This is a genomic window from Fundidesulfovibrio agrisoli (genome assembly GCF_022808715.1).
In the GTDB taxonomy this organism is placed as follows: Bacteria; Desulfobacterota; Desulfovibrionia; order Desulfovibrionales; family Desulfovibrionaceae; genus Fundidesulfovibrio; species Fundidesulfovibrio agrisoli.
Map to the genome: position 1 here is coordinate 113,891 of NZ_JAKZKX010000001.1, position 200,104 is coordinate 313,994.

Sequence of the window (200,104 nt, forward strand, 5' to 3'; positions counted from 1 at the left end):
TGCCTGGGCGCGCTGGACAGCTTCGTGCTGCGCCTCTTCCTGCTGGAGGCCGGAATGCAGGGCCTGGCGGGCTCGCTCATCGGCGCGCTCATCGGCGCGCTGGCCGGGGTGCTCATGGGCATGGCCCGGTTCGGCTTCGCGGCCCTGAAATACCTTCCCGCCGCCGACGCCCTGGCCAGCCTGGGCATCGCCGTGGGAGTAGGCTTCCTGCTCAGCCTCGTCGGCGTTTCCTACCCGGCCCTGGTCGCTTCCCGCATGCCCCCGGTGGTGGCTATGCGGGCCGAGGAATAGTCATGTCCCAGATGAACAACATCGTGCGTGTCTCAGGCGTCACCAAAACCTTCGACCTGGGCAGGATCACCGTGCAGGCCCTCAAGGGCGTGGACCTGGGCATCCATTCCGGGGAGTACCTCTCCATCATGGGGCCGTCCGGCTCGGGCAAGTCCACGCTGTTCAACATGATCGGCGGCCTGGACAAGCCCACCACGGGCAAGGTGTTCATCGACGAGGTGGACATCGCCCAGTTGGACGCCTACGAGCTGGCCTGGCTGCGCAACCGCAAGATCGGCTACATCTTCCAGACCTTCAACCTCATCCAGGTGATGACCGCGCTGGAGAACGTGACCCTGCCCATGACCTTCGCGGGCGTGCCCGACGACGAGGCCGCGGAGAAGGGCCTGAACCTGCTGGGGCTTGTCGGGCTGCGCGAGCGCCACGCCCACAAGCCCATGGAGCTCTCCGGCGGCCAGCAGCAGCGCGTGGCCATCGCCCGCTCCCTGGCCAACGACCCGGCGATCCTCCTGGCGGACGAGCCCACCGGCAACCTGGACCTCTCCACCGGCGAGGAGATCATCGCCCTGCTCAAGAGCCTCTCCAGCGAGCGCGGCGTGACCATCATCTCCGCCACCCACGACTACAAAATGCTCAACGTCTCCGACAGGGTGGTCTGGATACGCGACGGCCGCATCGACAAGATCGAGGAGCGCGACCAGCTCAAGATCACCCTGGGCGGCATCGGGGCCAAGGAATACTAGATGAGGCGGACGGCAGCGACAGTCCTGCTTCTGCTGGCCGCGCTGTTCCTGGCGGCCCAGCCCGGTTGGGCCAAGAAGCCCTCGTCCCGGGCTGAAGCGCCCCAGGCGGACCCGGCCCTGCTGGCGGCCTTCGACGCCGACCCCGTGGCCGCGCTGGCCTCCCTGGGCGACAGGAGGAGCGGAACGCCCGGAGCCGCCAAGGCCGCCGCCGTGATCCAGGCCTGGTTCGAGGGCCTGGGCGCGGGCAAGGCCGGGCGGCAATCCTTCCAGATGCCCGTCAAACAGACCGGCGAGGCCGTGCTGCGGGTGGCCGGGCGCAGCGTGAGCGTGCAGCCCACGGACCTGAACGCCCTCTCCACAGATGCCGCCCCGGACATCACCGGACCGCTCATCGACGGCGGCGCGGGCGAACTGGCGGACTTCAACGGCAAGGACGTGGCCGGGGCCATCGTGCTCATGCGCCTGGACTCCGGCAAGAACTGGATCAACGCGGCCCTGCTGGGCGCGCGCGCCGTCGTCTACGAGGACAGGCCCCTGGAGGACGGCAAACCCGCCTCCAAGGTGTTCTACCGCGACAAGACCGAACTCACCCCCGTGCAGTTCCCCCGCTTCTGGATCGAGGGCGACCGGGCGCGGCGCGAGCTGGCCGGGGTTCTTGGCCAGACGGCCACGCTCTCCTGCGCGTCTGTTTGGCGCCAGGCCCTGCACGACAACGTCTACCTCTACATCGAAGGATCGGACCAGAACCTCGCCAGGCAGGTGGTGGCCTTCGAGGCTTTCTACGACACCCGCGCCTACGTGTCCGGGCGCGCCCCGGGCGCTGACGAGGCTGGCTCCATGGCCGCGCTTGTCCGCCTGGCTCGCAACTTCGCCCAGAACAAGCCCAAGCGCGGCGTGTTGCTGGTGGCCACCTCCGGGCACGCCCAGTCCCTGGCCGGGTGGCGCGAATTCCTGGCGGCGTTCAAGGTCAAGGGCAAGGAGCTGCGCACCCAGCGCAAGGAGCTCTCCGAGAAGCAGGAGAACGCCTCCCAGGTGCTGGCACTGCTGGAGAAGGGCCAGCACCTGGGAGGAGCTCCCCTGGGCGACCCCCTGCTGGCCCCGGGCCTGGACGTGGCGCTCAAGGACGAGGTGGACCGCGTCTCCACCCGGCTCATGCGCCTGCGCCTGGAGGGCCGCGCCGAGACCCAGCAGGAGGTGGCCGAATACTCCGACCGCCGCCAGAAGCTGCGCACGCTCAGCTGGCGCGGGGGCTTCTCCGGCCTGAACCCGGAGGAGACGTCGCTCCTCGAAGGGCTGCTGCCCACGGTGCGCGAGCGCTACATGGACATCCAGGCCGACGCCTCCCGGCAACTGGCCGAGGTGGAGACAAGCCGGACGCTGCGCCAGATGCTCGGCGACAGCGAGATCGTCTCGGCCGTTTCGCTGCACATCTCCAGCCACGGCGACGGCATCGGGGCCGTGAACGACGGCTGGCTCTACGCCCTCAAGCCCGAGATCAACCGGGTGCAGTCCTACTCGGGCATTTCCGGCTTCCTTACTGAGGCCGCCGCCAAGCTGGGCTACCCCAAGGATGATTTGCGCTTCGTCAACGGCTTGCGCGCCGACCGGGTGCGCCCCTGGCGCAGCTATTTCGTGGACGCGCCCCAGCTCGGCGGCGAGGTGAGCGCCATGGCCGGGCTGCTGGGGTTGACCCTGGCCACGGTCAACGACGGCAGGTTCCTCTGGGGCACCCCGCACGACCTCCCGGCGTCCGTGGACCGCGAGAACCTGCGCCGCCAGTGCGACCTGGTGGCCGGCCTTGCCGGGGCCATGGCCGACGGCGCCTGGGAGCCGCCCGCCACCATGCCGCGCAACGGCTTCGCCACCTTGAACGGCCGCGCGCGCTTCATCCGCCAGGGCGAGCTCTTCCCTGACAGGGCCGCGCCCGGGGCGGTGTTCCTGGTCTACCAGGGCGAATCCCGCTTCCTGGCCGCCGCCGGGGCCGACGGCTCTTTCAGGGTGGCCGGGCTGGCCGACGGCAAGCACGTGCTGGACAAGGCCGTGGTGGAGGGGTTCCGCTTCTCTCAGGATACGGGCGAGGCCGAGTGGGCCATCGACAAGAAGCAGACCGTCAAGGACAACTACCGCGTGCGCCTGCGCCGCCTGGTGAGCGAAACCGACCTGACCATGTTCGCCTGCCGCCAGAGCACGGGCTTCTCCGCCTTCGACCCGCGCACCTTCCGCTATTTCACCAAGCTGGAGCTGCTGGACGCCCGGCGCGAGGCCGAGCCCACGCACTACTGGTTTTCGCGCCTGGATACCCTCAGCTCCACCTGCTTCAGCCTGTTCATGGAGCCGGGCAGCCGCTACAAGCTCATCCTCTCCGACTCGGTGTTGGCCAGGAAGATGCTCCTGCTGGACTCCACGCCGGAGAATCCCACCGGTTCGGGCTACTCGGTGGACAACTGGCCCCTGCTCTCCTGGACGGAGCTGCGCGCCGCCCGCGACATGTGGGACCTGCTGGAGCCGCGCATCGCCAACCTGGAGACCCACGGCATCTTCAACGAACGCATCCGCGAGATGCGCGACAGGGGCCGCGGCGAGCTGGACAAGGCCGAATCCCTGCGCGCGGCCAAACGCTACGACGAGGCCATGACCCAGGCCCGCTCCTCTTGGGCTTACGCCACCCGCGTCTACAACGACGTGGAGAAGACCCAGAAGGACGTGCTCATCGGCGTGCTGTTCTACATCGCGCTGTTCATCCCCTTCGCCTACTGCATGGAGCGCCTTGTCTTCTCCTTCACGGACATCCACAAGCGCATCCTCGGCTTTTTGGGCATCCTGGCCACGGTCATCGCGGTGATCTACAACGTGCACCCGGCCTTCAAGCTGACCTACAGCCCCATGGTCGTCATCATGGCCTTCTTCATCATCGGGCTGGCCCTGCTTGTGGGCTTCATCATCATCATGCGCTTCGAGCAGGAGATGGAGGAGCTGCAACGCCGCTCCAAGCACGTCAAAGCCTCGGAGATCGGCAAGCTCAAGGCCTTCGCGGCCTCCTTCGCCATCGGCGTCACCAACCTGCGCCGCCGCAAGATCCGCACCTCGCTGACCTGCGCCACCCTGGTGATCCTCACCTTCACGGTGATGAGCTTCACCTCGGTGCGCAGCGCCCGCACGGACCACGCGGTGCGCTTCTCGGAAACCAGCAGCTACCAGGGCGTGATGCTCAAGAACCTGGGCTGGAAGTCCATCCCCGTGGAGGCCGAGAACGTGCTCTCGGACCAGGCGGGGCAGGGCAGGGCGGCCCCGCGCGCGGTGATCGAGTCGCGCGACCGGGTCAGCGCCTTCGTCACCCAGGTCAGCGGGCCCAGGCGGCACGAAACCGTGCAGGGGGTGCTGGGCCTCTCCTACGCGGAGCCCGCCGTCTCCAGGATGGACCGCATCCTCACCGAGGGCCGCTGGTTCAGGGAGAACGAGCGCGAGGCGGTGCTGCTGCCCGACGCCCTGGCGGCGCGCATCGGGGCGGTGCCCGGCACCTGGGTGACGCTGTGGGGCAGGCCCTTCGAGGTGGCGGGCATATTCTCCGGCAAGGAGCTTGAGCGCGTCTCCGACCTGGACGGCGAGCCCCTGACCCCCGTGGTCTACCCCAGCGAGACAGCCGTGGAGGTCACGGAGAGCGAGAAGGAGGCCATCGACTCCGGCGAGGACATCGTGACCTACCAGGGCCGCTACCAGCACGTGCCCGGCGAGCAGGTGGTCATCCTGCCCTATGAGACGGCCATGGGCATGGGCGGACAGCTCAAGAGCCTGGCCCTGCAGGACGGCGCCTCCGGCGAGCTGGCCGGCAACCTGGCCGACCGCTTCGGGCTGACCATCTACGCCGGCCTGCCCGCAGGGACCTTCGTGTTCCAGTCCTCCGACACGATCAACTACGCGGGCGTGCCCAACATCATCATCCCCCTGGCCATCGCCATGCTCATCGTGCTCAACACCATGATCGGGGCCGTGTTCGAGCGCAAACGCGAGATCGCCGTGTACACCGCCGTGGGCCTGGCCCCCACGCACGTCTCCTTCCTGTTCATCGCCGAGGCCCTGGCCTTCGCGGTGATATCCTCGGTGATGGGGTACCTGCTGGCCCAGGTGGCGGCGGAGTTCCTCTCCGGCACGTTCCTCTGGAAGGGCATGACCGCCAACTACAGCTCTCTCTCGGGCGTGGCCGCGCTGGGCCTGGTGATTCTGGTTGTGCTGCTTTCGGTGGTCTACCCCTCGCGGGTGGCGGCCAACATCGCCATCCCGGACGTGAACCGCTCCTGGACGCTGCCCGAACCCAAGGGCAACACCATCCAGGCCGTGCTGCCCTTCCTGATGCACATCCGCGAGCAGGACTGCGCGGGCGGTTTCCTGCTGGAATACTACAAGGCCCACCAGGACGTGTCCCACGGGCTGTTCTCCACGGGCGAGGTCACGCAGGACTTCGTCTGCCCCTGGAACGAGCCGGACAAAGGCCCGCACCCCAAGGAACTCCACGGGGAGTTCTGCTCGCTGGAGTCCTGCCTGCGCATCCAGGCCCGGGTATGGCTCGCGCCCTTCGATTTCGGCATCAACCAGCGGGTGGTGATCTCCTTCACGCCCGCCATGTGGCACCCCGGCTACCTGGAGATAGAGGTGACCCTCACCCGCGAGGCGGGCGAAGCCGGGATGTGGAAGCGGCTCAACAAGGGCTTCCTGGACGACCTGCGCAAGCAGATGCTCGTCTGGCGCTCCCTGGACCAGGAGCGCCGCGACTCGTACCAGGCCAGCATCGACACAAGCACCAAAAACCCTCCGGACGCACGGGATTAGCCGGACATGAAACCAAGCAGCATCCGTTTGCGCGCCGTGGCCGCGGGCCTCCTGTCCGGAGCCCTGCTGTGCCTGGCCACGCCGTACAACAACATGTACCTGGCGGCCACGCCTCTGGGCGGCGGCCACTTCCCGCTGGCCCCGTTCATCCTGTTGGTGTGCATGACCGTGTTCGTGGCCTCGCTGGCGCGCCTCACCCGCACCAAACCCCTGTTCACCGGGGCCGAACTGCTCACCGCCTGGATGCTCTGCGTGGTGGTCTCCGGCCTGGCTTACACCGGGCTCATGCGCACGTTCCTGATCAACATCACGGCCCTGGAGCACTTCGCCAGCCCAGGCAACCGCTGGGCCGAGACCCTGGCCCCGCTCATGCCCAAGGCCTGGACCGTGAGCGACCCCGCCGCCGTGGACCTGCTCTACAACGGCCTGCCCGGCGGCAGGCGGCTCGACCTGCTCCAGGTGCTGGAGGCCGTGCCCTGGAAGGCCTGGGCCGCGCCCCTGGCGGCCTGGGGCAGCTTCATCGCCTTGTGCGTGCTGGTGATGGTCTGCACGGTGAACATTTTCAGCCGCCAGTGGATCGTCAACGAGCGCATGAACTTCCCCCTGCTGCGACTGCCCTACCTCATGGAGGAGTCCTTCCAGGAGGGCAGGGTGGGGCGCTTCTTCTCGGACCGCTTCCTGCTGCTGGGTCTGGCCATTCCTGTGCTGCTGCACACCCTCAACGGCCTCTCGCTCTACCTGCCCACCGTGCCGCAGGTGCCCACCGTGCTGCTGGCCGGGCCGTATTTCGCCAAAACGGGCCTGTTCTCGGGGTTCTCCAAGCTCAAGCTCTACTTCATACCGGCCTACATCGGCTTCGCATTCCTGACTTCGCGCCAGATTTCGCTGAGCTTCTGGATGTTCTTCATCATGGGCGGGCTGCTCACGGGCGCCCTTTCCATGGTGGGGCTGCAGGTGCCCCAGTCCGCACTGGGCGTCACCTTCGGGCCGACTCTCACCCTGCCCGAGGAGACTCAGATGATCGGGGCCTACGGGGTGTTCTTCCTGTTCATCGTCTGGCTGGCCAGGCACCACCTGCTGGAGGTTCTGCGCGACGCCTTCGGCAAGGGCCGCAGCGTACCCAAGGAGTCCGAATGGATCTCGGCCAGGGCCTCCTTCTGGGGCTTCGCTCTGGGCGGGGCTGGGCTCACGGCCTGGTGCGTCTGGTTCGGCATGCCCCTGGCCCAGACGGTGCTCCTGCTGGCGATCTTTTTGGTGGTGCTGGTGGTGGCCACGCGGGTCATCTGCCAGGGCGGCCTGGCCTATTTCACGCTCACGGCCGCGCCCATGGACGGTCTGCTGGCCGTGTTCGGCTCCGGTTTCATGGGCGGTGCGGGCCTGCTCATGGCGGCGGTGATGCAGAAGGTTCAATTCCTGGACCTGCGTGAATCCCTGATGCCCTCCTTGGTGCACGCCTCCAAAGTGGGGGAGAACATAACGCGCAAGCGTCTCTATTTCCTGGGCATCTGCGTGGTCATCGGGGTGGGCATCGTGGCCTCGTTCGCCGCCATGCTGGTGCTTTGCCACAAGGTCGGCGTGCGCGACATGCAGGTGGAGTGGGAGACCGCCTCGGTGCTGCGCGTCTACGAGGACGTGCAGAAGCTGCTGGAGGCCCCCGTCGGCCGCAACAACTGGATTCTGGCCTTCGCCTCCGTGGGCGCGGCCGTGATGCTGGGCCTGGTGCTCTGCTTCCAGCGCTTCTACTGGTGGCCGCTGCACCCGGTGGGCTACCTGACCATGTACAGCTCCTCCATGCGTATCCTCTGGTTCAGCTTCTTCCTGGGCTGGCTGTGCAACCAGGTGACGCTGCGCTACGGCGGGGTGGAGCTTTTCAACCGTGTGCGCATGTTCTTCATCGGCCTCATCCTGGGCGACTTCCTCATGGGCGGCGTGTTCGCGGGGGTGGGGCTGTGGATGGGGCAGAGCTACCAGGTGCTGCCGTCATGACGGGGTCCGGCAATGTATGACGACAAAGAACTGAAAGAATACCGCGACCTTCTGGAAACCCCCACGCATTTCGAAGAGGGGTTCAACTGGAAGACCATCGCCGGGGCCATCTTCATCGGCTTCCTGATGATGCCGGGGTCCATGTACCTGAACCTGGTCATCGGCGCGGGCATCGGCCCGGCCGCGCGCTGGGTGACGATCATCCTCTTCGCCGAGGTGGCCAAGCGCGCTTATTCCGACCTCAAGCAGCAGGAGGTCTTCCTGCTGTACTACATGGCGGGCGCGGCCATGCACTCGCCATTCCAGGGCCTGCTCTGGAGCCAATACCTTGTGCAGTCGGACGCGGCCAAGATGCTGGGGCTGACCGAGTTCATCCCCTCCTGGGTGGCGCCGGGCCTGGGCTCCGAGTCGCTCTCCATCCGTACGTTCTTCCACAAGGACTGGCTCATGCCGGTGCTGCTGCTCATCGGCTCCCAGTTGGTGCAGCGCGTGGACCACTTCGGCCTGGGCTACGCCCTGTACCGCATCACCTCCGACGTGGAGAAGCTGCCCTTCCCCATGGCTCCGGTGGGCGCGCTCGGAACCATGGCCCTGGCCGAGACCACCGAGGAGCGCAAGACCGGCTGGAAGTGGCGGGTGTTCTCCATCGGCGGGGTGATCGGCATCCTCTTCGGCGGGATATACGTGCTCTTCCCGGTGCTCTCGGGGCTCATCTTCACGGAGCCGGTGCGCCTGATCCCCATCCCCTGGATCGACCTGACGCGCCACACCGAGGACGTGATGCCAGCCGTGGCCACGGGCCTTCAGCTTGACCTGGGGCTGGTGTTCACCGGCATGGTCCTGCCGTTCTGGGCCGTCATCGGCGGGCTCATCGGCCAGATCATCACCTTCGTGGCCAACCCCATCCTCTACGAGCACGGCATCCTGCACCGCTGGCACAAGGGCATGGGCACCGTGGACACAGTGTTCGCCAACAACTTCGACTTCTACCTGAGCTTCGGCCTGGGCCTGGGCCTGGCCATCGGCGTCATCGGCGTGTGGCAGGTGGTCAAGAGCTTCCGCAAGGGGCCGGGCGGGGTCAGCTACCGCGACGTGTTCAAGAGCCACCCCGGGCGCGGCGACATCAACTTCTGGGTCTCCATCGCCATCTACCTGGCCTCCACCGCCGCGTACGTGCTCATGTGCCGCTGGCTCGTGCCGGACTTCCCCTGGATCTTCTTCGTGCTCTACGGCTTCATCTACACCCCGGTGATCTCCTACATCACGGCGCGGATGGAAGGCATCGCGGGCCAGTTCGTGAGCCTGCCCCTGGTGCGGGAGGCCAGCTTCATTGCGGGGGCCAAGTTCTTCGGCTACCACGGCATCGAGATTTGGTACGCCCCCATCCCCATCCACAACTACGGCAAGGCCACCGTGGACTTCCGCGAGATCGAGCTCACCGGCACCAACCTGCGCGGGATCATCAAGGCCGAGATCGTGGTCTTCCCGGTGGTCATGATCGCGAGCCTGCTGTTCTCGCAGTTCATCTGGCAGCTGGCCCCCATCCCCTCGGCCAGCTACCCCTACGCGCAGGAGCTCTGGCACCTGCAGGCCCTCAACAGTCTGCTCATGCAGACCTCCACCCTGGAGGGCAACTCCCTGTTCTTCCAGGCGCTCAATGGGGGCTACCTGGGGGCGGGCCTGGGGCTCGGTCTGGTGACCTACGCGGTGCTGAACATGTTCGGGCTGCCCGTGCTGCTGGTCTACGGCGTGGTGCGCGGCCTGGGGCAGCACATCCCCCACGGCCTCATCCTGGAGGTGATCGGGGCCTTCCTGGGCCGGTACTACTTCCACAAGAAATACGGCAAGATGTGGCGTCAGTACGCCCCGGTGCTCCTGGCGGGGTTCTCCTGCGGCATGGGCCTCACGGGTATGTTCGCCATGGGTTGCACGCTCATCCTCAAGAGCCTGGGCAAAATGGCCTATTGACGGCTTGACCGGCCGCCGGTGTTCGTCTAAAAAATTCTGTTCGTTTCGCAGGGAAGGAGATTTTGCCTCCAACCCCTTGACGAATCATCCCGGCTGCTTATTTTTTGAAATCGGGCCGGTGCAACCAGCGCCGGCAGCTCATACGAGGGACCATATGGCTCGCATCACCGTTGAAGACTGCCTGGAAAAGATCAACAACCGCTTCATGATCGTGCAGATGGCCATCAAGCGCGTTCACCAGTATCGCGAAGGCTACGACCCCCTGGTCGAATGCAACAACAAGGAAATCGTCACCTCCCTGCGCGAAATCGCGGGCGAAAAGGTGCTTCCGGCCGAATCCATCGAGGAGGCCGGGATCTACGTTCCCGAGCAGAAGCAGTAGCAGAACATGTCCAAGGCCGATTATTACGACGTTCTGGGTGTTCCCCGGGAGGCGACCGAGGATGAGATAAAGAAGGCCTACCGTCAGCTGGCTTTCAAATACCATCCCGACCGCAACCCCGGCGATGCCGAGTCCGAAGCGAAGTTCAAGGAGGCCGCCGAGGCCTACGAAGTGCTGCGCGACCAGCAAAAGCGCGCCCGCTACGACCGCTTCGGCCACCAGGGCCTGGGTGACACCGGGTTCGGCGGCTTCTCCAATGCCGAGGACATCTTCAGCACCTTCTCGGACATCTTCGGGGAATTCTTCGGGTTCGCCGGCGGCGGCGCTCGCGGGCGCGGCCCCAGGCCCCAGCCCGGCAACGATCTGCGCTACGACCTTCGCGTCTCCTTCCGGGACGCGGCCAAGGGCACCGAGGCCAACCTCAAGATCCCCAAGCACGTCCCCTGCCCGGACTGCGAAGGCACCGGCGCCGCCCCGGGCACCAAGCCCGAGACATGCCGCCATTGCGGAGGCATGGGCCAGGTGCAGCAGTCCCAGGGCTTCTTCCGCATCGCCGTGGCCTGCCCGGTCTGCCGGGGCGAGGGCACGGTCATCGCCAGCCCGTGCCCGCGCTGCAAGGGCAGGGCGCTCCTGCAGGAAGTGCGTGAGCTCAAGGTGCGCATCCCCGCCGGCGTGGACGACGGCTCGCGCCTGCGCCTGCGCGGCGAGGGCGAGCCCGGCCTGCACGGCGGCCCTCCGGGCGACCTCTACGTTGTCGTCTACGTCGACGAGGACAAGACCTTCCGCCGCCAGGGGCAGGATCTCGTGGTCACCCTGGATATCGGCATGGTGCAAGCCTCCCTGGGCGACAAGGTCAAAGTGCCCACCCTCGATGGCGAGGAGACCATGGACATCCCCAAGGGCACCCAGTCCGGCGAGGTGTTCTCCCTGCGCGGCATGGGCCTGCCGCATCCCGGGCGCAACCAGCGCGGCGACCTCCTGGTGGAGGTGATCGTGCACACGCCCAGGAACCTCTCCAAGAAGCAGGAAGAGCTGCTGCGTGAGTTCCTTGAGTTGGAGAGCGGCAAGCCCCTCAACAAGGTCAAGGATTTCTTCAAGAAGGCCAAAGACAAGGCCATGGGCTCCTGATGGGCGGCGCGGACGGCTTCACTCATCTGGACGAACAGGGCCAGGCCCGCATGGTGGACGTGGGCGGCAAGGCCGTGACCGCCCGCGTGGCCGTGGCCGAAGCCGTGGTGCGCCTCTCCCCCGAGACATTCGCCCGGCTGACCAGCCGGGACATCCCCAAGGGCGACGCCCTCGCCACCGCCAGGATCGCCGGAATCCTGGCCGCGAAGAACACGGCGGGCCTCATACCCTTATGCCACCCGCTGGGGCTTGATTCCGTGGATGTTCGCTTCCATCTGGACGACGCCCGCCACGCCGTGCGTGTGGAGGCCGAAGCCCGGGTGACCGCCCGTACCGGCGTCGAGATGGAGGCCATGACCGCCGCCAGCGTAGCGGCCCTGACAATCTACGACATGTGCAAGGCCGTTCAGAAGGATATTGTCATCGATTCCGTCCGCCTGCTCTACAAGTCCGGAGGCAAGAGCGGTGAATTCCGTGCCTCGGCCCCGGAGGACTCTCACTTCCCCTGAATCACTCCGCCATCTGGCGAACCTCCGGCTGGACGTAGCAAGGCTCGGCAGCGTTCGGAGACATCCGGACAACATTGACCGTAGACCATCGTCTGCGGTTTTTTTGTTGTCGCACGCTTATTCATACCGCAATGGTATGAAAAGAGGAAGTTCTTTCCTTTTCTGTTCAATTATTTTATGAGCCAAACAAATTAGAGAGTGGCGGCCGCACCTTTCGGGGTGCCTGGCGGATTCTTGAAGCTGTGCGGGGGGCATCACGCTGAAAGGATGCGCTTTTTTAGTTTGATTACCTTCGTTCCGTCCGCTCCTTCATCGCCTCCATCCATGTGATTCCAATACAACCGGCATCCTGGTCGCTGGTTGATTGCGAATATTGTGAGAAGTTCGGCATCATTGTGACATCTTTAAGGAGGAAGGTTCATGAAACGTCTCGGGCTCTTGGGATTGTGTTTCTCGCTCCTGCTCGGCCTCGCCGGGCAGAGCGCGGCAGCCACGGAAGTGAAGATGGTTGGCGATGCCCGCGTGCACGCCAACGTCTGGTCGAACATCGATTACACCGGCTGGAACGCCAACGGGACCCGGACGGGCGATCCCACCACCATCTGGGAACGTTTCCGCCTGCGCACCGACTTCATCGCCAACGAAGGGCTGAAGTTCCGTTTTGGTATTCGTGTTCAGAACAGGATCTGGGGTAACGACACCTTCACCGTGGACAACCCGACCGTCGCCATCGACGTTTATCAGGCCTTCCTGCAGTTCAAGTGGCCCGGCACTAACGTGGAGTTCTCCATCGGCATGCAGGATTTCGATCTGCCCATGTCCAACCCCATGCTGGCCTCCAGCCCGGTCATCGGCGGCACCCGCCTGGCCGCCGCGATCGTTTCCATCCCCGTGTGCGACGCCTTCAAAGTCAACGGCGGCTTTGCCAGGCTTCTCGACACCTACAAGGATTTCGACCCAACCACCACCCAGATCGCCGACGAGTTCGACGCCTACTTCATGACCCTTCCCATCACTCTGCAGGGCTTCGCCGCCACCCCTTGGGCGATGATCGGCGTGGCCGGGCGTGATGCCGGCTACTTCAACGTCGGCACCGGCTCCATGCGCAACTCCGCCGAGTCCCTGGCCTCGAACCTGTTCTCGGCCGGCACCTACCTGGCGCCCAGGGGCTTCAGCAACGCCCAGAACCTCTACTTCTGGGTCGGCACTTCCATGAGCGTCACCGTGCTTGATCCTTTCAAGTTCTACGCCGACGTGATCTACGGTGAAGGCAACGCCAGCGACCGCGGCAAGAACCGTCGCGGGGGCCTGTTCTTCGACATCGCCGCCGAATACACCGGACTCGACATCGTCACCCCCCAGGTGACCTTCTGGTACTCCACCGGCGAGGATTCCTCCACCACCAACGGCTCAGAACGCCTGCCCACGATCGTTCAGAACTGGGGCCCCAGCAACTCGTTCCTGTTCGACTGCACCCAGCAGTTCGTGAACGGCCACATGGCCCTGAACCCCACCGGCTCCTGGGGCTTCGCCGTCAGCCTGAACAAGGTGAGCTTCATCCAGGACCTCACCCACAGGCTGACCTTCACCTTCGCGCAGGGCACCAACTCTCCCCGCGGCCTGCGTAACGCCAACCTGCTTGCCGGCACCGGCAACTATGTTCAGCTTGGGCGCGACCTTGCGACAACCGAAAATCTGCTCGCCATTAACTTCGATAACGAGTACAAAATCTATGAGAACCTCTCGGCTGTGGTCGAAACCGGCTGGGCTCACGGCAACTTTGACAAGTCCGTGTGGGGCCGCAGGTTCGTGAACGCAGCCAATAGCGGTGATGCCTGGAAGGTCGCCTTCGGCGTGACATACAGATTCTGATAGATCTGTCATTTTCGAGTAAGGCGGCTAAAAGGTTCACCTTTTAGCCGCTTTTTGTTTGTGCTCGAAACGAAGTGATGGAAATTAACCCATTTTTAGTTGACTCAAGTGAAGCAGGTAGCTATTTATAGTAAATAGGATTCATAACCATCTTGGCGGTTTTGTAGGAGTGTGTAATTTGTGGTTCAAAAGGACGGCTGATCAGGTTGCGTTGCTTTGATTTTTTGATATAATGGAATTTGCCTGTACGTACCTCTGGGGGATGAAGTGAGAATTCTTTATATGTTCTATATCTTATCAATGGTTGTATTTTTTTTGGCTCCGCGTTCTTTGGCAATGCCTCTCCCCACTGTTAGCCGATTGGAATGTGTAAGTGAATCGCTTGCTGGTTGCTTGGATAAACTCTCGAAAGACACTGGCTATACTGTCAAAATTCCTGCGGAATACGCTGAAAAAGTTATTTATTTGTTGGCAGAAAAGTTTCCTCTTGATAGATGTATTGAAAGGGCATTGGATGCTGTAGGGTGTAACAATTACACCATCGAGTACTCTGGGTCGGCTAAGTTGATACTCGTAACCTCACTGGGTAATAAGGATTTTTTGATTGGTCGGAATGAAGGTGGGCGCAAGATTTCCCCCACTGGAGACGCTGCTACAAAGCCTCCTGTTGAGCAAATGCCCCCCCCCTCTGCGATAAGGGACGGTAAGACCATGCCTCAACCTGGCTCTTCACAGCCAATTGTGATGATGTCGGCATCGAACGAAGGTGAGGCCACTGATATGCAGGTGGGTGAAAGTCAGGATCAAATTATGTTGAACGCGCCTCGCCCTGATGATGTCATCGTTGAGTTGGAAAATGGCATGAAGGTTACAAACAGGCAGATAATGAAGTCGCTGGAAGAAGCTAAGTTAGCGAATGATGCCAGCAAGGGTTTTGAATTGGACAACGGAGAGTTCATCTCAAATGAGAAATATTTGGCAAATCAGAGACAAGCCTTCGAGATGAACGAAAAGTTCTTGACAAAAGGAGGGGCTTCTGTTTCTGAGTAGAATACTAGGGTTTTCAGAATTTTATCAACAATTTTAAGGAGGAGTTTATGCGTAAATCTCTCAATGTTTTCGCTATTTTGTGTGTGCTCTCTTTTGTGATGGTGGGCATTGCCCAGGCTCAGACTACGGCATGTCAGGGATTCGTCACGAAAGTTGGCTACGCTCAAGGTCCGAACGGTGGCACGCCGCAGATGGTCGTCAACCTGACCACGCCTCCTCTGGGTCTTACCACAATCAACCTTCCCACCGTTGCTACCTCACCCGCAACCGCGAATGGTTTCTTGGCTACTGCCCTGTCTGCTGCTGCCTCAGGCAAGCAGGTCGCGTTCAAGGTGAGCGGAGCTGTGCAGAGTGGCGTCTCGACTGCGTTGAACATCTTTATGATGGATCAGTAAGCCTAAAAGAGGTTTGAAGCTAAAGCTAGGGCTGCTTCGCAGCCCTAGCTTTTTTATTATTCAAGGCGCTCAAATGTAGGGGTAGGGAGTTCCCTTTGTGGAACTTGTGATTGTATTTAGATACTCCAAAATGGAGTTGTTTGGGGATTCATGTTCATTAATTTTGTGTGTTAATTTGTAAACAGGAGAAATTCTGTTGTGGATATGACTTTTGATCGTGTTTGTTATTTCGCCGAACAGATCGTTGTGCTGCAGGAAGTGAGGTCCGTCGGCGCTGTGTTTAGGTATGTAATTCCAAAGGTACTTCGCAACGAGATCGTCTGCAACGAGGTCGTTGAAAAGACCGTGGAACCAGAAGTATAGATCAGACTTCCCCCAATTCGGCCAATGTTTTCGGGATGTCTCTAGGAAATTTTGGAAGGTCCAAAGATCCATGGTTTTTTTATGCCAACGGTTAGTCAAGTAATTGCCTGGAGCAGAGGCAAGAAACCAACTTGCAATTTCTCTCGTCGGTGCTGGTTTTGAGAATCCAAAAAAACCGTACTCGGTCACGTTGTCAATCCATGCGTCCAGTTTGTCATTGCACAGAACTGTCGCATCTGTCCAAACTCCACCGTACTTATTAAGCAGATTGATGCGGATAATGTCAGAAAGCGCGCACTTTGGGATGTTTTTATCTTTAAGGATGTCGGTCGGGATGTCTATGAAATCTCCCAGTGTACTATCTTCAAGGCAATGAATAGTCCAGTTTGGGTTGAGTTTTACCCATGATTTTAGGCACATTTGGACCAGGTTCGGAGCATTGCTCCAACCTTGTGCCCAAAATATCCATAGTGTCCGAGGGATTTTGGGGCTTGGGTCACTGTTGATGGTATGGTTAGCTTTGTTAATGCCGATGCTGTTGCTGTTGATTTTGAACGCAGACATAGAGCTGAACGAGCGTAACCGCGTGGTTGCTGTGTGGAACTTGGAACTTGTTCTGAGTGTATGGTAGAATTCAAAATCTGTGGAGTATAAATTTTCCACATGCCAGCAACTTTCTTTGTCATATAAGAAAGAATAGTGGATGTCGAAGGCGCTTCTCATTCGGTGTTCAAGAGGCGTTGAAATGTCAAGATCTGTGGGTAGTTCGGTGTGAAGATTGTTGAGATTCTCAAATAAAATGATCTTACGAACGGACAGTTGGCCGCTATCGAATATAAATGAGCATTGAGGGAGTAGGTGTCTCTCAGGTGAGTCGAACGTGAGATGGGATCCGGAAGTGATCCCCGAGTGTATGTGTCCATTTTGTGGGTTTATGAACGAACTGTGGTGAGAGTACTGCCTACAAATATCAAAAATAAAATTCGAGAATTTCTGCTTTACTTCTTCAAAGGGAGCGTCGCCTGGTGTGAATCTATAGTTGCGCCAGAGGAAGTGTGACGCGATGCGCTCAAACGGATTTCTGATGATTGAGAATGAAAAGTAGGAGTCGATCTCGTCGCCAGTGTAGTTGTATCGAATTTCCTTAATGGTAAGGTGCTGAAGGCCTCCGCCGAAAAGAGTGTCGAAGTCAAGTTCGGTGGTTGTAGGCTTGAACCCAATGTGAGGGTAGGATGTGGCCCAGCCACATGCCACAGTGACCGATGTGCCGCCGCATTTCGGTATATGTATGAAAGCTAACTTTCTTGATCTACAGATAGGCATATTTTGTGTTAAAGATAATGTCTACCATGATCACTAATCCTTGCCTATTGTGCATGGGGCCGCGGTAGGGCCTAGTGTACGCTGATGCTGTGTGGTGGCTACTCATCAAGTTCGAATCTGAACAGTTTGTGTACATTCTAGTGGTGGAGGCGGGGGGGATCGAACCCCCGTCCGAGAACGCTCCAACATAGCTTCTACAGGCGTAGACCGGGATTTGATCTCAGTTCAGGCGAGCCTCCTGGTCGGGCTGCCTGGACCCAGTCCATTTAAGTTCTCGCGAACGCTACAACGGACAACTGCGCTCGCCAGTCCAGTGGGGTGTCCCCCGCATCCAGCTTACCAGACTTCGGCTAGAGGGAGGCTGGCCTTAAGCGGCCAGGGCGTAATCGTAGTCGTTGGCTACTGATTGTTTTTCGCGTTTTTACGAGGCCACGCGACCCCTCGGCCTGCAACTGTGTCTTTACAATCCCCGTCGAAACCAGTGCGCCCCCAGTCAATGTAACCACTCAAGTATACGACAACTACTGGATTCGGCAAGCCCCAAATGTGTGAATAGTGCTCGTATTTCAGACCGAATTGGGGTATCTGGGCCGAATCACTGTCTTTGGGAGGTCGTCATGAGCCACGTATCATCCTTAGATCGCGACATCGCCCGGCGCATCAAGGATCTCCGCGAGGTGCTCGCCCTCACGCCTGAGGACCTGGCCGATAAGACCGGCGTCTCCGTGCAGGATATCTTCGCGTTCGAGTCGGGAAGCCGCGAGGTCCCAGTGAGCTACCTCTACGCCATCGCCAAAGCCACCGGCGTAGACCTCACGGCGCTGATTACCGGGTCTGAGGCCAAGCTCCACCAGTACTGCCTGGTGCGCAAGTCCGAAGGGCTCTCCGTCACACGGCGCAAGGCGTACAAGTATCAGGCCCTGGCCTACCGTTTCAGCCGGCCCGCCATGGAGCCGTTCATCGTGACGGTGCCGCCAGCGCCCCCCAAGCAGAGCATGGACTACAACCAGCACGCCGGGGAGGAGTTCGTCTTCATGCTCAAGGGGCGCATGGAAGTGGTGCTCGGCAAGGAGACGGTGATCCTCGAACCTGAGGACAGCCTGTATTTCAGTTCGACGATCCCACACGCGATGCGCGCTCTGGACGGCAAGGAAGCGGTGTTTCTGGACGTCATCATCTAAAGGGACAGCTCATGCAGAACGAATTCAAAGTGTTCGAAACGTTTGAGGACTTCAAACGCGATTTCTCCGTGGATGTTCCCGCCAATTACAATTTCGCCTTCGACTTCCTCGACGCCACGGCAGCCGTTGACCCGACGCGCCCCGCCATGGTGCACGTGGACAACGACAACAACCGGCGCGACCTGGACATGGCCTACTTCAGCCGCGAGTCGGCCCGCATGGCCAACGCCTTCAGCGCGCTGGGCATCGGCCGCGGCGACAAGGTCATGCTCGTGCTGCAGCGGCGGGTCGAGTTCTGGGTCACGGTGCTGGGCCTGGTGAAGATCGGGGCTGTGCCCGTTCCCTCGCCCCATCTGCTCACCGCCCACGATGTCGAGTTCCGGGTGAACAAGGCCGGGATCAAGGCCTGCGTGGTGGAGCAGGATTTCGTGGAGCGCGTGGACGCCGTGCGCCACGCCTGCCCTTGCCTGGCGCATTTCGTCCAGGTGGGTGGCGAAGTCTCCTCCCCGGGTTGGGTCTCCTACGAGGAGATCGGGGCCAAAGCCTCCGACGTGTTCCCCAGGCCCGCCGATTCGGCCGGCGGGGAAGACGTGATGTTCATCTTCTTCTCCTCCGGTACCACCGGCATGCCCAAGATGGTGGTGCACAACCACAACTATCCCCTGGGCCACATCACCACAGGCGTCTACTGGCACGACCTCAAGCCCGGCGATCTGCACCTCACCGTGGCGGACACCGGTTGGGCCAAATCCATGTGGGGCAAGTTCTTCGGCCAGTGGATGGGCGGGGCCTGCGTGTTCACCTGGGACTATCGCGGCAAGTTCGTCCCGGCGGACCTGCTGCGCGTCATCAGCGAGCACAAGGTGACCACCTTCTGCGCGCCCCCCACGATCTACCGCTTCCTCGTGCGCGAGGATGTGGCCTCCTACGACCTCTCGGCCCTGCGCCACTGCACCACCGCCGGCGAACTGCTCAACGAGAGCGTGTTCCAGGCCTGGAAGAAGGTCACCGGCCTGACCATCTACGAGGGCTACGGCCAGACGGAGACCACCCTGCAGATAGGCGCCTTCCCCAACATGACGATCAGGCCCGGCTCCATCGGCAAGCCCTGTCCCGGCTGGGACATCGTGCTGCTGGACGCCAAGGGCCACACCTGTCCCCCGGGCGAGGAGGGCGAGATCTGCATCCGCCTGGGCAGCGGCAAAACCCTGGGGCTTTTCGACGGGTATCTCTATGAGCCGGAGAAGACCTCCTCGGTGCTGTTCGGCGGCTATTACCACACCGGCGACAAGGCCTGGCGCGACGAGGACGGCTACTATTGGTTCCTGGGCCGCAACGACGACCTCATCAAATCCAGCGGCTACCGCATCGGGCCCTTCGAGGTGGAGAGCGCCCTGGTGTCGCATGCGGCCGTGGTCGAGGCCGCCGTCACCGGCGTGCCCGACCCTGACCGCGGCCAGGTGGTCAAGGCCACCGTGGTGCTCGGCGCCGGGTTCCAGGCCTCCCCGGAACTGGTCAAGGAGCTTCAGGACCACGTGAAGAAGGTCACAGCCCCCTACAAGTATCCCAGGATCATCGAGTTCCTCCCCGAACTGCCCAAGACGATCAGCGGCAAGATCAAGCGCGCCGAGATCAGGGCCAAGGACGAAGGGAAGAACCCCGAACCGACCGTTTAGCCCCTTCATATTCCCGGGCGGGAGTCACCTCCCGCCCGGCCCTTTCCCCTCCCTTCGATCGTCCGGTCCTTCCACTCTGCAGGCACCTACAGCCGCTGCGCTGCCCTGACCTGATTTTCATCAGGGTTGTGTCAGGTTTGATATAGAGGGAATCCCTACCTATTCAGTTTGCATCTTGTATGTTACAAATACCTCACGAAACGGTATGGAATTTGTCCGTGCCGTATTGATTCTCTGGGGGGGGACGTTATGAACTGGTCGGACATGCGGATCGGACAGAAGATCCGCACGGGATTTTTTTCCATTGCGGCGATATTCCTCGCCGCCATGGTCTGGGTGGCCGTCGAGCTCTTCGATGTGGAGGAACACACGGGCGGGGCGCTGGCCCAGAACGAGCTCTCAATGACGCTTCTGCAACGGGAGATCGACCACCTGAAGTGGGCGCAGTCCCTGGGCCAGTTCGTGCACGACCCCAACGCCAAGGAGCTCTCCGTCTCCTCCGATGCGCACAAGTGCAATTTCGGCCGCTGGTTCTACAGCGACGAACGCACCGGGCTGGAGGCCACCAGCCCCGAGCTCAAGCCCATGCTCGCGGCCATCGAGGAGCCCCACACAAAGCTCCACGAGACGGCCGCATCCATCCTGCGCTTCAGGAAGGACGCGAACCAGGCCGCAGCCACGGATGTGTACGACAACCAGACCCTCAAGCAGCTAGCCCAGGTGCAGTCCCAGTTGGCGGCCATGCGTGACAAGGTGAAAGCCAGCAGCGAGATGAACCGCAAGGAGGTCATGGGCGGCATCCGCTTCACCAAGTTGCTCTCCTTCATCGCCATCGCCGTGTCCCTGTGCATGGCTGTTTGCCTCAGCTATCTGATTTCAAAAAGTATATCGCGCCCGGTGAAGTTCCTGGCGGACTGCTCGGCAGCGATCGCGGGCGGAGACCTCACCCAGGAATGCTCCCTGACGCAGAAGGATGAGCTGGGCAGGCTCGCGGTCTCCATGGGGGCGATGGTCTCAAGCCTCAAGGACAAGATCGACGAGTCCGACAGGAAGGCGCGCGAGGCCGACGAGCATTCCAAGGCCGCGAACCAGGCCCTGGCGCAGACCGAACAGAAGGAAGCGCACATCCAGCAGATGCTCAACATGATCCGCTCCATCGCCAAGGAATCCCTCGTGCTCTCCGACACTCTCACGGAACACGCCGAGCGCCTCTCCGCCCAGGTGGAGCAGGTGCGCCGGGGCGCGGAGATTCAGAAGGAGCGGCTCTCCGAGGCGGCAGCGGCCATGGAGCAGATGAACGCCACCGTGCTGGACGTGGCGAAAAACGCCAGCGACGCGGCTGACAGCGCGGGCAAGTCGCTGGAGAAGGCCCAGGACGGCGCGGGCATCGTCACCGAGAGCGTGAAGGCCATCGAGCGGGTCAACAGGGTCTCGGGCAGGCTCAAGGACAACATGGGCGAGCTCGACGCCCAGGCGGCCTCCATCGGCCAGGTCATGAACGTCATCAGCGACATCGCGGACCAGACCAACCTGCTGGCCCTCAACGCCGCCATCGAGGCAGCCCGCGCGGGCGACGCCGGGCGGGGGTTCGCCGTGGTCGCGGACGAAGTGCGCAAGCTGGCGGAAAAGACCATGGGCGCCACCAAGGAGGTGGGCGAGAAGATCCTGGCCATCCAGCAGTCCGTGCAGCGCAGCATGAAGGACATGGAGGACGCCGCCAAGGCGGTGAGCACCTCCAACGAGCTGGCGGGAGCCTCGGGCGATTCCCTGCGGGAGATCGTGGCCCTGACCAAGGTCAACACCCAGAACGTCCAGAGCATCGCTGCCGCCGCCGAGGAGCAGTCCTCCGCGTCGGAGAACATCAACAGCAGCATCTCCCAGGTGAACGAAGTGGCCCAGGAAACAGAGGCCGGCATGACCGAGACTGTGGACATCGTGGCCAACCTCTCCGGCATGGCCACGCGCCTCAAGGATCTGATCTCCCGGATGGGGCAGTCCGGCGAGGGGGCTGGGGAGGGGCGCAAGGCGTTGGCGGCCTGAACCCGTCGCGCCCGTCTGTCCGCCACGGCAGGTGCGGTGTCTTGAGGATTCCGGGGGGCTTCGGCCCCCCGTTTCATTTGCGATGTAGCTTAATTCAAGCACTTCCACGGGCAGAGGAGGGAGAATCCGGAGCAGGGGCCGCGCTGAAAAGCCCCCGGGGGAAACTCACCATCCTCAGAGCCCGAAGCGGCACTTGCGGAGCTTCGCCTGATTCTATAACCCTGCACGCATGGGAATGAACAATGCGGGGGGCACCCCTGGCGGTGCGGGCAAATTCTTTCTGGGGCTGGCGATGTTCATCGCCGGGGGCTATCTCTTCCTGAAATCCATCAGGGTCTATCACATCTTCAGCTTCGGCTATCCCTTGATGTCCTTCGGCGGCATGCGCCTGACCTCGGGCATGATCCTGATCCCGATGGTCATCGGCATCGGCATGATCTTCCACAACGCCCGCAACCCGCTGGGCTGGCTGTTGGGGATCGGCAGCCTGGTGGCGGTATGCGCGGGGGTGATCGCCTCCATCGAGTTCTCGCTGGCGGGCATGTCCCTGTTCGACCTGCTGGTCATCCTGGTGCTGCTGGTGGGCGGTCTGGGGCTGTTCCTGGGGTCGCTGCGCAGTTCCTGAGAGGCGGCCAAGCGCCGCCGGTGCGTCAATTTCCCTGCCTGAGGCCCTCTCCGTAGGTAGCCGCCATTTTCTGCTGCGTTCCTTCCAGCAAGGCATCGCTGTTTCCCGGGTTGCGCAGGAAGGCCCCGAACAGGCCCAGGCCGATGTCGGCCACGGCTGGCGGGACGGCGAGGTCGTAGGGGAAGACCCACATAGGCGCGGAGCGGATCATCTTGAGGATGGCCAGACGCTCGGGGCCCAGGTCCGCGACGGATGCGAACAGATTCGGGGCGAAGGCCCCCGAGCCCCGGCACATGGCCTCCTGCGGCAGCACGGAGGCGAAAAAGCCCATGGCCTGCATGCCGCCCTCGCGCTTGCCCTTGGGGGTCAGGACGAGGACGTCGATAGGGCCGCTGCACACCTGCGGCACATCGGGATTCATGGCCGGGAAGGGGAAGAAGCCGTAATCCTTGCCCATGCGCCAGGATGGCTCGATGCCGTAATAGCCGATGATCCAGGTGCCCATGAGCGTCATGGCCGCCTGGCCCTTGCGCACGGCGTCGGCGGCGCCTGCCCAATCCCACGCGGCGTGATTCGGGTGGAAGTATCCGCTCTGCAGCAGGCGGCCCCATTCGGCGAAAGCCGCCTTGACCTCCGCGTCGGTGTAGGATTGTTTGCCCTCCATCAGGCGCTGCCTGTACTCGGGGCCTGCGGCGCGCAGCAGCAGCTGGTCGAACCAGTACTGCGCGGGCCAGAGCTCCCTCGCTCCCAGCGCGATTGGTGAGACGCCCGCCTTGTTGATGCGCTCGCACGCGGCGAGGAACTGCTCCCACGTGGCGGGGGGCGCGATGCCGAGCTTCGAGAATACCGCCTTGTTGTAGAAGAACCCTACCACATGCTGCGTGACGGGCACTGCGTAGTATTTTCCGTCGTACTTGCAGGCCTGGGCCACGCTCGGAGAAAAGAGCCGGTCCAGGGCGTGGCCTTCCCAGAGCTCGTCAATGGCGGCTGCGTGTCCCGCGTCCACCATGGAACGCAGCCTGGCCCCCGCCCAATAGGAGTAGATGTCGGGAGGGGAGCCCCAGGCCAGCATGGACTTGATGCCCGGCTTGAAGGATTCATGTTCCATTCCCTGCGCGACTATGTGGGAGCCGGAACTTGTGGCGTTGTAGCTCTCGACCATCTGGGCGACGCCTCCGGCGAGAGAGCCAGTCCAGTAATGCAGCAGCGTGATCTCCGCGCCGCTGGCGGGCGGCGCGGCGAAGAGCGCCATCAGCAAGGCGAGAATGGCTTGCCGGACGAAGCGCATCGCGCCCTCCGCGGGCCGGGGCAGGGCAGGGGACATCCTCATGCTGGATCCTGGGAGGCGCGGTCCGCTTAAATCCATGATTATGAAGTTGTATTGCATGCTTTTGCTCTCTGTATCAGGAATAAAATGCAGTTACAACATCAAGGACGGCTCTGCTTCTAGAATCCACCGCCAGGGCCTTGAATGCGGGTATTTCCGCTGTACTCGTCCCCGTTTCGTTGCATACGGCCCCGCTTTGGGGTAGCCTTCAGTCGGTTGAGTAGTTCCGGCTCTCCCGGGCATGTTCTTCTTCATCGGGTCCGGTGGTCACATGCGAAAAAGGACTGTAGCATCCGCGATCTCTCTCGCGCTCATTTCCGTGACCACACTTGTGCTCGCTGTGTTCGGCTCTTTCGATTTCTACAGCCAGTATTCCAAGCGCAAAGCCGATCTGTTGTCCAGTCTTCAGGTCAGCACCGAACAACTTGCATTGAGCTTGGCGCTGCCCATTTGGAACTTCCAGTACGAGCAGGCCGAGAAAGTGGTCGAGAGCCTCATGCTGCAGCAGCGCGTGGCCGGAGTGCTTGTGACCGACATGCTCACGGGCCGCGTGCTGACCCAGCGTTTACGCGACGTGGACTGGCGCCCCTCGGCTGATGCCTCGCCGCCCTCTGGGGAAGGACTGCTGCACAAACAGGCTGAAGTGACCTTCAACGACAGGCGCATCGCGACCGTCGACGTCTGGATGACGGAAAAGTTCCTTCGCCAGGAGATGAGGTCCCGCCTGTTTGCCGTTGTGCTCCAGACGCTGGTGGTCAACCTCTGCATCGTCAGCCTGCTGTGGGTCATCCTCAACCGCAGGGTGGTGCGCCCCCTCAAGGAGGTGGAGCTCTACGCCGTTCAGGTGAGCTGCGGGCAGTCCGACGCGGTCAGCCTGCCCAGCTCCCCGGAGCTTGTGGAGCTTGACCGGCTCCAGAGCGCCATCAACGAGATGGTGGCCGAACTCCAGGGCAGGCTCCTCGAATTGCGCCACACCCGCGACCGCATCCAAAGCATCATGGACTCCATGCCCTCGCTGGTCATCGGCATCGACGGCCAGGAGCGCATCACCCACTGGAACAGGACGACCGAGCTCCAGACCGGCCTGGACGCCGCACGGCTGCTCGGGCGGCCGCTGGCCGAGGCATTGCCGCAGCTGGCCGTCTACGCGGCCGACATCAGGCAGGCCATCGAGCGCATGGAGCCTGTCTCCCGCGCGGGCCTGCGCTTCGGGATGCTGGGCGCGGACCGCATCTGCGACCTGCTAGTCTATCCCGTGCGCAGCCAGGGGGTCCACTGGGCGGTGTTGCGCCTGGACGACGTCACCGAAAAGAGCCGCATCGAGCAGCTCATCATCCAGACGGAAAAGATGATGTCGCTCGGCGGGCTGGCGGCGGGCATGGCCCACGAGATCAACAATCCCCTGGCGGGCATCCTCCAGAGCGTACAGAACATCCAGCGCAGGCTCGACCCTTTGCGCAAGGTCAACATTCAGGCCGCGCAGGAATACGGTATGGACATGGAGCAGCTCGCCATCTTCCTGGAGTCCAGGCAGATTCCGGCGTTCCTGCAGGGCATCCGCGAATCCGGCGAGAGGGCGGCGCGCATCGTCCAGAACATGCTCACCTTCACGCGCACTACCTGCCAGGACCGGGGCAGCGTGAACCTTGGCGAGCTGGCCGACAGGGTCATCACCATCGCCGCCACCGACTACGACCTCAAGAAAAAATACGATTTCAGGCATGTGAAGATCGTGCGCGACTTCGAGCCGGACATGCCCCCTGTGCCTTGCTCGGCCATGGAGATCGAGCAGGTGCTGCTCAACCTGCTGCGCAACGCCGCCCACGCCCTGGCGCTGCGGAACGAAACCTCGGACCCGCCCCGGATATCCCTGCGGATCGCCCGCGAGGGTGATTTCGCCCTGATGAGCGTGGAGGATAACGGCCCCGGCATGGAGAAGGACGTGAGCCGCAGGGTGTTCGAACCGTTCTTCACCACCAAGAGCCCGGGGGAAGGCACGGGTCTGGGGCTGTCGGTCTCCTATTTCATCATCACCAGGAACCATCGCGGCTCCATTGACCTGCATACCGAGCCGGGCAAAGGGAGCCGCTTCACCGTACGGCTTCCCCTGAACGAAGCCTGCACCCCTTCGCCCCCGCTTGAGGAGCGGACCGAGGCCTAGCTGGCCACCCCCGGTAGCGCAATCATGCCGCAGCATCCCGCCCAAGTTCGTATTCAGGGTGTTCCCCGCCGGGCGCTTCGTGCCCTGGTTCCCGCGCTGCTCGCGCTGGCCTGCTGCCTGGCATTGCCGGGTGACCGCCAGGCCCTTGCCCAGAACGCGGCGCAGCAGCCTTTGGTCATCGCCACCAAGGACTACCCCCCCCTCAGCAACCCGGAAGGCACGGGCAGGCTCGACCGCCTGCTGCGCGAGGCCTTCCGCCGCATCGGCAGGGAGATCCGCTTCAAGACGCTGCCGAGCCAGAGGGCCCTCTCCGACGCCGACGCGGGCGTGGTGGACGGGGACAACAACCGCGTGGCCGGGCTGGAGGCGAAATATCATAACCTCGTCCGGCTGGACGTGGAGAACATGGTCTGGGAGTTCGTGGCCTTCACGAAGGGGGAGGGGGTTGCCGTGCGTTCCTGGGGCGACCTGGCCGGGCACACGGTGGGCTGCATCATCGGCTGGAAAATCCTGGAGGAGAAGGTTCGCGCCGCCAGCGTGGTGCGGGTGGTTTCCGCACGGCAGCTTTTCGCCCTGCTGGACGCGGGGCGCGTGGACGTTGCGATATACGAGTTGCACGGCGGCCGGGAGCTGGCCAAGGCGATGGGCCTCACGGGCATCACCGCGCAGCGGCCGCCCCTGACGCGGGAGAAGATGTACCTTTATCTGAACCGCAAGCACGCCGCCCTGGTGCAGCCCTTGGAAAACGCCATGCGTTCCATGCGCGAGGACGGAACCTACGACAGCATCTTCAACGAGCCCGGATCACACTAGCCGCTTCCGGGCGCCGTCAGGCCGGGGGCGCCTCACCACTCCTCGGAGATCGCCTCGGAGCCGTAGGAGTACACCTTGCCGTCCACCAGCACGATCACGTACCTGGACACGTTGGAATCCAGCGGCCAGTCGTAGACGGCGTAGTACAGCCTTTCCACTCCGTCAGCGTAGTCGATGTTGTTGGGCTTGCCCACCGCGGCGATGACCTCCTCCCGCGACATGCCGGGGGAGATGGCGATCATCCTGCTCGCCGGCCTGGCGCACGAGCACAGGGACAGCGACAGGACGACCAAAGCGATCCAAAAGATTTTCTTCATGGCCACTCCTTCGTGTTGACCGCGTTTGCCGCCAGATCCCCGCGCGGCATGCACAGGAAGCCGCGCAGGCCCGTAACGCCGTCCTTGGTCTGTGGTAACTACTCCGAACGGCCCTGCTACTCAACAGGCTATTGCCGGAAACCGGCCCGGGGGAGGCCGTTCCGGCATAATCCCGCCGCAGGGGGCGCGAACCCTGCCCCTACTTTTTTGATTGCGTCTTGACCTTGAGTTTGAAGCACTGTCTGCCTGTTCCGTGATACCATAGCGGATTGCCGCCCGACTCATCCGTCCGTGCGTTCAGAACGGTCTGGAATTGAGCGCAGAGTTCGTAGTCATCCTGGCCGAGGGGCTTGTACTCATAGGGTTGCTTCGTCTCCGGGTCGTTGAGGTGCAACCCGCTGAAACCACTTGGTTGTTGGATCTGCTCCAAGCTGGCCGGCAGGGACTCATGACTGCGCTGATAGTTCTCCATGGCATTCGAGATGCTCCTGAGGTGATCCACGCGCTGCCTATCGAGGCGGAGCATGCGGGCCTCCTCCGGGGTTCCGATCGCGGATAGGCCGGCGGCCAGGGCCAAGAGAACGGCCACGCCCATCACTGCGAGAAACAGGTTGGCGCGTTGCGGCTTCATTCCGCCTCCTCCTTGCGGATGTTAGTAAGGAAGTACAGGAAGCTGCTCCCCGCTATGGCCATGACCGTGGCCACCTTCAGGATGAATCTGCTCGTCAGTTCGCCACCGAGCGCGTTGTGGACCAGGGCGATCAAGTCCCCGGCGATGACCACGGCCCCAATGAACAGAGTCATGTAGGTGAGCCATCTGCGCGGCCTGGACTGCCGTCGCGAAGGGTTTTCCGCCATGGTTTTGTTGATGGATCGGAAAACCGCCGCGAACAACGGGAACGAGATGAGAAGCGCGGAGACGTTCCATCGGATGGCATCCCGGAAGTCGGTCATGCGGCGCATGCTCGCCGGGTCAGGGAAGGAATGGTCGATGAACTGGAAGGCAATGGCGCCGAGGCTGAAAGCTGCGTAATAGAGCGAGGCGAACATCAGCAGATGCAGGAACACCTCGGATGCCGAGAGGTAGGGCCTCGGCCTGGGAACAGGCACCGGGAAATCGATTGGCGCGTAACTGGCCATGGCGGAGGCCACGTCGGCCTTGTTCCAGCCGGCATCCAGCAGCGTCTGGACGATGCGTTCGCGGTCGATGCCGCGCTCAAGCGCCTTCCTCGTAAAGTCCACCAGATCTTGTTGCAAGGAGTTCTCCTTGGAAGTTTCCGGGCCGGGCGGCCCGGGCCGGCCGACTGAAAGGGCAGGGCACGGATCACCTCACCGGGGGCTCGGTGATCGAGAGCCTTTTGCCGTAACGGGGCGTCAAGGGCAGTTTGATGGTGAAGCGGGTGCCTTTCCCCGGGGTGGAATGGACTTCCAAAGTGCCACCGTGCCGGTTCACCACCAGGAAATAGCTTACGGAAAGCCCCAGGCCAGTGCCCTTGTTGGGGGCCTTGGTGGTGAAGAACGGGTCGAACACGCGCCTGCGCACGTGTTCCTCCATGCCCGGGCCGTTGTCCTCCACCTCGATCAAGGCGTGCTCACCTTCGATCCTGGCGCGCAGGGTGATGGACGGGGCGGGCGTTTCCGCTTCGGACATGGCGTGCAGGGCGTTGCGCAGCAGGTTGAGCATCACCTGCTGTATCTGGTTTCCGGAACACGGCACGACGCACTCTTCAGATTCGAACTCACGCTTTATGGCGACGTTTCTGAGGTTGTATTTCTCCGCCAGGTTGTGGTCCTGCTGGCAGAGTTCGATGGATTTTTCGATCACTCCTATGATGTTGACCGGATACAGGTCGGAGTTGTGCCGCTTGCTGAAGTCCAGCATGTTCGAGACGATCAGGCTGGCGCGCTTGCCCGCGTCGCGCACGCCGTCCAGCAGCGTCAGGATCTCCCTGTTGTCGAGATAGCACTGGAGCCCGGGCATGGGGCAGCCGCATTTCTCGGCCGCCCTGATGTTGGCCGCGTTGTCCGGCCGGAGGCGCGTGGCGATCACCTGGGCCGACTGCAGAATGCCCGCCAGGGGGTTGTTGATCTCGTGGGCCATGCCCGCCGCCAGCCCGCCCACGCTGGCCATCTTTTCGGTCTGCACCAGGGTCTCCGCCATCTGCTCGCGTTCGGTTATGTCCCTGGCGATGCCGAAGATGCCGGTTTTCTCGCCTGACTCGTTGTGGAGCGGCCCCTTGGTGGTGAGGTATATCCGGTTTCCGTCACGGGTGGTCAGGCGCTCCTCGATGGTCCTGGGGGATTCCAGCGCAAGGATGGCCAGGTCGTTCTTCCTGAGCATCTCGGCCTGGTCGGGAGGGAAGACGTCGGTGTCTGCGCGGCCCAGCATCTCCTCCTTGCTGAGGCCGAACAGGCGGGCCGTCACGTTGTTCACCAGGATGTAGCGGCCGGAGCCGTCCTTGACGAACACCGCGTCGGACGTGCTCTCGATGATGGACAGCAGCATGTGCTTCTGCCGCGCCAGCTCGGCCTCGGCCTGCTTGCGGGCCGTGATGTCCGTGAACATGCCGAAGCTGCCCAGGAATTCGCCGTCCTTGCTGAAGAGGGGGGTTGTGCTGGCGATGGTCCAGAGGGCGCTGCCGTCCTTCTTCCGCAGGCGCCTTTCGTAGCGGATGGACTGGCCTGATAGGCGCTGGTTCAGGCGTTCGTTGAAGTTCGGCAGGTCCTCGGGAAAAAGGAAGTCGGATCCGGGCCTGCCAACGGCTTCAGCGATCTCGAGCCCGATCATGTCTGCCATGGCCTGGTTGATGAACGTGACCGCGTTGTCCTTGTCCAGGATGCAGATCCCCTCGGCGGTGGTCCGCACGATGGTGCTGTAGCGCTCTTCGCTGGCCCGCAGGGCCTCGTCGGCGCGGTTGCGGTCCGTGACGTCCATGGTGACGCCGATGACGAGCTTTTCACCGCCGGAGCCCTTGTAAGGCACCTTCCGGGTGATGATGTCGCGAAGCCGTCCCTGGGCGTCGATGATTTGTTCTTCGGCCGTGCTCACCGCCCCGGTATTCAGGACGAGTTCCGTGTCGGCCCATTTGCTCTCCGCCAGCTCAGGCGGCATGATGTCGCGCACGGTTTTCCCCAGGAAGCCGTCCATGGGTATGCCCAGCTGTTCGCTGAGGGCATGGTTGACCAGCACGTGACGATGTTGTTCGTCCTCCACGAAGATGGGGTCAGGGAGGTTGTTGAGCACGATGTTCAGGAAAGCGTGGGCGTCCTGCAGGGCCTGCTCGGTCTTTTTGTGCGCAGTGATGTCCAGGTTGATGCCCACGATGCCCAGGATCGCATCCCCGTCGCGGATGGGTGCCGCGATGCATTGGTAGGTGCGAAGCCCGCCGCTGGCTGTGGCGTACTCCTGTTCGCCGGTGACGACCTCGCCCGACAGAACCCGGCGGTTGGTATCCTTCCAGATTTTCGAAGTGTCGCTGGTGCAGTAGCTTTCCGCCACAGAGACTTTGGACAGATCACCCCAGAGGCGGATGGACTCGTTGCTCTGCATGATGACGCGATGATTGATGTCGCGCGCCCAGAAATCGAAGGGCAGGTCGCGCAGGACGGCCTGGAGCAGGGCCTCGTTGGCCCGAAGCGCCTCCTCGGCCTTTTTGCCGGCATCCCTTTCGGCCTCCAGTTCGGCAATGCGCGTGCGGGCCGCTTCCAGCTCCGCGAGTAGTGACAAGTCGGCGTTGACTTTTTTGGGCACAGGCAACCCCAGGCTCTGGTTTCATCGGCGTGAGGCAATTGAAGGACTCGTACAGGGCCAGTAAGCCTGAATATCTTCGTTCGGTCAACAGGGGTACTGCCGCCATATACCGTAAAGGCCGCCTGATGGCTGCCTGAACGACCCGCAAGACGGCGGCATGCTTGCGGTGATCACCAGGCGGCTATGATGCCCAGGCTGGAGATCACGGCGAGGTCTATGGTATGGCTACGCCTAACGGATAAGCTCATGGGGGTGGGCGGCGGTTTTCGACAGAAAGTACTAACTCGTGCTCGCCAAGTGCAACCTCGGGGCATCGGTTTCGCCGCTCAATGGCACAGCGACTGAGCTAGCTGGGATTGAGCTTCCTTGTTGCCTCCCTCCGCTGCCAACTTCAGCCATTTGGCGCATTCAACTGGGTCGACCTTAACTCCCCACCCTCCTCTGGCATACTGTTTGGCCGCTTCAAGTTCATATGATGCGGCCGGATTCTCATTGTCACCAAGAACCATTTTACCGCTGGTGCCGCAGCGTTCATACCAATAGATTGCCTTCGCGTCGTTTTTAGCGATTTCGCATAATCCGAAAGCGTAGAGGTCACCAAGGATGCACTGGGCTGGATGGTAACCAAAAAACGCTACTGGCGTCATGTATCTAACCGCAGTGTTTCCGTCCCCAGTCTTCAGCGCATATCCGCCTATGTCCATCAGTATGGACTGTGCGACCACAGCGCAAATGACAGTTGTAAAAAATGAAAATGCAATCATGGAGATATGGAGTGCGTACCGCATGGCGGAAGATTCTCTTTGTTGCGCCGTCTTCCCCTGGATCATGCCCTGGTTTCGCATTGTCAGACTCTGGTCGCACATCATCAACAGTGAATGCCCTTTTGGACGTGCTGGCCGTCTGGAACACCGGCTTCTTGTATGCGCCATCGAATCTGGAAGCAAACACCTTAAGGATACGCGGAACTTAATCTGGCCGATATTTCCATGGAGGTCAGGAGGAACCATGGCCCTGAAGGAGAGTATGCGGTTGCATCTGTGGGGGAAGGCATGTCGTCGTCTCACCTCGTGGAGGAGGGAGTGACGAACTAGCGAAATGTACCACTGAAGTGAACCACTGACCCAGGCAGGCTGCCTGAGAGGGAAAGCGGGAACCCCGCGTCAGCAAAAGAGAAGGGGAGCCGGTCACTGAATCCCGACTCCCCTGAAAAGTCGTAGCGAGGGAGGGAAAGCCCAAACCGCGACCAGATCACGCAGCCATTCAGTTGTAAGTCCAACAATTGACTTGACTTTCTCAGTCGGCTCATTCTGCCTTGTCGAGAAGTTCGACCCAGCCAACGTACCAGAAGGAGAGGGCGAGTTCAAGTGCGTGAGCGGTGACGGTCGATTAAATTCCCAGACCGGGAACTGAAGCGTAGACCATGTTGATGACCCCAGGCGCAACCTCAATCGTGCCTCGTCCTTGCAAATTCGTGCAAACTTACACAAACTGCTGAGATCATTATCCGGTGCTGACCTGACACCAGTCGATTCCGTTCCATCCACCAGCCCCAGGCTGGACATTCCCCAAGACCCCGCGCCTTTAGAAAAGGCAAAAGCCCCGGGCACCGTCTGCAAACAGTGGTCGAGGCTTCTACCATCGAGAGGGACTTGCTGTCGTCCTGACAGGTAATCACTGTTTAGACGATTGCAAGCCCTATTGTAATACTTTTACGAGAGGGACTTCAATGCTGACGCAACAAACAGTGACGAACTTTGAAGCAATTGCATGGGCACTGACTGCTGGATGCGACTGCCAAAGTCTGTTCTATCGCATCGACAGGAACGTCGTGACATCAGGCAAGTGGTCTTCTGTCAAAGGCATCAGTCGCAGCGTCTACCCAGTACTGATGGCGCATTGCGGCGTAGACCAGACTTGTTACCCTAGCGAAGAGCGCATTGCTGACCTGTGTGGAGTGTCTGTGAAACGCGTGCCATCAGCAGTCAAAGACCTCTGCGGCAAAGGGTTCATGACTTCATCGAAGTCCAAGCCAAACGCTCGCGGCCACAGGCACAACATCTACCGCCTTGCCAGCACACCGCCAGGAGGCAACCCAGTGTTCATGCACAACTCCCTCGTGAAGGATGGGCACTGGGCGAAGCTGCCCAGTCGGGCGCACGCGCTCTACGTCGCCATGCGATGCAGGGGGCACTTGGACTACGACACCTTTGTCGACGTGACGCAGGCTGTCTGGGAGCTTTCTGAAGACGGTGACAGCCTGATGGACCTTCAGGAGAGTGCCAGCGAGGACTTTAGGGCGGTCTACCGCGATCGCGCCTGGGAAGTCTGTGACGCCGATCCTGATGTCCTCATGGGTGACGCTGGCTTCAGTCGGAACACGTTCAAGGCTGCGATGGCTGACCTTGAGGCGGCGAGATTCACCCTGGAGGTGCCTGGGCTTGACCGACGCACCTGGGCTGTGGCGATCCGCCAGCCCTTCCCCCTGGAGCCCGTCCAGTGAGTGTCAAAAAGCGAGGTCGGAAGTGTCAAACGCCCTGCCAGAAACGGTCAAGCGCGAAGTCAGAATTGTTACCTAAAGAAGTTCTTCAAGAAGCCTCTTAAGAAGCCTTATAAGTAGGCTCCTGGACAGTTGACGCAGGAAGCGTCACCGCCAGGAGAATCTTGAACACAGGTTTTTATCTGGGCAGCAGTTGCTCTCAAGTAAGGACCCACGAGTCGAGTCATGTCCACCCACGAACAAGGCGATACCTCTGGAAGCCCGAGGGGTGTGCTCCCTCACGAGCCTGTGCACGAGGAGGCTCACGAGGCATCCACCGCCACTGACGAACAGATCCTGGCCCTACTTTTAGGACCGCCCCAAAACTGGGACAGGATAGATTACCTCATACGCTGACTTTGCGGCGTTTTTCATTCAGAGCTTTCTCGTCAAAGTTTGCGGGTTGCAAGACGGCCTAGCCAGAGTTTGTGGACGGCTTCACGCTGGCAGGGTGGATAATGCCTGGAATTCAGTTCATTAGATCATCCTGCTAGTGGTAGTTGGGAACTCATAATAGCATTACTAGCCTGCCGAGCTGTGTATTTTCTCTTCGGTGAGGAAAGTTGGAGCCCAGATTGGACGAATTCTAATCTCATGAGGCGAATGAGATACGCTGCACAAGGATGGGGGCATGGTAGGCACTGCTAAAGATAAGATAGCTAATCTCCACGGCAAAGCCGTGCATCAAAAAAAAGCGGACAGAACAACTCAATGCCCCGTGGTGGCCGTGGGCGCCTCAGCCGGGGGCTTAGAGGCCCTGAAGGTTCTTCTTAACGACCTGCCGTCCTCGCTCGGCGCCGCCATAGTCATTCTCACCCATGTGCCGCACGACAATCCCAGCCGCCTGGCCGAAGTGCTGGCCTCCTTCTGCCGCCTTCCGGTCCGCGAGGTGGCGGCCCACACCAAGGTTGCCCCCAATGTGGTGTACACCGCGCCCTTCAGGCGCGAGCTTGGCATCTCGGGTGGAGTGCTTACGCTCCTGGAGCCTGTCCGCGACATCCCCCACCACAACATCGACCGGTTCCTGACCGCTCTGGCCGAGGACCAGGGTCCGAACGGCGTGGCCGTCATACTGTCGGGAGCCGGGTCGGACGGCATGGCCGGAGCCCTGCGCCTGGCCAAGGCCGGCGGCCTCGTGCTCGTCCAGAGCCCCGCGGACGCCATCCAGCCCAGCATGCCCCAGAGCGTTATCCAGGCGGGCGCGGCGTCCTCGGTGCTGCCCGTTTCCGAGCTTGGCCCTCAGCTGGTCCGCCTGTTCGCTTCGGGCTGCTCCCTGGAGGACAGGCATGCATCGTTCATCGACAAGGTCCTTGGCATCCTGCGCGAACGCACCGGGTACGACCTGTCCGGCTACCGCAAGAACACCATATCGCGCCGTCTCCAGAAGCGCATGATCATGTCCGGATTCGAAACCCCGCGGGAGTACCTGGCCGAGCTTGAGGCCAATCCCCAGGAGCATGTCCAGCTCTTCAAAAGCCTGCTCATCGGCGTGACCGAATTCTTTCGCGACCCCGAGTCCTTCGAGGCCCTGCGCGCACAGGTGCTGCCTGGGCTGTTCAAGGGCAAAACCCCGGATGACTGCATCCTGGTCTGGGTGGTGGGCTGTTCAACCGGCGAAGAGGCGTACTCCCTGGCCATGTTCCTAAACGACTACATGGAAGCCGAGGGTGTACACTGCGGCATAAAGATATTCGCCTCGGACATCGACCTAGATGCCGTGGAAACGGCCCGCAAGGGGACGTACTCGCTCAAGGGCCAGAAGAACCTCAGCGCTTCGCGCATCGCCCGGTACTTCAAGCCCGAGCAGAAGAAGCACACGGTGATACCCTTCATCCGGGAACGCATCGTCATGGTGCACCACAACCTCCTGCAGGACCCACCCTTCCTGCATATGGATCTGGTGGTCTGCCGCAACGTGCTCATCTACCTGAGCCCGGAACTGCAGGATCGGGCCATCGCCATTCTGCACGGCGCGCTCAACCCCGGCGGATTCCTCTTTCTGGGACCGGCGGAATCCGTAAGCCCGCATGCGGGCAAACTGGAGATTCTCGACAAGCGCTGGAAGATATTTCGAAGCATCGGCACTCCTGAACAGCGCAGCACCTTTGCCCTGCTTTCCGCACGCAACAGGACCCTGCAGGAAGGGCGGATGCTCCCGGTTATGCCCGCGCCCGAGGCCAGCCCGGCAACGGTGTTGGCCGACGCCCTGAAGCGGCGGTACGCGCCCGCGGCGGTGCTGGTGGACCGGGATTTCCAGGTGCTGCACATCAACAGGGATACCGAGCCCTACCTGAAGATTCCATGCGGGGAACCGAGCCTGAACCTCCTCAAGCTCATTGACTCGGAACTCCGCTACCATCTTCGCTCGGCTCTGCAGGAGGCGGTAAAGACAGGCAAGGCGGTCCTGGTGGAGGGAGTGCCTTTCCCGGCCCCGGCAGGCCTTCCGCTCACACTGGTCGTGGACCCCATTCCGGACGATAACGGGCAGGCCTCAACGCTCATGGTGGCGTTCGAGGAAGGCTCAGCGGCCGCGTGCCACATGCCGAGCGCCTCGCTGGCCGGGTTGACCGAAAGCGGAGTGATCCAGCGCTACGAAACGGAGCTCCAGTCGGCCTACGACCGCCTACGCGACGTGCTCGAAAAGGACGAATCGCTCAACGAGGAGCTGCGCGCCTCCAACGAGGAGCTTCTCAGCATGAACGAGGAGCTTCAGTCCGCCAACGAGGAGCTGGACGCTTCGCGCGAGGAGCTGCAGTCGCTCAACGAAGAGCTATCCCTCAAGGTGGAGGAACTTTCCAGGGCCAACAGCTTCGTGGAGAACCTGCTGCTCAGCACCAACCTGGCCGCGGTCTTCCTGGATGGCGACCTGCGGATCATGCATTCCACTCCCGCCGCCCGCGATGTCTTCCATGTGGCCGTGGAAGACCAGGGGAGAGACTTCACGGGCATAAAGTCCAAGGTTCACGACGAGCACCACCTGGCTGACATCCATGCGGTGATTCAAGGGCAGAATCTGGTTGAGCGCGAAATCCTCAGCGAGGACGGCCGTAACTTCCTCAAACGAGTCCGCCCCTACCGGACAGGACAGACCCGCCTGGGCGGCGTGGTGCTTACCTATTCCGACGTCACCATGCTCAAGGAAGCGGAGCGGGTGCTGGTGCGCAGCAACGAGCAACTCGAGGCGCTGGTGATCGAGCGCAGCCAGGAGGTTATCCGGGCCCGAGAGGAAACGGAACGCCGGGCCGCGGAGCTTGAGGCCATCATGGAGCAGACCCCGGCCGCCATTTGGATCACCCGGGACCCGGAGGCCAAGATCATAGTTGGCAACCAGGCCAGCTACCAGATTCTTGGGATGCGTTCGGGCAGCAATGTGTCCAAGAACGCCATTGACGAATCTCCACCCTATATTCCAACGCGCGATGGGCGCAAACTGGCCGTGTCAGAGTTGCCGATGCAACGGGCCGCCCGGGGTGAGATTGTATCGCAGGACGAAATCGACCTCCAGTTCCCCGAGGGCCATACTCTGACCATTCTCGGAAACGCCGCCCCATTGAAGGACAGCCAGGGCAACGTCACCGGCGCCGTGGGCGTGTTCCTGGATGTCACTGAAAACAAGCGCGCCCAGGCGCAGGCCTTGCGCTGGCAGCGCGTGTTCGAGAAGGCCGAATTCGGGCTGGCCATCTCTGACCTGCCGCACGGCACGTTCTCGGCCGTGAATCCGTGCTTCGCCCGCGAGCGCGGCTACACCCAGGAGGAGCTTGTCGGGCAGCCGTTGACCATGGTGTTCCCGGAGAACCGGCTCGCGCATCTCTTCGAAGAGCTCAAGGTCATAAACGTCATCGGGCACGGCCTGTTCGAAACCGAGCATAAACGCAAGGACGGCTCCACCTTCCCGGTGCTCCTGGAACTCACAGTGCTCAAGGACCAGGCCGGGCGCCCCGTGAACCGCGTGGCCCACGTCATGGACATCACCGATCGCAAGCGCGCGGAACAGGCCCTGCAGGTGGCCAACGAACGCGTGCTCCTGGCTTTGGAAGCCGCCAAAGCGGGCAGCTGGGAATGGATACCCGGCACCAACGAGAACATCTGGTCCGACTCGGTCTGGGAGCTCTACGGCCTCGATCCCAGGTTGCACCCGGCCAGCTACGATTCCTGGCGCCGCGCCATCTCAACCGAGGACATCCCGGCCGTGGAGGCCGCGGTGCAGGCTTCGCTGGCATCAGGAACCGAGATAAACATCGAATGGCGCGTGAACCTGCCGGGCAACAAGGAACGCTGGCTGATCTCCAGAGGAAGGCCGCAGCACGGGGCGGACGGGAACGTGGAGCGCTACCTGGGCATCGTCATGGACATCACCGAAGTCAAGCAGTTGCAGAAGCGGCTTATGGAGAGCCAAGCGCAGCTGGAAGCGGCCCTGGACAGCATGTCGGACGCGGTGTTCATCTCGGACGAGAAAGGGAACTTCGTCAATTTTAACAGTGGGTTCGCCGCCTTCCACAGGTTTGCGAACAAGGACGAGTGCGCCAAGACGTTCGACGAGTATCCCGCTTTTCTGGATGTGTATCTGGACAACGGGGAGTTAGCGCCCGTGGATCGCTGGGCTGTGCCCCGGGCCCTTCGGGGCGAAAAAGTGGCCAACGCCGAATACAGCCTCAGGCGCAGGGACACGGGCGAGAGCTGGGTGGGAAGCTACAGCTTCGGCCCCATCCGCAACGCTGACGGCAGGATAGTGGGGTCCGTGGTGGTGGGACGAGACATCACCGAAGCCAAACAGAGCGCCCTGGCCCTGGCAAAAAGCAACCGCGAGCTTGAGGCCCAGAGCGCATTTCTCAAAAACCTCATCGACAACGCCCCCCTGGTGATCGGGGCGGTGGAAGGCCCGGAGCACACGTTCATCCTGGCCAACCCGGCCTACGAGGCCATTCCCGAGGATACTTCCAGGTCGGTGGTCGGCCGCACCGTGAGAGAGGTGTTCCCGTCCGTGGCCGACCAAGTGTCGCGCCTCTTCGAGCAGGTGTACGCCACGGGCCTCCCGGTACGGCTTCGGGAATACATGGTCCCCGTCGGACAGAGAACCACCTGGTGGAACGCCGAGTACATCCCGCTGTTCGGTGAGCAGGGCGAAGTCTCGCGCATACTCATCATAGGCCACGAGGTGACGGAGCTTCTGGCCGCGCGCGACAAGGCCCAGAAGGCCAACCAAGCCAAGTCGGAATTTCTGGCCAATATGAGCCACGAGATCCGCACCCCGTTAAACGGCGTGCTGGGGATGCTCCAGCTCTTGGAGACAACCGCGCTTGACAACGAGCAAAAGGAATATCTGCTCGCGGCCATACAGTCTTCCAGCCGCCTGACTCAGCTCCTCACCGACATCCTCGATCTGTCCAGGATCGAGGCCGGCAAGCTCATGGTTCAGGAGAGGGACTTCGAGGTGGCCAGTCTGAAGGATTCGGTTTTGGGGCTGTTTTCCCCGACTGCGAAGAACAAGGGGCTGTCACTTGAATGCGTCGTCAGCGGACAAGTTCCGCCCAAACTTTTCGGGGATGATGCACGTATCCGGCAGATTCTCTTTAATCTGGTGGGCAACGCCGTCAAATTCACGGAAAAGGGCCACGTGCGGGTGGAGATAAGCGGACTGAGCATGTTGGACCCCGCCCGGGCCAGGCTGCTCTTTTCCGTCATGGACACCGGCATCGGCAGCCCGGACGCCGTACTCAAGGATATCTTCGAACCCTTCTCCCAGGTGGAGGGCGCCTATACGAGGCGCTTCCAGGGCGCGGGCCTGGGGCTTTCCATCGTGCGAAAGCTCATAAAGATCATGGGAGGCGAGCTCTGCATCGACAGCTCTGTGAGCGGCGGGACCATCGTCAACTTCACCCTGCCCTTCAATCTCCCCCCTTCGGCAATGAAGACGGATGAGCGCGCTGCAACCGCTGCGTATCTTCCTGGGAAGCCCTTGCGGATACTCCTGGCCGAGGACGACCGGGTGAGCATGATCACCAGCAAAAGGATGCTCGAAAAACTTGGCCACGAAATCGTTGCCGCGTCCGACGGCCGGGAAGCCTTGCAATTGCTTGAAGAAAAAGATGATTTTGATCTTGTGCTCATGGACATACAGATGCCTGTGATGGACGGGGTGGAGGCCGCCAAGTCCATACGGGCGCAGAGCCGTTTCGGGCACAAGGGCCGCATACCCATCGTGGCCATGACCGCCTACGCCATGACCGGCGACAGGGAGAAATTCCTGGAGGCCGGCATGGACGATTACATAGCCAAGCCAGTAGACAAGGCGGCCCTGGAAGGGGTGATTAAGCGGGTGATGACGACCCAATCTTGAAGCTCAAAGTCTGTGGGGGAGGTTCTCAATCTTCTGGAACCATTGGTTCCGGATACAGCGATCTCGGCCATCTTGCTCACGCCCTTGGCATTGATCGAGTGGGACACGATGTCAGCCGCCAGGGCAGGTTTCGCTTCCGAGAAGGCCATGTAGACCTCGTTGACCGCCATGTGCAGCTCGGGAGAGAGCCACTCACAATAAGCCAGCGCGATCTGCCAGTGGGCGTAGGTGCCGCCGCCGAAACGACCAGAGCGGGTTTCGTAAAGTTCAGAATCCTGAAGGTTGAGTTTCTGGGCCAGGGTGCGGATGAAAGCACGGTTTCCGTCGTTGGCGAACCACTCGGTAGGATGGTTCCTGTTCGCTCCACCGCTTGCCTTGTGCAAGTCGGTCAGCGAGATCATCTCGCCGTTGTTGGGGTTCGTGCGGATCGCGTGACCGCTGACGTTGAGAGAGGGCAGGTCACCGCACCACGAACCGGCTCTGTGCGAGGCGACTGAGGTCGATGCCAAAGTCGAGCTTCTCGATGGCATCCCTCTTCGCATCCAACTTGTACTCCTCCCCGTAGATGCTGATCGTGATGAGGCCAGCCTCGTGGCCCACGATGGAGGCCATCAGGTATGGGTCAGTCCTGTTGTGCTGGAGGTTCGTGATGAACGTGTGCCGCAGGGAGTGGAAGACCTTCCTGCTGGTGTCCGTCTTGACTCCGACTTGAAGGAGGTATCGTTCATTGAACCACTTTGAGACGTAGTGGCCGAACTTGCCATTGTGATTCTTGAGTTCGGGGAAGATACGCTCGTTACCAGCTTCTTTCATCTGCTCAACGTGTTTGATGAATCCAAGCTGTTCCACGATGAAGGAGTGGAGCGGAACCTTGCGCGTTGCAGCCTCTGTCTTCAGGCTCTTGCCTTCTCCTTCAACAAGGTCGAGATACCAGATGCCATCCTCTTGGCGAACATCAGAACAGAGAAGCTGTGCAAGTTCCTCCAAGCGGCATCCGGTGTAGAGTCCTAGGACAGGAATCCAAAACGCCAAAGCTTCGTGTTGTTGCGTCCGTCCAGGCCTTCCACGGTGAATATGCGCCCCAGATCATCCATGGTGAACTTGTCGTAGCTCGCTCCCTTGCCCTTCTTCATCTTGATGGAGAGTCCCTCCGCAGGGTTCTCCCTGATGTACTTGTTCGCCTTGGCGTAGTTGAAGAGCGCAGATGCAGCGATGAGCACGTTGTTGATGGTGCGCGGAGCCAGGGGCTTTGGGTTCTTCGTCGCGTTCCTAGTTGTGGCTTCCATGAGCATCTCTTTGAAGCCACGCATCTTGTCGCCGTCGATGGAGTCTATGGGCACGTCTCCGAAGTGGTCAGAGAGCCAGCGGAAGTTCTCTTCGTTCTGTTTCTGAGTCCTAGGCTTCCACTCTCCACCCTTGATCCGTTCTGCGCTGTAACGCTTGAACACCTCGGACAGGGCAGGGCCTTGCGGTTGGGGCTGCTGTGGGTGGGCGGTAGTGAGAGCGGCTTCAGACTCGTCCTTGAAATACTCACCGACAAACTCGTGCTCACCCATGTCACGCAGGGTCAAGGTATCGTAGTACTCGACGAGCCCCTTGGTGTACTCAAAGCAGACACGCTTGTACTCGTCATCCCACGGGCCAAGTGGAATCTTTCTGGCCGAGAGTCTCTGGTCAACGGGCTGATGGAGTCGCATCCATCCACGCGTTCTGTGGATGTCCTGAACCGTCATCTGGCTATGCCACAGGTCGAGGCCCTTCATTTCGTCGCAAGCACCATCGTATTTGTAGGCGTAGCCTGTGCCTATCGTGATGCGACGTTGTAAATCGTGGTCTAGCTGCCGCCGTAGTTCAGAGCGGACAAGCTCTCTGATTTCGCTGTCTGTCACTGCTCCCAGCACTCCCGCTTCGTAGTCACCCAAGACAGCCAGCACAGCTTGGGCGCATCGGTTGGCCCGACTTGATGCGAGGCGTATGTAGCCTGTCCCTAGGGAGGCTCGCAACTCCCGCTGGCCCAGAGCCGACCAGAGGCGCGATGGAAGGCAGAGCCGGAAGTGGAAGACGCGTCCACGCTGTACCAAGTAGGAGGGCAGGGCAGCACCCATCACGCAACCCCTTTCAGGCGCTCAACGTACCAGCCAACGTACCAGTGAGCGCCCTGTTGGCGTGTTTGGGGCAGAATGGGGGCCGATCATGGGAGGGGCTGGCTGAAAAAGAGAAGGCCCCTCAGTGGGTTGCACTGAAGGGCCGTTGTTCTCTGGTAGCGAGGGAGGGAATTGAACCCCCGACACTGCGGATATGAGCCGCATGCTCTAACCGACTGAGCTACCTCGCCACGTTTGGCGCCGCATTTGCGCAACTTTTTGCGCTCGCGGCAGGACGGGCTATCTACACAGTACAGCCCGGGTTGGCAACATCTTTTTTCGATCTTCTCAATGGGGCCAGAACACGAACACCGCCACGGCCAGGATGATGCGGTAAACGGCGAAGGGGCGCAGCGTCACCCGGCTGACCAGCCCGATGAACCAGCGCACCGCCACCCAGGCCGAGACGAAGGCCACCGCGAAGCCCAGCGCCAGGAACTGGATGTCGTCCATGCTGAACTCGGCCCAGCTCTTGTAGGTTTCGTAGCAGGTGGCCGCGATCATGAGGGGCACCGCCGCGATGAAGGAGTATTCGGCGGCCAGTTTGCGCCGCGCCCCCAGGATCATGGCCCCCAGGATGGTCGCGCCGGACCGGGAGAACCCGGGCCACAGGGCCAGGCACTGGAACAGGCCGATGCCCAGGGCCAGCGCGGGGGAGATGTCGTCCAGGTCGTGGTACTTGCTGCGGGCGGTGCGCCTGCTCTCCACGATGAGGATCAGCACCGCGCCGCTGGCAAGGGCCAGGGCCACGGGCAGCGGCGCGAACAGGTGGGCCTTGATGGCCTTGCGGGCCACTAGGCCGACCAGGGCGGCGGGCAGGCTGGTGAGCATGAGCAGGTAGATGCCGCGCTTGCCCGCGAAGCGCTCGCGGGGCTTGGGAACCAGCAGGGACATGAAGCGGTCCCTGTAGATGGCGAACACCGCCAGGATGGCCCCGAGCTGGATGATGATGTCGAAGGAGGCCGCCTTGTCGCCTTCCTGGCCGAGGAGCACCCCGGTGAGAATCAGGTGGCCGGTGGAGGAGACGGGCAGGAACTCCGTCACGCCTTCCACCACGCCCAATATGATCGTACTGAGCCACGGGTCCATGGTGTATGTCCTCTCTTGTCGCAGACACGGCGGAGGTACGGCAATACCTGCGCGGTTGCAACCCCCGGGCCCTTCGGGTACATGGTACATTGCCGATTGGTAATCAACAGCAACACCGGGGAGATAAGCCATGACCACCGTCATGCCGCAGAAGGAATTGGTGCGCCGCGCCGCAGCCTGGGTGGCGGAGCGCAAGGCCGAGAATTGCGGCTCCCTGGCCTCGCTCATGGACGAGGCCGGGATGCGCTTCAACCTGGGGCCCGCGGACCAGGAGTTTCTGAAGAAGCTTTTCGCCGAAGGCGGGGAGTTCGCCGGCGGGAAGGGCTAGCCGGCAAGCCCGCCGGACGCTCTGGGGCGTCCGGCGTCGGAGCCTTCTGCAGGGCCCGGGCTCAAACCGTCCGGTCAGGCCGAGGGTTCGGCGTCGTCAGCCTGGGGCTGGGCCGTCCCGGTGTCTGCTTCGGCTTCAGGGACGTAACCTGCCGCCGCGTCGAATCGCGCCCAGAGATCGTCGTAGCCCATGCCCGTCACCGAAGAGAACAGCACCGGGGCAGCGCCCCCGAGCAGCGGGGTCCACACCGCCTTCTGGGCCTGGCGTTCGCGCTGGGTGCACTTGTCGGCCTTGGTGAGCACACCGATCATGGGGATGCTTTCCGCGCGCAACCAGGCGACCATGTCCAGGTCGCTGGCTTGGGGCGTCAGCCTGCAATCGAGCAGTACGGCCACGGCGTGCAGCAGACGGTTGCCCGTGAGGTATGTTTCGATCAGCTTCGCCCACTTGGCGCGCTCCGTCTTGGAGTACTTGGCGTAGCCGTAGCCCGGCAGGTCCACCAGGTAGTAGGCTCCCGGGGCCACGGAGTAGAGGTTGATGCTCTGGGTCTTGCCCGGGGTGGAGCTGGTCTTGGCCAGCTGCTTGCGCCCGGCCAGCCTGTTCACCAGCGAGGACTTGCCCACATTGGAACGCCCGGCCAGAGCCACCTGGGGGGCGTCGGGCAGGATCAGGTCGGCGATGGTGTAGATTGTTTTTTCTATCTGAAGCGTCTTGCGCATGGATGTCGGTCCCGGTTAACGGCTTGTCGTGCGCGTGAGCATACCCGCAAATCCTCCGAAAGCAAGGCGAGGTTCATGATGACGAATTGCCGCATCCTGGTGGTCAACGGCCCGAACCTGGGCTTCCTGGGCCGCCGCCAGCCCGAGATATACGGCTCCCAGGGCATGGACTCCCTGGGGGACATGCTCGCCGACATGATGGGCGAATCCGCCGGGCGCATCGAGCACAGCGTGTTCCAGGCCAACGGCGAGGGCCAGATCATCGACCGGCTGGAGCAGGCCTGGCGCGACAAGGTCGACGGCATCGCGCTCAACGCCGGGGCCTACACCCACACTAGCCTGGCCCTGGCCGACTGCCTGGCCTGGATCGGCATCCCCTGCGTGGAGGTCCACCTTTCCAACATTTTCGCCCGCACGGACCAGCCCCTGCGCCAGCAGAGCCTTATCGGCAAAAGCTGCATCGGAGTGATTGCGGGTTTCGGCATGATGAGCTATGCCCTGGCCGTCCGTGCCCTCTGGCAGCACTGGCTCGCAAAAAATACCTGAGTTTCAAGGAGATACAATGCTTTCCACCACCGACTTCCGCCGCGGCCTCAAAATCGAGCTGGACAACATCCCCTATGAAATCGTGGATTTCCAGCACGTGAAGCCCGGCAAGGGCGGCGCGTTCGTCCGCACGAAGCTTCGCAACATGCTCAACGGCCGCGTGGTCGAAAACACCTTCCGCTCCGGCGAGAAGATGGGCAAGCCGGACATGGAGACCCGATCCATGCAGTACCTCTACAAGGACGGCACCGGCTTCGTGTTCATGGACATGGAAAGCTACGAGCAGTTCTCCGTGGAGGACGAGGTGTTGGGCGACAAGGGCCGCTTCCTGGTGGACGGCATGGAGCTGACCATGCTCATGTACCGCGGCAAGGCCCTGGACATCGACCTCCCGCCCTCCGTGGTGCTGGAGATCACCCACACCGAACCCGGCGTGAAGGGCGACACCGTCTCGGGCGCCACCAAGCCCGCCACGCTCTCCACCGGGCTGACCATCAACGTGCCCCTGTTCGTCAACGAAGGCGAAAAGGTGAAAGTGGACACCCGCTCCGGGGAATACCTGGGCCGCGTGTAGTGCGTTCGGCGCGAAAAAAGGCTACAGGGCCGTGGAGCGCGGGCTCCACGGCCCTTCTCACTTTCTATGGAAACATTACGAGCGGAGCTTACTACGGAAGCCAGAAAGATTCTGGATGAACTCACCGGGGTGGCGCTATTCTTCCTGGCGCTGTTCTTCGCCCTGGCGCTGTTCTCCTTCGACCCCCTGGACCCCTCCCTGAACCAGACCTCCATCAAGGGGCGGGAGGTGGCCAACATGACCGGCCTGGTGGGAGCCTACCTGGCGGGCATGCTCTGCGACCTCTTCGGGCTGGCGGCCTATTTCGTCCCGGCCCTGATCGGCTATGCGGGCGTGCGCAGGCTCTTCCCGCTCATGGGCATCACCCGCAGGCACTGGGCCGGGCTCTTCGGCCTGTTCGTGGCCGTGCTCATCTGCCTCGGGTCGGACTGGCCCGGGCTTGGGCTGGCCCTGGGCAAGCTCGAAGGCGGCGGCTGGCTGGGCGGCGCGCTCTACCGCTTGGGCGCGAAGCTCATCCACCCGGTGGGCATGTACCTGTTGGTCACCTTCCTGGGCATCGTCTCCGTGCAGCTGCTCCTGGGCATCTCCTGGGACAGCCAGCGCGTGCGCGTCCACGCCTTCTTCGCGGATATCTGGGAGGTGATCGGCCCCTCGGTCACGCGCTTCCTGTTCGGCCCCGGCAGGCAGGAGCGCGAGGAAATCACCGAGGAGCGCAAACGGGCCATGGACGCCATGGAGCAGGGCGAGCTGTTCCCCGAAGCCGCTGATCCCGACGCAATGCATGAGGTGAAGCCCCAGGCCAAGGCCCAGCGGCGCGAGGCGCCCAAGCCCAAGGCCCAGCCCAGGCAAGCCGCGCGCAACTCCCTCGCCTCGGGCGATCTGCCCGCGCTGGACCTGCTCACCCCACCGCCAGCCCAAGCCGGAGGGCCGAGCGAGGAGTCCCTGCGCGCCCAGGCCGCGAGCCTCACCACCTGCCTGGCCGATTTCGGCATCCAGGGCGAGGTGATGCGCATCGTGCCCGGCCCGGTGGTCACCATGTTCGAGTTCAAGCCCGCGCCTGGCGTGAAGGTCAGCCGCATCGCGGGCCTCTCCAACGACATCGCCCTGGCCATGAAGGCCCTGGCCGTGCGCATCGAGGCCCCCATCCCCGGCAAGGACACCGTGGGCGTGGAGATACCCAACGCCAAGCGCCAGACCGTCTACCTGCGGGAGATCCTGCAGGCCGAGCCGTTCACCGGCTCCGCCTCCCGGCTGACGCTCTCCATCGGCAAGGACATCCAGGGCCGCCCCTTCGTGGCCGATCTGGCCCGCATGCCCCACCTGCTGGTGGCGGGCGCGACCGGCAGCGGCAAGAGCGTGTGCATCAACGGCATCCTGCTCTCCATCCTCTACAAGGCCCAGCCCGACGAGGTGAAGCTGCTGCTCATCGACCCCAAGCGCATCGAGCTGGCCGTCTACGCCGACCTGCCGCACCTGGTGCACCCCGTGGTCACGGACATGGCCATGGCCAAGTCCGCCCTGGACTGGTGCGTGGCCGAGATGGACCGCCGCTACGAGGCCATGGCCCTGCTCGGCGTGCGCAACCTGGACGGCTACAACGAGAAGCTGGCCAAGTCAGGCGGGGAGTACGGGCCGGAAGGCGAGCCGCTTTCCCCCATGCCCTACCTGGTGCTCATCATCGACGAGTTGGCCGACCTGATGATGACCGCCGCCAAGGAGGTCGAGATTTCCATCGTGCGCCTGGCCCAGCTGGCGCGGGCGGCGGGCATCCACATGATCCTGGCCACCCAGCGCCCCAGCGTGGACGTGGTCACCGGCCTCATCAAGGCCAACTTCCCCACGCGCATCGCCTTCCAGGTGACCAGCCGCCACGACTCCCGCACCATTCTGGACACCGTGGGCGCTGAGCACCTGCTGGGGCGCGGCGACATGCTCTTCAAGCCCAGCGGGGGCAAGATGATCCGCATGCACGGGGCCTTCGTCTCCGACGAGGAGACCGCCCACGTGGTGGACTACTGGAAGGATCGCCAGGCCCCCAGCTACCTCATGGACCTGGGAAGCTGGAAGGACGACGCCCAGGACGACGGCGGCGGCTTCGGCGGCGGCGAAGGGGGAGGGGACTCGCTGAACGACCCCGTCTACCCCCAGGCCCTGGAGTTCGTCATGGAGCAGGGCAAGGCTTCCATTTCACTCATCCAGCGGCGCTTCCGCATCGGCTTCAACAGGGCGGCGCGCTTCATCGAGCAGATGGAGCGCGACGGGCTGCTGGGCCCGGCGGACGGCAGCAAGCCCCGCGTGGTGCTCCGGGGCAAGGACTAGGCGGCCATGCAGATCATCCAGGATCAGGAGACGGCACGGGCGGCGCTGCAAAAGTTCATGCGCAGCTTGAAGAAATCCGCCGCCAAGGTCACGGCGGACATCCGTTGGCGCGGGCGCGCCTGGGAGGGCGAGACTTACTGGAACCAGGCGGAATGTTTCTGGTTCTCCTTCGAGGGAGAGTCCGGCCTGTTCCGGCTGCGCCTGGGGCTGCGCGAGCCCGCCGACGCGGCGCCGCTCGAACCGGTGTGTGAGCTGGCCTTTGACGAGTCCGGGGCCGACGGCGAGGCAAGCGGCTTGCTGCTGCGCTTCGGCAGCGACGTGCTCCTGGCTTATGCCGCCCCGGTCCCGCTGGTTCAGTTCCTGGGGGCGCACGAATACGATTTCACGGTGCTCCAGGCCGTGCCGCAGCAGGGGGAACCCAGGGAGGCGCTGGTCATCTCCAGCGCCGGCGCCGATACGGCCCCTGCCGGCGTGGCGCGCTTCGTCCGCGCCGTCAGGGACTTCCAGGCCTGGAAGGCGCAGGGGCTGCTTCCCGCCGACGGCCATGACATCGATTTCGGCCCCTCTCTGACCCTGAACTCCGCCGGGCGCGACCTCCCCTCGCCGCGCCTGCTGGAGCTCGCGACCCGGAGCCTGCGCGAGCAGCTGGACAAATTCTCCGAATCCCGCAATCTCGGCCACAGGACAGGCTACACCCGGCACGGGCAGCTCGTCCTGGCGGACGCGAAACAATCCGTGGCGGCGGTCTTCCAGGTGGAGGCGGACCTGGACCCCGCCAACCTGCAGGAGGCCGTGGGCCGCCTGATCCTGTCGCGCCTTCCCCTGCACGCCGCGAGATTCCTGGCCCTTCCCGGGACGCTGGGCGCATTCTTCACCCAGGCCCTGCACAGGCACGGCATCCACGTGCTCACATACAAACACACCCAGGACATGTCCGTGGTCTTCGACGCCGAGGCCGTCTTCGACATCGTCCGAGGGGATGACTGACGGAGTAGATACATGATCGCACGCATCACGGCCCTGCTGGCGCTGCTGCTTCTGGCCGCGCCCGGCGCTCAGGCGGCGGACGTCGCCGCGCTCACGGCCAAGATACAGAAGCAGTACCAGTCCATGAGCTCCTTCTCGGCGGACTTCAGCCAGCGGCTGCAGAACGCCACCAGCAAGGAGACGGAGATACGCACCGGCAAGCTGGTCTTCGCCCAGCCCGCGCTCATCCGCTGGGAGACCCTGGCCCCCGAAAAGGAGCTGCTGGTGGTCGGCAAGGACGCCGTCTGGAACGCCTTCCCCGAGGAGAAGAGCGCCTACCGCTACTCCGTGGAGGAGGTGCTCGGCTCCAAGACCATGCTGCGCTTCCTCTCCGGCAAGGCGCGCCTCAGTGAGGACTTCCACATCCAGCAGGAGCCCGAGGCCCCGGCCGGGCAGGTCAAGCTGCGCCTGGTGCCCCGCGAGGCCGAGCCGGGCCTGGTGCTGGCCTACGCCTGGGTGGACGAGCGCACCAACATGCTCACGCGCATCTCCATCGAGGACTTCTACGGCAACATCAACGACCTGACGCTCGCAAACGTCACGCTCAACACCAAGACCTCGCCCGAGCAGTTCCAGTACACACCCCCGGCGGGGTATTCCATCTTCGACAACGAGGCCCTGCAGGGCAAGAAGCCCCAATAGCGATCAACAGGCGCGGACGTATACGCATCCAAGAAAAGGACAGACGATGAAGTGCACATTGAAGGTCAATTCGAGCAGTCTGGGCATCGCGCTGGACATGGAGCCCAACGAGGCGGGCTACTCCGTGGAGATCATCACCACCATCGACGGCAAGCCCGTTTTCAACCCGGCCCTGCAAGTGACGGACGACTACTCCGGGGCCAGGATGAACCTCTACGCCGACGCGGTGAAGTACACCATCGACGGTCTCCAGGCCATCGTGGGCGGCTACGGCGCGGCCCGCATCGACCTGCTCGACCCCGACGGCAGCCTGATCTTCACCCGCTACTACGAGAAGCCCAACACCGTGTACGTGGACATCGACCTGGACATCTGCTGCTTCAGCGACGCCCACTGCTTCTCCTCCGACGGCATCGCCATCAAGACGGACATGACCTTCGAGGACTTCAAGAGCTTCGTCACCGACTTCGCCCTCAAGCTGGACAAGTTCAACGCCAGCTCGGACTACAAACACTAATCCACAGGAGCCGCACCATGTCCGTTCATCCCCTGGCCGGAAAGAAGGCCCCGCGCTCCCTGCTGGTGGACGTGCCCAAGCTCGTCAGCGCCTACTACAGCCTCGCCCCGGACCCCGAGAACCCGGCCCAGGCCGTCAGCTTCGGCACCTCCGGGCACCGGGGAACCTCCCTGGCGGGCACCTTCAACGAGGCCCACATCCTGGCCACCACCCAGGCCATCTGTGACTACCGCAAGGCCAAGGGCATCGACGGTCCCCTCTACATCGGCATGGACACCCACGCCCTCTCGGCCCCGGCCATGTCCAGCGCCCTGGAAGTGCTGGCGGCCAACGGCGTGCAGGCGCGCATGTGCTGGGACGGCTACACCCCCACCCCGGTGATCTCCCACGCCATCCTGACCTGGAACAGGGGGCGCTCCTCCGGGCTGGCGGACGGCATCGTCATCACGCCCTCGCACAATCCGCCCCAGGACGGCGGCTTCAAGTACAACCCCCCGGCGGGCGGCCCGGCGGATACCGACATCACCCGCAGGGTGCAGGCCATGGCCAACGCCTACCTGGCCAACAAGCTCTCCGGCGTGAAGCGCATGGGCTTCTCCCGGGCGCTCAAGGCCCCCAACGTGGTCGCGCACGACTTCATCACCCCCTACGTGGCCGACCTGGAGAACGTGGTGGACATGGCGGCCATCAAGGCCAGCGGCCTGCGCATCGGCGTGGACCCGCTGGGCGGCTCGGGCATCGCCTTCTGGCGGCCCATGGCCGAGCGCTACGGGCTCGATCTGGAAGTGGTGGACGACACCGTGGACCCCACCTTCGGCTTCATGAGCGTGGACCGCGACGGCAAGATCCGCATGGACTGCTCCTCGCCTTACGCCATGGCCAGGCTCATCGAGCTCAAGGGCAGCTACGACGTGGCCTTCGGCAACGACCCCGACTATGACCGCCACGGCATCGTCACCCCTTCGGCCGGGCTCATGAACCCCAACCACTACCTCTCCGCCGCCATCTGGTACCTGTTCCGGCACAGGCCCGGCTGGAGGCCGGACGCGGCTATCGGCAAGACCCTGGTCTCCAGCGCCATGATCGACCGCGTGGCCGCCGCGCTGCCCCGCGCCATGCGCGAGGTGCCGGTGGGCTTCAAGTGGTTCGTGGACGGGCTGGTCTCGGGCGAACTGGGCTTCGGGGGCGAGGAGAGCGCCGGGGCCTCCTTCCTGCGCAAGAACGGCACGGTCTGGACCACCGACAAGGACGGCTTCATCATGGACCTGCTGGCCGCCGAGATCACCGCCGTAACCGGCAAGGACCCGGCCCAGCTCTACGGCGAGCTCTCCGCGCGCTTCGGCTCGCCCGTGTACGAGCGCGTGGACGCCCCCATCACGGACGCCCAGAAGCAGGCCTTCGCCCAGCTGGCGCCGGAGTCCATCCTTCAGACCAGCCTGGGCGGCGAGGCCATCACTGCCAAGCTGACCAAGGCCCCCTCCAACGGGGCCTCCATCGGCGGGCTCAAGGTGGTGGCGGAAAACGGCTGGTTCGCGGCCAGGCCTTCGGGCACGGAGGCGGTGTACAAGATCTACGCGGAAAGCTTCATCGGCGTGGAGCACCTGCACCGCATCCAGGAGGAAGCCAAGGCCATGCTGGACGAGGCCTTCAGGGCGGCGGGAGCCTAGCTCGAAGCAGCGAAACCGTCAGGGACGCATTCAAAAGCCGGGCCTGGGCCGTTTCCCCTCCCTTGCCGTCCGCAACATCACGTTGCGGGCGGCAAGGGGGATGGGGGGCGCCCAGGCCCGGCTTTCGTGTTGAGTGTCCATTTAACCTCGCGACTTGTCTCGTCGATCACGGGCGCGGGTGTCTTTCGGCCGCATGGATGCATCGAGGAGAGGCCAACGGGGCAAGTCCCGCGCCGGGGAACGATTCCGCCGGGAGATGGGGTCAGCCATTCGCACGAGTTAAGGGCGGCTGCATCCGGGAGGCACCGGGGAGGCGAGCCAGCAACCCCACGGGGTGGCGCAACAACCGCCATGTTCTCCAATGGTTCGGCGCGGGCCTTGTCATGGCGAGTTCATTCTCCGCTCGACCAGGAATGCCCTTTGGCGTATCAAATAACTTCGCCCCCGTATGGCGAGCCGGGCCTGCTCGTCGTTCCCCGGAATCCTGCCGACTGAAAAGGAAGGAGCCTCCATGAATTTCACCGCGACGATGATCCTGCTGGCGGTAGGATTCTGTCTGGGCATTCTGGGCTGCCTGGAACTGGGGAAATGGCTGGGGACGAGGTCGGCGGTCAAAAGGCCGGACGAGGCCAAGAGCAAGGCCGCAGCGACGCTGGAGGCCGCAGTGTTCGGCCTGGTGGGGCTGCTCATCGCCTTCACCTTCAGCGGAGCAACTTCCAGGTTCGACCATCGCCGCCATCTCATCGTGGAGGAGGCCAACGCCATCGGTACGGCCTGGCTGCGCCTGGACGTGCTGCCGCAGAGCGCCCAGCCCGCCGTGAAGGAGCTGTTCCGCAAGTACGTCGACTCCAGGCTGGCGACCTACGCCGCGATGCCCGACCTGGACGCCGCGCACGCCGAACTGGGCCGCACGGTCGCGCTGCAGAACGAGATATGGAAGGCCGCCGTGGCCGCCTGCCAGACGGAGGAGGGCCAGCGCGCCGGAATCCTGGTTCTCCCGGCGCTCAACAACATGATCGACATCACCACCACCAGGACCATGGCGACCTTGTTCCACCCGCCCTCGATCATCTTCGCCCTCATGTTCGGGCTCGTTCTGGGCAGCATGGTGATGGTGGGGTACGACCACGCCCTGGCCAAGTCGAGAAGCTGGGTACACATCATCGGCTTCGCCGCGCTCATGGCCATCACCGTGTTCATCATCATGGATCTCGAATACCCCAGGCTGGGGCTGATCCGCGTGGACGACTTCGACCGGGTGCTGCGCGAGCTGCGCCAGTCCATGGGCTGATGACGCAGGGGGCCGTGGGGCCGCCGCGCACGGCGCTGGGCCTGCTGGCCAATTCACCAGCGGCGATTCCTGCACCAGGAGCCGGCGCGAGGAGGAATCGACTGGCTGTGAGCAGGAAAAGGTAGGTTCTACGGGGTGTTGTCGCGTGCCTGGGGCCGCTTTCGCGGCGACGCGGCTAGCGGGGCAGTTGCAGCAACTGGGAGACGCCGGTCCAGACGATCTCCATGCCGATGCAGACCAGGATGAATGCCGAGAGCCGAAGCAGCACGTTGATGCCGTTCTTGCCGAAAATCTGCACGATCCTGCGGGCGTAGCGGTAGCACAGGTACACCGTGGCCGCGACCGCCGCCAGCCCGACCACCGCCGCGCAGCCAAGCAGCACGGACTGGGCCAGCCCCATGTCGCCCAGGGGCCTGCGGCTGCCCAGGGTGATGGCCACCGATAGCGAGCCCGGCCCGATGGTCAGGGGCAGGGTCAGGGGGTAGAAGGAGTCGGCCAGCCCCACCTTGCCGCCGGAGGAGTCCGCGCCGTCATGGTCCTTGGGGTGCTCACCGGCGTGCAGCAGCTTCCAGCCGAAGGCGGTGACCACCGATCCGCCCGCCACGCGCAGCACGGGCATGGTGATGCCGAAGAACTCCAGCACGTGCGACCCCACGAACAGCGCCGAGAGCAGCAGGAAGAACCCGTTGACCGCCACGCGCCGGGCCAGCACGCCGCGCTCCGCCTCGGTGTTGCCCAGGGTCATGCCCAGGAAGATGGGCGCGCCCCCCACCGGGTTCACGATGGGGAACAGGCCCGCGTAGACCAGCAGGAAGGTGTTGAGAAAGTCGTTCATGTGCATGGCCGGATTGTTTGTTTCGCGCCGCCAGGAGGCGGAGCCGGGGGAACCTATGTCCCGCCAGGGCGGGCGTCAAGCCCGGCGGGATCAGTTGTCCGAGATTGGCCCGCCATAACCGCCAGGACGGTCAGGCCGGCCGGGAGCCGGACCCGCCGGGATGAACCGCCCGGCGCTTGAGGACGGTCGCCCGCGCGTCCGGCCTCTCCCGCTCAGTCTCTCCCGCGCGCACCTCAGAGCTCCAGTTCCAGGTAGCGCGCGCCCTCGTGGGGGTTCACGCAGTAGGCCGGGATGTCCCTGAAGCCAAGGCTCTCATAGAGGGCGATGGCCCGCCCCATGGAGGGCAGGGTGTCCAGGCGCATCCGTTTGTAGCCGCGCCGGCGTGCCTCGGCCACGATCCGTTCGGCCATGGCCCTGCCCAGCCCGAGCCCCCTGGCCTGGGGCCGCACGTAGAGGCGCTTCATCTCGCAGGTCTCGTCGGGGCCGATAACCGCCCCGTAGGCCGGTTCCGAGTCGGCAACAGTGCACAGCGGCCCCTCCAGCGGGCGCAGGGCCACGCAGGCCAGGGGCTCGCCGCCGTCGACGGCCAGGAGCAGCGCGCCGCGCGGCGGGGCGTAGGCCCCGGGCAGCCCGGCCAGCTCCTGCTCGAAGTTCTGGAAGCACAGGGAGAGCCCGAGGCTGGCGGCGTATTCCACGAAGAGGTTCCTGGCCTGCTCCACGCGCCCGGGCACGCTGGCGTCGAGTATCTCGATCAATCGCGCTGCTCCTTGGAATCCGTGCTTTATTGTTGTAGTTTACAACCCTGCGACACATCGCGCAATCAGCAACGAAACAGAGGTGCCGATGAAAATCAAGTTCCTGGGAGCGGCTAAGACTGTCACGGGTTCCTGTTACATGATGGAAACCGGCGGGACCCGCTTCGCCGTGGACTGCGGCCTGCACCAGGGCAACCGCGAGATCGAGGCCCGCAACCTTGATTACACGGTCTACCAGCCCCACAAGGTGGATTTCTTCCTCATAACCCACGCCCACATGGACCACTCCGGCCTGCTGCCGCGCATGGTCAAGAACGGCTTCGCGGGCAAGGTCTACCTGACCCCGCCCACCAAGGACCTGCTCTGGATCATGCTCCAGGACAGCGCCCACATCCAGGAGATGGAAGCCGAGCAGCAGAATCGCAAGAACGCCCGGCACGGCGGCAAACCCGCCGAACCGCTCTACACCCAGTCCGACGCCACGGCCGTTATGCCGCTGATGCGCACGGTGGAGTACAACGAGCCCTTCGAACCCGCCCCCGGCGTGAAGGTGGTCTACCGCGACGCCGGGCACATCCTGGGCTCGGCCTTCATCGAGGTATGGATCACCGAGAACGGCACCACCAACAAGCTCGTCTTCTCGGGGGATCTCGGCAAGCCGGACCAGCTCATCATCAAGGACCCCACCTTCGCCGAAACGGCCAACTACCTCTTCCTGGAGTCCACCTACGGCGACCGCGACCACAAGGACCCGGACACCAGCCTGGAGGAGCTCGGCCAGGCCATCTCCTACTCCTACGCCCACGGCGAGAAGGTCATCATCCCGGCCTTCGCGGTGGAGCGCACGCAGGAGGTGCTGTACTCCCTGCACATGCTCTCCAAGAGCGGCAAGCTCCCCAAGGACATGCCCGTGTTCGTGGACAGCCCCCTGGCCATCCGCGCTACGGAGATCTTTCGCCAGCACCCCGAATACATGGAAACGGACATCGGCAAGGGTATGCAGAACGGTGAGGACCCCTTCAGCCTGCCCAACCTGCGCTTCACCCTGACAGCGGACGAATCACGCTCCATCAACAGCATGGACGGGCCCGCCATCGTCATCTCGGCCAGCGGCATGTGCAACGCGGGGCGCATCAAGCACCACCTGCGCCACAACATCTGGCGCAAGGGCGCGAGCATCGTGTTCGTGGGCTACCAGGGGCAGGGCACCCCGGGGCGCAAGATCGTGGACGGGGCCAAGACCATCAAGATCATGGGCGAGGACCTGCAGGTCGCCGCCAAGGTCTGGACCATCGGCGGCTTCTCGGCCCACGCCGGGCAGAGCCAGATCCTGCAGTGGCTGGGCCACTTCAAGAAGAACGGCATGGAGGTCTTCCTGGTGCACGGCGAGAGCGACGCCATGAGCACCTTGGCGGGGCTCATCGAGTCGCGCTTCGGGTTCACGGTGCACATGCCGGAATACCTGGAGGAATGCACCCTCAAGCCGGGCATCGAGACCGCCGTCACCCTGGACACCGAGCGCGCCATGCCCAAGGTGGACTGGGGCTTCCTGCTGGCCGACACGGAGGCCAAGTTCGTGCTGCTGCGCCAGCGCCTGGACCGCACGGCCCAGAAGCCGTGGGTGGACCAGGTGGAACTGCGCGACAAGCTCCTGGAGGTCAACAAGGACCTCATGGAACTGATCTCGGAGATGTAGCCGAAGAGAGGCCCCCCGGACGGGGGGCCTCTTATTTCATGCGGTAGGTGATGCGGCCGCGGGAGAGGTCGTAGGGGGAGAGCTCCACCTTGACCTTGTCGCCGGGGAGGATGCGGATGTAGAACTTGCGCATCTTGCCGGATATGTGGGCGAGCACCTCGTGCCCGTTCTCGAGTTCAACGCGGAACATGGCGTTGGGCAGTGCTTCCTGGACGGTTCCGTCCACTTCTATGGCGTCTTCTTTCGGCATATGTAGCTCCTGTTGTGCTTACGAAGCGGCAACCCGTAACCTATTTTCCGGCGGGCTTCAAGCCATCCCCTTCAGGCAGACGCAAAACGGCCAGGGTTCCTCCATCCTGGAGGGGTGAAATCTCCAGTTCGCCGCCCTGATCGCGCATCCACTTCCTGGCTTTGGCCAGCCCCATGCCAACGCCGACGGATTTTGTGGTGAAGAACGGGTCGAACACGAAGGGCAGATGTTCAGGCGCGATGCCGGGGCCGTCGTCCCGGACCTCGATGCGGCCACGGCCCGACTCCCCCGCGCACCGGACAAGGACCGAGCCGCCGCCCGCGGCCAGGGCCTCGAAGGAGTTGGCCAGCACCTCTCGCAGGGCGTCGGCGGTCATGGCGGGGTCAGCCGTCAGCGTCGTGTCCAGGCCGCCGCACTCCACCGCCACCCCGGAAGGCGGGACGGGCATGCCCGCCAGGACGCCCCGCACCAATCCGGCCGCATCAACGGCTCGCGGCGCGGGCTGGCGGGAGGCGGTGAACTGCGTCACCGCCTGCACCACGTCCTCCAGGCGCATGGCCGCCTCCATGATGATCTCCATGTGGCCGCGCGCGGGTTCCGGCATGTCGGCGCGCTTCATGAGCAGGCGCGTGAAGCCGCCGATGGTCATCAGGGGGTTGCGCACCTGATGCGCGATGGACATGGAGAGCCGGGCCAGCCCGTCGATGCGCTCCTGCTGCAACCGGCTCTGGCGCTGGTGCAGGTCGTAGATGTGGGAGACGTCGCTGATCTGCAGGATAACGCCGAAGATCTTCTCGTATTCCACCAGGCGGGAGACGGCCAGGGTGTAGTGGCGCAGGCCCAACTCCGGGTGGGCGTAGCGGGCCAGGATGTCGCCCATGGTGGGGATGCGCGTATCGTCCAGGGCTTCGTCCAGCAAAGCCTGGACCTCGGCGCGGTCCACGAAGCGGTCCAGGCGGGGCCCGTTCAGGCTGGAGGAGAGCAACTCCTCCCGGCCCAGGCCCAACATGCGCGCGGCGGAGGCGTTGGCGGCGTAGACGTTCCCCCGGATGTTCACGATGACCACGCCGGTGGCCAGCGACTCCAGCAGGGAGTTCAGGTACGAGGAGCGGATGAAAGGCAGCATGCGTAGGGGACCTCTTGTCCAGCCTCGCACAGGCGTGTGTCGATACGGCGACGCCCGTGGTCCTTTACATCCGCGTGGTATTTGGGCACAGGGCCTGTAGCCGATCCACAACCATCACAGGGAGCCTATAGCGCGTGTTGACCCCAAAACTGCTTGAAAAATATGCCGATGTTCTCATCTGGGGCCTGGAGACGTCCCGCCCCTCCGGCTACCAGCCGGGCGACAACGTGCTCGTGCAGTTCGACCTTGCCGGGCTCAAGCTGGCGGAGGCGCTCTTCGCCAAGCTGCTGGCGCGCGGCATCAACGTGATCCCGCGCCTGGGCCTGACCTCCCGCATGGAGCTGGATTTCTACTCGACGGCCTCCGAGGCCCAGCTCTCCTTCATCGCTCCCGGCACTCGTGAGCTGTTTGAGAACCTGCACGGCTCGGTCTACATTCTGGCCCCGGACAGCCTGACCCACCTCTCCGGCATAGACCCCAAGCGCATCGCCCAGACCGCCATCGCCCGCAAGCCCTACCGCGACATCCTGGTGCGCCGCGAGGAGGCCGGGAACTTCGGCTGGACCCTGTGCGTGCACCCCACGGACGAATACGCCCGCTGCGCCGGCCTGACCCGCAAGGAGTTCACCGAGCAGGTCATCAAGGCCTGCCACCTGCGCGCGGCCGACCCCGTGAAGGAGTGGAAGAATATCTTCGACGAGGCCATGGAGATCAAGAACTGGCTCAACGCCCTGCCGGTGGAGTCGTTTCATATCGAGTCCGCCAACGTGGACCTGGTCGTAACCCCCGGCCTGCACAGGCGCTTCAAGGGCATCTCCGGTCACAACATCCCCAGCTTCGAGTTGTTCCTCTCGCCGGATTGGCGCGGCACCGAGGGCGTCTACTACGCGGACCAGCCCTCCTACCGCAACGGCAACCTGGTGCGCGGCGTGCGCCTGGTGTTCCGCAAGGGGGAGGTGGCCGAGGTCAGCGCGGAGGAGGGCGAGGAGTTCGTCCGCAAGCAGGTGGACATGGACGGCGGCTCCGACAAGCTGGGCGAATTCTCCCTCACGGACAAACGCTTCTCCAAGATCGACAAGTTCATGGCCAACACCCTCTTCGACGAGAACTTCGGCGGCGAGCACGGCAACTGCCACGTGGCCCTGGGGAGCTCCTACTCCGACACTTTCGACGGCGACCCCTCGGAACTCACCGACGCCCGCAAGGCGGAGCTGGGCTTCAACGACTCCGCTCTGCACTGGGACCTGGTGAACACCGAGAAGAAGCGCGTCACCGCCAAGCTGCGCGGCGGCGGCAGCAAGCTCATCTACGAGGACGGCCAGTTCGCCTGCTGACCAGCCCCGAGCCTTCTGGTTCCACGAAAAAGTCCGGCCCCTGGCCGGACTTTTTCGTGCGATTCTTTACACCGCGTTACGCGGCCTCTATTCGAAAGCCATGAGCACCGATGAGAAGGTCCGGCCCGGCGATGGCCTGCCGCGCGGCGCAGCCCTGCGGAGGCTGGCCGGGCCCATGATTCTGGCTCTGCTGGGACTCTTCTGCTGGGGCTACGGCTGGCCGGGCCATGGCCGGGAGCTTCTCTACCAGGGGCCGGGCATACCGGCCTCGACGAGGCTGGCTGGCGGCTTCGCGCTGGAGACGGCATCCTTCCCCCTGGAATCACTCGACATCCTGCGCCTGAGCGTGGACGCCCCCGCTGGCTCCGGATACGCGGTCTCCTGGAACCTGCCCGGCATGGGCGCCGTCAAGGAGGACCCCTTTCCGCCGCCGAAAGGCTCATCCGGCCGTGCATCGCGGGCCTTTTTGCTGGATTGCCAACTCTGCATCGGCATGGTTTCCGCCCATGTGGAGCTGCCGGAAGGCCAGGATGCGGTTACCCTGCGGCTGGAGCGCCAGACGCGCCTCTCCCTTCTGGCAGAATCATTGAGGATAGTTTTCCCTGTGCTGGCCGCGCTGCTTCTGGCGGCTTTCGCCTCTCCCCGCCGCTTCCTGGCCCCGGCGCTGGCGGCAATGGCCTGCTTCGCGGTCTATTCCGTGGCAGCCCCAGCCCCGAGCGGAGCGCAGTCCGGCGACAACCGCTGGTACCTGCCCACCGCCTTCGCCATGCTGCACGGGGACATGAGCCTCGAATCGTACGAGAAGCGTCTGGCGGGCATCCGGGCCATGTCGGTGCGCGCCCTACCGGACGGTAGGGTGGTGAATTACTATCCCCCCGGCCTCTCCCTGGCCCTGGCACCCATTGCCGCCTGGACAGGTGTGCTTGATGCGCCCGAGGCCCTGGTGGCGGAGGCTTCGGCCAAGATGGTCGCCGCGCTGGCCGTGGGCCTGTTCCTCTCCATCTGCCTGCGCCTGGGGCTGGGGCGGGGCACGGCCTGCCTGACGGCGGCCGGCTTTGCGCTGTGCACCAGCCAGTTCTCGGTCCATGCCGGAGCGCTGGCATCGCACAACCTGGCCTGCCTGCTCTCCCTGGCCATGCTGCGCCTGCTACTGGAAGGGCGCGACGTCACGGTCTGGGCTCTGGCGCTGCTGGGCGTGTTCGGGGTCATGGTCCGCCACGACATGGCCTTCATGCTCCTGGGCGGCGCGGCCTCCCTCTGGCTGGACTACCGGAGCGCCCTCGTCCGCTTCGCCTGCTGGTGCGCCCTGTTCGCCGCCGCCTGGCTGGGCCTGAACCACTGGATGTACGGGGCGCTGCTGCCGCCCTACATGCTGGAGCAGGGCCCCTCGGGCAGCCTCGCCGCGGCCCCGGCCACTCTCCTGGGCCTGCTGGCCAGCCCCAACAGGGGCCTGCTCGTCTACAACCCAGTGTTCCTCCCCGGGCTCTGCTACGCCTTCTGGCGCGTGTGGCGTCCGCGCGCCGCATCCGGCCCGGGCTATGGCGACGCGCGGGGCGCGGAGTGGGGGGCCTCCGTGGCCCTGCTCGGCTTCCTCGGCGCGCTCTCCATGTTTCCCATGTGGTGGGGCGGGTGGTCCTACGGGCCGCGCCTGTTCGGGAGCATGTACGGGGTGCTCGCGGTGCTGAGCGTCCTGGGGCTGCGCGCATTCCTGGCGCGCATCCCCTATCCAAGGCGCGGGATGGCTGCGGCCGCGTTGTTGCTGCCGCTGCTCGCCTGGGGCGGTTTGGCCAACCTGAAGGGAGCCGTGGTGGGCGACTCCTGGAACGAGACGCCCCGCGACGTGAACACGCATCCCGAGCGGCTTTGGGATTGGGGCGACATGCAGGCCCTGCGGGATTCCGAAGTGCTGCGGGAAGTGCTGCGCCGGGCTTTACACGCCGATTGAGGGGATTTATCTTCATTATCTGTGCGTTGTCACAATCCATGGAGGTATCATGACCCGCATCCTCAATCCGCTTCTGTTCGCCGTTCTGGCGCTGGCGTTCATCTGCTCCCAGGCCTCGGCAGCCGACATCGCCGGCTGGGAAAAGGGAGGCGCCTACGACAAGTTCTACGACGCCAAGGAGGCCGACTCCTTCAAGGGCAAGGTGGAGCAGATCATCGAGATCGTGCCCATGCCCGGCATGGCCAAGGGCGTCGGGCTGGTGGTCCGCGACAAGAAGGACAACAAGACCGAGACCGTGCACCTCGGCCCCAAGGATTTCGTGAACGTCGAGAGCATCGGCCTGCGCACCGGCGACACCGTGAAGGTCAGCGGCGTATGGGCCACCATCGGCGGCAAGGAGGTGGTGATGGCCTCCAAGATCAAGAAGGACGAAGGCGAGGAGCTCAAGGTTCGCCGCTCCAAGGACGGCACCCCCTGGTGGACCCTCAGCCCCGAGGAGCTCGCCCAGGAAAAGAAGGCGGCCAACTAGCATGCGCCGCGCAGCACCGATCCTCCTGCTGGTGATGTCCGTGGCCTTGGCCTGGGGCTGCGCCCCCAAGGGCGCGCCCATCGCCGCCATGCCCGAGGCGCCCGCTCCCCAGTGGAAGCCCGGCGACTACTGGGAATTCACCGGGCACAACCGCAGCGCGTATGCCATCTCCGACCGCATGGAGGTCGCCTCCGCGGGTGATGAGATCGTCCTGCGCGGCCGCGGGGACACCGGCAGGCAGACCACCCTGGCCAAGGACTTGAGCGTCACCTCCACCAAGGGCGGGATGATCTCCTACGGCGTCGTCAGCGGCAAGGACGCCTACCTGATCTTCCCCATGAAGGTGGGGGCCAGCCAGACCTTCCGCCACAGCGCGACCACGCCCAAGGGGACGCAGAACTACACCATGACCGTTACCGTGGAGGCCGCCGAGGAGGTCGCCGTGCCCGCCGGGACCTTCAAGACCTTCCGCTTGCGCGTGGCCAAGAAGAACGACACCGGTTGGACCGGGGATTACGTGATGTGGTACTCGCCGGAAGTGAGGTACTTCGTGCGCATCTACGACACCCAGGGCAACCAGGTTTCGCTGGTGCGGTACGGACGCTGACGGGCTCTAGCCACAGATTGAGAAAGCCGGAAGGACGCGAGTCCTTCCGGCTTTTCTTGTTCGATCAGACGCGGGGGAAGCCTCCGGCGGCTAAAGGACGAAGTCCTGCTTCGCCCTTTGGAATCCCGAACAGGGGGTGTGTCGGGTTGGAGACAACGCGGTTCACGGCGCCAAACCAGGCGATTCTCCCCTGGTCTACGCGAAGCTATAGGGGAGTCCAGAGGGCCGAAGGCCCTTTGGCCGCCGGAGGCTTTCCCGGAAAATGCGGCAAAAAAAGATCGGGCGTCCCTGTGATCGTCGATCACAAGGACGCCCGTTTCTATTGCGGCAATCTGGAGCGGCTAGTTCTTTTCCAGCGCGATCAGGTCGTCCAGGGTCTCGCGCCTGCGGGCCAGGGTCACCTTGTCACCGTCCACCAGCACCTCGGCCGCCCTGGGGCGGGAGTTGTAGTTGGAGGACATGGTGAAGCCGTAGGCTCCGGCCGAGAACACGGCCAGCAGCTCGCCCTGCTCCACAGCGGGGATGTTGCGGTCCTTGGCGAGGAAGTCGCCGGATTCGCAGATGGGGCCCACCACGTCCACGTCCACGTCCGGGCGGCCCTTGGGCTCGACCTCGCGGATGGCGTGGAAGGAGCCGTAGAGCGAGGGGCGCACCAGGTCGTTCATGCCCGCGTCCACGATGATGAAGTCCTTGGTGGGGGTCTTCTTGGTGTAGACCACCTCGGTGAGCAGGATGCCGGAGTTGCCCGCGATCACGCGGCCGGGCTCCAGGATGACGGTCATGGGGTGGTCCTTGAGGACCTTCACCAGGGCCTCGCCGAATTCGGTGGGGTGGGGGGGCTCCTCGTCGTTGTAGGGGATGCCCAGGCCGCCGCCCAGGTCTAGGTGGGTGATCTTGAGGCCCAGGCCGCTCAGGCGCTCGTGGAAGCGCATGATGCGGTCCAGCGCTTCCAGGAAGGGGTCCAGGCTGGTGAGCTGGGAGCCGATGTGGCAGTCGATGCCGATGGGCTCGATGCCGGGCAGGGCCATGGCCCGCTGGTAGGTGGCCAGGGAGGACTCGATATCCAGCCCGAACTTGTTCTTCTTCATCCCCGTGGAGATGTAGGGGTGGGTCTTGGGGTCCACGTCGGGGTTGATGCGCAGGCTGATGCGCGCGGTCTTGCCCATGTCCGTGGCGATGGCGGAGAGCAGCTCCAGCTCGGCGGCGGACTCGACGTTGAACATCAGGATGCCCGCGGCCAGGGCCTGACGCATCTCGTCGGCGCGCTTGCCCACGCCGGAGTAGACGATCTTGTCGGGCGAAACACCGGCGGTCAGGGCGCGGTGCAGCTCGCCGCCGGAGACGATGTCCATGCCCGCGCCGCAGTCCTTGAGGAGGGAGAGCAGGCTCAGGTTGGAGTTGGCCTTCACCGAGTAGCAGGTCAGGTGGGGCACGCCCGCGAAGGCCGAGTCGAAGGCCTCGAAGTGGCGGCGCAGCGTGGCGGCGGAGTAGACGTAGAGGGGGGTGCCGAACTTGCGGGCCAGTTCGGCCGCCGGCACGCCCTCGGCGAAGAGCTGGCCGTCCTTGTATTCGAAGAAATGCATGGGGCTAATCTCCTTGGGTTCCTGCTTCCCCGTCCAGCTTGGCCTTGAGGCCTCCCAGGATGTTCAGGGCTTCCAGGGGGGTGATGCTCTCGAGTTTGAGGTTGCGGATGTCTTCCAGCACGGGGTGCGCCTGTTCAGGCGGCAGCTCCTGAGCCTCGCTGACCAGCCCGGGGAGCCCGGGCAGCATGGTCCGCTGGGCGGACGGCTGCGGGGCTCCGCCGCGCGTCTCCCGGGCCTTTTTCTCCAGCCCGGCCAGGATGTCCTTGGAGCGCTGTACCACCCGGCTGGGCACGCCCGCAAGCCGGGCCACCTCGATGCCGTAGCTGCGGTCCGAGGGGCCGGGCACCAGCCTGCGCAGGAAGATGATGTCCCCGCGCCACTCCTTCACGGCGATGTTCACGTTGCGAAGGCCCGGCAGCTTGCCTTCCAGCTGGGTCAGCTCGTGATAGTGGGTGGCGAACAGGGTGCGGATGCCGCCATCGTGCGTGTCGCTCTTGCGGCCGCGCCCGGCCAGGTCCTCCACGACGGCCCAGGCCAGGGCCAGGCCGTCGAAGGTGGAGGTGCCCCGCCCGATCTCGTCCAGGATGACCAGGCTCCTGCGGGTGGCCTGGCGCAGGATGCGCGCCGTCTCCATCATCTCCACCATGAAGGTGGACTGGCCCTGGGAGAGGTTGTCCGAGGCCCCCACGCGGGAGAAGATGCGGTCCGTGAGGCCGATGCGCGCCTTGGCGGCCGGCACGTAGGAGCCGATCTGCGCCAGCAGGCACATGATGGCCACCTGGCGCAGCACGGTGGACTTGCCCGCCATGTTGGGCCCGGTGATGAGCAGCAGGCGGGTGTCCCCGGCGATGCTCAGGTCGTTGGGGATGTAGTTGGCCGGGCCTTGCACGGCCTCCACGGCGGGGTGGCGGCCCGCCTGGATGGAGATTTCGAGCCCCTGGTGCAGCGCGGGTTTGGCCCATTCCCACTTGCGGGCCGTGTCCGCCAGGGCCTGCCAGTAGTCCAGGTCGGCCAAAGCGCGGGCCATGGACTTGAAGCGGGGCCTGGCCTTGGCCACGGTCTCGCGCAGCTCGCCGAAGAGGCGGTACTCCAACTCCTTGCGGCGCTCGCTGGCGGAGAGCAGCTTGTCCTCCAGCTCCTTGAGGGCCGGGGTGATGTAGCGCTCGGCGTTGGCCAGGGTCTGGCGGCGCACGAAATGCTCGGGCACCTGGCCACCCGCGCGGGAAAGCTCGAAGTAGTAGCCGAACACCCGGTTGTAGCCCAGCTTGAGCTTGGGCAGGGAGTTGGACTCCTGCTCGCTCAGCAGCAGCTCCTTGAGCTTGGACTCGCCATGCTCGGTGAGCTCCATCAGCTCGTCCAGGCCCGAGTGGTAGCCGAAGCGGAACAGGCCGCCCTCGGTGATGGTGGCCGGGGGCGAATCTGCCAGCGCGGCGGCCAGCAGCTCGCGGACGTCCTCAAGCTGGTCCCAGGACTGCAGCACACGCCCCAGGGCCCGGGGCTTCTCCACGCTGAAGGCCGCTCCGTCCAGGCCGTCGCCCGCCAGCAGGCCGTGGATGCCGGGCAGGGCGGTCAGGGTGTTGCGCAGGGCGAGGAAGTCCTTGGGGGTGGCCCGGCCCAGGAAGATGCGCGTGGAGAGGCGCTCCAGGTCGTAGACCTCGTCCAGGGCCTCGCGGATGGCTTCGCGCAGGCCGTCCTCCTTGAAGAAGAAGCGCACGGCGTCCTGGTTCTCCAGGATGGTCTCCAGGTCCACCCAGGGCTGGCGCAGCCGGATCTCCAGCAGGCGGCCGCCCATGGGGGTCACGGTGCGGTCCAGCACGTGCCAGAGGGTGCCGGGGCCTTTGCGTCCGTCCAGGCGGCGGAAGATCTCCAGGTTGCGTTCCGTCACCTCGTCCACCAGCAGGTGGCGGCTCAGGTTCAGGGGACGGAAGGCGCCCAGGTGCCCCAAACCCTGCTTCTGGGTCTGGGACAGGTAGGAGAGCATGGCCCCCATGGCCCGCACCAGTTGAGGCTTGTCGTCCAGGTCCAGGGTTTCGAGGCTGGCCACTTCCTGGGCCTCCAGCACGCGGGCGGTGGCGGCGGGCAGGTCGAAATGGGGCTTCTGCGGATAGTTGGTGATCTGGATGCCGAGCTGCGGCACGTGCCGGGGCGGGGCCTTCATGTCCGGCAGGAGGAGCTCCTTGGGGTGGATCTTCTCGACCCACTGCCAGAGCTGGGCCTCGTCGCGGCTGTGCAGGCCGGACCATTCGCCCGTGGAGAATTCGATCCAGGCCAGGCCGCCCGCGCGCTCGTCCGGCTCCCAGAAGAGGGCGGCCAGGTAGTTGTTGCGCTTGGCCTGGAGGTTGACGTCCTCCACCACGGTGCCCGGCGTGAGCACTCGCGTGACCTCGCGCTTCACCAGCCCCTTGGCCTGCTTGGGGTCTTCCACCTGGTCGCAGATGGCGACCTTGTAGCCCTTTTCCAGCAGCTGGCTCAGGTAGGCCGAGAGGGCGTGATGCGGCACGCCGCACATGGGCACCGGTGAATCGGAGTTCTTGTCGCGCGAGGTCAGCGCGATCTGGAGCTCCCGCGCGGCCACCTCGGCGTCCTCGAAGAACATCTCGTAGAAGTCTCCCATGCGGTACATGAGCAGGCAATCAGGGTATTCTCCCTTGATCGACAGGTACTGCTCCAGCATGGGGGTGAGCTTGACGGTGCTCATGGCTTCCGGGGGTGATTTGACGATAATGTTAATAATGGAGCCTCTCGGGCCTGAGTTCAACTTGCCTGCACATTTTGGTGGAGTCAACAGGGAAAAAAAAGGCCGGGCGCGCGAAACGTCCGGCCTTTGGTCGCACGGAGTCGGCGGCTAGGCCTTGGCCTCCTCGGCGGCGGCCGGGGCGGCAGCGGCGGGAGCGGGCACGTTGATGGCCTGCTTGGCCTTGAGGCCGTCCAGTTCGGACTGGAGGGCGCTGGCCTTGGCCTTGGCCTCGCTGCAGACGGAGCCGATGCGGATGCGGTCGATGACGAAGAAGACCGTGCTGAAGAGCGCGCCCAGCACGAAGAAGATGAGCACCACCAGGTAGAACGGGATGGGCTGGGCCTGCCAGTTCAGGGTGAACATGCTGAACTTGAGCTCCAGGATGGTGCCAAGCTGGGCGTTGTTCTGGACGAAGAACACCATGAAGAACAGGAAGAACAGCACCAACAGCACGAACTTGATGAAACGCATATCCGCCTCCCTCGTCAGATGTTGCTAAATATGGCCGCGCTGTCGAAACGCGGTTTGATCCTGTCGTAAGTCGCCAGCAGCAGTTCGGGTATGACGTGGGTCTCGCCGAACACCGCCATGAAAGAGTTGTCCCCGTTCCAGCGCGGAACGATCTGGAAATGCAGGTGGGCGGCGATGCCAGCCCCGGCCGCCTCGCCCAGGTTCAGGCCCGCGTTCACGCCGTGGGGCCGGAAGCACTCGTTGATGATGGCCACGGTTTCCTGCAGCACGGCCATCATCTCGCCGGACTCATCCCGCGTGAGTTCGGTGATGCAGCTGATGTGGCGGTACGGGGTGACCATGAGGTGCCCGCTGTTGTAGGGGAACTTGTTCATGATCACGAAGGTGTGCTTCGCCCTGGCCAGCACGAGGCGGTCCCTGTCCTCGCCGGTGTGGGCGGGGATGCAGAAAACGCAGGAGTCGGGCTTCGGGCCGAGGATGTAATCCAGCCGCCAGGGGGCCCAGAGCACGTCCATCAGCAAAGACCCCAGGGGCGCACGGCGAGGCCGGCAGCCGCCATGCGGGGAGCGGGAAAGAGGGATGTGTCGGAAGCGGGCCGTTTCATTCTCGATTCTATCCTCGGGGAACGCTTTTCAGTACACGCAACCAGCCCCGAGGGCAAGGGTGCGCGGCCCCCTTGTTTGCGGGCGCGCTTCGGGGCATGAGGGAGCCATGTTCGAATTCGTCACCAAGGACTATCCCACCGACCCCGGCGTGTATTTGATGAAGAACGCCCAGGGGAAGGTGCTCTACGTGGGCAAGGCCGTGAACCTGCGCTCGCGGCTCTCCTCCTATTTCCGGGGCGAGGTGGCCCACCCCAAGACCAGGGCCCTGGTGGCCCGCGTGGCCGGGGTGGACGTGCTGGTCACCGGCACGGAGAAGGAGGCCCTGCTCCTGGAGGCCAGCCTCATCAAGAAGCACAGGCCCCGCTACAACATCGTCCTGCGCGACGACAAAAGCCACATCCTCTTCAAACTCGACAAGACCCACGACTTCCCCAAGATCGCCTTCACCCGCCGCGTGGTGCGCGACGGCTCCACCTATTTCGGCCCCTTCACCTCGGCCCAGGCCGCCCGCAAGACTTGGCGGGAGCTCAACCGCCTGTTCCCCCTGCGCAAATGCCGCGACACCAGCTTCAAGAACCGCGTGCGCCCCTGCCTCTACCACTTCATCGGGCAGTGCCTGGCTCCGTGCGTGGGCGCGGTGAGCAAGGCGGACTACGCCGTGCTGGTGCGCCGGGTGGAGGCCTTTCTCTCCGGCAAGTCGGCGGAGGTGCTCAAACGGGCGGAGCGCGAGATGCTGGAGGCCTCCGAGGCCCTGCAGTTCGAGCGCGCGGCCGAGTTGCGCGACCTGCTGGCCGCCATGCGCGCCACCATCGAGGGCCAGGCCGCGGTACTGCCCAACCACCCGGACCTGGACGCCCTGGACGTGTTCTCCGCCGGGGGGGGCATGGGTCTCACCGTGCTTTTCGTGCGTCAGGGCAGGCTATTGGACAGGGCCAACTTCTTCTGGCCCGACTTCTCAGTGGAGGAGCTTCCCGAGGCCCTGCCCAGCTTCCTGACCCAGTACTACAAGCCGGAGAGCTTCGTGCCAGGGCGGGTGATGCTCTCTCAGCGGATGATGGAGGCCATGGGCGAGGAGGCCGCCGCCGTGACCGCCGACATCCTGGGCGAGCGGCGCGGGGCCAAGGTTCTGCTGAACGCGCCGCGCACTGAGGAGGAACACCGCCTGGTGGAGATCGCCTCAGCCAACGCCGCCCGGGCTGTGGCAGAAGCGGGTGCCGGAGTGGGAGAGGGCGGCTCCCAGGAGTCCATGCCCGCGCTCTTGGGGCGCAAGCTCCAACTCGGGCGCGAGATCGGGCGCATCGAGGCTGTGGACGTCTCCCACCTGGGCGGCAAGGGCATGCGCGTGGGCATGGTGGTCTATGAGGACGGCCGCTTCGACCGCCAGGAATACCGGCAGTACGCCTTCCCGGAGCTGGAGGGCTCCTCCGACGACTACGCCGCTCTGGCCCGCTGGGTGGAGAAGCGCATCGACTCCGGCGAGCCCTGGGCGGACCTGGTGCTCATCGACGGCGGCAAGGGCCAGTTGGCGGCCGTGGAGCGGGCCATGGGCGCCGCCGGGCTGCCCAACCTCTGGGAGATCGCCTCCATCGCCAAGTCGGGCAGGGCCATGAACGCCCAGGACGATCAGGTGTTCCGCCCCGGGCGCAAGAACCCCCTGGCGCTGCGTCCCGGCAGCAGGGAGCTGCTCTTCCTGCAGCGCCTGCGCGACGAGGTGCACCGCTTCGTCATCGGCCGCCAGCGCCAGGTGCGCAAGAAGCAGGCCTTGGCCAGCGAGGTGCTGAACCTGCCGGGCGTGGGGCCCAAGACCGCCAAGCTGCTTTGGGAGCGGTTCTCCACCCTGGAGGGCATCAAGGCCGCCACCGTGGAGCAGCTCGCGGAAATCAAGGGCCTTGGCCCCCTGAAAGCCGCCGCCGTTCACGCCGCCCTGCAATCCTCCGCGCCTCGTTGATTTTGCACGCGAAAGACTGTATCGCGGCCTGTCACGTCTCGCCAAGGAGTCCGCATGCCCCGTTTTAAGCGGCTGCGGGAGCTCGTGTCCCGGCTGGAGCCGGAGCACGTCTACCGCACCATCTATGATGAGAACCTCGCCCCCGTGATCCAGGGCACCGAAGACCTCGACCATCAGGGGCTGGAGGACTTCCGCAAGGTGGACTTCAGCGGCAGGACCGTGGTGGACCTGGGCTGCAACTTCGGCTTCTTCACCTTCGAGGCGAGGCGCAGGGGCGCGGCGAGCGTGACCGGCGTGGACCGCGAGGAGCGGGTGCTCCAGGGTGCGGCCATCCTGCGCGAGATCCTCGGCATGGACGGCGTGGAGTTCGTCTCCTGCGACATCGAACAGCCCGTGCACTGCCTGGCGGGCAAGAAGTACGACATCGCCATGCTGGTGGAATTCATCGGCAAGACCTTCGTGCGCCTGGGCTACATCCCCAAGGTGCTGGCCTTCCTGGAAAGCCTCTCCGACCGCGAGCTGGTGCTCTCGGTGCAGAAGTCCTACATGGTCAACAAGGAGCTGGGCTCCACCATGCGGGATATGAGCGCCCACTACCCCCCGGCCTACCTCAAGGACGGGGAAGTCCTGGTGCTTGAGTACGTGGTGGATTTCTTCAAGCAACGCTGGAAGATCGAGATGCTCTCCAGCCTGTCCGGCGGATACGAAAAGCCCAGGAAGTACCTGCGGCTGCACAAGTAATTCCCCTCACCCCAGCCCATCCGCCTACAGTATCACAGGAACTCAGGCCCGGCCGCGCGACGCGCCAGGCGCGCCGGAGCCACGGCCCCGGCCGCGCGGGCGCCAGTGATTGCGATTGGCCACGCGGGAAGGAACCGCCGCCGCGGCCCCTGCCGCCGCAGGAACTCCGGGCAACCAGGCCGCAGAGCGGATCAGGCGCGCGCCCTGCCCCCTGCCGGGTGCTCCCGGACGGCCTCGCCACGGCCCCGCCGCATGCGCGGCGAGGCCACAGGCAAAGGCCCTACTTGCAGAGGATGGCCTGGATGGCCTCCACGGGGCTGCCGCTGGAGATGGGCTTGAATTTCTGGTCTTCGGGGTCGATGGCGTTCAGGATCTTGCCCTTGCTGTCCGAATCCACGACCTTTTTGATGACGAAGGTCTTGGCGTTGCAGTCCACGGCCATGATCTGCATGGATTTGTTGCTGACGTCGGTGTAGCCCATCTGGCCGGAGTATTTCTTGGCGTTCTCCTCAGACATGCGCACCACGTTGATGAACGAGTAGACCCCCTTGGCGTCCTCGTGGACGGAGCCTTTGTCGTAGAGGATCTCGTCGCCGTTCTTGGTGGCGTATTTAACCAGTTCCTGGGCCAGGGCCAGGCCCGCGTGGGATACCGCCGCGCACAGCGCGACGGAGGCCGCGCACCTGAGGGATTTTTTCATCCAGCTTGTAGTATCAGTCACAACCGCAATCCTCACTGAAGACGTTTTTCTGAAGGGCCACAGTCTGTCCGGGTGCGCACTCGACGAGCGAGGTGTCCACACCCAGGTCGTCCAAGGCCAGTCCGAATGCCCTGGTGTTCTTTTCAAGCACGGGGAAGCTGCCCCAGTGCATGGGGATTACCTGCTTGCAGCGCAGCAGCTTGCAGGCCACGGCCGCCTGGCGGGCGTCCATGGTGAAGGTGCCGCCCACCGGCAGCAGCGCGGTGTCGATGGAGAAGAGCTTGCCGTAGATATCCATGGTCGCGAACACGGCGGTGTCGCCCGCATGGTAGAGCGTGTAGCCGTCGGCCAGGGTCAGCACGTAGCCCACGGGCAGGCCGGATTCGCTGGAGTGCACCGCCTGGACCATAGTGGCGCGAACGCTGCCCAGGTTCACGCTGCCGCCGATGTTGATGCCGATGCCGCCCACCACCTGGGCCTGTGGCAGGCCCTTGCTCACGAGCTTGGCGCAGGTCTCCACGATGGCCAGCAGCTTGGCCCCGGTGGCTTTGCAGATGTCGAGGGCCTGGCCTACGTGGTCGCCGTGGTCGTGGGTGACGAGCACGTAGTCCACCTTGGTGATGTCCTTGGCGGACAGGGCGGCGCTCGGGTTGCCGTCGAAGAACGGGTCGATCAGGATGGTCAGGCCGTCAGTGCGCAGCGTGAAATTCGAATGGCCGTTCCATGTGAGTTCGTGACGCATGGCGGACTCCTCTATTTGTCGTCTTTCCAGCGTTTGCCGAGGGCGTGGGGAATGTCCAGCAGGTCGAGGGCCCTCGCGGCGATGAAGTCCGCCAGGTCGTCGATGGTTTCTGGCCTGCCGTAGAAGCCGGGGCAGGCGGCCAGGATGGACGCCCCCGCCTGCTTGGCGGCCAGCATGTTGCGTAGGTGGATCTCGTTGAAGGGCGTCTCGCGGGGCACCAGCACCAGCTTGCGTCCCTCCTTGAGGGTCACGTCGGCCGCGCGGTGGATCAGGTTTGAGCCCAGGCCGTTGGCGATGGCCGCCAGGGAGGCCATGGAGCAGGGGCAGACGATCATGCCCGCGTGACGCCAGGAGCCGCTAGCCGGGCCTGCGGCCACGTCGTGCTGGGTGTAGGCCGCGTGCGCCAGGGCCTTGAGCTGCGCGGCCGTAACTTCCGACTCCAGTTCGAGCACCTTGATAGCGGCGTCGGAGAGGATGAGGTGCAGCTCGCAGGACGGGTCCGAGGCGATGGCGCGGGCCAGGGCCACGGCGTAAGGCATGCCGGACGCGCCCGTGAGGGCGAGGACAATGCGTTTTACGGTCATGGGGCATTTATATCCCGCCGCGCCCGGAAGTCCAGCGCCAGTTGCGCGGTCAGGCGGGTGGGCGTATGCTGTGAGGCAGTGAGCCGACCGTCCGGCCGCCGCCGGGCCTCGACAAGCGCGGCTCGCGACTTATCTCTGGCCGAAGATCCCTCACGGGGTTTTGGAGCGTATACATGACCGATTCGATACGTCAGGACGAACGCGAGTCCGGCACGATCCTCAAGGAGGAACTGCGGGAGCCGCGTAAATTCAGGGTGCTGCTGCACAACGACGACTATACCACCATGGAGTTCGTTGTGCATGTGCTCAAAGCTGTATTCAACAAATCCGACGCGGATGCGACACAGATCATGCTGGCCGTGCACAAGAACGGCACGGGCGTCTGCGGCGTGTATACGGCCGAAATGGCCGAAACCAAGGTGGTTTCCGTGCGCCAGCTGGCCCGCCAGAACGGCTACCCGCTGAAGTGCACCATGGAAGAGGAATAAATGCTGGGCAAGAATCTCGAACGCGTGCTCACCAATGCGGTGAAGGAAGTCAAAAGGCGCAACCACGAGTACCTCACGCTCGAACACCTGCTCCACGCCATCGTGCAGGAGGAGTCCGGCAAGGCCATTCTGCTCAGTTGCGGCGCCAATGTGGTGCGCCTGAAGCTCCAGTTGGAGCGTTTTTTCGCGGAACACATGGAAGTCATCTCCGAGGAGCAGAGCTCCGAGGTGGTGCAGACCCTCGGCGTGCAGCGCGTGCTGCAACGCGCCATCATGCAGATGCAGGCCGCCGGCAAGGAGAACGTGCAGGTCGGCGACGTGCTGGCCGCCATGTTCGAGGAGGACGACTCCTACGCGGTCTATTTCCTGAAATCCCAGGGCATCTCCCGGCTGGACGTGCTGGAGAGCATCGCCCACGGCCAGGGCGTGGAGCAGGGCGCCGAGCCTGATGCCGCTGCCAAGAACGGCGAGAAGCAGACCGCGCTGGAGCAGTTCACCGTGGAGCTGGTGGCCAAGGCCCGCGACGGCAAGATCGACCCGCTCATCGGCCGCGAGGAGGAGCTGACCCGCACCGTGCAGGTGCTGGCGCGCCGCCGCAAGAACAACCCCCTCTACGTGGGCGATCCCGGCGTGGGCAAGACCGCCCTGGCCGAGGGCCTGGCCCTGCGCATCGCCAACGGCGACGTGCCCGATACCTTCAAGAACGTGGAGGTCTTCGCGCTGGACATGGGCGCGCTCCTGGCCGGAACCAAGTACCGGGGCGACTTCGAGGCCAGGATGAAGTCCGTGCTGGGCGAGCTGAACGCAAAGCCCGGGGCCATCCTCTTCGTGGACGAGATCCACACCATCGTGGGCGCGGGCGCCACCAGCGGCGGCACCATGGACGCCTCCAACATCCTCAAGCCCGTGCTGGCCTCGGGGCAGCTGCGCTGCATCGGCTCCACCACCTACGAGGAATACAAGAACCATTTCGAGAAGGACCGCGCCCTCTCCCGCCGTTTCCAGAAGATCGAGGTGCCCGAGCCCTCCATCGAGGAAGCCGTGGAGATCCTCAAAGGGCTCAAGCCCCACTACGAGGAGCACCACGGCGTGCAGTACACCCCGGCGGCCCTGCGCAGCGCGGTTGAGCTCTCCGCCCGCCACCTGAACGACCGCTTCCTGCCCGACAAGGCCGTGGACGTCATCGACGAGGCCGGAGCCGTGTTCCGCCTGCAGGGCAAGCCCGGCAAGCACACCGTGGGCGTGCACGAGGTGGAGAAGATCATCTCCCGCATGGCCAGGATTCCGGCCCAGCGCGTCTCCTCCTCCGACCGGGCCAGGCTCTCCGGCGTGGAGGACGAGCTCAAGCGGCTCATCTTCGGGCAGGACGAGGCCGTGGAGATGCTGTGCAAGGCCATCAAAAGGTCTCGGGCGGGCCTCTCCCCGGCGGGAAGGCCCACGGGCAACTTCCTGCTGGCCGGGCCCACCGGCGTGGGCAAGACCGAGCTGGCCAAGCAGCTGGCCAACGTGCTGGGCGTGCACTTCATGCGCTTCGACATGAGCGAGTACATGGAGAAGCACGCCGTGGCCCGGCTCATCGGCGCGCCCCCGGGCTACGTGGGCTTCGACCAGGGCGGCCTGCTCACCGAGGGCATCCGCAAGCACCCCTACTGCGTGCTGCTGCTGGACGAGATCGAGAAGGCCCACCCGGACATGTTCAACATCCTGCTCCAGGTGATGGACTACGCCACGCTCACCGACAACAACGGCCGCAAGGCGGACTTCAGCAACGTCATCCTGCTGATGACCTCCAACGCGGGCGCGCGGGAGATGGCCGCCAACACCATCGGTTTTGGCGCGGCCAAGAGCGGCGACGCCGAGAGCCACGGCAGAAAGGCAATCGAGAAGCTCTTCTCGCCGGAGTTCCGCAACCGCCTGGATGCGGTGGTCAGCTTCAAGCCGCTCACCTCCGACATCATGGAGATGATCGTGGGCAAGTACGTGGCGGAGCTCAACAAGCAGCTCAAGGAACGCCGCGTCACCCTGGACCTGAGCCCCAAGGCTGTGGCCTGGCTGGCCGCCAAGGGCTTCGACCCGGCCTTCGGCGCAAGGCCCCTGTCGCGCCTGATGCAAGACAAGCTCAAGGACCCGCTCACCGACGAGCTGCTCTTCGGCAAGCTGCAGAAGGGCGGGCACGTGAAGGTAGACACCGCCCCGGAAGGCCCCAAGAAGGGCGCCCAGGGCAAGGGCGAGACCGTTCTGCGCTTCGAGTTTGAGCCCAGGGCCAGCAAGGAGAAAGAAAAAGCCTAGCGGCCTCCAACTCGCCCGCTGGCAGCGTTGACGCATCAAGCAGGCTTCCATGCATGTCGCACACGCATAGGAGCCGGCTTTTTCACCCGCCTGCGCGAAAGGGCTCGCCCCGATCAGGCTGCGTGCATTGACCGCCGGTCAGGCACTGGCCTCGGGCCTCGCTGCGGGGCCGCAATGGCCCGAGCCAGCGTCCGCATCCGGCCCGTCTGGCGGGCACCGGCCCAGCGCCTCGCGGTTGGGGCCGAGCTGGCGCGCGAGCCGGTGCCCGCATCCCGGCCCGCCTCGCGTGGCGTGGCGTTCTTGCGGAGTCCGGCGCGATCCGGCACTATCAGGCCGCACAGGCGCGATCAGCCACCATTCGGGAGACTACAGGCCATGCGCAACGTTATGCAGTCCCGCGCTCCCAGGCGCTCCGGCCCCAGGCTCCTTCGTGAGGGCGGTCGTGGCTGAGCGCTCCATCGCAGTGCTGTTCAAGGGTTCCATCGGCGACGAGCTCAACACGACGCCCCTGGTCAGGGCCTTGAGTATCCAGCGCGGGTGCAAGGTCGTGGTCAAGATGACCTACGCGGCGGCCATCTACGAGGGCAGCCCCTACGCCACGGAAACAGGCGAGTTCACCAACTACGTGCTGCTGCGCCACCCCGGGCCGGAGGAGCACGGCCTCCATCTGATCGACCACTACGCCAGGCTGGCTGGCGTCACGCTGGAGGGCAGGGGGCTCGATTTCTTCCCGGGCCCCTCCGACGCGGTGGATGAGCTGCCGCAAGCCGCAGGCGCGAAGCGCGTGGCCGTGGACACCCGCTGCGGCTGGCCCAGCAGGCAGTGGCCCCTGCGGCGCTTCAGGCAGCTGACGGACGAACTGCGACGCGCCGGGGTGGAGGTGGTGGAGGTCGGCAAGACGCTCGCCAACTGTTTCGGACAGACGGTGGAGGACAGGCTCGGCAACGCGGACCGCTCCTTCCTGGACCGGTTGAGCCTGCGCCAGACGGCCCACGTGCTCTCGCGCTGCGATCTTTTCATCGGTTGCGACAGCGGCCTCTCCCACCTGGCGGCCGCGGTGGGGACGCCGGCCGTCACCCTGTTCGGGCCGATCCATCCTGCCACGCGCATGCACGCGAGCACGATCCCGATCTTCGCGGACGCCTGCCCGAACCACCGCATCCAGCACGTGGAGTGCCAGCGCGGCGGCAACGTCTGTATGCGCTCCATCAGCGTGGACACGGTGCGCGCGGCGGCGTTGCGCGCCCTGTTCAAGACCGGGCGCGGCCGGTGAGAGGCGGAGCGGCTTGCGGAGTTCGTTTCATTCCGGGGGAAGTGATCTGTTGAAGAATTCGACGAGCTCTTCCCCGATGCGTTCGTGGATGGCAGCGCGGTCCACACCGGGGCCGTCGCTGCACAACTCAGGGCGTGATGCGGCCAGAGCGGCGTCCAGCGCCGCAAGGGCCTGCCAGGGCCTGCCCACCAACTGAACGTCGCTGCCCCTGCCCTCGGGGGCGTCGTAGCTGTCGCCAAGGTGCCTGGGGGCAATCACGATGTAGCCGTTGCGCGCCAGGTGCGCGGCCCAGTCCCGGTGCCCAAGTTCGCTGCCGCCGCTGCCGTGCGAGAGCACGATCACCGGGAATCTGCCGGAGGCGGTGGGCGCGTCTCTGGCCGCGCGCATGGGATAGGGGCCGGCCATCCATTCCTGCTCTCGGGTTCGGGGATGGGCCGGATACCAGACCGCCAAGGGGATGGGGCTTTCACCGGGAACCTCAAGGCGAAGGTATCCGGCAGTGTAGGGCGCTTCGGCACACAGCACCGCCGTGGCCAGCAGCGTAAGCTGCGCCAACAGGGCGGCAAAGAGCAGGGCGGCGCCGAAAGAGCGCAGGGGGAGCCGTAGTTCAAAACACAGGCGTCCGGCCCATTGGAAAGGACCGGACGCCTGGAATCTCACGGAAAGGCCCGGCATGACCGCGAGGTCTACAGGTTGTAGAGCGTGTCGCCGGGGATGATGTGCAGGCCCTTCTGCTGGAGCAGTTCGATGGCCTGGTCGGTCTTGTCGAAACGGAAGACGATGATGGCCGTCTTGGAGCTCTGCTGCACGAAGGCGTACATGTACTCCACGTTGACGCCGCCCGCGGAGAGGATCTGCAGGATGGCGTTGAGCCCGCCGGGCTGGTCGTCCACTTCCACGGCCACCACGGAGGTGCGGCCCACGGTGAAGCCGTTCTCCTTGAGGGCCTTCTTGGCCTTCTCGTGGTCGGAGACGATCAGGCGCAGGATGCCGAAATCCGAGGTGTCCGCCAGGGAGAGCGCCCGGATGCTGATCTTGTTTTCGGCCAGGATGCGGGTGACTTCCTCCAGGCGTCCGGCCCGGTTCTCCAGGAAGATGGAGATCTGTTCTACTTTCATGGGTGCCCCCTAGTTCTGCTTGCGCAAATCGAGAATCCGCTTGGCCTTGCCTTCGGAACGCTGGATGGAGCGCGGCTCCACCAGTTTGACCATGGCGGTCACGCCCAGGTAATCCTTGATGTTCTTGACGATCTTGCCTTCGATGCGCTGCAAGACCTTGATTTCGTCGGAGAAGAGCTTCTCGTCCACCTCGACCTGGATCTCCAGGGTGTCCAGGTTGCCCTCGCGCTTGACCACCAGCAGGTAGTGCGGTGCCAGGCCCTCGGTCTCCAGCAGGATGGATTCGATCTGGCTGGGGAACACGTTGACGCCGCGGATGATGAGCATGTCGTCGCTGCGGCCCATCATGCGGTGCACGCGCGCGGTGGTGCGCCCGCAACGGCAGGGCACCTTGTTCAGGATGGTGATGTCGCGGGTGCGGTAGCGGATGAGGGGCTGGGCCTCCTTGGTGAGCGTGGTGATGACCAGCTCGCCCTGTTCGCCGGGGGGGAGCACCTCGCCCGTCTCCGGGTCGATGATCTCGACCAGGAAGTGGTCCTCCATGATGTGCAGGCCGTTCTGGGCGTTGTGGCATTCGATGCCCACGCCCGGGCCCATGATCTCGGAGAGGCCGTAGATGTCGATGGCGGTGATGCCCATCTTGTCCTCGATGTCGCGGCGCATCTCCTCGGTCCAGGGCTCGGCCCCGAAGATGCCGATGCGCAGGTCCAGGTCCTTGAAGCTGAAGCCCGCCTCCTGGGCGGCCTCGTGCAGCACCAGGGCGTAGGAGGGCGTGGAGCAGATCACGGTGGGGCCGAAGTCCTTGAGGAGCATCACCTGCCGCTTGGTGCCGCCGCCGGATACGGGCACGATGGTGGCCCCCAGCTCCTCCGCGCCGTAGTGCGCGCCCAGGCCGCCGGTGAACAGGCCGTAGCCGTAGGCGTTGTGGATGATGTCCTTGGCGGAGGCCCCGGACGCCACGAAGCAGCGGGCCATGAGCTTCGCCCAGTTGCGCACGTCGCGGTGGGTGTAGCCCACCACGGTGGACTTGCCCGTGGTGCCGCTGGAGGCGTGGATGCGCACCACGTTCTCCTTGGGCACGGCGAAGAGGCCGAAGGGGTAGTGGTTGCGCAGGTCCTGTTTTTCGGTGAACGGAAGGAGCTTCAGGTCGGCCAGGGAGCGGATGTCGCTCGGCTTGATGCCGCGCTCGTCGAATTTCTGGCGGTAGAAGCCGACATTGGCGTACACTCGCTCCACAAGGGCCTGGAGCCGCTTGAGTTGCAGGGCTTCCAGGTCCTCCCTGGGCAGGGTTTCCATCTCCACGTCGAAAATCATAGGGGCGTCACCTCCGAGTCGTGCGCGTGTCTGAAGATTCCTGCCCGAATGGCCCCGTCCGCGTCAACCGGGACCAACGAAATTGCGTTTGCCCATGTGCCTTGAAAACTGTAGGAAGAGCCACGGAAAAAACTATGCCGAGCAAGAAGAAAAACACCATCCCCACAAGCGATAAAGTCAATCTGGTGGCCCAGTGGCTGCTGGAGAAGAAAGCCAAGGACCTGGTGGCCCTCGACGTCACCAAGGTCTGCACCATCACCGAAGCCATGATCGTCGCCACGGCGGGCAGCGTCCGCCAGGCCCAGACCCTGGCCGACCACATCCTCACCCGCGCCGCCGAGGAGAAGCTCTCCTACCTGGGCATGGACGGTTACAAGACCGGCCAGTGGATCCTGGTGGACCTGAACGACGTCATCGTTCACATCTTCCAGGAGGAGTCGCGCGGCTTCTACAACATCGAAGGCCTCTGGGCCGAAGGGGTGGAGATGCCCCTGCCCGAGGCGCCCGCTCCAACCGCCGAATAGACGCATGAAACAATCCCCGACGCTTCTGCTCATCCTGGACGGCTGGGGCCTCGCCCCGGCCGGGCCGGGCAACGCCGTCACCCAGGCCTGCCCCCAGACCCTCGAACGCCTTGCCCGCGAGTATCCCACCGCGCGCCTGGCCTGCAGCGGCAGGGCCGTTGGCCTGCCCGACGGCTTCATGGGCAACTCCGAGGTGGGGCACATGAACATCGGGGCCGGGCGCGTGGTCTACCAGGACATGACCCGCATCGACGTCTCCATCGAGGACGGCTCCATCCGCCGCAATCCTGTGCTTCAGGAGCTCGCGGCCAAGGTGAAGGCCTCCGGCGGCAAGCTGCACCTGATGGGCCTGATGTCGGACGGCGGGGTGCACAGCCACCAGCGGCATGTTGAAGCGTTACTTGAGGTTTTTAAGGGCTTCGGCCTCGAGCAGGCCTACGTGCACTGCTTCATGGACGGGCGGGACACGCCCCCCAGCAGCGGCGCGGGCTACGTGCGCGCGCTGGGCGAGGCCATGGAGCGCACCGGCTTCGGCGCGGTGGCCTCCGTCATGGGGCGCTTCTACGCCATGGACCGCGACAAGCGCTGGGAGCGCGTGGCCGAAGCCTACGCAGCCCTCACCGAGGGCAAGGGCCGGCTCGTGGCCGACCCGGTGGCCGCCGTGAACGAGGCCTACGCCGCCGGGGAGACCGACGAGTTCGTCAAGCCCAGGCTGGTTGCCGGCCAGGGCGGCAAACCCCTGGCCCTGATCCAGGACGGCGACGCCGTGTTCTTCTTCAATTTCCGCTCCGATCGCGCGCGGGAGATCACCGAAGCCTTCATCCAGGACGATTTCAAGGGCTTCGCGCGCGGCGTGCGGCCAGCGCTCTCCGGCTACGCCACCATGACGGAGTACGACACCTCCTTCGGGCTGCCCGTGGCCTACGCCCCCGAGGAGCTCACCCACACCCTGGGCCAGGTCTACTCCGAAGCGGGGCTCAAGCAGCTGCGCCTGGCCGAGACCGAGAAATACGCCCACGTGACCTACTTCCTCAACGGCGGCAGGGAGGAGCCCTTCCCTGGGGAGGACCGCGTGCTCGTTCCCTCCCCGCGCGAGGTGGCCACCTACGACCTCAAGCCGCAGATGAGCGTGTACGAGGTCACGGACGCTTTCGTGCAGAACTGGGCCAAGGGTTACGACCTGGTGGTCTGCAACCTGGCCAACATGGACATGGTGGGCCACACGGGCATCATGGAGGCCGCCGTGGCCGCCTGCAAGGCCGTGGACGCCTGCGTGGCCCGCATCGTGGAGACGGTGCTGGCCTCCGGCGGCCGCGCGCTCATCACCGCCGACCACGGCAACGCCGAGGAAATGGTGGACGCCAACGGCGGCAGGATGACCGCCCACACCCTCAACGCCGTGCCCGTGATCCTGGTGGACCCGGCGAGGCGCGAGGCCAAACTGCACGACGGCAAACTGGCCGACCTGGCCCCCACCGTGCTGCAACTTGCTGGGCTCGAGCAGCCCGAGGCCATGACCGGCCGCAGCCTCATCGAGGATCAAGCATGAGCGAGAAGAAGAAACCCCTGACGCCGGTGAAGCCCTCGGGCATGGAGCTCGTGTTCCTGTATCCGTGCCCGTTCTGCGTGCGGGAGGTGCCGCTCATCGCGCCCACCAAGCCCACCATGGCCCAGTGCGACGCCTGCCACCAGCGCTTCCCAGTGGTGCCAGTGGACGAGAAGGCCGTGCGCTTCCTCAAGGTGATGACGGCCAACGGGCGCGCCGGCATCGACCCGGATTTCCTCTAGCCTCCCTCTCGGGGCGCCTGGGCTCAACGCCCCTGGCGCAGACGCAGGATCGCTGCGTCGATGCGCTCCATGACCTCTTCGGGCACGCCCCTGCCGCACATGATGTGGCGCGTGCTGCCTTGCCCGCCGGTCGTGACCGCGACGTACTCCACCTCGTTTTCCCCGATTCCCGCGAGTTCCAGCAGGCTTGGCAGTTCATCCTCGCGCAGCAGCGTGAACAGGAAACGCCCGCCCGCCAGCATGAGCGCCTGCTGGTGCCTGTCCGCGACCTCGACCACCTGCCCCTGCGCCTTGTGCAGCAGCGCATCCACCGCGTCCCCATAGCTCCAGCCCGCGACCACGCCCACCGTGGCGGACTTCGGCGCCATCATCTGTGCCAGGGTTTGTTCCTCCTTCGACCTGTCGTAGTTGCCCTTGCGGAACACGGCAATCAGCGGAGAATCCTGGTGGAAGGGCAGGCTGAAGCGCGCGAACGCTTCGCGCTGGGCCGTCTTGAACCAGCCGAAGCTGCACAGTTCGCAGTCGGGGTTGCGCTGCATCTCGTAGAGGATGCGCCGGGAAGGCATTTCCGTAAAAATGGCCTCAATGCCGGCCTCGGCCAGGATTCGGGCTGTGGCTTCATAAAGGGTGCCCGCAGGCGCACCGTCTTTGGTGTAAAAGTAGGGAGGACGGTTGGGGTAGACTACGTGAATGGCTGCGCAGAAGGCGGACCGCTCCATGAGCAGCACGATCAACGTCAAGGCCAGAAACGCGGCTGTCCGCCGGATGGGCATGACTACCTCCCCGTGAGCACGGCGTTGTCCCTGTTGGCTTATACCGCGGATGCACCGTGGATGTCACGTGCTCCAGGCCCCCGGCCAAGGCTGGGCTCGCATACGGAATGGCCGGCCCAATGTTCGAGCTGACCCCGGAAACCGCACGGAGCGCGGAGCCTCACAGGGCTTGCTGGGGGGCTCAATGAAAGCTACCCTCGATATCGAACCGTCTCAAGCGTCTTGATGCAGCCGCCCCTGTGCCCTGGGGCGGCAGGAGGCCAGGATGGGCACCCTCTTGGAGAAGGCAAACCAGATTTTCAACTCCGTGGTGGATCGCGGGGTGAACGGCCTGCCGCCCCTGGATTCCTCCTGGGAGCTGGCCGTGCGCTACCTGCGGGACCAGAGCTTCCCCGACGACGACAGCCGCGTGGAGGCCCTCATACGCCGCGAATCGCGCAAGAACGCCTTCTGCACCGCGCTGGCCAACGTGGGAGGGCCGCTGACCCTGCCGGTGGCCATCCCGCTCAACATCTACGCCACCTTCGCCTACCAGGCGCGCCTGGCCGCGGCCGTGGCCCTGGTCTACGGGCACGACATACGCTCCCGCGACGTGCGGGTGATGGTGGGGCTCTCCCTGGCCGGGCGTAAGGCGGTGGAGTTGCTCAAGGGCCTGGGCGTGCGCTTCACGACCATGCTGCTGGAGCGCGGGGCGGCGCAGCTCTCGGAGCGCGTGCTGGCCGACATAGGCGGCACTGTGGGGATGCGCATCCTGGCCCAGGGCGGGGAGCAGGGGGCCTCGGTGATGCTCAAGGCCGTGCCGCTGGCCGGGGCGCTGGTCTGCGGGGTGATCGACTGGCGCTACTGCCGGGCCGTGGGGGTGGTGTCGCGGAACATTTTCAGGAGAAAGTGAGGGGAAAAGAAAAAGGCGCGGACCAGCCGCGCCTTTGAAGGAAACCAGGCACCCGAAAACAACCGTTACCGTTGCTCCCTTTCGGACCTGGCGGGGTTGGCGGCGTTTCCGCCGCCTGGCTTCCTTGGAAAAGTGGCGGAGAGGGAGAGATTCGAACTCTCGGTACCGGTTTTGCCAGTACACACGATTTCCAGTCGTGCCCCTTCGGCCAGCTCGGGCACCTCTCCGCGAGAAGGGAGCTATTATAAGTATCCTCCCTTCTTGGCAAGCACTTTTTTCAGCTTCCCTTAAATTCCCATGATGCTGAAGCCGGAGTCCACGTGGATGACCTCTCCGGTGACGCCGCTGGAGAGCCCGGAAGCCAGGTAGACGGCCGTGCCCGCCACGTCCTCCTGGGTGATGTTGCGCTTGAGGGGGGCGCGCTCCTCCACGATGGGCAGGAAGCCCTTGAAGCCGGTGATGCCCGAGGCGGCCAGGGTCTTGAGCGGCCCGGCGCTCAGGGAGTTCACGCGGATGCCGCGCGGGCCCAGGTCGGCGGCCAGGTAGCGCACGCTGCACTCCAGGGCGGCCTTGGCCACGCCCATCACGTTGTATGATGGCACCACCTTCTCCGCGCCCAGGTAGCTCATGGTCATGACCGAGGCCCCGTCGGCCAGCAGCCCGTCGAAGCCCTTGCACAGGGCCACCAGCGAGTAGGCCGAGACGTCCAGGGCCAGGGCGAAGCCCTCGCGGGTGACGTCCATGAAGCGGCCCTTGAGGTCATCCTGGCGGGCGTAGGCCACAGAATGCACCAGGATGTCCACCCCGCCCCATTTTTCAGACACGGTCTTGGCGGAGGCGGCGATGTCCTCGTCGCTGGTCACGTCGCACTGGAAGGTGAACTCGCCGCCCAACTCCTCGCTGATGGGCTCCACGCGCTTGCGGATGGCGTCGCCGGGGTAGCCGAAGGCCAGCCTGGCCCCCTGGTCCTTGAAGGCCTTGGCCACGCCGTAGGCGATGGAGCGGTCGTTGGCCACGCCGAATATCAGGGCTTTCTTGCCTTGCAGAAGCATTGTCGTCTCCTTGAAGCGCCGGTTGGGCGGCGCGATTGTCGTCATGTTGGTCGTTGAGGTTAATGGAGGGGGAGGGGCCTCCGGCGGCCCAAGAGGGCTCCGCCCTCTCGGGGTACTCCGGTATATGGCCCGCCAAAGGGCCTTCGGCCCTCTGGACTCCCATACAGTTTCGCACCGATAACGGTAGTCCGGAGTCATAATCGACGCCGCAACGGGCGGCGCATGGGAGAGCCTTGAAAGCCCAGCCCCCCATACGGGGTTCCAAGGGGCGAAGCCCCTTGGCCGCCGGAGGCTTCCAACCCCCAAAATGCCAGCGGCTTGGTCAGCCTGTCCTCTGGAGTGAAATCCTCTCCTTCAAGCGCCCGACGTCCCCCCGATAGTCCTCACCCCGCGAACCGCCGCCAAACGGCGCACGCAACAGCGACACGGCGCGCGTAAGGCGCGCCCCTCCAGCGGGAACGGTGTTTTCCTTGGAAAATAGTCATGTCGCTAAGGCAGGCAAGGCTTTGACGCGGGCGATGGGGCGGCGGGAATCTCTCCGGTAACTGGTGCAAACAAAATCCCCCGCCCGGCTCGGGCGGGGGATCACGGAACAATGAACGATGCCTGGCGGACTAGGGCAGCAGCGCCAGGACCTTGCGCATAACCTCGAAGGCGTCGGCCACGTAGAGCACGTCCGCCTTGCCCTGGGCCCAACCGCAGTTGGGGTCCAGGTTGACGGCCCGGCGCTCGCCGATGAAGCGCCAGCCGACCACGTGGGGCTCCTCGCCGTGGCAGCAGGTGGCCAGGCCCTTGGGGTGGCGCGGCGTGGAGCCGGTCTGGCCGACCTGGTGCATGTGCGACAGGAAGGACAGCACCTGCTGGCCCTCGCCCGAGAGGTCCACCAGGGACTTGGAGGTGCCCAGCGACCCCTGGGTCTTGTTCAGGAAGCTCAGGATGATCTCCTCGGCCTCCCCGGCGTGGGCCGCGCCGTCGGCCTGTTTCTTGGTCCAGCCAGCGCCAGCCACGAAGAGCAGGGCGGCGTCGGGGCGGATGGTCTGCTCCTCGGCGGAGGGGCAGATCATGCCCGTGACCTGGGTGCGCACGCCGCCGGGAATCTCGGCGGAGACTGCGGTCACGCTGGCGGAACCGGCCGCGCCCGCATAGGCCGCGAAGCAGCCGCTGGAGACGCTCACGAACCAGGGGCGCTCCTTGCGGGTCAGCTCGGCGTACATGCGCTGGCGGTAGTACCAGCGGGTGACCACGGGCTTGCCGCCGGAAGCGGCCAGGGCCGTGACCGAGGTATCGGAGACGCCGCCCACGCGGGCGGCCGCGCCGGGCAGCACCCGGCTCATGCGCGGGGTGGCCGCGCCGATGACGATGCCCGCGCCGGTCGCGCCGAACAGGGCGGCCAGGGCGGCGGCGTCCGTGGCGTAGCGGGGCTGGGCGAAGTCCGGCCCGGAAACGCCGTAAACGGCTTCCGCGCCGCATCCGGCCAGGGAGTCGGCGGCGGCCTGCACGGCCTCGCCCACAAGGCCCACGGCCAGGGGCGCGCCGAGCTGCTCGGCCAGGGTCTTGGCCGCGGTCAGGGCTTCCAGGGAAGCCTTGGAGAGCGAACCGTCACATTCGGTCTGGGCTACGAAGAGAATCTTGTCCATGTATGCCTCCGGCTCCGGGCGGGGTCGCCGCCGTCATGCCGACGCTGGAAATTTATCGGGTCGTCCCGGAGCGGGGCTCCGGGCTGCGGCCTAGGCGCTGAGCCAGTCCACGATCTCCTTGGCGATCTGATCCACCGGGGCGTCCTTGACCACGCGGGTCTCGCGCTTCTGGCTGGGGATCTGCACGCCGGAGTATTCGGGGCCCTTTTCGAGCTTCACGGGCTTGGCCTTCTGCAGCGCGGGCATCACCAGGCGCATGTTCTGCATGCCCACCTGGGGGTTGTTGGGGGGCTCGGGCAGTTCGCCGGTGGCCCAACCGAACACGGCGGGCGCGCCGGAGACGACCGAATCCTGGTAGCTGCCGCCCTCCACGCGCTCGAGCACGCGCAGCGCGCCGTCAGCCAGGATCTCCAGCTTGTCCACGCCCTGGAACTGCTCGAAGATGCCCAGCTTCTCGCCGATGACCTGCATGGTGGCCCCGGCGCCGCGCGAGGCGGACTGCCAGCCGCCGAACACCAGCAGCCTGGAGGTGTCCAGCCCCGGAATGGCGGCGATGGCTTCGGCCAGGGCCGCGCCGGTCTCATGGGCGTCGGCGAAGCCGCTGGCGGGGCCGTCCAGCACCACCAGCTCGAAGGGGACCTTCTGGGCGATGGTCATCATCACCTGCTGGAGCTTGGCCTTGGGGCCCATGCTCACCAGCCAGACCTTGCTGCCCGGCACGTTCTTGGCCAGGTTGGCGGCCTCGAACAGGGCGTGCCCGGCCCAGGGGTCCAGGATGGCGGGGAGCATCAGCTCGTTCTTCAGGCCCCAGCCCGCGGGGCCCTGCACGGGCTCCAGGGTCTGCAGCGGGTCGGGGACGATGCCGCCGCAAACGACGATATGATATCCTGCACTCATAGAATCTCCTTCAATATCAGGGGAAAGGCCCTGCGGAAAGATCAGTTCTCGACGGAATGCAAACCGCCAGCCCCGGCCCTGAACTCCACGTTGGTTCTGCCGGGCTCGGTGGGGTGGGGCTTGGAGCAGTTCCAGACGCAGGCGCCGCAGTGGACGCACTTCTCCCGGTCGAACAGGGGCGCGCCGCCCTCAGGGTCGGGCGCGATGGCCTGGCCGGAGCACATGTCGATGCAGATGCGCTCGCGGCACTTGAGGCAGACGTTCGGGTCCGCGAAGACCACGTGGTCGGCGTAGCCGCCGGGGGCCTGCACCTTGCCGCCCATGAGCAGGGCGTCCTGGTGGGAGACGAGCAGCTGGCCGTCGTACTCGATGGAAGGCCAGCCCACGCGGTCCATGAGCGCGTCGTGCAGCGGCTCGCCCTTGGCGGCGCACTCCTCGCGGATGGCCTCGATCTCCTGGGCGCTGAGCCGCGCGGAGTAATACTCCTCGATGGAGGGCACGCGCTGGTTGGGGTCGCGGTGGTCGCCGGGCATGTTCAGCCTGCCCGTGGTGAAGCCGGAGAGGGCCATGCCCGCGAGCCCCTGGATGAAGCCCTTGCCGAAGCCGTCGCGGGCCTTCTCGGCGATCTTGGCCTCGGCCTCCAGCTCGGACTCCCTGCGGCGCTTCACGTAGGCGCGCTCCAGGTTGTACTTGGTGAAGGGCTGGTTCTGCTTCATGAGCTTGAGCACGCCCTCTGCCAGCATGACGCCGGTGGTCCAGGCCTCGTCCACGCCCGAGCCGGTGAGCACGTTGGTGGAGCCTGAACCCTCGCCGATGCGCGCGAAGCCGTCGCCAACCAGGTGGGGTTCGCCCCTGCGCCCGGATTCCAGCAGCGATTTGGCCCCCCAGGAGCGCATCTTGCCGCCCTTGAGGTGCTTCCAGAGGTAGGGGTGCGTCATCCAGTGCTGCAGGTAGCGGTAGGCGGTGCGCACCGGGATATCCAGCCAGGAGGGCACGAAGATGCCCAGGGAGGCCACGCGGTCCGGCAGCACGTACAGGAAGCCGAAGATGTCGGGCTCGGGGTAGCCGAAGGTGTGCAGCACGTAGCCTTCGGGCAGGTCGCAGTCCTCGGGGAGGTCCACCACCATCTTCATGCCCAGGGCCCAGTCGCGCTGGGAGTTGCCCTCGGGCAGGCCCAGGATCTCGTCCAGGTTGCGGCCAACGGGGCCGACAGGGCCGTCGCCGATGACGGTCAGGGCGGCGCGGATGTCCATGCCGGGCATGAAGCAGGCGTCGGGGTTGCCCTTCTTGTCGACGCCCTGGTCGGCCAGGCGCACGCCCACGACCTTGCCTTCCTCCATGATGACCCGGGCCACGGGCATGGAGGGCCAGATCTGGGCCAGGCCGGAGCCCATCACCTGGGAGCCGGCCCACTGGTTGAACTGCCCGATGGAGAACACGTAGCCCGGCTCCTTGCAGAGGAAGGGTGGAATGTAGGGCAGCTCGAAGGCCTGGTCGCGGCAGCAGGAGGTGTATTTCCCGGCGAAGCCGAGGGCCTTGTCCGCGAGGCCCAGCAGCTCCTGGCGGCGGCTGGCCCCGTGCGGGTCCAGCAGGTAGGCCACGGTCTCGTGGGTCACGGGGGCGCACATGGGCACCTGGGCCGGGTCGAAGCCCGGGAAGGACTCCTTGATGCCGCGCGCCTTGCTGACCACGCCGGAGACGCCGAAGCCGATGTCGTCGGCGCGCTCGTAGCAGATCACCTGGGGCGGCATCCCGGGCATGACGGCGCTCTCAAGCAGGGGAGCGCCGTTTTCATCCGCGAGGCCGCGCGTCAGCGTGGTCAGGAACCCGGCCATGGCCGGGCCAAAGCCCACGCAGACGATGTCGAGCTCCATGCTCTGCCGTTCGATCTCGGACATGTGTACTGCGCCTCCGGCCTAGAGCGGGTAATCCAGGGCTTCGGGAATCATCACCTGGGTCAGCGCCTGGGCCGCGCGGTCCTTGGCGAGGGCGGCCCCGGCCATGCTGCGGTCAAGCTGGGAGCGCAGGGCGTCGAAGGCGTCCAGCTCCTCGGCGGCCTGGGGGCCGAAGCCGTAGACCATGCTGGCGCACACGCGCGAGGCCTCGCCGGCGGCGCGGGCGGCCTGGACCAGGGCCAGGTCGGTGAAGAAGCCCAGGGTGCCTTCCAGGCCCTCGGCCACCACGGCGTTCTCGGGGCCCTTCTCGGCCAGCTCCATCACGTCGTTGATCTGGCAGTAGGAGGCCATGAGCCAGCACAGGGCGTCGGCCATGGGGAAGGTCACGTTTTGGCGGCGGTTGTGATAGAGGCGCGCGCCGGAAGGATCCTTGGCGCGGTGCAGGAATTCGATGGTCCAGAGCCAGAGGCCCAGGCCCTTGGCCACCACGGTAGCGCCGGTCTCGGGCTTGGCTTCGCCCAGGGCCGCGAACTGCTCGATGATGATGCGCAGCCGGGTCAGGAAAACCTCGTTGGTCATGGTGATGGAGAGCTGGCGGCGCTGCACGGCCTCGGGGCCTTCATAGGTGGCTTCGAGCTGGGCGTCGGTCCACTTGTAGAAGAGGAAGCCGGGGCAGTCCTCGGTGATGCCGTAGCCGCCCATGAGGGCCAGGGCCTCGCGCATCACGGTGGCGCCGTTGCCTGTGTTCCAGAGCTTGCAGGCCGGGCAGAGGATGTTGGCCAGGGATTCGAGCAGGGCGTAGCTCACCAGGGTGTCCTGGCCCAGTTCGGCGAAGCGGGCTTCGTCGCGGGTGGGGGCGGCCTCCATCTGGAGATACTCGATGGCCTGCTTCTCAACCTTGCGCAGGGCGGTGAGCTGCGACTTGGGGCCGCAGATGCCGCGCTCGGCGAAGACCTTGTCCTTCTCCTTCTCGGTGGGGTCGAGCTGGTCGAACAGGCGGGCGGTGGCGAAGCCCAGGGAGGCTCCGGCCTCGCCGGCGGCCCAGATTTCCACCAGGCGCAGCACGGAGTCGGGCTTGGCCTGGAGGCCCAGTTCGTACTTGGGCGTGCCGGGTTCGGAGGCGTCGCCGCCGCGGAAGCGCTGGCGCTGGTAGCGGATCACGGGCTCCACGGCGGAGAGCAGCTTGGCCGTGGTCATCAAGGCCACGGGCACGCGGGTGCGGTGGAACACCGCGCCGATGATCTCGGAGTGGGTGAAGTTGGGCACGATCACGCCGTCCTTCACGGTGTAGCCGCCCACGATGCGGTTGGCGGGCACCTGCACGTTGAACACCGGGTCGCGCGTGGAGGAAAGCTGGTGCACCATCTTGAGGGTGGGCGCGCCCCGGTCGAACAGGCCGGGGTCGGTGTCCTCGACGATGACGATGCAGGAGGACTTGATGCGCGGGTCGTCGGTGTCCACGGCGCAGGTGGCGAAATTGGCGAAGTCCATGCCCGTGATGAAGCGGCCGCGCTTGTCCACCTGGAGGATGGGCTCCTCGCCTTCCTCCCACTTGGCCACGCGCAACTTGCCCACCAGGGTGTTGGTCTCCACGCCCACGTAGGGCAGGGGCTCGGTGAGGGCGAACGCGCCGCGGAAGGGGGCGCGGTCCTCGCCGGGCAGGGGCGGCACGCAGCGGCCCATGTACTCGTCACGCTGCTCGGTGGTCCCGCGCTCGTGGATGGGGGCCAGGGCCAGGTTGGTGGCCAGGGAGCAGGTGGCGGCGCCGGCGTCGACCCAGGCCAGCTCGAAGGCGACCAGGGCCAGGGCCAGGTTCTTGGGCCCGTCGATGAAACCGCCCTGGTGGGGGTCCATGAACAGGGCGGTCAGGCCGGAGGTGTCGAAGGCCTCCAGCAGTTGGGCTTTGTGGTCGGTCCATTCATGAGTCTTCCGCGCGCCCTCGGCCACGAGCCGGGCCACCAGACCGCGCGCCAGGGATCTGGCGGACTGGACAACCATCTGGATGTCGTAGCGGTCGGTGAAGCGCCACATGATCTGACGGACGTCGTCGCCCGGCAGGGTACGGAGGGTATCCATAGATATATCCTGACCTCTCGGTTCGTGCTGAAGAAGGTTGGGCATTGCGCGAAATTTCGGTAAATTAAGCCATACTGGCCTTTGCGTCAACGACAGCGGCAGGCCCGGGCCTACAGCGCCAGGGTTTGCCCCGTAAGTTCCCGGTATGCCTCCAGGTACTTGCTGCGGGTACGCTCCGCCACCTCGGCGGGCATGTGCGGGGCCGGGGGCTGCTTGTTGAAGCCCACCGACTCCAGCCAGTCGCGCACGTACTGCTTGTCGTAGCTGGGCTGGGCCTTGCCGGGCTGGTACCCGGCCGCGGGCCAGAAGCGCGAGGAGTCGGGGGTGAGCACCTCGTCGATGAGGATGAGCTCATCGCCGATCATGCCGAACTCGAACTTGGTGTCCGCGATGAGGATGCCGCGCCCGGCCGCGTACTCCCGGGCCTGGGAGTAGATGGAGAGGGCCGTGTCCTGCACTTTGGCGAAGAGCTCCGGCCCGATCATCCCCTTGGCCTTGTCCAGGGTGATGTTCTCGTCGTGCTGGCCAAGCTCCGCCTTGGTGGAGGGCGTGAACAGCGGGGTCTCCAGCTTGTCGGCCTCCACCAGCCCGGCGGGCAGTTTGTGGCCGCAGACCATGCCGGTGGCCTTGTAGTCCTTCAGGCCGGAGCCGGTGATGTAGCCGCGCACGATGCACTCGATGGGCAGGGGCTTGGCCTTGCGCACCAGCACGGCGCGGCCTTCCAGCAGGTCGGCGTGCTCCTTGAGGGGCGCGGGGAAGTCGGCGGGTTCGGTGGCCAGCAGGTGGTTCTTCACCAGGTGTTTGAACTTCTCCATCCAGAAGATGGTGATCTTGTTCAGGATGACGCCCTTGTACGGAAGCGGGTCCGGCAGGATGACGTCGAACGCGGAGATGCGGTCGGTGGTGACGATGAGCAGCACGTCGTCCGCGATCTCATAGATGTCGCGCACCTTGCCCCGCGAAACCAGCGGGTATTGTTTGATGTCGGTGGTGGTAGCCACGCGCATGGGAGCCTCCGGGTGATTATTCGTTGCGGCACTCGACCGAGCGGGCGTGGGCCTCCAGGCCCTCCAGCCGCGCCAGGCGCGCTATCTTGGCCCCGTGCCTGCGGGTGTAGGCGGCGGGGGCGGCGATGACGCTCGACTTCTTGGTGAACGTCTCCACGGACAGCGCCGAGGAGAAACGCGCCGTGCCCAGGGTGGGCAGCACGTGGTTGGGGCCGGCGAAATAGTCGCCCACGGGTTCGGGGCAGGCGGTGCCCATGAAGATGGCCCCGGCGTGGCGGATGTCGCCCAGCAGGGTCCAGGGGTCGGCCACGGCCAGCTCCAGGTGCTCGGGGGCCAGCAGGTTCACGGCCTCCACGCCAGCGGCCATGTCCGGCACGACCACCACGGAGCCCCAGTCCGCCAGGGCCTTGCGGGCGATCTCGCCGCGCGGCAGGATCTCCAGCTGGCGAACGAGCTCCTTCTTCACGGCCTCGGCCAGGCCGCAGTCGTCCGTGACCAGGATGGAGGCGGCCAGGGGGTCGTGCTCGGCCTGGGAGAGCATGTCCGCCGCCAGCCAGGAGGCAGGGGCGGTCTTGTCCGCCAGGATGACGATCTCCGAAGGCCCGGCGATCATGTCGATGCCCACCTGGCCCACCAGCAGCCGCTTGGCCGTGGTGACGTAGATGTTGCCCGGTCCGGCCAGCACGTCCACAGGGGCGATGGTCGGAGTGCCCAGCGCTAGGGCCGCGATGGACCAGGCGCTGCCGGTGCGGTAGATTTCCGTGATGCCCAGCAGGGCGGCGGCGGCCAGGATGTAGGGGTTGAGCGTGCCGTCCGCGCGCGGGGGGGAGACGGCCACGATGCGCTCCACGCCGGCCACCTGGGCGGGTATCGCGTTCATCAAGAGCGAGGAGATCAGCGGGGTCTCGCCGCCCTGGCCCCCGGGCACGTAGAGGCCCACGGAGTCAACGGGGCGCACCATCTGGCCCAGGATGGTGCCGTCCTCCCGGGTGGTCCACCAGGATTTCTCCTTCTGGGACTCGTGGAAGCTGCGGATGTTGCCGATGGCTTCCTCTATGATGGCGCGGTCGTCGGCGGGAATCCGGGCCAGGGCCTCGGCGATGTCCCCGGCGGGGACGGGCAGCATGGCCGCCGTGAAGGACGGGCAGTCGAAACGTCTGGTATACTCCGCGAGGGCTTCGTCACCCCGGGAGGCGACGTCCTCGAGAATGGCGCGAACCCTGGACTCCACGGCCTGGTCGGGGTTCTCCCGGGCCTTGAGTTTCTTGAACAGGGGGGCGAAATCCTCGGGACGCTGATATGTGAGCGATGGACAGGGCATTGGGGCTCCTGATGGCGTCGTTGGCGCGTAGATAGATGATGGAGGGGGGTTTGTCGAGAGGCGGCGAAGGTGTTAGGGGGCTTCAGCGCGACGGCGGACAACCCCCGCGCCTCCCTCATCCTGCGACACAAACGGACCCCATGACCCATTCCCCGCAAAACTCCGGCCAATACCCGCCGCTGGTGCGTTCGGCCCTGGCCAAGGCCTCCCGCAGGCTGCTGCCGGGCCTGTTCATCCTCTATATCATCGCCTATCTGGACCGCATCAACGTCAGCTTCGCCTCCCTGGCCATGAACCAGGACGTCGGGCTGGGCAGCGAGGCCTACGGCCTGGGCGCGGGCATCTTCTTCCTTGGATATGTGCTCTTCGAGATCCCGAGCAACCTTATCCTGAACAAGGTGGGTGCGCGCCGCTGGATCGCCCGGATCATGGTCAGCTGGGGCGTCGCAACCGTGGCCCTGGCCTCGGTCTGGGAGCCCAAGGGCTTCATGGCCCTGCGCTTCCTGCTGGGCGCGGCCGAGGCGGGCTTCTTCCCGGGGATCATCCTCTATCTCACCTACTGGTTCCCCTCGGGCGTGCGGGCCAGGGCCGTGGCCCTGTTCATGACCGCGACCCCGGTGGCCGGGCTCATCGGAAGCCCCGTGTCCGGCTGGATCATGCAGATGCACGGCATGCTGGGGCTGGCGGGCTGGCGCTGGCTGTTCATCCTGGAAGGCGTGCCCGCCGTTGTGCTTGGCGTGCTGGTCTGGCTGCTGCTTCCGGATTCCCCGGCGCAGGCGGCCTGGTTGGAGCCGGAGGAGCGCGACGCCCTGGAGGAACAGCTGAAAGCCGAGCGCGTCGCCGTGGCCGCCAGCCACCTGAGCGGCCTGCGCCAGGGGCTGACCAGCCCGCGCGTGTGGCTGCTGGGCTTCGTGTATTTCTGCTCCGTGCTGGCCATGTACGCCCTGGTGATGTGGCTGCCGCAGATCGTGGGGGCCATCACCGGGGGCGACGCCTTCAGCGTGGGCCTGGATGTCATGGTGGCCTACGGCTTCGCCTGCGTGGGCATGGTGGTCATCGGGGCCAGTTCGGACCGCCTCGGGGAGCGCCGCTGGCACCTGACAGGCTCCTTCTGCCTGTGCCTGGGGGGCATGCTCGCGCTGACCAAGGCCGCCTCCCTGCCTGCGGTGCTCGCGGGGGCCAGTCTGGCGGCCATGGGCATCTGGGGAATGCTCGGCCCCTTCTGGGGCCTGGCCACTTCTTATATGACGGGCGCGGCAGCGGCGGCGGGCATCGCGCTCATCAACTCCATGGGCAACCTGGGCGGATTCCTCGGCCCCTACGTCATGGGCTGGATCAAGGCCAACACGGGCGGCTTCACGGAGGGCTTCCTGATCGTGGCCGGGCTTATGGTGCTGGGCGCGCTGCCGGTGTTGATTATGCGCCCCGCCAGGGGCGTTCCTCAAGGAAGGGAGGACTGAGATGGGCTGGCGCGACGTGCCGAAAGTACCCACCAGCCTCACGCTGCATCCGGCCGTGCTGGAGCGCGTCCGGCCCGGCATGCGCGTGCTGGACGTGGGCTGCGGCGAGGCCGGGGCCGGGGAGGAGGTGCGCGCCGCCGGGGCGGACTATTTCGGGCTGGACCTCAACCTGCCCAGCCTGAAGCGCGCCGTCCTGCGCTTCAGCGTGGTTCAGGGCGACTGCCTGGCGTTGCCCTTCGGCGACGGGATATTCGACGTGGTCATCCTGCGCGCGGTGCTCACCGTGCTGCCCGAGGACGGCAGGCGTCTGGCCTGCATGGCCGAGGCGCTGGGTGTGAGCCGGAGCGGGGGTGTTGTGGCTGTGCAGGATTTCATGATGACCCCGGAACAGCCGCTCTATCAGGAGCGCTACCAGCGGGGCGCGGACTTGGGGCTGCCGCAGGGGGCGTTCCCCGTGGAGGAGGGCGGCAGTCTGCTCTACACGGCCCGGCACGCCACCGAGCCGGAACTGCGGGAGCTGGTGCGCCGGGCTGGCGGGGAAGTGATCTCGCTCGCCGTGCACCCCTCGCCCACCAGGAGCGGCAAGATCATAAACGGCGTGACTCTACTGGCTCACCCGAAGCAGGATCTTTCGCGCCCCCGGGCGTGAGGCCCGCTCGAAGGCCTCCCACACTCTCTCCAGAGGATAGACGGCCTCGATGAGGCCCGTGGGGTCCACCAGGCCGCGCTGCATGTGGTCGATGGCCAGGGCCGGGCTGCCGCAGCGCGAGCCCACCAGGGTGATCTCGTTCACCACGATGCGGGTCAGGTCGATGGGAGCGGGGGCCTCCAGTGTGGACTTGAGCACCACCGTGCCCTCGGGGCGCACCAGGTTAAGCGCCGCCTCCACCCCGTGGGGCCTGCCGGTGGCCTCAACCACGATGTCGAAGGGGCCTCGCGCGCTGCCTTGCAGGGCGGTGCGCACCCCGTATCGGTGCGCGATGGCCAGCTTGTCCGTGTGCCTGCCCACAAGCACCAGCTCCGGGCAGAGGTGGCGCAGGCTCATGGCCGTCAGCAGCCCCAGCTTCCCGTCCCCCAGCACGCAGACTTTGTGCGCCGCCGTGATGTGCACCTGCTGCCCCACCTCGATGGCGGCGGCCAGGGGTTCCGCGAACACGGCCCGCTCGTCGGAGAGTTCCCCCGGCACCAGCACGCAGTTGGCCACGGGCACGGTCAGGTGCTCGGCGAAGGCCCCGTCCTTGCCGTGGATGCCAAGCGTCATCCGCTCCGGGGTGTGGCGGTGGTCGCCCGGGCCTGGGGCGATGTTGATGTCCGCCACCACGCGCTTGCCCACCATCTCGGGATGGCCAGGAGCCGCCTCCACCACGCCCACGAACTCGTGCCCGAGGATGCCAGAAAAGCTCATGTATCCTTTGAGGATTTCCAGGTCCGTGTTGCAGATGCCCGCCAGCAGCACGCGCACCAGCGCTTCGCCCGGGGCCGGTGCGGGGCGTTTGCGGCGGGCGAGGGCGACTTCGGAATCGTTGGCAATGGCGCAGAGCATGGGGGCCTCGCGTGGTTGAAGGGAAGATGAACTCCCGATTGGATATCCCAGGGCGTTTCCCTTGTCATCCGGGCGGGCGGCGGCGTTGACCCGGCGGGAGATTCCAGGCATCCGGTGTGGATGCCATTTACCGCATCCATACCTTCAACTGAGCTGTCCGCCATCCATTCCATCCTTTCCGGCCTGGAGGGGCGCGCATGAGCGACACCATCCTGCGCCACACTGCCCCCGGACCGGGCAGGCTCGACCAGTGCTGGGCCGAACTACTGGCAGAACAAAGCGTCACCCGCGCCAAGATCCAGAAGTGGATCGCCGCGGGCCTGGCCACGGTGGACGGCGTTGTGGAGGCCAAGGCCTCCCGCAAGCTGCGCGGCGGCGAGTCCCTGGAGCTGGCCGCCCCCGCCCTGGAGGACACCCCGGCGGCGGAGAGCAGCGAGATATCCCTCGTCTACCGCGACGAGCAGCTCATCGTGCTGAACAAGCCCGCAGGGCTCACCGTGCACCCGGCCCCCAGCTGTCCCGAGGGCACGCTGGTCAACCGCCTGCTGCACCACTTCCCGGAGCTGGCTTCCATCGAGGGGCAGCGCCCGGGCATCGTGCACCGCATCGACAAGGACACCTCCGGCCTGCTGGCTGTGGCCCTCACGGAGCCGGTGCGCCTCAAACTCTCTGAGTCCTTCGCCAACCGCGAGGTCAGGAAGACCTACCTGGCGCTGCTCTGCGGCGTCCCGGCCAAGGAGCAGGCCGAGATCGACGCGCCCATCTGGCGCGACCCCTCGCACAAGTCGCGCATGGGCGTGGTCAAGGGCGGGCGCGAGGCCCACAGCGCCTACCGCCGCGTCTGGGCCGACCCCAAGGGCCGCGCCAGCCTGGCGGAGGTCTCCATCAGCACGGGGCGCACCCACCAGATAAGGGTGCACATGTCCCACATCGGGCATCCCCTGTTGGGCGACGCCCTCTACGGCGCCTCCCCGAGCAAGCAGGCGGCCCGGGCCGACAGGCTGCTGGGCAAGCTGGCCGCCCGCCAGATGCTCCACGCCTGGAAGCTGGCCTTCGACCACCCGGTGACGGAGCAGCGGCTGGACTTCACCTGCCCCACGCCCAAGGATTTCTGGCGCATCCCCCTGTACCTCGCGCGCTCGCTGCAACGCGTGGCCATCGTGGGTCTGCCCGGCGGGGGCAAGAGCGCCGCACTGGAAGCATTGGCCCGGCGCGGCCTGCCCGTCTGGAGCGCGGACCGCTGCGTGGCCGAGCTCTACCAGCCCGGCGCGGACGGCTGGCACCTGCTGCGCGCCCGCTACGGCGAGCGATTCGTGCCGGACGCGGACGAACCCGTGGACAAGAAGGCCCTGATGGCGGCCATGCGCGCCTCCGACGGGCTCAGGCGCGAGGTGATGGACTCCCTCTATCCCATGATCCGCCACCGCCTGGCGGATTTCTGGGCCGAGAACGCCCGCGCCCGCGCCGCCTTCGCCGAAATTCCCGTGCTGCTGGAATCCGGCTGGCTTGCCCAGGGGGAAGCGGACCTTGCCGTGGGCGTGGACACCCCCGACGAACTGCGCCATCAGCGGCTGGCTGGCCGTGGCTGGAACGAGGAGGACATCGCCCTGGTGGATTCCTGGCAATGGCCGCGCGAGCGCAAGATGGCGGCGTGCGCGCACGTGCTGGACAATTCCGGCTCCCTGGCGGAGCTGGAGGCGGGCGTTGACGCCCTGCTTGTCGGCCTGAAAGCGCAACGGCGGGAGAAAGTCCGCTCCCTGCTGGCCTGGATGCGCTCCAACAACTACGCGTAGGCCCCCATGATCCCCATCAAGGACAATGTCCCCAACATCCGCAAGCCCGTGGTGGTGGGGATCATCTTCGCCCTGAACCTCTTGGTGTTCCTGTTCGAGCTGAGCCTGCCCAACAAAGGGCTGCTCCTGCTGCTGCAGCTCTACGGCGCGGTCCCGGCCCGGCTCACGGACCCGGCCTGGGCCGAGGCCGCCGGGTTTCCCTCCCAGGGCTTCGACTCCGCTGTGACCTACATGTTTCTGCACGGGGGCTGGCTGCACTTCCTGCTGAACATGTGGGTGCTCTGGGTGTTCGCGGACAACGTGGAGGACGCCCTGGGCCACTGGCGCTTCGCCGCGTTCTACCTGCTCTCGGGCGTGGCGGCCTTGGCCATGCACCTGCTGTTCAACCCCGGCTCCACCACGCCCGTGGTGGGCGCCTCGGGGGCCATCGCCGGGGTCATGGGCGGCTATTTCCGGCTGTTCCCCCATGCGCGCGTGGTGACGCTCATCCCCATCGTGTTCATCCCCTGGATCGTGGAACTGCCCGCCGTGGCCTTCCTGGGCATCTGGTTCGTCATTCAGCTCGCCTCGGGCCTTTTCGCCTCCGCGCCGGTGAACGACGGCCAGTCCGTGGCCTGGTGGGCGCACGCCGGGGGCTTCCTGTTCGGGCTGCTGGTGGTTCGCCTGCTGGGTCCCCTGGACTGCCGCTATTGCTACCTGCCCGAGGAAAAAGCCTACGACCGCCGCTGAACCAGCCTTGCTGGACAGCGGCCACCATCTGAACTAATCTATCCTTTTGCGGTTTCAACGGCATCACTTGTCCAAAGGCGAGGCATCATGCTCAGCATAGAAAATTTGCATGTGACGATCGGCGAGAGGGAGGTGCTCAAGGGCATCAACCTCGAAATCAAGGAAAACGAAACCTTCATCCTGTTCGGGCCCAACGGCTCCGGAAAGACCACCCTGCTCATGACCCTCATGGGTTTCGGCAACTATACCATCACCGATGGCCGCATCATGTTCCGCGGCCACGACATCACCCACGCCACCATCTACGAGCGCGCCCGCCTGGGCATCGGCATGTCCTTCCAGCGCCCGCCCACCATCCACGGGCTCAAGCTGCGCCAGATGGTGCAGATGGCCGCCCAGGGCCGCGAGATCGACGTTGACGCCCTGGCCAAACGCGTGAACATGACCGACTTCCTGGAGCGCGACGTGAACGCGGGCTTCTCCGGCGGCGAGATCAAACGCTCGGAGCTCTTGCAGCTCATGGCCCAGCAGCCGCACATGGTGCTCTTCGACGAGCCCGAATCCGGCGTGGACCTGGAGAACATGAAGCTCATCGGCAACACCGTGCGCGAGCTGCTCGGCGGCGAGTGCGGCATGACCATCGAGCGCAGCCTGCGCATGGCCAAATGCTCGCGCAACGTGGCCGGACTCATCATCACCCACACGGGCTACATCCTGGAGTACATCAACGCCGACCGTGGCCAGGTGATGTACGAGGGCAAGCTCTGCTGCGAATCCAACCCCCGCGACATCCTGGATCACATCAGCCGCTTCGGCTACCAGGAATGCCTGCGCTGCCTGGCTTAACGGAGTTGCCCACATGAAGCCCATCGACCTGAAAGCATTCGACTTCACGGCCCCCGCGCCCCTGGAAATAGCCGACCTGACCACCCTGGACGAGGCCGACAAGAACCAGCTGCTCATGGCTGGCGTGGACGTCTCCGCCGAGGCGGTCAGCGGCACGTACATGCACATGAACCACGGCGCGGTGCACTGCAAGTCCCGCCAGAAGGGTGTCGAGATTCTCGACATCAAGACGGCCATGGACAAGTACGACGGTCTCAAGGAATACTACTGGAAGCTCATCGACCCCGACAAGGACGAGTTCACCAGGGCCGCAGCCGACAACCTGCACGGCGGCTACTTCATCCGCACGGAGAAGGGCGCCAAGGTCACAGAGCCGGTGCAGTCCTGCCTGTTCATCAAGGGCGACAACATCGGCCAGAGCGTGCACAACATCATCGTGGTCGAGGAAGACTCCGAGCTGCACATCATCACCGGCTGCTCCGCCGCGCACGAGTCCAAGGGCTCCGCGCACATGGGCATCTCGGAGTTCTACGTCAAGAAGAACGCCAAGCTGACCTTCACCATGATCCACAACTGGGCGGAGAACACCGTGGTGCGCCCCCGCTCGGCCGGCGTGGTGGAGGAGGGCGGCGTGCTGCTCAACAACTACGTGCTGCTCAAGCCCGTGAGCGACCTGCAGATGTACCCCACCATCACCCTGGCGGGCAAAGGCGCTGTAGCGCGCTTCAACTCCGTGATGGTGGCCCCCGAGGGCTCCCACGTGGATACGGGCAACCGCATCATCCTGGCCGCCCCGGAGACCCGCGGCGAGACCATCGCCCGCACCATCACCACCGGCGGCACCATCATCGCGCGCGGCCACATCGCGGGCAACGCGGTGCCCGCGCGCGGCCACCTGGAGTGCAAGGGCCTGATCCTGGGCGGCGGCGTGATCCACGCCATCCCCGAGCTCGAGGCCACCGTGGACGGCGTGGAGCTCTCCCACGAGGCCGCCGTGGGCAAGATCGCCCAGGAGGAGATCGAATACCTCATGGCGCGCGGCCTGGACCAGGAAGAGGCCACCTCCACCATCGTGCGCGGCTTCCTCAACGTGGACATCATGGGCCTGCCCGCCAAGCTGCAGAAGGTCATCGACGACACCATCAAGGAGTGCGAGAAGGACATGTTCTAGGTCCGCGCGCATCTCTTCGGTTGCTCAAGGCCGGGTCAGCTGCAAGGCTGGCCCGGCCTTTTCATTGTGAGGATTGGCAAGACGGTCTTGTCATCCGCGCGGGGCGATGGTAGCAGCCCGGGCATGCCGGGATACAAGGGACATGTTGTTGGAGCCCTGGCCGTGGTCGGCGGCGGGCTCGGCGCGGCGTGGTGGCTGGGAGTGTACAGGCCTGAACCCAAGGTCATGCTGTTGCTTGCGGCGGTGGCCGTGCTGGGCTCGCTCTTCCCGGACGTGGACACCAATTCCAAGGGCCGCCACATCTACTACGGGGCCGCACTGATTGCCGACATCGCGCTCATCCTCAAGGAGCAGTACCGCTACGCGGCGCTGTTGGGTTTCTGCGCCCTGCTGCCCGCCGTGGGCTCGCATCGGGGCTGGACGCACACCTGGTGGGCCGGGCTCATCATTCCTTCCGCAATCCTTATCGCGCCCATGGTCGTGGCGCACTCGGGCTGGCAGCCGTTCATGCCCTATTACGTCGCCGCCGTGGCGGGATACTATTCGCACCTGCTGCTGGATGGGGAGTTCTGAGGCGGCGCTCTACTCGCGTCGCGTGGTTTGAAGGATTGGGATTTGTGGTTTGAGTCTCCGCGTCCGGGCGCAGCGGGCCGCGGCACCCCGACATATTTGAAGAATGTCGAGGCGCCGCGGCCCGCTGCGCCCGGACGCGGAGACAATTTGTTTCAGCGCGAAAGGATTCTCAAGAGGAAAAGCCGCGAGAACGGCTGTGCCTGGGATGCCCTGTTGCTTGAACCCGGATGAAAAGTCGCGACAGGGGCTGTGCCTGGGATGCCCTGTTGCTTGAATCCGGTCGGAAGGAATCTGTGTGCGGATTAGCCGAGCTTTCCGGTTGGACAGCTTGGATCAGGTTCTGGTGGAAATGGCGGGGGCTGTCAGGTTCGACTGGCCGTGAATGCCGCTCAAGGCCTCATGGACTGTCTTGAATGACCGTTGGCTCTCGATGTGGCACAGGTTTGCAGAGACCGTCAGTGTTTTCAGACTCATACGCGAAGCGGAAAGGGATTCCAAAGGGAGGAACTCCCTTTGGCCGCCGGAGGCTTCTCCAACCCTGCCCTCCCGCTCTAAGGCAGCGGCCCCTGCATCCCGACCCTGTCCGACAGGTCGATGCCCTGGAACCTGAAGAGCACCGGCGTGCACGTGCCGCCGCGAATCAGCCGGATCGCCGCCGGAATCTTCCGGCCCTGCGCAATCCCGTACTTCTCCACGAACTTCCCGCCCGGGGCAGCGCCGCCGGTCAGGGTCATCTCGTGCACCTTGCCGGGCGCGTAGAGCGGGTCCGCGATCATGGGTTGGGCCTGGAAGGTGAACAGAATCCTGTGCGGCTGGTAGGCCTCCGGAGAGGTGCGGGGCAGGGCGGTGACGCTGACGATGGTGGCCGTGCCCGGATGCTCCTGGTAGGTGCAGGGGCCGCCCACGCGTTGCGGGGACTGGGCCTGGGCCGGTACGCTAAGCGCCGCTGACAGCGCGACAGCCAGGGCCGCGACCCGTATCCAGGCGGCCGGGCTGCTCATCCCAAAGTGATCCTCAAATACAGATCGCCCTTCCAGGGGCCGAGGCGACGCCCGAGCCCCCTGAGGCGTATGGGCTGGCCCAGGGTGTAGTCCTTGGGGATGGTGAACTCCACGGTCTTCTCCTCGCCGGAGAGGCCCTGGGCGATGCCCACGCGCAGCTTGGCCCCCGGCAGGATGCTGGTGGGCGGCACGCTGACGGTCTGCTCGTCGTCGAGCTGTTTCAGAAGCATGCCGCGCAGCCCGGAGACCAGGCCGTCGCTCAAGTCCATGGACCACTTGGACTTGCCCAGCCTGACGTCGAGCTTGCGGCTGGCCGGGGCGTCGGGGATGGGCTTCGCGCCCTGAGTCTTCTTGAGTTCGTTGTAGATGTCGTCGAAGACCTGGCGGGCGAAGGGGTCCTTGAGCAGGTCCTGCAGCACGTCCTCGCGCCGGAAATAGTAGTTGGTCTTCTCTGGTTCCGCCTTGGAGGCCTCGGTGTAGGCGGTCTTGGCCTTGCGCCAGGCGCCCGGTTCGGGCTTCGGCGGCGGCTGGGAATTCTCGCGCCCGGGGCGCTGGGCGGCCTTGGGCGGGCCTTCGGCCAGGATCTGCCTGAGCAGGAGGTAGGCCTCGTTGATGCGCTGGAACTTGCGCTTGGCCAGCGAGTCGTCCGGGTTGAGGTCCGGGTGGTAGCGGAAGGCGAGCTGGCGATAACTCTTCTTGACCTCCTCCAGCGTGGCGCCGGAGGCAAGGCCCAGGACGCGGTGGGCCTCCTCCACGTTCATGGCTTCTCGATCCCGTCGAGCTTGAGGGCGCTGGGGGCGTCCGGGTCGCCGGTGACGCCCACGCCCTGCTCGCGCAGGGCGGCCAGGCCCTGGCGCACGAACTCCTGGTGGGGCACGTTGGGGTTGATGCCCGAGCAGTACTCAAGGGCCAGCTCCCAGCTGGAGTCGTCGATCAGGTTGCCCCGGAAGTAGGGCCAGGCGCGGCAGATGTCGGGCCGGGCAGGGTGGATGCCGCAACCTTCGTCGAAGAAGACGCAGAGGCCGTCGGCGCGCACGCCCAGGTGCACCTTGGTGCCGCGCGTCGTGGTGTGCGCTTGGAGGAAGGCGGCCAGCTCCAGGCCCAGGTGGTCGGCGAGGCGCTGCTGATCCTTGACGGTGAGCACGATGCCGCCTTCGCCCAGGCAGCAGTGGCCGCAGCGGCGGCATTCGAAGGCCGAGTCGTTGTCGTTCATATCAGGAGTGGGGGAAGAGCCGCCGGTGCTCCACCATGAGGCAGAGGTCCTCGACGACGGTGATGGGAGTGCCCGCCAGGATGGAGCGGGCCTCCAGGCTGAAGATGCCGGACTGCATCCAGAACAGGCGCGGCGGTTTCGCCAGGGCCAGAACCTCCCGGGCGTGATCCGGGCAGTAGGCCGGGGCGCGGAACAGGTTCACGATGTCCACGGGCGCGTCCAGTTCGGCCAGGGAGGCCCGCGCGGGCAGGCCCCAGACGGTCTTGCGCACCGGGTGCACGGGGTACACGGTGAAGCCCCGCCCGATGAGGTAGCGTCCCACGGCGTCCACGGGGCTGCCGGGATTGTCCTTGGCTCCCACGACGGCCACGGTGGTGCAGCCGTCCAGGAGGGTGCGCAGTTCGGCGTCGCCGATGAGCATGAAAGCCGCCTTTTCCTTCAGGTGAGAAACCGCTAGAGAGCTCGTGTCCGACCCGGACCTTCTAACCGCAAAGCAGCGGGCTTCTCAAGGGGGAATGTCCGGGAGGGCGGCTTCGGCCACGTGCCGGCGCAGTACTCAACACAGCCCGGGCGGGGTGCGTCCTCGCCCGAAAGAAGGAGCGTTCGCATGTTTCAGGCGTTGGAAACCCTGCCCGCCCAGGAGGCGGCGCTGCGCCAGGCCTCCTGCCGGGCCCACCTGGGCCGCCTGCAGCCCGGGGCCTCCGGGCTCCTGGTGTTCTCCAGGCTCGGCATCTATTACCTCACCGGCACTTTCGGCAACGGCGTGCTCTGGCTGCCCACGGAAGGCGAGCCCGTGCTCATGATCCGCAAGGGGCTGGACCGGGCCAGGCTGGAGTCTCCGCTGACGAACATCCTCCCGTTCCGCTCCTACGGCGACATCGAAGGCCTCTGCGCCGGGGCGGGCTCGCCCCTGGGCGCGGAGATCGCCGCCGAGATGGGCGCGCTGCCCTGGAGCCTGGCCAACCTGCTCACCTCGCGCATCAAGAACGTGCGTTTCGTGCCCGGCGACGCGGCCCTGGCCAGGGCCCAGTCCGTGAAGAGCCCGTGGGAGCTGAACAAGATGCGCCTCTGCGGCCATCGCCACGCCAAGGCCATGTGCGAGACCCTGCCCCAGCGCATCAAGCCCGGCATGACCGAACGGGAGGTGTCCCACGTGATCTGGGGCATCTTCTTCGAGATGGGCCACAGCGGCGTGATGCGCATGGCCGGCGCGGGGGACGAGCTCTTCCTGGGCCACGTCAGCGCGGGCGATTCCGGCAACTACCCCAGCGGCTACAACGGCCCCCTGGGCCTGCGCGGGGAGCACCCCAGCGTGCCCTTCATGGGTTACGCGGGGCAGATATGGAAGCGCGGGGAGCCGCTCTCGGTGGATTGCGGATTCTGCCTGGAGGGCTACCAGACCGACAAGACCCAGGTGTACTGGCCCGGGGCCTCGGCCATGCCGGACGAGGTGAGCAGCGCCCAGGCCTTCTGCATGGACGTGCAGCGCTGGACCGCCGAGCAGCTCAAGCCGGGGGCCATCCCCTCCCGGATATATGCCCACGTGATCGACTGGGCCGCCCGCGAGGGCTTCGCCGAAGGCTTCATGGGCCTGGGCGGAAACAAGGTGCCCTTCCTGGGCCACGGCATCGGGCTGGTGGTTGACGCCTGGCCCGTGCTGGCCAAGGGCTTCGACGAGCCGCTCGAGGAGGGCATGGTCCTGGCGGTGGAGCCCAAGCAGGGAATCCCGGGCCTTGGCATGGTGGGCGTGGAGAACACCTTCGAGGTCACTCCCGCCGGGGGCGTGTGCCTCACCGGCGAGAGCTTCGAGATTATCCGGGTCGAATAGGCGCGTATTGCAAGGCGGCCCCGTGAGGGGCGCGAAGCCGGGCGAATCAGCCCGCCGAGCGCTCCTCCAGGGCGTCCATGAGGCTGATGGTCAGGCGCAGGAAGTCCGCCTCGGTGATGATGCCCACCAGCCTGCGCCCCTTCAGCACGGGCAGGCAGCCGTACTTGTGCTCCAGCAGGGACTGGGCGGCGTCGCGCAGCAGGGTCTCCGGGCTGACGGTGGCGGTGTCCGTGCGCATGATCTCGCTCAGGGGGATGCCCGCGTCCAGCTCGTCCTGTGTGGAGGGGTCGATGTCGGAAAGCTTGGAGACGGCCACGGCGAGCATGTCCCGGTGGGTGATGAGCCCGATGTAGTTGTCCTCCCCGTCCACGATGGGCACGTGGCGCACGCGGGCCATTTCCATTATCTGCCGCGCGGTGTACAGGCTGTCGGAGGAGAGCAGGGTGAACAGCTGTGTGGTCATGAGGTCGCCGACTGTGAGCATGTCCTTCCTCCTTGGCTGGGGGTTCACGGTCATTCCACCCCCGAAGGGCTTCCCTGTCAAGTCAAGACGTTGACTTGGCGGGGGAAATCTGGTGTCACTCCCCAGTTCCGAACGAAGGACCGGGTGAACTGATGGAAATCGACCCCAAACGAAGCCGAGAGCGCATGGTGCGCGAGCAGATCAGGGACAGAGGCATCCATACGCCGCGCATTCTGTCCGTGATGAGCAAGGTGCCGCGCCACCTCTTCGTGGAGGAGGCGCTCACGCCGAGCGCCTACGGGGACCATCCCCTGCCCATCGGCCAGGGGCAGACCATCTCCCAGCCCTACGTGGTGGCCCTGATGACCGAGGCGTTGGACGTGCGCCCGGGCATGAAGGTGCTTGAGATCGGCACCGGCTCGGGATACCAGACCGCCATCCTGGCGGAACTGGACGCCCTGGTCTACAGCGTGGAGCGCGTGCCCGAGCTCTACGAATTGGCCCGGAACAGGCTGGAATCCATGGGGTACGGCAGGGTGCGCCTCAAACTGGACGACGGAACCATGGGCTGGCCCGAGGAGGCCCCGTTCGACCGGATCCTGGTCACGGCGGGCGGCCCCTCCATCCCCCAGCCCTACCTCGACCAGCTGGCGGACCCGGGCATGCTCATCATGCCCGTGGGGCCCGAGCGGCGCAGCCAGACCCTGGTCGTCCTGCGCAAGGAAGGCGGCAGGATCGGGCGCAAGAATCTCGGCCAGGTGATGTTCGTCGACCTCGTCGGACGCCACGGCTGGTAGCAAGCACGGAGACAAAGCATGAAGATCAAGAAGAAAGGCGACAAGGGCGAAGGCTGCAAGACCTGCTCAAAGGCGAGCACCTGCGCCAGCAAGTCCGCTTCGGGCGACTGCAAGGACGCCAAGACCCAGCAGCAGGACGAGCGCATCAGCACAGCGCTTTCCCGCATCAAATACAAGATTTTCGTCATGAGCGGCAAGGGCGGGGTGGGCAAGAGCTCCATCACCGTGAACCTGGCCGCGTCCCTGGCCCGCAAGGGGCACAAGGTGGGCATCCTGGACGTTGACCTGCACGGCCCGAGCGTCCCGCGCATGCTCGGGCTCTCAGGCAACCTTGAGGCCAACGAGAAGGGCGAGGTGACCCCCAAGCAGTGCGGCGACAACCTCTACGTGGTCTCCATGGAGTCCCTCCTCAAGGATCCGGACCAGGCCGTGCTCTGGCGCGGACCCATGAAGACTTCGGCCATCCGCCAGTTCATCGGCGAGATCCAGTGGGGCGAGCTGGACTACCTGGTCATCGACTCCCCCCCCGGCACCGGCGACGAGCACATGACCGTGCTCAAGACCATCCCGGACGCCCTGTGCGTGGTGGTCACCACCCCGCAGGAGGTCTCCCTGGCGGACGTGCGCAAGGCCATCAACTTCCTGCAGTACGCCAAGGCCAACATCCTGGGCATCGTGGAGAACATGAGCGGGCTCATCTGCCCCCACTGCTCCAAGGAGATCGCCCTGTTCAAGAAGGGCGGCGGCGAAGAGCTGGCCAAGAAGTACGGCATCGAATTCCTGGGGGCCATCCCGCTGGACCCGGTGGCCGTGGTGGCCGGCGACGTGGGCAGGCCCGTGGCGCTCATGGACGAGGCCTCCCCCGTGAAGGACGCCCTGCTGGCCCTGGCCGACGCCATCGACAAGGCGGCCCAGTCCAGCCTGGAAGCCCACGCCACCCTGGGCGGCTGAAAAAAGCGAAAACATTTGCCCCGTCCCCGGACGGCGACTTGCCGCCGTTCGGGGACGTAGCGAGATACGGAGCGGCCCGGTGCTCAAAACCATGCTGAACCTGCCCAACGCCCTGACCCTGGCCCGGATAGCGGTGGTCCCCTTTCTGGTGGCCATGCTCTATTTCCCGGGGCCGGGCACGTGCCTGGCGGCCACGATCCTGTTCATGGCGGCCTCGGTCACGGACGTTTTCGACGGGCTGCTGGCCAGGCGGCTCGGGCTGGTGACCAACCTGGGCAAGTTCCTTGACCCGCTGGCCGACAAGCTGCTGATCTGCTCCGTGCTGATAATGCTGGTCAGGCTCGACTGGGTGGGGGCCTGGGTGGCCGTCATCATCATCGGCCGGGAGATGGCCGTGACCGGCCTGCGCGCCGTGGCGGCGGACATGGGCGTGGTCATCGCGGCGGACCGGTTCGGCAAGCTCAAGACCATCATCCAGATCATCGCGCTGTGTCCGCTGATTCTGCATTACCCCGTGTTCGGGCTCGACCCGCAGCCCTTCGGCACCATGATGCTCTATGTCGCCCTGGGCCTGACCATCGGCTCCGGCGCCAACTACATGTACAGCTTCTTCAGGAGCTGGCCCCCCAACAAGGCCTGAGCCGCGCCGCCGGACCAGCTTCCGGGGAGTGCGGATGACGCTGGCCGTTGCGCCCGCGCCGTGTTTTTTTGCGTTCGTGACGCTTTGGCGTGAATTGGCTTTGCTTTCCGCGCGGCAATGTGCGAAGCTCCAATGCAGGGACCGCTTCGCACTGGAACGTGCAATGCCTTCAGGGACGTTCCGGCCTGGCGAAGATACAGAGTTCACTCCAATGAAGCCTCATCGCGGCGGGTCATGAATCGATGGATGGAACCAGGTCTTCTTCCTTGGCGGCGCGCATCGTGAACTGCCTCCAGACCATTCTGGAACTGGAGCCGCTTCTGCAGCGCATCGACTCCGGCAGCATGTTGCTTCCGGAATTCAAGGTGTTGAAGTCTTTCCTCAATGAAATGGACGGTATCGAGCTTGACGAAGAGGACGTGGCGCGGATAGAAACCGCGACCGAGCGTTTCCTGCAGGAGCTGAAGACGCCTTCGGCCATGGCCCGCTCGGGCGAAACCAAAAACCAGACACTGCAATAGACCATGTTCATACGGCGCCTGCTCCTCGCTCTGATCCTCTGCTGCAACGCCGTCTTGCTGTACAACCTCGTCTGGAGCGACAAGGGCGTCTTCGCCTACCTCGACCTCAAGAACCACCAGAAGCAGTTGAAGACGCGCATAGACGCCCTGGCCGGGCGCTCGCTCGACCTGAGCCAGGAGATCCGCTGGCTGAAGTCCGACCGGGCCTTCACCGAGAAGATGACCCGCGCCCACGGCAACTACCTCCGCGACAACGAGATCATCTATCTTTTCCCCGGACAATACCCTGAAGGAAGCGTCGGCGATGACATCAAAAATTGAATTTTACCGTGAAGTTCTCTCGGACGACCCCAACTCCAGGGTGTTCTTCCCCCTCAGCCGGATGCTGGCCGCCCAGGGCGAAACCGAGGAGGCGGTGGCCGTCCTCCAGAAGTCCATCCAGTTTCATCCCGCCCACATGGAAGCCAAGTTCCTGTTGGTGGAGCTTCTGATGCGCCTCGGCCGGGAGGAGGAAGCCTCCTGCCAGTTCGACGCAGTCTCCCCCTTGCTGGCCGACTATCCGGCCGTATGGACCCTATGGGCCGCCAAGGCCCCCGGCCTCTCCAAGGACGCCGCCCTGGCCCTGCGCTTCCTGGCCCTCTCCCTGCAAGGCAAGGAAGTATCCTGGCTGTCGTTGATGGAGCAGGGGCTCAACGCCCAGATCGGCGACGCCCCGACATCCTCACGGGCCCCCTCCCGCCCCCTCGCCGAGGCTCCGGCCGCGGGGCGCTCCGCCGCTTGCGAATCCGAGCCGTTTTCCCTTCGCGGCGCCGAAGAGGTCATGGCCCTGACCCAGCGCATCGAGGCCCAGCAGCGCCACGCCCCGGCCGAGATGCTTCCCCCCGAGTGCGCCTCCGAGAACGTGGCCGCCGTGCGCACCCGCACCATGGCCGAGCTCCTGGCCCGCCACGGCGACTACGCGGCCGCCCTGGAAATCTACGGCGACCTGCTTCGCCTGGCCTCCTCCGAGCAGGAGAAAAAGAATATTTCCGCCCGCATTGAAGAGATCAACCTCCTTGTTTCCTCCGGGGCGTCCCCCGCCAAATCCGCGCCGGAGGCGCAGCCCAAGTCCGGCGCCAAGCTGGTGAGCATGCTCGAGGCGCTCGCCAACCGCCTGGACGCGCGGGCCACGGCCTAACACCCGCTTGATTACGCCCGCTCCAGAGAGTAGACGCATCGCATGCAATTCGGGCGGAGCACGTCCATCACCCCGTTAAGAAGGATCGGCCTCATGCATAAGCGCGTCATTTTGGCCCTGGTGGCCTGCGCCCTTTTCGCCGCCGCTGGCTGCGACACGGTCAAGCCTTACTGGAAAAGCACCAAGAAGATGTACAAGGAGTACGTCAACGTCGACCCCACCATCGACCTGAGCGACCTGGGCACGTCCGACCCCACGGTGCTCAAGTTCGCCGAGCTGTTCACCCCCGTGGACGCCCAGCTCGAATACCTGCTGCGGGCCCTTTCCGCCCAGGACGCCCCGCCCGAGGCCGAGTGGGTGCAGAAGGTGATGACCTCCTTCCCCTGGCTCACCGGCTTGGCCGAGCTGAGCCCCAACGGCACCGTGGTGAGGCGCGAGCCCGCCTTCTCAATCAAGAACGTGGATTTCACCCCGCTGGCTGATTTCGAGAACCTGTACAAACAGCGCAAGATGGCCGCCGCCGTCTCCGTGACGGAGCTGGGCGCCGAGGTCATGATCGCGAAGCCGCTCTACGTCGAGAACGATTTCGTGGGCATCCTGGTGGCCCATTTCGACGCCGCCAGCCTGGCCAAACAGTCCCCCGAGCCGGGCAAGCTGCTCATCATGTCTCCCGGCGAAGCCCTGTGGAGCGGCGACGACCAGAGCGCCGGGCAGGCCATGTCCCAGCTCAAGTGGAAGAACATCCTGAAGTCCAACGTCTCCGGTCAGGACACCGTGGGCGGCCGCAAGTTCCAGTGGCAGGCCCGCGCCGTGGCCCAGACGTTCCTGATCTACGCCATCGAGACGGTGAAGGCGCAGCCCAAGCAGCCCAAGGCAGCCCCCCAGCCCGCCGCCGAACCCGCACCGGCTGAGGCCCCGGCCCCAGCTCCGGTTCAGGCCCCGGCGCAATAACGCTTTCCAGGAAGGGTCAACCATGCGCCAGGTAACCGTCACCGAACATCTGCTGCTGCACCAGAAGGAATCGCCCATGGCCACCGGGCGGTTCACCTCCATGCTCAACGAGCTCATCCTCGCGGCCAAGATCATCTCCCGCGAGGTGAACAAGGCCGGGCTGGTCGATGTGCTGGGCCTCACCGGCGAGGTCAACGTCCAGGGCGAGGCCGTGCGCAAGCTCGACGACTACGCCAACGACATCCTGATCTACCGGATGGAGCGCGCCGGCGTGCTGTGCGCCATCGCCTCCGAGGAGAACGCCGACGTCATCGAGATCCCGGAAAACATGCCCCAAGGGGATTACATCCTGATCTTCGATCCGCTGGACGGGTCCTCCAACATCGACGCCAACGTGAACGTGGGCACCATCTTCTCCATCTATCGCCGCAAGTCGACCTGCAAGTGCGGCGCGACGCTGGCCGACGTGCTCCAGAAAGGCGCGGACCAGGTGGCGGCCGGGTACTTCCTCTACGGCACCTCCACCATGATGGTGTACAGCACCGGGCGCGGCGTGCACGGCTTCACCATGGACCCCAGCGTGGGCGAGTTCCTGCTCTCCCACCCCGACATCAAGACCCCCGAAACCGGCAAGGTCTACTCGGTCAACGAGGCCTACTGGAACTACTGGGACGACGCCACCCGCGAGGCGGTGAGCTACTTCAAGAGCACCGACAACGCCCGCGGCAAGCCGTACTCGCAGCGCTACATCGGCTCCCTCGTGGCGGACTTCCACCGCAACATGCTCTACGGCGGCATCTTCCTCTATCCCGCCGACACGCAGGACCCCAAGAAGCCCAAGGGCAAGCTGCGGCTGATGTGCGAGGCCAACCCCCTGGCCTTCCTGATCGAACAGGCGGGCGGCAAGGCCACCGACGGCGAAATCGACATCCTGCAGATCGAGCCATCCGAGCTGCATCAGCGCGTGCCCCTGTTCATCGGCAGCCGCAACGATGTGGACAAGGTGATGGAAATCTACCGCAAGCACAAAAAATGATCTGTCTGGGCATCGAGACATCCTGCGACGAAACGGCCCTGGCGCTCGTGTCGGAGGGCAGGGTGCTCGGTGAGCGCATGGCCAGCCAGGTGGAGCTCCACGCCCTGTTCGGGGGCGTGGTGCCCGAGCTGGCCTCGCGCGAGCATCTGCGCAAGGCCACGTCCCTGTTCTCCGGGCTGATGGCCGACGCGGGCCTTGCCCCAGTCGACATCGAGGGCGTGGCCGTGGCGCGCGGGCCGGGCCTGTTGGGCAGCCTTCTGGTGGGCATGAACCTGGCCAAGGGCCTGGCCCAAGGGCTTGGCGTGCCTCTGGTTGGCGTCAACCACCTGCACGCCCACCTTATGGTGGCCGGGCTGGAGCGGGAGATCGCCTTCCCGGCCCTGGGGCTGCTCATATCCGGCGGGCATACCCACCTCTACCTCATCCGCTCCCCCTTCGACTTCGAGCTGCTGGGCCGCACCCTGGACGACGCCGCGGGCGAAGCCCTGGACAAGGCCGCCAAGCTGGTGAACCTGCCGTATCCCGGCGGCAAGTACATCGACATCCTGGGCAGCACTGTGCAGCCGGACGACACGCTCTTCCCCCGGCCCTACACGGCCAACCCCGGCCTGGATTTCAGCTTCAGCGGGCTCAAGAGCGCCGTGGCCCGCCACATCTCGCAAAACCCGCACCTGCGCCTGCCCGCGCTGCCGGACGGCGGCCTGCCCGACATACCCGGGCTGCCGCTGTTCTGCGCCTCCATCAACAGCGCCGTGGCCGACACCCTGCGCATCAAGACCGAGCGCGCGGCGGACCAGCACCCCGAGGCGAGAACCCTCGTCGTGGCGGGGGGGGTGGCCGCCAACTCCATGATCCGGCGCGTGCTGGGCCGCATGTGCGAAGAGCGGGGGCTCGCCTGCGTGCTGCCTTCCGCCGGGCTGTGCACGGACAACGCCGTGATGGTGGCCTACCTGGGGGAGATGATGCTCCGGGCGGGCTACAGGCACGGCCCCGAAGTGACGTCCATACCCCGAGGCAAGGCCATACCGCTGGACTTTTTGAAGATGCCCGGATAGGTTTCGAGAATCATGGAACCCTGCCACGTTGCTCCTCAGGGCGATGTGCCCGCATTTTCATTCGAAAGCCAGGCCGGCCAGCTCATCAAGGTCGGACTCGCCCTTTCCAGCACGCGCGTGCTTGGGGACCTGCTCGAAATGGTCCTGCTGGAGGCCCGCAAGCTCACCGGGGCCGACGCGGGCTCGGTCTACCTGGTGGACGGCGCCGTGCTGCGCTTCGAGACCTCCCAGAACGGCACCCTCTCCGAAAGGCTGGGTGAAACCGCCTGCCGGGCCCTCTTCAAGACCTACGAGCTGCCCCTCAACGCCGAGTCCATCGCCGGGTACGTGGCCGTCAGCAAGGAAATGGTCAATATCCCAGACGTATACGACATCGACCCTTCCGCCCCGTACCGCTTCAACCCGGCCAGCGACCGCGCCAACGACTATTCCACCCACTCCATGCTCTCCCTGCCCATGATGGACCAGAAGGACGAGGTGGTGGGCGTGCTCCAGCTCATCAACGCCACGCGCGAGACCGCGGAGGGCAGGCGGGTGGTCCCCTTCGACTCCGTGTGCCTGCCCGTGGTGGCGGCGCTGGCCTCCCAGGCGGCGGTGGCCATCGTCAACGCCAAGCTGACCATGGCGCTGCAGAAGTCCTGGCTGGACAGCGTGCTCAGGCTGGGCCTTGCGGCCGAATACCGCGACAAGGAGACGGCCAACCACATCACCCGCGTGAGCGAATACGCGCTGCTGCTGGGCCGCAACCTCGGCATGGACAGGAACGGGCTGGAGCTGCTGCACTGGGGCGCGGCCATGCACGACACCGGCAAGCTGGGCATCCCGGACTCCATCCTGCACAAGCCCGGGCTGCTCGCCCCCGAGGAGCGCGCCACCATGGAGTACCACACGCTCATCGGCGCGCTGATCCTCAAGGGCGACTCCAACCCCATCCTCAAGGCCTCGCAGTCCGTGGCCCTGACCCACCACGAGCGCTGGGACGGCAACGGCTACCCGCGCAAGCTCGCCGGGGAGGCCATCCCCCTGTTCGGGCGCATCACCGCCCTGGTGGACGTGTTCGACGCCTTGAGCTCCCGCCGGGTCTACAAGCCCGCCTTCCCCATGGAGAAGGTCGTCCAGATCCTCGAGGAGGAGCGGGGCAGACACTTCGATCCCACCCTGGTGGACATCCTGCTGGAGAACCTGGACGAGGCCGACGCCATCCGCATCACCCACGCGGATACGGAGGCCGATTTCGAAAAATTCCGAAATTATTCGCTTCTCAAAATCGAGGACGTTCTGTAAGAACCAAACAAGCCGGAACGCCGCCCGAACGTCCCGCGAACCCGCGGGGCGCTTCGTTGTGACGGCCGCTCCGCGCCCGCCAAGCAACAGCAAAGGAGAATCACAATGGCCATCCAGATCACCGATGCGAACTTCGAAGAAGAAATCCTCAAGTGCCAGCTCCCCGTGCTGGTCGATTTCTGGGCGCCCTGGTGCGGCCCCTGCCGGGCGATGGGCCCCGTGATCGACGAGCTGGCCAACGAGTACACCGGCCAGGTGAAAGTGACCAAGATGAACGTGGACGAGAACCCCTCCACCCCCAGCAAGTACGGCATCCGCGCCATCCCCACCCTGATCCTGTTCAAGGGCGGCGAAGTGGTGGAGCAGATCACCGGCGCCGTCTCCAAATCCTCCATCAAGGAAATGATCAGCCAGAAGGCGCTCTAGTCTCATGAAAATGTTCGACGCCGTGGTCGTCGGGGGCGGGCCGTCGGGGCTCACGGCGGCCCTCTATCTTGCCAGGTCCGACCTGAAAGTGGCTCTTGTGGAGAAACTGGCCCACGGCGGACAGGTTCTGATGACGCACCTCATCGAGAACTACCCCGGCTACCCCGAGGGCATCGAAGGGTGGAAGCTCGCGGATATATTCTCGAAGCATCTCACCGCCTACCCCAACGTGGAGCACTTCAGCGGCTCCGTGAAATCCATCGAGCCCCACGAAGGCGTGCATCGCGTTCAACTCGACGAGGACACCCTCCACGCCAGGGCCGTCATCATCTGCAGCGGCGCGCAGTACAAGCGCGTCGGCCTGCCGGGTGAGAAGCAGCTTCTGGGCAAGGGTGTCTCCTACTGCGCCCTGTGCGACGGCAATTTCTTCAGGGGCCAGGACGTGGCCGTCATCGGCGGAGGCAATTCCGCCCTTGAAGAATCTTTGTACCTTGCCAGGCTGGTCAAAAAAATCTACCTCATCCACCGCCGGGACGACTTCCGCGCCCAGCGCTGCTACCAGGACAAGTGCGAAGTTCACCCGAACATCGAGATCCTGCGCAGCTCCGTGGTGGATGAAATCGTCGGGCATGACAAGGTCGAGGCCGTTATGGTCAGGTGTGTGAAAACCGGCGCTGTCCGGCGGATCGACGTTGAGGGTGTATTCATCTTCGTCGGTTACGAACCGCAGGGAGGTTTCTTCCCCGCGGGCATCGAGTTGGACGGCAAGGGCTTCATCGTCACCGATCAGGAATGCCGCACCTCCATCCCAGGCATCTACGCCGCCGGAGACGTCCGTTCCAAGAACGTCCGCCAGGTGGCCACGGCCGTGGGTGACGGGGCCTTGGCGGCAAGCACAGTCATCAGCTATCTGGAGACACTGGGGCATCATTAAAACCCGGCCCCCGAAATCACACACATGACAAGAACCACCATCGCCCGCGCCTTCTGTCTGGCGCTGCTCCTGTTCGGCCTCTCCGGCTGCGGCTTCATCGACTACTACTTCCTTCCCCCTCCTGACGACACCGCCCAGGAGCTCTGGGAGGCGGGTCGCGAGGCCATGAAGGAGAAGAAGTACACCGAGGCCCAGGAATACTTCCTGAAGCTCAAGGACCGTTACCCCTTCAGCCCCTACACGCCTGACGGCATCGTGGGCCTGGGCGACGCCTACTTCATGGACGACAAGTTCCTGCAGGCCGCCGACGCCTACAAGGAGTTCGAGGCGCTGCACCCCAGGCACGAACAGATTCCCTACGTGCTCTACCAGATCGGTGTCTCCATCTTCCGCAGACTGGATTCCATCGACCTGCCCCAGGACGGCCTCAATGAGTCCATCCAGTACTTCACCGTCCTCAAGGACGCCTACCCCAACTCCCAATGGGGCAAGGACGCACCCAACTGGATCGTGAAGTGCCGCACGCGCATGGCCCAGCACGAGATCTTCATCGCGGACTTCTACTGGAACAGCAGCCGCTACGGCGCGGCCTGGAAGCGCTACATGTATGTGGCGGAAAACTTCAAGGATCTTCCTGAGATATTCAAGTACGCCAAGGAACGGGCACAAGTGTCCTACCTGGAGTACCAGAAGACGCTCTCGGAGAACGAACGCCGCGATGCGGAAGGCACTTGGCACAAGTTCCTCAAGTGGCTCTAACAGACTGGGCGGCCTCCGGGCCGCCCTTTTCATCCCATGAACTATCCGGAATCTTCCCCCTCGCCCGGCGCGCCGCCCCTTCCTGAACGGTGGCGCGTCGGCGACGGCCGTTTCGCCAGGGCCTACGCCCGCACCGGCGACTCCGGCCGCGCCGTCATCAAGACCTGCATCGCGGGTGCCTACGAAACGGCTGACCCGCAAGCCCCCGCCCGGACGCTCACAGCCGGGACGTTCCCCTCCGGCAACACCCGCCTGATCGAGAAGCGCCCGCGCCCCTGGTTCGCCCTGGTGCTCGGGCAGGCGGTCCAGGCCCCGGCGCAGGTGGTGGCCGCGGTGCTCCCGGCCATGGCCCGGCGCATCCCGCTGGTGGCTGTGCTGCGTCCCGGGGTCAGCGCCCCCTGGCCCGACGCCGTGCTCGCGGCGCTGGAACTCTGCGGCGTGGAGAACGTCTTTTCGCCCCCCCTCAAGGAACTGCCCGGCTGCCTGGAGGCTCTGTCCGCCCTTGGGCCGGGCGGGGTGGCCTGCCTGGGCGATTTCGCGCTGTGGAGCCGCGTGCGCGACGCGGGCGAAATCAGCCACTGGCTGCGCCCGTCCGCTTCGATGGTCGTTCTGGATTCCGGCGCGCAATGGGACATGGAAGCCGTGGCCGTGGCCCACGCCGGGGTGCCTCTTACCAGGCTGAACTCCTGGGACGAAGCCGCCCCCGGCTCGCTGGACGCCGCCCTGGCATACCCGGGGCAAGCGCCGGATTGGTGCCCCCTGGTGCTGGAGCCGGGCCGCGAAGCCATGTGGGACTGGCCCGGCCTCCCCGAAGCCCTTTTCCACCAAACCCGCGTGCAGTTGGGCAGGGGGTAACATGGCCGCACCCGCCACCGGCAAAAAGGGGCTCGCCGCCCTGCGCAACATCGGCATCATCGCCCACATCGACGCGGGCAAGACCACGCTGACCGAGCGCATCCTCTATTACGCGGGCAAGATCCACCGCATGGGCGAAGTGCACGAGGGCACCGCCACCATGGACTACCTGCCCGAAGAGCAGGAGCGCGGCATCACCATCACCTCGGCCTGCACCACCTGCTACTGGAACGCGCACCAGATCAACATCATCGACACTCCGGGCCACGTGGACTTCACCATCGAGGTGGAGCGCTCCCTGCGCGTGCTGGACGGGGCCGTGGGCGTGTTCTGCGGCGTGTCGGGCGTGGAGCCCCAGTCCGAAACGGTGTGGCGGCAGTCGGAGCACTACAAGGTCCCCAAGCTGGCCTTCGTGAACAAGATGGACCGGCCCGGCGCGGACTTCGCGGCCGTGCTGGAGTCCATGAGGCTGCGCCTGGGGGCCAGGCCCCTGGCCCTGCAAATCCCCCTTGGCTCAGGGCAGGATTTCCACGCCGTGGCCGATCTTGTGACCCAGGAGAAGCTCACCTTCGCCGGGGAGGAGGTGCAGCGCGTCCCGCTCTCCGAAGCGGAGCGCGCCCTGGCCGCGCCCTGGCGCGACGCCATGCTGGAGGCCCTCGCCGAGCACGACGACGCCTTGATGGAGGCCTACCTCGGCGGGGAGGAGCTGGCCCCGGAGGCCGTGCGTCCCGTGATCCGCAAGGCGACTCTTTCACGCTCCCTGGTGCCTGTGCTCACGGGCTCGGCCCTGCGCAACATGGGCGTGCAGCCCCTCATGGACGCGGTCTGCCACTATCTGCCCAGCCCGGCGGATGTGGCTGCGGCCCACGGCCAGCACACCCACACCCACGAGGAAGTCGAGCTCGCCCCCGACCCCAAGAGCCCGCTGGCCGCGCTGGTGTTCAAGGTTCTCATGGAGGCCGGGCGCAGACTGGCCCTGGCCAGGGTCTACAGCGGCGAGTTGGTGGAAGGAGCGGACTGCCTCAACGTGACCCAGGGCAAGACCGAGCGGGTGGGGCGGCTGTTCCGTCTGCACGCCGACCAGAAGGAGCCCCTGCAGAAGGCCGGTCCCGGCGAGATCGTGGCCATTTCGGGCATGAAGCTGCCCCGCACGGGCGACACCCTGGCGGACAAGTCCCGCCCGGTGCTGCTGGAGAGCATCTCGCAGTACAAGCCGGTGCTCTCGCTGGCACTGGAGCCGCGCAACACCGAGGAGTTGGAGAAGCTCCAGGAGGCCATCGGCCGCCTCCTGCTGGAAGACCCCACCTTGGGCAGCGTCTACGACGAGGATACGGGCCAGCTCATCCTCTCCGGCATGGGCGAGCTGCACCTGGAGGTCGTGCTGGAGCGCATCCGCCGCGAGCACGGGCTCTCGCCCCGCTCGGGCAAGCCCCAGGTGGTCTGCCAGGAGACCGTGACCCGCGAGGCCACGGGCGAGGCCGTGTTCCAGCGCGAATTGGGCGGGCAGAAGCACTACGGCAAGGTGACGCTGGAGGTCTCCCCGCTGCCGAGGGAGAAGGGACGCGAGATCCACGTGCCGCTGGACCCCAAGGCCTGGCCCAAGGCCTGGCTGGACGCCGTGGCCGAAGGCCTGGAGGACGGCCTGGCCTCGGGCGTGCACTCCGGCTTCCCCGTGCAGGACGTCTCCGTGCGGGTGCTGGACATGGGCAGGCTCGACGGCGAATCCTCCGCCGTGGGCTACCGCATGGCCGCGGCGCAGGCCCTCAAGGCAGCCCTGCGCGAAGCGCGCCCGGCGCTGCTGGAACCCATCATGCTGCTCGAGATCGGCGTCCCCGGCGATTTCGTGGGCGACGTCATCGGCCTGCTGGGCGCCAAGGGCGCCAAGATCGAGAACCTTTTCGACAGGGCCGGGCTCAAGGTGGTCCAGGCGCTCACCCCCCTGAGCAGGCTGTTCGGCTTCTCCACGGAGCTGCGCTCGGCCACGCAGGGCAGGGCGGGGCTGGTCATGAAATTCGAACGCTTCGACCTGATGGACTAGGCATGCGCATCCTCGGTGGAAATTTCAAGGGGCGCAACCTGCCCACGCTGGAGGCCAAGGGCTGCCGCCCGGCCATGGCCGTGGTGCGCGAGGCCCTGTTCAACATCATCGCCGCGCGCGGCCTGGCCCTGTCGGGCGCGCGCGTCATCGACGTGTTCGCGGGCACGGGCAGCCTCGGCTTCGAGTGCCTGAGCCGGGGGGCCGCCTTCGTGCAATTCGTGGAGGCCAACCGCGCCCTTGCCAAACGCCTAGCCGACAACGCCCGGCTGCTGGGCCTGGAGGCCTCCCGGATTGCGGCCGCCCCGGCGGACGCCCTGAAGCTTCTGGCCAGGCCGCCCCGCATCCCTTTCGACCTCGCCTTCGTCGATCCTCCCTACGGCCAGGAGCTGCTGGCCCCCGTGATGAACCTGCTCGCCGCCAAACGCTGGCTCGCCGACGGGGCGCTGGTGGTGGCGGAAGTGGAAAAACACCTCGAATACGACGGCTGGCCCGCCTCGCTTGCGCTTGAGGCCGACCGCCAGTACGGACAGACCAGGATACTCATATGGACGCACCAGATCCCCGCACAGCGGTCTACCCCGGAACCTTCGACCCCCTGACCATGGGCCACTGGAGCCTGGTGCGCCGGGGACTCAACGTCTTCCCGCGCATCATCGTGGCCGTGGCCGAGCATTCCCCGAAGCAGCCCATGTTCTCCCTGGAGGAGCGCGTGGACATGATCCGCGAAGTCTTCAAGGACGACCCGGGCGTCAGCGTCGAGCCCTTCAGCGGCCTGCTGGTGGAATATGTGCGCTCCACGGGGGCGGGGGTCATCCTGCGCGGCATGCGCGCCGTCTCCGACTTCGACTACGAGTTCCAGCTGGCCCTGATGAACCGCCGCCTGGACAAGGACATCGAGACCGTCTTCCTCATGACCGACTTCAAGTGGCTCTACATCAGCTCCACCATCATCAAGGAACTGGCCCGGGCCGGGGGCGACTACGAAGGGCTGGTGCCCGACGCCGTGCGCGCCCGCCTGGTGGAGCGCCTGGGGCCCATTCGCGGCAAGAAGGCATGAGCGGAAACAAAAGCGCCGCCGGCCTGGATAGTACTGGTGGCCAGCGAGGCGCTCCGGGCAAGGTCCTGTGCCTGGTGGGCCCCACCGGCGCGGGCAAGACCGAGGCCGCTTTGGCCCTGGCCGAGGCCTTCCGGGGCTCCGTGGTCAACTTCGATTCCCGCCAGGTCTACCGGGTCGTTCCCGTCACCACGGCCCAGCCCAGCCCGGAGGAGCAGGCCCGCTGCCCGCATCTGCTCTACGGCTTCATGCCGTGCTCCCAGGCGGTGTCGGCCGGGAGCTTCGCGGAGATGGCCGCCAAGGCCGTGCATGCCGTGCTGGAGCAGGGCCGCACGCCCATTCTCGTTGGCGGCACCGGGCTCTATCTGCAGGCCTTGCTGGAAGGCCTCGCCCCCATACCCGACGTGCCGCGGGACGTGCGGGAGCGGGTGGCCAGCCAGTGGGACGAGCAGGGCGGCGACGTTCTGCACGCCAGGCTGGCCGAGGCGGACCCCGCCTACGCCGCGCGGGTGCACCCCAACGACCGCCAGCGCGTCACCCGGGCGCTGGAAGTGCTGGAGGCCACGGGCCGCACCTTCAGCGCCTGGCACGCCCTGGCAGAAAAACCCCTGGACCTGCCCTGCCTGAAGATGGGCATCCGCATGGAAAAGGCCGCCCTGGACAGACGGCTGGCGGCCCGCATTCATGCCATGCTGGAGCAGGGCGCCCTGGAGGAGGTCCGCCGGGCCGTGGCCGAAACGCCGGACCCGTCCGCGCCGGGGCTCTCCGGCATAGGCTGCGCCGAACTGACCGCGCACCTGCGGGGCGAACTGGGTTTCCAGGAAGCCCTGGACCTCTGGCTTTCCAACACCAAGGCTTACGCCAAGCGCCAGATGACCTGGTTCAAACGCGACACCTCCATCCATTGGTTCGGGCCGGGAAAAACGCGTGAAATGGTCGCGCTGGCCTCCGGCTGGTTGAACCTGCGGCCCATATCGGGCTAGGATGTTCCCATGAAGTACGTGGCGAGAAGGCAAATGCTCAAGGGGCTGGGCCTTGCCGGGCTGACCCTGGCCCTTCCGGGCGGAGTCCTGGCGGCCACCTCCCAGGAGCTGGCCTCCGAAGGTTTGGCCCGCCTGCAGGAGGGCAAGACAGCCCAGGCTCTGACGGCCCTGAAGGAGGCCGCAAAGCTCGACCCGGCCAACGCCTGGGTCTTCAACCTGCTGGGGCGGACCTACCACCTGTCCGGCCAGCCGCGCCTGGCCGTTGAGAACTTCCGCCTGGCCCTGCGCATCGACCCGGCCGACGGCTATTCCCGGATGATGCTGGACGTGCTGGCCCAGCACCCCCTGCCGCCCGCTCCGGCGGAGAAGCCCATCAAGTCCAAGCGGCTTTCCCCCCTGGAGGAGCAGGCCAGGGACGAGCTTTCAGCGTTCGCCAAGACCGGCAAGGCCGCCAGCAAGCGTCTGCTGCTCATCGACCCCGGCCACGGCGGGGCGGACAAGGGCGTCACCGGGACCACGGGCCTCGCCGAGAAGGATCTGACCCTGGAGGTCGCAAGCCTGCTGGCGTCGGAACTCAATGCCGCGAGCGGGTTCAGGGCCATGCTCACCCGCCAGGCCGACTACGCCGTGCCGCTGTGGGCCAGGAAGGCCCAGGCCGATCTCTTCGGGGCCGAACTGATGATCTCGCTGCACTGCGGCGCCTCCCTGCCGGGGTATGCGGGCGTGGAAATCTACAGCCACTCGGGAACCGCCTCCGACCCCGAGGCCAACGCCGTGGCCGAGTTGGAAAACGGCGTGCTGCGCTTCGAGCGCGTGCAGCCTCCGGTGCTGACTGAGCCCGCCTCGCAGCGCGGCCTGCTGGGTGCCTGGCGCGCCCGCTCCGGCGAGCGCCGCGGCAAGGAGCTCGCCGATGCCCTGGTCATCCAGTTGTCCCCGCCCGCGCCCCTGGCCCCGGGCCACGCCCGGCAGGCTCCGCTCGGCGTGCTGGATGGCCCCCGCTGCCCCTGCATGCTCATCGAACTGGGCTTCCTCTCCAATGCTCAGGAGGAAAAAGCCTTGAAAGGCAAGGACTTCCAGGCGGCCCTGGCCAGCAGCCTGGCCCAGGGCTTGACGCGCATCCTCGGATGAGGTTTCATCGGGCATGGCTCGCAGTGCCGGAAACTGGACCATCCCCAACGCGCTCACCATGGCGCGCATCCTGCTCACGCCATTCTTCGTGGTGCTCTTCCTGGACGGCAATTACTTCGGCGCGCTGAGCATGTTCTTCCTGGCAGGGCTCTCCGACGCCCTGGACGGCCTCCTGGCCCGCCTGCTGGATCAGCGCTCGGCCCTGGGCGCCATCCTGGACCCCCTCGCGGACAAGATCCTGCTGGTCACATCCTTCATCTGCCTGGCCCACGCGGGCTGGATTCCCCTCTGGCTGGCCGTGCTGGTGGTCAGCCGGGACGTCATCATCCTGGGCGGGATCGCGGTGCTGACCTTTTGGGGCCGGGACATGCGCCAGAGCATCCAGCCGAGCCTGATAAGCAAGCTTACCACGGCCACGCAGATGGCGCTCGTGCTGATGGGGTTCCTGGCGGGGATGCAGGTCTGGGGCGGCGCGGGCGAGGCCCTGCTGGAGGGCCTGATATGGATTGCGGCCGCACTGACGGTTGTTTCAGGCGGCCACTACGTGGCCAAGGGGCTGGCCATGTTCACGGGAGGGCAGGATCAGTGATCGCCGTCTTTGGGGCCGTCCTCCCTGCTGGAGCGCTTGAATTCGCGGATGGCCTTGCCCAGGCCCTTGCCCAGGCCGGGCAGCTTGCTGCCGTTGAACAGCACCAGCACGACGAGGATGATTACCAGCAAGCCCATGAGGCTCATGTCTGCGCTCCCTTCGGGAAGGATTTCCGCAGGACTACACCGTGGCCCGGTGCCGGTCAACAAACGGAGGGGGCGGCGTGAGCAAGGTGGTGCGCCTGCCGGCTTTCACCTGCGCCCACTTCCTGGCCGGGCGCTGCTTCTACGAGGAGCACCTCAACCCCGGGTATGACCAGTGGCTCCAGTGCAGCGTGGTGCTCAAGCTGCACGCCATGTACGACTCCTTCCTGGATCAGGCCGACGCCTTCGGGCTGGGCGAGAGCCAGGCCCGCGGCATGTGGGAGCGGCGTTTTCTGGAACTTTGCCGCCATGATACGGGTTGTCAGGACTATGAGCCCGGTGGTAACGAGGGCTTTCCGAACTGTGTGCACGGCATGGATGGCCTGTGCGTGCTCCGCTTCCCGGAGTGCGCGGGCAGGTGCCGCAACTATTCACTCAAACACCGGGGATGACCGCTGGTGACACACCACACGACTTCAGCTTCAGAGGTATTTCTCGTCCTGGTGCCCACCTTGTCCGCCGCCGGGGCGGAAGGCCTGCCCGCAGGGGTGCGCCTGTTCGACCCGGGCGTGGCGGAAGGGCAGGGCGACGCTACCAGGTTCACGCCCGCCAACCTGCCCATGTCGGGGCACGTGGCCAAGGCGATGCTCGCGCAGTTCGTCCAGCTTGCCCGCGAATCCAAGACCGTGGCCGACGTCTCCGCCTTCGCCTCCGGCGTATACGAGGACTTCCACAAGAACACCACCCACGCCATCAAAGACCAGATCCAGGCGGCCGTGCAGGGCGAGGATGCCGCGGCCAAGGCCCTGGAGCGCACCCTCTCCAAGGCGCAGACCGAGTTGTGCCTGGCCTGGGCCCTGGAGGACGTGGCCAGGGAGCTCAAGGGCCTCGAGGCGCGGCTTGACGACCAGTGGAAGACCTTCGAGCAGAACCTCGGCATGGACGGCGACGACGCCCTTGACGACGACGGACTCGGCCTGGTGGAGGGCAAGCCGTCGCTGGTGCCTTCCGGCCCGGCCGTGCCCGCCAGGATGATCCTGGACGCCGTGCTGGCCTTCCTGCCCGAGGGCTGCGGGCTCTTCAGCCGGGACGCCGCCCTGCGCGCCGACTGGGAAGAGTTCGGCGTCACTTTCGCCCCCGCTTCCGAGGCCACCCTGGCCCGCTTCGGCCTTGAAGCCCAAGGCGCGTGGCTGGAGGCCGAGGCCGAGGGGCGCAGGCTGTGCCTTTCCCGCCGGGCCGACCCGGAAAAGGCCTGGCAGGCGCGCAGCGTCACGGTTCTGGTCCCGGCGGGGAGCTGAGCGATGTTCGTCAGCCGCGACAATCCCTCGCCCGAGCTGCTCAAGGGCATCCACGGCTTCATATTCGACTGCGACGGCGTGCTGGTGGAATCCAAGGACGCCAACCGCATGTACTACAACACCGTGCGCGAAACCATCGGCATGCTGCCCATGACCCCCGAGGAGGAGGACTACGTGCACGCCCACGCGGTCATCCCCTCCATGCAACGCATCATCCCGCCCGAGAAGATGGCCGAGGCCGAGGCCGTGCGTCGCCGGATAAAGTTCACCGACATGCTGCCCTACACCACGCTGCAGCCCGGCCTCGTGGAGCTGCTCACCACCCTGAGGGAGCTCGGCTTCAAGCTGTCGGTGAACACCAACCGCACGGACTCCATGGAGATGCTCCTGGAGACCTTCGAGCTGACCGAATTCTTCGACCCGGTGATAACCGCGGCCAAGGTCAAGCATCCCAAGCCCAACCCGGAGGGCGTGCACGCCATCATGCGCCACTGGGGCGTGACGCGCCAGCAGGTGGCCTACATCGGCGACACCGGCGTGGACGAGCAGACCGCCCGCGCCGCCGGCGTGGCCTTCTGGGCGTTCAGGAACGAGGGGCTCGCCGCCGCGCTGCACGTCGAGGACTACGAGCCCCTGCGCAGGTGGGTCGTGGCCTGCCTCGCGTAGGGCGGCGCGTCCGAAAAAGCCCTTGATTTGCACCAGGGTGTGTGAGAGGCTGAACGCAATGTGGATCATTGTCTCCTGACCGCAACTACGAGGAATCATATGCCTTTTTTGGGACCGCTCCTCAAGACCATCGCTCTGATTCTTGACTTCGTCTTCGGCGCCTACAAGTGGATCATCATCATTGCGGCTGTCGTCTCCTGGGTCAGGCCCGACCCCTACCACCCGGTCATCCGTTTCCTGTACTCCGCCACGGAGCCGGTGCTCTACCGGGTGAGGCGGCTGCTCCCCTTTGTCATGGTCGGAGGGATGGACCTGTCCCCCCTTGTGGTCATCCTGGCCCTGCAGTTCATCGGCCAGGTGTTCATCGTCGAGTCGGTGCTGCAACTGGCATACATGGTGCGCTAACCGGGGCAAGCGTGTGACGGTCTCCAAGATCGACCTGCTCAACAAGAAGTTCAACCGCTGCATACGCGGCTATAGCCCGGATGAGGTTGATCTCTACCTGCACGACGTGGCCGAGGCCCTCGGGCAGATGGCGGACGAAAACCGCAGGCTGGCGGAGCGCCTGTCGCAGTGCGACCGCAGCCTCGCGGCCCGCCCGCCCGAACCGGACACCAACGCGAACCCCGCCGCCCTGCGCGAGGCCTTGGCCGCCGGGCGCAGGATCGTGGACGAAAGCACCGGCAAGGCCCGCCAGGACGCCCAGCGCATCCTGGAGGAGGCCCGGGCCGAGGGGGCGCGCCTCGTGGCGGACGCCAACCTGCTCAAGGCCAGGGTCTATGAGGACATAGCCGACCTGCGCGCCCAGAAGGAGGCCATGGCCCAGGAGCTGCGCAGACTGCTGGAAGGACATTTCAGGCTGCTCGAATCGGCTGAGGCGTCCACCGACGCCCGGCGGCCCGGCGGCGAATTCACCTTCGCCGACGGCGGTGAGTGATCCGGCGGGGCTGCCCGCATACGCCGAGCAGGCCAAGGACGGGGGCTACCGCATCCTGGTGTGGGTGCAGCCCGGAGCGAAGCACGACGCCGTGGCGGGCGTGGTCGAGGGCCGGCTGAAGATCCGGCTCAGGGCCCCCGCGGTTGACAACAAGGCCAACGACGCCCTGGTGGCGTTCATGGCGAAATATTTCGGGGTGCCCAAAAGCGCCCTGGAGCTGGCGGCGGGACATACCGGCCGCAAAAAGACCCTGCGCATCAGGCCCGGCCAACAACCGGACTGGGCCGCGCCGGGGAGCGCGGCCGGTTGAGGCTATCAACATCCAACAGGAGGCGGCGCCAATGGACAGTCACGATTTGGAGCTTATCGCCAAGCACAGCGAATCGGACGCGGAACTCAGAGCGCTCTACGCTGATCACGTGGCCTTCGAGAAAATGATTGAGAAGCTCGAAAGCAAGTCGTACCTCAACCCGACCGAATTGCAGGAAGTCAAGGAACTCAAGAAAAAGAAGCTTGCGGGCAGGACGCGCCTTGAATCAATGCTCGTCACCTACCGCAAGGCGGAGGCGAATTAACTCATGGAACTGACCGGGGCTCAGATTCTCCTCGAGTCTCTCGGACGCGAGGGAGTGGACGTTCTTTTCGGCTTTCCCGGCGGAGCGGTGATAGACATCTACCACCAGTTCCCCAACTATCCCAACCTGAAGCATGTGCTGGTACGCCATGAACAGGGCGCCATCCACATGGCGGACGGCTACGCCCGCGCCACGGGCAAGGTAGGGGTATGCCTCGTAACGTCGGGCCCCGGCGCAACCAACGCAGTAACCGGTATTGCCACGGCCTACATGGACTCCATACCCGTGGTCATCATCACCGGGCAGGTTCCCACACCGCTGATCGGAAACGACGCTTTTCAGGAAGTGGACATCGTGGGCATCACGCGCCCCTGCACCAAGCATAACTATCTGGTCAAGGACGTCACCAAGCTGGCCAGAACCATCAAGGAGGCCTTCTACCTGGCCCAGTCCGGCAGGCCCGGCCCCGTGCTGATCGACCTGCCAAAGGACATACAGCAGCAGCGCGCCGCCTTCAGCTATCCCAAGAAGGTGAGCATGCGCGGCTACAACCCGCATTACGAACCCAACGTCAAGCAGGTGCGCAAGGTCGCCGAGCTGATCTGCAAGGCCAAGAACCCCGTGCTCTACGCGGGCGGCGGCGTCATCAGCTCAAGCGCCTCCAAGGAACTCACGAAGCTGGCCCAGGCCCACAACATCCCCGTCACGGCGACGCTGATGGGCCTGGGCTGCTTCCCGGGCGACGACCCGCGCTGGCTGGGCATGCTCGGCATGCACGGCACCTTCGCGGCCAACCACGCCATCTCCTCGGCCGACCTGCTGCTTGCCGTGGGCGCGCGCTTCGACGACCGCGTCACCGGGAAGCTGAGCGCCTTCGCCTCCAAGGCCACCATCGTGCACATCGACATCGACCCCACCTCCATCCAGAAGAACGTGAGCGTGGACGTGCCCGTGGTGGCCGACTGCAGGCTGTTCCTGGAGGCCCTGAACAAGGAGCTCGCCGAGGTGGTCAAGTCCGGCGCGCCCTGCGCCCCCAAGGACGCCTGGTTCGAGCAGATCACCGCCTGGAAGAAGAAACACCCCCTGACCTACAAACCCGCCGCCAAGGACGGGCCCATCAAGCCCCAGGCCGTGGTGGAGGCCATCCACAAGCTCACCAAGGGCGACTGCATCATCGCCACCGAGGTGGGCCAGAACCAGATGTGGGCCGCGCAGTTCTTCAACTACACGAAACCGCGCACCCTGCTGACCTCCGGCGGGCTCGGCACCATGGGCTACGGCTTCCCGGCGGCCATCGGCGCGCAGGCCGCATTCCCTGAGAAGCTGGTCATCGACGTGGCCGGGGACGGCTCCATCCAGATGTGCATCCAGGAGTTGGCCACCGCCGTGGCCTACAATCTGCCGGTGAAGATCGTGATCCTCAACAACGGCTACCTGGGCATGGTGCGCCAGTGGCAGGAGCTCTTCTACGACAGGAACTACTGCAACACCTGCCTGGACGTTGCCCCGGACTTCGTGAAGCTGGCCGAGGCCTACGGCGCGGATGGCTTCCGCGTGAAGAAGGCGGAGGATATGGAGGCCACCCTTAAGGCGGCGTTCGCCTCGCCCAAGCCCTGCATCGTGGACGTGCTGGTGGACCCGGAGGAGAACGTGTACCCCATGGTTCCCGCGGGCAAATCCATCACCGAAATGATCCTGGTCTAAGGAGGACGCCGTGCGCCACATACTCTCTATCCTGGTGGAAAACGAACCCGGCGTCCTGTCCCGCGTATCCGGCCTGTTCAGCGGCAGGGGCTTCAACATCGAAACCCTCAACGTGGCCCCCACCCTCGAGGACGGCGTCTCCATCATGACCATCACCACGGTGGGGGACGAGCAGATCATCGAGCAGATCATCAAGCAGCTGCGCAAGCTGGTCACGGTGATAAAGGTGGTCGACCTGACCGAGGTCAAGAACGTCGAGCGGGAGATGATGCTGCTCAAGGTCTCCGCCGAGGACGGCAAACGGGCGGAGATCCTGCGTATCGTGGACGTGTTCCGTTGCAAGGTGGTGGACGTGGGCTTCGACGAGCTCACCATCGAGATCACCGGCACGCAGGACAAGCTCTCCGCGCTCATCAACCTCATGCAGCGTTTCGGCATCAAGGAGATCGCCCGCACCGGCGCGGTGGCCATGCGGCGCAGCATGCAGTAAATTCGCTTGAGCTCCGCCCGGCCGCACCAGATGCGGCCGGGCGAAGCGATCGCTTCACGTCGGCTGGGCGGGTTCGCCTTGCCAGTTTTACACTTTTCGGCTATTTTTCCCCTTCTTACGCACAAGCCCGCCATTACCGCACAGTGATTTGATAAGGAGCTCTTCCAATGAAAGTCTTTTACGATCAGGACGCCGACCTCTCCCTCCTCAAGGACAAGACCGTCGCCATCATCGGTTACGGTTCCCAGGGCCACGCCCACGCCCAGAACCTTCGCGATTCCGGCGTGAACGTGGTCATCGGCCAGCGTGAGGGCGGCCCCAACTGGAAGCTGGCCAAAGAGCACGGCTTCGAGCCCATGGACGCCGCTGCCGCCGCCGCCAAGGCCGACGTGATCATGATCCTGATCCAGGACCAGTACCAGGCCGACCTGTACAACAACTGCATCAAGCCCAACCTGAAGCCCGGCAAGGTGCTGGCTTTCGGCCACGGCTTCAATATCCACTTCAACCAGATCGTGCCCCCCGCCGACGTTGACGTGGTCATGATCGCCCCCAAGGGCCCCGGCCACATGGTGCGCCGCGTGTACACCGAGGGTTCCGGCGTGCCCTGCATCGTCGCCGTGGAGCAGGACGCCTCCGGCAAGGCCTTCCAGATCGCCCTGGCCTACGCCAAGGGCATCGGCGGCACCCGCTCCGGCGTGCTGCAGACCACCTTCCGCGAAGAAACCGAGACCGACCTCTTCGGCGAGCAGGCCGTGCTGTGCGGCGGCGTCTCCGAGCTGATCAAGGCCGGCTTCGAGACCCTGGTCAACGCCGGATACCAGCCCGAGATCGCCTACTTCGAGTGCCTGCACGAGCTGAAGCTCATCGTGGACCTGATCTACGAGGGCGGCCTGGCCAAGATGCGCTACTCCATCTCCGACACCGCCGAGTACGGCGACTACACCCGCGGCCCCCGCGTCATCACCGACGAGACCCGCAAGGAGATGGCCAAGATCCTCAAGGAAATCCAGATGGGCGAGTTCGCCAAGGACTTCATCATGGAGAACCGCGCCGGCGGCAGGGCCCACTTCCTGGCCATGCGCCGCGTCAACGCCGAGCACCAGATCGAGCAGGTCGGCTCCAAGCTGCGCGGCATGATGAGCTGGCTGAAGAAATAAACAGGTTCTGCCTGTTTTTTAGGGCCGTGGTTCTGGACGGAACCACGGCCTTTTCTTATTAATGACGAGCGGGGAGGCGCGTCTCGCGGCTTCCCGCCGGTTCTCCGCCCAAGAGGCGCAGCCGGATGTATGCGTATAGTCCTGAAGGTGCGCCCATGCCGAACCTCATACGCCAAGTGTTCCTCGTGACGGCCATCCTCGCTGTGCTGGCCGCGCAGGCGCACGCCCAGCAAAAGCGCGACGGCCACTACTGGCGCACCATCCCGGAGACCGAGAAGATCGATATCATCCTCGGCTTCTACGACGGCATGGCCCTCTCCGAAGGGCTGGTCCAGGTTGTCATCCGCGACAACTACACCATCTGCTCCGAAGTCATCGAGAGCATCATGACCCAGACCGCCCGCTACATGGACAACCTGAGCACCATGGACGCGGCCACCGGGCTGGACAAATTCTACGACGACCCCGCCAACCGCAACATCCCCATTTCCTGGGGCATGTGGGTGGTGGCCCGCAAGGCCAAAGGCGACAAGAATCTCGGCCCCTTCATCAAGGAACTCAGGAAGGCCCATAAATGATCGCAGCCATCGACATGACGGACCCGGCTCTGGTCATGGGCCACGCCTCCATCGACGAGCAGCACCGCGCCCTGGTGGGCATGATCGAGGAGCTGGACGAGCGCATGGCGCGCGGCGAGTTCGGCCAGGGCGTGCTCGACGCCATCCAGGGCATGATGGCCTACGCCGCCACCCATTTCGATGACGAAGAAAGCCTCATGCGCGAAGCCGAATGGCCGAACCAGGCTGAACACAGGGCCATGCACGCGGAGTTCATGCAGAAGACCGGGGGATTCTTCGAGGACGCCCCCGCGGACAGCGAGTGGACATCCCTGGACGTGCTGCGCTTCCTGCTGCACTGGCTGCTCAAGCACATCAAGATCGAGGACAGGCGCTTCTTCGACTGGCTGACGGAACGGAGCGCGTAACCGTCCAGGCCTTCACCGCCAGCGGGGCGCTACCTGCTCCCGCCACGAGAAACCGAAAACGCCAGGCACTCCCTTTTTGGGGATGCCTGGCGTCTGATTTTATGCCGTTTTCCGGGCTAACGCGTCACGGCAAGGCTCGGCGGGTTCCACGTCCCCGATCCCGGGGGCAGGATCGATGGCGGCGTGGCCTTGGGCCAATACAGGCGCATGACCAGGTAGATGGGGCCGTTGGGCGCGGGCAGCCAGTTGGACTCCTTGGCCTTACCTGGCGATTTGTTCTGAATGTACATAGTCAGGGATCCGTCCGGATTCTTCTTCATCCCCGGCAGCATTGGCGAGTTGATCAGGTAACGGTCGATGGGGTTTTCAATCAGCAGTTGGGTCTTGCCGTCGTACATCGTGACCGACCAGAAGGCATTCACAGGAGGCAGTTGCCCTGCTGGGAAGGTGAGGGTGTAATCGTGCTTGGAGCCGTCCAGAATCTCCCCGTTCGGCAGTGTCTTCGTCATGGGGTATACGGCCTCGACCGCGTCGTTGCCGTAGATGCCGGCCTTGGCAGCCGCCGCACGCATGAGCCAGTTGCCATTGTAGAAAGCCCGATCGCCGAACACTGAGGCGATGACCCAACCGTTGGCCTTCGCCCCGGCGTTCTCCTCGGCTTGAACGATCTTCTTCTCGCCGTCCGCCATGCCGAGCAGCACGGCGACCTTGTGCTCCATGGAAAGGTCCTTGAAGTCGAAGGTCTTGCCCGGGCCGACGCCGATGCGCGCCAACTTGGCGCGGATGGCCTGCTCCTCGGGGCCGGCCGGGGCGAAGCGAAGGGCGAAGTCGAGGTAGTCGAAGAAGCCGGTCTTGATCTTTTCCTTGTCGATGGGAGGGAATTCCAGCGACGCGGGTGCGGGCGGGGCCGGACGGCCGAGGAAGGCCGAAAGCGGGCGCGCCTTGTAGCCGGACTGCACCTTGACCACGTTCGGCATGTCCTTGGGGTTGAAGAGCTGGGTGCGGAAGATGGCCGCGGAGAATTCCGTGGTGGACCTGAACACCCGCTTGATCCCCGGAGGGGTCTCGCCCTTCCAATTCGGCCCCACGACCAGGTAGTCTCCGGCGTCGCTGCCGGTGGCGCGGCTGCCGATGTAGCCGTAGTTGAAGGTGTTGCCGTCGCAGAGCATCACCGAGTAGTACCGCTTCTTCTCAACCTTGGGGACGCTCAGCACCATGGGCTCGGCGCGCAGGTCGAGCCAGAGCATGGAGTAAGGCGTATCGCTGTTGGGCGTGATGACGGTGGTGTCCTTGTAGGTGAAAACGCGGGCCTCGTTGCTGATCTGGTTGAAGGGGGCCTTGAATTGGCCCGAGTTGCGGTCGACAGAGAACTCATACATCACATCGTAGTTCATCACGATGGGCAGGCCGTAGATGAAACCTTCCTCGGCGATGGCCCGGGTCTCGGCGATGTCTGGCCTGTCCTTTTGCCCTTTTTCCGCGCGGTTGATGCTGTCCTTCATGTTCGCGCAACCCGACAGCATGGTGGCCGCCAGGGCCAGGGCCACGGTGACGTTCAGCAGCGTCCGGCTATACTTTCCCATAGATGTTGCACCCTTCAGGTATCATTGGACGTGGAGCGCAATGCTTACGCCTGCCTCGCCAGTTTCCCCAGCAGCTCCCGCCGCGAGAGGACTTTGGGCTTCCCGGGGCGCGCGGCCATAAGGTGCGCGTAGTAGAGGCTGGGATGCACCTCGGCCAGGAATATCACCCTTACGTCGGAAACGTCCACCAGCATGGCGTGGGGCTTCTTGCGCCTGACCTGCTCCAGGCGCTTGGCGGCCATGTCCAGCATGTCCTGGCGGTCTCCGAAGTGCATGGTGTTGGTGGGGCAGGTCTTCACGCAGGCCGGGAGCATGCCGTTCGTGACCCTGTCGATGCACATGTTGCACTTGGTGAGGGCTCCCGTCTCCGGGTTGGGGCGGGGGATGTCGTAGGGGCAGGCGTTGCGGATCTCCGTGGCGTCCAGCTTCTTGGTGCGCTCTGTGTAGAGCACCGCGCCGGTGGCCGGGTCCTGCACGATGGCCTCGGGGTCGTACATGTCCGCCACCATCTTGCAGGGCGGCTGCAGGCAGTGGCGGCACTGCTCCGGGAAGAAGAGCCAGCGCAGAGCGCCGTCCACCACCACCTCGCTGAAGCGGACCAGCTTGAAGGTGGAGGAGGAGAGGTCCGGCGGGTTCTGGTATCCGCCGGTTTGGACCGTCTCCACCACCTTCTGGTTCTTCCATTGCTTGCACGCCACCTGGCAGCCCCGGCACGCGGTGCAGCGGGTCTGGTCTATGAAGAAGGATTTTCCCGGGATCATGGCTGCACCTCTATGCCTTGCGGACGTTGACCATGAAGGCCTTGGTTTCCGGGATGCCCGTGTTGGGATCGCCGACTGAGGGGCTGAGCAGGTTGGCCGAGTCCGCGCCGCCCGCATTGGGCTGCATCCAGCCGAACTGCCAGGGTATGCCCACCAGGTGCACCGTCCTGCCCATGACCGTCATGGGCTGAAGGCGCTGGGTCACGATTGCCGTCACCGTCACCGAGCCGCGAACGGATTCCAGCGTGGCCTTGTCGCCGTTCTGGATGCCGAGCTCGCGCGCCAGCTGCACGCTCAGCTCGCAGAAGCCCTGGGGCTGGCATTCGCGCAGCCAGCCGGTCTGGCGGGTCATGGTGCCGGACTGCCACTGCTCGGTGACGCGGTAGGTGGTGCAGACGTAGGGGTACTTGGGGTCCTCCACGGATTTGGGCTCGTGCGCGAAGGTCAGGGCCGTGGGATTGGAGCGCAACGGCGAGAAGGGCTGCACCTTCAGCGGGCTCTCCATGGGCTCGTAGTGCTCCGGGAAGGGGCCGTCCGCGCGGCCCGCGCCGAACAGGTGCCCGCAGCCGTCGGCCTGCATGATGAAGGGGTACTTCTCCCCGGGCTTCATGCCGCCGTCGGGCACGTCGCCAACCCATTTGCCGTCTTTCCAGGCGATGACCGGGCGGGCGGGGTTGGTGGGGTTGCCGGCGTTGTCGGTGGAGGCCCGGTTGTAGAGGATGCGCCTGTTGGCGGGCCAGGAGTAGGCCCAGTTGGGGAACAGGCCCAGGGCCTCCTGGACGGAGTCCTGCGTGCGGTCGCGCCGGGCCATCATGTTGCCGGCATCGGTGTAGGAGCCCGAGAAGATCCAGCAGCCGCAGCAGGTGGAGCCGTCGTCGGTGAGGGTCGCGAACCCGGGCACCTGTTGCCCGGCCTTGAAGGTCTGGCCGCCCACCGTGGCGTCCTTGAGGAAGGTGCCGTTGAGCCGCTTGGCTACCTTTGCCGCGTCATAGGTGTCGCCGGTTTCGTAGTCGACGAACAGCCCGGCGATTGGTTCGGGGAACGCCCCCCCCTCCTTGGCGTAGAGCGCCCGGATGTGCTTCCACAATCCCAGCATGATGTCGCCGTCGGAGCGGGACTGGCCCATGGGGGCCGCGTTGCGGTGGCGCCACTGGAGCCAACGCCCCGAGTTGACCACCGCGCCTTCCTTCTCCACGCTGATGCAGGCCGGGAGCAGGAACACTTCGGTCTTGATCTTCTTGGGGTCCACGCCCGGGCCGCGCCAGAAGTTGGAGCTCTCGTTGTGGAAGAGGTTGACGTTGACCATGAAGTCCAGCGTCTCGAAGGCCTTGCGCGTCTTGCCCGCGTTGGCGCTGCCACCTGCGGGGTTTTGGCCCCAGACGAACAGGCCCTTGAAGCCGCCCTGGGTCATGCGTTCGAAGATGGAGAGCCACGTGTAGTCGATGATCCTCACGTCATCGACCTTGGGCATCCAGGCGTAGCCGGTCTCCAGGTCGGGCTCCGGATAGACGGCCTTGATGTAGGAGGCCATGTATTTCGGGTAGTTGGACCACCAGTTCAGGCTCATGGGGTCCTTGTTCTTCGGGGTGGCCCCATTCAGGTATTCGGCCAGGGTGGTCCAGGATGCCTTGGGCGTGGCCAGATAGCCCGGGAGGTAGTCGCAGATGAGAGCGATGTCCGTGGTGCCCTGTACGTTGGATTCGCCGCGCAGGGCGTTCACGCCGCCGCCCGCCACGCCGATGTTGCCCAGCAGCAGCTGGATCATGGCCAGGGAGCGGATGTTCTGCACGCCCACGGTGTGCTGGCACTGGCCCATGGCGTAGAGGATGGTCCCGGACTTGTCCGGCTTGCCCGTGGCCGCGAAGGTGCTCCAGACGAGCTCCAGCTTCTCCTTGGGGATGCCCGTGACGGAGGAGACCGTGTCGATGTCGTAGCGGGAGTAGTGCTTCTTGAGCAGCTGCATCACGCAACGCGGGTGGGCCAGGGTCTGGTCCTTCTTCGGGACGCCGTTCTCGTCGGTCTCGTAGGCCCAGCTTGATTTGTCGTAGGCCGTCTTGGCGGTGTCCCAGCCGGAGAAGTAGCCGTCCTTGAAGGAGAAACCCTCGCTCACGATGAAGGGAGCGTTGGTGTACTCCGCCACGTAGGGCATCTGGAAGAGGTTGTTGTCCAGGATGTACTTCATCATCCCGCCGAAGAAGGCCACGTCCGTGCCGGAGCGGATGAAGGAGTGGATGTCCGCCTTGGCGGAGGTGCGGGTGAAGCGCGGGTCGACGTGGATGAGCGTGGCCCCGTTCTCCATGGCGCGCGTCACCCACTTGAAGGAGATGGGGTGGTTCTCTGCGGCGTTGCTGCCCATGATGAGCAGCACGTCGGCGTTCTTGAGGTCGATCCAGTGGTTGGTCATGGCCCCGCGCCCGAAGGATTCGGCCAGGGCGCCCACGGTGGAGCTGTGGCAGATGCGGGCGTGGCTGTCGATGTAGACGAGGCCCAGGGCGCGCAGCATGGCCTGGAGCAGCCAGCCCTCCTCGTTGTCGATGGCGGCCGAGCCCACCGAGGCCAGGGCTCTGGTGCGGTTCAGGGGCTGGCCCTTGGCGTTGGCTGTCTCGAAGCTGGCGTCGCGCACGTCCTTGACCTTGCGGGCGATGCGGGCCAGCGCCCAATCCCAGGGCTTCTCCTCCCACTTGTCGGAGTAGGGAGCGCGGTAGAGCACGCTGGTGACGCGGGGGCTCTGCTCCGTGGTCTCGAAGATGGAGGAGCCCTTGGGGCAGAGGGTGCCCTCGTTGATGGGATGGTCGGGGTCGCCCTCGATGTTCACGGCGCGCCCGGTGGCGGGGTTGGTGTTCACCAGCAGCCCGCAGCCCACCGCGCAGTAGCAGCAGATCGACGTGCCCACCTTCGTGTCGGCTGTTTTCAGGGTATAGGCGTAGGCTCGTGCCGGGGACAGGTCGAACCCGAGGCCGCCGAAGGCCGCCGCGGTGGCCGTGGCCGTCGCCGCCTTGAGGAAGTCGCGTCGTTTCAAGTTCATGGGATGCTCCTTAGCGCTCGGTGTGGCATCCGGCGCAGTCCACCGGGCCGTGGGGCTTGTCCTGCTTCTTCGCGGCCTGATGGCAGCCCATGCAGCTCATCCCCGGTCCGTGGAAGGGGGTGCGGAAGAAGAGCGGATCGTCGCTGGATGCCTCGGCCTTGTCATGGCACCCGGAGTTGGTGCAGCGCATGATTCCGTCGTCGGCGTAGCCGGCGTGGTGACAGGCCGTGCAGGCCAGCTCGCCGTGGGCCTTGTGGGGCATGAGCACCCGGGGCTTGGTGGGCTTCACCGAGTCAGGGAGGCTGATTCGCGTGCCGGTTCTGGGCGGCATGGGGTGGTGCACCGAGGTGGCGGGGTCCATGGCCACGGTGTGGCAGGCGGAGCAGTGCCCGAGGCCGCCCAGGGGAAGGGAGACGCCCTGGTACTGCATGGGGGCGATGTCGTCCCTGTCGCGGCCGTATGGGTTGTCGGAGGGGTACAGGGCGTGCGCCGGGCCGTGGCAGGCCGCGCAGGCCAGACCGCCAATGAGGTCCTTGCGGGCGGCGAAGGGCGGTTCGTCCGGTTGCGTCCACTTGCCCACCGCCGAGGCGGTGGAGGCCAGCGGCCGGGTCTTGAAGTCGTGGCACCCGCCGCAGGAGGGCTGCTGCACGTGGGCGGCCCGGGGTACGACGCCGGGGGCGCGGCCGGGGATGGCCGAGAGCAGCCTGGCGGCGGTCTTCTTGTTGGCTTCGGCCTCGAAGGTCAGCAGCGCGGCGGCGTGGTTCTCCATGTCGCCGTGGCAGCGGGTGCAGTTCACGCCCCTGGCCTGGTGCTGGTCCCTGGCGATCCTGCTCGCGGCCCCCTGCGGATGGCAATTGGCGCAGGCCGCCGCGCCCATGCCGGTCAGGCGGGTGGCGTGGAAGCCGTGCATGGAGGCCGAGAGGGACATGGTGTCCGTCTTGAGGGCGTCGTCATGGCAGGAAGAGCAGGCCCTGGGCCTGCCCGCCCTGGCCTCCGCCAGCAGCTTGGTGCCGCTGCGCTTGTCGTGCGCGGTGAGGATGGCCGTGGCGGTCTCCGTGGAGATGCCCGGTTTGGAGGAGGCCCCGCCGTGGCAGTTGGCGCAGGCGAACTCCGTGCTGACGGGCAGCTCGGCCTTGGTCACAGCCAGGATCGCGCCGCTGGCCGCGTCCCGGGCCTCCACCCGCACCAGCGGGTAGGGCATGTAGGAGCCGTCGGCGGCGTAGGGCGTCACCGGGAGCTGCTCGGCCACGAAGCCGCCGTTCAGGGAGCGCATCTCCCCGCGCACGCCGTTGCCGGACGGCCCCGTGTCGCGGGACAGTTCGCTCCCCCTCAGGGAGCGGGAGAACTCGTAGTAGCGCGACACGGACGACGGCTCGGCCATGCCCTCTATGGAGTAGGAGAGCACCACCCCGTCCGTGAACTGCTGCGGGTTCTCCCCCCGCTTGACCAGCTCCGCGCGTAGGGTGGCGAAGGGCGCGAAAAGGCTGAACAGGGCGTCGCAGTCGCTCACCTGGCGCAGGGAGGACTCGCTCCAGGCGCTCAGGACATAGGGCGAACCGTCGGGATCGAACGCCGGAACGCCGGTCGGCAGCCCCAGGCCGGGCGCGGGCGGGTTCACGATGAGCGTGGGCGCGCGGGCGGCTTTCTGGACGGCCGCCGGTGTTTTCGCCTGCGGCTCGGACTTGATCTGAGCGGCGGCGGATGGTTGCGCCAGCATGATGGCGGCTGCGGCCAGGGCCGCGCCGAACATGCGCAGGTGTGGGTTTCGGAGCGCCATCGGCACCTCGAGGTTGAAGGTTGAACGCAGACCTCCCGGCCTGGACGGCATTCCCTCTGTTTCAGGGCGTGCGATGTCATGCGGGAGCTTCAGGCCCGGGATGACAGGCCTTATTGTGCTCACATACTCCTTCCTGTTGAAAGAATGCAAGTACGAACACGCTTCAATGCCTGACGGGTCGAAATTGTGAAGATCGGGCGGGATAACGCTCGAAATCCAGGGCCAAGCTTAGGTATGCTTGTTTTGGCATAGCAAATCATCATGCCCGGCTTTGGTTGCCATAGTCCGACAGTCAGGAAGGCGAACGATCCAGCATGATTTTTTTTTACATATTGTCAGCCCAGAGGGAATGCTGTTATTAAACGGAGGGTTTTTAATCCCAAGGAGGGCAATCACATGAAACGTATTCTGCTGGTTTCGAGCATGTGCCTCATGCTGGCATTCGGCTTCGCGGTTTCTGGCTTCACGGCGGACGGAGCGGAACTCTACCGCAAGTGCGCGGGTTGCCACGGCCCTGACGGCAGCAAGCTCAAGAGCAAGGCCGAGGCCGACGTCCTGAAGGCGCTCACCGGCTACAAGGATAAGACCTACGGCGGCGACAAGAAGGCGATCATGGAAAGCATCGCCAAAAACCTGTCTCCCGAAGACATCCAGACCCTGGCCAAGTATATCTCCACCTTGTAGGCTTGAGGCCCGCAGGTATGGCGATTTGCTGTTCAAGAAGGCCCGCCGCCCAGGCGGGCCCGCTTTTCCTGGGGGCGCTGCTCCTGCTTCTGGGGCTGATACTTCCGGCCGGGTTCAGCCTGGCCCATCAGGAGGAGCAGCCCGGGCACGAGCATCCCGCCGGGGGGGGCGCGCCTTCGGCCGTGGGCGTCCAGGAGAGGCTGGGCCAGGCCATCCCGGACGACATCGTCATGCGCGACGAGACCGGTCGCGAGGTGAACGTCAAGGAGCTGGTGAAGATCCCCACCATCCTGGTGCCGGTCTATTATTCCTGCCCCAACGACTGCAACCTCCTGCTGGGCAGCCTGGCCCAGGTGCTTCCGCTGGTCTCCCTGGAGCCCGGCAAGGACTTCCAGGTGGTCTCGGTCAGCTTCGACGAGCAGGACACCCCCCAGGTGGCTGCCAGACGCAAGAACGACTTCGTCACCTCCATGGGTGATCGCTTCCCTGCCCGCAACTGGACCTTCCTCACCGGGGACGAGGCCAACATCCGCAAGCTCACGGACGCCGTGGGCTTCGGGTTCCAGCGCGACGGCAAGGCCTTCAAGCACCCTGTGGTGCTGGTGGCGCTGTCGCCCTCGGGCAAGGTGGTGCGCTACCTCTACGGGGTGACGCCCCTGCCGTTCGACATCACCATGGCCGCCACCGAGGCCGCCCGCGAGACCGTGGGGCTTTCGGTGCGGCGCGCCATCGCCATGTGCTACAGTTACGACCCGCAAGGCCGGCAATACGTGTTCGACCTGATGAAGGTCTCCGGGGCGGGGATCCTCGCGGCCATGGCGCTGTTCGGGGTTTTCCTGTATTTCGGCGGCAGGAAGAAGAAATAGCGTGAGTCTTCGCCCTCAGCGCCGCCTTTGGGGGCGCGTTCGCGGGGCGTTTTTGTTTTCGGGGGGTTCATGGATCACGGCAACGTCGGCGGCCTCGGCTTCCTCGCCCCGGCCCCAGGCAGGAAAGGGCTCCTTTCCTGGATAGGGACCACTGACCACAAGCGCATCGGCCTGCTGTACATGGGCTGCGTCGGCTTCATGTTTTTCTGCGGCGCCGCCCTGGGCATGATCCTGCGCCTCAAGCTCATGACGCCGGGCAGCACGCTGGTGGGGCCGCAGACCTACAACGCCATGTTCACGCTGCACGGCGTGATCATGATCTTCCTGGTGGTCATCCCGAGCATCCCGGCCTCACTGGGCAACATCCTGCTGCCCTTGCAGATCGGCGCGGAGGACGTCTCCTTCCCCAGGCTCAACCTGTTCTCCTGGTGGCTCTACGTGCTGGGCGCCACGCTGGCGGTGGTCTCCATCTTCACCGGCTCCGGCGCGCCGGACACGGGCTGGACCTTCTACGTCCCCTTCAGCGAGCGCACCACCACCAACGTCTCCCTTGCCGTGACAGCCGTGACGATCCTGGGCTTCTCCTCCATCCTTACGGGGTTGAACTTCGTAACCACCATCCACCGGCTTCGGGCACCGGGCATGACCTGGACGCGCCTGCCGCTGTTCGTGTGGTCCTTGTACGCCACGGCCTGGATCCAGGTGCTGGCCACGCCCATCCTGGGCATCACCCTGGTGTTGGTGTTCGCGGAGCGCGTGCTGAACCTGGGCCTGTTCGACCCTGGGCGCGGCGGGGACCCGCTGCTCTATCAGCACCTGTTCTGGATCTACTCCCACCCGGCCGTGTACATCATGGTGCTGCCCGCCATGGGGGTGATCTCGGACATCATACCCGTGTTCGCCCGCAAGAACATCTTCGGCTACAAGATGATCGCGTTCTCAAGCCTTGCCATCGCCTTCGCGGGCTCGCTGGTCTGGGCGCACCACATGTTCACCAGCGGCATGAGCGACACGGCGGTGCTGGTGTTCTCCTTCCTGACGTTCATCGTGGCCATCCCCTCGGCCATCAAGGTGTTCAACTGGGTCTCCACGCTCTACAAGGGCTCCATCAGCGTGGAGCCACCGCTGCTGTTCTCGCTGGGCTTCATCTTCATGTTCTCGGTGGGGGGCCTCACAGGGCTGGTCCAGGGCGCCGCGGGCACGGACATCCACGTGCACGACACCTATTTCATCGTGGGCCACTTCCACTACGTCATCTTCGGCGGCACCGGCCTGGGCATGTTCGCCGCCCTGCACTTCTGGCTGCCCAAGATATTCGGCAGAATGTACGACAGGGGGGTGGCCAAGCTCTCCTTCTGGATCATCCTTGTGGGCATGAACGTGCTGTACTTCCCCATGTTCATCCTGGGGCTGGAGGGCCTGCCCCGGCGCTATTACGACTACCTGCCCAAGTACGCCCACGGGCAGGTGCTCTCCACCATCGGCTCCTGGATCCTGGCTGTGGGCCTGGTCATCATGTTCGCCAACCTCTACCGGGGCATGCGGCGCGGCCCCCTGGCCGGTGACAACCCCTGGGGCGCGGCCACCCTGGAGTGGACCACCAGCTCCCCGCCGCCCACGAACAACTTCGAGGTTGAGCCCGTGGTGACGCACGGCCCCTACGACTTCCGCGGGGTCGCGCGCCATGAGTGAGCACCGGGATTACGCCGGGGGCAAGCTCGGGATGTGGATCTTCCTGTTCACGGAGATCCTGCTCTTCGGCGGGCTGTTCCTGCTCTACGCGGCCTACCTGCACCGCTACCCGGCGGACTTCAACGCCGGGGGCAAGCAGCTTGACGTGGTGCTCGGCGCGGCCAACACGATCATCCTCATCACCTCCAGCTTCACGGTGGCCGCCTCCATCACGGCCCTGCGCCTGGGCCAGACCGCGCGCTGCCTGTGGCTGCTGGCCGCCACCGTGGCGCTGGCCCTGGGCTTCCTGGTGAACAAGTTCTTCGAGTGGAGCGCCAAGATCGGCCACGGCATCTACCCCGGTTCGCAGCACCTGCTGCAGATGCCCCCCGGCGAGAACCTTTTCTTCGGGCTCTATTACGCCATGACAGGCCTGCACGGGCTGCACGTGCTCATCGGGGCGACCCTGCTGTCGGTCACGGCGGCGCTTGTCCGCAAAGGCAGGGTGACCCAAGGGAACTTCGGCCTGCTGGAGAACGCCGGGCTGTACTGGCACCTGGTGGACCTGGTCTGGATTTTCCTGTTCCCCCTATTCTACCTGATAGCCTAGGCAAAGGCGGCTTTACATGTCCCACGCGCAGAACGAATCCGGGTCGCACCCGTTGAGCTACCGCTTCCTGGCGGCAATCTGGGCCGCGCTGCTCACGCTCACGGCCCTGACAATATTCGCGGCCCGGATCGACCTGGGCTTCTTCAACGTGGTGGCGGCGCTGGGCATCGCCAGTATCAAGTCGTCGCTGGTGATCTTCTTCTTCATGCACCTCAAGTACGAGAACAGGACGATCAAGACCATGGTGCTTGTGGCGTTCGTGGTGCTGGCGATCTGCATCGGGCTCACATTCTTCGACGTGGGCTTCAGGCGGTGAGGGGGATATGAACCAGGCCTACGATGCGGTCGCCGGTGTCGACCGGACCTTCCTTATCATCTTCGTCACGGCGGCGGCGCTCCTGGTGATGGTCACCATCACCATGATCTTCTTCGTGGTTCGCTACGACCGCAGACGCAACCCCGTGCCCAGCGACATCGACGGCAACCTCTGGGCGGAGATCGCCTGGACGGTGATTCCCACGCTCATCGTGCTGGCCCTGTTCCACTACGGCTGGACCAGCTACCAGGGCCTGCGCACCGTGCCCCCGGACGCCATGGAGGTGTCCGTGACCGCCAGGATGTGGTCCTGGAGCTTCAGCTACGACGGCGGCCGCCACAGCGACGTGCTGGTTGTGCCCGTGGGCCGGGCCGTGAAGCTCAACATCACCTCCAAGGACGTGATCCACGGCGTGTTCGTGCCCGCGTTCCGCATCAAGGTGGACGCCGTTCCCGGCATGACCACTCACGCCTGGTTCCGTGCGGAAAAGCCCGGCGAGTACGACCTGTTCTGCTCGGTGTACTGCGGTCTCAAACACGCGGACATGCACACCACGGTGCGCGCCGTCTCCGAAGAGGAATTCAAGAAGTGGCTGGCCGAGGCCCCTGCGCAGGGCGTCCACCCGGGCAAGGCGCTGCTTGAGCGCTACGGCTGCCTGGGCTGCCACACCCTGGACGGGAGCGAGTCCGTGGGCCCCACCCTCAAGGGCATCGCCGGGACCAAGGTGGTGCTGGTCACTCCCAAGGGCGTGGAAAGCACAGTCACGGTGGACGCCGCCTACCTGAAGGAGGCCATCGCCGGAAAGAAGGAAGCCACGATGAAGGGCTTCGATCCGTTGATGCCCAGCTTCGGAGGCCAGATCCCGGAAGCCGACATCGATCAGATGGTGGATTACCTGCTCAAGGGCGACCAGGCCGCGCCGCCGGACGGCGCTGCAATCGCCGAGAGCCAGGGCTGCACGGGCTGCCACTCCACGGACGGCTCCGTCATCGTGGGGCCGAGCTTCAAGGGGCTCATGGGCTCCGTGGCCCATGTGGCCGTGGACGGCGCCGAGCGGGACGAGGTGGTGAACAGGGCCTACGTGCTGGACGTGTTGTCCCACCCTGAGAAACACAGGGTGAAGGGCTTCGATCCGATCATGCCGGCCTACCCGCAGCTGACCGAGCAGGAGAAACAGGCCCTGCTGAACTACCTGGAATCCTTGGCAAATGCACCGGAGCATGGGGGCCCGGAGCAGGGGGGACATGAGCACCAGACCCACGAGGGTCACAAGTGATCCGTGAGATCCCGGCGCTGGTCCGGCCGAGGCTGTGCGGCCTGGCCGCGGTGGCCGCTTTGGCGGGCTACGTCTGCTTCAAACCCGCCGCCGGCTTCGACCTGGCCTGCACGCTCGTGGGCGCGCTGCTACTGGCGGCTGGCAGCGGGGCGCTCAACCAGCTCCAGGAGCGCTCCACGGATCGGCTCATGGCCCGCACGGCCTCACGTCCGCTGGCTTCCGGCAGGCTCAGTGCGCCCGGAGCGATGATCTTCATCGTTTCATGTCTCGGCGCGTCCCTGGCGCTGCTGGCCCTGACCGGGGCCGGAGCCGTGGCGGTGTGGGCCGTGGTGCTGCTGGTCTACAACGGTCTGTACACGCCGCTCAAACGCCGGACTCCCTTCGCCATCCTGATAGGGGGCGTGGCCGGGGCCATGCCGCCGCTGCTGGGCTGGTGCGCGGCTGGCGGCGATCCTGCCGATTGCCGCATTCTTGCCCTGGCGGGGATGCTCTACCTGTGGCAGGTCCCCCATTTCTGGATACTGGCGCAGCGCCATGAGGAGGAATACAGGGCTGCGGGGCTGCCTGTTTTCACCGGGCGCTTCCACAGCCGGTCTGGCTTCGCCGTTTCGATTTGGCTGGCGTGCTACGGGCTGAGCGTCCTGCTTCTGCCCGCGTTGGGCCTTGTCGCCACGCCCTGGCTGGGGTTTGTGCTGGTGGCGGCCGGAGCTGGCGTCATGTCCGTGGGCCTTTTCGGGGGCTTCCGTGGCTGCCGTGGATTCCATATCTTGAACGCTTCTTTGGTTTTTCTCTTCATTGTGCTTGCCGCTGACGCCACTATTCGCCTCGTCTGAACTCATCCTGCTGTAATCTTGAAGTATAATATGTGTTGTGGCCTTACATGCCAGCGTATAATAACACGTCTTGTATTTGTTGGTTCAAGGCCGGTGGGCACCGGCCTGTGGTTCTCAATTTCGTCTGGATAAATACGCGTCTTCAACTGGCCATGTGGGGGTGATCGTGCGGAAAGCCTATCTCGCTGCAGTAGTTGTACTGTTGGGTCTGCTTGTTCCCGGGGAACTGTTTGCCGCTAGCGGCTCAATCCACGGCCGTGTGGTCGATCCCAACGGAAACCCCATAACGGGGATGACCGTGTGGGCGTTCGCCAAACCATCAGGAGCCTGTAACAATAGCTGGACGTATTCGACAACCGTGAATCCCGGAGATATAGTTGACGGATATTTCACGCTCAACATCGAGGCCGGGTCCAACATTTATGTGCAGGTTGGTAAACCCACAGCTACGTGCAACTACACCCCCTCCTGGTACAAGGCGAGCCTCAGCTCGCCCTATGACGGGTATGACTGCCTGAACGCCACTGCAATCACGGTAACCGCTGGGCAGACCAAGGAGCTTGGCAACATCGTGCTGCAACCCGGCGGCGCGGTGACCGGCAGCGTTATGGATGGAAGCACGCCTGTCGGCGGCAACTCCATTTACATCGGCAACATGTTCGCGCCTACTACCGGCACAGCCTGCAACAGCCGCCAAGTCTATTCCATCTCAGTCAATGCTGACGGCACGTTCGCTTTCTATGGAGTGCCGTTGGGCAACAACTATTTCCGCTTCTCCAGCTCCGACCCATCCCAGCCGTACCCGGTCTCCTACTGGGATGGCTCTCATGGAGCGACGCCCTGCAGCAGCGGAACCCCTGTCAATGTGAGCGCGGGAAGCAACCCCGCCCTGAATTTCCAGATCGCCAAAGGCGTTATCATCTCCGGCAAAGTCACCAGCTCCGGCGTAAACGTCCAAGGCATGTCAGTGGGCGCATATTCCGGCACCCCCTGCGGCAACTGGGGCTGGGTGACCGGCGTCTCGACGGACTCCAGCGGCAATTACTCAATGGTTGCCCCTTCGGGATTGAATTACTATGTCCGCGCGGACAGCACCAACGCCAGCACCAAGTTGAACTATGTTCCTCTCTGGTGGGACGGCGCAACGGGCGCAATGAATTGTCAGGGCGCTGTGACCACAGCCAACACGCAGCCCGGCTCGACCAACGCCAACGTCAACTTCTCCGTCTCTCCCGGCGCCATCATCACCGGCAAACTCTCCGACGGCAACGCCCAGGCCATCACTTCGGGCAACGTGAGCGTCTACAACGGGAACGCCTGCTCGGGGTACAGTTACCAGACAGCCACCAGCTCTTTCGATTCTCAGGGCAACTTCTCGATTTACGGCGTGGCCCCTGGCAACGTGCTGTTGCGCTCAAGCGCTAACGGCAAGGTGTCCATGTGGTGGGATGGGACGCAGGGCAGCCCGCTGTGCTCAAGCGCCCAGCAGGTGGCCGTGAGCAGCGGGCAGACCTACAACGGGTTCAACTTCGTCATGCCCGCGGGGGGGAGCATCTCCGGTGTGGTGCGCGACACCAACAACGCTCCGATTCCCGGCGTGTGGGTGGTCGCCAGCTACGGCGTGAGCAACGGATCCGTCGGCGCGGTCCAGACGAACGGGAGCGGCCAGTACACCATAAGCAACCTCCCCGCCGGAACCATCAATGTCACGGCCCAGGGCGGGTCGTCGGGACTGAACTTCGACACCCGCTGGTGGGAGGGCGCCGACAGCGACGGCACACTGTACTGGTTCCAGGCCAAGCCCGTGCAGGTGGTCATGTCCGCAAACACGGGCTCCATCGACTTCAAGCTCCATGCGACCGGCAGCGTGAGCGGCACGGTCACGGACCACACGGGCGCCCCCCTGGCGAACGTGAACGTCTTCGCGCTTCTGGACCCCAACGGCTATTCCGTCGCCGCGACCTCCACGGCCGGCAACGGCACGTACACCCTCCGGGGCGTGCCTAACGGCTCCTTCATCCTCTCCAAGCCCGCAAGCGCTGGATACAACAACGTCAACTCCTGGTGGACCGGCTCGGCCCTGACCAGCGATCCGGCCAAGGCCAGGCCCATAGCCCTGGGCGCCAACGCCAGCCAGGTCATCAACTTCCAGACGCCGCAGGGCGCCATCGTCACTGGCACGGTCCTCGACGCCTCCAACGCCCAGCCCGCTGCGGGCGTGCCCGTGCGAGTGGACGTCAAGGGCGCCAACGGCTTCTATACGGGATCAAGCGCGACCACCGGCAGCGACGGAACCTTCACAATCAAGGGCATCCCGGCCACCACCAACGGCCGCCTGGGCACCTCGACCTCGGGTCCCGGATTCTGCTTCTCCTGGTGGGACGGCGTTGGGGCGAACACCAACCCCAAGTCCTACAAGGCGCTTAATCTCTCCGAAGGAACCACCACTTCGGGCTTCAACCTGAGCCTCACCAAGGGCGCGTCCATAAGCGGCACGGTCACGGACGGCACCGTTCCCTTGCAGAACGTGCAGGTAATGGCATTGACCAACGGCCCTTGCGCCTACCCCGATCAATACGTCAACGCGAGGACCGACTATTACGGCAATTACACCATTACGGGCATCCCGCCCAACACCCCGGTGACGGTGCGCACTGATTCCACCCCCAGACTGCAGTCCTTCGCGCCCAAGTGGCGCACCGCCGGCGGGGACACAACGGTGTGCTCCCAGGCCGCCGGTTTCTCGCTCGCGTCCGGGGCGCAGACGAACGGAGTCGACTTCACGCTCGCACCGGGCGGTTCGGTCAGCGGCAAGATCACCAGCGCCGGCTCGGCCTTGCCCGGCATGAACGTGGTTGCATCCTCCGACACGGCCTGCTCTGGCTCCTTCCTGCAGAGCGGGGCGACCGACTGGGATGGCAACTATACACTCTACGGCCTGCCGCTCTCGTCCAACATCTATGTAGGCAGCAAGGCCAAGAACATGCCCTACGGCGACAAGTACTGGAACGGCGCCACCGGCGGAAGTTGCGCCAGCGCGCAGCCCGTGGTCATCAATCCGGCCCAGCCTTCCGTCACCGGTATCAACCTCGTGCTGCTCAAGATCACCACCCTGATGGGTGCGCTCATGCAGCTTTTGACCAACTGATCCCGCATCTCGCTTCATCGGCGACAAAACCAGCCCCCCGGCCCGCTGTGCCGGGGGGCTTTCTGTTGCCGATTCCCAAGGTGGATGTGGTTTTCGAAACCGGAAGCTCTCCTTGTTGACGCGCAACTCGCGGCTATCCTATATATGCCGAATCAGACATAAGGAGATGCCCATGCGCAAACTGCTCGCCTTGTTCGCGTTTTTCGTGACAGCCCCCGGATTCGCCCTCGCCCAGGAAGCCCCGAAAGTCACCGAAACCTACGGTTCCGGCCCCAAGGTGTTCAGCCTGGCCACCGGCAGCCCCGGCGAACTGGGCCTTTTGAAGCAGTTGGGCGAGGCTTTCGGCAAGAAGGCGGGGGCGAGCATGCAGTGGTACAAGGCCGGAACGGGGCAGTCCCTTGATATGCTCAAGGCCAAGAAGGTGGACATGGTCATGGTGCATGCCCCGGCCAAGGTCGACCAGGCCGTGAAGGAGGGCTGGGCGATCAAGAAGACGCTCATCGGTTCCAACGAGTTCTTCATCGTGGGCCCGGCTTCCGACCCCTCGGGCATCTCCAAGGCCAAGACCGCCGTGCAGGCCTACCAGGACGCGGCCACGGGCAAGGCTCCGTTCTTCTCCCGCGGGGACAACTCCGGCACCCACCAGAAGGAGATGGCCATCTGGAAGGCGGCCGGGATCGAGCCATCCGGCCCCTGGTACATCGTCACCAAGGATTTCATGACCGCAACGCTCAAACGCGCGGAGACCGAGCAGGGCTACTTCATGACCGATTCCAGCACCTGGGTCGCCGAAAAGAACAACACGCCCAAGCTCAAGGTGCTTTTCTCGGGCGACAAGATGCTCGTGAACACCTACCACGCCCTGGCCCAGCCCGAGGGCGCCACCCCCGGAGCCGAAACCGCCTCCGCCTTCATCGACTTTGTCGCCTCGGAGGAGGGGCAGAACATCATCCGCTCCTTCGGGAAGGCCCAGTACGGCGAATCGCTCTACAACGACGCCGCCTACGCCAAGAAGTACGACGACTGAGAAATACACGGCTCCCCGGAAAGCACACGGCCCGCGATCCGCATCAGCTCCCGCCGGAACCAAAACCGAGCGTGAGCGAGCGGCCCCTCTTGGCGCAGGCCTGGGTGCATTCGCCGCAGACGTTGCATTCCCACTCCAGCCCCTTGCCCGCCATGCGGGGGTTGAGGTCAAGCGGACAGGCCCGGCCGCACTGCTCGTCGCCCCTGGAACAGGTGCAGCGCCTGGGATCGAAGCGCACGCGCAGCCCTATCGGAGAAAATCGGTGCGTCAGTTGCAGCAGCAGGGACTGCGGGCACACGTACCGGCACCAGAGCCTTCGCCCGGCCAGGGCCTCGGCCCCCAGCGCGCCCGCGAGCAGCAACAGGCCCGGGAGCGCCAGCTCCTGTTGGTTGAACCAGGCCTGGAAGATGCGCGAATACCAGCCGGGGAGCGAGAAGTGGTTGAGCATCGGCGGCAGGCCGGACAGCGCCAGGGCCAGGCAGGCGAGGGCGGCGAGCACGGCCTTGAGCCTCCAGCCCTGTTTACGGAGGCTGGAGGGGATGCCGCGCAGGCTCCAGGCCAGGTCCGAGAGCGTCCCGAACGGGCAGGCCCAGGAGCAGAACACCGGCCCCAGCGCAAAGGCCATACCCAGAGCCACGCCGCCGCCCAGCACGATCTTCCAGGGCAGGGCGAGCGAACCGAGGCAGACCTGCACGGCGGCCAGGGGGTCGGCCAGGGGGAAACCCAGGATCGAGAAGGAGAGGAAGTTGCCGGAGAGCCGCTCCCAACCTTGGGAATTGAGCCAGGCCAGCACCGGGTAGCCCAGGAGCACGCTCGCCTGGAAGCAGCGGCGCACGGTCTTCAGGCGCGGGTTCATGCGTGCCGCCTCATCATACGAAGGGTGACGCGAAGGGGTTTCATGCTCCGAAAATCCTTTCCAGCAACGCGGCGAGCGGGCTGCGGCCTTCCGCCCTCGTGTCTATGCATTGGGCCGGGCAGACGTGCTCGCACACGCCGCAGCCCACGCATTCCTTGGTGATGACGGGGTACAGCCCGACCTCCAGCTCGATGGCCCTGGCCTTGAGGGGGCATTTCTCGAAGCAGGTCTTGCAGAGCACGGAGCCGATGTAGGTGTAGCAGCGGGTGCGATCGATGAAGGCTGTGCCCATGCCCGCCTGGCGCTTGTCCACCGGGCGCAGGGCTCCGGTGGGGCAGGCCGGTCCGCAACGCATGCACAGCCAGCAGGGGATGCGCTTGGGCTCAACGCGCGGCGTGCCCGATTCCAGCGGGTCGAACCCCGCATCGAGCACGATGGAGCGGAACGGGCAGGCGTCGGCGCATTGGCCGCACTGGGTGCAGAGCCTGCGGAATTCCTTGCCTGGAGCCGCTCCGGGGGGCCTGAGCGGGATCATGCGTCCCCGTCCGCTTCCAGTTCGTCCTCCATGTTCACGGAAGTGGGCAGCACCACGCCCACGCCCTCCATCTCGCTGATCCCGCGCAGGCGGCTTTCCAGTTCGGAGGCGGGAGCCTCCAGCACGTACACCAGGGAGCCGTCCTCGGACCCTCCGAAGCAGCTCAAGCCTTCAAGGCCCTCCAGCCGCATCCGCAGGGCATCCGGTCCCATGCCCGCGGCGGGCATGACCACAAGCCCGGTGATGGCCATCCTAGGCCTTCCTGACCTTCACGGCGCAGATCTTGAACTCCGGCTCCTTGGAGATGTCGTCCACCGCGTCGTTGGTGAGGTCGTTGATGAGCTTCTTCTTGTCGAAGAAGGGCACGAACACCAGGCCGGGTCTGCAGACCTCGCCCACCTTGGCGGGCAGGTCCATGCTGCCGCGCCTGCTCTCCAGTCGCACCGTGTCGCCGTTGGCGATGCCCAGCTTCTTGGCATCGGCTTCGTTCAGCTCAACGTAGGCATCGGGGAAGGCGTTCCTCAACTCGGGCACCTTGCCGGTCATGGTGGCGGTGTGCCAGTGGTCGATGACGCGGCCGGTGGTCAGCACGAAGGGGAAGTCCGCATCCGGCTCCTCGGCGGCCGGTCGGTGGGGCCGCATCCAGACGTAGGCCTTCTTTTCCGGAGTGCCGTAGAAGAACATGCGATCGGGGTGGTCCGCGGGAACGAGCGGGTCCTCGCCGCGCACATAGCGCATCTTGGTGCCGGGGTGGTCCTCCGTGGGGCAGGGCCAGAGGATGCCGGACTCCTTGCGCAGGCGCTCACGCGTGATGCCCGCGAAGTTGTAGGGCGTTCCCGCGCTCATGCGCCGCCATTCGTCCCACACGTCGGCCGAATCCTTGTAGGGCACGAGCTTGGGGTCCACGCCCATGCGCGTGGCGAAATCCACCAGGATGTTCACCGAGGGCTTGGCCTGGCCCGGCGGATCGACGGCCTTGCCCACGAGGGAGTAGCGGCGCTCGGAGCAGCCGTACACGCCTTCTCGCTCGCACCAGAAGGCGGGCGGCAGCACCACGTCGGCGTAGCGCAGGGTCTCGGCGTCGCCGAAGGCCTCGATGCAGACCACGAAGGCGTCCTCCCTGGCCAGGGCCGCCGTGTACTTCTTGGCGTTGGGCATGGATTGGGCCGGGTTGGTGCACAGGATGAGCATGCACTTGAGCTTGCCCTGGCCCATGGCCTCGAACATGGCCACGGTGTGGTAGCCGGGGTTGGGGTTGATGGTGCCCTCGGGCACGCCCCAGAACTTCTCCACCTGGGCCCGGTGCTCAGGGTTGGCGATGAGGCGACCGGCGGGCAACAGGTGGGAGAGGGTGCCCGTGTCGCGCACGCCGCCGCAGGCGTTGGGCTGGCCAGTGAGGGAGAATGACGTGGAGCCGGGCTTGCCGATCTTGCCGGTTATCAGGTGCAGGTTGTGCACGAGCTGGTTGGCGAAAACGCCCCACTTGCGCTGGTTAAGCCCCATGCACCACAGGCTCATGGTGGAGGGGGAGTTGGCGAACAGCCGGGCCGCCTCGATGATCTGCTTGGGGTCGAGCCCGGTGATCTGGCCGACCTTCTCGGGGGAGTAGTCCTCCAGGAACTTGCGGTAGTCCTCGAAGGACTTGTCCACGGGCTTGCCGTCCTCCATGGCCTTGAACAGCGCGTACCTGGAGTGGAAGCGGTTGTCGTCCAGCTCCTCCTTGAGGAGCACGTGGGCCATGCCGTTGAGCAGGGCCAGGTCGGTGCCCGGCTTGAGGGGCAGGTGCATGTCCGCGATGCGGGCCGTGTTTGTAACGCGCGGGTCCGCCACGATGATCTTGACCTGCTTGTCCTTCTGCTTGCGGCTGGCGATGCGCTTGAACAGCACCGGGTGGCATTCCGAGGTGTTGGAGCCGACGATGAAGAAGCAGGTGGCGGCGTCCATGTCGGAGTAAGAGCCCATGGGCTCGTCCTTGCCGAAGGAGCCGGTGTAGCCGCCCACGGCGGAGGCCATGCACAGCCGTGGGTTGCCGTCCACGTTGTTGCATTTGAGCCCTGCCTTGAAGATCTTGTTGGCCAGGTAAGACTCCTCGGTGAGGTTCTGACCGGATCCGTAATAGCCCACCGATTCGGGGCCGTTCTTGGCGATGGACTCCTTGAACTTGGAGACCACCAGGTTCATGGCCTCGTCCCAACTGGCGGGGGCGAGCTGGCCCTTCTTGCCGCCCTTGCGGATCATGGGCTGGGTCACCCTGTCCGGGGCGTAGATCACCGGGGCGAGCAGGGCGCCCTTGAGGCAGAGCAGGCCCTCGTTGTGGTTGTTGGGGTCGCCTTTGACCATGATGGCCTTGCCCCCGGTGACGCCAACGAGCACGCCGCAGCCGGTGCCGCAGTAGCGGCAGACGCCCTTGACCCACTTCTCCACCTGCTGCTGGCCCTGCGGCGATGCGGACCAGGCGAAGGGAGTCCCCAGGGCCGCGAATGCGGTTGCCGCGGCGGAAAGCTTCAGGAAGTCGCGCCGGGACTGGTTCATTTCTTGGCCTCCTCTTCAAGCTTGGTCTTGGATTCGCTCTTCTCGTAGGCTTGGTGGTGCAGCGAGTTCTGATGGAACGGGTGGCAGCCGTAACAGTCGGCGCGCAAACCGAATTTCTGGCGCATGGTCTTGATGGCCGGATCGTGGCAGCGGACGCAAACGATATCGGGGTCGGGCTTGGCGGAGAAGGGGATGGCCCCCTTGTTGTCCGGGGAACCGTGGCACAGGGCGCACTTGACCAGATCGACCCCGTGCTTGGATTCGTACCAGTTCTGGGCCGACTTGGGCGAAACCTTCAGGTGGCACCCGTAGCAGTCCACCTGCTGGTCCTTCTTGCCTTCAAGGTGCTTGAAGGCTTCGCAGCGAGTCTGGGGGAAGGCGCGGTTGACGTACAGGAAAAAAACCAGGCCCAGGACAGCCGCGCCGGAGAGGACTATCAAGGTCCATTTCACGGGCCTGGACTTCAAGCACTCCATGCAACTGCTCATTTCTTCTCCTCCTCCAGGGCGGCCAGGCGCGCCGCGAACTTGGCGTTAACGGCGTACCGGGAGTCGAACTCCGGCAGATGGGCCATGTTTTGATGGCAGCCGACGCAATTGGAGCGCGTATTGCCCGACTTCTCGGCGTTCAGGGCCTGGTATGCGTCGTGGGCCTGCTTGCCGATTTCGGAAATGGGCTCGTTCTTGACGTTCTTGTTCAGGTCCTTGTGGCAGGCGAGGCAGTTCTCATCGGGTACGAAGCGGCGGGTGAACTGCTGGAGCTTGAGTCTGTCGAGGTCTTCGGGGTTGCCGAAATAGTGGGCGTAGATGTCCTTGATGCCGAAAACCAGCTTGATGGAGGCCCAACGCAACCCGGTGGGCGGGATGTGGCATTGCGAGCAGGAAATTTCTTTTTTTTCCGCGTCCTTGACGTGCGATGAGACTTGAAGCTCCTGCTGATGGCGCTTCATTTCGTGGCAGGAGACGCAGTATTGCGTTGACGATGTGTCGGCGAAGCCCGGCGGAGACCCCTGTGATGCGGACGACAGGCCGGCCAGGGAGGCCAGGCAAGCGAACCCCAGAAGCAATCGGGAGGCTTTTTTCATAGCGCTTCGCCTTATTGGGATATTTTGACCGGTATACCTGCCTTGCTTGCCGATAAATGTGACCTGGGTCACATAGTAGCGCAACGCGCACGGTTTTCAATTTTTTTCGTGTGGAATTCATGAAGGGCGCGCCCTCGGCTTGACAAACAAGGCCGAATCGGTGGAGGCGCCCTCTGGCGCTGCAACGCGCATCCCATACAGGAGTCGATACGTGAACGGAACCGAGCGCAAGAACATCTTCCCGGGGTGCCGGGTGCTCATCATCCTCAAGCAGGATCAGCGCACCGGCAAGACCACCGAGGGCATCGTGAAGGATCTGCTGACCAAGTCACCCCACCATTCGCGGGGCATCAAGGTGCGCCTGACCAGCGGGGCCGTGGGGCGGGTGGCGAAGATACTGGACGGCCCGGCCTAGAAAGGGAGGGACATGTCCATGCACATCTATGTTGACGCCGACGCCCTGCCCAACCCGATCAAGGAGATCCTGTTCCGGGCGGCGGTCAGGCTTCGTACGGGCCTGACCCTGGTGGCCAACAAGACGCTCCAGGTGCCGGTTTCGGAGCACATCGCCGCCATCCGGGTGGGTCAGGGCTTCGACGTGGTGGACGCGGCCATCGTGGAGCGCGTCCAACCCGGCGACCTGGTGATAACGGCGGACATCCCTCTTGCCGCCCTGGTGATAGAGCGGGACGCCCACGCCCTGAGCCCCAGGGGGGAGCTGTTCTCCAAGGAGAACATCCAGGGACGCCTGGCCATGCGAAACCTGCTTTGCGAACTGCGCGACGGCGGCGTGATGACCGGCGGACCGCCGCCCCTCTCCAACCGGGACCGCGAGGCCTTCGCCAACGCCCTGGACATCTTCATGACGAGGCAACTGGCGGCCAAGCGGGGGTAGCCCGGGAAGACAACCCCTTCAGCACATGGAAATGGCCGCAATCGGCACAAGTCCGCCCTAAAAAACAGCGGACCGGCAGGTTGCCCGCCGGTCCGCACTGAGTCAATGTACGCCACCGAAGCGCGCCATAGAGCCGGTCAGCCTGCGCTGACCATCCCGATCCACTTCCAGTAGGTCAGCACCATCAGGCTCATGAACACCACTGCCAGCAGGCTTATCACGACGCCGGTCTTCTGAAGCTCCCCGGCGGTGATGTGCCCGGTGCCCATGGCAACGGCGTTGGGCATGTTGCTCACCGGCAGGATGTACTGGTGGGGCATGTTCAGGCCGAGGATAAGGGCGAAGGTCATGGGGTCCGCCCCGATGGCCGTGGCGTGGGCGATGATGATGGGGGTGAGCGCCGTGGTCTTGGGGCCGCCGCCGGTGAAGAAAACCTGCAGCCCCGTGATGACCCAGAGCAGAATGATGAGCTGGGCGGCCTGGGGCATGGGCGCGATGGGGGAGAACATCACCCCGGCCAGCCACTTGGCCGCCCCCGAGCTGACGAGGGCCGCGCCGAGCGAGAGGCCAGCTCCGTACACGATGAACACGTTCCAGGGCACCCGCTTCTGAGCCTCCTGCCAGGTCATGACGCCGAACCGGGGCCACAGCACCAGGATCACGGCCACCATGCCCACGATCACCACGTTGATCTTATGGATGGAATCGGTGGCCCAGAGCAGCAGGATGAAGCAGAACACCACCAGAGTGTAGATCTCCTTGCCCTTGATCCTGCCCAGAGCCTCGAGTTCACGGCGGATGTAGGAATGCCCTTCGCCCAGGCTCTTGACCTCGGGTTTCCACATGGCCGCGATCACGAAGACGGAGAGGAAGGCCAGGCTGAAGGCGGGCGGCGCGGCGGCCTTGAACCAGTCCGACCAGGAGATGGCCTTCTTGGTGGCCGATTCGATGAGCCCCACCGTCACGGGGTTGCCCACGTGGGCGGTGAGCACGCCGATGCTCATGATGGTGCCGCTCATGGCCACGATGAAAATCAGGGCCTTGACGATGTTGCTCTGGCCCTCCTTGGCGTTGAAGGCCATGCCGATGCCCATGACGATGGGCAGCATGAGCAGCGTCCTGGCCGTGATGGACGGCACCAGGAAGGTGAGCACCAGCATGACCGTGGCCACGGCCCAGTATATCCTGATGGGCGAGCCGCCGGCCAAGTTCACCAGGAAGAGGGCTATCCTCTTGGATAAGCAGGATTTCTCCATCCCTGCGGCCATGACGAAGCCGATGACGATGAGCCATAGCGCCGTGTTGGAGTAGCCGGAGAAGGCATTGGCGACGGTGGTCGCGTTCAGGGCGGCCAGCAGGAAGACGATCATGAAGCCGCTGGTGGCGTCGTCCACGGCCTGCGTCACCCATACCACGATGGCGAACACGGCCACTGCCAGGGAGGCCTTGCCAGCGGGCGTGAGTCCGTCGATGGGGGGGAGAAGCCAGATGATGCCAGAAAGGGAAGCGAAGGCGAGAGCGAGCCCAATCCATTTTTTAGCGGTCACGGCGGGTTCCTTTCATTGAGGTTCAAGCCGAAACCCGTTCCGCGACGGATGGCGCTGTAGCCATCAGTGCGTGGCGGGAAGGGGGGCGGATCGACCGGAATGGCAGGGCCGCCAAGACGCCGACAGGTCAGTCGTGTCTGTTGAGACGAGCTCGAAAGCACGAAATCGTCAAAACATGGTAGGCTACCTATATGTTTTTACTATAAAAAGAAACAGTAGATGTCATGAGTCACAGCCAGGCGGGAGGGATGCTGAACCCAGGCACGTAGCGGAACTCGATTCGAAGGGGACTCATCTAAGGCAAAGTTTGATCGATGTCAGGGGCGCTCTCCGGAGGCCAACCACACCATTGAAAAAGGGGCTTAGGACCGTTGTCCTAAACCCCTGTTTTCGTGGTGCGCCCGACAGGATTTGAACCTGTGGCCTACGGATTCTTAGGCCTTGCCCCCGTGCTTCACACAACCTCCTCAAAAGATTGGAAGCAACAGGAATGATGGGATAAGATTTTGCACATCGTAGCAGAGATTATCCGGGGTTTGCCGGTTTTGGAGGAAAAGTCCCACACCAAGTCCCACACCAGCATGATTCAACGAGGGTGAGGGCAGGGTGGGATTCGCCGGTATCCGGCCCCCGTTTCTTTATGGCCGCTAGCAACCTCCACCTTGCCCTTGCCCACCACAGCCCTGCCGGCGTTCGTGATCATGGCCCAGATCAAGGCGTTGGACATCCCCAGGCCGGGGACAACCTTGCAACCCCGCTCCAGGGCTGACTAAGCTAGAACTTTGCCAGGAAGGCTTACACGGTTTTCAGCACACTCACTGCCGTGTACGAGATTACAACCTCACGGGCAGGCAAGGGAACGGACGAAAGAGGCGCTCCAGCGCCAAGTGGCGCTGGAAGGCCAGCAGGCTGCCGGGCACTGTATTTGACGGCTTTGATGAACTCTCCTAGACTGATAGAAAGGATTGGCCTCTCGAAATAGAGCCATATCCGAACTGCGGCAACCGCCGCTTCGTACTGCCTGAAGGAGGCCGGACGGATGAGTGGCGAACGCAACGCTGCCTGGTCTTTGCTGCACGGAAGCGGCGCGTCTGATCCGGATAAGCCAGCCTACATTCTGGGGGAGTCGGTTCTCACCTACGGAGAACTGCGCGAGCGGTCACTGAAGTTCGCGTCCTTCCTCGATTCCCGCTGCGTCAGCCCCGGTGATCGCGTCGTTCTCGCCCTGCCGGACACCCCTGCCTTCGTATGTGCCTTTCTGGGGACGCTGCTCGCAGGAGCCTGTCCCGTGCCGGTTAACACCTTCCTGAACCGCGACGACTATACGTTCCTACTGACAGACTCGGGGGCAAGGCTGCTGCTGACCAGCGCAGGGCACCCGTCCGCGGAAACCACCGTCCCGGGCTGCCCCGTGGAGCTCTGCGGGTACGACGGCCCGCCCGGCCTGGATGGCTTCCCTTCTGATTTCGCGCCCCGCCAGGCACGCGGAGGTCTTCCGGGCTTCATGCTCTACAGTTCGGGCTCCACCGGGCGGCCCAAGGGTGTGCCTCATCGCCAGGAGGATCTGCTGATCCCGTCCTGCACATGGGGAACAATGCTCGGATTGAAGCGTTCAGACGTGGTGCTATCCTCCAGCAAGCTCTTTTTCGCCTACGGGCTGCTAAGCAGCCTGATCCTGCCGCTGGGCGCCGGGGCGGCCACGGTGCTGTTCCCAGGCAAACTCAGTCCCTACGACGCGTTCGACCTGATGGCCAGGCATCGGCCCACAGCCTTCTTCGGCGTGCCCACGCTCTACAGCATGATGGTCAGGGCCTTCGAGCCCGCAATGAGGGAAAGTGTTCCGGGCCTGTGCTTCAGCGCGGGCGAGGCCCTGCCGGCCATGCTGCACGAAGGGTGGAGAAAGCTCACCGGCGTGGAGCTTCTGGACGGGATCGGCTCCACCGAAGCCTGCAACGTCTTCATCTCCAATGCCAGGGGCAACTCCAGGCCGGGAACAGCCGGGCGGATCGTTCCGGGCTTCGAGGCCCGCATCGTGGACGACGCCGGAGAGGAAGTCGCTTCCGGCCGCGAGGGGCACTTGCTGGTCCGTGGAGAGAGCTTCTGCAGGGCGTACTGGAACCGGCCGGACAAGACTCGGGAGACCATGCTGGAAGGCGGCTGGGTACGCACGGGCGATATCTTCATCGAACAGGACGGTTGGTACGCGCACCAAGGCAGAAGCGACGACATGCTCAAGTCCGCCGGGCAGTGGGTGTCTCCGGTGCTGGTCGAGGATGCGCTCCTGCGCCACGCCGCCGTGTCCGAGTGCGCGGTAGCGGCCCGGCGCGTCAACGGACTGGATGTAATCTGCGCCTTCGTGGTCCCGGCCCCTGGCGTCGTCCCGGACAATGCCTTGACCTTGGAATGGCGCAGGCATCTGCTGCGTGTCCTGCCCGAGCACATGTGCCCAGCCCGCTTCGAGTGTGTGTCCGAGTTGCCGAAAACCGACACAGGCAAGGTGCAGCGTTACAAGTTGCGCGATGGTTGAAGAAATCTTCATCGGAGTATCCATGGACGTGACGACGGAAATTTTGCGTGGGTTGCTGGCGGAGGCAGGTGTGGACCCGGTGGTGGCCGAAGCTGTCCTGCCCGGGGAGCCTCTGCTGCGCCAGGGCGTCGACTCCCTCGACTATCCCGCCTTTTCCCTGGCCGTGGAGGCCCGCTTCGGGCTGTCCATCGACGAACGCGCCTCCATGTCCCTGCGGACTCTGGACGACTTCGCCGCCTACATCCGCAGCCGCGGGGCTGCGCGGATGTCCAAGGAAGAGGCCATCGCCCTCCTGAAGCAAGCCCCGAAGGAGATCGAGCCGGACCAGAAGTACGAGGTGGACCGGCTCCGGCCCGGAGACGGCAAGGGCGTGGCCCAGTTGTTCCACGCCGTCTACGGCGACAGCTACCCCATGGTTGACTACTACATTCCCGAAGCCATCGAACGCCTGAACGCCGAGGGCAAGGTGCTCACGGTGGTGGCAAGGCTTGCGTCCGGAGCCGTGGCGGGGCAGGGGGCGTATTACCAAAGTTCCCCCCCAAACAAGGCCCTGTTCGAGTTCGGGCAGCTGCTGGTCGCGCCCGAATACCGCAACACGACGGTTGCAGCCAGAATCACCAGGGAGATGGACAGGCTTTCCCGGACCATGCCGCAAGCCCAGGGCTTTTTCGGAGAGGCGGTGTGCACGCACTTTGTCACCCAGAAGCTCATCAAGAAGCACAGCTACGCCGAGTGCGGGCTGGAGATATCGCTCATGCCCGCTGGCGCTTACGCCAAGGAAGGGGCCGGGGCGCAGCGGGTCAGCTGCCTGCTGGGAGCCCGGGTTGACCGCGACCGTCATGCCGATCTGTATCTGCCGGAATGCTATCGCAATGAGCTCGAGCTGATTCTTGGGGGGTTCTCCCTGGACCGGGAGCTGAGGTTCAACAGGTCGGACGCTCCCGGAGTTTCGGCCAGCGAGTTGGAATCGGAAACCTTCGATTTCGCCGGAGTGGAGCGGGTGCAGGCCCTCGTGGTTGGTGCCGATTTCCCGGAGCGCATCCTCCAACTGGACCAAGAAGCCAGGAGACGCGGCCTGGCTGTTGTCCAGGTGTACGTCAACGCCGGCACGCCCGGCACGGCCTTCGCCGTGGAGGCGCTGCGTGCGCGCGGGTTCGTCCTGGGAGGGCTCATCCCGCTCTGGTTCGGGTCCGACGGCCTGCTCATGCAAAAATTCTATCAAGAACCGGAGTGGGAGACCGTCAACCTGTTCACGGACAAGGCCAAGGCGCTGCTGGGATCCATCCGCGCGGAATGGGAAAGGGCGCGGGCCCTGGCGTGAGCGCGTCGATGAAGCCCTCTTCCCCCAACCAGCCCGACTTCTCGTTCCGGCACGCGGATACTCTGTCCAAGGCCGTAGGGGCCGAGCGCTACAGCACGGACTTTACACCGCCGGGTTGCCTCTGGGCCGGGGCCAAGCGTGCGGGCGTGCCCCACGCCCGCATCACGGCGGTGCACGTCGGCGAAGCCCTGGCCGTGGACGGCGTAAAGACCGTGCTCACGGGGGCGGACGTGCCCGGCTCCAACCTGCAGGGCATCGTCCACAAGGACCAGCCCGTGCTGGCCGTGGACACCGTGCGCCACGCCGGGGACGCGGTGGCCCTGGTGCTGGCCGAGAGCAGGGAGGCGCTGGCCGAGGCCCTCTCGCGCATCCGTCTGGAGTACGAACCCCTGCCCGGCGTGTTCGAACCGGAGCTGGCCCTGGCTGCGGAAGCGCCTCTGGTCCATCCGGGGCGCGAGGGCGGCAACCTGCTGGCCAGGGGACTCGTGGACAAGGGCGACGCCCGAGCGGCCATGCGTGGTTGCGACGTGGTGGTGGAGGGGGAGTTCGAGACTCCCATGCAGGAACACGTCTTCCTGGAACCGCCCAACGGCACGGCCAGGCTGACTGCGACCAATGGCCTGGAGACGGTCGTCTCCACCCAGGCCCCCTTCAGGGACCGCTTCGAGATCGCCCACGCCCTCGGCCTGGACCCCATGCGCATCCGCGTGCGTGCGCCGTACCTGGGCGGGGGCTTCGGGGGCAAGGACGGAGCCACGGTGCAGTGCCTGCTGGCCCTGGCCGCGCTGCACGCCGGAGGCCGCTGGGTGAAGATGGTCTGGAGCCGCGAAGAGACCTTCCTGGCCGGATACAAGCGCCACGCCGCCCGCGTGCGGATCAGGCTCGGAGCTTCCAGCAGCGGCGCGTTGCAGGCGCTGGACAGCGTCATGTATTTCGATTCCGGTCCCTACGCCCACCTGGGCGTTGAGATCATGGCCCTGGGCCTCGAACACGCCGGGGGGCCGTATATGATCCCGCACACCCGTGCGGAAGGGTTCTGCGTCTATACCAACAATCCCGTGGGCGGCGCGTTCCGGGGCTTCGGCGTGGTGCAGGCCAGCTTCGCCCTGGAGCGGAGCCTTGACGCCCTGGCCGCGCGGCTGGGGATGGACCCAGCCGAATTGCGTCTGATGAACGCCCTGCGCACCGGCGAAGCCAACTGCGCCGGCGTGGCGATGGAGTCCCCTACGGGAGTTCGGGAGTGTCTGGAGGCGGTCATGGCCCACCCGGTATGGGCCGGACGCCATACCTGGAAAGAGGCAGCCCCGCCCTTCAAACGGCGCGGGGTGGGCATTGCCGCGTCGTGCAACGCCATGGGCTACGGGCGCGGCCTGCCGGATGCCGCCGCGGCCAAGTTGGAGCTGACTCGGACGGGAACTTTCAGGATATTCAATTCCGTGGCGGACATGGGCCAGGGCAACGCGGCGGCGTTCGTGCAGTTGGCTGCTTCGGCCCTCAACCAGGATTCCTCGCTCTTCGAGGTGGTCCAGCCGGACACCAGGCTGTGCCCGCCCGCAGGATCTTCCTCGGCCAGCCGCACCACCTACACCTTCGGCAACGCCTTGCTGCGGGCCTGCGAGGCCATGCGGGAGAAGCTCAAGGCACGCGCGGCCCTGGCCCTTCTGGTGGACGAGCCTTCCCGACTGCGCCTTGCGCCCGGGGTGGTGGCGGACGAGGCCACCGGGCGCTCCATCCCCCTGGCCCTGCTCGGAAACATGCTCCAGCGCGACGACCGCATCTGTGTGGACCAGTACGTGATGCCCGTGGTCGAGAACCCTCCGGATACGGGCAAGGCGTTCAGGCTGGGCTTTCCGCACCGTTTCTTTTCCCACGGAGCCTGCGTCTGCGCGCTTGAAGCCGACGAACTGACCGGGCAGGTGGAACTTGTTGAGTGCGTCACTGCCGTGGAGTGCGGCCGGGTGCTCAGCGCCAGAGGAGTGGAGCAGCAGGTTCACGGGGCGGCGGCCCAAGGCGCGGGGTTGGTGCTCATGGAGAATCTTGCTCACCAGGACGGGCGCATTCTGGCGGGCGACCTGTCCACGTACCTGATCCCCACGTCGCGAGACCTGCCCGACCTGGAATGGCTGGCCGTGGACGGGGACGAGCCGACCGGCCCGCACGGGGTGAAAGGCATGGGGGAGGTCGGCATCCACGGCCCTGCCCCGGCCGTGGCCCAGGCCCTGGAGGACGCGGTGGGGCTTTCGATCAACCGGATTCCCGTGGACCCGATGGACGTGTTGCGCGCGCTGAGGAGTAACAAGGCATGAGCGGGAAAATCGTACCAACCTTCACCTTGGCCTTCACCCTCAACGGCGGGCCGGTGCGCGTCGAAACGAGTCCCGGCAGGCGGGTTCTTGACCTGCTGCGCGAGGACCTCGGGCTGACTGCCGCCAAGGAGGGCTGCGGCTCCGGCGAGTGCGGCGCTTGCGCCATCCTGGTTGACGGCGCCGCCAAGCTTTCCTGCCTGATGCTGGCCGTGCAGTTGGAAGGCCGCGAGGTCGTCACGGCGGAGGGGCTGGGCACGGCGGAGAATCCGCATCCCATCCAGGCGGCGTTCGTCGAAAACGGGGCCGTGCAGTGCGGGTACTGCACACCGGGCATGACCATCGCCACGGCGGAATTTCTGGCCCACACCCCTGATCCGGACCGGGGGCAGGTGCGTGAGGCCATCTCCGGCAACCTGTGCCGCTGCACGGGCTACGTGAAGATTGTGGATGCGGTGCTGGCGGCGGCCAAGGCCGCGCCGGGGGAAAGCTCATGAGCCGCAACGCGCGCTGCCCGGGCAGCCTCGACGAGCTGTGGCCTCTGCTTGAGGAAGGCGTGACGATAATGGCCGGGGGCACCGATCTGCTGGTGCGCCGCCGGGGGCAGGTTCCCGCTCCCGTGGCCTGTCTGGAGCGGATCGAGAGCCTGCGAGGCGTTCGTGTTCATGAAGGGTTCATCTCTCTTGGGGCCTGCGAGACCCACGCGAGCCTGCTGCGCCATGCCCTGGTGCGCGAGCGCCTGCCTGTGCTGGCTGGGGCGCTTCAGGTGCTCGGCTCGCCGCTTATCCGCAACATGGGCACCATCGGCGGCAACATCGTCTCAGCCTCGCCCGCCGGAGACACCCTTGCGCCTCTTTACGCCCTGGATGCGCAGTTGGAGCTTGTTTCGAAGTGGGGTGCCCGCCGCGTTCCCCTGGCCGGGTTCATCCACGGGCCGGGCCGCACGGGGCTCAAGCCTGGGGAGGTCCTGGCGGCGGTCTTGGTGCCGCCCCCGGAGCCTTCCGCGTTGCAGCATTTCGAGAAGGTGGGCCGCCGCAAGGCGCTGGCGATCGCGGTGGTCAGCCTGGCGGCCGTGATCCTCACGGATGGCGAAGGCGTCGTGTTGGATGCGCGCTTGGCCCTGGGCAGCGTCGGACCCACTGTCGCGCGCTGCCCGAAGGCTGAGGCTCTGCTCGCCGGACGACGTCTTGATCGTGAAGCCCTTCTGGCCGTCGGGGAGGCCATGCGGAGTGAAATTGCGCCCATCGACGACCTGCGGGCCTCGGCTGCCTACCGCCGGGAGGTGGCGGGCAACCTGCTGCTGCGGCTGGCTTCGTGAGCCAGCCCAATATGGGATTCCAAAGGGACTTGTCCCTTTGGCCGCCGGAGGCCTTCTCCCTCAAGCCTCTGGCTATGGGCTTCCATTCCTGTTCCCCTCGGATCACCCCCCAGCCAGGCCTCTTCTTCTCCACTCCCCGAGAGCCAGCAGCGCGATCAACGCCGCCGCCACGCAGGCGAAACCCGCGCTGACGCCGAAGAGCGACCCAAACCCGCCCGTGCCTGCCAGCAGCAGGCCGCCGACCAGGGGGCCGAAGGTGTATCCGGCGTCCATCATGAAGAGCATCAGGTTCATGTTCATGCCGCGCAGTGGGGGGGGCGACTCCAGGAACATGGAGGCGTTCAGCAGGGGCAGGGCTATGCCCAGGCTGAAGCCGTAGGCTCCGGCGAGGCAGAAGAGGGAGGCTTCGCCGCCCGCGCGGGCGAACAAGGCCATACAGGCGGAGACCACCAGGATGGCCAGCATGGCGGTGCCGCGCCTGGGGACGCTATCCAGGAAGGGGCCTGCCAAGAGACGCGCCGCTATGGACGCCGCGGTCGATACGGTGAAGAACAGCCCAGGATCGGCGATCCCCAGGCCCAGCGCATAGGGTTTGATGAAGAAGAACACCTGCGTGGTGCCCGCGAATACGAGCATGTTGGCGGCCAGCAGCAGGACCACCGGGTTTTGCGCCAGATTCTCCCGGAACTCGCGCATCGTGGGCCGCCGCGTATCGGTTGCGGGGAACGCGGCCTGCCCCAGGCGCGACCCGAGCGGGACGAACATCGCAAGCGACGGCAAGGTCAGCAAGGCGGTCCAGGCGTAAGCCTGAGCCTCCCCGCCGACCCGCGCCAGCAGCCACTCGGTCAGCGGCGGCATGATGGCGTAGGGCACGAGGGAGGACAGGGAGAACAGGCCGAAGGCACGGCCGGCCAGGCGCGGGGGCACCACCTTGGAGAGCAGGGTGACCACGGCGCTCACCAGGCAGACGAAGGCCAGCCCGTGGAAGACGCGCACTGCGAGGAGCGCCGGGATGGTCTCCGCGTACAGGTAGCAGGGCAGGGCGGCGCCGATGGCCACAAGGGACAGGCGCGCCAGGACCAGGGCCTGGCGCGCGGTAAGCCAGACGCTCAGGAAGGGCCGTGTCAGCAGGGCGGCCAGGGGTTCGGCGGCGATTATCGTGCCCCTCCAGGCCGGGTCGACGCCGAGGTGCTCCAGATGGCTGGCCAGCCCGTAGAATACGGCGATGTTGCAGAACCCGAAACCAGCCGCCAGGGTGAGCACGACGAAATCATAGCTGAGCAGGCGCTCGGGTTGCCCTCCGGTCGGTGCGCTCATCGCTTGTCCAGGGTTTGGCGCAGGGCCTTGGCGAAGGCCTCCATGGCGGGCTCCAGCGCCAGAGTTACCCTGATCCAGTTGGGGAAGCGGAAGCCGGTCATGGTGCGGATCATCACTCCCTGGCGGATAAGCAGCCTGTAGAGCAGCGTGTCGGGGACGGGCACGCGGGCCATGATGAAATTGCCCGCCCCGGAGACGTGCTCGAGCCCCAGGGAGTCGAAGGTGGAACGCAGGAATTCCCCTGCCTGGGCGACCATGCGCCGCGTGGCCGCGATATGTTCACCATCGTCTTCAAGGGCAGCCTTGGCGGCCAGTTGTCCCAGAGAGTTGACCGAGTAGACCAGATGCGTGCGCTTGACGAAATCCACAGCTTCAAAGCCGCCGCAGACGTAGCCCACCCGGAGCGCAGCCAGCCCGTACATCTTGGAGAACGTCCTGAACACCAGCACGTTGGGGTGGCGTTCCATCACCTCCATGCCGTCCGGGAAGTCCGGGGAGTCCACGAACTCTATGTAGGCCTCGTCCAGGACCACCACGGCCCGTCCATCCACCGCACGCAGGAAGCGCTCCAGGGTGGCCTTGCTCCACCAGGTCCCCGTGGGGTTGTTGGGATTGCACAGGAATATGATCTTGGTTTTGTCGTTCATGGCAGCCAGCATGGCCTCAGGGTCCAGGGCGTAATCCCGCAATGGTGCAAGGCGCGGTTCGATGCCGGAGAAGGCGGCAACCCATTCGTAGACCGCGAAGGTCTTGTCGGCTGTGACGATGTTGTCGCCCGGCTGGCAGAATGCCTTGATGACAGAGGTGATCACCTCGCAGGAGCCGTTGCCAACCAGGAACCTTTCATGATCCTTGGAGAATTTTTCACCCAGGGCCTGGCGCAGGGTGAAGCAGTCTCCGCTGGGATAGACCGCGCCCCTTTCGGGCGGGAACGCGGCCAGCACCTCCCGCGCGGCGGGTGGCGGCCCCAGGGCGTTCTCGTTGTTGTTCAGCCGGTAGAGCCTGTCCACGCCGTACTGGCGCATCAGGACATCGTCCGGGCGGCTGGGGACGTAGCTATCGAAGCTCAAGACGTGTGCGGGGACGAGATCAGCAATTCGGCGCATACTGGAACACCGCCACGTCGGAGCGGCCCGCAAAGGGCAGGACCAGCCTGGGTTTGAATCCGGCGGCCATGATCCGCCCGGCCAGGGCTGCCTCCCAGGAATGGGAAAGGTCCATGTACAGCATGAGGTTCAGGAAGCCTTTCTCTGTCAGCACGCGGACGTGCCCGGCCAGGTTGGCGGCCATGTCCTGCCCGTCGAGCAGGGGACGCAGCACGGCCAGGCTCTTCTCCTTGTCCATGGTGGTGGAAAAGAGCGAACGCTTGCGTTCCAAAGAGCCGGGCGGATGGGCAGGAAGCACATCCCGGCACATGGCCAAGCGGTCGTAAACGGCGCGCAGGAATTCCTCCAGGGCCGGATCGGCCCATACGGTCTCGCCGAGATCCTCACGAAGGTGGCGGTAGAGTACTGGCTGATCGCTTTCCCCCTCCGGCGCGTAACGGGTCAGCGATCCCAGGGCTTCGAAATACCCTGCCGGAGTGTCCAGCGTGGCCCTCTCGCTGAAGACGATCTCCACCTTTTCGCGCGCCACGGACGCCAGAAACGCGTCTGTGAGGATGCGGGCCACTTCGGGGACATCCGACTGCGGCGCGAAGACGAAGGGGCCGGAAAAAGAAAGCCCCTTCTCCCCTGACCTGGCCCAGCAGAGAAGCCCGGCGGGGTGGGAGGCCGCGTCCTGGGCCAGGACGCAGCTGAATTGGCCCGCCTTGACCATATCCGCGAATTTGCTGGGGGTCTGGAAGCTCGCCGGGCAATGCCAGGCCGGATAGCGGGCCGCCGCCCACGCGGCGGCGTGCATGAGCCGGTCGGGATCCTGTTCGGGAGCGGCATGGTAGGGATGCTTGAAGGTGATTGCCGAGGGCGCGGCCTTGGCGGCCGGGTATGCCTTGTCCACCTCGGCGTACAGCATGAAGGAGTCGCCGCCTTCGTGGATGAGGCGGAAACGGTCCGCCACTCGCCCGGCCAGGATCAGGCCCAGATCCTCCGAGGCTTCTCCGTCGCCGTCAAGCGTGCAGGCGCAGCTGGCGTTGAGCGCGCCCAGGCACAGGTCCGAAGCCTGGAAACGGAAAGAGACGCATACCTGATGCGATTTGGCCGTGAACTCGGCGCGGATCCCGCTGTCTGCGTCCGTCACCTGGCAGAGGTGGGTGAAGAACTCCTCCACGGCCAGTTGGAAGCGCATGCTTTCTCGCGGGCCCAGGCCCCTCGACTGGGCCAGGGCCTCGGCGGCGGTTGTCAGGATGCGTGCGAACGCGCTGTCGGGCGGTGTTGCGAGAGAAAGGACGGTGTCCATGCAATTTCCTCGTATCCTGGATTTCTAGGCGAGGGAGTACGGCCGGGGCGTCCGCGCTATCCCGGCTTAGTATAGCCCGGCATCCGACGGCAGGCAAACTGGCGGTAAGTACATTGTTCCGCCCGCCGTTTAGCCCGGCTCACCAGGGAGAAATAGTGCAGTTAGGGGGCTGGTCATCATGATAACCCTTTCCAAGCTGTTGCGCATGGAGAGAACCTGTTCCAGGCTGGGCCGTCGCGGCCGGGGAGTGCAACCATGCCTTCACCCCTGTTGATCCGAGCCGCGTTCCTCGCCGTACCCGCCCCTGGCCCGTGCCATGGACGCCAACGTGGCCTAGGAATACACCGTGGCCGCCCAGAAGGCGGAGCTAAAATCCTTGAGCGCCTATACGCGCATCGATGTGCCCCGCGACGGGATGCTCACCAACCGCTATGCGAACCTGGGCGCCTTCGTGAACGCCGGACAGCAGGGCGGCATGTACGGCCGCGTCTTCCTGCCGGCCCGCGCCTCCAAAAAGCTGCTCCTGCTCGTGGAGTGCCTGCGCATGCGCGTCGACCTTCCGGCGGTGCTCACTGTACGCGGCGGCAGGCCCGTGTACCTGGGCGATAAGTACACCTTCAAATGCTCCATCGGGGAATACGTCTGCGAGGCCATCGCCACGCCGTGACCCGGGGCTTACGGTGTTGCAGGGCCCGGTTGGCAGCCCGGTGGATGCCGGGGCATGTCAGGAGCGCCCCTCTTATGGCAGCCTGCGGCGGGAGTGGTGCCTGGATGCCGCTTCACCCGATCCGAATGGCCACGACGGCATGAACGATATGAAGGCTGCCTCCTTTCCGGGGGCAGCCTTCTTCCTTGATCGTCCTGTGGCGGAGGGGGTCAGCTGGTCTGAGAGCTGACGGCCCGCTCGGCGACAGGCTCCTGTCCCGGGGTCCAGAACGCCTCCCGCGCCACAGATTCCAGCTCCGTGAACCGTTCCTGCGGCAGGGTCTTGTCGCCCATAGGAGCTTCCCTGTTCAGGAAGGTGTATTTCTGCGTGCCCAGCCGGTGGTAGGCCAGGACCTCATAGCTGACGTTGGCGTGGCCGGAGACGAATTCCGCGATGTCCCGGATGTCGGCTTCCGTGTCGTTGAAGCCGGGAATCACGGGGGTGCGAACGTGCACCGGCAGGCTCGGGAACTCCGCGACCAGGCGCTGGAAATTGTCCAGGATGCGGGTGTTTGTCGCCCCTGTGAAGGTCTTGTGTTTGCCGTTGTCCAGGCTCTTGATGTCGAACATCACCGAATCTAGCAGCGGGGCCGCCTGGCGCAGCACCTCCCAGGGAACCTGGGCGCAGGTCTCCATGGAGGTGTTCAGCCGGCGGCGGCGGGCCTCCCGCAGCAGGGCCAGGGCGAACTCGGGCTGGGCAAGGGGTTCGCCGCCCGAGAGGGTGAGCCCCCCGCCCGATCGGGTGTAGAACATGGCGTCCTGCTCCACCACGCGCAGCACCTCGGCCACGCTCTTGCGCTGGCCGTAGGCGATCACGCCCGAGGCCGGGCAGGCATCCACGCAGGGCCGCGCGCAGTCCTTGCAGATTTCCCGGTTGAACACGGGCTTGTCGTCCATCTGGGCGATGGCCTGGCTGGGGCAGGCCTTGAGGCAGCGCACGCACTGGGAAAAGCCCAGGCAGCGGCCGTTGTTGAAGGCCAGCTCCGTCTGGAAGGCCTGGGACTCGGGGTTGCTGCACCACAGGCAGGAGAGGGGACAGCCCTTGAAGAACACGATGGTTCGGATGCCCGGGCCGTCGTGAACGGAATATTTCTGGATGTTGAAGACCAGGCCGGTCGTGTCCTTGTCCTGCTGGGTGGTCATGGCGCGCGTTCCGTTCGGCCCGGGGCCGGGCTGGGGTTTGGCCGAAACGGGGCGGAGACGCCCCGTGGCCGGGGCGTCTCCGAGGTTTCGGCGCGAATGCGTAATGCCTCTAGCAGGTCTCGTGCACCGTGCGGGCGATCAGGTCGTTCTGCAGGTCCGGGGACAGGTCCACGAAGTAGGCGCTGTATCCGGCGATGCGCACGATGAGGTTGCGGTACTTTTCCGGGTCCTTCTGGGCGGCGATCAGGGTCTCGCGGTTGATGACGTTGAACTGCACGTGCCAGAGCTTCAGGTCGCAGAAGGTGCGGATGAAGGAGATCAGCTTGCGGGTGCCGTCGTCGCCCGCCAGGCACTTGGGCGTGAACTTGATGTTCAGCATCCGGGCCGCGCGCTCGCGATAGCCGTAGTTCTTGGAGGTGTAGTTGGAGAGCAGCACCGCCGTGGGGCCGTTGACGTCCGCCCCGTGGGAGGCCGAGGAGCCGTCGGAGAGCGGCGTCCAGGAGCGACGGCCGTTGGGCGTGGCGCTGACCACCTTGCCGAAGGGCACGTGGGAGGTGAAGGGCACGTAGCGCACGTCGTTGTTCATGCCCAACTCCGGGGAGTACTTCTTGGCGTACTCCAGGGAGAGCAGGTCGATGTCCTTGGCGATGGCGTCGGCGTATTCGTCGTTGTTGCCGTAGCAGGGTGCGCTCTTGAGCAGGTGGCGGACGTCCTCGCGGCCCTCGAAGTCATTGTCCAGGGCTTCGAGCAGCTCGTCCATGCTCAGCTTGCGCTCCTCGAAGACCAGCTTCTTGATGGCGGAGAGGGAGTCCACCACGGTGCCGTAGCCGATGTACTCGAAGTAGCCGAAGTTCAGGCCCTCGGGGATTTGCGGGGTGTGCAGGTCCAGGCAATGCTTCATGCACAGGTCGTGCAGCACCGAACCCATGGGCTGGGCGAAGTGCCGGGCCCTCAGGTTGATGATCACGTGCTGCTGGTAGAAGGCCGTCTTCAGGAACAGCTCATGCTGCCGGACGTAGGCGTTCCAGAACTCGTCCCAAGTGGTGAAGGAGCGCGGGTCGCCGGTCTCCACGCCCAGGGCCCGGTCGCCGTACTTCTTCATGCGCCCGTTGCGCAGGGCCATCTCCAGGGCGGCGGCGAAGTTGATGTAGGCTCCGCCCGAGGTGTAGGTGTCGCGGTTGGGCATGCGCGCCTCGGTGCAGCCGGACACGGCGTAGTCGTAGGCCTCCTCGAAGGTGGCGCCCTTGGAGACGTAGAGGGGGATGACCTCCTCGTCGTTGATCAGCTTGGGGAAGCCCGCGCCGTCCTTGATGGTCTCGGCCACTTCCCAGAGGTAGCGCTCGGGCGCGCAGGAGTGGATGCGCGCCGCAAGGTCCGGGTAGTGCAGCGGGAACTCGCGCTTGGACTTCAGGAACAGGTAGGTCAGCTCGTTGGTGGCGTCGCGGCCGTCGGGGGTCTGGCCTCCGATGGTCACGGCCTCCCAGTGGGCGTAGCCTTCGTTGAACGCGCCGCCCGTGGGGGAGATGTAGAGGTCGATGAACTGGGCCATGCCCACCCACATGCACTCCAGGAGCTCCACGGCCTTTTCCTCGGTGAGCAGGCCCTCGGCCATGTCCTTCTGGTAGAAGGGGTAGAAGTACTGGTCCATGCGCCCGTTGGAGATGATGGTGCCGGTCTTCTGCTCGATTCGCGAGAACATCTGGGTGAACCACTGGGACTGCACGGCCTCGTGGAAGGTGCGGGCCGGGTGCTCGGGCACGCGCTCGCAGATCTCGGCCATGGTCAGCAGCTCCCGCTTGCGCACGGGGTCGGCCTCGGCGGCGGCGACCTCGCGGGCAAGGGCGGCGTGGCGGTTGGCCCAGTGCACGATGGCGTCGCAGACGATGACCATGGCCTCCAGGAAGGGGCGCTTCTCCACGTTGTCCACGGGGCTCAGGGGGTCGAGCGTCTGGAGCTTGTCCAGGGCCTCGGCTTTGAGGCCGCCGAAGCCGCGCTTGAGCACCTTGTCGTAGTCGTGCACCCACTGGATGGAGGAGCGGAAGGAGGCCGTCTCGTTGACCACGAAGCGGGAGGCCAGGCCCTCGGGGTCGTCGTAGGTCAGCTTGTGCACGTCCGGAGGCAGGGCCTTGTTCAGGGCCTCATGGAAGGTCTTGCCCTTCCAGTAGGGGGCGATCTCCTCGATAACCACCCTGGCGTCCTCGGGGGTGATGTAGGAGGGGGATTCCTTGCGCTTGGGCAGCTCCTCGATGGCCAGGCCCAGGAAGTCGCCGTCCAGCTCGGGGTAGAGGATGCCGTAGCGGCCCTGGCACCCGGCGCGGCCGGCCAGGAGCTGGTGGTCGTCGATGTAGACGGTCATGTTCTCGGCGATGTGCTTGAGCGCCTTGGCCCAGCGCAGCACCAGGGCCTGGCCCTCGGTCTGGCGCATGGAATCGGTGAAGTACCGGGCCCTCTCCACGTCGATACGGGGCTTCAGTCCGTCGAAGCTCTCTAGGATGGTGAACACCCGGGGGTGGGTTGCGCGGAACTTGTCTTCCTTGCCTTCCATTCTGTCCTGGAGGCGCTGTTCGTGCGAGCTGTAGGCTTCGCAGCAGACGGGTTGCAACATGGTTCTTCCCTCGTGTCGACGTGTTGGTTTCGCGCGGGTCGGGTTCGCAGGGGAGCGGCACCCAGGCGGCGCGTGTGCGGTTCGAACGGGGGATAGCAACGCGTATGCCGGAACCGTGTCCAGGCGGGCGGGTGCGAGATCGTTTTCACTTGTTTTACCTGTTATTGCAGGGTGTTCAAGAAGTGTACGATCTTTTCAGGGTGTTCTTCACGCTGGACGGGGGAGGGTGGGCCGAAGCGAAGAGCTCTTCAATTAAAATAATTATTATAAGATGTTATTGTGAAATGGCGGGTTTGGGACGACCCCCGCGCACACGGAGCCCGGCCTGCTCCAGCGCGCCCGGAAACCGTGGGGTGCGCCCGACTTGCTGCATAATTGCAACGCAAAAATACCATTTTGGGCGATTTCTCGCTATTTTAGCATGTTGGATGAAGGTGCAAAAATGCAACATGGTGCAATTTTCAACCACTTCATCCTTTGGAGCGCCCTGGGCCCCGATCAGTCCTGTTGCGGGTCGTTCATGTGCAGCTTGCGGAAGATGGTGGTCCTGTTGACCCCGAACATCCTGGCCACCTTGGTCACGGAGCCGTGGGCCTCCAGGGCGTCCCGGATCAGGCCGCGCTCGATCTCGGCCATGATCTCCTTGAGGGGCCTGCCCGCGGCGTTGTCGATGTGGCAGGCAAGGGAGGCGGCCAGCACCGTGGGTTTCTGGTCGTCCAGCATGGCGCCGGGCAGGTCGCCCAGTTCCACCACGTCCTTCTCGCAAGTGATGACCAGGCTCTGGATCATGTTCTCCAGTTCGCGCACGTTGCCCGGCCAGCGGTAGTTCTTCATGGCCTCCTCCACGGCGTGGGACAGCACGAGGCGCTTGCGGTAGCGGGCCGTGAACCGCTCCAGGAAGGTGCGGGTCAGGGGCAGGATGTCCTCGGGGCGGTCGCGCAGGGGCGGGATGTTCAGCACGGCCACCCGCAGCCGGTAGTAGAGGTCGCTGCGGAAGGTGCCTTTGCGCACCTCCTCGGCCAGGTCCCGGTTGGTGGCGGCCACGATGCGCACGTCCACCTTCTTGGCCTGGGTGGAGCCCACCCGGACCACCTCCTGGTCCTGGAGCACCCGCAAAAGCTTGGACTGCATGATCTGGGGCAGCTCCCCGATCTCGTCCAGGAAGACGGTCCCCTTGTCGGCCAGCTCGAAAAATCCGATTTTGCCCTTGGTCAGTGCGCCGGAAAAGGCCCCGGGCACATAGCCGAACAGCTCGGACTCGATCAGGTTCTCGGGGATCGAGGCGCAGTCCACTTTGAAGAACGGCCTGTCGTGCCGGGAGGACAGGCCGTGCATCTTCCTCGCGACCACGTCCTTGCCGACGCCGGTTTCACCGAGCAGCAGCACGGTGGCGTCGGTCGGCGCGATGCGCTGGATCTGTTCCACCAGGCGGGTCATCACCGCGCTCGTGACGACGATGGGCGTCTGCTGGGTCTTGGCCTTATTGAAGTAATCGAAATTCTTGTGGTATTTTTCGATGAGTTCGCGCTGCTCCGCGATCTGGTCCTTCATCTGGGACATCATGGTGATGTCGCGGGCGTAGGTGACCACCAGGGTGACGGCTCCCTCCTCGTCGAAAATCGGATAGCCGCTGAGCACCATGCGCCGGTCGTGCATGTTGGTCTGCACGCGGGTCACGGGCTTGCCCGTGGCCACGATCTCCGGGTTCAGGGCCGTGTTGTACACCCCGCTCTTCTTGAGTTCGCGCACGTTGCGCCCGAGGATGTCCTCGCGTTTGAGGCCGGTGAGCTTCTCGTACATGGTGTTGACCTTGAGGGTCACACCGTCCCTGTCCGTGATGTAGACCCCATCCCCCAGAGTATCGAGGATGCTGTCCATGCGCGCGCTCAGCAGCGTGTCTATGAAGTCGTCCTTGCTCATGTCGGGTGTCCCTCGCGATCTATGGCGAAAACGGTTGCGGACCCGCAACTCGCATCGGGTCCATGCAAGGCCCGTGCGCCGGGGAACAAGCGGGCCGGAGGGCCGCCCGGCTTTCCAGCGGCCTGGAATCACGTGTTAAAAATCGCGGCTCTCTTGGATGGTCCTTCTCACGGTTGGGACGTTCACCCAAAGCCGTTGCAGTATCGCATCATTGTTGCACTTGTGCAACCTCTCGCGGTGGCTAGGACCGGGCTTGTGAAATATGCTACAATAAGAAAAGTACTGAACAACGGCCGTTGCAAGTATGCAACGCGCGGGCCTAAGGGGCTCATACGCTCATCCCGAAACAAGGGGGCAGGATGCTCGGCAATCCAGCATCCGTGCGCTTTGAGTCGAGATTCCTGAATTGTTGCGGGAGTTGGTATCAGATTTGCTCTCCTGGTTTTCGTCGCAACAGGCCTGGGCGTCGATAGGCGCTCGTTCTGGTGGCGGAGTAACAGCATAAAACAGGAGATTGCTCCTGCATTGTGAGTGTGAGGGCGCTCCGGCCCTCATCCGGCGCAAGCCGGAGGGCCGGGGCAGAGCGGCCCGCGCAGCGGGTCTGGCCGTGTACCGAAGGAGGCAACATGCACGTGTATCGTCGTATCTTCGGCTTTTTGGCTTTGCTCATGTTTCTGGTCTCCACCCCGGCTTTTGCGGAAAAGTTCGTCGTCGGCTACCAGCCCTACGACACAATCTCTTACCAGGCGATCATCAACTCCGAGCTCGGCCTCTGGAAGCAGTACGTGCCCAAGGGTACGGAAATCGAGTTCCAGGGCGCGCTGCAGGGCACGGTGGTGGCCAACAACATGTTGGCCGACAAAGCCCACATCGGCTACATGAGCGTGATGCCCGCCACCATCCTCTGCTCCAAGCCGGAGCAGGCCGAGATCAAGATGGTCGCCACGGCGGGCATGTCCGAGGGCACCCGCTGCTCCCTGGTGCTGGTGCGCAAGGACGCCCCCCAGTTCAAGAGCAACGAGGAGCTGGCCCGCTGGATGGACGGCAAGGTCATCGCCGCCCCCAAGGGCAGCGCCTCGGACCAGTACCTGCTCAAGTTCTTCGAAAAGTACAACGTCAAGCCCGGCGAGTACCTGAACCAGTCCATCGAGGTTATCGGCACCAACTTCCGCATCGGCAAGCTCGACGCCGCCTCCCTGTGGGAGCCCACGCTCTCCCGCGTGGCCACGGACGTGGGCGAAGGCGTCGCGCGCATCGCAGCCGACGGCCGCGCCTGCGACAACCCCGACCTGGGCATGGTGGTGATGCGCAAGGACTTCATGGAGAAGCACCCCGAAGTGGCCAAGGGCTACCTGCGCTCCGAACTGGAAGCCCAGCGCTATCTGCTCGACCCCAAGAACTGGTCGAACGTCATCGACATGGTCTCCAAGCACGCCACCGGCGTGCCCAAGCGGGTGCTCTGGTACTCGATCTACGGCCAGGTTCCCTCCGACTCCAAGGAGCCGGTGCGCGAGTGGAAGTCCTTCTACTTCAACGAGCGCGAGAAGCTGAACATCGCCGAAGTGGCCCCCTTCCTGCTCAAGGACAAGCGCATCAAGGAAGTCCCCAAGCCCGGCACCGTGGATGATTCCCTGGCCCGGCAGGTGTTCAAGGAAGCCGGATACACCCCGGTGAGCGCCACCGTCACCCTGGGAGACATCAAGGGCGCCCCCGCCAGCGCCTGCCCCTTCAAGGATTAGCCCCTGGGCCGCGAGGCCCTGACATGTCCGCCCCGGTGCGCGCGGCCCCTCGCCGCGCCCACCAGGGCAGGGCCACCGTCTCTTGCGGCGCGAGCCACAGCGGCCACGGCACAGGAAACAGCCCCGGAGCGATCCGGGCAACGACAAGGTGGAGGCTCTTCCGTGACCAACGCAACAGCTACAACAGCGGCGACCCCGACCACTGTGACCGCGCCGGCGGAGCAGGGCGGCGCGCTGAGCTCCTGGCAGATCACCCTGTTCAGCCTCAAGCAGTGGCTCAAGAGCCCGAGCCCGTATCTGAACGTCCTGGGCATCGTCGGTTTTATCGTATTCTGGTACCTGGCCACGGAGCGGTTCAAGCTGCCCTGGTTCAACAAGCTGCCCGGACCGGTGGCCGTCTTCCAGGAGTGGGTCTCCCGCGATCCGGCCTACGGCATCTCCATCTACTCCCCGGAGTACTACCACCACATCTTCACCAGCATCTGGCGCGTGCTCCAGGCCTTCATCCTGGCCACGGTGCTGGGCGTGCCCATCGGGCTGTTCATGGGCTGGAAGAAGACCTTCAAGGACTACACCTTCCCCCTGCTGGAGACCCTGCGACCCATCCCCATGCTGGCCTGGGTGCCGCTCTCCATCCTGATGTGGCCGGGGCGCGAGGCATCGATCATCTTTCTGACCTTCCTTGGCTCCTTCTTCGCCACGGTGCTGAACACCCTGCTGGGCGTGGAGTCCATCGACGAGGTCTACTTCCGGGCGGCCAGCTCGCTCGGGGCCAAGCCGCGCCAGGTTTTCTTCAAGGTCATCCTGCCGGGCTCGCTGCCCTTCATCTTCACGGGCCTGCAGATCAGCATGGGCTTCGCCTGGTTCTCCCTGGTGGCCGGCGAGATGCTGGCCGGCGAATACGGGCTCGGCTACCTGATCTGGAACTCGTTCATCATGGTGCAGTACCCGGTCATCGTCATCGCCATGGTCACCCTGGGGGTGATCGGCGGTTTCTCCAGCTCGCTCATCCGCATGGTGGGCGACCGGCTGATGCAATGGAAAGTCAGGGAGGCCGCGCGATGAACACCGCTGAAAAGATTGCGACTAATGAACGCGGACGCATCAGCATCCGCAACGTGACCAAGGTGTACGACCCCGACGGGGCCAAGGTCCTGGCCGTGGACAACTGCTCCATGGAGATCGAGGCGGGCGAGTTCTGCGTGGTCGTCGGGCCCTCGGGCTGCGGCAAGACCACCCTTCTGAACGCCATCGCCGGGTTCCACAGCATCACCTCCGGCGAGATCCACCTGGACGGCGAGCTGCTCTGCAGCGGCCAGAAGCGGACCCAGCCCGGCTCGGACAGGATCGTGGTCTTCCAGAACGGGGCGCTCTTCCCCTGGTACACCGTGCTCGAGAACGTGACCTTCGGCCCGGTGGTCCAGGGCGGCGTGAACGAGAAGGACGCCAAGGACAAGGCCCGGGCCATGCTCGGCCAGATGGGCCTGGAGGGCATCGAGAACAACTACCCCAGCGAGATCTCCTCCGGCATGCGCCGGCGCGTGGAGATCGCCCGGGCCATGATGAACGACCCCAGCGTCCTGCTGCTGGACGAGCCCTTCCGGGCCATGGACGCCCTGACCAAAACGGTGGTCCACCAGTTCCTGCTCGACGTCTACGACAAGAGCAAGAAGACCGTGTTCTTCATCACCCACGATCTGGAGGAGGCCATCTTCCTGGGCTCCAAGGTCTACATCATGACCACCCGCCCGGCGCAGATCAAGACCATCCTCAACGTGGACATCCCCCGTCCCCGCGACTTCCGCGCGCTCTCCTCGGCCACCTACATCAGGCTGAAGAAGGAGTGCATCGAGGCCGTGCACGAGGAGGCCCTCAAGGCCTTCAAGGCCGGCGAGCGGGAAATGGCCTGACGGATCGGTCCTTTTCACACCGGAGACAGTCGCCATGGCAACAGCCAGCAGCCAGCAGTTCAATTGGGTGAAATTCAGGAAGAGCGTCTTCAGCCTGACCACGGGGCGCGGCATCGCCTCCATCATCATCTTTACCATACTCTGGGAGATCTGCTCCCGGCTCGGAGTGCCGATCATCGGCAACGTGCCCCCTCCCTCCGCCGTCCTGGCGGCCCTGGGCAAGCAGCTCGTCAGCCCGGCCTACTGGATGTCCTGGCTGGACAGCTTCGTGCGCATCCTCACGGGGTTTGCGATAGCCCAGGTGCTGGGCATCCCGCTGGGGCTGCTGCTGGGCGTTAACCGCACCGCGCGCGAGCTGATCTACCCGATCTTCGAGATCATGCGCCCCATCCCGCCCCTGGCCTGGGTGCCCATCGCGGTGATCTTCTGGCCCACCACGGAGCTCTCCATGATGTTCGTGACCTTCCTGGGGGCCTTCTTCACCGTGGTGCTGAACATCGTGGGCGGCGCCAGCAGCATCGACCTGCGCTACATCCGCGCGGCCCACTCCCTGGGCTCCTCCCGCTCGGACATATTCTGGCGGGTGATGCTCCCGGCCACCCTGCCCAGCATCGTGGTGGGCATGACCGTGGGCATGGGCATCACCTGGGCGGTGGTGGTGGCGGCGGAGATGATCGCCAGCCGCTCGGGCCTGGGCTTCCTCACCTGGCGGGCCTACGTGGCGGGCGAATATCCCCTCATCATCATCGGCATGATGAGCATCGGCATCGCGGGTTACGTGTCCTCGGCCCTCATCCGCATGATCGGCAGCCGCCTGACCCCCTGGCTGCGGACCTTCTAAGGAGCACCACCCATGAGCCAGACGCAACTGACCCCCGGCATGGGCGCCGGAGAGATGACCGTAACCGGCGTGGCCAAGGGCTTCGGGCTCGGGCCGCTGCACAAGCAGGTGCTCTGCGACTGCTCCTTCACCCTGGAGAAGGGCAAGCTCACCGTGCTCATCGGACCCTCGGGCTGCGGCAAGAGCACCCTGGTCAATGTGCTGGCGGGCTACGAGGCCCCGGACGCCGGAAGCGTCCTCCTGGACGGCAAGCCCGTCTGCGAGCCGGGCCCCGACCGCCTGGTAGTCTTCCAGGAGACGGCCCTGTTCCCCTGGATGACCACCTACGAGAACGTGAGCTACGGCCCGCGCGTGCAGCGCAAGATGCCCGAGGCGGAGTTCCGGCGGGAGACCATGAAGCTCCTGGACCTGGTGGGCCTGCGGGATTTCAAGGACAAATACCCCTCGCAGCTCTCGGGCGGCATGCAGCGCCGGGCGGAGCTGGTGCGGGCCATGATCAACCAGCCCAAGGTCATGCTCATGGACGAGCCTTTCCGGGGCCTGGACGCCATGACCAGGGCCCTCATGCAGGAATACTATGTGCGCCTCTTCGAGGAGCACCGGGGCACCAACCTCTTCGTCACCTCCGAACTGGAGGAGGCCATCTTCCTGGCCGACAAGCTGCTCATCCTGACCAACAGGCCCGCGCGGGTGAAGAAGGTCATCGAGGTGGACCTGCCCAGGCCGCGCGAGTTCGCCATGCTCACCTCCAAGGCCTACCAGGACTGCAAGATGGAGGCGCTGGAACTCCTGCACGAGGAGGCCATGAAGTCCTTCGCGGCGGGGGCGGTCAACGCGGCCGACTTCCTGGAGGCCTGCTCACAGATGGGGCAGGACCAAGCCGTGCCCTCCTGCAAGGAAGGCCCGGGCGAGGAAACCAGGCAGTAGGCGCGTCAAGCTTCGCCCGACGGACCCGGTGCCCGGCACCGGGAGCCTGACGGGCGTCAACGCTACGCAACCGCCCCGGGAGGCAGCAATGGCGAAATGCATCATCACCGAGGCCGACATCCTCCAGGCGGCCGCGACCGGCCAGAAGATCCTGGCCGCGCCGGACTGCGAGTGCATCGTCACGGACCAGGCCCGCGAACGGGCCCTGGAGCTCGGCGTGGCCCTGCCTGGAGAGTGCGACGCCCGCGCACCGGCCGCTTCGGCCGCGCAGGCTGCGGCTCCGGGCGTGGGCGAGGCTTCGTCCGGCGCGGGCACGGCTCCTCTGGTCAGCCAGCTGGTGCGGGCCGTGTGCGCCAAGTTGCCCCCGGGCTCGGATCCGGCCGAAGTGGAGCGGCTGGTGCGCGGCGCGGTGGCCGCCCGCATGCCGTCTCATCCCGGCGGGGCGGGCGGGGCGGCCGCTGCCGAACCTGCCGAACAAGGGGCAGCTACGCTCTGCGAAGGCGGGGTCCGCTACATCGAGGCCGCCAGGCTCCTCCGGCAGGGCGGCAAGGCGGCGGACGTGCCCGGCCAGGCCCTGCTGGCCGAGGCCCTGGGCTCCCCGGGCGAGGCCGCGCTGGCCGCAGGCTATCTGGCCTGGGAGCGGGCCTCGTTCAGCCGGGAGGTGGACGCGGCCGAGCTGGGCGTGGTCATCGAAGGCGAGCTGCACCTGACCGTGGGCGGCAGGACCATCATCGGCAAGCCCGGGGACATGGTCTACCTGCCCAAGGGCGCGAAAGTCCTCTACAGCACGCCGTCGCGGGTGATGATGGCCTGCGTCAACGCGCACTGACAGGCCGGGCCGCGACCATGAACATTCTCGAACGCTGCATCCGCGCCTGCCGGGAGAACCCCGGGGTTGTCGCCTTCCCGGACAGCCTGGACCAGCGCGTGCTGGCCGCCGCCGCCCGCCTGAAGGAGGAGGGCCTGGCCGAGCCGGTGCTCATGCACTCCCCCTTCGCGGTGCGCGAGAAGCTGCGCGTGGCTCGCCTGAACCCCGCCGGGCTGACCGTTGTGGACCACGCCGGTCCCGAGCTGCTGCGGCGCAACACCGAGGAATTCCTGGCCATCCGCGAACAGAAGGGCAAGCCCGTAAGCCCCGAGGTCGCCCAGGCGGCCATGCGCTGCCCCCTGGCCGCCTCGGCCATGATGGTGCGCCGGGGCGAGGTGGAGGTCGGCGTGGGCGGGAACCTCTCCTCCACGGCGGACATGCTCCGGGCCGGGCTGGCCATCCTGCCCAGGAAGCCCGGCATCAAGACCGTCTCCAGCTTTTTCCTGATGATCTCCCCGGACGGCGAGCGCCGCTTCGTGTTCGCGGACTGCGCCGTGGTGCCCGAGCCCACGGCCGAGACCCTGGCGGACATCGCCGTCTCCTCGGCGGGCATGGCCCGCACGCTGCTCGGCGAGGACCCCCGGGTGGCCATGCTCTCCTTCTCCACCAAGGGCAGCGCCGAGCATCCCCGCGCGGCCATGGTGCGCGAGGCCGTGGAGCTGGCCAGTCAGCGCGCCCCGGACGTGGCCATCGACGGCGAGCTGCAGTTCGACGCGGCCTCCCTGCCCGAGGTGGCGGCCCTCAAGGCCCCGGGAAGCATCCTGGGCGGGCGGGCCAACGTGTTCGTGTTTCCGAGCCTGGAGGCCGGGAACATCGGCTACAAGCTGGTGGAGCGGCTGGCGGGCTATACCGCGCTGGGCCCGTTCCTCCAGGGATTCGAGGGCGGCTGGCACGACCTCTCCCGAGGGTGCAGCGCCAAGGACATCTACACTGTCGCGGTGATCGGGCTGTGCCTGCGCAGAGGGACCCTGCCCCAATAGGGAACGCGGAAGGGCTGCGCCTAACCAGTTGCATCAAGGAGGCTTCGCATGGATTCGATGGACGCATTAGGCATGATCGAGACACGGGGGCTGACCGCGCTCATCGAGGCGGCGGACGCCATGGTCAAGGCGGCGAGGGTGCAGCTGGTGGGCTACCAGCAGATCGGCGGCGGCCTGGTGACCGCCCTGGTGCGCGGCGACGTTGCCGCCTGCAAGGCCGCCACCGACGCCGGGGCCGCCGCGGCCAAGCGCGTGGGCGAGGTGATCGCGGTGCATGTGATCCCGCGTCCCCACGGCGACCTGGAAGACATCTTCCCCCTGAAGCGCAAATAGCGGGCCGGAGCGGGGGACAGCATGGGCATGCCACCTGCCAGCGGCGCAGCGCGGGCGCTGCTCGACGCGGTCCGCGGGGCCGGTGTCGTAGGCGAGGGCGGGGCCGGGTTCCCGGCCCACGTCAAGTACGACACGCGCGCGGGCGTGGTCATCGCCAACGGCTGCGAATGCGAGCCCCTGCTTTACACGGACCAGCACCTGATGCGCACCCGCGCGGGGGAGATAACCCGTGCGCTCAGGGAGGTCATGGCCGCCGTGGGCGCACAGCGCGGCGTGGTGGCCATCAAGGCCAAGTACGCGGACGTGGCCCGGGCCCTGGAAGGCCCCTGCGCAAGTGCGGGGCTGGAGTTGGCCCGGTTGGACAACTTCTATCCCGCCGGGGACGAGCACATCCTGGTGCACGAGGTCACAGGCAGGACCATCCCGCCCCTGGGCCTGCCCAAGGACGTGGACGCCCTGGTGGCCAACGTGGGCACCCTGGCCTCGGTGAGCCAGGCCCTGGACGGGCTGCCGGTCACGCGCAAGACGCTCACTGTCACGGGCGAGGTGGCCCGCCCCTGCGTGCTGGAGGCCCCGCTCGGCACCAGCCTGGCCGAGATACTGGACTTCTGCGGCGGCCCCGTCGCGGCCGACCCCGTGTTCCTGCTGGGCGGCCCCATGATGGGCCGCTTCCTGGAGGACCGCGCGGCCCTGGCCGAGGCGGTGGTCACCAAGACCACGGGCGGGCTGATCGTGCTGCCGCGCGGCCACTTCCTGCACGAGGCCGCCACGCTCACGCCCGAGGTCATGCGCAAGAGGGCGGCCACAGCCTGCATCCAGTGCCGCTACTGTACGGACCTCTGCCCCAGGTATCTGGTGGGCCACTCCTTTGAGACCCACCGGGTCATGAAGGCCTTTGGAGCGGGCGCAGGAATCGGGGCGGAGGCGGCCCAGGGCGCACAGCAGGCCCTGCTCTGCTGCGAGTGCGGGGTCTGCGAGCTGTTCAGCTGCCCCATGCGGCTCTCGCCCCGGCGCATCAACGCCCTGTTCAAGGCTGCCTTCCGGGAGCGCGGCGTGGGCTACCAGCGCCCGCGCGAGGTGCGCCCCGCGCAGGCCGAGCTGAGACCCTTCCGCAAGATACCGGCCTCGCGCCTGGCCTCCAAGACCGGCCTAGCCCCCTACATGGACATCCACCCGGAGTTCGCGGGCCTGTTCACGCCCGGCGAGGTGCGCATCCCCCTGCGCCAGCACATCGGCGCCCCGGCCGTTGCCGTGGTCGCGCCCGGCGACAGGGTGGCCGTGGGCGACCTGCTGGGCGAAATCCCCGAGGGCGCGCTGGGCGCCCGCATCCACGCATCCATCGGCGGGGTGGTCACGGAAACCGGCGCATCCGTCGTGGTCAAAGGAGCCTGAAGTGAAGCCGAATCTCCAGGCCGTGGGCATGATCGAGTTCAACTCCATCGCGGCGGGCATCGAGGCGGCCGACGCCATGCTCAAGGCGGCCAGCGTCTCGCCGCTTCTGATGAAGACCATCTGCCCGGGCAAGTTCGTAGCCTCGGTGCACGCGGACGTGGCCTCGGTGCGGGCCTCGGTGGAGGCCGGGCTGGCCATGGGCGCGGACTCGGCGGTGGACCATTTCGTGATCCCGAACATCGCCCCGGAGGTGGTTCTGGCCCTGTCCTGCGCTGTGGAGATCGCCCACGGCTCCGCGCTGGGGGTCATCGAGACCTTCTCGGCGGCCTCGGCCATCGTGGCGGCGGACACCGCCGTGAAGGCCGCCGGGGTGCACCTGCTGGAGGTGCGCCTGGCCATGGGCCTGGGCGGCAAGGCCCTGTGCCTGTTCACCGGCTCCGTGGCGGAGGTGCAGGCCTCGGCCTCGGCCGGATCGGCGGCCGTGTCGGCCTCGGGGCTGCTGGTGCGCAGCGTGGTCATCCCCGGGCTGTCCCCCGAACTTCTGCCCTACATCATGTGAGGAGGCTGCCCGTGGCATCCGAAGAACGCGAGAGTTTGAACGGCGACGCCCTGGGGTTCGTGGAGACCTTCGGGCTGATCGCCGCCGTGGAAGTGGCCGACGCCATGGGCAAGGCTGCCAGGGTGCGGGTGAAGTCCGTGTGCAACGCGGACGCCGGGCTCCTGTGTGTGGTCTGCGAGGGCGACCTCGCGGCCTGCCGGGCTGCGGTGGACGCGGGCCGGGCCTCGGCAGAGCGCCTGGGGGGCTACGTGACCAGCAACCTCATCGCCCGGCCCTGGGACGACACAGGGGCGCTGATCACCCGGCATGTGGGCTCCATGTTCAGGCAGGCCGCGAAGCAGGCCTCATCCGGGAAAACCGCGAAGCAGGCCCCGGCCGGGAAGGGCAAACCCAGGGGCAAGGCGCGCTAGGGCCGGGGACAGCCAGACATCCCCCGCGCAGCGACATCAACCCAGCAAGGAGAACGACCATGGACGCACTGGGCATGATCGAGACCAAGGGCATGACCGCGCTCATCGAGGCGGCCGACGCCATGACCAAGGCCGCCCGCGTGGAGCTGGTGGGTTACGAGCGCATCGGCGGCGGCTACGTCACCGCCCTGGTGCGCGGCGACGTGGCCGCCTGCAAGGCCGCCACCGACGCCGGGGCCGCCGCCGCGCAGCGCGTGGGCGAGGTGGTCGCCGTGCACGTGATCCCCCGTCCCCACGGCGACCTCGAGGGCATCTTCCCCATAACCCGGAAATAACCAGGCAAGCAGCCGGGTTCGCCCCGGCGCGCGGGAGAAATCGCATGGAACTGGGCAAGGTGGTCGGACAGGTGGTGTCCACGGTGCGCGATCCGGGTTTGCCGAACCTGACGTTCCTGCTGGTGGACGTGATGGACGCCCAGGGCAACGTCACCCGGCCCGCCCAGGTGGCGGCGGACGTGCTGGGGGCGGGCGAGGGCGAGGTGGTGCTGCTGGTCCGGGGCAGTTCGGCCCGGATGGTGGTGGACGCCAAAACACCGCTGGACCTCTCGGTCATCGGCATCGTGGACCAGGTCTGCTCGCGCGATAGAATGTTCTACAAAAAGTAATTCCTTCTGAAGGCGGTGGCCATGCGCAGCGAAGAGATAGAACAAATTGTCGACGAGGTGCTCAGGCAGCTCGGCCGGACAGCGGCGGCCGTGGAGCCCCGCGCCCCGGCCCAGGGCGACTGGGGCGTGTTCGAGCGCCTGGAGGACGCGGTGGCCGCGGCCGAGGCGGCCCACCTGCGCCTGGACTCCCTGGCCCTGCGCGAGCGCGTGGTGCTGGCCGTGCGCCGCGCCGCCCGCTCCAACGCGCGGCGCCTGGCGGAGATGGCCGTGGACGAGACCGGCATGGGCCGCATCGAGGACAAGGTCAAAAAGAACCTTCTGGTGGCGGACCGCACCCCCGGCCCCGAGATTCTCTCGCCCAGCGCCATCACCGGCGACATGGGCCTGACCCTGGTGGAGAACGCGGCCTGGGGCGTGATCGCCTCGGTGACGCCCTCCACCAACCCGGCGGCCACCGTCATCAACAACTCCATCAGCATGATCTCGGGCGGCAACGCCGTGGTCTTCGCCCCGCATCCCGGGGCCAAGCGCACCACGCAGGAGGCCATCCGGATACTCAACCGGGCCGTGCACGAGGAAACCGGGATCGGCAACCTGATGACTTGCGTCAAGGAGCCCACCATCGACGCCGCGCGCCAGCTGTTCACTTGGCCGGGCATCGACCTGCTGGTGGTGACCGGGGGCGAGGCCGTGGTCGAGGCGGCCCGCAAGACCACCAACAAGCGCCTGATCGCCGCCGGGGCGGGCAACCCCCCCGTGGTGGTGGACGAGACGGCGGACCTGGCCCGCGCGGCCAAGGGCATCTACGACGGGGCCTCCTTCGACAACAACATCGTCTGCGCCGACGAGAAGGAGATCATCGTGGTTGAGGCCGTGGCCGAGGGCCTCAAGCGCGAACTTGCCGGCGTGGGCGCGGTGGAGATCACCCGGGAGCAGGCCGAGGCCGTGGCCCGGGCCGTGATGCTCGACCACCCCGGCCCCAAGTGCCGCCCCAACCCCAAGTGGGTGGGCCGCGACGCGGCGGAGCTGGCCAGGGCCGGAGGCTTCTCCGTGCCGGATTCCTGCCGCCTGCTGTTCGTGGACGTGGGCCGGGAGGTGGACCACGTGTTCGCCCGCGTGGAGCAGATGATGCCGCTCTTGCCGCTGCTACGCGCCCGGGACTTCGCCGAGGCCGTGGAGTGGTCCATGCTGCTGGAGCGGGGCCTGCGGCACACGGCGGGCATGTACTCCCGGGACATCGAGCACATGGACGTCCTGGCCAGGCGCATGAACACCAGCCTGTTCGTGAAGAACGGGCCCCATGTGGCTGGCCTGGGCGCGGGCGGCGAGGGCTGGACCTCCATGACCATCTCCACCCCCACCGGCGAGGGCGTCACCAACGCCCGGACCTTCGTGCGCCTGCGCCGCTGCACGCTGGTGGGCAGCTTCAGGATCGTGTGAGCCATGACTCTCGACTGGGACCAGCTCCAGGCGCGCCTTGACGCCGCCGCCGCCATCCTGAACCGGGAGGAGCCGGTCACGGTGAGCGGCCCCCTGAGCGTGGGCGTGGACCTGGGCACCGCCGACGTGGTGCTCATGGTGCTGGACGCCTCCGGGGAGCCGGTGGCCGCGTTCCTGGAGTGGGCCGAGGTGGTGCGCGACGGCGTGGTGGTGGACTACATGGGCGCGGTGGACATCGTGCGCGACATGGTCACCAAGGCCCGCAAGCGCACCGGGATGGAGATCAGCCACGCCTCCACGTCCTTCCCGCCCGGCACCGATCCCAGGCTGTCCACCAACATCCTGGAGGCGGCCTGGCTGGAGGTCACGGCGGTGCGCGACGAGCCCAGCTGCGTGGCCGAGCTGCTGCGGCTGGACGAAGCCGCCGTGGTGGACATCGGCGGCGGCACAACCGGCACGGCCGTGGTCCATGACGGGCGCGTGGTGTTCAGCGCAGACGAGCCCACCGGAGGCAGGCACCTGAGTCTGGTGCTGGCCGGACACTACGGGGTGGACTTCGAGGAGGCCGAGCGGATCAAGCGCGAGCCCGAGGCCCACGACGTGCTGAACCTGGTCCGCCCGACCCTGCAGCGCATCGGGGACATCGTGGCCGGGCACATCCGGGGCCACCAGGTGGGGCGCATCATCCTTTCGGGCGGCACCTGCTGCCTGCCGGGCGCGGCCGGGGTGCTGGAGGCCGAACTGGGCCTGCCCGTCACCCTGCCGAGCCAGCCGCTGCTGCTCACGCCCCTGGCCATCGCCTCGCTGCAAACCGCGCCCGCCGGGCGCCCCGACACCCGCAAAACCACAAGGGGTTGAGACAATGAAGGTCATCGACTTCCGCTTCAGGCCCAACACCCAGCAGACCATCTCCGGCATCCAGAACAGCAAGATGTTCAAGGGGTTGTGCGAATCCATCGACTTCTCCAGGATGAAGCCCCAGACCGTGGAGGAGGTTGTGGCCGACCTGGACCGCCACGGCGTGGTGCGGGCCGTGATCACCGGGCGCGACTGCGAGACCACCTACGGGGCAAAGTCCAACAACGACAGCGTGATCAAGTTCGTGAAGAAGTTTCCGGACAAGTTCTTCGGCTTCGTGGGGCTCGACCCGCACAAGGGCATGGCCGCCGTGTACGAGCTGCGCGCCGCCGTGAACGACCTGGGCATGCGCGGCGCCGCCGTGGACCCCTACCTGGCCCAGATCTACGCCAACGACGCCAAATACTATCCCATCTACGCCAAGTGCTGCGAGTTGGAGGTGCCCATCGTGTTCACCACCGGCCCGGCCACCCTGGTGCCCGGTGCCATCATCGACCACGTGGCCCCGCGCTACATCGACTTCGTGGCCCGCGACTTCCCGGAGCTGAAGATCATCATCAGCCACGGCGGCTACCCCTGGGTCAACGAGGCGATCATCGTGGCCCAGCGCAACCGAAACGTGTACATCGAGCTTTCGGAATACGAGTTCTCGCCCATGTCCGAGGCATACGTGCAGGCCGCCAACACCATGATCGGGGACAAGATCCTCTACGCCAGCGCCCACCCCTTCGTGGACTTCCGGGAGGCGCTCAAGACCTACGAGAGCCTGAATTTCAAGCCCGAGGTGCGCCGCAAGATCATGCACGACAACGCGGCCAGGCTCCTGGGGCTGAAGACCGAGCCGGCGGCCCCCGCCGTGGATGCCGACAACACCCGGGACATGGTCGCGGACATCGTGCGCGAGGTCCTGGCCCGGCTGAAGGCATGACCGGCCTGGCCCGGCGCTTGATGAACCATTGCCGCGCCCCGGGCGGCTCACAAGGACGCATCCGATGTTCTCTCTGGCGGCGATAGCCTTTTTCGTGGGGGTGCTCATAGGCACCGTGGGGATCGGCGGAATCCTGCTCATTCCTGCCATCGCCGCCTTCACGGGCATGGACACGCACGAGGCCATGGCCACCGCGCTCTTCAGCTTCATCTTCACCGCGGTCATCGGCACCTACATGTTCCACCGCAAGGGCAGCATCGACTGGCTCATCGCCATGCCCATCTGCGCCGGAGCCTTGGTCTTCGGTTACCTGGGCGCGCTGGTGAACTCGCGGGTCAACGTGCTCTGGCTGAACACGGCCCTGGCCCTGGTGATCATCTTCGCCGGGGCCTACGTGCTCAAACCGGCCTCCGGGTCCGGGCCGTTCGCCTTCGACCGCCGCTCCCCCATGCACCTTGCGCTGCTTGGGAGCATCGGCGCGGTGGTGGGGTTCATCTCCGGCCTGACCGGAGTGGGCGGGCCGGTGCTCTCGGTGCCGATCATGGTGGTGCTGGGCTTCGCCCCCATCACGGCCGTTGCCACCGGACAGGTGATCCAGGTGGCGGCGGCGGGCTCGGGCACCGTGGGCAACCTCATCCACGGGATCATCGATTTCGGGGCCGCGTCCTGGCTGACCGTGGTGCAACTGGCCGGGCTGATCATAGGCATCCGCTTCGCGCACTCCATCAGGAGTAGGCACCTGCGCACGCTGGTCGCGGTGGTCTGCATCGGGGTGGGCGGATTCCTGCTGGCGCGCTCCCTTGGGCAGATTGTGATGTTTGGTTGATTGGCCCCAAGGCTCAAGTGGATGACTGCTGAGCCCAATGCTATGAGGCAGGGAGGAAAGTCGGCGGGGGATGATGCTCGATGAGCCGATGTCGGTGCAAATCAACGCCGAAACTCATGCCGCATGGCAAAATCTTCGAAAGTGTCCGTGTGGGAAGAATCCCACACCATTGAAAAAGGGGCTTAGGACCATTGTCCTAAACCCCTGTTTTCTTGGTGCGCCCGACAGGATTTGAACCTGTGGCCTACGGATTCGTAGTCCGGCGCTCTATCCGCTGAGCTACGGGCGCGTCGTCGAGAAAGGCGTTCTAAAGAAACACCCCCCTTACGTCAAGCACGAATCTGAATTTTTTAAAAATTTATGAAAACGGAATGCTCAGGGTCTTTCAAAAACAAGCACCAGCGAGGCTTGAGCCGGATTATCCGGATGTCTTCCTGAGAGAGCAGCCCCTCCAGGTGCGGGTGCCGGGCGAGCAGGGCGCTCGCTATCTCCGCCTGCTCGGCCTGTCCGGCCACGTTCACCTGGTCGCCGCCGATGGTCAGCGCCTTGGTGGGGCCCTCGCCGCCGTTGCCCCTGTCGTCGAGGAGCAGGGCCATTCTGGGGTTGGCCAGCAGGTTGGCCCACTTCCTGGTTCTGGCGGAAGTGGCCATATGGATGTATTCCAGGTCCGGGCGCACCGCGTAGGCCATCAGCGAGGCGTGCGGGACGTCCTGGAAGCTGGTGGCCAGCACGCCGTGGCTGTTCTCCAGTATCATGGCGGATATCTCTTCGGGTATTGGTGGCATGTGCTCCTCCTGGGGGCGGCATCCGGGCCATAAACACACTATCAGCCCCATGAAAAGCCTACAAGACAAGCTTGAACACACCCTGGACCTGTTGCGCTCCATAAAGGACGCCCACCCGCCCGGCGAGGCCGCTCTGGCCTGGACCGGCGGAAAGGATTCCACCGCCCTGCTGGCCCTCTGGAGAGAGGCCGCGCCGCAGCACACCCTGGCCATCAACATCGACACCGGCTGCAAGTTCCCCGAGGTGCTGGCCTTCCGGGACCGCATGGCCAGCGAGTGGGGCGTGCGGCTGTACATCGCCAGGCCCCTGCCCGAGGATTGCCCCGCGCAGATCGCGGCGGACAAGATCGCCTGCTGCCGCGCCATGAAGGTCGCACCGCTGCGCCGCGCCCTGGCCGAGCTCGGCGTGCGCGCGCTGCTCACCGGGGTGCGCGCCGACGAGAACCCCGAGCGCGCCCACATGCGGGAAAGGGAGGAGCGCGAGGGCTACGTGCAGTACAACCCCCTGCTGGACTGGACCGAGATGGATGTCTGGGCCTTCACCGTGGCGCGCGGGCTGCCCTATTGCGAGCTCTACGACCGGGGCTACCGTTCGCTCGGCTGCGTGCCCTGCACCCTGCCATCCGGGGCCGGGCAGGGGGAGCGGGGCGGGCGCGACAGCGAGAAGGAGGCCCGCATGGCCGAGCTGCACGCCCTGGGATATTTCTGATTCCGCGGGAATATTTCCGCCTGTCGCGGCGATTGGCTTTGCCGGGGAAATCGGCTAGGCTTCCCGCCTCCATGAACGCAGAGACACCATCCCCCATCGTGCGCCGCGAGACGCGCGCCATCCGCCTGGGCGACATGCTCATCGGCGGGGGCAACCCCATCCGCGTCCAGTCCATGACCAACACGGACACCCGCGACGTCCAGGCCAGCATCGCCCAGGTGCGCGCCCTGGCCGATGCCGGGTGCGAGATCGTGCGCCTGGCCGTGCTGGACGAGGACGCCGCCCGCGCGCTCAAGGCGATCAAGGCGGCCTCGCCCGTGCCCCTCATCGCGGACATCCACTTCGACCACCGCCTTGCCCTGGCCTCGCTGGAGGCGGGCGTGGACGGCCTGCGCATCAACCCCGGCAACATCGGCGGACAGGACAAGGTGGCCGCCGTGGTGCGCGCCGCCAAGGACGCGGGCGCGCCCATCCGCATCGGGGTCAACTCAGGCTCGGTGGAGCGGCACCTGCTGGAGAAGTTCGGCGGCCCCACGCCCGAGGCCATGGTGGAGAGCGCCCTGGGCCACGTGCGCATGCTGGAGGACGAGAACTTCGACCAGATCAAGATTTCGCTGAAATCCTCCTCCGTGCCCGCCACCATCGCGGCCTATTCGCGCCTGGCGGACGTGGTGGACTACCCCCTGCACATCGGCATCACCGAGGCCGGAACCCCGCTGCGCGGGGCCGCCAAGTCCGGCGTTGGGCTGGGCATCCTGCTTTGGATGGGCATCGGCGACACGCTGCGCGTCTCGCTCACGGGCGACCCCCTGCCGGAAATGGACGTGGCCTGGGAGCTGCTGCGCTGCCTGGGAATCCGCAAACACGGGGCGGAGATGGTCTCCTGCCCGACCTGCGGGCGCACCGAGATCGACCTGGCCGGACTGGCCCAGGCCGTGGAGCATAAGCTGCGCGGCGTGAAGGTGCCCGTGAAGGTTGCGGTGATGGGCTGCGTGGTCAACGGTCCCGGAGAGGCCCGCGAGGCCGACATCGGGCTGGCTGGCGGCCGCGACTGCGCCGTGATCTTCCGCAAGGGCGAGGTGGTGCGTAAGGTTCGCGGGGAGGCCAACGTGCTGACCGAATTCATGAATGAACTTGACCAGATAATCCAGGAGTTTGAAAACAGATGCGCCTGAGCCGCTACTACGCCCCCACCCTGAAGGAAGACCCCGCCGACGCCGAAGTCGTCAGCCACAAGCTGATGCTGCGCGCCGGCATGATCCGCAAGCTGACCTCGGGCATCTACACGTTCCTGCCCCTGGGCCTGCGCTCCCTGAACAAGGCCGCGCGCATCGTGCGCGAGGAGATGGACCGCGCCGGAGCCCTGGAGATCCTCATGCCCGGCGTCCAGCCCGCCGACCTCTGGCAGGAGACGGGCCGCTGGGAGGTCTACGGCAAGGAGCTGCTGCGCTTCAAGGACCGCCACGACCGCGACTACTGCCTCGGGCCCACGCACGAGGAGGTCGTCACGGACCTCATCCGCCACGAGGTGCGCTCCTACCGCCAGCTGCCCCTGAACCTCTATCAGGTGCAGTTCAAGTTCCGCGACGAGATCCGCCCCCGCTTCGGGCTCATGCGCGGGCGCGAGTTCCTCATGAAGGACGCCTACTCCTTCGACCGCGACGAGGAGGGCGCCAACGCCAGCTACAAGGCCATGTACGAGGCCTACTGCCGCATCTTCACCCGCCTGGGCCTTCAGTTCCGCGCCGTGGAGGCCGACACCGGCTCCATCGGCGGCAACTATTCGCATGAGTTCATGGTGCTGGCCGACACCGGCGAGGATACCATCGCCGCCTGCATGGCCTGCGAGTACGGCGCCAACCTGGAGAAGGCCGAGGCCGTCTCACCCGAGTGCGCCAAGCCCGCCGTGTGCGCCGCCTACGAGCAGGTGCCCACCCCGGGCGCGCACACCGTGGAGGAGGTCGCCAAGTTCCTGGGTGTGGAGCCCTCCCAGGTGGTCAAGACGCTGCTCTTCGACGTTGACGGCGAGCCCGTGGCCGCCCTGGTCCGCGGCGACCGCGAGCTCAACGACGTGAAGCTCAAGAACGCACTGAACGCCACCAACGTCGCCCTGGCCACGTCCGAGCAGGTCCAGGCCTGGACCAAGGCCCCCGTGGGATTCGCCGGGCCGGTGGGCCTTGGCGTGAAGACCGTGCTGGCCGACCGCGAGCTGGCCTGGGGCACGGACTGGGTGGTTGGCGCCAACGCCGCCGACGCGCACCTCAAGCACGTGGACCTGGACCGCGACGCCACCCTGACCCGCTACGCGGACCTGCGCTCCGTCACCGAGGGCGACCCCTGCCCCAAGTGCGGCAAGCCCCTCTCCCTGACCAAGGGCATCGAGGTCGGCCACGTCTTCAAGCTGGGCTACAAGTATTCCGAGGCCATGAAGGCCACCTTCCTGGACGAGCAGGGCAAGGACCGCATCATCTTCATGGGCTGTTACGGCATCGGCGTCTCCCGCGTGGTGGCCGCCTGCATCGAGCAGAACCACGACGGCGGCGGCATCGCCTTCCCGCCCGCCCTGGCTCCCTTCGAGGCGGCAGTGCTCTGCCTGGACACCAAGGGCGAGCCCCTGGCCAAGGCCGAGGAGCTGTACGCCTGGCTGAACGCCCAGGGCATCGAGGCCGTGCTGGACGACCGCGACGAGCGCCCGGGCGTCAAGTTCAAGGACGCGGACCTCATCGGCTACCCCATGCAGATCGTCATCGGCGGCAAGGGCCTGGGCCGCGGCGTGGTCGAAGTCAAGGACCGGCGCACCGGCGAGAAGGCCGAGCTGCCCGTGGAGGGCTTCCAGGAGGCCTTCACGACCTGGCGCGGAAAGGTAGCCGAGGGCTGGGCCGGACGCTAACGTCCCAATTTTGAAAAACAAGTACTTGTTTTTCAAAATTTAATTCTATGGTTTTCCCGTGTAGTGCGCTGGAACCATGCGGACGAATATCGCGGACGCTACACTAGAGGAAGTACCGGCAGCCTGATGCAGCACATCTTCCGCGTCGCAGAGATCACCCGCGCCCTCAAGGACGTGGTGGAAGGGCAGTTCCCCTTCGTGTGGGTCAAGGGCCAGGTGTCCAACCTGGCCCGGCCCGCCTCGGGGCACGTCTACTTCTCGCTCAAGGACGAGGAAGCCCTGCTGAACGTGGTCTGGTTCAAGGGCAGCCAGCGCGGCGTGGCCCTGGGCGAGGCGGAGCGCTACGACCCGCTGACCGGCGAGGTTCTCGAAGGCGACGGCGGGTCGGGTTGGCTGGCCGACGGTATGGAGGTGCTCTGCGCTGGGCGGCTCACCGTGTACGCCCCGCGCGGGGCCTACCAACTGGTGGCCGAATACGTGCAGGACATGGGCCTGGGCAAGCTGGCCCTGGAGTTCGAGGCCTTAAAGCGCAAGCTGCAGGAGGCCGGGTATTTCGCGCAGGAGCGCAAGCGCCCCCTGCCGCACAACCCGGTACGTGTGGCCGTGGTCACCGCCGCGACCGGCGCCGCCATACAGGACTTCCTGCGCGTGGGTTCGGCCCGGGGCACCGGCTGCGAGATACGCATCCACCCGGTGCTGGTGCAGGGCGAGGCCGCGCCGGGGCAGATCGGGGCGGCGCTGGACGCCGCAGGGTCAGACGGCTGGGCCCAGGTGACGGTGCTCATCCGGGGCGGCGGCTCCCTGGAGGATCTCTGGGCCTTCAACACCGAGCCCGTGGCCCACGCGGTCTATCGCAGCCCCATCCCTGTGCTTTGCGGCGTGGGGCACGAGGTGGACGTGACCATCGCGGACCTGGTGGCGGACGTGCGCGCCGCCACCCCCAGCCACGCGGCCCAGGTGCTCTGGCCGGAGCGGGCTGTGCTGGCCCAACGTGCGGACGAGTTGGAAACCGCGCTCACCCGTGCCTTCGGGCGACGTTTGCAAGCCGCCGGGGACAGGCTCGGCACGCTGGAGAAGGCCCTGGCCTGGCTTTCCCCGCGCGGACGGGTGGAGCGCATGGGCGAGAAGCTGGACGATCTTTCCATGCGCCTACTGCGTGCGGGCGCGGGCCTGCCGCTGCGCCGTGGCGAAGCCCTCGATGGGCTCGAGCGCAGGCTTTGGGCCTTCGGCGCGCCCAGGCTGGCCGGCTTCGAGGGCAGGCTTGAGTCCCTGCGCCAGCGGCTGGCCGCCGTGGGGCAGAGAAGCCTTGAGCGCGCGGACTCGCGGCTCACGCTCCTGGAGGCTCACCTTCGCGGTCTGGACCCCGAACTGCCTTTGGAACGAGGGTATTCCCTGGTGCGCAGGGCGGACGGCAGCTTCCTGCGCAGCACGGCCGACGCGCACCCCGGCGACGCCCTGGAAATCCGGGTGCGCGACGGATCGGTGGCCGCGCGGGTCACCGGCGTGCACAGGCGGGAGCCATGATCCGGGCCGCGCGACTGATTGCGGCTCCGGCTCTGGCGTTGCTCTTGTCGCTGCTTTTGATCTTGGCGCTGTCCGCAGGCTCGGCTCTGGCGGCAACGCAGACCAAAGGGGGCCTCAGCGTCACAGCCCCGGACGAGGTGGCCGAGGGCCATCCCTTCCTGGTGGATATCCGCGCGGCTGGCGCGGCCAAATCCGTCGTAGTGGAGTGGCTGGGCAAGAGGGCGGAAATTTCGCTTGTGCGCGAGGGCGGGGCGTCCCGCGCGCAGGTGCTGCTGGGGGCCGGGCTCGGCCTGGCCCCGGGTGAGCACGTCGTGACGGTCGCCTCCGATGGGGGGCGGGACCAGGTCGCGTGCGCGGTGCGCGTCGCGCCCGGGGTGTTCCCGGAGCAGCGCCTCACCCTGCCGCCGAAGATGGTCACTCCCTCCAAGGAGGACCAGGCCCGCATCAAGCGCGAGCAGGAGCTGGTGGCCCAGGCCGTGGCCGTGGCCTCGCCCGTGCGCCTCTGGAGCCTGCCCCTGCTTCGGCCCGTGCCCGGCGAGGTCACCAGCGCCTTCGGCCTGCGCCGCATCCTCAACGGCCAGCCCCGCAGCTCACACTCCGGGCTGGACCTGGACGGCTTCAAGGGCGAGCCCGTGCTGGCGGCCGGACAGGGCAGGGTGGCCCTCGTGGGCGACTTCTACTACAACGGGAAGTCCGTGTTCCTGGATCACGGGAACGGGGTGTTCTCCATGTACTTCCACTTGAGCGGCATCGGCGTGGCCGAAGGCCAGCGGGTGGAGCGCGGCCAGGAAATCGGCCGGGTGGGCGCAACTGGGCGCGCCACGGGGCCGCACCTGCATTTCGGCTTGAAGATTCTGGGCCAGAACGTGGACCCCACCTCCCTTTTCGAGGCGGGCGTCACGTCCGGCGGCGGCTCCAAGGGGGGCTCATGAGCGTCGACAAGAACAGTTTCGAGAACAATATCGAGCGGCTGCAGCGTATCGTTGAGCAGCTCGAATCCGGCGAGCCCGCCCTGGAGAAGGGCGTGGACCTCTACAAGGAAGGCATGGCCCTGGCGGCCGCCTGCCGCAAGCAGTTGGACAAGGCCCGTCTGACGGTCAACAAGGTGACCCCCGAGGGGGTCGTGCCTTTCACGCCCGGGGACGGCGAGGAGAATTGATGTGATTACCGTCAAGAACAGACTCAAGGACTACGCTCGCGAGGTGGAGGGCTACCTGCGCTCCTCGCTGAAGGGCAAGGGGATACCCGCCGGATTGCTGGAGGCCATGGAATACAGCCTGCTCGCCGGCGGCAAGCGCCTGCGCCCGGTGCTGTGCCTGTGCTTCGCGCGCATGATGGGCGCGCCCGCCCACGCCGCGCTGCCTTTCGCGGCCTCCTTCGAGTTCATCCACACCTATTCGCTCATCCACGACGACCTGCCGGCCATGGACGACGACGACCTGCGCCGGGGCCGCCCCTCCAACCACAAGGTGTTCGGGGAGGCCATGGCCATCCTGGCGGGCGACGCCCTGCTCACCGAGGCCTTCACCCTCATGACCGCCAGCTGCGGCGACATCCCGGCGGACCGGGTCATGCAGGCCACCGCCACCCTGGCCCGCGCGGCGGGCGCGGCGGGCATGGTCGGCGGCCAGGCCCTGGACATGGCCTACACCGCCAAGGCCGGGGTCAGCCTGGAGGAGCTGCGCGAGATGCAGGCCCTCAAGACCGGCGCGCTCATCACCGCCGCCTGCGTCTGCGGAGCCCAGCTTGCCGGGGCCGACGCCCACGGCGTGGAGCGGGCCAGAGCCTACGGGCAGTCCGTGGGGGCCGCCTTCCAGATCGTGGACGACGTGCTGGATGTGGTGGGCGACGAAAGCACCCTGGGCAAGCCCGTGGGCTCCGACGAACAGCAGGGCAAGACCACCTATCCTTCGCTCATCGGCGTGGAACGCAGCATGGACCTGGCCCGCAGGCACGCGGCCCACGCCGTGGAGAGCCTGGCCCTGTTCAGCGGCGAGGAGGCCGATTTCCTCAAGGATCTGGCGCGCTACATAGTGGACCGGGTCTCCTGAACGGGAGCCGGGCCGGATGGCCGAGCCGGGCGGCAGGCATCGAAGCCGCCGCATGTAGGGAGAAGAGAGGTATAATGTCGCAGTTCCTGGAACGTCCGCTGGAAGTGTTGCCGCGCATAAACGCCCCGTCCGACGTGGCGGCCCTCACCCAGGAGGAGCTCGCCCTGCTCGCGGAGGACCTGCGCGAGGTCATCATCTCCACGGTGTCGCATAACGGCGGCCACCTAGCCCCATCGCTGGGCGTGGTGGAGCTGACCCTGGCCATGCTCAGCGTCTTCGACCCCGCACGCGACAAGTTCGTCTGGGACGTGGGACACCAGGCCTACGCCTACAAGCTGCTCACCGGCCGCAAGGACACCTTCCACACCCTGCGCACCATGGGCGGTGTCAGCGGCTTCCCGCGCATGGCCGAGAGCCCCTTCGACCACTTCGGCACCGGCCACTCCAGCACCTCCATCTCCGCCGCCTCGGGCCTGGCCATGGCCCGCGACCTGCTGGGCCAGAAGCACAAGGTGCTGGCCGTGATCGGCGACGGCTCCATGACCGCCGGCCTGGCCTACGAGGGCCTGAACCAGGCCGGCGGCGACGACCGGGACCTGGTGGTGGTGCTCAACGACAACAAGATGTCCATCTCCAAGAACGTGGGCGCGCTCTCGCTGTTTCTCTCGCGCAAGCTCTCCAACCGCTGGATCGTGCGCGCCAAGCGCGAGTTCGAGTCCGTGGCCAGGCACCTGCCCTACGGCCAGGAGATGGTGGAGATCGTCAAGCGCGGCGAGGAATCCTTCAAGGGGTTCTTCACCCCGGGAATGCTCTTCGAGGCCTTCCACTTCAACTACCTGGGCCCCATCGACGGGCACGACCTGCCCAAGCTCACCTCCGTCTTCAAGGAGGTGCGCGAGATGAGCGGCCCGGTGCTGGTGCACGTGCTCACTCAGAAGGGGCGCGGCTACAGCCCGGCGGAGCGCAACCCCACCTACTACCACGGCGTGGGCTCCTTCGAGCCGGAAACGGGCGAGATCATCAAGCTTTCCGCCTCCAAGCTGCCCAGCTACACCGATGTCTTCGGACACACCCTGTGCTGCCTCGCGGAGAAGGACCCGCGCATCGTGGCCATCACCGCCGCCATGCCCGAGGGCACGGGCCTGGCCCGCTTCGCCCAGCTCTATCCCGAGCGCTTCGTGGACGTGGGCATCTGCGAACAGCACGCCGTGACCTTCGCGGCGGGGCTGGCCACCCAGGGGCTCAAGCCCGTCGTGGCCATCTATTCCACCTTCCTGCAGCGCAGCTACGACCAGATCGTGCACGACGTCTGCCTGCAGAACCTCCCCGTGACCCTCTGCCTGGACCGGGGGGGTCTCGTGGGCGAGGACGGAGCAACCCACCACGGCGTGTTCGACCTCTCCTTCCTGCGCCACATCCCCAACCTGGTGCTCATGGCTCCCATGGACGAGGCCGAGCTGCAGCGCATGCTGGCCACCGCCATGAAGCACGACGGCCCCGTGGCCATCCGCTATCTGCGCGGCGTCGGCGTGGGCAGCGCCCGCGAGGGCGAGCCCGCAGCGCTGCCCATCGGCGAGGGCGAACTGCTGCGCGACGGCAAGGACGCGGTGATCGTGGCCATCGGCAGCCGGGTGCTCCCCGCGCTGCAGGCCGCCATCGAGCTGGAGGCCGAAGAGGGACTGAGCGTGGCCGTGTACAACGCGCGCTTCGTCAAGCCGCTGCCCGCCGCCGACCTCGCGGCTCTGGCCGGGCGCTTCAAGGCCATGCTCACCGTGGAGGAGAACGCCCTCCAGGGTGGGTTCGGTTCCGCCGTGCTGGAGTGCCTGGCCGACGCTGACGCCCTCTCCGGGCTTACGGTGAAGCGCCTGGGCATCCCGGATCATTTCGTGGAGCACGGTCCCCAGAAAGTTCTGCGGGAAATGCTGGGCATCGCCAAGGGCGGCATCAAGGCCGCCGCGCTGGAGCTCGCCCGGGGCTGAGGCCCACGCGGCGCATAAAAATCGTAAGGGCCGTTTCCGCTGGTGCGGAAACGGCCCTTGTTCATTGGCGCGGCCCTGGGTTGGAAGGCCGCGCCGCCGGAGGTGTATCGGGTTTGCCTGCCGGGAGCGGGGCTACTTGCCGGCGGGCACGGCCAGCCTGCGGGCGTAGCGCTCTGCCAGGATGGAGCAGGCGAAGAGCTGGAGCTGGTGGTAGAACATGATGGGCAGCACGATCAGGCCCAGGGCCGGGTGCGCGCCGAAGAGCATCTTGGCCATGGGCACGCCCGAGGCCAGGGTCTTCTTGGAGCCGCACATCACGGCGGTGATGCGGTCCTCGGTGCAGAAGCCCAGGCGCGCGGCGATGAAGGTGGTGCTGGTCAGCACGATGGCCAGGATCAGCGCCGCCCCCGCGAATGCGAAGCCCAGCGTGCCCACGCCGTAGTCGGTCCACAGCCCGGAGACCACCGAGTCGCAGAAGGAGCTGAACACCAGGAGCAGGATCACGCACTTGTCGAAGGGGTTGATGGTCTTCTTGTGCTTGTCGAACCAGGTGCCCAGCAAGGGGCGCAGGCCCTGGCCGATCAGGAAGGGCAGCAGGAGCAGGGTGGCGATCTTGAAGATGGCCTGGCCAAGGGGGATGCCCTCGCCGCTGGCGCCGGTGACGAAGCTGATGAGCAGCGGAGTCAGGAACACGCCCAGAAGGCTCGAAAGGGTGGCGTTGAAGATGGCCCCGGGCACGTTGCCTTTGGCGATGCCGGTCATGGCCACCGAGGAGGAGATGGTGGAGGGCAGGGCGCAGAGGTAGAAGAAGCCCAGCAGCAACGCCGGGGGCAAAAGCTTGCCGAACGCCGCGTCCAGCGCCAGCCAGAGCAGCGGGAACATGGCGAAGGTCATGAGCTGCACGGTGAGGTGCAGCTTCCAGCGGGACATGCCTGCCCACATCTTCTCGGTGGAGAGACCCAGGCCGTGCAACAGGAACACGGCGCAGATGCCCCAGTCCGCCAGCTTGTCGGCGTGTATCGCGCCGCCGGTCTTGCCGATCCAGGGGAACAGGGTGGCCAGCACCACGGCGCTGATCATCCCAACCAGAAACCAGTCCTTCGCCATCTTGCGCAAAGCCTTGCCGATCATGACGCATTCTCCTTTCGCGGCCATACGCCGCAAGAGGGGTCTACGCTTTGACAGGGCTGTGCGATATCGATAGAAATCCAACTTATGTCGCCAAACGGACAAATTTTCACCGAACGCGAGCTCCCCGCGCTGGTCCACCTGCCCAGGCCGGTGTTCGTGCGCCTGGAGATACTGCCCGCAGGGTCGCGCACGCGCGTGCACAGCCACCCCTGGGGGCAGTTCACCTACGCCTCCAAGGGCGTGCTGGAGGTGAGCACGGCCACGGGCAGCCACGTGGCCCCGCCGGACAGGGCCGTGTGGATACCCCCGGACACGCGGCACAGCGTCACCAATTCGTCCGAGGCCGAGATGCGCTCGCTCTATGTCGATGCTTCGGCCGTGGCCGAACCGTTCCTGGGGAAGTGCAAGGTGCTGGAGGTGACGCCGCTCATGCGCGAGCTGCTCCAGGCCGTGTCGCGCATCCCGGCGGAGTATCCGGGGGAGGGGCCGGAAGCCCGGCTTGTGGCGGTGCTCCTGGATCAGATGGAGGGCCTGCCCGAGGTGGACTTCTCCCTTCCGTTCCCTTCCGACGAGCGCCTCCGCAAGGTCTGCCAGGCCCTCAAGGATCACCCCGACGACAAGCGCACCCGCGCCCAACTGGCCCACGAGGCCGGGATCTCCGACAAGACGCTCATCCGCCTGTTCCAGCGGGAGACGGGCCTCTCCTTCCGGGACTGGCGGCAGCGGCTGCGGCTGCTGCTTTCGCTCACGGCCCTGGCCGGGGGGCAGAGCGTCACCGCCGTGGCCCTGGACGCGGGGTACGAGTCCACCTCGGCCTTCATCGCGGCGTTCAGGAAGCGCTTCGGCAGAACGCCGGGCGAGTTCTTCCAGCGCGCGGATTCCTGATCGCCGATGATGCCGGGCCAAGCCCGCCATGCCGCTTCGCGTCCCAATTGATTCGGTGTGCGAAATGCCTGTGGGGATTAGCCCTTTTCAAATACGCAGAATCCGCTATGGAAAAGCCAGTGCGGTTCGCAAAGCGCACTCCCAACGCAACAACAGCAAGGAGCGCCGTATGTCCGTGAAGAAGATCCTGATGCTCGTCGGCGATTTCGTCGAGGACTACGAGGCCATGGTGCCTTTCCAGATGCTGCAGATGGTGGGGCATGACGTTCATGCCGTGTGCCCGGGCAAGAAGGCCGGAGACACGGTGAAGACGGCGGTGCACGACTTCGAGGGCGACCAGACCTACTCGGAGAAGCCCGGGCACAGGTTCGCCATCAACCACGATTTCGACGCGGTCGACCCTGCGGACTATGACGGCCTGGTGATCCCCGGAGGCCGCGCCCCGGAGTACATCCGGCTCAACCCCAGGGTTCTGGAGATCGTCCGCCACTTCAGCGCGGCGGAAAAACCCATCGCCGCCGTGTGCCACGGTAATCCCCCCAATAAAAGGTTGTTCTGAAAAGTAGAATTTTCTCGTAAACCCAGGCGAGGAGATTTTACATGAAGACGTCCCGCTACTCCGACAGTCAGATCCTGAGCATCCTGAAGCAAGCCGAAAACGGCATCGCCGTGCCGGAACTTTGCCGCGAACACGGCATGAGCAGCGCCACGTTCTACAAGTGGCGGGCGAAATACGGTGGCATGGACGCTTCCCTCATGGCTCGGATGAAGGAGCTTGAGGAGGAGAATCGCCGACTCAAGCGCATGTACGCTGAAGCCCAGATGAAGGCCGATGTTCTCCGGGAGGCGCTCGGAAAAAAGTAGCAAGGCCATCTCGCCGCCGTGAGATGGCCAAAGACGCCGTGAAGGGAAAGGCCCTGACCATCAGGCAAGCCTGCGCGGCGTTTGGCATCAGTCAGACGTGTTACCGGTATGAGCCCAAGCTGTCTGACGAGAACGAATTCGTGGCCGACTGGTTGGTGAGGCTGACTGCCAACCATCGCAACTGGGGCTTCGGGCTCTGCTTCCTGTATCTGCGTAACGTGAAAGGATACGGCTGGAACCACAAACGTGTGTACAGGATTTATTGTGAGCTGGAACTG

The 200,104-nt window shown here is 65.3% G+C and carries 184 protein-coding genes, 3 tRNA genes, 2 other RNA genes and 5 pseudogenes (1 of these 194 only partly in view); 127 read left to right on the forward strand and 67 right to left on the reverse strand.

Going from position 1 to position 200,104, the window contains the following annotated elements:
• The 11 genes from MLE27_RS00485 to MLE27_RS00535 all read left to right on the forward strand — a co-directional run.
• Nucleotides 1–291, forward strand: the end of a protein-coding gene (locus MLE27_RS00485) for an ABC transporter permease (RefSeq protein WP_243309893.1). Its footprint begins 423 nt before the window's first position; only the last 291 of its 714 coding nucleotides appear in the window; its start codon lies off the left edge, out of view; its stop codon occupies nucleotides 289–291.
• Nucleotides 292–293: 2 nt separating this feature from the next.
• The gene (locus MLE27_RS00490) at nucleotides 294–1,034 is read left to right on the forward strand and encodes an ABC transporter ATP-binding protein (RefSeq protein WP_243309894.1); all 741 of its coding nucleotides are present in this window, start codon (nucleotides 294–296) and stop codon (nucleotides 1,032–1,034) included.
• The gene (locus tag MLE27_RS00495; protein ID WP_243309895.1) at nucleotides 1,035–5,858 is read left to right on the forward strand and encodes an FtsX-like permease family protein; all 4,824 of its coding nucleotides are present in this window, start codon (nucleotides 1,035–1,037) and stop codon (nucleotides 5,856–5,858) included.
• A gap of 6 nt (nucleotides 5,859–5,864) precedes the next feature.
• Entirely contained in the window at nucleotides 5,865–7,844 is a 1,980-nt protein-coding gene (locus tag MLE27_RS00500) for a DUF6785 family protein (protein ID WP_243309896.1), read from the forward strand.
• A gap of 12 nt (nucleotides 7,845–7,856) precedes the next feature.
• A complete protein-coding gene (locus MLE27_RS00505; protein ID WP_243309897.1) occupies nucleotides 7,857–9,812 on the forward strand; it encodes a peptide transporter in 1,956 nt (651 codons plus the stop codon).
• Between the two features lie 154 nt (nucleotides 9,813–9,966).
• Nucleotides 9,967–10,194, forward strand: coding sequence for a DNA-directed RNA polymerase subunit omega (rpoZ, locus tag MLE27_RS00510; protein WP_243309898.1), 228 nt, complete (start codon nucleotides 9,967–9,969; stop codon nucleotides 10,192–10,194).
• Nucleotides 10,195–10,200: 6 nt separating this feature from the next.
• Nucleotides 10,201–11,322, forward strand: a complete 1,122-nt coding sequence (gene dnaJ, locus MLE27_RS00515; RefSeq protein ID WP_243309899.1) for a molecular chaperone DnaJ — start codon at nucleotides 10,201–10,203, stop codon at nucleotides 11,320–11,322.
• The gene (gene moaC / locus MLE27_RS00520) at nucleotides 11,322–11,831 is read left to right on the forward strand and encodes a cyclic pyranopterin monophosphate synthase MoaC (RefSeq protein ID WP_243309900.1); all 510 of its coding nucleotides are present in this window, start codon (nucleotides 11,322–11,324) and stop codon (nucleotides 11,829–11,831) included. Before dnaJ ends, moaC begins: the two co-directional genes overlap by 1 nt.
• A gap of 420 nt (nucleotides 11,832–12,251) precedes the next feature.
• Nucleotides 12,252–13,703: an outer membrane homotrimeric porin gene (locus MLE27_RS00525; protein ID WP_243309901.1), complete on the forward strand. Its 1,452-nt coding sequence runs from the start codon at nucleotides 12,252–12,254 to the stop codon at nucleotides 13,701–13,703.
• 267 nt (nucleotides 13,704–13,970) lie between these two features.
• On the forward strand, nucleotides 13,971–14,753 hold the full coding sequence (locus tag MLE27_RS00530; RefSeq protein WP_243309902.1) for a hypothetical protein: 783 nt from the start codon (nucleotides 13,971–13,973) through the stop codon (nucleotides 14,751–14,753).
• A gap of 47 nt (nucleotides 14,754–14,800) precedes the next feature.
• On the forward strand, nucleotides 14,801–15,148 hold the full coding sequence (locus tag MLE27_RS00535) for a hypothetical protein (RefSeq protein ID WP_243309903.1): 348 nt from the start codon (nucleotides 14,801–14,803) through the stop codon (nucleotides 15,146–15,148).
• 69 nt (nucleotides 15,149–15,217) lie between these two features.
• On the opposite strand, the gene MLE27_RS00540 is transcribed toward MLE27_RS00535, so the two are convergent.
• The 3 genes and pseudogenes from MLE27_RS00540 to ssrA form a co-directional block, all read right to left on the reverse strand.
• Nucleotides 15,218–16,234 (reverse strand): capsular polysaccharide synthesis protein, encoded by a 1,017-nt coding sequence (locus MLE27_RS00540; protein ID WP_243309904.1) that lies wholly within the window; start codon nucleotides 16,232–16,234, stop codon nucleotides 15,218–15,220.
• A 129-nt stretch (nucleotides 16,235–16,363) separates the two neighbouring features.
• Nucleotides 16,364–16,834 (reverse strand): annotated as a pseudogene (locus MLE27_RS18235) (sulfotransferase family 2 domain-containing protein); the annotation flags it as partial.
• 141 nt (nucleotides 16,835–16,975) lie between these two features.
• Nucleotides 16,976–17,325, reverse strand: a transfer-messenger RNA (tmRNA) gene (gene ssrA, locus MLE27_RS00545).
• Between the two features lie 126 nt (nucleotides 17,326–17,451).
• Here ssrA and MLE27_RS00550 point away from each other — a divergent pair.
• The 4 genes from MLE27_RS00550 to MLE27_RS00565 all read left to right on the forward strand — a co-directional run bounded on the left by MLE27_RS00550 (nucleotide 17,452) and on the right by MLE27_RS00565 (nucleotide 22,356).
• On the forward strand, nucleotides 17,452–18,015 hold the full coding sequence (locus MLE27_RS00550; protein ID WP_243309905.1) for a helix-turn-helix domain-containing protein: 564 nt from the start codon (nucleotides 17,452–17,454) through the stop codon (nucleotides 18,013–18,015).
• A gap of 11 nt (nucleotides 18,016–18,026) precedes the next feature.
• The gene (locus MLE27_RS00555) at nucleotides 18,027–19,691 is read left to right on the forward strand and encodes an AMP-binding protein (RefSeq protein WP_243309906.1); all 1,665 of its coding nucleotides are present in this window, start codon (nucleotides 18,027–18,029) and stop codon (nucleotides 19,689–19,691) included.
• Between the two features lie 249 nt (nucleotides 19,692–19,940).
• The gene (locus tag MLE27_RS00560) at nucleotides 19,941–21,731 is read left to right on the forward strand and encodes a methyl-accepting chemotaxis protein (protein ID WP_243309907.1); all 1,791 of its coding nucleotides are present in this window, start codon (nucleotides 19,941–19,943) and stop codon (nucleotides 21,729–21,731) included.
• 235 nt (nucleotides 21,732–21,966) lie between these two features.
• Nucleotides 21,967–22,356 carry a hypothetical protein gene (locus MLE27_RS00565; protein WP_243309908.1) on the forward strand — a complete coding sequence of 130 codons (390 nt, stop codon included), beginning with the start codon at nucleotides 21,967–21,969 and terminating at the stop codon, nucleotides 22,354–22,356.
• 25 nt (nucleotides 22,357–22,381) lie between these two features.
• Here MLE27_RS00565 and MLE27_RS00570 read toward each other — a convergent pair whose 3' ends face one another.
• Complete coding sequence (locus MLE27_RS00570) at nucleotides 22,382–23,686, reverse strand: ABC transporter substrate-binding protein (RefSeq protein ID WP_243309909.1); 1,305 nt, start codon at nucleotides 23,684–23,686, stop codon at nucleotides 22,382–22,384.
• Between the two features lie 433 nt (nucleotides 23,687–24,119).
• Between MLE27_RS00570 and MLE27_RS00575 the strand changes: the two genes are divergently transcribed.
• Nucleotides 24,120–25,844, forward strand: coding sequence for a two-component system sensor histidine kinase NtrB (locus MLE27_RS00575; RefSeq protein WP_243309910.1), 1,725 nt, complete (start codon nucleotides 24,120–24,122; stop codon nucleotides 25,842–25,844).
• A gap of 24 nt (nucleotides 25,845–25,868) precedes the next feature.
• On the forward strand, nucleotides 25,869–26,657 hold the full coding sequence (locus tag MLE27_RS00580) for a substrate-binding periplasmic protein (protein ID WP_243309911.1): 789 nt from the start codon (nucleotides 25,869–25,871) through the stop codon (nucleotides 26,655–26,657).
• 32 nt (nucleotides 26,658–26,689) lie between these two features.
• On the opposite strand, the gene MLE27_RS00585 is transcribed toward MLE27_RS00580, so the two are convergent.
• The 5 genes from MLE27_RS00585 to MLE27_RS00605 form a co-directional block, all read right to left on the reverse strand.
• Nucleotides 26,690–26,974, reverse strand: a complete 285-nt coding sequence (locus MLE27_RS00585; protein ID WP_243309912.1) for a hypothetical protein — start codon at nucleotides 26,972–26,974, stop codon at nucleotides 26,690–26,692.
• Between the two features lie 199 nt (nucleotides 26,975–27,173).
• Nucleotides 27,174–27,605: a hypothetical protein gene (locus tag MLE27_RS00590; RefSeq protein ID WP_243309913.1), complete on the reverse strand. Its 432-nt coding sequence runs from the start codon at nucleotides 27,603–27,605 to the stop codon at nucleotides 27,174–27,176.
• Complete coding sequence (locus MLE27_RS00595) at nucleotides 27,602–28,231, reverse strand: DUF5671 domain-containing protein (RefSeq protein WP_243309914.1); 630 nt, start codon at nucleotides 28,229–28,231, stop codon at nucleotides 27,602–27,604. The genes MLE27_RS00590 and MLE27_RS00595 overlap by 4 nt, the downstream gene beginning before the upstream one ends.
• Before the next feature lie 67 nt (nucleotides 28,232–28,298).
• Entirely contained in the window at nucleotides 28,299–30,725 is a 2,427-nt protein-coding gene (locus MLE27_RS00600) for a PAS domain-containing sensor histidine kinase (protein ID WP_243309915.1), read from the reverse strand.
• Between the two features lie 326 nt (nucleotides 30,726–31,051).
• Nucleotides 31,052–31,513: a tetratricopeptide repeat protein gene (locus MLE27_RS00605; RefSeq protein ID WP_243309916.1), complete on the reverse strand. Its 462-nt coding sequence runs from the start codon at nucleotides 31,511–31,513 to the stop codon at nucleotides 31,052–31,054.
• A 941-nt stretch (nucleotides 31,514–32,454) separates the two neighbouring features.
• Here MLE27_RS00605 and MLE27_RS00610 point away from each other — a divergent pair.
• Together MLE27_RS00610 and MLE27_RS00615 are read left to right on the forward strand one after the other, a co-directional pair.
• Complete coding sequence (locus MLE27_RS00610; protein WP_279355608.1) at nucleotides 32,455–33,228, forward strand: helix-turn-helix domain-containing protein; 774 nt, start codon at nucleotides 32,455–32,457, stop codon at nucleotides 33,226–33,228.
• A 715-nt stretch (nucleotides 33,229–33,943) separates the two neighbouring features.
• Nucleotides 33,944–39,601: a PAS domain-containing protein gene (locus MLE27_RS00615; RefSeq protein ID WP_243309918.1), complete on the forward strand. Its 5,658-nt coding sequence runs from the start codon at nucleotides 33,944–33,946 to the stop codon at nucleotides 39,599–39,601.
• On the opposite strand, the gene MLE27_RS00620 is transcribed toward MLE27_RS00615, so the two are convergent.
• The 6 genes and pseudogenes from MLE27_RS00620 to MLE27_RS00640 all read right to left on the reverse strand — a co-directional run bounded on the left by MLE27_RS00620 (nucleotide 39,529) and on the right by MLE27_RS00640 (nucleotide 42,834).
• The gene (locus tag MLE27_RS00620) at nucleotides 39,529–40,110 is read right to left on the reverse strand and encodes a KilA-N domain-containing protein (protein WP_243309919.1); all 582 of its coding nucleotides are present in this window, start codon (nucleotides 40,108–40,110) and stop codon (nucleotides 39,529–39,531) included. The two genes, MLE27_RS00615 and MLE27_RS00620, sit on opposite strands and share 73 nt — an antisense overlap.
• Complete coding sequence (locus tag MLE27_RS00625) at nucleotides 40,061–40,633, reverse strand: site-specific integrase (RefSeq protein WP_279355610.1); 573 nt, start codon at nucleotides 40,631–40,633, stop codon at nucleotides 40,061–40,063. Before MLE27_RS00625 ends, MLE27_RS00620 begins: the two co-directional genes overlap by 50 nt.
• Nucleotides 40,609–41,523 carry a phage integrase SAM-like domain-containing protein gene (locus tag MLE27_RS00630; protein ID WP_243309921.1) on the reverse strand — a complete coding sequence of 305 codons (915 nt, stop codon included), beginning with the start codon at nucleotides 41,521–41,523 and terminating at the stop codon, nucleotides 40,609–40,611. The genes MLE27_RS00625 and MLE27_RS00630 overlap by 25 nt, the downstream gene beginning before the upstream one ends.
• A gap of 21 nt (nucleotides 41,524–41,544) precedes the next feature.
• Nucleotides 41,545–41,706: pseudogene (locus MLE27_RS18240) on the reverse strand (DUF6538 domain-containing protein); the annotation flags it as partial.
• 153 nt (nucleotides 41,707–41,859) lie between these two features.
• A tRNA-Met gene (locus tag MLE27_RS00635) sits at nucleotides 41,860–41,936 on the reverse strand.
• A gap of 97 nt (nucleotides 41,937–42,033) precedes the next feature.
• Entirely contained in the window at nucleotides 42,034–42,834 is an 801-nt protein-coding gene (locus MLE27_RS00640) for an undecaprenyl-diphosphate phosphatase (protein WP_243309922.1), read from the reverse strand.
• A 130-nt stretch (nucleotides 42,835–42,964) separates the two neighbouring features.
• Here MLE27_RS00640 and MLE27_RS00645 point away from each other — a divergent pair, with 130 nt between their 5' ends.
• The gene (locus MLE27_RS00645; RefSeq protein ID WP_243309923.1) at nucleotides 42,965–43,162 is read left to right on the forward strand and encodes a hypothetical protein; all 198 of its coding nucleotides are present in this window, start codon (nucleotides 42,965–42,967) and stop codon (nucleotides 43,160–43,162) included.
• Nucleotides 43,163–43,236: 74 nt separating this feature from the next.
• Here the strand turns inward: MLE27_RS00645 and yihA are convergent, their stop codons facing one another.
• Nucleotides 43,237–43,881, reverse strand: coding sequence for a ribosome biogenesis GTP-binding protein YihA/YsxC (gene yihA, locus MLE27_RS00650; protein WP_243309924.1), 645 nt, complete (start codon nucleotides 43,879–43,881; stop codon nucleotides 43,237–43,239).
• A 78-nt stretch (nucleotides 43,882–43,959) separates the two neighbouring features.
• Between yihA and MLE27_RS00655 the strand changes: the two genes are divergently transcribed.
• From MLE27_RS00655 to MLE27_RS00690, 8 genes are all read left to right on the forward strand, one after another.
• Nucleotides 43,960–44,427 carry a type II 3-dehydroquinate dehydratase gene (locus MLE27_RS00655; protein ID WP_243310075.1) on the forward strand — a complete coding sequence of 156 codons (468 nt, stop codon included), beginning with the start codon at nucleotides 43,960–43,962 and terminating at the stop codon, nucleotides 44,425–44,427.
• A 16-nt stretch (nucleotides 44,428–44,443) separates the two neighbouring features.
• On the forward strand, nucleotides 44,444–45,001 hold the full coding sequence (efp, locus tag MLE27_RS00660) for an elongation factor P (RefSeq protein ID WP_243309925.1): 558 nt from the start codon (nucleotides 44,444–44,446) through the stop codon (nucleotides 44,999–45,001).
• A gap of 66 nt (nucleotides 45,002–45,067) precedes the next feature.
• Complete coding sequence (locus tag MLE27_RS00665; RefSeq protein WP_243309926.1) at nucleotides 45,068–47,320, forward strand: DNA translocase FtsK; 2,253 nt, start codon at nucleotides 45,068–45,070, stop codon at nucleotides 47,318–47,320.
• A 6-nt stretch (nucleotides 47,321–47,326) separates the two neighbouring features.
• Complete coding sequence (locus tag MLE27_RS00670) at nucleotides 47,327–48,307, forward strand: hypothetical protein (protein WP_243309927.1); 981 nt, start codon at nucleotides 47,327–47,329, stop codon at nucleotides 48,305–48,307.
• A gap of 12 nt (nucleotides 48,308–48,319) precedes the next feature.
• Nucleotides 48,320–48,988: an outer membrane lipoprotein periplasmic chaperone LolA gene (gene lolA / locus MLE27_RS00675; protein WP_243309928.1), complete on the forward strand. Its 669-nt coding sequence runs from the start codon at nucleotides 48,320–48,322 to the stop codon at nucleotides 48,986–48,988.
• A gap of 46 nt (nucleotides 48,989–49,034) precedes the next feature.
• Nucleotides 49,035–49,505 carry a hypothetical protein gene (locus MLE27_RS00680; protein WP_243309929.1) on the forward strand — a complete coding sequence of 157 codons (471 nt, stop codon included), beginning with the start codon at nucleotides 49,035–49,037 and terminating at the stop codon, nucleotides 49,503–49,505.
• A gap of 17 nt (nucleotides 49,506–49,522) precedes the next feature.
• On the forward strand, nucleotides 49,523–51,172 hold the full coding sequence (gene pgm, locus MLE27_RS00685; protein ID WP_243309930.1) for a phosphoglucomutase (alpha-D-glucose-1,6-bisphosphate-dependent): 1,650 nt from the start codon (nucleotides 49,523–49,525) through the stop codon (nucleotides 51,170–51,172).
• A gap of 511 nt (nucleotides 51,173–51,683) precedes the next feature.
• On the forward strand, nucleotides 51,684–52,463 hold the full coding sequence (locus MLE27_RS00690; protein WP_243309931.1) for a bestrophin-like domain: 780 nt from the start codon (nucleotides 51,684–51,686) through the stop codon (nucleotides 52,461–52,463).
• Between the two features lie 175 nt (nucleotides 52,464–52,638).
• Here MLE27_RS00690 and MLE27_RS00695 read toward each other — a convergent pair whose 3' ends face one another.
• Together MLE27_RS00695 and MLE27_RS00700 are read right to left on the reverse strand one after the other, a co-directional pair.
• On the reverse strand, nucleotides 52,639–53,298 hold the full coding sequence (locus tag MLE27_RS00695; RefSeq protein WP_243309932.1) for a MarC family protein: 660 nt from the start codon (nucleotides 53,296–53,298) through the stop codon (nucleotides 52,639–52,641).
• Nucleotides 53,299–53,531: 233 nt separating this feature from the next.
• Complete coding sequence (locus MLE27_RS00700; RefSeq protein WP_243309933.1) at nucleotides 53,532–54,053, reverse strand: GNAT family N-acetyltransferase; 522 nt, start codon at nucleotides 54,051–54,053, stop codon at nucleotides 53,532–53,534.
• 88 nt (nucleotides 54,054–54,141) lie between these two features.
• Between MLE27_RS00700 and MLE27_RS00705 the strand changes: the two genes are divergently transcribed.
• Complete coding sequence (locus MLE27_RS00705) at nucleotides 54,142–55,749, forward strand: MBL fold metallo-hydrolase RNA specificity domain-containing protein (RefSeq protein ID WP_243309934.1); 1,608 nt, start codon at nucleotides 54,142–54,144, stop codon at nucleotides 55,747–55,749.
• 31 nt (nucleotides 55,750–55,780) lie between these two features.
• Here MLE27_RS00705 and infA read toward each other — a convergent pair whose 3' ends face one another.
• Complete coding sequence (gene infA, locus MLE27_RS00710; RefSeq protein ID WP_027190819.1) at nucleotides 55,781–55,999, reverse strand: translation initiation factor IF-1; 219 nt, start codon at nucleotides 55,997–55,999, stop codon at nucleotides 55,781–55,783.
• A 40-nt stretch (nucleotides 56,000–56,039) separates the two neighbouring features.
• Complete coding sequence (locus MLE27_RS00715; RefSeq protein WP_243309935.1) at nucleotides 56,040–57,125, reverse strand: sensor histidine kinase; 1,086 nt, start codon at nucleotides 57,123–57,125, stop codon at nucleotides 56,040–56,042.
• Between the two features lie 134 nt (nucleotides 57,126–57,259).
• On the opposite strand from MLE27_RS00715, the gene MLE27_RS00720 reads away from it, so the two are divergent.
• From MLE27_RS00720 to MLE27_RS00735, 4 genes are all read left to right on the forward strand, one after another.
• Nucleotides 57,260–58,459, forward strand: a complete 1,200-nt coding sequence (locus MLE27_RS00720) for an aminopeptidase (protein ID WP_243309936.1) — start codon at nucleotides 57,260–57,262, stop codon at nucleotides 58,457–58,459.
• Between the two features lie 100 nt (nucleotides 58,460–58,559).
• Nucleotides 58,560–60,404, forward strand: coding sequence for a hypothetical protein (locus MLE27_RS00725; protein WP_243309937.1), 1,845 nt, complete (start codon nucleotides 58,560–58,562; stop codon nucleotides 60,402–60,404).
• Nucleotides 60,405–60,453: 49 nt separating this feature from the next.
• On the forward strand, nucleotides 60,454–60,933 hold the full coding sequence (locus MLE27_RS00730; RefSeq protein ID WP_243309938.1) for a MamS/MamX family magnetosome protein: 480 nt from the start codon (nucleotides 60,454–60,456) through the stop codon (nucleotides 60,931–60,933).
• Nucleotide 60,934: 1 nt separating this feature from the next.
• Nucleotides 60,935–61,540: a hypothetical protein gene (locus MLE27_RS00735; protein WP_243309939.1), complete on the forward strand. Its 606-nt coding sequence runs from the start codon at nucleotides 60,935–60,937 to the stop codon at nucleotides 61,538–61,540.
• A 341-nt stretch (nucleotides 61,541–61,881) separates the two neighbouring features.
• On the opposite strand, the gene lysA is transcribed toward MLE27_RS00735, so the two are convergent.
• The 4 genes from lysA to MLE27_RS00755 form a co-directional block, all read right to left on the reverse strand.
• Nucleotides 61,882–63,123 carry a diaminopimelate decarboxylase gene (lysA, locus tag MLE27_RS00740; RefSeq protein ID WP_243309940.1) on the reverse strand — a complete coding sequence of 414 codons (1,242 nt, stop codon included), beginning with the start codon at nucleotides 63,121–63,123 and terminating at the stop codon, nucleotides 61,882–61,884.
• Between the two features lie 4 nt (nucleotides 63,124–63,127).
• Nucleotides 63,128–65,821 carry a DNA mismatch repair protein MutS gene (gene mutS, locus MLE27_RS00745; protein ID WP_243309941.1) on the reverse strand — a complete coding sequence of 898 codons (2,694 nt, stop codon included), beginning with the start codon at nucleotides 65,819–65,821 and terminating at the stop codon, nucleotides 63,128–63,130.
• A 147-nt stretch (nucleotides 65,822–65,968) separates the two neighbouring features.
• Nucleotides 65,969–66,331 (reverse strand): LapA family protein, encoded by a 363-nt coding sequence (locus MLE27_RS00750; RefSeq protein ID WP_243309942.1) that lies wholly within the window; start codon nucleotides 66,329–66,331, stop codon nucleotides 65,969–65,971.
• Nucleotides 66,332–66,345: 14 nt separating this feature from the next.
• Entirely contained in the window at nucleotides 66,346–66,846 is a 501-nt protein-coding gene (locus MLE27_RS00755) for an HIT family protein (protein ID WP_243309943.1), read from the reverse strand.
• Between the two features lie 196 nt (nucleotides 66,847–67,042).
• Here MLE27_RS00755 and uvrC point away from each other — a divergent pair, with 196 nt between their 5' ends.
• Both uvrC and MLE27_RS00765 read left to right on the forward strand, forming a co-directional pair.
• Nucleotides 67,043–68,884 carry an excinuclease ABC subunit UvrC gene (gene uvrC / locus MLE27_RS00760; RefSeq protein WP_243309944.1) on the forward strand — a complete coding sequence of 614 codons (1,842 nt, stop codon included), beginning with the start codon at nucleotides 67,043–67,045 and terminating at the stop codon, nucleotides 68,882–68,884.
• Between the two features lie 54 nt (nucleotides 68,885–68,938).
• Nucleotides 68,939–69,625, forward strand: coding sequence for a methyltransferase domain-containing protein (locus MLE27_RS00765; RefSeq protein ID WP_243309945.1), 687 nt, complete (start codon nucleotides 68,939–68,941; stop codon nucleotides 69,623–69,625).
• 280 nt (nucleotides 69,626–69,905) lie between these two features.
• Here the strand turns inward: MLE27_RS00765 and MLE27_RS00770 are convergent, their stop codons facing one another.
• The 3 genes from MLE27_RS00770 to MLE27_RS00780 are packed head-to-tail and all read right to left on the reverse strand — an operon-like array spanning nucleotide 69,906 to nucleotide 71,651.
• Nucleotides 69,906–70,325, reverse strand: a complete 420-nt coding sequence (locus MLE27_RS00770; RefSeq protein ID WP_243309946.1) for a hypothetical protein — start codon at nucleotides 70,323–70,325, stop codon at nucleotides 69,906–69,908.
• A gap of 13 nt (nucleotides 70,326–70,338) precedes the next feature.
• Complete coding sequence (locus MLE27_RS00775) at nucleotides 70,339–71,067, reverse strand: metal-dependent hydrolase (RefSeq protein WP_279355611.1); 729 nt, start codon at nucleotides 71,065–71,067, stop codon at nucleotides 70,339–70,341.
• Between the two features lie 11 nt (nucleotides 71,068–71,078).
• Entirely contained in the window at nucleotides 71,079–71,651 is a 573-nt protein-coding gene (locus MLE27_RS00780) for a UbiX family flavin prenyltransferase (protein ID WP_243309947.1), read from the reverse strand.
• A gap of 173 nt (nucleotides 71,652–71,824) precedes the next feature.
• On the opposite strand from MLE27_RS00780, the gene clpS reads away from it, so the two are divergent.
• The 3 genes from clpS to MLE27_RS00795 all read left to right on the forward strand — a co-directional run bounded on the left by clpS (nucleotide 71,825) and on the right by MLE27_RS00795 (nucleotide 75,701).
• Nucleotides 71,825–72,139 carry an ATP-dependent Clp protease adapter ClpS gene (gene clpS / locus MLE27_RS00785; protein WP_243309948.1) on the forward strand — a complete coding sequence of 105 codons (315 nt, stop codon included), beginning with the start codon at nucleotides 71,825–71,827 and terminating at the stop codon, nucleotides 72,137–72,139.
• On the forward strand, nucleotides 72,140–74,428 hold the full coding sequence (clpA, locus tag MLE27_RS00790) for an ATP-dependent Clp protease ATP-binding subunit ClpA (RefSeq protein WP_243309949.1): 2,289 nt from the start codon (nucleotides 72,140–72,142) through the stop codon (nucleotides 74,426–74,428).
• 442 nt (nucleotides 74,429–74,870) lie between these two features.
• Nucleotides 74,871–75,701 carry a glycosyltransferase family 9 protein gene (locus MLE27_RS00795; RefSeq protein WP_243309950.1) on the forward strand — a complete coding sequence of 277 codons (831 nt, stop codon included), beginning with the start codon at nucleotides 74,871–74,873 and terminating at the stop codon, nucleotides 75,699–75,701.
• Between the two features lie 27 nt (nucleotides 75,702–75,728).
• Here MLE27_RS00795 and MLE27_RS00800 read toward each other — a convergent pair whose 3' ends face one another.
• From MLE27_RS00800 to MLE27_RS00810, 3 genes are all read right to left on the reverse strand, one after another.
• Nucleotides 75,729–76,106: an alpha/beta hydrolase gene (locus MLE27_RS00800; RefSeq protein ID WP_243309951.1), complete on the reverse strand. Its 378-nt coding sequence runs from the start codon at nucleotides 76,104–76,106 to the stop codon at nucleotides 75,729–75,731.
• 281 nt (nucleotides 76,107–76,387) lie between these two features.
• Complete coding sequence (locus tag MLE27_RS00805; protein WP_243309952.1) at nucleotides 76,388–76,819, reverse strand: ACT domain-containing protein; 432 nt, start codon at nucleotides 76,817–76,819, stop codon at nucleotides 76,388–76,390.
• A gap of 9 nt (nucleotides 76,820–76,828) precedes the next feature.
• Nucleotides 76,829–78,133 (reverse strand): phenylacetate--CoA ligase family protein, encoded by a 1,305-nt coding sequence (locus MLE27_RS00810; protein WP_243309953.1) that lies wholly within the window; start codon nucleotides 78,131–78,133, stop codon nucleotides 76,829–76,831.
• Between the two features lie 134 nt (nucleotides 78,134–78,267).
• Here MLE27_RS00810 and rsfS point away from each other — a divergent pair, with 134 nt between their 5' ends.
• Genes rsfS through MLE27_RS00825 form a run of 3 tightly spaced genes read left to right on the forward strand, consistent with a single transcriptional unit; the run spans nucleotide 78,268 to nucleotide 80,445 of the window.
• On the forward strand, nucleotides 78,268–78,657 hold the full coding sequence (rsfS, locus tag MLE27_RS00815; RefSeq protein ID WP_243309954.1) for a ribosome silencing factor: 390 nt from the start codon (nucleotides 78,268–78,270) through the stop codon (nucleotides 78,655–78,657).
• Between the two features lie 4 nt (nucleotides 78,658–78,661).
• Nucleotides 78,662–80,206 (forward strand): 2,3-bisphosphoglycerate-independent phosphoglycerate mutase, encoded by a 1,545-nt coding sequence (gpmI, locus tag MLE27_RS00820; protein ID WP_243309955.1) that lies wholly within the window; start codon nucleotides 78,662–78,664, stop codon nucleotides 80,204–80,206.
• Nucleotides 80,203–80,445 carry a hypothetical protein gene (locus tag MLE27_RS00825; protein WP_243309956.1) on the forward strand — a complete coding sequence of 81 codons (243 nt, stop codon included), beginning with the start codon at nucleotides 80,203–80,205 and terminating at the stop codon, nucleotides 80,443–80,445. The genes gpmI and MLE27_RS00825 overlap by 4 nt, the downstream gene beginning before the upstream one ends.
• Nucleotides 80,446–80,468: 23 nt before the next feature.
• Here MLE27_RS00825 and MLE27_RS00830 read toward each other — a convergent pair whose 3' ends face one another.
• Nucleotides 80,469–81,218, reverse strand: a complete 750-nt coding sequence (locus MLE27_RS00830) for a substrate-binding periplasmic protein (protein WP_243309957.1) — start codon at nucleotides 81,216–81,218, stop codon at nucleotides 80,469–80,471.
• 265 nt (nucleotides 81,219–81,483) lie between these two features.
• Between MLE27_RS00830 and MLE27_RS00835 the strand changes: the two genes are divergently transcribed.
• Nucleotides 81,484–82,110, forward strand: a complete 627-nt coding sequence (locus tag MLE27_RS00835; protein ID WP_243309958.1) for a hypothetical protein — start codon at nucleotides 81,484–81,486, stop codon at nucleotides 82,108–82,110.
• A 32-nt stretch (nucleotides 82,111–82,142) separates the two neighbouring features.
• Here the strand turns inward: MLE27_RS00835 and ffs are convergent.
• The 9 genes from ffs to hisD form a co-directional block, all read right to left on the reverse strand.
• An RNA gene (gene ffs, locus MLE27_RS00840) (signal recognition particle sRNA small type) lies at nucleotides 82,143–82,238 on the reverse strand.
• 5 nt (nucleotides 82,239–82,243) lie between these two features.
• Nucleotides 82,244–82,337, reverse strand: a tRNA-Ser gene (locus MLE27_RS00845).
• A 60-nt stretch (nucleotides 82,338–82,397) separates the two neighbouring features.
• Complete coding sequence (locus MLE27_RS00850; protein WP_243309959.1) at nucleotides 82,398–83,162, reverse strand: enoyl-ACP reductase FabI; 765 nt, start codon at nucleotides 83,160–83,162, stop codon at nucleotides 82,398–82,400.
• Between the two features lie 614 nt (nucleotides 83,163–83,776).
• On the reverse strand, nucleotides 83,777–84,799 hold the full coding sequence (locus MLE27_RS00855) for an electron transfer flavoprotein subunit alpha/FixB family protein (RefSeq protein ID WP_243309960.1): 1,023 nt from the start codon (nucleotides 84,797–84,799) through the stop codon (nucleotides 83,777–83,779).
• Between the two features lie 90 nt (nucleotides 84,800–84,889).
• The gene (locus MLE27_RS00860; protein ID WP_243309961.1) at nucleotides 84,890–85,696 is read right to left on the reverse strand and encodes an electron transfer flavoprotein subunit beta; all 807 of its coding nucleotides are present in this window, start codon (nucleotides 85,694–85,696) and stop codon (nucleotides 84,890–84,892) included.
• Nucleotides 85,697–85,737: 41 nt separating this feature from the next.
• Nucleotides 85,738–87,594: a 4Fe-4S ferredoxin gene (locus MLE27_RS00865; RefSeq protein ID WP_243309962.1), complete on the reverse strand. Its 1,857-nt coding sequence runs from the start codon at nucleotides 87,592–87,594 to the stop codon at nucleotides 85,738–85,740.
• 18 nt (nucleotides 87,595–87,612) lie between these two features.
• Nucleotides 87,613–89,667 (reverse strand): acyl-CoA dehydrogenase family protein, encoded by a 2,055-nt coding sequence (locus MLE27_RS00870; protein WP_243309963.1) that lies wholly within the window; start codon nucleotides 89,665–89,667, stop codon nucleotides 87,613–87,615.
• 110 nt (nucleotides 89,668–89,777) lie between these two features.
• Nucleotides 89,778–90,674, reverse strand: a complete 897-nt coding sequence (locus MLE27_RS00875; protein WP_243309964.1) for a phosphoribosylaminoimidazolesuccinocarboxamide synthase — start codon at nucleotides 90,672–90,674, stop codon at nucleotides 89,778–89,780.
• Between the two features lie 16 nt (nucleotides 90,675–90,690).
• Entirely contained in the window at nucleotides 90,691–91,995 is a 1,305-nt protein-coding gene (hisD, locus tag MLE27_RS00880) for a histidinol dehydrogenase (RefSeq protein WP_243309965.1), read from the reverse strand.
• Nucleotides 91,996–92,135: 140 nt separating this feature from the next.
• Here hisD and MLE27_RS00885 point away from each other — a divergent pair, with 140 nt between their 5' ends.
• Both MLE27_RS00885 and MLE27_RS00890 read left to right on the forward strand, forming a co-directional pair.
• Nucleotides 92,136–93,455, forward strand: coding sequence for an MFS transporter (locus MLE27_RS00885; protein ID WP_243309966.1), 1,320 nt, complete (start codon nucleotides 92,136–92,138; stop codon nucleotides 93,453–93,455).
• A gap of 1 nt (nucleotide 93,456) precedes the next feature.
• Nucleotides 93,457–94,104 (forward strand): class I SAM-dependent methyltransferase, encoded by a 648-nt coding sequence (locus MLE27_RS00890; RefSeq protein WP_243309967.1) that lies wholly within the window; start codon nucleotides 93,457–93,459, stop codon nucleotides 94,102–94,104.
• Here the strand turns inward: MLE27_RS00890 and MLE27_RS00895 are convergent.
• Entirely contained in the window at nucleotides 94,060–94,998 is a 939-nt protein-coding gene (locus MLE27_RS00895) for an MDR/zinc-dependent alcohol dehydrogenase-like family protein (protein ID WP_243309968.1), read from the reverse strand. The two genes, MLE27_RS00890 and MLE27_RS00895, sit on opposite strands and share 45 nt — an antisense overlap.
• 197 nt (nucleotides 94,999–95,195) lie before the next feature.
• Here MLE27_RS00895 and MLE27_RS00900 point away from each other — a divergent pair, with 197 nt between their 5' ends.
• The 5 genes from MLE27_RS00900 (at nucleotide 95,196) to MLE27_RS00920 (ending at nucleotide 100,110) form a co-directional block, all read left to right on the forward strand.
• The gene (locus MLE27_RS00900; protein ID WP_243309969.1) at nucleotides 95,196–96,791 is read left to right on the forward strand and encodes a dephospho-CoA kinase; all 1,596 of its coding nucleotides are present in this window, start codon (nucleotides 95,196–95,198) and stop codon (nucleotides 96,789–96,791) included.
• A 6-nt stretch (nucleotides 96,792–96,797) separates the two neighbouring features.
• Nucleotides 96,798–97,520: a rhomboid family intramembrane serine protease gene (locus MLE27_RS00905; RefSeq protein ID WP_243309970.1), complete on the forward strand. Its 723-nt coding sequence runs from the start codon at nucleotides 96,798–96,800 to the stop codon at nucleotides 97,518–97,520.
• A gap of 87 nt (nucleotides 97,521–97,607) precedes the next feature.
• Nucleotides 97,608–98,366: an ABC transporter ATP-binding protein gene (locus MLE27_RS00910; RefSeq protein WP_243309971.1), complete on the forward strand. Its 759-nt coding sequence runs from the start codon at nucleotides 97,608–97,610 to the stop codon at nucleotides 98,364–98,366.
• A gap of 13 nt (nucleotides 98,367–98,379) precedes the next feature.
• Nucleotides 98,380–99,537: a SufB/SufD family protein gene (locus MLE27_RS00915; protein ID WP_243309972.1), complete on the forward strand. Its 1,158-nt coding sequence runs from the start codon at nucleotides 98,380–98,382 to the stop codon at nucleotides 99,535–99,537.
• Nucleotides 99,538–99,660: 123 nt separating this feature from the next.
• Nucleotides 99,661–100,110, forward strand: coding sequence for a metal-dependent hydrolase (locus tag MLE27_RS00920; protein ID WP_243309973.1), 450 nt, complete (start codon nucleotides 99,661–99,663; stop codon nucleotides 100,108–100,110).
• A gap of 551 nt (nucleotides 100,111–100,661) precedes the next feature.
• Here MLE27_RS00920 and MLE27_RS00925 read toward each other — a convergent pair.
• From MLE27_RS00925 to MLE27_RS00940, 4 genes are read right to left on the reverse strand one after another with little or no spacing between them, the layout of a single operon-like run.
• Nucleotides 100,662–101,111 (reverse strand): hypothetical protein, encoded by a 450-nt coding sequence (locus tag MLE27_RS00925; protein WP_243309974.1) that lies wholly within the window; start codon nucleotides 101,109–101,111, stop codon nucleotides 100,662–100,664.
• Nucleotides 101,108–101,872, reverse strand: coding sequence for a J domain-containing protein (locus tag MLE27_RS00930; protein WP_243309975.1), 765 nt, complete (start codon nucleotides 101,870–101,872; stop codon nucleotides 101,108–101,110). Before MLE27_RS00930 ends, MLE27_RS00925 begins: the two co-directional genes overlap by 4 nt.
• Nucleotides 101,869–102,324 (reverse strand): YkgJ family cysteine cluster protein, encoded by a 456-nt coding sequence (locus tag MLE27_RS00935; RefSeq protein WP_243309976.1) that lies wholly within the window; start codon nucleotides 102,322–102,324, stop codon nucleotides 101,869–101,871. The genes MLE27_RS00930 and MLE27_RS00935 overlap by 4 nt, the downstream gene beginning before the upstream one ends.
• Nucleotide 102,325: 1 nt before the next feature.
• Entirely contained in the window at nucleotides 102,326–102,745 is a 420-nt protein-coding gene (locus tag MLE27_RS00940) for a CoA-binding protein (RefSeq protein WP_243309977.1), read from the reverse strand.
• 186 nt (nucleotides 102,746–102,931) lie between these two features.
• Between MLE27_RS00940 and MLE27_RS00945 the strand changes: the two genes are divergently transcribed.
• Complete coding sequence (locus MLE27_RS00945; RefSeq protein ID WP_243309978.1) at nucleotides 102,932–104,152, forward strand: M24 family metallopeptidase; 1,221 nt, start codon at nucleotides 102,932–102,934, stop codon at nucleotides 104,150–104,152.
• 46 nt (nucleotides 104,153–104,198) lie between these two features.
• Here the strand turns inward: MLE27_RS00945 and MLE27_RS00950 are convergent, their stop codons facing one another.
• Complete coding sequence (locus MLE27_RS00950; protein WP_243309979.1) at nucleotides 104,199–104,636, reverse strand: CBS domain-containing protein; 438 nt, start codon at nucleotides 104,634–104,636, stop codon at nucleotides 104,199–104,201.
• Nucleotides 104,637–104,767: 131 nt separating this feature from the next.
• On the opposite strand from MLE27_RS00950, the gene MLE27_RS00955 reads away from it, so the two are divergent.
• From MLE27_RS00955 to MLE27_RS01050, 20 genes and pseudogenes are all read left to right on the forward strand, one after another.
• Nucleotides 104,768–105,412, forward strand: a complete 645-nt coding sequence (locus MLE27_RS00955; RefSeq protein WP_243309980.1) for a protein-L-isoaspartate(D-aspartate) O-methyltransferase — start codon at nucleotides 104,768–104,770, stop codon at nucleotides 105,410–105,412.
• Between the two features lie 18 nt (nucleotides 105,413–105,430).
• Complete coding sequence (locus MLE27_RS00960; protein WP_243309981.1) at nucleotides 105,431–106,363, forward strand: Mrp/NBP35 family ATP-binding protein; 933 nt, start codon at nucleotides 105,431–105,433, stop codon at nucleotides 106,361–106,363.
• Nucleotides 106,364–106,454: 91 nt separating this feature from the next.
• Nucleotides 106,455–107,003 (forward strand): CDP-diacylglycerol--glycerol-3-phosphate 3-phosphatidyltransferase, encoded by a 549-nt coding sequence (pgsA, locus tag MLE27_RS00965; protein WP_243310076.1) that lies wholly within the window; start codon nucleotides 106,455–106,457, stop codon nucleotides 107,001–107,003.
• A 266-nt stretch (nucleotides 107,004–107,269) separates the two neighbouring features.
• On the forward strand, nucleotides 107,270–107,524 hold the full coding sequence (locus MLE27_RS00970) for a hypothetical protein (protein ID WP_341482486.1): 255 nt from the start codon (nucleotides 107,270–107,272) through the stop codon (nucleotides 107,522–107,524).
• Nucleotides 107,525–107,527: 3 nt separating this feature from the next.
• On the forward strand, nucleotides 107,528–107,845 hold the full coding sequence (locus MLE27_RS00975) for an FtsB family cell division protein (protein ID WP_243309983.1): 318 nt from the start codon (nucleotides 107,528–107,530) through the stop codon (nucleotides 107,843–107,845).
• Nucleotides 107,829–108,701 (forward strand): tetratricopeptide repeat protein, encoded by an 873-nt coding sequence (locus tag MLE27_RS00980; RefSeq protein WP_243309984.1) that lies wholly within the window; start codon nucleotides 107,829–107,831, stop codon nucleotides 108,699–108,701. Before MLE27_RS00975 ends, MLE27_RS00980 begins: the two co-directional genes overlap by 17 nt.
• Before the next feature lie 93 nt (nucleotides 108,702–108,794).
• Nucleotides 108,795–109,652 carry a hypothetical protein gene (locus tag MLE27_RS00985; protein WP_243309985.1) on the forward strand — a complete coding sequence of 286 codons (858 nt, stop codon included), beginning with the start codon at nucleotides 108,795–108,797 and terminating at the stop codon, nucleotides 109,650–109,652.
• A 22-nt stretch (nucleotides 109,653–109,674) separates the two neighbouring features.
• Entirely contained in the window at nucleotides 109,675–110,688 is a 1,014-nt protein-coding gene (fbp, locus tag MLE27_RS00990) for a class 1 fructose-bisphosphatase (RefSeq protein WP_243309986.1), read from the forward strand.
• Complete coding sequence (gene tsaD / locus MLE27_RS00995; RefSeq protein WP_243309987.1) at nucleotides 110,685–111,743, forward strand: tRNA (adenosine(37)-N6)-threonylcarbamoyltransferase complex transferase subunit TsaD; 1,059 nt, start codon at nucleotides 110,685–110,687, stop codon at nucleotides 111,741–111,743. The genes fbp and tsaD overlap by 4 nt, the downstream gene beginning before the upstream one ends.
• Before the next feature lie 45 nt (nucleotides 111,744–111,788).
• The gene (locus MLE27_RS01000) at nucleotides 111,789–113,027 is read left to right on the forward strand and encodes a GAF and HD-GYP domain-containing protein (RefSeq protein WP_243309988.1); all 1,239 of its coding nucleotides are present in this window, start codon (nucleotides 111,789–111,791) and stop codon (nucleotides 113,025–113,027) included.
• A 90-nt stretch (nucleotides 113,028–113,117) separates the two neighbouring features.
• Nucleotides 113,118–113,453: pseudogene (trxA, locus tag MLE27_RS01005) on the forward strand (thioredoxin); the annotation flags it as partial.
• A 4-nt stretch (nucleotides 113,454–113,457) separates the two neighbouring features.
• Nucleotides 113,458–114,387, forward strand: a complete 930-nt coding sequence (gene trxB / locus MLE27_RS01010; RefSeq protein WP_243309990.1) for a thioredoxin-disulfide reductase — start codon at nucleotides 113,458–113,460, stop codon at nucleotides 114,385–114,387.
• A gap of 24 nt (nucleotides 114,388–114,411) precedes the next feature.
• Nucleotides 114,412–115,146, forward strand: coding sequence for an outer membrane protein assembly factor BamD (locus MLE27_RS01015; protein WP_243309991.1), 735 nt, complete (start codon nucleotides 114,412–114,414; stop codon nucleotides 115,144–115,146).
• Nucleotides 115,147–115,182: 36 nt separating this feature from the next.
• Nucleotides 115,183–116,001 (forward strand): hypothetical protein, encoded by an 819-nt coding sequence (locus MLE27_RS01020; protein WP_243309992.1) that lies wholly within the window; start codon nucleotides 115,183–115,185, stop codon nucleotides 115,999–116,001.
• 1 nt (nucleotide 116,002) lies between these two features.
• Complete coding sequence (gene fusA / locus MLE27_RS01025) at nucleotides 116,003–118,039, forward strand: elongation factor G (RefSeq protein ID WP_243309993.1); 2,037 nt, start codon at nucleotides 116,003–116,005, stop codon at nucleotides 118,037–118,039.
• 2 nt (nucleotides 118,040–118,041) lie between these two features.
• Nucleotides 118,042–118,638 carry a 16S rRNA (guanine(966)-N(2))-methyltransferase RsmD gene (gene rsmD, locus MLE27_RS01030; protein ID WP_243309994.1) on the forward strand — a complete coding sequence of 199 codons (597 nt, stop codon included), beginning with the start codon at nucleotides 118,042–118,044 and terminating at the stop codon, nucleotides 118,636–118,638.
• Nucleotides 118,584–119,096, forward strand: a complete 513-nt coding sequence (gene coaD, locus MLE27_RS01035) for a pantetheine-phosphate adenylyltransferase (RefSeq protein ID WP_243309995.1) — start codon at nucleotides 118,584–118,586, stop codon at nucleotides 119,094–119,096. Before rsmD ends, coaD begins: the two co-directional genes overlap by 55 nt.
• Nucleotides 119,093–120,076, forward strand: a complete 984-nt coding sequence (miaA, locus tag MLE27_RS01040) for a tRNA (adenosine(37)-N6)-dimethylallyltransferase MiaA (RefSeq protein ID WP_243309996.1) — start codon at nucleotides 119,093–119,095, stop codon at nucleotides 120,074–120,076. The genes coaD and miaA overlap by 4 nt, the downstream gene beginning before the upstream one ends.
• Before the next feature lie 9 nt (nucleotides 120,077–120,085).
• Nucleotides 120,086–121,204 (forward strand): N-acetylmuramoyl-L-alanine amidase, encoded by a 1,119-nt coding sequence (locus MLE27_RS01045; protein ID WP_243309997.1) that lies wholly within the window; start codon nucleotides 120,086–120,088, stop codon nucleotides 121,202–121,204.
• Between the two features lie 13 nt (nucleotides 121,205–121,217).
• Complete coding sequence (locus MLE27_RS01050) at nucleotides 121,218–121,793, forward strand: CDP-alcohol phosphatidyltransferase family protein (RefSeq protein WP_243309998.1); 576 nt, start codon at nucleotides 121,218–121,220, stop codon at nucleotides 121,791–121,793.
• Here MLE27_RS01050 and MLE27_RS01055 read toward each other — a convergent pair.
• Nucleotides 121,787–121,939: a twin-arginine translocase TatA/TatE family subunit gene (locus tag MLE27_RS01055; protein WP_243309999.1), complete on the reverse strand. Its 153-nt coding sequence runs from the start codon at nucleotides 121,937–121,939 to the stop codon at nucleotides 121,787–121,789. The genes MLE27_RS01050 and MLE27_RS01055 overlap by 7 nt on opposite strands.
• A gap of 77 nt (nucleotides 121,940–122,016) precedes the next feature.
• On the opposite strand from MLE27_RS01055, the gene MLE27_RS01060 reads away from it, so the two are divergent.
• The 12 genes from MLE27_RS01060 to MLE27_RS01115 all read left to right on the forward strand — a co-directional run bounded on the left by MLE27_RS01060 (nucleotide 122,017) and on the right by MLE27_RS01115 (nucleotide 129,751).
• Nucleotides 122,017–122,388 (forward strand): hypothetical protein, encoded by a 372-nt coding sequence (locus tag MLE27_RS01060; protein WP_243310000.1) that lies wholly within the window; start codon nucleotides 122,017–122,019, stop codon nucleotides 122,386–122,388.
• Nucleotides 122,389–122,439: 51 nt separating this feature from the next.
• Nucleotides 122,440–123,234, forward strand: a complete 795-nt coding sequence (locus MLE27_RS01065; RefSeq protein WP_243310001.1) for a hypothetical protein — start codon at nucleotides 122,440–122,442, stop codon at nucleotides 123,232–123,234.
• 3 nt (nucleotides 123,235–123,237) lie between these two features.
• Nucleotides 123,238–123,900 (forward strand): HAD family hydrolase, encoded by a 663-nt coding sequence (locus MLE27_RS01070; RefSeq protein ID WP_243310002.1) that lies wholly within the window; start codon nucleotides 123,238–123,240, stop codon nucleotides 123,898–123,900.
• A 99-nt stretch (nucleotides 123,901–123,999) separates the two neighbouring features.
• Nucleotides 124,000–124,305 (forward strand): YggT family protein, encoded by a 306-nt coding sequence (locus tag MLE27_RS01075; RefSeq protein ID WP_243310003.1) that lies wholly within the window; start codon nucleotides 124,000–124,002, stop codon nucleotides 124,303–124,305.
• Nucleotides 124,306–124,318: 13 nt separating this feature from the next.
• The gene (locus tag MLE27_RS01080) at nucleotides 124,319–124,837 is read left to right on the forward strand and encodes a DivIVA domain-containing protein (protein ID WP_243310004.1); all 519 of its coding nucleotides are present in this window, start codon (nucleotides 124,319–124,321) and stop codon (nucleotides 124,835–124,837) included.
• On the forward strand, nucleotides 124,830–125,147 hold the full coding sequence (locus MLE27_RS01085) for a DUF167 domain-containing protein (protein WP_243310005.1): 318 nt from the start codon (nucleotides 124,830–124,832) through the stop codon (nucleotides 125,145–125,147). The genes MLE27_RS01080 and MLE27_RS01085 overlap by 8 nt, the downstream gene beginning before the upstream one ends.
• A 31-nt stretch (nucleotides 125,148–125,178) precedes the next feature.
• Nucleotides 125,179–125,412, forward strand: coding sequence for a DUF465 domain-containing protein (locus tag MLE27_RS01090; RefSeq protein ID WP_243310006.1), 234 nt, complete (start codon nucleotides 125,179–125,181; stop codon nucleotides 125,410–125,412).
• Between the two features lie 3 nt (nucleotides 125,413–125,415).
• Nucleotides 125,416–127,116: a biosynthetic-type acetolactate synthase large subunit gene (gene ilvB / locus MLE27_RS01095; protein WP_243310007.1), complete on the forward strand. Its 1,701-nt coding sequence runs from the start codon at nucleotides 125,416–125,418 to the stop codon at nucleotides 127,114–127,116.
• 10 nt (nucleotides 127,117–127,126) lie between these two features.
• On the forward strand, nucleotides 127,127–127,606 hold the full coding sequence (ilvN, locus tag MLE27_RS01100; RefSeq protein WP_243310008.1) for an acetolactate synthase small subunit: 480 nt from the start codon (nucleotides 127,127–127,129) through the stop codon (nucleotides 127,604–127,606).
• A 167-nt stretch (nucleotides 127,607–127,773) separates the two neighbouring features.
• Entirely contained in the window at nucleotides 127,774–128,766 is a 993-nt protein-coding gene (gene ilvC / locus MLE27_RS01105) for a ketol-acid reductoisomerase (protein WP_243310009.1), read from the forward strand.
• 155 nt (nucleotides 128,767–128,921) lie between these two features.
• Nucleotides 128,922–129,344: a hypothetical protein gene (locus MLE27_RS01110; RefSeq protein ID WP_243310010.1), complete on the forward strand. Its 423-nt coding sequence runs from the start codon at nucleotides 128,922–128,924 to the stop codon at nucleotides 129,342–129,344.
• Nucleotides 129,341–129,751, forward strand: a complete 411-nt coding sequence (locus MLE27_RS01115) for a bacteriohemerythrin (RefSeq protein WP_243310011.1) — start codon at nucleotides 129,341–129,343, stop codon at nucleotides 129,749–129,751. The genes MLE27_RS01110 and MLE27_RS01115 overlap by 4 nt, the downstream gene beginning before the upstream one ends.
• 116 nt (nucleotides 129,752–129,867) lie before the next feature.
• Here MLE27_RS01115 and MLE27_RS01120 read toward each other — a convergent pair whose 3' ends face one another.
• From MLE27_RS01120 to MLE27_RS01135, 4 genes are read right to left on the reverse strand one after another with little or no spacing between them, the layout of a single operon-like run.
• A complete protein-coding gene (locus MLE27_RS01120; RefSeq protein WP_243310012.1) occupies nucleotides 129,868–131,334 on the reverse strand; it encodes a DUF1254 domain-containing protein in 1,467 nt (488 codons plus the stop codon).
• 44 nt (nucleotides 131,335–131,378) lie between these two features.
• Nucleotides 131,379–132,092, reverse strand: coding sequence for a 4Fe-4S dicluster domain-containing protein (locus tag MLE27_RS01125; protein WP_243310077.1), 714 nt, complete (start codon nucleotides 132,090–132,092; stop codon nucleotides 131,379–131,381).
• A gap of 13 nt (nucleotides 132,093–132,105) precedes the next feature.
• A complete protein-coding gene (gene fdnG / locus MLE27_RS01130) occupies nucleotides 132,106–135,120 on the reverse strand; it encodes a formate dehydrogenase-N subunit alpha (protein WP_243310013.1) in 3,015 nt (1,004 codons plus the stop codon).
• 10 nt (nucleotides 135,121–135,130) lie between these two features.
• Nucleotides 135,131–136,897 carry a cytochrome c3 family protein gene (locus tag MLE27_RS01135; protein ID WP_243310014.1) on the reverse strand — a complete coding sequence of 589 codons (1,767 nt, stop codon included), beginning with the start codon at nucleotides 136,895–136,897 and terminating at the stop codon, nucleotides 135,131–135,133.
• 396 nt (nucleotides 136,898–137,293) lie between these two features.
• Here MLE27_RS01135 and MLE27_RS01140 point away from each other — a divergent pair, with 396 nt between their 5' ends.
• The 9 genes from MLE27_RS01140 (at nucleotide 137,294) to MLE27_RS01180 (ending at nucleotide 147,328) form a co-directional block, all read left to right on the forward strand.
• A complete protein-coding gene (locus MLE27_RS01140) occupies nucleotides 137,294–137,581 on the forward strand; it encodes a c-type cytochrome (RefSeq protein ID WP_243310015.1) in 288 nt (95 codons plus the stop codon).
• Between the two features lie 17 nt (nucleotides 137,582–137,598).
• Complete coding sequence (locus MLE27_RS01145; protein WP_243310016.1) at nucleotides 137,599–138,447, forward strand: SCO family protein; 849 nt, start codon at nucleotides 137,599–137,601, stop codon at nucleotides 138,445–138,447.
• Between the two features lie 69 nt (nucleotides 138,448–138,516).
• Nucleotides 138,517–140,139 carry a cytochrome c oxidase subunit I gene (ctaD, locus tag MLE27_RS01150; protein WP_243310017.1) on the forward strand — a complete coding sequence of 541 codons (1,623 nt, stop codon included), beginning with the start codon at nucleotides 138,517–138,519 and terminating at the stop codon, nucleotides 140,137–140,139.
• A complete protein-coding gene (locus MLE27_RS01155; protein ID WP_243310018.1) occupies nucleotides 140,132–140,728 on the forward strand; it encodes a cytochrome c oxidase subunit 3 family protein in 597 nt (198 codons plus the stop codon). The genes ctaD and MLE27_RS01155 overlap by 8 nt, the downstream gene beginning before the upstream one ends.
• Before the next feature lie 16 nt (nucleotides 140,729–140,744).
• Complete coding sequence (locus MLE27_RS01160; RefSeq protein WP_243310019.1) at nucleotides 140,745–141,044, forward strand: cytochrome C oxidase subunit IV family protein; 300 nt, start codon at nucleotides 140,745–140,747, stop codon at nucleotides 141,042–141,044.
• Between the two features lie 7 nt (nucleotides 141,045–141,051).
• Nucleotides 141,052–142,320, forward strand: a complete 1,269-nt coding sequence (gene coxB, locus MLE27_RS01165; RefSeq protein WP_243310020.1) for a cytochrome c oxidase subunit II — start codon at nucleotides 141,052–141,054, stop codon at nucleotides 142,318–142,320.
• The gene (locus MLE27_RS01170) at nucleotides 142,317–143,153 is read left to right on the forward strand and encodes a protoheme IX farnesyltransferase (RefSeq protein WP_243310021.1); all 837 of its coding nucleotides are present in this window, start codon (nucleotides 142,317–142,319) and stop codon (nucleotides 143,151–143,153) included. Before coxB ends, MLE27_RS01170 begins: the two co-directional genes overlap by 4 nt.
• Nucleotides 143,154–143,511: 358 nt before the next feature.
• Nucleotides 143,512–146,301, forward strand: coding sequence for a carboxypeptidase regulatory-like domain-containing protein (locus MLE27_RS01175; protein WP_341482487.1), 2,790 nt, complete (start codon nucleotides 143,512–143,514; stop codon nucleotides 146,299–146,301).
• Between the two features lie 172 nt (nucleotides 146,302–146,473).
• Entirely contained in the window at nucleotides 146,474–147,328 is an 855-nt protein-coding gene (locus MLE27_RS01180) for an ABC transporter substrate-binding protein (protein ID WP_243310023.1), read from the forward strand.
• A gap of 43 nt (nucleotides 147,329–147,371) precedes the next feature.
• On the opposite strand, the gene MLE27_RS01185 is transcribed toward MLE27_RS01180, so the two are convergent.
• The 6 genes from MLE27_RS01185 to MLE27_RS01210 are packed head-to-tail and all read right to left on the reverse strand — an operon-like array spanning nucleotide 147,372 to nucleotide 152,335.
• Nucleotides 147,372–148,184 (reverse strand): 4Fe-4S binding protein, encoded by an 813-nt coding sequence (locus tag MLE27_RS01185; protein WP_243310024.1) that lies wholly within the window; start codon nucleotides 148,182–148,184, stop codon nucleotides 147,372–147,374.
• Between the two features lie 40 nt (nucleotides 148,185–148,224).
• Nucleotides 148,225–148,719 carry a 4Fe-4S dicluster domain-containing protein gene (locus tag MLE27_RS01190; protein WP_243310025.1) on the reverse strand — a complete coding sequence of 165 codons (495 nt, stop codon included), beginning with the start codon at nucleotides 148,717–148,719 and terminating at the stop codon, nucleotides 148,225–148,227.
• The gene (locus MLE27_RS01195; RefSeq protein ID WP_243310026.1) at nucleotides 148,716–148,970 is read right to left on the reverse strand and encodes a hypothetical protein; all 255 of its coding nucleotides are present in this window, start codon (nucleotides 148,968–148,970) and stop codon (nucleotides 148,716–148,718) included. Before MLE27_RS01195 ends, MLE27_RS01190 begins: the two co-directional genes overlap by 4 nt.
• A gap of 1 nt (nucleotide 148,971) precedes the next feature.
• Complete coding sequence (locus MLE27_RS01200; RefSeq protein WP_243310027.1) at nucleotides 148,972–151,251, reverse strand: molybdopterin oxidoreductase family protein; 2,280 nt, start codon at nucleotides 151,249–151,251, stop codon at nucleotides 148,972–148,974.
• Nucleotides 151,248–151,739 (reverse strand): hypothetical protein, encoded by a 492-nt coding sequence (locus MLE27_RS01205; protein ID WP_243310028.1) that lies wholly within the window; start codon nucleotides 151,737–151,739, stop codon nucleotides 151,248–151,250. The genes MLE27_RS01200 and MLE27_RS01205 overlap by 4 nt, the downstream gene beginning before the upstream one ends.
• On the reverse strand, nucleotides 151,736–152,335 hold the full coding sequence (locus MLE27_RS01210; protein ID WP_243310029.1) for a cytochrome c3 family protein: 600 nt from the start codon (nucleotides 152,333–152,335) through the stop codon (nucleotides 151,736–151,738). Before MLE27_RS01210 ends, MLE27_RS01205 begins: the two co-directional genes overlap by 4 nt.
• Before the next feature lie 211 nt (nucleotides 152,336–152,546).
• Between MLE27_RS01210 and MLE27_RS01215 the strand changes: the two genes are divergently transcribed.
• Nucleotides 152,547–152,750 (forward strand): YwbE family protein, encoded by a 204-nt coding sequence (locus tag MLE27_RS01215; protein ID WP_243310030.1) that lies wholly within the window; start codon nucleotides 152,547–152,549, stop codon nucleotides 152,748–152,750.
• Between the two features lie 18 nt (nucleotides 152,751–152,768).
• Nucleotides 152,769–153,230: a YaiI/YqxD family protein gene (locus tag MLE27_RS01220; protein ID WP_243310078.1), complete on the forward strand. Its 462-nt coding sequence runs from the start codon at nucleotides 152,769–152,771 to the stop codon at nucleotides 153,228–153,230.
• A gap of 137 nt (nucleotides 153,231–153,367) precedes the next feature.
• On the opposite strand, the gene MLE27_RS01225 is transcribed toward MLE27_RS01220, so the two are convergent.
• Complete coding sequence (locus MLE27_RS01225; protein ID WP_243310031.1) at nucleotides 153,368–154,777, reverse strand: SLC13 family permease; 1,410 nt, start codon at nucleotides 154,775–154,777, stop codon at nucleotides 153,368–153,370.
• A 1,039-nt stretch (nucleotides 154,778–155,816) separates the two neighbouring features.
• Between MLE27_RS01225 and MLE27_RS01230 the strand changes: the two genes are divergently transcribed.
• Genes MLE27_RS01230 through MLE27_RS01250 form a run of 5 tightly spaced genes read left to right on the forward strand, consistent with a single transcriptional unit; the run spans nucleotide 155,817 to nucleotide 162,246 of the window.
• Nucleotides 155,817–157,304, forward strand: coding sequence for a benzoate-CoA ligase family protein (locus MLE27_RS01230; RefSeq protein ID WP_243310032.1), 1,488 nt, complete (start codon nucleotides 155,817–155,819; stop codon nucleotides 157,302–157,304).
• A gap of 22 nt (nucleotides 157,305–157,326) precedes the next feature.
• Nucleotides 157,327–158,625 (forward strand): acyl carrier protein, encoded by a 1,299-nt coding sequence (locus tag MLE27_RS01235; RefSeq protein ID WP_243310033.1) that lies wholly within the window; start codon nucleotides 157,327–157,329, stop codon nucleotides 158,623–158,625.
• A gap of 8 nt (nucleotides 158,626–158,633) precedes the next feature.
• On the forward strand, nucleotides 158,634–160,931 hold the full coding sequence (locus MLE27_RS01240; RefSeq protein ID WP_243310034.1) for a xanthine dehydrogenase family protein molybdopterin-binding subunit: 2,298 nt from the start codon (nucleotides 158,634–158,636) through the stop codon (nucleotides 160,929–160,931).
• Nucleotides 160,928–161,425 (forward strand): (2Fe-2S)-binding protein, encoded by a 498-nt coding sequence (locus tag MLE27_RS01245; RefSeq protein WP_243310035.1) that lies wholly within the window; start codon nucleotides 160,928–160,930, stop codon nucleotides 161,423–161,425. The genes MLE27_RS01240 and MLE27_RS01245 overlap by 4 nt, the downstream gene beginning before the upstream one ends.
• The gene (locus tag MLE27_RS01250; protein ID WP_243310036.1) at nucleotides 161,422–162,246 is read left to right on the forward strand and encodes an FAD binding domain-containing protein; all 825 of its coding nucleotides are present in this window, start codon (nucleotides 161,422–161,424) and stop codon (nucleotides 162,244–162,246) included. The genes MLE27_RS01245 and MLE27_RS01250 overlap by 4 nt, the downstream gene beginning before the upstream one ends.
• 102 nt (nucleotides 162,247–162,348) lie before the next feature.
• On the opposite strand, the gene MLE27_RS01255 is transcribed toward MLE27_RS01250, so the two are convergent.
• Genes MLE27_RS01255 through MLE27_RS01265 form a run of 3 tightly spaced genes read right to left on the reverse strand, consistent with a single transcriptional unit; the run spans nucleotide 162,349 to nucleotide 165,960 of the window.
• Nucleotides 162,349–163,563, reverse strand: coding sequence for an MFS transporter (locus tag MLE27_RS01255; RefSeq protein WP_243310037.1), 1,215 nt, complete (start codon nucleotides 163,561–163,563; stop codon nucleotides 162,349–162,351).
• The gene (locus tag MLE27_RS01260) at nucleotides 163,560–164,669 is read right to left on the reverse strand and encodes a pyridoxal phosphate-dependent aminotransferase (protein WP_243310038.1); all 1,110 of its coding nucleotides are present in this window, start codon (nucleotides 164,667–164,669) and stop codon (nucleotides 163,560–163,562) included. The genes MLE27_RS01255 and MLE27_RS01260 overlap by 4 nt, the downstream gene beginning before the upstream one ends.
• Nucleotides 164,653–165,960 carry a hypothetical protein gene (locus MLE27_RS01265; protein ID WP_243310039.1) on the reverse strand — a complete coding sequence of 436 codons (1,308 nt, stop codon included), beginning with the start codon at nucleotides 165,958–165,960 and terminating at the stop codon, nucleotides 164,653–164,655. Before MLE27_RS01265 ends, MLE27_RS01260 begins: the two co-directional genes overlap by 17 nt.
• A gap of 376 nt (nucleotides 165,961–166,336) precedes the next feature.
• Between MLE27_RS01265 and MLE27_RS01270 the strand changes: the two genes are divergently transcribed.
• Nucleotides 166,337–166,627: a hypothetical protein gene (locus MLE27_RS01270; protein ID WP_243310040.1), complete on the forward strand. Its 291-nt coding sequence runs from the start codon at nucleotides 166,337–166,339 to the stop codon at nucleotides 166,625–166,627.
• A gap of 209 nt (nucleotides 166,628–166,836) precedes the next feature.
• Here MLE27_RS01270 and hpsH read toward each other — a convergent pair whose 3' ends face one another.
• From hpsH to MLE27_RS01285, 3 genes are all read right to left on the reverse strand, one after another.
• A complete protein-coding gene (gene hpsH / locus MLE27_RS01275) occupies nucleotides 166,837–167,808 on the reverse strand; it encodes a (2S)-3-sulfopropanediol dehydratase activating enzyme (RefSeq protein WP_243310041.1) in 972 nt (323 codons plus the stop codon).
• 109 nt (nucleotides 167,809–167,917) lie between these two features.
• Nucleotides 167,918–170,413, reverse strand: a complete 2,496-nt coding sequence (hpsG, locus tag MLE27_RS01280) for a (2S)-3-sulfopropanediol dehydratase (RefSeq protein WP_243310042.1) — start codon at nucleotides 170,411–170,413, stop codon at nucleotides 167,918–167,920.
• A gap of 498 nt (nucleotides 170,414–170,911) precedes the next feature.
• The gene (locus MLE27_RS01285) at nucleotides 170,912–172,333 is read right to left on the reverse strand and encodes a sigma-54 interaction domain-containing protein (protein ID WP_243310043.1); all 1,422 of its coding nucleotides are present in this window, start codon (nucleotides 172,331–172,333) and stop codon (nucleotides 170,912–170,914) included.
• Nucleotides 172,334–172,959: 626 nt separating this feature from the next.
• On the opposite strand from MLE27_RS01285, the gene MLE27_RS01290 reads away from it, so the two are divergent.
• The 17 genes from MLE27_RS01290 (at nucleotide 172,960) to MLE27_RS01370 (ending at nucleotide 187,008) form a co-directional block, all read left to right on the forward strand.
• Nucleotides 172,960–174,072, forward strand: coding sequence for an ABC transporter substrate-binding protein (locus tag MLE27_RS01290; RefSeq protein ID WP_243310044.1), 1,113 nt, complete (start codon nucleotides 172,960–172,962; stop codon nucleotides 174,070–174,072).
• A 162-nt stretch (nucleotides 174,073–174,234) separates the two neighbouring features.
• The gene (locus MLE27_RS01295) at nucleotides 174,235–175,137 is read left to right on the forward strand and encodes an ABC transporter permease (RefSeq protein WP_243310045.1); all 903 of its coding nucleotides are present in this window, start codon (nucleotides 174,235–174,237) and stop codon (nucleotides 175,135–175,137) included.
• Nucleotides 175,134–175,982 carry an ABC transporter ATP-binding protein gene (locus MLE27_RS01300; RefSeq protein ID WP_243310046.1) on the forward strand — a complete coding sequence of 283 codons (849 nt, stop codon included), beginning with the start codon at nucleotides 175,134–175,136 and terminating at the stop codon, nucleotides 175,980–175,982. The genes MLE27_RS01295 and MLE27_RS01300 overlap by 4 nt, the downstream gene beginning before the upstream one ends.
• Before the next feature lie 34 nt (nucleotides 175,983–176,016).
• Complete coding sequence (locus tag MLE27_RS01305) at nucleotides 176,017–176,823, forward strand: ABC transporter permease (RefSeq protein WP_243310047.1); 807 nt, start codon at nucleotides 176,017–176,019, stop codon at nucleotides 176,821–176,823.
• Between the two features lie 12 nt (nucleotides 176,824–176,835).
• On the forward strand, nucleotides 176,836–177,750 hold the full coding sequence (locus tag MLE27_RS01310; protein ID WP_243310048.1) for an ABC transporter ATP-binding protein: 915 nt from the start codon (nucleotides 176,836–176,838) through the stop codon (nucleotides 177,748–177,750).
• An 88-nt stretch (nucleotides 177,751–177,838) separates the two neighbouring features.
• Nucleotides 177,839–178,579: a cupin domain-containing protein gene (locus tag MLE27_RS01315; protein WP_243310049.1), complete on the forward strand. Its 741-nt coding sequence runs from the start codon at nucleotides 177,839–177,841 to the stop codon at nucleotides 178,577–178,579.
• A gap of 17 nt (nucleotides 178,580–178,596) precedes the next feature.
• Complete coding sequence (locus tag MLE27_RS01320) at nucleotides 178,597–179,598, forward strand: phosphate acetyltransferase (protein WP_243310050.1); 1,002 nt, start codon at nucleotides 178,597–178,599, stop codon at nucleotides 179,596–179,598.
• A 48-nt stretch (nucleotides 179,599–179,646) separates the two neighbouring features.
• Nucleotides 179,647–179,931 carry an ethanolamine utilization microcompartment protein EutM gene (gene eutM / locus MLE27_RS01325; RefSeq protein ID WP_336605592.1) on the forward strand — a complete coding sequence of 95 codons (285 nt, stop codon included), beginning with the start codon at nucleotides 179,647–179,649 and terminating at the stop codon, nucleotides 179,929–179,931.
• Nucleotides 179,932–179,952: 21 nt separating this feature from the next.
• Nucleotides 179,953–181,323: a 4Fe-4S dicluster domain-containing protein gene (locus MLE27_RS01330; protein ID WP_243310051.1), complete on the forward strand. Its 1,371-nt coding sequence runs from the start codon at nucleotides 179,953–179,955 to the stop codon at nucleotides 181,321–181,323.
• 1 nt (nucleotide 181,324) lies between these two features.
• Complete coding sequence (locus MLE27_RS01335) at nucleotides 181,325–181,882, forward strand: BMC domain-containing protein (protein WP_243310052.1); 558 nt, start codon at nucleotides 181,325–181,327, stop codon at nucleotides 181,880–181,882.
• Nucleotides 181,883–181,893: 11 nt separating this feature from the next.
• Nucleotides 181,894–182,292 (forward strand): BMC domain-containing protein, encoded by a 399-nt coding sequence (locus MLE27_RS01340; RefSeq protein ID WP_243310053.1) that lies wholly within the window; start codon nucleotides 181,894–181,896, stop codon nucleotides 182,290–182,292.
• A 59-nt stretch (nucleotides 182,293–182,351) separates the two neighbouring features.
• On the forward strand, nucleotides 182,352–182,627 hold the full coding sequence (eutM, locus tag MLE27_RS01345) for an ethanolamine utilization microcompartment protein EutM (RefSeq protein WP_243310054.1): 276 nt from the start codon (nucleotides 182,352–182,354) through the stop codon (nucleotides 182,625–182,627).
• A 44-nt stretch (nucleotides 182,628–182,671) separates the two neighbouring features.
• Nucleotides 182,672–182,956 (forward strand): EutN/CcmL family microcompartment protein, encoded by a 285-nt coding sequence (locus tag MLE27_RS01350; RefSeq protein ID WP_243310055.1) that lies wholly within the window; start codon nucleotides 182,672–182,674, stop codon nucleotides 182,954–182,956.
• 21 nt (nucleotides 182,957–182,977) lie between these two features.
• A complete protein-coding gene (locus MLE27_RS01355; RefSeq protein WP_243310056.1) occupies nucleotides 182,978–184,396 on the forward strand; it encodes an aldehyde dehydrogenase family protein in 1,419 nt (472 codons plus the stop codon).
• 3 nt (nucleotides 184,397–184,399) lie between these two features.
• On the forward strand, nucleotides 184,400–185,254 hold the full coding sequence (gene eutJ / locus MLE27_RS01360; RefSeq protein ID WP_243310057.1) for an ethanolamine utilization protein EutJ: 855 nt from the start codon (nucleotides 184,400–184,402) through the stop codon (nucleotides 185,252–185,254).
• A gap of 4 nt (nucleotides 185,255–185,258) precedes the next feature.
• The gene (locus tag MLE27_RS01365; protein ID WP_243310058.1) at nucleotides 185,259–186,182 is read left to right on the forward strand and encodes an amidohydrolase family protein; all 924 of its coding nucleotides are present in this window, start codon (nucleotides 185,259–185,261) and stop codon (nucleotides 186,180–186,182) included.
• A gap of 64 nt (nucleotides 186,183–186,246) precedes the next feature.
• Nucleotides 186,247–187,008: a sulfite exporter TauE/SafE family protein gene (locus MLE27_RS01370; RefSeq protein ID WP_243310059.1), complete on the forward strand. Its 762-nt coding sequence runs from the start codon at nucleotides 186,247–186,249 to the stop codon at nucleotides 187,006–187,008.
• A gap of 213 nt (nucleotides 187,009–187,221) precedes the next feature.
• Here MLE27_RS01370 and MLE27_RS01375 read toward each other — a convergent pair.
• Together MLE27_RS01375 and MLE27_RS01380 are read right to left on the reverse strand one after the other, a co-directional pair.
• Nucleotides 187,222–187,297: transfer RNA gene (locus MLE27_RS01375), tRNA-Arg, on the reverse strand.
• Between the two features lie 61 nt (nucleotides 187,298–187,358).
• Nucleotides 187,359–187,793 carry a pyridoxamine 5'-phosphate oxidase family protein gene (locus MLE27_RS01380; protein ID WP_243310060.1) on the reverse strand — a complete coding sequence of 145 codons (435 nt, stop codon included), beginning with the start codon at nucleotides 187,791–187,793 and terminating at the stop codon, nucleotides 187,359–187,361.
• A gap of 49 nt (nucleotides 187,794–187,842) precedes the next feature.
• On the opposite strand from MLE27_RS01380, the gene MLE27_RS01385 reads away from it, so the two are divergent.
• From MLE27_RS01385 to dxs, 8 genes are all read left to right on the forward strand, one after another.
• A complete protein-coding gene (locus tag MLE27_RS01385; RefSeq protein ID WP_243310061.1) occupies nucleotides 187,843–188,502 on the forward strand; it encodes a phosphoadenosine phosphosulfate reductase family protein in 660 nt (219 codons plus the stop codon).
• A gap of 71 nt (nucleotides 188,503–188,573) precedes the next feature.
• Entirely contained in the window at nucleotides 188,574–189,677 is a 1,104-nt protein-coding gene (ispG, locus tag MLE27_RS01390; RefSeq protein ID WP_243310062.1) for a flavodoxin-dependent (E)-4-hydroxy-3-methylbut-2-enyl-diphosphate synthase, read from the forward strand.
• Nucleotides 189,668–191,392 carry a proline--tRNA ligase gene (locus MLE27_RS01395; protein ID WP_243310063.1) on the forward strand — a complete coding sequence of 575 codons (1,725 nt, stop codon included), beginning with the start codon at nucleotides 189,668–189,670 and terminating at the stop codon, nucleotides 191,390–191,392. The genes ispG and MLE27_RS01395 overlap by 10 nt, the downstream gene beginning before the upstream one ends.
• Nucleotides 191,393–191,518: 126 nt before the next feature.
• Nucleotides 191,519–192,916, forward strand: a complete 1,398-nt coding sequence (gene xseA, locus MLE27_RS01400; RefSeq protein ID WP_243310064.1) for an exodeoxyribonuclease VII large subunit — start codon at nucleotides 191,519–191,521, stop codon at nucleotides 192,914–192,916.
• A complete protein-coding gene (locus tag MLE27_RS01405) occupies nucleotides 192,913–193,848 on the forward strand; it encodes a M23 family metallopeptidase (RefSeq protein ID WP_243310065.1) in 936 nt (311 codons plus the stop codon). The genes xseA and MLE27_RS01405 overlap by 4 nt, the downstream gene beginning before the upstream one ends.
• Nucleotides 193,845–194,075 carry an exodeoxyribonuclease VII small subunit gene (gene xseB / locus MLE27_RS01410; protein ID WP_243310066.1) on the forward strand — a complete coding sequence of 77 codons (231 nt, stop codon included), beginning with the start codon at nucleotides 193,845–193,847 and terminating at the stop codon, nucleotides 194,073–194,075. Before MLE27_RS01405 ends, xseB begins: the two co-directional genes overlap by 4 nt.
• A gap of 4 nt (nucleotides 194,076–194,079) precedes the next feature.
• Nucleotides 194,080–194,967: a polyprenyl synthetase family protein gene (locus tag MLE27_RS01415; protein WP_243310080.1), complete on the forward strand. Its 888-nt coding sequence runs from the start codon at nucleotides 194,080–194,082 to the stop codon at nucleotides 194,965–194,967.
• A 74-nt stretch (nucleotides 194,968–195,041) separates the two neighbouring features.
• The gene (gene dxs, locus MLE27_RS01420; protein ID WP_243310067.1) at nucleotides 195,042–196,946 is read left to right on the forward strand and encodes a 1-deoxy-D-xylulose-5-phosphate synthase; all 1,905 of its coding nucleotides are present in this window, start codon (nucleotides 195,042–195,044) and stop codon (nucleotides 196,944–196,946) included.
• Between the two features lie 132 nt (nucleotides 196,947–197,078).
• On the opposite strand, the gene MLE27_RS01425 is transcribed toward dxs, so the two are convergent.
• Entirely contained in the window at nucleotides 197,079–198,077 is a 999-nt protein-coding gene (locus MLE27_RS01425) for a bile acid:sodium symporter family protein (RefSeq protein WP_243310068.1), read from the reverse strand.
• An 84-nt stretch (nucleotides 198,078–198,161) separates the two neighbouring features.
• Here MLE27_RS01425 and MLE27_RS01430 point away from each other — a divergent pair, with 84 nt between their 5' ends.
• The 3 genes and pseudogenes from MLE27_RS01430 to MLE27_RS01440 form a co-directional block, all read left to right on the forward strand.
• Nucleotides 198,162–198,962, forward strand: a complete 801-nt coding sequence (locus MLE27_RS01430; protein WP_243310069.1) for an AraC family transcriptional regulator — start codon at nucleotides 198,162–198,164, stop codon at nucleotides 198,960–198,962.
• A 169-nt stretch (nucleotides 198,963–199,131) separates the two neighbouring features.
• Nucleotides 199,132–199,494 (forward strand): annotated as a pseudogene (locus tag MLE27_RS01435) (DJ-1/PfpI family protein); the annotation flags it as partial.
• Nucleotides 199,495–199,562: 68 nt separating this feature from the next.
• Nucleotides 199,563–200,104: pseudogene (locus MLE27_RS01440) on the forward strand (transposase); the annotation flags it as partial.

Excerpts from the sequence above, each read along its gene's own strand:
- MLE27_RS01190 (WP_243310025.1), bottom strand. The coding sequence starts at position 148,719 with ATGATCCCGCTCAGGCCCCCCGGAGCGGCTCCAGGCAAGGAATTCCGC.
- MLE27_RS01265 (WP_243310039.1), bottom strand. The coding sequence starts at position 165,960 with ATGGACACCGTCCTTTCTCTCGCAACACCGCCCGACAGCGCGTTCGCA.
- MLE27_RS00850 (WP_243309959.1), bottom strand. The coding sequence starts at position 83,162 with ATGCTTCTGCAAGGCAAGAAAGCCCTGATATTCGGCGTGGCCAACGAC.
- MLE27_RS01015 (WP_243309991.1), top strand. The coding sequence starts at position 114,412 with ATGACAAGAACCACCATCGCCCGCGCCTTCTGTCTGGCGCTGCTCCTG.
- MLE27_RS00750 (WP_243309942.1), bottom strand. The coding sequence starts at position 66,331 with ATGCGTTTCATCAAGTTCGTGCTGTTGGTGCTGTTCTTCCTGTTCTTC.
- MLE27_RS00900 (WP_243309969.1), top strand. The coding sequence starts at position 95,196 with ATGAGCGACACCATCCTGCGCCACACTGCCCCCGGACCGGGCAGGCTC.
- pgm (WP_243309930.1), top strand. The coding sequence starts at position 49,523 with ATGTCCGTTCATCCCCTGGCCGGAAAGAAGGCCCCGCGCTCCCTGCTG.
- MLE27_RS01260 (WP_243310038.1), bottom strand. The coding sequence starts at position 164,669 with ATGCGCCGAATTGCTGATCTCGTCCCCGCACACGTCTTGAGCTTCGAT.
- infA (WP_027190819.1), bottom strand. The coding sequence starts at position 55,999 with ATGCCGAAAGAAGACGCCATAGAAGTGGACGGAACCGTCCAGGAAGCA.
- MLE27_RS00540 (WP_243309904.1), bottom strand. The coding sequence starts at position 16,234 with ATGAGAAGCGCCTTCGACATCCACTATTCTTTCTTATATGACAAAGAA.
- lolA (WP_243309928.1), top strand. The coding sequence starts at position 48,320 with ATGATCGCACGCATCACGGCCCTGCTGGCGCTGCTGCTTCTGGCCGCG.
- MLE27_RS00985 (WP_243309985.1), top strand. The coding sequence starts at position 108,795 with ATGCATAAGCGCGTCATTTTGGCCCTGGTGGCCTGCGCCCTTTTCGCC.
- MLE27_RS01055 (WP_243309999.1), bottom strand. The coding sequence starts at position 121,939 with ATGAGCCTCATGGGCTTGCTGGTAATCATCCTCGTCGTGCTGGTGCTG.
- MLE27_RS00505 (WP_243309897.1), top strand. The coding sequence starts at position 7,857 with ATGTATGACGACAAAGAACTGAAAGAATACCGCGACCTTCTGGAAACC.
- ctaD (WP_243310017.1), top strand. The coding sequence starts at position 138,517 with ATGGATCACGGCAACGTCGGCGGCCTCGGCTTCCTCGCCCCGGCCCCA.
- xseA (WP_243310064.1), top strand. The coding sequence starts at position 191,519 with ATGCAGCACATCTTCCGCGTCGCAGAGATCACCCGCGCCCTCAAGGAC.
- MLE27_RS01240 (WP_243310034.1), top strand. The coding sequence starts at position 158,634 with ATGAAGCCCTCTTCCCCCAACCAGCCCGACTTCTCGTTCCGGCACGCG.
- MLE27_RS00975 (WP_243309983.1), top strand. The coding sequence starts at position 107,528 with ATGTTCATACGGCGCCTGCTCCTCGCTCTGATCCTCTGCTGCAACGCC.
- MLE27_RS00605 (WP_243309916.1), bottom strand. The coding sequence starts at position 31,513 with ATGCGGTACGCACTCCATATCTCCATGATTGCATTTTCATTTTTTACA.
- MLE27_RS01255 (WP_243310037.1), bottom strand. The coding sequence starts at position 163,563 with ATGAGCGCACCGACCGGAGGGCAACCCGAGCGCCTGCTCAGCTATGAT.
- ispG (WP_243310062.1), top strand. The coding sequence starts at position 188,574 with ATGAACGCAGAGACACCATCCCCCATCGTGCGCCGCGAGACGCGCGCC.
- MLE27_RS00570 (WP_243309909.1), bottom strand. The coding sequence starts at position 23,686 with ATGAGGATGTCCCCTGCCCTGCCCCGGCCCGCGGAGGGCGCGATGCGC.
- MLE27_RS01425 (WP_243310068.1), bottom strand. The coding sequence starts at position 198,077 with ATGATCGGCAAGGCTTTGCGCAAGATGGCGAAGGACTGGTTTCTGGTT.
- MLE27_RS00830 (WP_243309957.1), bottom strand. The coding sequence starts at position 81,218 with ATGCCCATCCGGCGGACAGCCGCGTTTCTGGCCTTGACGTTGATCGTG.
- MLE27_RS01185 (WP_243310024.1), bottom strand. The coding sequence starts at position 148,184 with ATGAACCCGCGCCTGAAGACCGTGCGCCGCTGCTTCCAGGCGAGCGTG.
- MLE27_RS00935 (WP_243309976.1), bottom strand. The coding sequence starts at position 102,324 with ATGAACGACAACGACTCGGCCTTCGAATGCCGCCGCTGCGGCCACTGC.
- xseB (WP_243310066.1), top strand. The coding sequence starts at position 193,845 with ATGAGCGTCGACAAGAACAGTTTCGAGAACAATATCGAGCGGCTGCAG.
- MLE27_RS00930 (WP_243309975.1), bottom strand. The coding sequence starts at position 101,872 with ATGAACGTGGAGGAGGCCCACCGCGTCCTGGGCCTTGCCTCCGGCGCC.
- MLE27_RS00730 (WP_243309938.1), top strand. The coding sequence starts at position 60,454 with ATGACCCGCATCCTCAATCCGCTTCTGTTCGCCGTTCTGGCGCTGGCG.
- MLE27_RS01180 (WP_243310023.1), top strand. The coding sequence starts at position 146,474 with ATGCGCAAACTGCTCGCCTTGTTCGCGTTTTTCGTGACAGCCCCCGGA.
- MLE27_RS01285 (WP_243310043.1), bottom strand. The coding sequence starts at position 172,333 with ATGAGCAAGGACGACTTCATAGACACGCTGCTGAGCGCGCGCATGGAC.
- MLE27_RS01365 (WP_243310058.1), top strand. The coding sequence starts at position 185,259 with ATGAAGGTCATCGACTTCCGCTTCAGGCCCAACACCCAGCAGACCATC.
- dxs (WP_243310067.1), top strand. The coding sequence starts at position 195,042 with ATGTCGCAGTTCCTGGAACGTCCGCTGGAAGTGTTGCCGCGCATAAAC.
- MLE27_RS00860 (WP_243309961.1), bottom strand. The coding sequence starts at position 85,696 with ATGAGTGCAGGATATCATATCGTCGTTTGCGGCGGCATCGTCCCCGAC.
- hisD (WP_243309965.1), bottom strand. The coding sequence starts at position 91,995 with ATGCCCTGTCCATCGCTCACATATCAGCGTCCCGAGGATTTCGCCCCC.
- MLE27_RS00610 (WP_279355608.1), top strand. The coding sequence starts at position 32,455 with ATGCTGACGCAACAAACAGTGACGAACTTTGAAGCAATTGCATGGGCA.
- MLE27_RS01300 (WP_243310046.1), top strand. The coding sequence starts at position 175,134 with ATGAACACCGCTGAAAAGATTGCGACTAATGAACGCGGACGCATCAGC.
- MLE27_RS00800 (WP_243309951.1), bottom strand. The coding sequence starts at position 76,106 with ATGGCCGGCCCCTATCCCATGCGCGCGGCCAGAGACGCGCCCACCGCC.
- trxB (WP_243309990.1), top strand. The coding sequence starts at position 113,458 with ATGAAAATGTTCGACGCCGTGGTCGTCGGGGGCGGGCCGTCGGGGCTC.
- MLE27_RS00865 (WP_243309962.1), bottom strand. The coding sequence starts at position 87,594 with ATGTCCGAGATCGAACGGCAGAGCATGGAGCTCGACATCGTCTGCGTG.
- MLE27_RS00950 (WP_243309979.1), bottom strand. The coding sequence starts at position 104,636 with ATGCTCACAGTCGGCGACCTCATGACCACACAGCTGTTCACCCTGCTC.
- ilvC (WP_243310009.1), top strand. The coding sequence starts at position 127,774 with ATGAAAGTCTTTTACGATCAGGACGCCGACCTCTCCCTCCTCAAGGAC.
- rpoZ (WP_243309898.1), top strand. The coding sequence starts at position 9,967 with ATGGCTCGCATCACCGTTGAAGACTGCCTGGAAAAGATCAACAACCGC.
- MLE27_RS00810 (WP_243309953.1), bottom strand. The coding sequence starts at position 78,133 with ATGATTTTCGACGTGGAGATGGAAACCCTGCCCAGGGAGGACCTGGAA.
- MLE27_RS00585 (WP_243309912.1), bottom strand. The coding sequence starts at position 26,974 with ATGAAGAAAATCTTTTGGATCGCTTTGGTCGTCCTGTCGCTGTCCCTG.
- eutM (WP_243310054.1), top strand. The coding sequence starts at position 182,352 with ATGGACGCACTGGGCATGATCGAGACCAAGGGCATGACCGCGCTCATC.
- MLE27_RS00580 (WP_243309911.1), top strand. The coding sequence starts at position 25,869 with ATGCCGCAGCATCCCGCCCAAGTTCGTATTCAGGGTGTTCCCCGCCGG.
- MLE27_RS01210 (WP_243310029.1), bottom strand. The coding sequence starts at position 152,335 with ATGAAAAAAGCCTCCCGATTGCTTCTGGGGTTCGCTTGCCTGGCCTCC.
- MLE27_RS01090 (WP_243310006.1), top strand. The coding sequence starts at position 125,179 with ATGGACAGTCACGATTTGGAGCTTATCGCCAAGCACAGCGAATCGGAC.
- MLE27_RS00955 (WP_243309980.1), top strand. The coding sequence starts at position 104,768 with ATGGAAATCGACCCCAAACGAAGCCGAGAGCGCATGGTGCGCGAGCAG.
- MLE27_RS00805 (WP_243309952.1), bottom strand. The coding sequence starts at position 76,819 with ATGAAAGTAGAACAGATCTCCATCTTCCTGGAGAACCGGGCCGGACGC.
- fusA (WP_243309993.1), top strand. The coding sequence starts at position 116,003 with ATGGCCGCACCCGCCACCGGCAAAAAGGGGCTCGCCGCCCTGCGCAAC.
- coaD (WP_243309995.1), top strand. The coding sequence starts at position 118,584 with ATGGACGCACCAGATCCCCGCACAGCGGTCTACCCCGGAACCTTCGAC.
- MLE27_RS00775 (WP_279355611.1), bottom strand. The coding sequence starts at position 71,067 with ATGCGTCACGAACTCACATGGAACGGCCATTCGAATTTCACGCTGCGC.
- MLE27_RS01350 (WP_243310055.1), top strand. The coding sequence starts at position 182,672 with ATGGAACTGGGCAAGGTGGTCGGACAGGTGGTGTCCACGGTGCGCGAT.
- MLE27_RS01200 (WP_243310027.1), bottom strand. The coding sequence starts at position 151,251 with ATGAACCAGTCCCGGCGCGACTTCCTGAAGCTTTCCGCCGCGGCAACC.
- MLE27_RS01405 (WP_243310065.1), top strand. The coding sequence starts at position 192,913 with ATGATCCGGGCCGCGCGACTGATTGCGGCTCCGGCTCTGGCGTTGCTC.
- MLE27_RS00550 (WP_243309905.1), top strand. The coding sequence starts at position 17,452 with ATGAGCCACGTATCATCCTTAGATCGCGACATCGCCCGGCGCATCAAG.
- efp (WP_243309925.1), top strand. The coding sequence starts at position 44,444 with ATGCTTTCCACCACCGACTTCCGCCGCGGCCTCAAAATCGAGCTGGAC.
- MLE27_RS00770 (WP_243309946.1), bottom strand. The coding sequence starts at position 70,325 with ATGAAAAAATCCCTCAGGTGCGCGGCCTCCGTCGCGCTGTGCGCGGCG.
- MLE27_RS01355 (WP_243310056.1), top strand. The coding sequence starts at position 182,978 with ATGCGCAGCGAAGAGATAGAACAAATTGTCGACGAGGTGCTCAGGCAG.
- ilvB (WP_243310007.1), top strand. The coding sequence starts at position 125,416 with ATGGAACTGACCGGGGCTCAGATTCTCCTCGAGTCTCTCGGACGCGAG.
- MLE27_RS00960 (WP_243309981.1), top strand. The coding sequence starts at position 105,431 with ATGAAGATCAAGAAGAAAGGCGACAAGGGCGAAGGCTGCAAGACCTGC.
- MLE27_RS01430 (WP_243310069.1), top strand. The coding sequence starts at position 198,162 with ATGTCGCCAAACGGACAAATTTTCACCGAACGCGAGCTCCCCGCGCTG.
- fdnG (WP_243310013.1), bottom strand. The coding sequence starts at position 135,120 with ATGAACTTGAAACGACGCGACTTCCTCAAGGCGGCGACGGCCACGGCC.
- MLE27_RS00825 (WP_243309956.1), top strand. The coding sequence starts at position 80,203 with ATGAGCGAGAAGAAGAAACCCCTGACGCCGGTGAAGCCCTCGGGCATG.
- MLE27_RS01195 (WP_243310026.1), bottom strand. The coding sequence starts at position 148,970 with ATGGCCATCACCGGGCTTGTGGTCATGCCCGCCGCGGGCATGGGACCG.
- MLE27_RS01205 (WP_243310028.1), bottom strand. The coding sequence starts at position 151,739 with ATGAGCAGTTGCATGGAGTGCTTGAAGTCCAGGCCCGTGAAATGGACC.
- MLE27_RS01330 (WP_243310051.1), top strand. The coding sequence starts at position 179,953 with ATGGGCATGCCACCTGCCAGCGGCGCAGCGCGGGCGCTGCTCGACGCG.
- MLE27_RS00565 (WP_243309908.1), top strand. The coding sequence starts at position 21,967 with ATGAACAATGCGGGGGGCACCCCTGGCGGTGCGGGCAAATTCTTTCTG.
- MLE27_RS00555 (WP_243309906.1), top strand. The coding sequence starts at position 18,027 with ATGCAGAACGAATTCAAAGTGTTCGAAACGTTTGAGGACTTCAAACGC.
- MLE27_RS01045 (WP_243309997.1), top strand. The coding sequence starts at position 120,086 with ATGAAGTACGTGGCGAGAAGGCAAATGCTCAAGGGGCTGGGCCTTGCC.
- hpsH (WP_243310041.1), bottom strand. The coding sequence starts at position 167,808 with ATGACCACCCAGCAGGACAAGGACACGACCGGCCTGGTCTTCAACATC.
- MLE27_RS00945 (WP_243309978.1), top strand. The coding sequence starts at position 102,932 with ATGTTTCAGGCGTTGGAAACCCTGCCCGCCCAGGAGGCGGCGCTGCGC.
- MLE27_RS00490 (WP_243309894.1), top strand. The coding sequence starts at position 294 with ATGTCCCAGATGAACAACATCGTGCGTGTCTCAGGCGTCACCAAAACC.
- rsfS (WP_243309954.1), top strand. The coding sequence starts at position 78,268 with ATGCCGAGCAAGAAGAAAAACACCATCCCCACAAGCGATAAAGTCAAT.
- MLE27_RS01310 (WP_243310048.1), top strand. The coding sequence starts at position 176,836 with ATGAGCCAGACGCAACTGACCCCCGGCATGGGCGCCGGAGAGATGACC.
- MLE27_RS00655 (WP_243310075.1), top strand. The coding sequence starts at position 43,960 with ATGACGAATTGCCGCATCCTGGTGGTCAACGGCCCGAACCTGGGCTTC.
- MLE27_RS00590 (WP_243309913.1), bottom strand. The coding sequence starts at position 27,605 with ATGAAGCCGCAACGCGCCAACCTGTTTCTCGCAGTGATGGGCGTGGCC.
- MLE27_RS00500 (WP_243309896.1), top strand. The coding sequence starts at position 5,865 with ATGAAACCAAGCAGCATCCGTTTGCGCGCCGTGGCCGCGGGCCTCCTG.
- MLE27_RS00890 (WP_243309967.1), top strand. The coding sequence starts at position 93,457 with ATGGGCTGGCGCGACGTGCCGAAAGTACCCACCAGCCTCACGCTGCAT.
- yihA (WP_243309924.1), bottom strand. The coding sequence starts at position 43,881 with ATGCGCAAGACGCTTCAGATAGAAAAAACAATCTACACCATCGCCGAC.
- MLE27_RS00525 (WP_243309901.1), top strand. The coding sequence starts at position 12,252 with ATGAAACGTCTCGGGCTCTTGGGATTGTGTTTCTCGCTCCTGCTCGGC.
- MLE27_RS00895 (WP_243309968.1), bottom strand. The coding sequence starts at position 94,998 with ATGCTCTGCGCCATTGCCAACGATTCCGAAGTCGCCCTCGCCCGCCGC.
- MLE27_RS00910 (WP_243309971.1), top strand. The coding sequence starts at position 97,608 with ATGCTCAGCATAGAAAATTTGCATGTGACGATCGGCGAGAGGGAGGTG.
- MLE27_RS01385 (WP_243310061.1), top strand. The coding sequence starts at position 187,843 with ATGAAAAGCCTACAAGACAAGCTTGAACACACCCTGGACCTGTTGCGC.
- MLE27_RS00495 (WP_243309895.1), top strand. The coding sequence starts at position 1,035 with ATGAGGCGGACGGCAGCGACAGTCCTGCTTCTGCTGGCCGCGCTGTTC.
- MLE27_RS01140 (WP_243310015.1), top strand. The coding sequence starts at position 137,294 with ATGAAACGTATTCTGCTGGTTTCGAGCATGTGCCTCATGCTGGCATTC.
- MLE27_RS01235 (WP_243310033.1), top strand. The coding sequence starts at position 157,327 with ATGGACGTGACGACGGAAATTTTGCGTGGGTTGCTGGCGGAGGCAGGT.
- hpsG (WP_243310042.1), bottom strand. The coding sequence starts at position 170,413 with ATGTTGCAACCCGTCTGCTGCGAAGCCTACAGCTCGCACGAACAGCGC.
- MLE27_RS01115 (WP_243310011.1), top strand. The coding sequence starts at position 129,341 with ATGATCGCAGCCATCGACATGACGGACCCGGCTCTGGTCATGGGCCAC.
- moaC (WP_243309900.1), top strand. The coding sequence starts at position 11,322 with ATGGGCGGCGCGGACGGCTTCACTCATCTGGACGAACAGGGCCAGGCC.
- MLE27_RS01070 (WP_243310002.1), top strand. The coding sequence starts at position 123,238 with ATGTTCGTCAGCCGCGACAATCCCTCGCCCGAGCTGCTCAAGGGCATC.
- MLE27_RS00680 (WP_243309929.1), top strand. The coding sequence starts at position 49,035 with ATGAAGTGCACATTGAAGGTCAATTCGAGCAGTCTGGGCATCGCGCTG.
- MLE27_RS01155 (WP_243310018.1), top strand. The coding sequence starts at position 140,132 with ATGAGTGAGCACCGGGATTACGCCGGGGGCAAGCTCGGGATGTGGATC.
- MLE27_RS01050 (WP_243309998.1), top strand. The coding sequence starts at position 121,218 with ATGGCTCGCAGTGCCGGAAACTGGACCATCCCCAACGCGCTCACCATG.
- MLE27_RS01370 (WP_243310059.1), top strand. The coding sequence starts at position 186,247 with ATGTTCTCTCTGGCGGCGATAGCCTTTTTCGTGGGGGTGCTCATAGGC.
- MLE27_RS00980 (WP_243309984.1), top strand. The coding sequence starts at position 107,829 with ATGACATCAAAAATTGAATTTTACCGTGAAGTTCTCTCGGACGACCCC.
- pgsA (WP_243310076.1), top strand. The coding sequence starts at position 106,455 with ATGCTGAACCTGCCCAACGCCCTGACCCTGGCCCGGATAGCGGTGGTC.
- MLE27_RS00870 (WP_243309963.1), bottom strand. The coding sequence starts at position 89,667 with ATGGATACCCTCCGTACCCTGCCGGGCGACGACGTCCGTCAGATCATG.
- uvrC (WP_243309944.1), top strand. The coding sequence starts at position 67,043 with ATGTTCGAATTCGTCACCAAGGACTATCCCACCGACCCCGGCGTGTAT.
- MLE27_RS00670 (WP_243309927.1), top strand. The coding sequence starts at position 47,327 with ATGCAGATCATCCAGGATCAGGAGACGGCACGGGCGGCGCTGCAAAAG.
- MLE27_RS00640 (WP_243309922.1), bottom strand. The coding sequence starts at position 42,834 with ATGGACCCGTGGCTCAGTACGATCATATTGGGCGTGGTGGAAGGCGTG.
- MLE27_RS00905 (WP_243309970.1), top strand. The coding sequence starts at position 96,798 with ATGATCCCCATCAAGGACAATGTCCCCAACATCCGCAAGCCCGTGGTG.
- miaA (WP_243309996.1), top strand. The coding sequence starts at position 119,093 with ATGAGCGGAAACAAAAGCGCCGCCGGCCTGGATAGTACTGGTGGCCAG.
- eutM (WP_336605592.1), top strand. The coding sequence starts at position 179,647 with ATGGATTCGATGGACGCATTAGGCATGATCGAGACACGGGGGCTGACC.
- MLE27_RS00835 (WP_243309958.1), top strand. The coding sequence starts at position 81,484 with ATGGGCACCCTCTTGGAGAAGGCAAACCAGATTTTCAACTCCGTGGTG.
- MLE27_RS00875 (WP_243309964.1), bottom strand. The coding sequence starts at position 90,674 with ATGCGCGTGGCTACCACCACCGACATCAAACAATACCCGCTGGTTTCG.
- MLE27_RS00665 (WP_243309926.1), top strand. The coding sequence starts at position 45,068 with ATGGAAACATTACGAGCGGAGCTTACTACGGAAGCCAGAAAGATTCTG.
- MLE27_RS00735 (WP_243309939.1), top strand. The coding sequence starts at position 60,935 with ATGCGCCGCGCAGCACCGATCCTCCTGCTGGTGATGTCCGTGGCCTTG.
- MLE27_RS01380 (WP_243310060.1), bottom strand. The coding sequence starts at position 187,793 with ATGCCACCAATACCCGAAGAGATATCCGCCATGATACTGGAGAACAGC.
- MLE27_RS00915 (WP_243309972.1), top strand. The coding sequence starts at position 98,380 with ATGAAGCCCATCGACCTGAAAGCATTCGACTTCACGGCCCCCGCGCCC.
- eutJ (WP_243310057.1), top strand. The coding sequence starts at position 184,400 with ATGACTCTCGACTGGGACCAGCTCCAGGCGCGCCTTGACGCCGCCGCC.
- MLE27_RS00560 (WP_243309907.1), top strand. The coding sequence starts at position 19,941 with ATGAACTGGTCGGACATGCGGATCGGACAGAAGATCCGCACGGGATTT.
- MLE27_RS00725 (WP_243309937.1), top strand. The coding sequence starts at position 58,560 with ATGAGCACCGATGAGAAGGTCCGGCCCGGCGATGGCCTGCCGCGCGGC.
- MLE27_RS00705 (WP_243309934.1), top strand. The coding sequence starts at position 54,142 with ATGAAAATCAAGTTCCTGGGAGCGGCTAAGACTGTCACGGGTTCCTGT.
- MLE27_RS01395 (WP_243310063.1), top strand. The coding sequence starts at position 189,668 with ATGCGCCTGAGCCGCTACTACGCCCCCACCCTGAAGGAAGACCCCGCC.
- MLE27_RS01250 (WP_243310036.1), top strand. The coding sequence starts at position 161,422 with ATGAGCCGCAACGCGCGCTGCCCGGGCAGCCTCGACGAGCTGTGGCCT.
- MLE27_RS00715 (WP_243309935.1), bottom strand. The coding sequence starts at position 57,125 with ATGCTGCCTTTCATCCGCTCCTCGTACCTGAACTCCCTGCTGGAGTCG.
- MLE27_RS00940 (WP_243309977.1), bottom strand. The coding sequence starts at position 102,745 with ATGCTCATCGGCGACGCCGAACTGCGCACCCTCCTGGACGGCTGCACC.
- MLE27_RS00885 (WP_243309966.1), top strand. The coding sequence starts at position 92,136 with ATGACCCATTCCCCGCAAAACTCCGGCCAATACCCGCCGCTGGTGCGT.
- dnaJ (WP_243309899.1), top strand. The coding sequence starts at position 10,201 with ATGTCCAAGGCCGATTATTACGACGTTCTGGGTGTTCCCCGGGAGGCG.
- fbp (WP_243309986.1), top strand. The coding sequence starts at position 109,675 with ATGCGCCAGGTAACCGTCACCGAACATCTGCTGCTGCACCAGAAGGAA.
- MLE27_RS00855 (WP_243309960.1), bottom strand. The coding sequence starts at position 84,799 with ATGGACAAGATTCTCTTCGTAGCCCAGACCGAATGTGACGGTTCGCTC.
- MLE27_RS01120 (WP_243310012.1), bottom strand. The coding sequence starts at position 131,334 with ATGGGAAAGTATAGCCGGACGCTGCTGAACGTCACCGTGGCCCTGGCC.
- MLE27_RS01220 (WP_243310078.1), top strand. The coding sequence starts at position 152,769 with ATGCACATCTATGTTGACGCCGACGCCCTGCCCAACCCGATCAAGGAG.
- mutS (WP_243309941.1), bottom strand. The coding sequence starts at position 65,821 with ATGAGCACCGTCAAGCTCACCCCCATGCTGGAGCAGTACCTGTCGATC.
- MLE27_RS00695 (WP_243309932.1), bottom strand. The coding sequence starts at position 53,298 with ATGAACGACTTTCTCAACACCTTCCTGCTGGTCTACGCGGGCCTGTTC.
- MLE27_RS01305 (WP_243310047.1), top strand. The coding sequence starts at position 176,017 with ATGGCAACAGCCAGCAGCCAGCAGTTCAATTGGGTGAAATTCAGGAAG.
- MLE27_RS01320 (WP_243310050.1), top strand. The coding sequence starts at position 178,597 with ATGAACATTCTCGAACGCTGCATCCGCGCCTGCCGGGAGAACCCCGGG.
- MLE27_RS01315 (WP_243310049.1), top strand. The coding sequence starts at position 177,839 with ATGGCGAAATGCATCATCACCGAGGCCGACATCCTCCAGGCGGCCGCG.
- MLE27_RS00780 (WP_243309947.1), bottom strand. The coding sequence starts at position 71,651 with ATGACCGTAAAACGCATTGTCCTCGCCCTCACGGGCGCGTCCGGCATG.
- MLE27_RS01230 (WP_243310032.1), top strand. The coding sequence starts at position 155,817 with ATGAGTGGCGAACGCAACGCTGCCTGGTCTTTGCTGCACGGAAGCGGC.
- coxB (WP_243310020.1), top strand. The coding sequence starts at position 141,052 with ATGAACCAGGCCTACGATGCGGTCGCCGGTGTCGACCGGACCTTCCTT.
- tsaD (WP_243309987.1), top strand. The coding sequence starts at position 110,685 with ATGATCTGTCTGGGCATCGAGACATCCTGCGACGAAACGGCCCTGGCG.
- MLE27_RS00690 (WP_243309931.1), top strand. The coding sequence starts at position 51,684 with ATGAATTTCACCGCGACGATGATCCTGCTGGCGGTAGGATTCTGTCTG.
- MLE27_RS01290 (WP_243310044.1), top strand. The coding sequence starts at position 172,960 with ATGCACGTGTATCGTCGTATCTTCGGCTTTTTGGCTTTGCTCATGTTT.
- lysA (WP_243309940.1), bottom strand. The coding sequence starts at position 63,123 with ATGCATTTCTTCGAATACAAGGACGGCCAGCTCTTCGCCGAGGGCGTG.
- MLE27_RS01135 (WP_243310014.1), bottom strand. The coding sequence starts at position 136,897 with ATGGCGCTCCGAAACCCACACCTGCGCATGTTCGGCGCGGCCCTGGCC.
- MLE27_RS00765 (WP_243309945.1), top strand. The coding sequence starts at position 68,939 with ATGCCCCGTTTTAAGCGGCTGCGGGAGCTCGTGTCCCGGCTGGAGCCG.
- clpS (WP_243309948.1), top strand. The coding sequence starts at position 71,825 with ATGACCGATTCGATACGTCAGGACGAACGCGAGTCCGGCACGATCCTC.
- MLE27_RS01160 (WP_243310019.1), top strand. The coding sequence starts at position 140,745 with ATGTCCCACGCGCAGAACGAATCCGGGTCGCACCCGTTGAGCTACCGC.
- MLE27_RS00645 (WP_243309923.1), top strand. The coding sequence starts at position 42,965 with ATGACCACCGTCATGCCGCAGAAGGAATTGGTGCGCCGCGCCGCAGCC.
- MLE27_RS01020 (WP_243309992.1), top strand. The coding sequence starts at position 115,183 with ATGAACTATCCGGAATCTTCCCCCTCGCCCGGCGCGCCGCCCCTTCCT.
- MLE27_RS01145 (WP_243310016.1), top strand. The coding sequence starts at position 137,599 with ATGGCGATTTGCTGTTCAAGAAGGCCCGCCGCCCAGGCGGGCCCGCTT.
- rsmD (WP_243309994.1), top strand. The coding sequence starts at position 118,042 with ATGCGCATCCTCGGTGGAAATTTCAAGGGGCGCAACCTGCCCACGCTG.
- clpA (WP_243309949.1), top strand. The coding sequence starts at position 72,140 with ATGCTGGGCAAGAATCTCGAACGCGTGCTCACCAATGCGGTGAAGGAA.
- gpmI (WP_243309955.1), top strand. The coding sequence starts at position 78,662 with ATGAAACAATCCCCGACGCTTCTGCTCATCCTGGACGGCTGGGGCCTC.
- MLE27_RS01075 (WP_243310003.1), top strand. The coding sequence starts at position 124,000 with ATGCCTTTTTTGGGACCGCTCCTCAAGACCATCGCTCTGATTCTTGAC.
- MLE27_RS00925 (WP_243309974.1), bottom strand. The coding sequence starts at position 101,111 with ATGAGCAGCCCGGCCGCCTGGATACGGGTCGCGGCCCTGGCTGTCGCG.
- MLE27_RS00920 (WP_243309973.1), top strand. The coding sequence starts at position 99,661 with ATGCCGGGATACAAGGGACATGTTGTTGGAGCCCTGGCCGTGGTCGGC.
- MLE27_RS01245 (WP_243310035.1), top strand. The coding sequence starts at position 160,928 with ATGAGCGGGAAAATCGTACCAACCTTCACCTTGGCCTTCACCCTCAAC.
- MLE27_RS00535 (WP_243309903.1), top strand. The coding sequence starts at position 14,801 with ATGCGTAAATCTCTCAATGTTTTCGCTATTTTGTGTGTGCTCTCTTTT.
- MLE27_RS00755 (WP_243309943.1), bottom strand. The coding sequence starts at position 66,846 with ATGGACGTGCTCTGGGCCCCCTGGCGGCTGGATTACATCCTCGGCCCG.
- MLE27_RS01110 (WP_243310010.1), top strand. The coding sequence starts at position 128,922 with ATGCCGAACCTCATACGCCAAGTGTTCCTCGTGACGGCCATCCTCGCT.